Consider the following 230,686-nt stretch of genomic DNA (forward strand, 5'->3'; position numbering starts at 1 on the left):
AGGGCCCCAAAATTGCGGATCCAATCCCCATAAAACCACTGGCAGCTAAATCCTTCCAATTGTAAAGATGATCGTCCCCATGGGTTTTACTGTATGTAAGTTCAACTAAAATAAAAGCAATAAAAACGGGAACGCCGTATACCAGCGGGTTGGTAAAATCCATACAGTAGAAACTTAAGCTTTGTGGGTTAGGTGTGTGTCCAAACAGCCAAAATAGGTAGAAAAAGCATCAAAACAAAGAAGTTTGCTCAGAACCATCTGGATTTGCATCAGCGTCACCGCTGCCATTTCCACCTACCGATTCCTCATCCACCACTTCTATTTCCTCGGGAGCGGTTTCCTTGGGTTCCTCATACGGCAAGGGTTCCAATACGTTGATGTTTTTCACTTTTTCGGCGGTCAGCTGATTCCCAATGGCCTTGATGCCCTTAACAGAAATGAAACTTTCAATGTCCACTTGTTGATTGGGCTTGGCATCCTTGCCCCTAGGTTTGATAAATTCAATTTCTATTAGGGGTCGCCAATCCGTTGAGACCAATTCCAAAAAGGATTTGGAATGCTCGGATATGACCACTTCTTCTTTATTGGAGTTCTCTATCAAGAATCGTTTAATGTAATAACGCTCTTTTTCTCCTTCGTAATGCACCACGGAAATCGGTTTCTTCGGATTCCATTTTTCCAACACGATCATGTCGTCGTTAAATCGGGTTAGCAAATCTGGAGGAATGGTTTTAACCTTTCCTTTTTGATCAATGATCAGCAACAGGTCGTCTCCCTTAAAATCCCCAAGAAGTTCTCCGCGTCCGTCTACATTGAGTCGGCTTACCACGTCATCGAACCAAATCTTTCTTGGTTTTAAGGTCGAAACTCCTTTTTCCTTGAGTTCGATACGCTTCACCGCATATTTAGTGACCAAATTGCCCTTGGAGGCCCTTCCCTTGATCATCAAATCCGCAAAATCCAGATCCCATTTTAATTTCTTAATGCTCCCTGACTGCCGCAACAAAACGGTTATGATTTCTGCCTCTCCATTTGGGTTCGCGGAAAAATAAAGTACATCGGCAGAAGGTTTCCCCCCGGCCAACTGATAAATCTTGTCCCGTGTAACCCCCGTTACATTGAACCTTTTTATATAGCTGGGACCACCCCTACCATCTTTATAGATCATGTTATAGGTGGTTCGGTTGTCTTTCTTTTTAAAGACCCCTACATGAATGATGTTCTTGCCCACAAAAGTTTTGGAATCCACCTTGGTCACCATCATCTCCCCTTTTCTGGTGAACACGATGATGTCGTCTATATCACTGCAATCCGTGACATACTCGTCCCTTCGCAAAGAAGTTCCGATAAATCCTTCTTCCCTGTTTACATACAGCTTGGTATTCCGGATTACCACCTTCGTGGCCTCGATGTCGTCGAAAATTTTTATTTCCGATTTACGTTCCCTTCCCTTGCCATATTTTTTCTTCAGTTCCTTGAAGTAGTCAATAGCGTAGTCCACCAAATGCGCCAAATGGTGTTTGGTCTGGGCAATGCGATCGTCCAAGCTATCAATGAGTTGTTGGGCTTTTTCCAGGTCGAACTTCGATATCCGTTTAATGCGGATTTCGGTCAATCGCACAATATCGTCTTCGGTAACCGCACGTTTCAGGTTTTTGGTGTGGGGTTTCAGCCCCTTGTCGATAGCGGCTATTACACCCTCCCAGGTTTCTTCCTCTTCAATATCCCGATAGATGCGGTTTTCTATAAATATGCGCTCCAAAGAAGCAAAGTGCCACTGCTCCTCGAGTTCGCTCAATTGAATCTCAAGTTCTCCTTTAAGCAACTCCACGGTATAATCCGTGGACCGTTCCAGCATTTCCTTTACCCCAATAAAGAGGGGTTTGTTATCCTCAATAATACATCCCAAAGGAGAGATGGAAGACTCACAAGCCGTAAATGCATACAGGGCGTCAATGGTTTTATCTGGGGAAATACCGCTGGGCAGATGCACTAAAATCTCGACTTCTGCAGCGGTGTTGTCCTCTATTTTTTTGATTTTGATCTTCCCTTTGTCGTTGGCTTTAAGAATGGAATCAATTAAAGAGGACGTGTTGGTGCCATACGGTATTTCGTTGATCACCAAAGTGTTTTTGTCCAAGGTCGAAATCTTGGCCCGAACCCGTACTTTACCGCCCCGCATTCCCTCATTGTAATTGGTCACATCTATGATGCCAGCTGTGGGAAAATCCGGGAATATCTTAAAACGCTGACCCCGAAGGTGTTTGATGGAAGCATCGATTAACTCGTTAAAGTTATGGGGCAGGATTTTCGTGGAAAGTCCCACAGCAATACCCTCCGCACCTTGCGCCAATAAAAGTGGAAATTTTACCGGAAGGTTTACTGGTTCCTTTTTTCGCCCGTCGTAGGAGAGTTGCCATTCAGTAATCTTCGGGCTATACACTACATCCAACGCGAATTTGGAGAGTCGGGCCTCAATATACCTGGAGGCTGCAGCACTATCCCCGGTAAGAATATTACCCCAGTTCCCTTGAGTGTCGATGAGCAGGTCCTTTTGCCCAATTTGAACCATGGCATCGGCGATACTGGCATCTCCGTGGGGGTGATATTGCATGGTGTGCCCCACAACGTTGGCCACTTTGTTGTACCGGCCATCGTCCAATTCCTTAAGGGCGTGCATAATGCGTCGTTGCACAGGCTTAAACCCATCCTCAATAGCGGGTACGGCCCTTTCCAAAATTACGTAGGAGGCATAATCCAAAAACCAGTCCTTGTACATACCCGTTACGCGGGTAAGACTATCTTGGGAATTTTCTTGGTTCTCTAAACCTTCATCATTCAGTTCTTCGTTCTCTTCCATTTAGAAGGAGGTCATTTATCTGGTTTATAGTTGGTTTTCTTCGACTAAGTCAAGTTCTACTTTAAGATTTTTTATGATGAATTCCTGACGGTCAGGGGTATTTTTGCCCATATAAAACTTTAGCAAGGTGTCGATGCTCATCGCCTTATCCAGCATCACGGGCTCCAAACGAATGTCATCCCCGATAAAATGTTTGAACTCATCTGGGGAAATCTCCCCCAATCCCTTAAAGCGCGTAATTTCTGGTTTCCCTGTTAGTTTGTGAATGGCATTCCTTTTTTCTTCCTCACTATAGCAGTAGATGGTTTCCTTCTTGTTTCGAACCCTGAACAAAGGGGTTTGAAGGATGTACAAATGTCCTTCTTTGATCAATTCTGGGAAAAATTGAAGAAAGAACGTGATCAACAGTAAACGAATATGCATCCCGTCCACATCGGCATCCGTGGCAATTACAATATTGTTGTATCTGAGGTCCTCCATGGATTCCTCAATATTCAAGGCCGCCTGTAGTAGATTGAATTCCTCATTTTCGTACACAATCTTCTTGGACATGCCGTAGGAATTCAAAGGCTTTCCACGAAGACTAAAAACCGCCTGGGTATTCACATCCCTGGATTTGGTAATGGAACCCGAAGCGGAATCCCCCTCCGTGATAAAGAGGGTGGTTTCCAACCTGCGGTCCTTTTTCATATCCTGAAGGTGTACGCGGCAATCCCGAAGTTTTTTATTGTGCAGGCTCGCTTTTTTGGCACGTTCCCTTGCCAATTTCCTAATTCCCGAAAGTTCCTTGCGTTCTTTTTCGGCCTGTACAATCTTCCGTTGGAGCGCCTCTGCCGTTGTTGGGTTTTTATGTAGATAATTGTCTAGGTACTTTCCTATAAAATCGTTGACATAGGTACGTACCGTAGGTAGATTTCCACCCATATCAGTAGAGCCCAATTTCGTTTTGGTCTGGCTTTCAAAAACTGGCTCCATAACTTTAATGGAAACGGCGGAGATAATGGACTTTCGTATATCCGAGGCATCATAGTTCTTACCGTAATAATCCCTAACGGTCTTTACTATGGCTTCCCGAAAAGCGGATTGGTGCGTACCGCCCTGAGTGGTGTGCTGTCCGTTTACGAAGGAGTGGTACTCCTCGCTATACTGCGTTTTACTATGGGTTATGGCCACCTCAATATCGTTTCCTTTTAGGTGGATGATGGGATATAAAAAGTCTTCTTGATTGTTGTTGTCTTCCAGAAGGTCTTTTAATCCGTTTTCGGAATGGAATTTTTCCCCATTGAAAACAATGGTAAGCCCAGGGTTGAGGTATACGTAATTCTTGAGCATGCGTTCCACATACTCGTTGCGATATTTGTAGTTTTTAAAAATGGTCTCGTCCGGGACAAAACTAACCTTCGTTCCCCTTCGCTTTGAAGAATCAATCAATTCTTCGGTCACCAAGTTCCCAGCCTTAAATTCGGCAGCTTTGGCTTTGCCATCCCTAATCGATTCAACTTTGAAAAAATTGGACAGCGCATTTACTGCTTTGGTCCCGACACCATTCAATCCAACGGATTTTTTAAAGGCACGGGTGTCGTACTTACCTCCGGTGTTCATTTTGGAAACTACGTCCACCACTTTGCCTAGTGGAATTCCCCGACCATAGTCACGTACATGTACCGTGTTTTCCTTAATATTGATGTCAATGGTTTTCCCGGCCCCCATGACAAATTCATCAATACAGTTATCTATTACTTCTTTGAGGAGGATATAGATACCATCATCTGCGGAAGAGCCATCGCCAAGTTTACCAATATACATTCCGGGACGCATTCGGATATGCTCCTTCCAGTCGAGTGAGCGAATATTATCCTCTGTATATTGGGTCTGTGCCATGTGTTAGGGGTTAATCCTTGCTAATATAAAATTTAGGCACAAAAATACTAGCGCAGTGGCTAGAAAGTAATCAACAGTGGGTGTTGATAGGGGTATTTATTGGTTTTTGGCATGAAATCCGTGAATTGGCCATAAAGGCTGAACAGGGGTGGCACTAATTTTCCCTAACACTAATGGGTGTGCTGTTATTGACACGAATTTCACGAATTAGCCCTGGGTCAACTTTATAATCAATTTTTGATGGACACCGGCCTTTGGCCGGTGCTTCCTGTCCTCCTTATAACTTTTTCCTGGGTTCAAATTTCCAAAATGTATCCGATGTATCCCCACTTCCAAGGCCCATATATCCGACTCCATTGACAGATAGTCCAATTGCGCCTGAACTTTCAGTAACCCCCTCTGGATTAATCAAATCCGTCCAACTATTATCTATAGGGTTGTAAACTATAAAATCTTGATATTTGATGGACGTCTGTTGATTTTGATCGTAGGTGGCGCCATAGCCCAAATAGACTTTATCATCTATAGCAAATCCAAAGGCACCTGATCTTTTTCCTGAAAAGGAGGCTTTTTCTATCCAAGAGTCGTTTGAGGGTGTGTACTCCCAGAATTCATTCGAACCATTGCCATCTCCAGCTTTTTCAGTCCGCCCCAAATGCACATATGCTTTGTCATCAACTACGAAACCAAGTCCTCTTGTAAAGGCCGGACCAGGAAAACCCATCTTCACCGTCCAACTGTCGTCTATTGGGTCGTACATCCACACTTCATCCACCTCTTGGGTAAACTCCCCATTGAAATAGCCGCCACCAACCACATATCCCTTACCATTAATGCTGAATCCTGTGGCTCTTTTCTTTCCACTGCCTGGAAAAGGGGTATCCATCAATGTCCAAGTACCACCTTGACCGACATTGGGGTTATATTCCCATACCTCAGAAGAATCTTCGTCATTTTTACTGCCACCAATTACATATGCCTTGTTATTTATAATAAAAACGGTAGAACCTGTCAGTTTGTCCTCAGTGTTTAGAAAATCTGCCCTTTGATCCCAACTATCCAAATTAGGGTCATATGACCAAATTTCATGTTCAGTTAAATGATCAGAAGTGCTTCCTAATCCTGAATAAATTATTCCGTTAATAGTAAAACTAATCCCAAGAGTTCTACCTTCCTCATTGGGGTAGCTTGTCACCTGAGTCCATTTGGCTGGCTCATACACTTCAAACTCATCTGTACTGGTCACTGTTGTGGTTCCAGTTGATACAGTTATTGTCCCAGAAGTGGCATTATCTGGTACCGTTACCGTCAATAGAGTTGAAGTAGCATCTGTCACTGCCCCCCCGGCTGTTCCAAATGTTACGGTGTTCTCACTTGGGGTGGTACTAAAGTTGGTTCCGGTCAATTCAAGGGTACTGCCACGTTCACCTTCCACAGGACTAAATGAGGTAAATGTCATTGTTTCTGGGGCTGGGTCGTCATCCGGATTGCCAACATCATCAATACTATCGTTTTCTTTTTTGCTACATGCCATAATCAAGCACATGGCTAAAATGGGCAGGCCAAAGACCAGCCATTTTTTCACATCATAAGATTTTAGGACTTTCATAGACTTTAGTTTTTAATTAGAAAGTCCTAAAGTCCAGTTTTCGAGGAAGTTTGTGTTACCTCAATTCACGAATGGCTGGTTTGGATTGATGGATGAGCCATTTGGATTGATGATTGCGGAAATTGGACTATATAAAACTGACACGAAGGTCACGAATTAACGCTACTGGCCTTAAGAACCAAAAAACACCGGCCCAACAATGGTACCGGTGCTTTACAAAAAATGAAAAACAATCCTTATTATCTATTGAATAACCTGGGGTTCCTGTACCAAAATTTCCAGAAATACTGTACGATTATTCCCAGAACCATTGATATCATTGACTTTGATATATCCTTTTGCACCCGCTTGGTTTATAAAACTGTAAACCGATCCGACTCCAATTATTTGGGCGCTATTACCATCATTACCTATGTTGTTTTCCACATCGGTGGACGTTATACCATCCAAACTTGTTATTTGGACCGAATTAAATTTGGTGGTTGAAGAATTAGCTTCCAATAAGTCCCCAAAACCAAGTCCTTCCCTTGCATCGGGTGAAATTAATTTTACCCAATTAGTACCTGGACCATCTCCATCAAAATTGGTGACCCCAATGGTAATATCTATGCCCATTTGTTCTGCTATTGTTAATTCGTCAGGTACATCCTTGGCCTTGTAAGCCTCTGGTTCACCTGAATTCAAACAATCATTAAATTCATTTCCTTGGGTGCCATAGCCCAGGTTTTGTGTTTTCGGGTTGAGCAAACGGTACAAACCTCCGCTACCGCCTTGTCCCTGCGCAACCACATCGATGGTATGGGAAGCAGTAGCAAATGCTTCATCGTCCTCATCTTTGACCATAACGATATACTCCACAATGTCGTCTACCAATTCTGTAACAACAAATTCATAGGTTGCACTAAATTCGGTGTCCCCCACTTCAGGGGCATCATAGTCGTCTTCAATTGCTATAGGTGTAGCTCCATTCACAGATTTGTACAATCCAAACTCAGAAATACCTTCTTCCGCAGTAACGCTCACGTCGATGCTTACACTTTCTCCAATTTCAAACTTAGTGGTTGTATAATCATAGGAGGGTACAATTCCCACAACGGCAGTGGGATCTATGGTTACCGTAAAAGTTTCTGTGCTGGTTGCGGTACTGGAACCAACCTTTACGCTAACCTTGCCAGAAGTTGCCCCCTCAGGAACATCGAACTTAAGCTCATTGGCTTTGGCACTATTAAGGGTAACGGCGGTGCCGCCAAGAGTAACTGTGTTTTCGGATGCGACTGCACTAAACTCAGAACCTACAACTGTAATTTCAGTACCTACTTCCCCTTTCAAGGGCGAAATGCTAGTAATGGAAACTGAGACTTCTGGTGGTGTGTCGTCGTCATCTTTTTTACTACATGCCACAATAAAGAGCATGGCTAATAAAGGAAGTGCAAAGACATTCCATTTTTTTACTTCAAAAATGCTGGATTTTCTCATAGAACTTTTGTTTTTGGTTTAAGATTCAAAAGTCCTGTTTTGAAGGAAGTTTTATACCTATCAATTCACGAATGGGTGGTTTGGGTTGACGGATGTGGGGTTTGGGTTGACGGAAGATACCAATGTTCAATTAGCAATTAACAATGAACAATTTTGAATTGGGGGTTTTTAATGTTGGATGGAACTCAAACAAAACGTTAAAAATTCAACATTTAAAACACAAAATTAACCGCAACATGAAGTTCTATGAATATTGTCAAGTATTATGCTTTCTATACAAACCAATGGATTCAACATCCAATTATTTCCTGGATTTACACGAATTCCACAAATTAACTCAAAGATATTGTGATTGCGGTGGATTCTTATTCCACAAATTTTTACGAATTTGGAATTACTAGGGATTCAGGTCTTGTGTCTTGTATCTTAATTCTAGGGTCTAACTTCAAGGGTCTAAACGTTGAACCTAAAAAGCATCACATCGCCATCTTTAACGATGTACTCCTTGCCTTCCACTCGCATTTTTCCGGCTTCCTTTACCTTCGTCTCACTACCGTATTGCACATAATCGCTATAAGAGATTACCTCGGCACGGATAAATCCCTTTTCGAAATCGGTGTGGATTACCCCAGCAGCTTGGGGAGCGGTGGCCCCAACTGGAATGGTCCAGGCACGAACCTCTTTTTTACCTGCGGTGAAATAGGTTTCCAAGTCAAGCAACCTGTAAGCACCTCTAATAAGTTTGGCCGACCCGGGTTCTGAGAGTCCCAAGTCTTCCAAGAACATTTGGCGTTCTTCGTAGGTTTCCAGTTCGGTGATGTCCGCCTCGGTCCCAACGGCCAAGAAAATTACCTCGGCATCCTCATCGGCAACGGCCTTCTTTACTTTCTCTACGTATTCGTTACCATCCACTGCAGCGCCTTCATCCACATTGCACACATACATTACGGGCTTGTCCGTGATCAACTGCAGGGGTTTTACGTATTCCCAGTGGTCATCATCAGAAATAGAAATGGCCCGAACCGAAGTCCCTGCCTCCAATGCCTCTTTCAATTGGTTTAAAACATCAGCTTCCTTTTGGGCATCCTTGTTACCCGTTTTGGCGGCACGTTTTACCTTGTCCAGTTTTTTCTCAACGCTCTCCAAATCGCGCAACTGAAGCTCCATATCAATGGTCTCCTTATCCCGAATGGGATCTACGGAACCGTCTACATGCACAATGTTATCATTATCAAAACAACGGAGCACATGTAAAATGGCATCGGTCTCCCGAATGTTGCCCAAAAACTGGTTGCCCAGCCCCTCTCCTTTGCTGGCTCCTTTTACCAAACCTGCAATGTCCACAATCTCAACCGTTGCTGGAATCACTTTTTCTGGGTCCACCAATTCTTCCAATTTTTCCAAACGGGGGTCGGGTACGTTTACCACACCAATATTGGGTTCAATGGTACAGAATGGAAAATTGGCACTCTGTGCCTTGGCATTGGACAAACAATTGAAAAGGGTCGATTTTCCTACGTTGGGCAATCCTACAATTCCGGCCTTCATTGTGTTAGTTGCTAGATTTTAGACGTTAGATTTAAGAAACAAGTTCAGGTTTCAGACTTCAGATAATTGACAATTGATTATTGATTATTGATTACTGTAAACTGATAACTGACACCTGATTTTGATTACTGATTACTGTTAACTGATTACCGTTAACTGATTTAAAGCGTGCAAATATACACCGAAGTTTTAGATGGCGATACTTAAAATCCTTTCGCGAGAAGATAAATTCCGATGATAAAAACGGAGAGAATGGCCAAAATTACAATTACGGAAAGAATGCACCCCAATTGTTTCCAAAAACCGTTGTATTCTTTTTCCTTTTCCATGCACTATATACCAATGTGGCTGCAAATGTATGAAGAATTGAAGCTTGGATGAACCAAATCTTTGGGTACATTTGAAAGATGAGCCAAATAACCCTTCAAGGAATTTTATTTGATGAAAAGTCATCTTATCTAAAAGGTCCGGCTTTGGCCCCACCATTGATTCGCAAGGCATACCGCAATCCCTCGGCCAATTATTGGGCGGAAAATGGACAAAACATCGAACCGGATATGTTGGATGACCTCGGAGATTTCGAAATCGACGATTACTTCAAGATTCGAGACATAACCCAGGCAAACATTCAAAAAGGTAGGCCGTTGCTGACCCTTGGGGGTGATCACTCCATCACCTTTCCGCTGCTCCAGGCTATTCATTCGGTGTATGGCCCTTTGGATATTCTTCATATTGATGCCCATAGCGATCTGTACTCCAATTTTGAAGGAGACCCGCATTCACATGCCTGCCCTTTCTATAACATTATGGACCAGCAACTGGCCGCAAATCTGTATCAAGTAGGAATCAGAACCTTAAATAATGAGCAACAAAAAAATGCCCAAAAGTTTGGAGTTCAAATCAACGAAATGAAGGATTTCAGGGCTTTTGATATGCCGAGGTTTAGAAACCCGCTTTACCTTTCCGTGGATATGGATGCCCTTGATCCGGCGTTTGCCCCAGGAGTATCACATCATGAGCCAGGAGGCTTGAGCACACGGCAATTGATTCAAATTATTCAGGAGATAAACGTACCATTGGTCGGCGCAGACATCGTGGAATACAATCCCACTAGGGATATCAACGATATGACCGCCATGGTCTGTGCAAAAATTTTTAGGGAAATAATCGCGAAAATGCTGCCTACCCGTCCGGGTGCATAAAACTCTGCTTCCCTAGAAGCACTTCTTCACTTTCCACCCTGTCCTCATCGGGTACGCAACAGTCTACCGGACATACTGCCGCACATTGGGGTTCTTCATGGAAGCCCATACATTCGGTGCACTTATCCGGGGCTATATAGTAGATTTCGTCGCTTATAGGTTCCTGCACTTCGTCGGCATTCACAGCCTTGCCATCAGGTAGCACAACATCACCGGTCAAAGAAGTACCATCACTATAGCGCCACTCGTCCGCCCCTTCGTAAATGGCCGTGTTTGGGCACTCGGGCTCACAGGCTCCACAGTTAATGCATTCGTCGGTTATGATAATCGCCATAATTTTCTTTTTCAGGTATGCCGAGTTTGTTTCAGCATGCTTACATTTGGGCAAAAATAAACCCTACCAAATTAGTGTACAAATATAATGACGGCCCATAACCCAATAGTGCAAGCTTTTGTTAAACTTGGAGGTTTTATCCAAGATTTTTGTGAAAACGGCAATCCTGAATTCCAGGAATGTCTGCACAGGGCCGAACAACAAAACGCCTGGTTTACCCAAGAAAATCTTCAATATTGTCTAAATTATTGGGCTAGTCTTCTGACCGAGGATAAACTTAACGCCTGGTTGGACAGGTATACCCTAAAGGGTGACGGGCAGGCCAAGACGGTTGGCGTGATTATGGCTGGCAATATTCCCCTCGTAGGGTTCCATGACTTTATTTGCGTGCTGTTATCCGGTCACAAAATCCAAGCTAAACTATCTTCCAATGATATAGTGCTCCTGCCCTATTTATCAAAACAATTAATCACTTTTGAACCACAACTTGCAGATTCCATCAATTTCGTTGAAGGCAAGTTGGACCATTTTGATGCGGTAATAGCCACAGGGAGCAACAATACCAGCCGATATTTTGAATATTACTTCGGAAAAAAACCAAATATCATTCGAAAAAACCGAAACGCAGTTACCGTTCTCACTGGCGAGGAATCGCAGGAGGCATTGAGCGCTCTAGGCGATGATATTTTCCGATACTTTGGATTGGGTTGCCGAAATGTTTCCAAGATCTATGTTCCCCAAGATTACGATTTCGATACCTTTTTCAAGGCCATTTATAATTATAGGGACATCATCAATCAGCATAAATATGCCAACAACTACGACTACAACAAAGCGGTTTATCTAATGAGCGAATTCAAGATTTTGGATAACGGCTTTCTGGTCCTAAAGGAAGATGAAGGGTTCTCCTCTCCCATCGCTTCGCTTTTTTATGAAAAATTCGATTCCATAGATACCCTAAAACAGCAATTAATTGCTCGTAAGGAGGATATACAGTGCATTGTTGCCAGCGGCTTTGCCAAGGCTGAAATTGCACCTGGACATTCGCAAAAACCTAATCTGGATGACTATGCGGACGGGGTGGACACCCTTGATTTTTTACTCAAGCTTTAGGTGAATCAAACCATTTTAAGATCCAAGTTTTTTTAAGACCTTTGGGGCTTAATTAAAATAAGCTGGTCAACTTTTTTTGATTCGGCACTTTTCGAAAACCTCAAACAACGAACAATGAAAAAGCACAATTTTAGCGCAGGACCCTGTATTTTACCCCAAGAAGTCATGCAAAAAGCCTCCGAGGCGGTAGTGGAGTTGGATGGTATTGGACTTTCCCTGATAGAAATATCCCATCGCAGCAAGGAATTTGTGGCAATCATGGAAAAGGCCCGATCATTGGCCCTAGAATTGTTGGGGTTGGAGAACAAAGGGTATCAGGCCCTCTTTCTTCAAGGCGGGGCCAGTACCCAATTTTTAATGGCTGCCTACAATCTTTTAGAAAATAAAGCTGGTTATGTGAATACCGGGACCTGGAGCTTAAAAGCCATCAAGGAGGCGCGATTGTTTGGGGATATTGTAGAAGTGGCATCGTCCCAAGATCAAAACTTCAACTACATACCAAAGGGTTATAAGATTCCTAGCGATCTTGACTATTTGCACCTTACCTCGAACAACACCATTTTTGGGACCCAAATAAAGGAATTTCCAAAAACCAGTGTACCGCTTGTTTGTGATATGAGCTCGGACATATTTTCCCGTCAATTGGATTTTTCCAAATTTGATTTGATCTATGCCGGAGCACAAAAAAATATGGGACCCGCCGGGACCACCTTGGTTGTGGTAAAAGAGGATATTTTGGGCAAAGTATCACGTCAAATTCCATCGATGCTGGATTATAAGGTGCATGCAGGCAAGGATAGCATGTTCAATACACCTCCTGTTTTTGCGGTATATGTTTCCATGTTGACGATGCAATGGTTAAAGGATTTGGGGGGAATTGCTGCCATTGAGGAAATCAATGAGCGTAAAGCCAATCTTATCTATTCCGAAATTGAATTGAATCCCGTTTTCTCCGGTTTTGCGGCAAAAGAAGACCGTTCTTTTATGAACGCCACCTTTAACATCACCGATGAGACCTTAAAGGAACTGTTCGATGAAAAATGTAAAGAAGCAGGCATCAGTGGCATAAACGGACACCGTTCCGTAGGCGGATATCGCGCATCCATGTACAACGCCATGTCCCTTGAAAGCGTTGGGGTCCTTGTGGATATTATGAGTGAATTGGAAAAAAAGGGATAACAAGCTAACAGTAATAAGCTGTAAGCAAAAAGCTGTTCGCTTTTAACTCTAAAGAGATATGAAAACCGTATTAGCAAACGATGGCCTCTCCCAAGCAGGGATAGCACTTTTGGAAAAAGAAGGCTTTAAGGTCCTAACAACAAAGGTCGCACAAGAACAACTATCAAACTTTATCAACGACAACCAAGTTCGTGCGTTGTTGGTCCGCAGTGCTACCCAGGTGGATAAAACCGTAATTGATGCCTGTCCCGACCTGGAACTAATTGGTCGTGGAGGTGTGGGAATGGACAATATAGATGTGGACCATGCCAAAGGCAAGGGGATCCATGTGATAAACACCCCTGCATCCTCCTCTTCATCTGTGGCAGAGCTGGTTTTTGCCCATTTATTCAGCGGAGCCAGGTACCTTCATGATGCCAACCGCAACATGCCCCTTGAAGGAGATAGCAAGTTCAAACAATTAAAAAAGAGTTATGCCAATGGCATGGAACTTCGTGGAAAAACGCTGGGAGTAATTGGCTTTGGACGCATTGGACAAGCCACTGCACGAATCGGACTCGCTTTAGGCATGAGGGTTATCTACACGGACCACAATGTGGAAGACTGCATTTTGGGCGTGCCTTTTTTTGATGGACAATCGCTTAGTTTTTCACTCAAAGCCAGTGCTATGGAAGAAGTGTTGCAAGAATCCGATTTCATAACCATCCATGTACCCGCTCAAAATGGCTATGTACTTAGTGCAAAGGAATTTGATATGATGAAGACCGGGGCGGCTGTCATCAATGCAGCACGTGGTGGAGTCCTGGACGAGGTAGCTCTTGTGGATGCCTTGGAAAAGGAAAAACTTTCGTTTGCTGGTTTGGACGTATATGAATCCGAACCAAACCCGGAGATTAGGATCTTGATGCATCCTAAAATTTCCTTGACCCCGCATACGGGTGCTTCCACGCAAGAGGCCCAAGAACGGATTGGGGTGGAATTGGCCAAACAAGTGGCAAGCCTTATCCAATAACAACTTTTTTGAAGAAACCCACACCATCAAACTTTCATTTTTGTACATTGTAAGTCTAAACTAAACACTATAAAAATGTCAGGATTATTAGATTTACTGAATAGCCCAATGGGCAAACAACTGATTAGCGGAGTGGCAGGACAGACTGGTCAACCCGAAAACAAGACCGCGGATGTACTGAGTATGGCCATGCCCCTTCTTATGGGTGCAATGAAACGCAACGTTTCCAATCAATCTGGCGCAGAAGGATTGATGAACGCCCTTTCTTCCAAACATGATGGCAGTATCTTGGACGACCTTGGAGGTCTTTTTGGCGGTGGCGTGGATCAAGGGGTGATGGATGATGGTGCCGGTATTTTGGGGCATATTTTTGGCTCTAAACAACCCCAAGTAGAAACTGCACTAAGCAATAGATCAGGGGTGGACGCAGGTTCCATTGCCCAAATCTTAAAAATTGCTGCTCCTATTTTGCTTGGATTCTTGGGACGACAGAGTAGACAACAAAAAGTGAGCAGTCCTGATGCCCTTGGTGGCCTTCTAGGTGGCCTGATGGGAGGAGGAAGTTCCGCCTCCAGACAGCAATCCCTCGTAGAAACATTTTTGGACTCCGATGGCGACGGAAGCGTGATCGACGATCTCGCTGGAATGGTATTGAGTGGGGGTGGCCAAAAGAAAGGCGGCTTGGGTGGTCTATTAGGCGGTCTCTTCGGAAAATAAAATACTGTTTAACGTTATTTAACAAGGCCATTTGAAATTTCAAATGGCTTTTTCGTACCTTAATAGTATGAAAAAGAACATTTTACAAGGAATAGCATTGGCGGTTTTATTTGGAGGGTTTCTGATTTCCTGCACCGCTCAAAAAGAAGCGTTGGCCATTTCTGACGAGGAAAAGGCATTGTTTAAAACCGAAGAAGGTGGCGAACAGGTGGAAATTTCCGATGAGGAAACCGAATATGAAATTATCATCATTGACCCTGGTTTTTTCAACTGGCTCAATAGCATAGCCAGACCAGAGGGCTATTATTCCCAGCATTTTCTGGAAAACAGGAATGAACTCATGGTCATAACATGGAATCAGAGGGTTTTGCAACCACAGCGGTTCGATTCCAATCTATACATGCTTCAAATTGATTACGATCCTAACATCGATTACGGTTACGAGGTCAACTATAAATTGTACAATTATTTCATCTACTTTCAGCGAAAGTACAACCAACGCTTAGGTCCCTTTATTCCAAGAATATAATGTACTATTTTTGCCGTCGAAATTGATTCGATGGAAAAAATAAAAAAGCGTTGGGACATCACCCAAAATTGGCAATATCTGTTTCCAGTTTTAGGAGTGGTCCTATTGCTTCTTACTGCATATACGATTACCAGAAGTTTACTACACTCGTTTGAACTGAACAATTCGATTTGGGAATGGTTCTTTACTTTGGGCGTTGCAGCACTATTATACTATGGAATGCTCAAGTTCTTTTTATGGTGCTTTCAAAAACTCTCCAAAAAATGGATTGTGGCCCATCGATGGGAAATGATTGCCATTTTTATCGTCTTCGCCATCACGGGGAGTGTGTCTGGGAAATTGGCCGGACCCTTGACCGAGATCATTGGCTTAAATCAAGAAACCGTAGCCGGCTGGATCTATTGGATAGCCAGAATTCTACTGATATTTCCCATTTATCAAGTGCTTTTGGTACTCTTCGGTTGGTTGTTCGGACAGTTTCGGTTCTTTTGGGACTTTGAAAAGAAGATGCTTAAACGCATGGGATTGGGGTTTTTAATCCCATAGTTTAAGGTTTTGTTAACATATTGATGTATTGGCAATGATCTACCTTTGCCAATCATGATTTCTTTTCTTCCAAAGCGTTTGGCAGTTTTAGCCTCTCTGGTATTGACGATTGGGATGTTGACCCCTTCGGTCATAAAACTGGCGCATACGTTTCATGGTCATGCTGAGGAGGAACATTGTGTTTCCTATGGAACCAATCACTTTCATGATATTGAGGTGGATTGTGATTTTCAGGATTTCAATACAGTCTCCAAGGTGTTTTTTGCCACCTTCGGCTTTGATTCAATCACCACAAGTCCTCTTGAATACCACAACACACTTTATTCCTTTCTTTTTATCCCTTTTAAAGGAGAACAGGTTTCTCTCAGGGGACCTCCCGTTGTTTCTTAGCGAATAGACGAACACATTTTTCAATCTTTTATTTCAAAAAATGAAACAACATTATTTGTCAGTGCTGTTGGCATTGGCCCCTATACTATTTTATGCACAAAACACAGTCAAGGGTGATATCTCATGCTCTGAGTGTGGCGAAATATTGGCAGGCGTATCGGTGTACTTGCCAGAAATCGAAAAAGGAACAATCACTGATATTGATGGAACCTATGAGATTACAAACCTTCCCCTCGGAAACTTTAAATTGGTTATTTCGGCCTTGGGTTATGAAACCAAGTCTGTGTCCATTAGAATATTGGAGGGGGAGAATATCCATAATTTTGAATTGGCCACCTCTGCCATTGAAATTGATGAGGTAATCTTGTCCACTCCGTTCCATAAACTACAACGTGAAAATGTGATGAAAGTGGAGCAAAAATCGGTGACTGAGTTAAAAAGCAATGGTGCCATAACCTTGGCCCAAGGTATTTCACAAATTCCTGGCGTATCGACCGTGTCTACCGGTGCAGGAATTGGAAAACCGGTTGTTCGAGGATTGAGTTTTAACCGGGTGCTGGTTTATACCCAAGGTATCCGGTTGGAGAACCAACAATTTGGTGCGGAGCATGGCCTAGGTGTCAGTGATGCTGGTATCTCTAGTGTGGAGGTCATTAAGGGACCTGCATCCCTACTTTATGGTTCCGATGCCCTGGGAGGTGTTCTATATCTCAATCCAGAGAATTTTGAGCTGTCAAATCAAACCTCTGGCGATGTCAATCTTAACTATATTTCCAGTACTGAAGGATATAATGCCAATGCAGGTTTTAAAACTTCAGGCGAAAAATTGCGATTCTTGGTTCGTGGTGCCGTTACCTCGCATGCTGATTATGTGACTGGGGCCGGGGACAAGGTCACCAATTCAAGATTTAAGGAAACCGATATTAAGGCTGGCTTAGGTTACCAGGCCACCCAATTCAAGTCCGAACTGCGATATAACTTCAACGATTCCAATCTAGGGATTCCGGAGGAGATTGGCGAACAGAACCGGGACCGGGATCCCCTATTGCCCAACCAAGAAATAGCCACCCATATTTTAAGTTCGAAGACCAACATTTTCTTTAAGAAATCCAGTTTGCAGGCCACCTTTGGTTACACATTTAATGATCGCAAGGAATTTGAAGAACATCACCATGGAGAGGAAGAAGAGGAAGAAGAGGAGGAAGAAGAAGAAGAAGAAGGCCCTGCTCTCTTTATGGAGCTGGGAACTTTTAATTACAATCTCCAATTCAATCCCAATTGGGGCAACGTGACCACCATTTTTGGGGTCCAGGGAATGCACCAAAAAAATAAAAATTTTGGTGAAGAGGTCTTAATTCCTGATGCCATAACCAATGATTTTGGTGTGCTGGCCACTTCGCATATCCATTTTCCAAAAAGTGACATTCAACTAGGTCTTCGGTACGATCTGCGATCCATTAACGGGGAACAAAATGGAATTGCAGGAGAGGAAGGATTCATCGATGACATCAGTAGAAATTTCAACAATTTCAATTTTGCTGCAGGATATCGTATAGACTTGTCCAATACCATTTTGGCCCGAATTAATATGGCCACAGGGTTTAGGGCACCCAATCTATCCGAATTAACCTCCAACGGCTCCCATGAAGGGACCAATAGATTTGAAGTGGGAAATTCGGATTTGGTGAGTGAGCAGAACTTTCAATTGGATTTGGCCTTGGAATATGCCAACAAACATGTGGAGATTTATACCAACGGGTTTTACAATAAGGTGGACAACTTCATATTTTTGGAGCCAAACGGGGAATTTGTAGAGGAAGACCCGGTGTTTTTGTTTCAGCAGCAAGATGCAAAACTGTATGGAGGGGAGTTCGGGGTTCACCTGCATCCACACCCATTGGATTGGTTGCATTATGAAAGTAGTTTTGACTTCGTGATTGGTGAGTTACAAGATGGCAACGATCTTCCACTAATTCCTGCGAACCGCTGGACCAATACCCTGCGTGTGGAATGGGATTCGTCTCAAACTGTGAAAGGTAGAAGCTATGCATTTATTACGCTCCAATCGATTTTTGACCAGAATAAGGTGTCAACTTTTGAAACTGCGACTCCAGGTTATGGCCTGTTGAATGCTGGATTAGGAGGAGAAACCGTGGTCTTCGGGCAAGAAATTAATTTCCGAATAAGCGGCAACAATCTGTTGGACAAAAATTACGTTTCCCATCTCTCTAGGTTAAAACCAGATGGCATCTCCAATATGGGAAGAAATGTGGTGCTTGGCATCAGTGTACCCTTATAATTTATACATAGGGCAATGGATAAATCGTACGGTTTATTTATTGCCCTTTTTTTCTGTTAAGAAGGTAGGTGTACACCCACATCAGGGTAAAGGAAGGAATAATGTCAAGACCTGGGATAAGCTCTTCCACAAAGGTGACCAAACCAGCCGCTTGACCAATTTTCCCCTTGTACATGCGGGTCATGAGCCAACCAGCCACAGGGGCCCAAATAACGTCGGAAAACTCCCCTATTCCAGGAATGGCAAAGGAAAGCATTCCGATTCCATCCAGTAGGATTCCTAATAAAAGTAGCTGGTATTTCTGATCCTTTACGTCGGTCATTGTGGAAAAATAGGAATTACAAACGAATTGCCGAAATGATCTAGGACAAATCCGAACTGATGAGTTTTAAGAACTCGTTGCGGGTCTCAATTTTTTCAAATTGGCCACGAAACCCCGAAGTGGTCGTAACGGAATTTTGTTTTTGTACGCCTCGCATCATCATACACATATGGGCTGCCTCGATCACCACCGCAACTCCTTTGGGTTTCAAGGTGTTGTTCATGCATTCCAAGATGTCATGGGTCAATCGTTCCTGAACTTGCAATCTACGCGCAAATACATCTACAATCCTAGGTATTTTGCTCAATCCTACTATATGTCCGTCAGGGATATAGGCGATGTGCGCTTTACCAAAAAAGGGCAGCATGTGATGTTCGCATAGCGAATACACCTCAATGTCCTTGATGATGACCATATCGTCATAGTCTTCCTTGAACATGGCACTGCGAAGAATCTCAGCGGCATCCTGTCTGTATCCTTGGGTAAGGAACAACATGGCCTTCGCTGCCCGTTCCGGGGTTTTTTTAAGTCCATCCCGCTGAAGGTCCTCCCCTATTTCGTCGATAATTTTTGAAAAGCGCTCCTTTACCTCGTTCGTTACGCTAATATTGTATTCCTCCAGATTTTGATATGGTGCCATAGGCTTATGATACGGTATTTAGTTTGTTCGAAAAATACTTATTGAGTTTTTTGATTTTTGGGTCAATAATAACCTGGCAGTAAGGTTGACTCGAATGTTCATTGTAAAAATTCTGATGCTCCTGTTCTGCCAAATAAAAAGGTTGGGCTTCCGAAACAGCAGTTACTACCGGCGCTCCGAATATTTTTTCCTTTTCCAAAAGCTTAATAAACTCCTCTGCCAATTCCTTTTGCTCGTCCGTAGTATAAAAAATTTCACTGCGGTATTGGGTGCCCACATCATTGCCTTGTCTATTGAGTGTTGTGGGGTCATGTGTGGCAAAAAAGACCTCCAATAGCTCCGTATACGATATCAATGTAGGGTCAAATGCAATTCGAATTCCTTCAGCATGACCTGTCCGTCCAGTACAAATTTCCCTGTAGGCCGGGTTCTTAATTGTTCCTCCTGTATATCCGGATTCCACTTTAGAAACCCCATTAAGGCGTTGAAACACCGCCTCTGTACACCAAAAGCATCCTCCTGCAAAAATTGCGGTTTCCAATTGTATTTTGTTTTGATTTTCCATGTAATGTCCCAAATTAATCAATCCAACCCATTTGATGGTCGAACTTCAGTTCATTTTTAAAGGAATTGTCGCAACAATACACAAAAACTTTATTTAAATCCCAGTTTTTTGCCTCCTCATCTGTATTCCTTACTTTCACTCCTCGAAGTGACCAATTCATGATAAAAGCCCTCAACATTAAAAAATCCTTTGGAAGCCTGGAAGTGCTCAAAGGAGTGGATTTGAACATTGAAAAAAGTGAGGTGGTGTCCATTGTCGGGGCCTCGGGTGCTGGAAAGACCACTTTGCTGCAGATTTTGGGAACCTTGGACGAACCCTCCAACAAAACGGATAGTTCGCTGTTTATTAATGGTATTGATGTTACCCAACTGAGGGACAAGGATTTGGCCCGGTTCCGAAACGAACATATTGGCTTTATTTTCCAGTTTCATCAGCTTTTACCAGAATTTACCGCTTTGGAAAATGTTTGTATCCCAGCCTATATTAAAAAAACATCCCGGGCAGATGCTGAGCAAAGAGCCAAGGAACTCCTGGATTTTCTAGGGCTATCCAATCGTTATGATCATAAGCCCAATGCCCTTTCGGGCGGAGAACAACAACGGGTTGCGGTGGCACGGTCCCTGATCAACAATCCTTCAGTTATTTTGGCGGATGAACCTAGTGGAAATCTCGATTCTGAAAGTGCCGACAACCTGCATCAATTGTTTTTTAAGCTTCGGGATGAGTTCGGGCAAACCTTTGTTTTGGTCACCCACAATACGGAATTGGCCAACATGGCGGACAGAAAGCTTACCATGGTCGACGGCCTTATTGTTTCCCGTTAACATGACCCAGACAGCGCTAAAGGAGTTTTTGGACGCCAAGGTGGAGCAATACAACCATCCCAAATTTCTTGAAGATGATCCCCTTCAAATTCCCCATCGATTTACCCTAAAAGAAGATATTGAAATTAGCGGGTTCTTGACTGCCACCATAGCATGGGGCAACAGAAAAAGTATTATCAACAATGCTTCCCGTCTTATGGAACTTTTGGATCAGGCTCCTCACGATTTTGTTTTAAACCATTCCGAAACTGACCTCGATAAACTTCAGCCGTTTGTACACCGCACCTTTAATGGTTTGGACTTATGTTACTTTGTAAAAGGCTTGAAGCATCTCTACAAAAACCATGGAGGTCTGGAGTCCATTTTCAATACGTATCAGCAACCCGATTCCCTACAACCCGCTATCTCAAAATTTAAGGGTATCTTTTTTGAGTTGCCCCATGAGCGGCGTACCACTAAACATGTTTCAGACCCGGAAAAAGGTTCCGCTGCCAAACGCATCAACATGTTTTTACGATGGATGGTGCGAGACAGTAAAACGGGAGTCGATTTTGGTATTTGGAAACAGATCCAGCCTAGGCAACTTTCCTGTCCGCTGGATGTACATTCGGGAAATGTGGCCCGTAAACTAAACCTTTTAAAAAGGAAACAAAATGATGCCAAAGCGTTGGCAGAACTCGATGCAAATCTAAGAGCATTGGACCCCCACGACCCGGTAAAATATGACTTTGCCCTTTTTGGACTTGGAGTTTTTGAAAAATTTAAATGATATTTTGTTAGGGGATTGTATGTTATTTTTGGGGACAACGTCTAACAAGGAAATCAAACCAAACAATGAACATCAACGACACTTCAGGCATTACCGCCTACGTTCCCAATGAAAACCGTTACGACACCATGAAATACCGAAGATGCGGTAAGAGTGGACTTCTGCTACCGATGATTTCCTTGGGCCTTTGGCACAACTTTGGCCATACGGACGACTTCAACAATGCGCGTCAACTATTACGAACCGCTTTTGATCATGGCATAACCCATTTTGATCTGGCCAATAACTATGGCCCACCCTATGGTGCAGCGGAGGATAACTTTGGGAGAATCTTTCAGAAGGACTTCAAGGATTATAGGGATGAATTGATTATTTCCACCAAAGCAGGTTGGGATATGTGGCCTGGTCCTTACGGAAACTACGGTTCCCGGAAGTATCTCATCGCTAGTTTGGACCAAAGTCTACAGCGTATGGGATTGGACTATGTAGATATCTTTTACCATCACCGCCCAGATCCAGAGACACCTTTGGAGGAGACTATGGGAGCCTTGCACCACATTGTGCAGCAAGGAAAAGCACTTTATGTGGGGATTTCCCAATACAATGCTGAAGATACGGCTCGGGCATACGAAATACTCAAAGAACTTGGAACTCCCCTGCTCATCCATCAACCGCGATACAATATGTTTGATCGCTGGATTGAAGATGGACTGTTGGACGTTTTGGGTGAAAAAGGAATAGGGTCCATTGCATTTTCTCCCTTGGAACAGGGTATCTTGACCAACAAATACCTGAAAGGACTCCCGGCAGATTCAAGGGCAGTAAAAGATGCCCGCTATCTGAAGTCAGATCAGATTACCTCGGAGGTTTTGGATAAGGTTGCAAAGCTTAATGCCATTGCCGAAGGAAGAGATCAAAGTTTGGCCCAAATGGCATTGGCCTGGGTATTACGTGATGAGAAAATCACCACGGTATTGGTCGGGGTAAGCAGAACAAGTCAATTGTTGGACAACATCGAAGCGCTTGATCGTGTTGACTTTAGCTCGGATGAGCTCAATCAAATCGAGGAAATTTTGGCTTGATCTTATTCAGAACCCGTATTCCGGGGGAAATTCAAGTTGGACCTTACGGCCACCTAGGGCAATGGATTCGTAAATGGCCTCTACAATCACCATATCCCGTCTTCCCATTTCCCCGGATGCAACATTGGGTGTGTTGAAAAGAATGTGTTTAGCAAAATCGTCCATTTGTAGTTTTTGCTGGCTTTCCTGCGGAAAATTTAGGGTTCCTCTTGAGGTTCTTCCTGCCAAGGGAATGTAGGTGCTGGCAGGATCTAGCTCAAACCATCCATTTTCACAAGAAGCAAAAAGCCGATTTGCCGAAATATTATGGGAGGTCATGATGTTGCCGATAGCGCCACTGTCAAATTCGAATTGAGCGGTAATGGTTTCATCAGTATCCTTAAAATACTCAGGTCGAGTACTAAACTCTTGGGCCGAAACGGAAATGGGATTTTCCCCAGTTCCATAAATTACACTTTGGATGGCATAGACTCCCATGTTCATCAATGCACCGCCACCGGACAGGGCTTTGTTTAAACGCCATTGTTGGGGATGGGACCCGGAATGGTACCCGGCGTCGGCAGAAATGTAGCGGATTTTCCCAAAGGTTTTTTCCCTTGCGTATTTTTTGATTTCTTGGGTATACGGTTCAGAATGGAGCCGATATCCCATACCCAATTTAACTCCTGCCTCCTTGCAAGCATTGATAATGGCATCGCATTCTTCAACCGAAATGGCCATCGGTTTCTCACAGATAACATGTTTGCCTGCCTTGGCCGCCCGGATGCAAAAATCGGCATGCATGCTGTTGGGCAATACCACATAAACAACGTCGATGGACTTATTGTTAACGATTTCATCAAAATTCTGATAATTGTAGATATTTTTCTTGGGGATGTTGTATTTAGAGGCCCAAACTTTTTCTTTTTCCGGAGTTCCAGTGACAATGCCTGCCAAATAGCAGTGTTTTGTATCCACAAGCGCTGGAGCCAGTTGATAGGTACTATAGCTTCCCAATCCTACCAGGGCGATTCCCAGTTTATCTTTTTCGTTTCTGTTGGTTTTTGAAATTGCCCATGGAGTCGCACCCAATAGTGCTGCAGCTCCCACCCCTTTGGCCACCTTGGCATTGAAGTTTCTTCTCGAAATTTCTTTCATGATATGATTTTGATCCTCCTTAAAGTTAGAAAGAAAGATTTTAACAAGATAGGGTTACTTTAAACGGATTATCCCTAACAATAATCCATCCAAAATCCATATTTTTAGAACGGTACTAATTCACTTAAATAATGAAATACAACTTGCTAGTATTGTGCACCTTCTTGTGCATATCCTTGACCTTTGCCCAAAACAGAAAAATTCCGGTTGACACTACGATTACAACCCAGCACAGCGTAACCATCGATGGGACCAACATGAGCTACACGGCCACCACAGGAACGCAACCTGTTTGGGATGAAATGGGGGAACCCATAGCCTCGTTGCACTATACCTATTACACTAGAAATAATGTGCGTGATCGTGCTTCACGTCCTCTATTGATTTCTTTTAATGGCGGCCCAGGTTCGGGCTCTGTATGGATGCATTTGGCCTACACGGGTCCGAGAGTCCTTAAAATCGACGATGAAGGGTATCCTGTTCAACCTTATGGGGTAAAAGAAAATCCCTTTTCCGTTTTGGATGTGACCGACATTGTATATGTGAATCCAGCCAATACCGGATACTCCAGGACCATTCCAGAGACCGGGGAAAAAGTGGATCGGGATAAATTTTTCGGCATCAATGCCGATGTTACCTACCTGGCGGAATGGTTGAACACTTTTGTAACCCGGAACAATCGCTGGCGTTCCCCTAAATATATTATTGGGGAAAGCTACGGGGGCACACGTGTCATGGGACTTTCCCTAGCGCTACAAAATCAGCAATGGATGTACCTCAATGGGGTAATCATGGTATCCCCGGCCGATTACAAGGTTATCCGGGTCGGTGGTCCGGTTTCCAGTGCCCTGAACCTGCCCTACTATACCGCTGCGGCGTGGCATCATAAGGCTTTGCCGTCCGAACTCCAAGGTAAAGACTTGCTGGAGGTTTTACCGGAATCTGAAGACTACACTATAAACACCTTGATTCCCGCTATAGCCAAAGGTGGATTTATTTCGGATGCCGAACGCAGTGCAGTGGCCAAAAAAATGGCCTATTTTTCCGGCTTAAACGAAAAAGATATCCTTGATCACAACCTTGATGTTCCCACACAATTTTTCTGGAAAAATCTGCTAAAGGACAATGGCGGATACAATGTGGGGCGCTTGGATAGCCGCTATCTAGGCATAGACCGGCAATTGTTTGGTGCTTCACCCGATTACTCGGCGGAGTTGACTTCTTGGCTACATAGCTTCACCCCAGCCATAAACTATTACCTTCAAGAAGAGTTAAAATTCAAAACCGATATCAAATACAATATGTTTGGTCCAGTTCGTCCATGGAACAATGAGGATGATAATACCAGGGACAACCTTCGTCAGGCCATGGCCCAGAATCCATATCTGAATGTACTTGTACAATCAGGTTATTACGATGGGGCCACCACCTATTTCAATGCCAAATACACCATGTGGCAAATTGACCCCAGTGGTCGGATGAAGGATAGATTTGAATTTAAAGGATACCGTTCAGGACACATGATGTACCTACGACGGGAAGACCTAAAAAAGGCCAATGACGATTTAAGAAACTTTATAGTAAGAACCACGGCCAAAGGAAAAAGTGCCAAATATTAAGAATTATGAAAAACATTGCTTTACTCTCCCTCCTATTGGGACTCATCACACAAAGCTTGATTGGACAAACCATCCCCTCCAAAGAATGGCAAATCAAAACCGCCTTAATGGCCGTTCCTGCAGATTACAAAGAAGGTGCCAAGGTATATGGCTATGATGCTTCGGGCAAATTTGTGACCTTGAGGGAAGGGACCAACGATTATATTGCCTTGGCACATGACTCCAAAAAGGAAAAATTCTCTACAGCGGCCTATCACAAGGAATTAGATCCATTTATGGCTCGCGGAAGGGCGTTAAGGGCTCAAGGGAAAGATGGTAAGGAGATTTTTGATATCCGGGAAGAGGAGGTAAAATCGGGAAAGTTAAAAATGCCGGACAAAACCACCCTCTGCATATTTTCAGGTAAGGTAAATCCAGAGACCTTGGAAATTGAAAATCCCTATGTACGCTATGTATTTTACATCCCCTTTGCCACCGGGGAATCTACGGGACTGCCTACTACCCCAACTCCCCCGGGACATGCCTGGATTATGAATCCTGGAACCCATAGGGCCCATATTATGATTACACCTCCGAAAAGCTAAGCGGCCAATGAAAAAAATTGTCTTTGACAATGCCCATCGGAAAAAGCATTTTACTTTTTTCAACCACATGAACCATCCACATTTTAATATTACCGCAAATGTGGAGGTAACCCAATTTTATGCAGACGTAAAAGCCCAAAACCTTCCATTGACCTACAGTTTGGTGTTTTTACTCTCCAAAGCCGCCAATGATATCAAGGAATTTAGGTGGCGGATTCGGGACGGAGAAGTTGTTGAACACAATTTGGTCCATCCGTCCTTTACGGTTCAGACGAATGAGGCCGATGTATTCAGTTTTTGTACGGTTCCCTTTATAAACCATGCTCAAGATTTTCTTGCGGAAGCCAAACGCATCAATGAAGCTATGAAAACTAACCCTTCGATTGAGGATGAACCGGGAAGGGACGATTATTTGTTCATGTCCGCCATCCCATGGGTGAGCTTTACAAGTATCCAACACGCCATGCATTACCACCCCCATGATTCGGTACCACGCATTAGCTGGGGCAAATTCTTCGACCAAAATGGCCATAGGATGATGCCCTTATCCGTACAGGCCCATCATGCGCTTGTGGATGGAAAGCATATGGGAAGGTATTTTGAAAATATCCAACAAATACTTAATAATTCTGATATATTATCACCATAATTCACTTATTACTGATAATACTGTAACATTTTTGAGTTTTTATATACCTATAATGAAAATATATCATTATGGGAGGAGAAGGAAGCATGATGCATGCCATCAAAAGTTTACAGCAGAATAGAAGTCTTTTAAAAAGAAGAAAAACAAGGACCAAGGAAGATGTCTTTGGGAAAGAAAGTGTTACCAAACTCAACCTGAAAAAATCTACTACGGCCGATGTTGAGCGCGTTCGACACTTAATGATGGCGCAAAAAAGAAAAAGTAAAATGATCGGGTGGATTGCCTTCGTTGGCACAATTGGTCTGTTTTTACTTTTTTATCTCATTCTTCGCGAATAGGATAGGGCTTTATTTGTTATTTTTAGCAAACGACCAATTCCATGTTCAAGCAAAGAATCCTAATCATCACCTTGTTGAGCTTCCTTTCCTTCTTTAAAAATACCCAGGCCCAAGATTGGGCCAATCTATCCAAGTATCAAGAAGCCAACGAGCAACTAAAATATGTCCCTGCTGACGAAAATCGAGTGGTATTTATGGGAAATTCCATCACCGAAGGTTGGTCTGCGGCCCTACCCTCCTTTTTCGAAAATCCGTCCTACATCAATCGCGGGATAAGTGGGCAGACGACTCCCCAAATGCTTATACGGTTTAGACCCGACGTCATCGATTTAAAACCCAAGATTGTTTTGATTTTGGCAGGAACCAATGATATTGCAGGAAATACTGGTCCCATGACTCTGGAACAAATTAAGGGCAACATTGTGTCCATGGCCGAGTTGGCCAAAGCCAATGGGATTATTCCCATAATCTGTTCTGTGCTTCCCGCTTTCGATTATCCTTGGAGACCAGGCAAAGATCCAAATATTAAAATTCCAAAACTGAATGGCATGCTCGAAGAATACTGCAAAGCTACTGGAGTGATGTATTTGGACTACTTTGCTGCCATGGCCGATGATCGCAATGGGCTTTCCAAAGCATTGGCCAATGACGGGGTGCACCCTACCAAGAAAGGATACGAAATCATGGTTCGGTTGGCCAATGAGGCCGTAAATAAAGCACTAAAAGAATAAGATGAAAAGGCTGTTCTTAATTTGCACTCTTCTTGTCTCTACGCTAGGGGTTACGCAAATCAAATTGGAAATAAAACCTGCTTTCGATGGGTTGCAGGAATTTGACAAGATCAGGGATTTGGCCCTGGACCAAACGGCTACCGAAGCTTATTTTACCATTCAATCAGCCAATGAAGAAGTGTCGGTAATTGCCAAGGCCACCAAAAAAGGTGAGACTTGGAACGCACCGAACATAGCTTCCTTTTCTGGGAGGTTCAAGGATTTGGAACCCTTTCTCTCCCCTGATGGACTACGATTGTATTTTGTCTCCAACAGGCCTTTGGACAATACCTCCACAACCCCAAAGGATTTTGATATCTGGTACGTGGAGCGCCCAACCCCGGATTCGCCATGGTCATCTCCCATCAACATAGGTAGTCCCATTAACACGGAACATAATGAGTTTTATCCCGCCATTGCCCAAAATGGAAACTTGTATTATACCTGCGACTGCCCTGGAGCATTGGGCAGGGATGATATTTTTGTCAGCAAGTTTCAAAATGGGGATTATACCACTCCTGTTTCGCTTGGGGAAAACATCAACTCCGAAGGCTTTGAATACAATGCGTTTATCGCTCCCGATGACAGCTATCTGATTTTTGGCGGATACAATCGGGAGGATGGACAGGGAAGCGGTGATCTATATATCAGTTTTAAGCAGGACAATGGCAATTGGACCAAGGCCAAACCGCTACCGACTCCCATAAACTCCCGATACATGGATTACTGTCCGTTCGTTGATAAAGCCAACAACACCCTTTACTTTACCAGCCGAAGAAGCGAAGCCGCCAATAATGGGTTTGAGACCGTGGAAGCACTCTCTAAATTTCTTGAGAAGTATGAGAATGGCAACAGCAGATTATATAAGGTGATTTTTGATGTAACCTCATTAAAATAGTCATTCCGAGGCATCTTTTTACAGATTTACCAAAAACACAGCATTTTCTGCCACCTAGACCGTTTGCCCCTCCATCCATACAATTCCTTACGCCAAAAATTCCAATTTGCTAATTTTGAACGGTTTATAAAATGCCGTTACACTTCAACCCCATCATTTTGTATCTTTAAATGCACAACAAGGTTTTAATGGAAATCGCCAACTACAAAGAGTCAACCACTACGGTTGCGGTTTTGCCGTTCCAAATTTTGGGTGAAACGGCAAGCATGAGTCCCGTGATTATGGGATTTACGGAAGACCTTATTGTAAACTTTTCCAAATTCATTGGGCTTTCGGTGATTTCCCAATACTCTACTTCTGGCATCACCAGTAATTCAGATGCCTCCATTTCACAGCTGGGAACGGACTATATCATTACTGGAAGTTTTAGGCCCCTGGATGAAAATCGATATAGAATTGCCATTAAACTCATAAGAACCAGGGACAACAAACTGGTTTTCGCAGGAAATCATGATGAAACCCTTGGTGCCATTCTCAATACCCAAAATACGGTTACGGAACAAATCGTGAGCATCCTGCAAAGGCGTATCAATCATGATCTACTTTCTTATTCCTACAGAAAGGAATCTGTAGACCTTGCTGCTTATGAAAATTGGCTGTTGGGTATGAACCTGCTAAAAAGGGGGACCGTAGAAAGCGATCTCAAGGCCAGAAAGCACTTTGAAATGGCCTTGGAAATTGACCCACAATTTGCCCGGGCGTATACAGGAATATCCCTTTCCTATTTCAATGAGTGGAGTTGTCAGCTTTGGGAACGCTGGGAAATAAGCCAAAAAGGAGCGCATGAGTATGCCTTGAAAGCCATAGAATTGGATGAGAACGATTACATTTCCTTGGCAGTTCTTGGGAGAACTTTCTTGTATTTGGGTGACTTTGACAAATCGGAGCATTTTCTGAGGAAATCGCTACGGATGAACCCCAATGATGCGGACAACCTGATTCTTATTGCCTTCTGCATGGTGTATTTGGGATATGCCAAAGAAGCCGAAGAGCTTTTTTTGAAGGCTCAAGTCCTAAATCCTTTGCACCCCGATATATATTTTCCCCATGCCTCCTTTATTTATTTTGAATTGGGGGATTTCGAAAAATCGGTCGAATTTGCAGAAAAGGTGAAGGATTCATCTGTATGGACCGACTTTACAGCTTATGTGGCTGCAGCCTATTATCATTTATCCCGTTTTGACAAGATGCAATCCTATTGGGACAAATATATTGCGCTGCACAAGAAGAATATCAATAAAGGAAAAGAAAACACCAAGGAACAAGCTTTACAATGGCAAATCATGGTAAATCCATATAAGTCCAATTCCAATCTAGAACCATTTTGGGATTATATGGGTCGGGAACACCAGGAACAAATCAAATCAAATAAACCTGTCTTCAACAACAAGGCAAGTTTTATACAAAATGGGGAGCTTTGGGAACTTGAATATTCCAACGAATCCGTGGTGATGAAGGATGCCAAGGGCCTACACGATATTGTTCGATTATTGGAACGGCCCGAAGAACAAATCCATTGTACTGACCTCATGGGTTCTGTGCTTGAAGCCGAGGGTACCGCCCTGGCTGATGGAAGGGCCGTGCAGGATTATAAGGCCAAAATCCAATCGCTTCAGGAGGAGCTTTTGGATGCAGAAGAAATGGGACTAACGTCCAAAGTGGTCCAGTTACGTGAGGAGTATGAGACCTTGATAGATCATTTATCCCAAGTAACAGGTCTATCCAACAAAATCAGAAAATCAGGGTCTTCCCTCGAAAAAGCTAGATCTGCGGTAACCTGGCGAATCAGGAGCGCTATCAAAAAAATGGAAAAGGCACATCCCAAATTGGCCAAGCATCTTTCCAATTCCATCAAAACTGGGACTTACTGTAGCTATGCTCCGGAGGCTCCACACTATTGGAACTTATAAACTTACAGGGTTTCCTCACATTGTAAGGCAAAAACTTTTGCTTTTATAATTGAACAAAACAATTAATTAAAAAACTACAAAATGGAAACTATTTTACAGAATTTACCAAATCCTTGGGAGGTATTGGTAGATCCTATTTCACTAATTGTATTGGGAATGTATGGAGCATTGATGCTTTGGGAAGCACTTTTTCCTGCTCGACCCCTTCCAAAAATGAAAAACTGGAAGTTGCGGGGATTGACCTCCTTTGCGGTATTCTTTTATTTGTCTACCTATTTTCCCTTAATCTGGGACACCTATTTGGTGGATTACCAAATTTTTGACCTTACTGCATTGGGTACCTATTGGGGAGCCTTCGTCGGGGTGATGATCTATGAGTTTGGATTGTATGTATGGCACAGAAGCATGCACAAAAACAATAAACTTTGGAAGGTTTTCCATCAAATGCACCATAGCGCCGAGCGTATGGATAGCTACGGGGCGTTTTATTTCAGTCCCATGGATATGATCGGATTTACCTTTTTAGGTAGTTTGTGTTTGGTGGTCGTTGCCGGTTTTACGGCGGAAGCCTCTACCCTATTTATCCTGGTTACTACCTTTTTGGGCATTTTTCAGCACAGCAATATTAGAACGCCTGCTTGGTTGGGATATATTATTCAACGACCAGAAGCACACACAGTGCACCATGCCAAGGGAATACATGCTTATAATTATTCGGACATTCCTTTATTCGATATCATTTTCGGAACCTTTAAAAACCCATCAGGTTATGAGCATGAAACGGGCTTCTACCATGGCGCTTCGGAAAAGGTCTGGGATATGATCACCTTTAAGGATGTGAACAAATCTGAAAACCTGGGTTAACATGGAAGCTTTTAATAATACGCCATTCATCGGTCCTATGTTGACCGATGGTGGCTTGGAAACCGAGTTGGTCTATAAGCATGGGCTCCAGCTGCCTCATTTTGCAGCCTTTGCCATTTTGCAAGACCCCAAGGGTACGGACATCGTCTTGAACTATTACAGGAAATTCCTTGATCTGGCGAAACAATATAGTACTGGATTTGTGTTGGAGGCGCCTACTTGGCGAGCCAACCCGGACTGGGCATTTAAGCTTGGATATTCTGAAAAGGAGTTGGAAGAAATCAACCTAAATTGCATTGGATTGATGAACAGCCTTAAAGATGAATATGCGGATAGTATTGACCAGATTTGGGTAAGTGGTAACATTGGCCCTAGAGCGGATGGTTATGTGGTGGATGAAAGTTTAATGAGTGCCAAGGAGGCTGAAAACTACCATCTTGGACAAATCAAGAGCTTTAAGAAGGCCGATGTGGACCAAGTTACAGCGATGACCATCAATTATTTGGATGAAGCGCTTGGCATAGTACAAGCAGCCAAAAAATGTGGGGTTCCCGTGGTAATCTCCTTTACCACAGAAACTGATGGAAAACTTCCCAGTGGTGAAAAATTGCAGGATGTAATCGAATATATCGATCTTCAAACGGGATTCTATCCAAAATACTATATGGTCAATTGTGCCCATCCCACGCATTTTGTTGAGCAGTTGGGGTCCCCCGCTAAATGGAGTGAACGTATTATGGGAATCAGGGCCAACGCCTCCTGTAAAAGCCACGAGGAATTAGACAATTCCGAAGAGCTTGACTCTGGGGACCGGGAAGAGCTGTCCAATTGGTATGTCCAGCTTCGGGAAATACTACCCAACCTAGCCGTATATGGTGGCTGTTGTGGAACCGACCATACCCATATTGAGGCCATTTGTGGCAAGCTTTTAAAACACGAAGCTTACGGATAAGCGCTCCTGCACTATTTGATGTTGACGGCCCTGGCAAGTCTCTTAGGACACTGGAGCTATCTTTAGGTATATGGGTCGACCTATTTTCTTGCCGTTGGAATTTGCTTTCTTTGTACGATGCAATATCCAACGGTAAGTCTTTTTATTCCCTTTAAAAATACCCAAGAATATCTCCCGGAATGTTTGGACTCCATTTTAAACCAAACTTATTCCCATTGGGAGGTGCTGGCCGTGAATGATCATTCTACGGACCAAAGTTTGGCCATTCTCCGGTCTTATGCGGCAAAAGATTCCAGGATAAAAGTATTCACCAATAATGGAAACGGGATAATCCCGGCTTTGCGCACAGCCTATGCCGAAAGTTCAGGGAACTTACTTTCCCGAATGGATTCTGATGATATCATGAAACCCAACAGACTTCAGGTTATGGTAGATTCCCTATTGGAATTTGGGCCGGGTCATTTGTCGGTAGGTCAAGTAAAATACTTTTCTCCACGAGGAATCAGCAATGGTTATGAGCGCTACGAAGCTTGGCTCAACCAACTGACTTCCAAGGGTCACAACTATGATGAAATCTATAAAGAATGTGTTGTCCCCTCCCCTTGTTGGATGGTGCATAGGGAAGATTTTGAACACAGCGGCGGTTTCACATCGGATAGATATCCGGAAGATTACGATCTCACCTTTCGCTTTTATGAAAATCATATCAAGATAATTCCGTGCCAGGAAATATTGCATCTGTGGCGGGATTACGATACAAGAACCTCGCGCACCCATGAGCATTACGCCCAGAATTACTTTTTGGACATCAAGCTTCATTACTTTTTGAAACTTGAGTACAACCCAACCCGACCTCTAGTTATCTGGGGAGCAGGGTTCAAGGGCAAATCCATTGCAAAGAACCTTGTAAGACAGGGAATCGGGTTTGTTTGGCTATGTGATAACCCTCAAAAAATTGGCAAAAAAATCTACGGGCAGCAACTAGTTCATTTTAATATCCTTAAAACATTGGAAAACCCTCAAAGTATAATCACGGTTGCCAATGAAGTTGCACAATCCGAAATCCGGGAATTCTTTTCGACTATTGGACAACACCCTATGAAGGATTATTTCTTCTTCTGCTAAGCTTTACAATTAGCAATGTTCAATAAACAATTAACAATGGGTAACGGTAAATTCATAATTGGACATTGATAATTGATAATTGTTTATTGACAACTGATCTGAACATCTAACAAACCCTTAACACGATCCTTAACATGGTATCACCTATATTTGCTTAATCAAAGTTGGGAATGCAGTTTAAACATCCGGAAATCCTTTGGGCCCTTTTACTACTACTGATTCCTATTTTTATCCATCTTTTCCAGTTACGTAGGTTTAAAAGAACACCCTTCACCAATGTTGCCATGCTTCAAAAGGTGGTTGCTGAATCCAGAAAAAGCAACACCCTAAAAAAGTGGTTGCTCCTCCTTACAAGATTGTTGTTGATTGCAGCTTTGGTCATAGCTTTTGCCCAGCCCTTTTTTGCATCCAATACCGCTTTAACAGACAAGGAAACTGTTATTTATTTGGACAATTCCTTTAGCATGCAGGCAAAAAACAATGGGTTGTCGCTTTTGGAACAATCGGTTCAGGACCTAATCAAACATGCAGGCGACGATGAAGTGTTTAGTTTATTCACCAACGGGCATACGTATAAAAATGTGAGTCTTAAAGAGATTCAAAATGAACTTTTGTCGCTCAATCATACCCACGACCAGCTTAGCATGGATGCTGTGTATCTGAAGGCCAACAGTCTTTTTTCAAGTTCAACAAATACATTAAAAAGAATAGTCTTAATATCAGATTTTCAACAAAATATGTTTTCGGATAATGTTGAATTGGACACTAGACTAGAAACCTATTTTGTACCCCAACGCACCACCCTTGCCCAAAACACTTCCATTGATTCCATATTTGTTGAGGAACATCCCACTGAACAGTCCAAACTTAGCGTGTTGTTGTCTGGTGGGGATGCAGAAGAACCCCTTCCCATATCGCTGTTCAACCAAAATCTATTGATAGCAAAAACCTCTGCAAATTTTACGGCTAATGGAACGGCCCGTGTGGAATTTACCATTCCCTCAAACACCGAAATCCAAGGTTTGCTTAGTATACAGGACCATAGTCTTGCTTACGATAACCAGTTTTACTTCAACATCGATAAAAAGGAGAAAATCAAGGTTTTGTCCATTAGTGAGTCTGATAGTGATTATTTGAGGCGACTATTTCGGCAAGAAGAATTCGAGTTTCAAAACTACGAACTAGGTCAACTGGATTATAGTGCCCTGGATGGACAAAATGTTGTTATCCTTAATGGTATAGCGGCCATTCCCAATGGGCTGCAACAAACACTTCGCACCTTTAAACAAGATGGGGGAACCATTATTGTTGTTCCCTCCATGGAAAGTGATTTGATTTCATACAACCAGTTTCTTTCCAGCTTCTTTGCTACCCGTATGGTGCGGCCATATAATACCGAGAAACAGATTACAGGCATTTCTTTTGACCATCCGTTATACCAGAACGTCTTTGAAAAAAGGGTGCAAAATTTCCAATTCCCATCAACAAACAATGCATACCAAGTGACCACTCGCGCACCACGTATTCTAAGCCTAGAAGGAGGAGAACCTTTTTTGAGCGGTCTAGATGGTTTTTACTTTTTTACGGCAGCCTTGGATTTGGAAAATTCCAATTTCAAGAACTCTCCTTTGATCGTTCCCACTTTTTACAACATGGCCGCATTTAGCCTCAAATCACCGGAAACCCAACATACGCTGGGGAATCATACCGAAATTGACCTTGCGACGAATCTCGGGAACGACAATATTTTAAAGGTCTCCAAGGAAAACTATGAATTTATTCCTAGGCAGCAGTCCTTTCCGAATCGGGTGAGATTGGAATTCGACGAAAATCCAGAAGAGGACGGCATCTATGGCATTGATAAATCGGGAGAGGTATTAAGACATATTAGTTTTAATTATCCCCGATCCGAAAGTTACCTCAATTACCTGCCGTTAACATCGATGAACAATGTTGACATCCAAGATTCCATCTCGGGACTTTTTGAACATTTAGAAGCTGAAAATTCCATAACCGCTTATTGGAAATGGTTTGTTATTTTAGCACTGTTTTTAGCACTTGTGGAAGTGCTTATTCAAAAATTTGTTACATGAACATTCTGCTGAAGTCCGCAAAAATTGTATGCCCACAGAACAAGGCACACCATCTTAAAAAGCGGGATATTCTCATAAAAAAAGGGACTATAGAGAAAATTGCGGCTTCCATAACCCTTCCATCAAATACCAAAGAAATTGCACTCGAAAACCTACACGTTTCCCTTGGATGGTTTGATACTAGTGTAGGCTTTGGGGAACCAGGTTTTGAAGAACGGGAGACTATCACCAACGGATTGCGGGTTGCGGCCGCAGGAGGCTTCACCGACATCCTATTGAATCCTAACACCAAACCCGTACCGGACACCAGTTCCGATATTGTTTTCCTAAAGGAAAAAGGCAGGGGTGCTGCTACCAATCTGTATCCTTTAGGCAGTTTAACTGCACATTCAGAAGGCGTGGATTTGGCCGAGCTCTTCGATATGAAAAATGCAGGTGCCGTGGCCTTTTATGATTTTAAAAAACAGGTTTCGAATCCCAATCTTTTGAAAATAGCATTGCTCTATGCCCAAAATTTTGATGGCTTGATCATGTCGTTTCCACAAGATGGCCAAATTAAGGGGAAGGGAATTGTTCATGAGGGTGAGATTTCCACAACCTTAGGTTTAAAAGGTATTCCAGCCTTGGCGGAAGAACTCCAGATTTCGCGTGACCTATTTATCTTGGAATACACTGGCGGCAAGCTCCATATACCCACCGTATCCACCGCAAATGCAGTAAAACTAATATCCACAGCAAAAAAGAAAGGGCTGGACGTAAGTTGTAGCGTAGCCGTACACAATTTGTTCTTTACCGACGATTCCTTAACGGATTTCGACAGCAATTTTAAGGTTTCCCCACCCCTACGCGGAAAATCGGACTGCAAAGCCTTAATTAAAGGTTTAAAGGATGGGGTCATCGATTTTGTGACCTCTGATCATTTGCCTTTGGACATCGAAGAAAAAAGAGTGGAGTTTGACAATGCCGCAAAAGGTACCATTGGATTGGAAACAGCCTTCGGAACATTAAATCAGTTGCTGGATTTGGAGGAGGTAATTGGGCTACTGACCAAAGGACGAGAACGATTTGGACTGGAGACCCCAAAACTCAGTAAGGGAGAAAACGCTAGCCTAACCCTTTTCAATCCAAATGGGGATTCAGAATGTACCGTTGAGCATACACTTTCCACTTCCAAAAACAGTATGTTCCTTGGCTCCAAGTTAAGGGGCAAGGTCTATGGAATAATCAACAACAACCAAATTAGCCTATAGCCTTGAGTGATAACAAACCAGGAAGGTCAACCGCCATTATCAGCTATTTTACCATAATCGGTGGATTGATTGCCATTACGAGAAACATGGAGCCCAAACACGATTTTGCGAGGTTTCATGCACGCCAGGCCTTCGGAATCCATTTGATCTACCATTCGGTGGCGACTTACCTCAATCTTTCGGAAATTGAAAATCTAGTGGCTTGGGGAACTCTTTGGGGGGTATATCTTGTTTCAATCCTTATTGGGCTGACCGGGGCGATTGCCAATAAAGAGCGTTTTCTACCCTTGCTGGGGTCACATTTTCAAAAATGGTTTACCTTTATTCCATAAAACAAATTCATGTCCCCCACTTCCCTTTCCTTAGAATATCTTCTTAGGCCTTCGAGCATATCTTCTGGAAAAGTTCCAGCCATTTTTATGTTTCATGGCTATGGTAGTAATGAAGAGGATTTATTTTCATTTGCGTCCGAATTGCCCGAAGAGCCTGTGGTAATTTCGGTGCAGGCGCCTTACAGGCTGGAACCTTTTGGCCATGCCTGGTATGCCATAAATTTTGATGCGGAATACGGGAAATGGAGTGACGATGAGCAAGCGAAAGCGAGTAGGGACAAAATTGTAAATTTTATTGATGAAGCTTGTGAGGCCCACAACATTGATAGGGATAATATCACTTTGTTGGGCTTTAGCCAAGGAACCATTCTGAGTTATTCCGTGGCCCTGTCCTTTCCAGAAAAAATAAAAAATGTAGTGGCCTTGAGCGGGTATGTCAATGAGAATATCTTATTGGACAACTACGACGAGAAGGACCATAGCCAACTCAATATCTATGCTTCCCATGGACAGGTAGATCAGGTGATTCCCCTCGAATGGGCACAAAAAACCCCAGACTTGTTAACCAAATTGGGCATTAACCATAAATACGAAGAGTTTCCAATAGGACATGGGGTGAGTCAACAAAATTTTTACTCATTTAGAAATTGGCTCTCCGAACACCTCTAGTTGCTTCGGGCATACAGAAGATGGTCCAACAGGGTAAAATCAACAGAAAGGTCATCCTTTAGCTCGTATTTGATGACCAAATCCCCCCAATATTTTCCATCGGAGAAATCGGCGAGCAACCATTTATGGTTGAGCACTTTTATTTTGTTGATTTTAAAGTCACTTTCCATCCCATCATATGGAACCAAAGGATTGTTTCCTTTTTGCTCGTTGGTTTCCAAAAGTTTATCCTCAATATAACGTACCGGATTCTCCAAATTTAAATGATCATAATAAGCCAAGGCATCATCGTTGTTTTCCAGGGAAAAATATTGGATATCCAAAATTTTGAGTTGGGATTGTTGTACCGAATCCTTCAGTGTCGTCACTTGCTTTTCTAGCCCCTCAATGTCGGAGTTCAGGGCTTTCTGTAGGTTGCTGGCGCTCACAAACTGATACAATGCAATCAAGGCGGCAAAAACAAATAGGTAAAGAAAAATTTTACTTTTCATGGTTTTTAAATCTTCAATTTTAAATTATCATAGGCCAAATGCACATCTTTGGGAAGTTTTTCCTCTACTTCTTCATGGAATCCCAAAAGGTGGCTGATATGGGTGAAATATGTTTTTTTGGCACCTACCCGCTCCGCAAATTCAAGCGCTTCTTCCAAATTAAAATGGGAATGATGGGCTTGTTCCCGCAAGGCATTGACCACCAAAATCTTAACGCCCTTCATTTTCAATATTTCAGCTTCCTCCACCCGTTTCACATCCGTCAAGTACACAAAATCCCCAAAGCGATAACCGAAGACTTCCAGGCGATTGTGGTAGGCCTTAATGGGCATTACTTCCAAACCCTGCAACGCTATCGGCTGATCGGCCTTCACTTCGGTAACACTTACCGCGGGGGCTCCGGGATACCGGTCCTCATCCGCAAAAATATAATCAAATCGCCTTTTTAGGGATTCTACCACCCGTTTATGGGCGTAAATCGGGATATCACCCTGCCTAAAAAAATAGGGTCTGATATCGTCAATGCCAGCGGTATGGTCCGCATGTTCGTGGGTAAATAAAATACCGTCCAATTTGTTGACAGAATGGGTCAGCATCTGCTGTCTAAAATCCGGGCCGCAGTCGATAACATAGTTGAAATTGTTCCAAGAAACCAATACGGATACGCGTAGTCTTTTATCCTTTGGGTCGGTGCTCAAACATACTGGATGATTGCTTCCAATTACCGGAATTCCTTGAGAGGTTCCAGTGCCTAAAAAAGTAATGGTCAACATCTCATCCATGGAATCCAAAATTATAACTTATTTATTTAATAGATTTAATGAAGAGTGTAACTTTGTTTTCATAAATATCTACGGTTATGTCCACTGTTAAGACTACAGCAAATGCCTTTGAAAATATTCCATCCATAAAGGCAAAGACTTTGAGAATAAATCTAAACCCCAACATTTATGGAACGTTCGCAGAGATAGGTGCCGGACAAGAGACTGCCCGTCAGTTTTTTAGGGCAGGGGGTGCATCAGGGACAATAGCCAAGGCGATGAGTGCTTACGATAAGTCGTTCAGTGATGCCATCTATGGGATAGAGCACGACGGAAGATATGTGACCCAGTCCCGGCTTAAAAAAATGTTGGCCCACGAAATGCGGCTTGTAGAGGAACGGATCAGTCGGGAGAACAATCCGGATTACCTGTTCTTTTCTTTTGCAAATACCGTGGCCACCATCGACTTTTCCAAGCGGTACAAAGGACATGGCTGGGTAGGTATCCGTTTTCAACTGGACCCTAAACAAAAGGAGTTCGATGAAATAGTGCTTCATATTCGATTTAAGCAAAACGAAGCGAGACTGCAGCAAGAAACCTTGGGTATTTTAGGAGTAAACCTGATTTATGGGGCATTCTTTAAATATCACAAGCCCAAAAAATTATTGAAATACCTCTATGATCATATAGATCGCGACACCATTGAAATTGACATGGTCAATTTTACAGGCCCGCACTTTAAGGATGTGGACAACCGCTTGATGAGTTTGCAGCTTATCCGAAACGATATGACGGATGCGGTAATGTTCGGCCCTGATGGCAACAACCTATTGCCGGCAGCGGTACTGTATAAAAAGAGCATTTTGGCTCTAAGGGGAAGTTTCCGGCCAGTGACCAAGGTAAATATGGACATGTTTCAGAAGTCCTATGATATTTTTATTCGGGAGCAGACCGTGGAATATGAAAATACCATTGTGGTTTTTGAGATTACCCTGTCGAACCTGAAAGCCTCTGGGGAAATTGACGAACAAGACTTTATGGACCGGGCGGAATTGCTCTGTTCTTTGGGACACACGGTACTGATCTCCAATTTCAAGGAGTACTATAAGCTCGTGGAGTACTTTAATAATTATACCAAGGCCAAAATTGGAATTACCATGGGTGTTAACAACTTGGTCGATGTTTTTGATGAAAAATACTACCGTCATTTGAGCGGCGGTATCCTTGAAGCCTTTGGTAAATTGTTCTTTAAAGATTTGAAGGTTTATCTATATCCTATGAAAGATGCTGAAACGGGACAGGTGATGACCAGCAACAACGTGAAGGTGCACCCACGGATGAAGGAACTTTACAAGTTCTTTAAGTACAATGGAAAAGTAATGGACATTATTGATTACGACCCAGATATCATGCACATTTTCTCAAGGGAGGTATTGCGACGCATTACCAACGGTGAGGAAGGCTGGGAAGAAATGCTGCCCGAAGGAATTGCTGAAGTGATAAAGGAAAAGCAGCTTTTTACCAAAAAGACCCTTCCGGAGAAAGAAGAAGCTTAATCCAGCAAACGTTTCCGAACTAATCCACGATTTGGGCGGCGTGGTTTTTGGCCTTTACCTTGTCAATGACCTTCTCCACTACCCCATTTTCATCAATAACGAAGGTAATTCGATGGATTCCGTCATATTCCCTTCCCATAAACTTTTTGGGACCCCAAACACCAAAGGTGTTTATGACCGCATGATCCGTATCGGCAAGCAAAGGATAGGGGAAATTGAATTTATTCCTAAAATTGGTCTGTTTTTTTTCGGTATCGGCACTTACACCCAAAATTTCATATCCCGCATCTTGAAGGTCGGCATAGTGGTCCCTTAAATTACAGGCTTCCACGGTACAAGTTGGTGTATTTGCCCTTGGATAGAAAAAGACTACCAATTTCTTGCCATGGTAATCGCTAAGTTTAATTGTGTTTCCATCTTGGTCTTTTGCTGAAAATTCTGGTACTTTATCCCCTACTTTTAAGGTATTCATGTGCAAATGCCTTTAAATCAATTGTTTAATTTATTTTAAACAAAGTTAAACAAAAATGACGAAACAAGAAAAGGTAGATTTTACCTTAAAGACATTGGATAAGCTTTATCCGACCATTCCCATCCCATTGGATCACAGAGACCCATATACGTTGTTGATTGCAGTGTTGCTATCTGCCCAAAGTACGGATGTGCGGGTCAACCAGATTACGCCAATCTTGTTTGCAAAAGCTGACAATCCTTATGCCATGGTAAAACTGACTGTGGATGAAATCCGGGATATTATCCGACCCGTGGGACTTTCTCCAATGAAATCCAAAGGCATCCATGGCTTATCCCAGATACTTATTGATAAGTACAACGGTGAGGTTCCCCAAGAAATTGAACTGCTGGAAGAACTGCCTGCCGTGGGTCATAAAACAGCCAGTGTTGTGGTATCCCAAGCCTTTGGCATTCCAGCTTTTCCTGTGGATACGCACATCCATAGGCTCATGTATCGTTGGGGGTTTAGCAATGGGAAAAACGTTGTTCAAACGGAAAAAGATGCCAAAAGACTGTTCCCAATAGAGGTTTGGAATAAACTGCATCTACAGATTATCTGGTACGGAAGGGAATATTCCCCTGCACGAGGCTGGGATTTGGAAAAGGACGTGATTACCAGTACCATTGGTAGAAAAACTGTCCTGACGGAATACCATAAAAGCAAAAAAGGCCGCTAATTGCGGCCCTTTTTGTGAAGTTTTTTAAGTAATTAATTCAAAGCAACTTCAAATTTGTGTTTTCTTCCGTCAACCACGTGGATTGACTTGGAATAGTTCAATAGGAAATCGATTTTTTCCCTTCTTGTCTTTACCGTTTTAACGGTTTCTTGTTCTTCAGAGTAAATGTTTTCCATATTCTAGCATAAATGTTACAATTAGATAACGGCGCTAGAATTGAAATATTGTCGTGTTCGATGGAATGCAGATTAATTCGTTAAAACGATATTATTGCGGTCCACTATTTTTCTGAGGTTGATCAATGCGTAACGCATTCTTCCCAAGGCGGTGTTGATACTGACGCCTGTATTTTCGGAAATCTCCTTGAAACTCATATCCTTATAGATACGCATCATTAAAACTTCCTTCTGATCTTCGGGCAATTCCTCGATCAATAGGGAAAGGTCGCTATCAATTTGATCTTTGATGATCTGTTTCTCCGCATTGAGCTTCTCATCCTTGATGACTGAAAAGATGTTGAAGTCGTCGCTCCCCTCAAACTTGGGCATTCTTTTGTTCTTCCTAAAATGATCTATGATCAGGTTGTGCGCAATTCGCATTACCCAGGGCAGAAATTTACCTTCCTCACTATAGGAACCCCTTTTAAGTGTTTTGATTACCTTAATGAAGGTATCCTGAAAAATATCTTCAGCAACATCCCGATCTAAAACTTTGGAATAAATAAAGCTGGAAATTCTTTGGTTATGCCTGTTGATTAGGGTCTCAAGGGATTTTTCGTCCCCGGCAATGTAATTCTTCACTAATATCGAGTCATCAATCTGTAGTTCCATACAAATTACTTTTTTGGTTATAATCGCCAACCATCCATTACCTACGAAGGGTTGCGAGTTATTAGCTTAATTTTAAAAAAGTAATTATTTCTGTATAGGCCTATCAGCGTTTTAATTACAAACCAAATATAGAAAAACAGTGTGCCCGTAAAAAAACAATGTTGTGATTTGGGCTTTTTCCGATGTTAACTCATGCAATATACGTATTAAGTGCCGTGTACCGTATCTTTGGGTCTCAAATTTTAACATATGACATCGGTCGACCACATAGATCCCAAGAAAAACATCATCATAAAAGGTGCCAAACTTCACAACCTCAAGAACATCGATGTCGTTATTCCCAGGAACAAGCTGGTTGTCATTACCGGCTTGTCCGGCTCCGGAAAGTCTAGTTTGGCTTTCGATACCCTTTATGCAGAGGGACAAAGACGTTATGTGGAGAGCCTTTCTTCCTATGCCCGGCAGTTTCTTGGAAAACTGGACAAGCCCAAAGTGGATTATATAAAAGGTATTGCACCGGCCATAGCCATTGAGCAAAAAGTAAACTCGACCAACCCACGGTCTACAGTGGGCACCACTACCGAAATCTATGATTACCTTAAACTACTATTTGCCCGGATTGGCAAGACCATCTCTCCTATTTCAGGCAAGGAAGTCAAAAAAAATACGGTCACGGATGTTATCGACCATATTAAATCCTTAAAGGAAGGTAGCAAACTTCTTCTGTTGGCCCCTATACATATTAAAGAAGATAGGGACCCAATTAAATCGTTGGAACTATTCTCCAAACAGGGATATGCGAGAATTAAACACAAGGGTGACGTAATCCGGATAGACCAAGCCCCCAAGGATATCGGTAGGAAGTTTGATTTGGTGGTGGACCGAATCATTATCAAGGACGATGAGGATTTTTACAATCGCTTGGGCAACGCTGTCGACAATGCCTATTTTGAGGGCAAGGGTCAATGTGGTATAGAGAATCTGGAAAATGGGGAAATCAAGACCTTCAGTAACCAGTTTGAGCTTGATGGGATGAAATTCCTGGAGCCTAACGTGCATCTGTTTAGCTTCAACAATCCCTATGGGGCCTGCCCCAAATGCGAGGGATATGGGGATGTGATCGGGATTGATGGGGATTTGGTTGTACCAAATACTTCGCTTTCCGTATACGAAAATGCTGTTTTTCCATGGCGTGGCGAGAGTATGTCGTGGTACCGGGACCAATTGGTCAACTCGGCCTATAAATTTGATTTTCCTATTCATAAACCCTGGTTTGAACTTACCGAAGCACAGCAACAATTGGTGTGGGACGGTAATGAACACTTTACAGGTCTGAATGGATTTTTCCAATTGTTGGAGGAAAAAAGCTATAAAATCCAAAATCGGGTGATGCTTTCCCGCTATAGAGGAAAGACCAAATGTACGGTATGCAAAGGAAAGCGATTACGCAAGGAAGCCAATTATGTGAAAGTTGGAGGTTATTCCATTTCGGACCTGATCGAACTACCCATAAAAAAATTGATTCCCTTTTTTGAGGAACTACAATTGTCTGGCAACGACCATAAAATAGCCAAACGGCTCTTAAAGGAAATCACTACCCGACTGGATTTCTTGAGCAAAGTAGGGCTGAGCTATCTCACCTTGAACCGGAAATCCAACACCTTATCGGGCGGGGAAAGCCAACGCATCAACTTGGCGACATCCCTAGGTAGTAGCTTGGTGGGTTCCATGTACATTTTGGATGAACCCAGCATTGGGCTGCACCCCAAAGACACCGAGAATCTGATTGAAGTATTGCAATCCCTTCGGGATTTGGGCAATACGGTAATTGTGGTGGAGCACGACGAAGATATCATGAAAGCTGCGGATGAAGTTATCGATATTGGGCCCGAAGCGGGAACCTTGGGGGGCGAAGTGGTGGCTACCGGAAATTTGGATAAAATTCTTCAGGCCAATTCCCTCACTGCAGATTATTTAAATGGAACCAAAGAAATCACAGTGCCCGCTGAACGTAGGAATTCCAAAAACTACATCCAAATTGTTGGGGCAAGAGAAAACAACCTAAAAAATATTGATGTTACTTTTCCGCTGAATATGCTTACTGTTGTCACTGGGGTTTCCGGGAGCGGTAAAAGTACCTTGGTAAAGAAAATCTTATATCCTTCTATATTGAAGGAAGTAGGGGGTTATGGCGAAAAAGCGGGTCAGTTTACCAAAATTGAAGGGAAATATGCCCATATCAAACATGTGGAATTTGTAGATCAAAACCCGATAGGACGTTCCTCCCGTTCCAATCCGGTCACTTATATCAAGGCCTATGATGATATCCGAAGTTTATTCGCTTCGCAAAAGCTGAGCAAACTTAGGGGTTACCAAGCCAAACATTTTTCTTTTAATGTGGATGGTGGACGCTGTGAAAAATGCAAGGGAGAAGGGGAAATCACGGTGGAAATGCAGTTTATGGCCGATGTACATTTGGAATGTGATGTATGTGGCGGCAAACGTTTTAAGAAGGAAATTCTTGAGGTAAAGTATGAAGGCAAGAGCATTGACGACATCCTGAATCTGACCATAGATGAGGCGATTGATCATTTTAAGGCATTCAACAAAGATAAAATTGTAAACAAGCTACAACCTTTGCAGGATGTGGGCTTGGGCTATGTGACCTTGGGGCAGTCCTCCTCTACCCTATCTGGTGGGGAAGCCCAACGTATTAAACTGGCCTCCTTTCTAGTGAAGGGGAACACCAAGGAAAAGGCATTGTTCATCTTCGATGAACCCACGACCGGACTTCATTTCCACGATATTAAGAAACTACTGAAATCCTTTGATGAGTTGATTGCCAAAGGGCATTCCGTTCTGGTGATTGAGCACAATATTGAGATGATCAAATGTGCGGACTATATTATAGACCTGGGACCCGAAGGTGGGGAAAATGGCGGCAACTTGGTCGCTGAAGGCACTCCAGAAGAATTGGTACAAAACAAAGAATCCATTACCGCTAAATACCTTGGAGAAAAAGTTTGATACAAGTACAAGATTCAAACAATAGTTCAAGTTCAAGTTCAAACTCAAGTTCAAGTTCAAGTTCAAAATCAACACCCTTAACCCTTTACCCAAATATCCAAGATTCAAAAGTTTTTGGTTCTAGATGTTGAATGTTAAATTTTGAATTCATCCATCATTCAGCATCAAAAATTCCCAATCAAAATTGCTCATTGTTAATTGTTTATTGTTCATTGTTTATTGTTCACTGACCTCTGACACCAAACACCCAACCTCCGGCTCGCGACCAAATCCATTCCTAAAATAACCCCATCCGTCAATTCAAAAGGGGCATTCATCAATTCAGGCACATATTAAGAAACCGGCCACCCTACTTTTAAGTTGCGGATCATTGTATCCCAGATCTTTTAGAAACACTTAAAATATGCTTATGAGAAAAATTACTTTTTTGATTATTGTTCTTACAGGTACCTATGTATTTTCAAAGGAAAATTACACTACCCTTGCAAACGAAGTGAAAGTTGTTGAATTTTTAGATGAAATACTTGATATGGTGAATTACAACGATTATGACTTTCAGGAACCAACCAAACTGATATATAAAAACTTAATTGCCACAGAAATGGTTTTTGTAACCAATACTAAAAATCTTGTGGCCATTGAGTTTCCAAAATTGAATCATGTAAAAGGGGATTTCTATATCGGTAACAATTCTGATTTGAATCAATTGAACTCCCCTTTGCTAGAATTTGTAGATGAAGAATTGTCCTTTCATCAAAATCCGAAGCTTGAAAAAATTAACTTTCATCAATTAAAAAGAACAGGACATCACCTGTATTTTCATCAAAACAATGATTTGACTTCAGTAAATGCTCCAATGCTGGAAGAAATTGTTGGACCACTATATTTTCATCAAAATTTGAACTTAAAAGTAATTCATCTCCCAGAGTTACTTATTATCAATGACTATCTATATGTCAATGGAAATAGAAGTTTGGAAACCTTGAACATTTGTAATCTCAAAAGAATTATTCAGACTAGTGATCAAGAACCTTACATTTATTTAGCGGACAACACAGATACAATTGATCAAAGTCCATTCTGCTTTTATTTAGATTCACCAGAAAATCTTCAGAATCAAGATGATGAATTACCTCATAACAATGAAGATGAATCAGAAGAAGTAAAAGATAACGATGGTGATAATCTGGGCGAAGAGGAAGATTCCGAAGATGATCCAACTATTGAAGATGAGCCAACCCGAGTTTCCCTCTATCCCAACCCTACAAAAGGAGTCTTTCGCATTGATTCTGAAATTGAGTTCTATAAAATAGAAATCTATGAGGCTACCGGAAATTTGGTTGCCACTTTTAGATCTCCCCAAGAAGAATATGATATCAGCCTCCTACCTTCAGGTCTGTATTACGTATTGGCCTATCATCCAGATGGCGTACACGCTACTGTCAAAAAATTAATGCTTCAATAGTAATTAATCATCAAAGTTTTAAAAGCCCCGATGCTCAAAGGGATCAACCAATAATTTTATTTCGCTAATTTCCAGCAAGTTAGAATAGGTCAATATTTTTTGGCACGCTGTTTGGTTCATGCTATACAGAATGTAAATAGTTGCATTCAGAATTTAAAACCCTATAGTATGAAAAAGTTAGTACTCATTATAGCAGCAGTGCTTTTGGGTGTTCCAAACATCCAAGCAGCCAAAGAGGATACGGCCTTTATCACAAACGCGTATCGTTACGGGAACTCATTCATCTTTGTAGAAAATGGGGTGACTTTTTCAGTTTACCCCGATGGCGAGTTCGATTTTTATATCGATAACCAAGTAAATGTGGGTATCGGTGCTCGATTTGGAAATGTGGGTGTGACCTTCAATTCCGGTTATAACTACAATCCTTTTGTTCAATATGACGATTACGGTGCTGTAATCCAAGTAGAAAACATCCCAATTTACTATGACTATTATGGTCGTGTATCGCAAATTGGAGGTGTTGACGTATGGTACAGAAACGGACGAGTTCGTCGTGTTGGTGGATTAAATGTCTTTTATAACGGTGGTGTTTTTAGCCATTACACAGGTTTTATCAATGTCTACAACAGACATTATGTCTATAGACCTTTCCACAGGTACTTTATCCGTCCTTCGGTAAGTTTCTGTAATGTTTACACCAGACCTTATAGAAGGTATTATAGACCAATTCGATACACCTATTATAGACCGTATAGGGATAATTTTAGAAGAAGTTATGCCCATAGAGGAAAGGTTTATAGATATGACGGTTACAGCGATAGAAATTATAGAAGAGGAAAAATCTATAGAAACGACAATAGGGTTACCCGACGTAACCATGTGAGAAGAAATGGAGCAGACTACGGTAGAAGTAACCAGTATGCAGGAAGAAGTGGCTATAGAAATAACGATTATAAAAAGGGAAATAATGTGCGCCGTTCCAGTCAAAGTGTGAAAAGAGGTACTGGTGTCAGCCGAACCGTTAGGGAAGGCAACTACAGAAATGGTAACAGCGTAAAGAGAAACAATAATGCCCGTAGTGTGACCCAAAGACAGGTGACCCGAAAGCCCAACAGTCGTACGGTAACCAAAAGGGAAGTGACCACTACGCCAAGAAGTAGAACAGTAACCCGTAGCAGCAGTACAACCTACAGGAAACCCCAGACCAGGAATAATAACAGGTCGGTAACCAGTAGGAACAATGTTCAAAAGAGAACGGTTACACGTAGCACTAATAATAGCTATAGAAAACCTCAGGCTAGAAAAAGTACTAGCAGGTCGGTGACAAGCAGAAGCAGTGCTCCCAAAAGAACAGTTTCCAGAAGCACAAAAACAACCGTTAAAAGGAGCTCAGGAAACACAAATAGTAGAAGAAGCAGCAACTCTGGTTCTAGAACAAGAAGAGCCAGAACGCAATAAGATAGTTTTTAGGTTGGTTAGTTGTTTACCCCGTGGTTGGATTTATCCGCTACGGGGTTCTTTTTATTACCGTTCTACCCTTTTCTTCAACCATTTGGACAAAACCCCTGAAACATCTTCAGAGATTTCAAAGCGGTAAAGAATCCCCAGATACATGGCAACAACCAGTATGGACTTTAAGCCAATATTCAACAAAGGATGGAAGGGAAACTGAAGCATGGCAAACAAAGCTGCTATCAACAACAGCGTTGCAAATACTTTGAAGGTCGCATTTGTAACCGGTAGCATTCCAAATTTGAGTTTCACAAAAATGAGTTTGGATAAATTATAAAGCAGTATGGAAATAAAACTCGCTACCGCAGCTCCTTCAATCCCATATATTGGAATCAACCATAAATTAAGAAGGATAGTGAGCACGGCAACACAGATGCCAAGTGCCAATACCCATTTATAGTATTTTGAATACCACAAGATGGCATTGATATTACCCAACATGGAATCAAATACCTTGGCCAGTCCAATAAGGAAAATTATGTAAAACCCATCTCGATATGCTTCCGGAATCAGTATATGAAGGTCATCCAGGTTGAGTATGATGAGTACAAACAACAGTCCAGAGGCAATAAAGGACGTGAGCGAGGTCTTCTTATAAAGGTTTTCCAACTCAAATGAATTACCCGCATTCAAATAGTTTGCGGTCATCGGATAGGTAATCTGGTGCATGGCCCGGGTAGGTACTATAATGCTGGTCGCAATGTAGATGGCCACTCCATAATAAGCCACGTTGTCCAGTGACTTAAACTGATTGATCATCACCTTGTCAATCTCTAAAAGAATTAGCGCAACGGAACCTCCGAGTACCATCAATAACCCATAACCCACAATTTGCTTGGAATCTTTCGGAAAAGTAAAGTTGAGAACAGGTCGATGCACGGCATAGGCATATAGCTTCATCAAGATTGTTCTTAGGAGATAAACGCCTACCAAAGCCTGGAAAAAAAACTCCAGTGAGATTACTTCGTAATACAAGAGCAACAACAGCACACTCACACACACCCTGGCAAATACTTCCTTTAAAAAATTCCCAAAGACCGACTTTAGATGTACCTTGGCCCAAGCATAAAACACCTCAAAGTATGCCAAGGACAACCCTACCAAAAACAAATACCACAAATAGTCTTTTACCAATGCATTTTGTACGGAAAGGAATTCTCCAATTGGCTCGTAAAACAGCCAAAGAAGAATGGTCAGCGGCACTATGACCAATAAGGGAATCAGCAGAATCAACGTCAAAAAGCCATGCTTCTCCTCTTCTTGCTGGGCGCTGTAATATTTGACAAGGGAATTGTGTGCCCCCGAAGACATCATGGGCATAAGAATGGCGCCCGTTGCCAAGATAAAAGTGACCAATCCGTAATAAGTGGGTTCCAGAATGTTGGTGTAGAGGAACAAGGTATTTATGGCACCGAATCCAAACCCTATAAAGGTTACAATGGTGTTTTGTGCCGTCTGTTTTAAAACAATTCCCATCAAATGAAATTTACCAGCTCCTTGGTCAGTTCCTTACGGTGATATTTTTCCAGTCCCTCAGCGTTGGAGGTCAATGCCCCTTGCTGATATTTTCCGAACCAATCCAAAAGTACATCTTTTAGTTCAGCGGCATTTTTATGAACGACGAAAGCCCCCGATTTCATTTCCAAAACGATATTTCCTGCTTCCCAATCCCTTGGACCCAAAGCTAAAATGGGTCGACCTGCATTCAAATATTCAAATAGTTTTCCAGGGATAATACCTTTGGTTTCTTCGGCATCAATCTCCAACATCAATAATACTTGGGATTTTTGCTGTACATCAACCACTTGATCGTGGGGTAGATAACCTAGTTTGGTGGTAAAAGTTTCTAGCCCAAACTGGCTCAAGGATTCCCAAACCTCTTCACCCACTACTCCAGCCAATTGGATTCTTAATTGTTTTGCAAATTTGGGGTTTTCGGCAACCAATTCCTGCAGTACCTGCCAAAGTACCACCGGATTTCTACCTGTTAGTAGCGAACCCAAATGCGAAATGGTGAACTTGTTATCCAATTCCTTTGGGCTTAACGATTCATCAAATCCGTTTGTGATCACCTTGATGGGGCGGTCGGTTAGAGCCTCAAACTCCAAACGGGTGGCTTTACTGGTCACCACAATTTTATCTGCCGTGTTCAACACCTGTTTTTCCAGGGCCATATGTTTTTGTTGGGAGCGCTTGGACAATCGAAGCTTTTTGTGATATCCAATAGTCGTCCAGGGGTCCCTGAAATCGGCAATCCATTGTAGGTCGATTTCTTTCTTTAAACCCTGCCCAATCAAATGCAGACTGTGAGGGGGTCCTGTGGTAATAACCGTTTCTATGCCTTCTTTTTGAACAAAACTGGACAAAAATTCTATGGAAGGTTTCACCCATAAAACCCTCGCATCGGGAATAAACCAATTGCCCCGCACCCATAACAAGGTTTTCTCCACCAAGGATGGCTTTTTCTCTTTAATGATCCCCGAACTTATAGTTTTGGTCTTCTTTTTGGACAATAGGGATGCCCAAGCGTAAGGTTCTTTGATGGGATACCTTAAAATTTGTACACCTTTGGGAACCTCTCCGACCAGATTTTCATCCCTAAGGGGATAATGCGGATTTTCTGGGATGTAGACTACAGGCTCTACCCCAAAATCACCAAAATATTTTACAAACTTCAGCCATCGCTGTACTCCTGGCCCACCTGCAGGTGGCCAATAATACGCTATGACCAAAACCTTTCGCATCAGTCTTTCTTGGATTTTTTGGGTCGAAGTGAGAATCCAATCCCTCCAATAATGATCAAGCCCAAAAGAATATTGCTGAATAGGGCAATCTGGCTTCCGGTCTGCACCACTTCAGGCTCAAACTTGAATTCGATGGTATGCTCTCCGGCCGGCACCTTCATTCCTCTTAGGGCGTAGTTGACCTTGTAATGAGGTTCTGGTTTTCCGTCAATAAAGGAATTCCATCCTTTGGGATAATGCATTTCCGAGAAAACGGCAAAGCCGTCATGAATATTGGAACTTTCGTATTTGACGTAATCTGGACGATGGTCCACAAGCGAAATAGACGCCAAGGAATCCCGTTCAAAAGTCAGCTTGGTCACTGTTGGATTTTGGGCAGTATTGACGACACCCTCCGTCTTGGAATCAATACCTGCAAGCGCCTGAATCTCCCTATTGGCAGAATCCACGGTGTTCAGTCTTTCAACAAACCAGGCATTTCCATTGGCGTTATCATTGATGGCCGGAAAACTGTTGCCTTCTTCATCTTGTTGGATGATATATTTAACATTCAGCATGTTGAGCACCTCTAGATTGTTTTTATACAGATGGTGTTCGAATAAGTCTTGAAGCTGCCTGGGTTTGGCGGCATGGTATCCTCCAATAGACTTGTGAAAATACGAGGTCCGCGCACCGTTCAACCCCTCCTGCGGGTCAAATACCCTATAAATAGAATCATCCTGCTGGATCATCTGATCAATCTGGCTTGCCTGAAACGGTGTGTTCACCTGACGTTGTCTTACAAAATCTTCTTCATTCACATACCTCAGGTCCACCCCTACCAAATCAAACAAAATCAATGCCCCCAAAATCAAGGACATCGCATTTTTACCAAGTTTATCTTTGATAAAGAACCACAATACGGTAGCTGCAAGCAATACATAAACCAGGGAACGAATGGTGTCGTTGATGTAGACCGCTTTGCGATCGCTTCGCAGAATATCCAATAAAGGATCACCAAAAAACTGACGATAGGTATCATCATTAGCGCCCTCAAAAGAAAGAAACCCAGTGAGCACAAAAATAGAAACCGCTAATCCCACAGTTATCAGCGTACTAAGTTTAAGGGCCCTGAGTTTTTGTTTTGCCGTGTGATTGGATTTAAAAAGTGCCATTACTCCCAATATGCCCAAAACCGGAACACAGAGCTCCAATACCACTTGGATGCTGGACACCGCCCTAAACTTGTTATATAAAGGGAAATAGTCGATCATGAAATTGGTCAAGGCAGGGAAATTCTTGCCCCAGGATAACAAAAGGGACAAAATGGCTCCGGCAAGTAACCAGTATTTCTTTTTCTTGGAAGCCAAGAACAGCCCCAATACAAAAAGAAACAGTACCACCGCGCCAACATAGGCCGGGGCTGCAGGTCCTGAGGCAGGATGTGGCCCCCAGTACAAATAAAGCCCGGAAACCTCCAGTGCCCTACTTGGAGAAAGTCCCTGTCCGGTCAAATATTCATACACCTTTGAATTGGCACCGAGGTCCTCCTTTCCAGAACCCCCGAACATTCTTGGAACAAATAGGTCCAGCGATTCGGTAATGCCATAACTGTAATAGGTAATATAATCCCTGTCCAGCCCGGTGGTCACCTCTTTAGCACTCCCGTCCGGGTTAATGGTCAGTTCGGATTTTCCCCTGGTACTCCAATCGGCATATTCCTTGGTGGCCAACAAACTTGTCGTGTTTGTAGCGATGGACAGCAGCACTGCGCCCACCAATATTCCAACGGATACAAAGAAATGTTTCAGTTTTTTGTCCTTGATCGCATAGATCAATTGAACCAAGCCCAAAATCAAGACCAAAAGCATAAAATAGTAGGTCATTTGATAGTGGTTGGCATTTATCTCCAAGGCCATGGCCAAGGCCGTTAAAATAAAACCGAGCAAATATTTTTTACGAAACACGAGTACTATTCCCCCTAAAACCATGGGAATATATCCTAAGGCATGGGCTTTCGCATTATGTCCCACCCCAAGAATAATTATCAAATAGGTAGAAAAGCCGAAGGCCAGCGCTCCCAAAATAGCCAATCTGTATTCCACTTTTAAACAAAGCATCAAAATGTAAAATCCGAGAAGATAGAGGAAAAGATAATCGGCCGGTCGTGGTAAAAACCGTATCAGCCTATCCAATTTTTTGATATAATCGTGTGGATAATTTGCACCCAACTGATAGGTGGGCATGCCGCCAAAAGCGCTATTGGTCCAATAGGATTCCACTCCGGTCACCTCCTTGTAATCGTTTCGCTCCTTGGCCATTCCACTATACTGTGCAATGTCTGACTGGAAAATGGCCTTTCCTTGCAATACTGGATAGAAATAAACCAAAGAGGCCAGTATAAAGAAACCTATGACACAAAGATGGGTACTTAGTGCTTTGACAGAAAGATTCATGGAATGATTTTGAAAAGACAAATATTAGTCAATTTCTTCAAAATCTATGTATTCTCCAACTTTTTTTGAGGGATTGGATTTTGGGTTGGGTTTCTTTAAAATGGATGTTTCCCCTTCCTTTTCCTTTGGGTCACTAAAATCTTGATAGGTACCAAATTGTTGCCCAAAACGCTCCTCGGTTTTCCGAATTGCATAGTTGAACAATCTGGGGGCGAGCCATCTTAGCAGTAATTTGATAGCATAGTATACTAATACAACCAGTAAAATCGTTTGTAATAAAACCATATAACAATCGCTATTGGATCAAAATTACATTGTAAGTATCGTAAACGCACTTAAAGTTTCATAAAATAGTATTAAAATCGGTTATATGGATTCCCTCTCTTTTAAAAAGACCCTTTTTCTTTTTTGTTTGATTCCTGTTTTTGCATCAGCCCAATACACGGATGTGATTAACTCCAATAGGCCCGGGCGCGCAGTAAGTGCTTTTGCTGTGGGAAGAAATGTGGTACAATTGGAAATGGGACTTTTATACGAGCAACAGGACGATGCCTCGTTAAATTCCGATTCCAATATTTTTGGAAGTGATATTGCCCTTAGATACGGATTACTTTTTGAAACTTTGGAATTGGTTTACGAAGGATCCTTTATCTCGCAGAACATCACTTTCGTGGATTTGGGAACATCGGAGAGGCGTACCGATTTTTCTCGAAATCGATTAGGGCTGAAGTTTTTGGTTTTCGATCCCTTCAAGGATCCTGAAAAAAACAAGCCCAACCTATACAGTTGGAGGGCCAACAACGTCTTCCAGTTAAAAAATCTGATTCCTGCCGTTTCTGTCTATGCTGGAGCCACTTTTACTTTGGGCGAAAATCCATTTTATCCTGGTGACGGAACGGTCACACCCAGAGTTGGGGTTGCCACACAGAGTAGGCTTTCCCCAAGGTTTGTCTTGATTTCGAACGTGGCTTACGATCGGATAGGGACGGACTTCCCCCAATGGAGCTATGCCATGTCCGTTACACATTCGTTCCGGGACCCCAAATGGAGTGTTTTCCTGGAAGGGCAAGGATTTAGTGGGGACCGCTATTCCGATATCCTACTAAGGACTGGGGTGGCCTATTTGATCAGTCCGAACTTTCAGGCCGATTTTCACCTAGGTTCAGGGTTCAAAAACGACCCTTCCAGAATCTTTACGGTTCTTGGCTTTTCCTACCGTCTGGATTTCCATAAAGACAAATTGGTTCCCATAAGCAGCCAAAAAAGCGGACAGAATGGGAAAATCAAAAAAAGTACGGCAAAGAAAAGTCGGAAAAAGAAAAAACGAAAGAAAGACAAACTTGACTTCTAAGTTTTAAGGATATCATTTTTCTTCTGCAAGATTATTCCTATTATTGACCTATGAAACTACTATGTTATGGTCAAGGTAAAACAAGTACAATCCAGGGCTGATCTAAAGAAGTTTGTAAAATTCCCATTTACACTTTATAAAGACTCCCCATATTGGGTCCCTCCTATCATCAAAGATGAAATGGAGACCTTTAATTCGGATAAAAATCCGGTTTTCCACAATGCACAAGCTTCTTATTTTCTCGCGTATAAGGATGGTGAGTTGGTTGGGAGGGTGGCCGCCATTGTCAACTGGCTGGAAGTAAAGGAGCAAAAACTCTGGAAAATGCGCTTTGGATGGTTCGATTTTGTGGATGATCTAGAGGTGTCATCGGCTTTGCTAGAAAAAGTAGCGGAAATAGGGCATCAGCATAAGCTGGATTATATGGAAGGCCCCGTGGGTTTTTCCAATTTGGATAAGGTTGGGGTTCTCATCGACGGTTTTGACCATATTGGGACCATGATCACCTGGTACAACCATCCCTATTATCAGAAACATTACGAAAAACACGGGTTTGTCAAAGAAAAGGAGTATCTAGAGAACAAGTTCCTATTTGCAAACGCCGACCCGAAAATATTTGAAAAGGCGAATCTGCTCATAAAAAAAAGGTACGGGCTGCAAGAGCTCAACTTTACAAGCAGTAAGGAAATAATGCCCTGGGTAGATAAAATGTTCGACCTATTCAACAACAGCTATTCCAGTCTGGCTTCCTTCGTAAAAATTACCGATGTGCAGAAGGAATACTTTAAAAAGAAGTATATCAGTTTCATAAATCCTGAATACATCAAGTTTATTGTGGATTCCGATGACCAGTTGATTGCTTTTGCCATTGTGATGCCTTCTTTTTCACAAGCACTGCAAAAGGCAAACGGGAAACTGCTACCAACAGGCGTTTTTCATTTATTGAAGGCTAAAAAGCATAGCAAGGATGTGATTTTCTATTTAATTGGTATCCGTCCTGATTTCCAGAACAAGGGAGTAACGGCCATTATATTTAATGAATATTACAAAACCTTTAAAAAGCGCGGGGTGGTCAACTGTATCCGAACACCCGAGCTCGAAGAAAATGTTGCCATTCGTCAAATGTGGAAGCATTTCGACCCGGTGACACACAAACGTAGGAGAACCTATAGGAAGTCTCTCAAATAAGAGGACACCACATCATCCCTTATGTCAGTCAGGTTTCTTTTATTTACGATCCTCCTTTTGGCACCTACCATGGGCCTTTTCGGACAATTGCGACAGGAACCTGCTGTGTTGCCAACGGAATCCGGTGATATCCAGGGAAGTTTGCTGATTCCGCAAGGCATTGAAAATCCCGAAGTTGTTTTAATCATTGCGGGCTCTGGCCCTACGGATAGAAATGGGAATTTCCCCAACGGAGTGAACAATTCCCTCAAACTATTGGCGGAAGGTCTCTATCAAAATAAGATAGCCACCCTGCGTTATGACAAAAGGGGAATCGGTGAAAGTACCACGGCAGGAATGGCCGAATCCGAATTGCGATTTGAGCACTATGTAAACGATGCGGTTGCTTGGGCCAAATGGCTCCAAAAAGATGGCAGATTCGGTAAGTTGACCATTTTGGGCCATAGCGAAGGTTCCTTAATTGGCATGATAGCTTCCAAAGAAGTCAATGCCAATCGATTTGTTTCCGTAGCCGGCCCCGGCATTCCAGCCGGAGAATTAATTCGCACACAGCTTAAAGAGCAACCTCCTGCAATTCTTGAAATGGCAAATCCTATTTTGGATTCACTGGAAAACGGCAAATCCGTGCAAGAAGTTCCTCAGATGCTGTCCATGTTGTTCCGATCCAGCGTGCAACCCTATATGATTTCTTGGTTCCGATATAACCCTCAAAATGAAATTGCAAAACTGAACTGCCCAGTGCTTATTGTACAAGGAACAACGGATATGCAGGTGAGCGAAACCGATGCCGAAAAACTCCACGAGGCATTTCCCAATGCCCAAAAGGTCTTGATTCAAGAAATGAACCATGTCCTAAAACCCGCGAGTTCCAACAAAATGCAAAACCTCATGACCTACAGCAATCCGGATTTGCCCCTTGCAGATGGACTGTTGGAAGTACTAACGGATTTTATCCAAGATTGAAGCTGTTTGCGCTGAATAGTGCAATATTCATATCTTTACGATACACCTAACAATCCTATACACGATGAGATTAAGCTCCGATCAGAAGAAAGAAGCCCATGACATGATGGAACTTTGGGAAGACAATTTATTGGAACGTTATCCTGAAAATGGTAAAAAGTCCAAAGAAGAGTTTCGAAACTACGACAATCCTGCAAGGGATACCGTCCGGGAATTCTACAGACAGAATCACAAACACCAGACTTACGATTTTGTGCTTCAAAAAGAAAAGGAGTTTCTGAAATTGGATAGAAAAGCTATGGGCCTATGGGATGCCGTGGAGTTTTTGAACACCTTGGTTGATGATTCCGATCCGGATATCGATTTAGACCAAACCCAACACTTGCTCCAAACTTCTGAGGCCATAAGGGCCGATGGACATCCAGATTGGTTTGTATTGACCGGTTTTCTTCACGACCTGGGCAAGGTGCTCTGCCTGTTTGGAGAGCCACAATGGGCGGTAGTAGGTGATACCTATCCTGTTGGTTGCCAATTTTCGGACAAAATTGTCTATCCAGAATTCTTTGAGGCCAATTCAGATAGCACCGACGAAAGATTTAACACCAAACTTGGGGTGTATACCGAGAATTGTGGGCTTCGGAATGTACACATGTCCTGGGGACACGACGAGTACCTGTACCACGTGATGAAAGACCATCTACCCGAAGAAGGATTGTACATTATTCGTTATCACAGTTTTTACGCCCAGCATAGGGAACGTGCCTATGATCATTTAATGGACAAACACGACCATAAAATGTTTGAATGGGTAAATAAGTTCAATCCATACGATTTATACACCAAGGCTCCCAAAAGACCGAATGTAATAGAGTTGAAACCCTACTACGAAGATCTAGCAGCTAAATATTTACCAGATACTATCCGGTTTTAGTAGATGGTACAGTTTATAAGTTTCTTTGTCTTTACCGCATTCGTTGCGTTGTATTCCAGTTGGAAATTAAGGAATGATCGATTATCCACCCAAGATGGTTATTTTCTTGGTGGACGTAGCTTAACAGGTATTGTTATTGCGGGTTCACTGCTGCTTACCAATATTTCTACCGAGCATTTGGTGGGCATGAATGGGGATGCCTATAAACATGGGGCAATCATTGTGGCTTGGGAAGTCACCTCGGCCCTAGCGCTAATAGCAGCGGCCCTCTATTTTGCTCCCCGATATCTAAAAATGGGACTGACCACCATCCCAGAATTCCTGGAAAAACGTTTTGATGGCCTTACAAGGACCATAATTGCTTTTTTACTCATAGTTTCCTTTGTTTCCACCTTGCTACCCATTGTGCTCTACTCAGGAGCGGTAAGTATTGAGCAGATATTTGATATTTCAACCTTGTTGGGCATCGAACAAAATACCGGACTTTGGCTTACTGTGGTCGTAGTAGGGAGCGTTGGCGCAATCTATGCCATTTTTGGTGGTCTTAAAATGGTGGTATATACAGATACCATCAATGGATTTGGGCTATTGTTGGCCGGAATATCCATACCCGTGTTGGCATTATGGCAAATTGGGGATGGGCATATCCTTGATGGGCTCCAAACGGTTTACGACAAGGTACCGGAAAAATTTAATGTGATCAGTGATGAAAACTCCGTTGGACCCGGCGCAAGGGATGCCATTATGCCATTTGGGGTTTTATTCACCGGCTTGATCATCAACCAACTTTATTTTTGGACCATGCACCAGTCCATCATCCAAAGGGCGTTGGGTGCCGTAAGCTTAAAAGAGGCCCAAAAAGGACTGCTATATACTGGCTTACTAAAGATTTTGATTCCGATCATTATCGTATTACCGGGAATCATTGCATACTATTATTTTAACGAGGACTTTTTTGATAAAAAAGAATTGGTCTATCCCAGTCTGGTAAAGAAAGTGTTGCCTTTTTGGATGACCGGTTTTTTCGTAGCCGTTTTGATGGGTGCCATCCTAAGTACCTTCAACAGTGCCCTAAATAGCGCGGCCACAATTTTTAGTTTGGGCATCTACAAAAGGTATATAAACAAAAAAGCTGGTGAAAAGCTTTTGGTCAGGATTGGTAAATCTACCTCTGCGCTATTGGCATTTTTTGCCATCGGTATTGCGCCATTTGTGGCCCATGCACCGCGTGGGCTTTATCAGTTGCTACAGCAATTAAATGGTATTTTCTTTATTCCAATGGCCACGGTAATACTAGCAGGATTTTTCTTGCCAAGGGTTTCTGCCATTGGCGCCAAAGCCGGGCTGTTTTTTGGCTTGGCCTTTTACATCATCACCAACTTTGTTCTCCAAGTAGACCTACATTATGTACACCTTTGGGGAATCGAATTTGTACTCAACATTGCAGTAATGCTGCTCGTTTCTTCCATGTACCCAAGAACCAACGATTTCCGTATTACCGATGTCGGTGCCGTGGATTTGAAGCAATGGAAATATGCCAAAACCTTCAGTATAATTTTGGTATTGCTAACCCTAGGGGTCTATATTGCCCTTGGAAATGTTGGATAGTGTCCTAATCCAAAAAGGATCAAGCCCTCTTACTCTCCCATTGCGGCTGCAACAGCTGCAGATAACCTCTTGTAGGTACCATTCTGTAGACGCTCCCTGATTCCTGAAAAAGCATCCAAGGTTTCCTTAATGTCTTCTAAGGTATGGGTTGCCGTTGGAATCAATCGCAACAGAATCAACCCTTTGGGTATCACAGGATATACAACGATGGAACAGAAGATTCCATAGTTCTCCCTAAGGTCTTTTACCAAGGCCATGGCTTCGGGGATACTTCCATTAAGATAAACCGGGGTTACACAGCTTGAAGTGGTTCCGATATCAAATCCGCGTTCTTTAAGTCCGTTTTGAAGTGCATTTACGTTCTCCCATAGTTTGGCCTTCAGTTCCGGTCTGGTTCGAAGCATGTCCAAACGTTTTAAGGCGCCTTTCACATATACCATGGGAAGTGATTTGGCAAACATCTGTGAACGCAAATTGTATTTTAGATATTCTATAATTTCCTTATCGGCGGCGACAAAGGCTCCAATACCGGCCATAGATTTGGCAAAGGTGGCCAAATATACATCAATCTCATCCTGAACTCCTTGCTCCTCTCCTGCTCCAGCACCTGTTTTTCCAAGTGTTCCAAAGCCGTGGGCGTCGTCCACCAACAGTCGGAACTTAAATTTTTTCTTAAGCGCAACTATTTCCTTCAAGATTCCTTGCTCACCCCGCATTCCAAAAACCCCTTCGGAAATTACCAAAATACCTCCTCCGGTTTCGGATGCTAATTTGGTGGCACGCTCCAAGTTTTTCTCCAGACTTCCTGCATCATTGTGCTTAAAGGTGAAGCGTTTGCCCATATGCAAGCGCACACCATCTATAATACAGGCGTGACAATCCACATCGTAAACGATGATATCATCCTTGGCGACCAAAGCGTCTATAACGGACATAAACCCTTGGTAACCAAAATTTAAAAGATAAGATGCTTCTTTATTCACAAAGGCGGCCAATTCCTGCTCCAACTGCTCATGGTAATCGGTATGCCCACTCATCATACGTGCACCCATGGGATACGCAGATCCGTGTTCATAAGCCGCGTCACCGTCCACCTTTCTAATCTCAGGTAGGTTCGCTAACCCCAAATAATCATTGATACTCCAAGTAATCACATCTTTTCCTTGGAACTTCATCCTGTTGGAGATGGGTCCTTCCAATTTAGGGAATACAAAATACCCTTCCGCCTGCGATGCCCATTTTCCCAACGGCCCTTTATTCTCAATGATCCTGTCAAATAAATCTCTCATCTACCTTAAAATTATTTCAACTGCAAAAATATATATTTTTGGCAAGCCTTCACAATGAATTGGGCACATAAAAAAACGGCAATGTAAACCATTGCCGTTCAGTTCTTTATAAATAAGTTGGTCTTACTTGATGTACTCCACTTTTTCAGGTGTCTCTGCGTTCTGAATGTCGAAAAAACCTTGGTTCTCCATCCATTCGTTGCTGTACACCTTACTCATATATCGTGAGCCATGGTCAGGGAAAATAACCACCACGTTGCTATTTTCGGAAAATTCCCCTTCGGTGTTCAATTGATACAAGGCCTGCATGGCAGCACCACTGGTGTATCCCACGAACATTCCTTCTGAATGAGCAATTTTTCTCGCCATATGGGCGCTTTCTCCATCGGTAACCTTAATATATCGGTCTATACAGTTGAAATCCGTAGCAGCAGGGATAAGATTTTTTCCCAAACCTTCAATTCGATAAGGATATACCTCATTATGGTCGAACTCGCCGGTTTCATGGAATTTTTTCAGAACTGAACCGTATGCATCCACACCTAGGACTCTAATGTCCGGGTTTTGCTCCTTTAAATATCTTGAAATCCCGGAAATGGTTCCTCCTGTTCCGCTGCAGGCCACTAAATGCGTAATGGCCCCATTGGTTTGGTTCCAGATTTCAGGTCCTGTAGTATTATAATGGGCTTCTATATTCAGTTCATTAAAGTACTGATTGATGTAGATGGAATTCTTGGTCTCGCTGTGCAAGCGTTTGGCCACCTCGTAATAAGACCTTGGATCGTCAGCACTAACGTGTGCAGGGCATACATATACTTTCGCCCCCATAGACCTAAGCATGTCTATCTTATCCGGCGAAGATTTGGAACTCACGGCCAAAACACATTTGTAGCCTTTAACGATGCTCACCATGGCCAAACTGAATCCGGTATTGCCCGATGTAGTTTCAATAATCGTGCTTCCTGGTTTCAGAATTCCCTTTCGTTCCGCTTCGTTAATGATATAAGCCGCAATCCTATCCTTAGAAGAATGGCCAGGATTAAACGCCTCTACCTTGGCATAGAAGTTTCCGGTAAGGGGTTCTGCAATTTTGTTTAGCTTAACAAGGGGGGTATTTCCAATTAAATCAAGAATACTGCTACTAGCACTTATCTGTTTTTTCATAACTGGGATTAGGTAAGGGGCAAACGTTGGCAAGCCAACAATTTATCCGCGACAAAAATAGTATTTTTTATTTTAAGCTGTGTTATATGGCACTAAATCTATGTTCGGGTTAATCCCGGGGCATACTTTTATTGTATTTCTCCTTTGTCTCCGTAATTGGAGGTAAACTGTGATTTATTTTCTTCGATTTAGAAAGCACCGGGCGTATCACAAAACTATACCCATATGCTTTGGATGGCAGTCTGAATTCCTCATGAGGTCTGGCGTTCAGGGTCCAACTGTCGTCTCCCCCAACTCCCATTTGCCTATAATCTAAATTTAGGGTGATAATGTCCCTTTCTGGCAACTCAACAATATGTCCCCGTGGATCGGAAAGATCCTCCATAGTATAGGGCCAAGCACTTAAACTTAGGGGTTCATTTCCCAAAATTTCTATCCCCCTACCGGAATTATCGGCAAAGGAAGCCCAATTTACTCCTGTATAATTGTTGCTCTCCTGTGGTCTTACATAGTGGAAAAAGTCTTTTTTTACTGATTTTTGATACAATCCATAAGAAGTAGAGGTGTTTCTGTCCACATAATTTTCATGGGGGCCACGGCCAAGCCATTGCATGTTGTCAAAATCCTCGTCCAAAAGAACCTGCACCCCAAATCTGGGTAGATTGGGGAGTTCCCCGGTGGGAATAAACTGGCTATCTACCGCGATTTCCCCGTTTCCGAACACTGTATGCGTCATAATAACTCTTGAAGAACCTTCTGTACCTTCCATCTCTGGAAGCTCAAATACAGATTCCACCACAATACTCTTTTCATCCTCATGGACAATTCCAAAGCTGGTAAGCTTACTGTTTTTAACAGCTCCCTTCCAATACCCTTGGCGTTTTGGCATCCGTGATCCTACATCATTATCCGTGGGAGGCCTCCAAAAATTGGGCGTCAACGGGCCTTTCAACATTTCCTTGCCCCTAAGGCTAACAGATGTCAGGTTCCCGGTACCCTTGTCGAACTTAACCACAGCGGTCTTGGTGGTCACTTTAATCCCTTCACTGGTCTCCTCGGTTACCAAATCCTGGATATTTTTTATTTTTTCCTCTTGTGCAACCTCATAAAAAGGTAGCTCAAACTGTTCCCAAGAAGTCTCGTGCCCCGCTTTTGCCCAATTAAAATCGTTATTCGTGCGCAAGCTGAGGGTAATGTAGTACCCAACCCCTGGTTTTACCTTAGGTTGTTTAAAATTGATTTGAACAACCCCCTTTTCTTGCGGTTTGATATCAGGGACTTGAAATGTACCTTCTTGAACGGTTTCACCGTCAGCCTCCAATTTCCAATAGCCATTGTACTGGGACAGCGAGGAGAAATGGTGTCCGTTGGTAAGCTGAAATACCCCGTTTTCGAGGTCTTCACCAATAATCTCAACGGGTTGCTGCACTTTTTTGGCCTCCCATGTCGCTGGTTTTGGGGTTTGGTCCGGGCTAATTACGCCATTGTTGTTGAAATTTCCACTATGGATGGGTTCCCCATAATCCCCACCGTAGGCCCACATTTCCTTACCATTTTCCATTTTTTTGACAATCGCCCCATCGGTCCAATCCCATATGAAAGCCCCGATAAACCTCTTATTCGCCTTAATGGCGTCCCAGAACTCCGTAAAATTACCCAGTGAATTTCCCATGGCATGGGCATATTCACAATAGATTACTGCACGGTTATCGTTGGGCGTATTGGCCAAATCTATCATATACTCCACCGGATTGTACATGCGGCTTCTTACATCCACATAGGGTGGATCCGTAAGTCCGCTGTCCCAACTTCGATATTGGGCTCCCTCATAATGAATAAACCGTGTTGGGTCGTAATCTTTTATCCATCCCGACATTGCCGAATGGTTGGGTCCCATTCCACTCTCATTTCCTAAAGACCAAAAAACAATGGAGGGGTGGTTTTTGTCCCGTTCCACCATGCGAATAGCACGATCTACATGTGCATGGGCCCAGTCAGGATTGTTGGTCAAGATTCCGGTGATACCATGGGTTTCCAAATTGGTTTCATCAATGACGTACAATCCGTATTCGTCACATAGTTCGTACCAAAACGGATTGTTGGGATAATGGGAGGTCCGAACTGCGTTAAAATTGAATTGTTTCATCAGCAAGGCATCTTTTCTCATGATTTCCTCGGAAACCACCTTCCCGGTATGTTGGCTGTGATCATGCCTATTTACTCCATACAACAAAACGGGTTGTCCGTTCACAAAAAATTCCCCATCCCTTATTTCGATGGCCCTGAATCCTACTTTGGTACTCCGGGTTTCCACAATTTCCCCTTGGGCATCCCTTAAATATAAGACCAAGGTGTACAAATTGGGATGTTCCGCTGACCATTTCAACGGATTCTCCACCGAAGCATTCAAAAAAGCAAAATCTTTGGTGGCCCGTTGTGGATACCATTCCCTTAAAAGTTCGGTAACCGGTCTACCAACCGCTTGGTCAAATACCGGGCTTGAATTTGCATCAAACAATTGCATGGACAATTCCCAACCGGATACATCGGCACCTTTTTCCACCTCAAGTTTGGGTCGAACACTTAATGTTCCATTTTTATAGGTCTCATCTAAAGATGCCCGAACGAAAAAATCGTAGATGTGTGACTTTGGCAATGCCTCGAGATAAACATCTCGATGGATACCACTGAGGCGCCAATGATCTTGGTCCTCCAAATAAGATCCATCGCTCCATCTAAATACCTGGGCCGCCAAAACATTTTCACCTTCTTGCAAATATTCCGTGATGTCAAATTCGGCCGGTAGCCTACTCCCCTGACTATATCCAACCTTTTGTCCATTGATCCACAGATAAAATGCAGATGTAACCCCACCAAAATGAATGATCACCTTACTATCCCCCCAATTGGCAGGTATTGAAAAATTGGTTCTATAAAAGCCAACAGGGCTATCATCCTTTGGAACATTTGGAGGATCAACAGGTACAAAGGGATAGGTGACATTGGTATAAATAGCTTGTCCGTAGCCATGCAACTCCCAATTGGCTGGAACTGGAATACCATCCCAACCAGACACATCAAATTCAGGTTGATGGAATCCATTAAAGGTGGCACCCGCATCCACTGTTGGTGTAAAATTAAATTTCCATGTTCCGTTAAGGCTTTGATATCTTGGGGTGGCCTTTCGGTCTCCCTTCAAAGCCATGGCCTCATCGGTAAAAGAAATTGAGGTGGCACGTGCTGGTAACTTGTTGATGCTCGTCACCAAAGGATTTTCCCAATCGTTTGGGGATTGCGTGAAGGCGGTCCATGTTACCATAAGGCACATCACCGCAATGAGGTTATTTTTCATTTTTGGTTGGTTTTGAGATACTGCGTGAATCGCTGCTTCTAAAATAAGAAATGATACGTGGAATAATCCCCACAATCATCTTTGTTTTTTAGCCGGATTGTGATATCTGTAAAACGTTTTCCTGAATTGGCTAGAGCTTTCCTTCCAAATCCAGGATAAAAGTATACTCCTTGGCGGTTTCCTTCAAGGATTCAAATCGGCCGGAGGCCCCGCCATGACCGGCATCCATATTGGTGTCCAAAAAGAGCAGATTATCCCCTGTCTTCAATTCCCGCAACTTCGCCACCCATTTGGCAGGCTCCCAATATTGAACCTGGGAATCATGCAGTCCTGTGGAAACATATAGATTGGGATAAGATACGGGCTCCACATTATCATAGGGGGAATAGGATTTCATATAATCGTAGAACTCCTTTTCATTGGGGTTGCCCCATTCGTCATACTCGCTTGTGGTTAGTGGAATGGAATCGTCCAACATAGTCGTTACAACATCCACAAAAGGAACCGCAGCGATTACCCCATTGTACAATTCGGGTTCCAGATTAATGATCGCTCCCATGAGCAATCCTCCGGCAGAACCTCCGCTTGCATACAAGTGTTCAGGGCTGGTATAATTTTGATCTACCAAGAATTTGGAACAATCCACAAAATCGGTAAAAGTGTTCTTCTTATGCAGCAATTTTCCATCCTCGTACCATTTGCGTCCTAAGTATTCACCTCCCCGGACATGGGCAATGGCATAAATAAATCCGCGGTCCAGCAAACTTAATCGGATGGATGAAAAATAAGGGTCTATTGTGCTACCGTAGGAGCCATAAGCATATTGTAGCAGGGGACTTTTGCCGTCGAACTTTACATCTTTGTGGTACACCATGGAAATAGGCACCTTTACCCCGTCCCTGGCCGTGGCCCAAACTCGTTTTGTCCTGTAATTGTTTTTGTCAAATTTGCCGCCAAGAACTTCCAATTCCTTCAAAATAGTTTTGGACTTGGTATCCATGTCAAAATCAATAATGGCATAGGGCGCGCCCATTTCGTTGTAATAATAACGGAAGGTGTTGGTATTAAAATCCACATTAACGGATGCTCCGGCAACATAAGTTTCACTTTCAAATGGCAGATAGTAGGAATCCGCTCCATCCCATCGGACAACCTCAAGTCGATTCAACCCATTTTCCCTCTCAGCCAACACATAGTGATCCTTGAAGATTTCAATATCCTCCAATAATACTTCCTCTCTATGCGGTATAAATTCTTTCCAGTGTTCTGATGTGGTTTGGACATCATTGGCCTGCATTAACTTAAAGTTGGTAGCCTTGTCCTTGTTGGTTAAAACGAAAAAGTTACCATTGTAGTGGGAAATGGAATACTCCACTCCCTTTTCCCGGGGTGAAAAAATGGAAAATTCGCCCTCGGGTTTGTCGGCATCCAAAATCTGATATTCGGAAGTAAGGGTACTAACCGAACCAATCACCAAATACTTCTTGGATTTGGTCTTGTAAACAAAGGTGTTGTAGGTAGAGTCTTTTTCATGAAAGACCAAGACGTCCTCTGAGGCAGGTGTACCCAACTTGTGCCTATAAATCTTATCGGCCCGAAGGGTCACAGGGTCTTTTTTGGCATAGAACAAGGTCTCCCCGTCGTTGGCCCAAACAGAACTACCGGTGGTGTTTTCTATGGTATCCTCGAACACTTTTCCCGTACCCAAATCCTTTATTTGAATGGTGTATTGCCGTCTGGAAACCGTGTCTGTCGCAAAGGAAGCCAAGTTATTGTCCGGGCTAACGGATACGCCGCGTAGATTGAAAAATTCATGCTCCTTGGCCATTTCGTTGCAATCGAACAACAACTCGTCCTGGGCTTCCAAGCTTTCCTTTTTCCTAAGGTAAATGGGATACTCGCCTCCCTTTTCGTAACGGGTTATGTACCAATATCCATTGTATTTATAGGGAACGGAGTTATCGTCTTCCTTGATGCGGGATTTCATTTCTTGAAAAAGCTCCTTCTGGAAATCTTTGGTATGCTTGGTCATTTCAGCATAATAGTGGTTCTCCGCATTGAGATAGTCCAATACTTCCTGATCCTCCCTATCGTTCATCCAATAGTAATCATCTATCCTGATATCCCCATGTTTTTCAAGTTGTTTGGGACTCTTTTTTGCCAAAGGGGGAGTAGTACTCATGTGCTGACTGTTTTCATTTTTACAAGCGGCTGCAAAAATAAGACTTATCAAAAAACAAAATGGAATGTGGGCGGTTGGTTTCATAATGTCAAGTTGCCCCAAATTATTAATTTTGGATGGATAAAACACGATACTACACCATGTTTGGAGATATTATGGGAATGATGGGCAAACTAAAGGAAGCCCAAGAAAAAGTAAAACAGACCAAAGAACGCCTTAACACCGTCTTGATTGATGAACAATCCGCTGATGGGTTAGTCAAAGTTACTATTACGGCAAATAGGGAAATTAAATCCATTGAAATTGACGATAGCCTGCTTCAGGATAAAGAACAGTTGGAAGATTATCTGGTTCTGACTTTGAACAAGGCCATTGAAAAGGCCACCCAGATAAACGAAACCGAGTTGGCAGCAGTTGCCAAGGAAGGCATGCCCAATATACCGGGTATGGACTCCTTCTTCAAATAGAGGTTCTCTAAAATATTTTTGGTAGGATACTTAAAAAATGTCCGTGCATTTCTTGGGTATAGTCCAAATGGGTAACTATGCGCAGTTTGCCCTGGCCCATGCCAATAATAGAAATGCCGTTTTCCGTCAATTTTCCAAGAAAAGAATCTGAATCCACCAAAGATTCATTCAATTCAAAGATGATGATATTGGTCTCAATGGGTTCTACTTTTTTTACGAAGTCCAGGTTTTGTAGTACCTCTCCGATTTCCTTTGCTTTTTGGTGATCTTCTTGTAGACGCTCCAGATGATGGTCCATGGCATAACTGGCTGCGGCGGCCAAAAATCCGGATTGCCGCATGCCACCACCCAGTATTTTACGAATACGCAAGGCCTTGTCCATCATTTTCTTGCTTCCCACCAACACGGAGCCAACAGGGCAGCCCATCCCTTTGCTAAAGCAAACACTTATGGTATCGAATAGATTGCCATAGTCCTTTGGGTTTTCCCCTTTGGCAACCAGGGCATTCCATAGCCGAGCACCATCCAAATGATATTTAAGGCCATTTTGGTCACAGACCTCCCTAATGTTCTTGAGTTCTTCAAAATCCCAGCAAGCACCACCCCCTTTGTTCGTTGTATTTTCAATACAAACCAGACTGGTCAACGGACTATGATAAAAGTCTGGAGGGTTGATGGATTCCGCAACCTGCTCTGCTGTCATCATGCCCCGATGTCCATCTACCAATTTGCAGGAAACACCGCTATTGAAGCTTGCCCCTCCCCCTTCGTAGTTAAAAACATGGGCATACTTATCACAAATGAGCTGCTCCCCAGGTTGGGTATGAAGTTTAATGGCCGTTTGGTTGGCCATGGAACCGCTGGGAAAAAAAAGGGAAGCCTCCATTCCAAAAAAATTGGCAACTTTTTCCTCCAAGGCATTAACGCTGGGGTCGTTCTTAAAAACATCATCTCCCACTTTGGCACTCATCATGGCATCGAGCATGCCTGGCGTGGGGCGCGTAACCGTATCGCTGATAAGGTTTATTTCCATTTGATTGTAATTTGTGTTGATGGTCTCAGGTATAGTGAACTATCAGAACCTTTACCATTTGTCAGACCTTTACTGATTCAATGCCAATTGATAATTGTTAATTGATTATTGCCAATTGTTTATAGATCATTGTCCATGAAAGCAATCCATTCCTATCGGTGATCCATCGGGGATTTTAGGTACCGGAATCCATTTAAACTTGTCCGGAGCCTTTAAAAAGGAATCGATTCGTCTAACCAGTTCTTCGGATGTGGCATTCTTGCCTGAGTTCAACAACGATGTCCTAAGGGATTTTAAGGTTGCATTGGCCAAGGCATTCACCTGTGGATGCACCTCCTTATGGGCGGCCAAATTCATGATATGGTACAACACCCTAAAGTTAATGGTCTGTTGCACTTCATTTAAATAGTCATCCCTATGTAATTCATCAAAAGTACCTTCTAAGGTAGTTTCCAACACATCAGTCAATCCCAATTGGTCTTTGTCCAGACTTTTCTGTTGGATCAGTCGTGACGCGCGTTCCGGGTGCAACAACAATCCCAAGGTCATGTCCGCAGCAGTTTCCGCTGCAGCAAGTGCGTCAAAACTCACCCCGCTTCTTCCCTTAAAGGATTCCCTAGACTTTCCATATCCTATGGCCCGGGGAGGAAATAGCTCCAACTTATCTTTAGGAAGTGCAATTTCTGAAGCATTCAGGGTCTTTAAAATAGTTTTCAAAGCATTTTCCTGGCTCGCCGCACTTACGGTACGTACCGTATGCTGTCCATCTCCCTTGGTGGCATAGTTGTAGTCCAACCCCCCAATCAGTTTGGAGACGGCTTCTGTTTGATATCGGTGGAAGAAATACAAGGGGGCAAAAACATCTTCCAAAACGGAATTGGGTTCCCCGGAGCGAATATTGTCCATAGAGAAGTTGTCAATTGCGGTCTTGCGAATTTCTAGGACATTATCCAGTTCTTGCGAAGCATTTCTACCATTATCCCATAGGTGTGCCAGTGCATGGGAACCTCCTCTTGGGCGGGCATCCTGATCGGAAATATACCGTAAGCCATCATCCTGGGATTTTTTCAAGATAGCCTTAAGCGCTTCATTTTCATCAGTTCCATTTGGAAAATCAGCATAGGAATAGGCCACGGTAACCTTGTCCCAGTCTCCAATACCTGTATCATAGGCATTGGAAAAGCTAATGGTTCCATTATCCAATTCAAATTGTGGGTGCGGATAATCCATTACTGAGGCACGGTTGTTGGTACTTGCGGCGAAATTATGTGCAAAGCCCAGAGTGTGCCCAATTTCGTGTGCGGACAGTTGACGAATCCTTGCCAAAGCCATTTCCAACATGGGCTCATAATTGTCGTCCCGTTCGGCAAAAGGCTGGTTCATCAAGGCCTGCGCAATCAAGAAATCCTGGCGAATACGCAAACTCCCCAAACTCACGTGTCCCTTGATAATTTCACCTGTCCTAGGATCCGTAACGCTCATGCCATAACTCCAACCCCTGGTGGAACGGTGCACCCATTGGATCACATTGTACCTCACGTCCATAGGGTCGGCATCATCAGGAAGAATTTTAAGTTGAAAGGCATCTTTGTAGCCAATGGCCTCAAAGGCCTGGTTCCACCATCGACCACCATCCAACAAAGCAGAGCGCACAGGTTCTGGGGTTCCATTATCCAGATAGTAAATAATGGGCTCAACGGCCTCGCTTATGTCCGCATTGGGGTTTTTCTTATTCAGCCTATGGCGGGTCACAAATCGCTTTAGAATAGGTTCTTGCACCGGTGTGGCATAGTCGTAATACGAAAACGGATAAGAACCACTTCTCGGGTCGAAAACCCTTTTTTTATAGTTGTCATCCGGTAGTTCAATCAGTGAATGGTGCTGTGCCACGGTGACCAAGGAGGGGTTTGGGGCCACTGAACGAATCCAATCACCTTCAGGATTTCCTTTAAAGGTCAATGTAATGTCAAACTCCACATTTTTTGGGAAGGCCTTGGTGCGTTCAAACGCTAGGGCACTTTTACTGGGGTCCAAACTGTAGGAACCCTGTTTGGTGGCTTTTAATCGCTGGGCCACTCCATGGGCATCACGCATTAAAAAATCTGTCATATCGATGAGGTAGCTGCCCTTGGACTCCTCAATGATTTTAAATCCGTGCAACACGGATTTTGCAAAAGCCTGTTCCACCGATTTTCTTTCGAGTTCGTTAGTGGTCAAAGCCCTAAAGTTCATATTGGGTTGGATCAGCAATAATTTGTTTCCCGCTTTTCTAAAGAACACTACTTGTTCATTTCCCAATTGCCCCCTATCCAAGCCAATATCGTTGCTCCCGATACCGCTGCTGAGCGAATACACATAAAGGAATTCCTTTTCAAGCTCATCTACCTCGAGAAAAATCTTATCAGAGGCATCATCGTAATAGAAATTGAAATACCCATTGAACTTCTGGTAATCCTTGGTTTTCTCAAAGCTCTGGGCCATTGTCAAGTTGGCTGCGAACAGCATCGCAAAGAGGGCAAATACGTAATTTTTCATATCTCAATTAGTTGTAGCTAAATTTATATAAATTTCGTTGCCCGACTGCATTGAAACACTATTTTTGCGTGAAATAAATTCTATGGTTACCACAGATCAACATAAAGGTCTTATTGAGCGCCTTGGTGCGTTAAGGAGGTATCTTTGACATTGATGCCAAACTTATTGAAATAGAAAACGAAGAGGAGAAAACTGCTGCTCCTGGTTTTTGGGACAATCCGCAAGAGGCCCAAGTGCAAATGCAAGCCTTAAAATCCAAAAAGAAATGGGTTGAAGACTATGATTCCGCCGAATCCTTGATAGGGGATTTAGAGGTATTGTTGGAGTTCCATCAGGCCGGGGAGGTTACCGATGAAGAGGTGAACAAGCAATACGACCAAGCCCTGCTTAGCATCGAAAACCTGGAGTTTAAGAACATGCTGTCGGAAGAAGGTGATGAGCTAACCGCGGTTCTTCAAATCACTGCTGGCGCAGGAGGAACGGAAAGCTGCGATTGGGCAGCGATGCTCATGCGTATGTATTTGATGTGGAGCGAAAAAAATGGCTACAAGGTCAAGGAACTCAATTACCAGGAAGGTGATGTGGCCGGGATAAAAACGGTAACCCTCCAGATTGAGGGAGAATTTGCCTTTGGGTGGTTAAAAGGTGAAAACGGGGTGCATCGATTGGTCCGTATCTCCCCTTTTGACAGCAATGCCAAACGCCATACCTCCTTTGCCTCGGTCTATGTTTATCCCTTGGTGGACGACACCATCGAAATTGAAGTAAATCCAGCGGACATTGAAATCACCACAGCACGTTCAAGTGGTGCAGGGGGGCAAAATGTGAACAAAGTGGAAACCAAAGTGCAATTGGTCCACAAACCCACAGGAATTCAAATTTCCTGCTCGGATTCGCGCTCCCAGCACGACAACCGGGCCACGGCAATGAAAATGCTGAAATCGCAGTTGTACGAAATTGAGCTTCGGAAAAAACAAGAGGCACGGGCCGAAATTGAATCTTCCAAGATGAAAATCGAATGGGGGTCCCAAATTCGCAACTATGTGATGCATCCCTATAAATTGGTGAAGGATGTACGAACTGGAGAAGAAACCGGAAATGTGGACGCTGTGATGGATGGGGAACTCAATCCATTTCTCAAGGCCTTTTTAATGATGATGGGGCAGAAAGAGGGATAATGTTGGAGGCAAGATGTTGGATGCGCGGTGTTGGAAGAACAACTCCCCATTGATCATTGATAATTGTACATTGTTAATTGTTAATTGTTAAACCATGATAAAAATATACCACAACCCAAGGTGTAGAAAATCACGCGAGGGACTTGAGTATTTGGAAAATTCTGGAGAGCCTTTTGAAGTGGTACGGTATTTGGACAATGTACCTACGATGGATGAATTGGCAACTTTAATCGAATACCTTGGCATCCCGCCGGAAGCACTGGTCCGAAAAAACGAGGCTATTTGGAAAGAGCAATTCAAGGGTAAAAATCTATCCGATTCCGAAATTATTGAAGCCATGGTACAACATCCTAAATTGATTGAGCGACCTATTATTGTTAAAGATAAGAAGGCGGTCATTGGAAGACCCGCGGATAAAATCAGTATCTTGTTGGACTAGATAAACATCTGGGACACAATACAAAAAGAATTTGTTTTGACTATGAAGAAAACACGGACCATTTATTTATTGGCAGGTTTGCTTTGCCTCTTTTGCGTGAACGACCTGGTAGCCCAGTACGGTTACGGTAGCCCTTATGGATACGGATATGGGAACAGATATGGCAACAGATACGGAAGACAACGTAGCACCATTCCACAAGCTTCGCAACCTCCCAAAAAGGCAGATCCCCTCACAGCTGATGAGATAGTAGATCTTGAAATGCCAAAAATTACCGAAGAACTCGGGTTGGACCCCTTCGAGCAGGCTGTAGTAAGGACGATTTTGGCAAAATCCATACAGCAGCGTATCGAAATACAGATATTAGAGCTGGAACCCGAAAAAATGAAGGAGGAGGTTGAAAAAATCCGGGAACGGCAGGATGCAGAGTTAAAAGCGGGTTTACCTGAAGAAAAATATTTGGCGTATCTGGAGCTCCAGAAAAATAAGTTTAAGGTCAAAAAGAAGAAGGAGAAGAAGGAGAAGAAGGAAAAGAAGAAGAAAAAGAAGGATAAAGCATAAAAAAAAGCCCTTGCAAGGGCTTTTTTTTATCTATTCGTTTCGCTTGGCGCGTTTGGCCTCACGTCTTTCTTGATACATTTCCTTAAGGTTTCCAAACAACCAATAAGGCACCACAAAAGTCAATAGGAAAATCATCAACCAAAATCCAATGGTCAAGATGGTCAAAAATGCTAGAAATCCTAAATACTGGTCAAATTCAAACATGGTTATTGCTTTTGTTTGGCAAAGATACCTTCATTTGATGAAAAAAAGCAAATCTCAGTTCAAAAAATATTTTATTGGGCACATGTCATATAAAATAAATAACTGAACCCCTAAATTTGCGTATTCTAAAAAAGTAACGATGAGTTTCAGAATTGAAAAGGACACGATGGGCGAAGTAAAGGTGCCATCGGACAAATATTGGGGAGCGCAGACCGAACGCTCCCGTAATAACTTTAAAATTGGCGCTCCCGCTTCCATGCCCTTGGAAGTAGTTTATGGGTTTGCCTATTTGAAGAAAGCCGCCGCTTTTGCCAATCATGAATTGGGGGTGCTTCCCGAGGACAAACGGGATTTAATCGGGCAGGTGTGCGATGAAATCCTTGAGGGTAAGCATGATGATCAGTTTCCCTTGGTAATCTGGCAAACAGGTTCTGGAACCCAAAGCAATATGAACGTAAACGAGGTGGTTGCAAATCGCGCCCATGAGATTGCGGGCAAGAAAATTGGAGAAGGTGAGAAAACCATCCAACCCAATGATGATGTAAATAAAAGTCAATCTTCCAATGATACCTTCCCTACCGGAATGCACATTGCCGCCTACAAAAAAATTGTGGAGGTGACCATCCCCGGGGTTGCGCAATTGAGAAACACCCTCGATAAAAAGTCGAAAGCATTTCAAGATGTGGTGAAAATAGGGCGTACCCACCTTATGGACGCCACTCCCCTCACCTTGGGTCAGGAATTTTCAGGATATGTTTCCCAACTGGACCATGGACTTAAGGCACTAAAAAACACTTTGGACCACTTGAGCGAACTTGCTTTGGGAGGTACTGCTGTGGGAACAGGATTAAATACCCCAAAGGGTTACGACGTTGTGGTCGCCAAGTATATTGCCGAATTTACCGGTCAGCCTTTTAAAACTGCACCAAACAAATTTGAGGCATTGGCAGCCCACGATGCGATTGTAGAGAGTCATGGAGCACTGAAACAGCTAGCAGTTTCACTAAACAAGATTGCCAACGATATTAGAATGATGGCCTCTGGTCCCCGTTCGGGCATTGGTGAAATTATTATTCCTGCCAACGAACCTGGTAGTTCCATTATGCCTGGCAAGGTTAACCCAACCCAATGTGAGGCGTTGACCATGGTCTGTGCCCAGGTAATTGGAAACGATGTTGCCGTATCGGTGGGTGGTACCCAAGGGCATTACGAGCTAAATGTATTTAAACCGATGATGGCCGCCAACATTCTACAATCGGCCCAGCTGATCGGGGATGCCTGCGTAAGTTTTGATGTGAATTGTGCGGTTGGTATTGAACCAAATCACGAAGTGATCAAAACCCTACTCAACAATTCGTTGATGTTGGTCACCGCCTTAAATACTAAAATTGGATATTACAAGGCGGCGGAGATAGCCAATACGGCCCACAAGAATGGTACAACTTTGCGAGAGGAAGCCATCAATCTTGGATATGTGACCCCGGAGGAATATGATGAATGGGTTAAGCCGGAAGATATGGTAGGCAGTTTAAAATAAACTAGTACCCAAAAGAAGAATTAAAAAAGCCCGATGCAAATGCAATCGGGCTTTTTTGTGAAATGTGGATAGTGTATACTATTTTAAAGTGAACTTGGAAGTTCCCAATAGTTTCAATTTGTTGTCGTAAACATTTACCATGTAATTTCCTTTTTGGAAATCGGAAGCAGGCTTGTTGATGTAATCACAAACATCCAAAGAACTGTTCTCATAGTAAAAGTTGGTACCCTTGCTGTAGGTGATGGAAGCTCCATCCTCATTGGACTGTGTGAAACTGTCACCCAAAACATTTCCTTGGGGATCCAATACTTCGATAAAGAATTCGCGGTCACCAGCCTCAGAGATTACGTTATCGGCAACAGTAAAGCAAACTTTAAATTTGTCAGTAGCCTTGGCTCTTGAAGTAGATACCAATTTACCGCTGTTTCTTTCCCTAACGGCATCAACAGTAAATTTTGAAAGGCTAAGTGCAGAACCTCTTTCAACGGCATCAGCCAATTGGGTGTTCTGAACTACCAATGAATCATTGAAGACCGTTTGTTTCTCCAACTCAACAAATGTGCTGTCCCTTTGCATGGCCAACAAGGTGTTGGAAGTGGTCAAGGAATCCACTTGCTTCAAAAGCTTTTCTCTTTCAGCTTTTAAAACGCTTACTTGTCTTCTATATCTGGATAGCGTGGCGATGTCAGCTTTCATGGCTTGTACAGAATCGATGTACTTTGCAATGTTGTCTCTAGCTGCAACCAACTCTTCGTTAGTGGCATTGCTTTCCAAAATGGCTTTGTCGTACTCAGATTTTAGGTTGTTCAAATCCTCGACAACCAATTCCTTCTCTTGTGTAAGGGCATTGGTGGTTTTTTTCTTATCCTGGTAAAGGCTTACCGTGTAGATGATGGTCCCCAAAAGAATCACCCCTAGCAATCCTGCGATTACCTTTAATCCGTTGTTACTTTTTGTTTCAGTCATAACTTTTAAATTAATTGATTCTTGCTATTACGTATTTAATCAATTGTGTTCTGAGTTATATACGCTATAGTTTTTGATTTGGATCATAAAGAATCAAATAATGTTAAAAAAACATTAGATTATTGGTTGGATGTACTAATTTTAAAGGGCTTGTGAAATTTAGGAACCATGAAAAAAATTGTAACACCTATTATAGTTTTCCTTTTTTTGCTGATATACAGCGTGGATTTAACCGGGCAAAACGTCATTATCTCGCAAAAACCGAAGGGTCAGAACATTAAAATCACCCCAATTGAGCATGCCACCGCAGTGCTTGAATGGAATGGTATTACCATATACATAGATCCCGTTGGGGGCAAACAAGCTTTCGAAGGCCATAAAAATCCAGATTTAATCCTGATTACGGATATCCACGGTGACCATTTCAATCTGGAAACCCTACAAGGGTTGGATACCCAAAAAGCCAAGATTATGGTACCCCAAGCCGTAGCGGACAAAATGCCCCAGGAGTTCACACCCCAAATAGATGTATTGCACAATGGGGATTCCAAAGAAAGGTATGGGATAAAGGTGGAAGCCATTCCCATGTACAATCTGCGGGAAGAAGCCTTAAAGTTCCATTCCAAAGGAAGGGGCAATGGCTATGTTCTTAACATGGGTGGAAAACGTCTTTACTTTTCAGGGGATACAGAAGATATTCCGGAAATGAGAGCCCTTAAAAATATCGATAAGGCTTTTGTTTGTATGAACCTCCCCTACACCATGACCGTTTATAGTGCTGCGGATGCCGTACTCGAATTCCAACCCAAGGAAATCTATCCCTATCATTACCGTGGTAGGCCCAATGTAAGCGATGTTACAATTTTCAAGACCATAGTAAACAAAGCCAATTCGGACATTAAGGTTATACAACTGGATTGGTACCCTAATGATGAATTCTAATCCCGTGTAATATTGCAGTACATTTTTCGTTAAGGTAAAAGTACCAACCCAAATCAGTACTTAACCATGACCAACAAAAACATTTCTTTGTTTGCTATTGCATGCATTCTTGTGGCAAATTTTTCCTATTCCAACCAGTGTGATAATTTCTATGCCAAGGTCACCTATAGCCTAAGCCATACCAAAAAAGCATTGGGCGCCACCAATTTTGAGCATCAAATGTATTATGCCGAAAGAGCGCTTACCGCTTTGGAAAAATCCGAAAGTTTTATGGCCGATTGTGGGTGTGAAAAATCCACGGACAAGAGATTGGATGCCATGGAAGCACTGAATAAGGCCATAGAACCTGTTGATTGGGATGCGGGGCGTTATTTTTCCAAGAAATCCATGGGGCTCATCAACGAACTCATAACGATTTTGGACGAATGTACACTGGGCATAACCCCAGAGATTGTTGTAGAAGACAGCGCCGATACCACTTTGGAACACGAAGCTTATGCCGAACCTGATGAAAGCGAAGCTTCGATGGAGCAGGAAATGATTAAGGTTTTTAACAAACATGCCACCGATAAGCTCCAGGCCACCGAAAAAGCAGTTTCCCAATTGGTACAGTTTTCCAAAACCATACAACAAAGCACTTCGGAAAATACGGAAGACCCCAATACGTTGGGACATCATCAAAAAACGTATCTGGAAAATGCCAGAAAACTACTTCTTGATGCGTTGGAAGAATTGGAATCAGAAAATTAAATCAGTTAGTTGGCTTTAACGAATCAACTTTTTGTATTTGATACGCTTTGGCATGATATCCGCACCCAAACGTTTCTTTTTGTTCTCTTCATAATCTGAGAAGGAACCTTCGAAGAAATACACCTGGGAGTCTCCTTCAAATGCAAGGATATGGGTACAGATCCTATCAAGGAACCATCGGTCGTGGGATATGATTACCGCGCAACCCGCAAAGTTTTCAAGTCCTTCCTCCAAAGCCCGGAGGGTATTCACATCCAAATCGTTGGTAGGCTCATCCAGTAACAGCACATTGCCCTCTTCCTTAAGCGTCATCGCCAGATGAAGGCGGTTGCGCTCCCCACCTGATAACATATTTACCTTCTTGTTCTGCTCACTTCCTGAAAAGTTGAACCGACTCAAATAGGCTCGGGAATTTACTTGCTTCCCTCCCATCATGACCAACTCTTGGCCATCGCTAAAATTTTCCCAGATGGTCTTATTGGGGTCGATATCGGAATGACTTTGATCCACGTAGGCCAGTTTAGCTGTATCTCCTACTTCAAATTCACCTTTATCGGCCATTTCCTCCCCCATGATCATTCTAAAAATGGTGGTCTTACCCGCACCATTCGGGCCAATAATACCCACGATTCCAGCTTGCGGAAGATTGAAGTTCAGGTCTTCATATAGCAATTTATCACCATAGGCCTTACTTACACCCTTGGCCTCAATAACGTTGGTTCCCAATCGTGGCCCGTTGGGAATATAGATTTCCAGTTTTTCTTCAAGCTGTTTTTGATCTTGACTTAAAAGTTTGTCATAGTTCTTTAAACGGGCCTTTTGTTTGGTCTGCCTACCCTTCGCCCCTTGACGCACCCATTCCAACTCGCGCTCCAAGGTCTTTTGTCGTTTTGAAGCTTGTTTGCTCTCTTGTGCCAAGCGCTTGGCTTTTTGATCTAACCAACCCGAATAGTTTCCCTTCCAGGGAATCCCCTCTCCTCTGTCCAATTCCAAAATCCATCCAGCCACATTATCCAAAAAGTAGCGATCGTGGGTCACGGCTATTACCGTTCCCTTGTATTGTGCCAAGTGATGTTCCAACCAATGTACGGACTCAGCGTCCAAGTGGTTGGTAGGTTCATCCAATAGTAGTACATCGGGCTCTTGCAGCAATAATCTGCACAAGGCCACCCGTCTTCTCTCCCCCCCGGAAAGTACCCCGATTTTTTTGTCAGGTTCCGGTGTTCGAAGGGCATCCATGGCAATCTCCAACTTGGTATCCAGCTCCCAAGCGTTGGAAGCATCAATTTTATCTTGTAGGGCCGCTTGCTTGTCCATGAGTTTTTGCATTTTATCTGCATCTTCATAGACTTCAGGAAGGCCAAACATATCATTGATCTTGTTGTACTCGTCCAAAATGGCCACTGTTTCGGCAACACCCTCCTTCACTACTTCCAAAACCGTCTTCTCCTCGTCCAATTGTGGTTCTTGTTCCAAATAGCCAACCGTATATCCAGGGGAAAAAACCACATCGCCTTGGTAGTTTTTATCAACCCCAGCAATGATTTTCAACAAAGTGGACTTTCCGGAACCATTGAGTCCCAAGATTCCAATCTTGGCCCCGTAGAAAAAGCTTAGGTATATATTTTTAAGTACCGGCGTATTGGCCGATTTAAAGGTCTTGGTAACCCCGGACATTGAAAAAATGACCTTCTTATCGTCTGACATAAGGTAGTTGTTTAGTTATGTAAAATGGAAATTAAACCCGGCCTTTTAACGCGTTAAAGACCCAAGCAATGGCAAAGAATCCAATGCCAACAGAGGCAAAGCCATACCCTGCCACTTCATCATATTTAAAAGCCCCAAGTGCGATCATTCCCAGCCCTACAAGAATCATAATCCAAGTAGCCCAGGCCAGCACCGTATTTTTGTTCATTCCCATATCATTCGTTCAGTAGAAAATCAAATATCGTAAAAAATGAAGGAATCCAAAATGACCAGATCAGGATTATCGCTCAAATGGGAAGGTAATACCCGCTTTTTGTCGAATTTCATCCATGAGCGAGACCAAATCCATGCTGTTTTGGTGGGACCATAACGGACTCTCCAACAGCTGATTGTGCAAACAGTCATGCACATGTTCTATCTCATAAACAAATCCGTTGCCCCGAATAGGAAGATTTACTACCTCAGTAGTTCCATCCACTTCGCTGGTATAACCCGATGCCTCATGCCACCTTGGATGCAGATATAAGCTTCCCTTACTTCCCGAAATTTCAGCCTCCATCTTGGAATTACTGCTTATTCCACTATACAAGACCGCGTGTGCTTTGGTATACTTGAAAATCATAGAAGTCTGTATTTCGGTCCCGTTGGGATGAAAACTCGAAAAGGCTTCAATTACATCGGGCATCCCCAAAAGTACATAGGCCAAAAAAATGGGATAAATACCAATATCCAACAAAGAACCGGATGCCAAGTTAAGGTTGAGCACCCGAGAATCCTCTTCACGATCCAAACCATAAAACGCGAAATCGGCATGTAGATAGCCCAATTCCCCAATTTGCCCTTCATCCACCAATTGTATTGCCTTCAAAATGGAAGGATTGAAACGGGACCAAAGCCCCTCCATAAAAAACACCTGGTTTTGCTTGGCCACTTCAATCATTTCGATCACCTCTCCTCGGTTGATTCCCACCGGTTTTTCGCAGAGCACACCCAATCCATGTTCCATGGCCTTAATGGACAGCTCCTTATGAAAATTATGGGGTGTAGCTATGTATACAATATCTACAGTTTTGGAAGCGAAAAGCGCCTCGTAGCTATCAAAGACATGTTTTGCACCAAACTCCTTGGCAAAGGTCTCAGCCTTATCCTTGCTTCTGGATGCCACAGCGGTTACTTCGGCATCATCAACAAGCAATAAATCGGAGGTAAATTTTCTGGCAATATTCCCGGGGCCAATAATGCCCCATCTGATCTTTGGTTTCATAGAGATCAAAAGTAATGATTATAACTCCTTATCTTTAGCAGGAAGATGAAATAGCACCAAAACTATGGATATAGACTTCAATAAAAACGAAGACCACAATAAGCTCAAACTTTCCGAACTCCGCACCAAATTGGCCCAAGTTAAACTTGGAGGTGGCAAAAAACGAATTGAAAAACACCACGCCAAAGGCAAAATGACCGCCCGTGAACGCATAGATCTTTTGTTGGATGATGGTAGGGAATCCATTGAGATTGGTGCATTTGCCGGAGAGGGCATGTACGAAGAACATGGCGGATGCCCAAGTGCTGGGGTGGTGGTTAAAATAGGATATATCCAAGATAAACAATGTGTGGTTGTTGCCAACGACGCTACCGTTAAGGCCGGAGCATGGTTTCCAATAACCGGAAAAAAGAATCTAAGGGCCCAAGAAATTGCGATTGAGAACAAGTTGCCCATTATTTATCTGGTGGACAGTGCTGGGGTGTATTTGCCCATGCAGGACGAAATATTTCCGGACAAGGAACACTTTGGACGCATTTTCCGAAACAATGCCATAATGAGCAGTATGGGTATCACCCAAATCGCCGCGGTAATGGGAAGTTGTGTGGCAGGTGGCGCCTATTTACCCATCATGAGTGATGAAGCACTCATAGTGGACAAAACGGGAAGCATTTTTTTGGCTGGGAGCTATTTGGTGAAAGCAGCCATTGGGGAAAGTATTGACAATGAGACCCTCGGGGGTGCTACCACCCATTCCGAAATTAGTGGTGTTACGGATTACAAGGCAAAGGACGATAAGGACGCCCTGAACAAAATCCGGAATATCGTGGGTAAAATTGGAAGCTTCGAAAAAGCGGGTTACAACCGAATTGAGGCCAAAACTCCCCAAGAAAATCCAGAGGACATTTTTGGAATCCTACCCCGCTCTAGAAGCGACCAATATAATATGCTTGAAATTATCAAACGCTTGGTAGACAATTCCGAGTTTGAACAATATAAGGAAGGATATGGGAAAACCCTTTTGACCGGGTACGCTCGAATTGATGGCTGGGCGGTGGGTATTGTTGCCAATCAAAGAAAGGTGGTAAAAACCAAAAAGGGGGAGATGCAATTCGGTGGAGTAATTTATTCAGATTCCGCAGACAAGGCCACGCGCTTTATTGCCAATTGCAATCAAAAAAAAATACCTCTGGTATTCCTACAAGACGTTACCGGATTTATGGTTGGAAGTAAAAGTGAACATGGAGGAATCATTAAGGATGGCGCCAAGATGGTCAATGCGGTGAGTAATTCCGTGGTTCCCAAATTTACAGTGGTCATTGGCAACAGTTATGGTGCTGGCAACTATGCCATGTGCGGTAAAGCCTATGACCCCAGGTTGATTGTGGCTTGGCCCAGCGCCGAATTGGCGGTAATGAGTGGAAATTCTGCGGCTAAAGTGCTGTTACAGATTGAAAAGGCCTCTTTAGAGAAAAGCGGGGAAACCCTGGGTGCGCAAAAGGAAAAAGCACTTTTCGACAAAATCAAAAAACGCTACGACAACCAAATCTCTCCCTATTATGCAGCTGCACGATTGTGGACCGATGCCGTTATAAATCCCCTGGAAACCAGAAAATGGATCTCCATGGGTATTGAGGCAGCAGACCATAGTCCTTCCGATAAAAAATTCAATATGGGCGTATTGCAAGTATGATCAATCCACGGAAAACTTGGCCAGTTGCTGTTCCTCCCCGTGTTCCTGAAGCCGCACTAAGAATTCCTCGCTGCTTTGATTGCTCTTTCCAAAATTATATTGAACAGTACAAGTAAGAAAAGTGGGGATTTTATTCCCTGATGTCCTATTTCCGAGGTAGGTAACATTCAGTATCCAATCCCCTACGGTTTCCGGACCTACGATTTCAAACTGTTCACTACTGAATCCATGTTGAATCTCGTCCCGAATTCTTTTTCTGTCACTGCCAATGGTATGTTCCCAGTTGAAAAACCGTTTTTGGGGATTCACAAACTGAACCACAAACTCAGTATCGGGATTGCTCCACTCCAAGACCAATCGGGCATTATACGTAAGGTTGTTCCGATAGCCAGCGGGTACCTTTGCAAGGTCCAACTGTGCGCGTTGTTGATTTGCCAAGTTTCGTAAATCAGCGCCGACCAATTTTTCCAAGCTCAAGAAATTTAATTCGGGATTCGCGGAACCATCCAAAATTCCAGCATAAAGATGTGATGCCAATTGAAAGTTCCCAGCTCTACTGTTAGCAGTAGCAACATCGAGATACGACTGAATTTTATTTGGGAAATCTTCCGCCAATTTGTTTGCTCCCAATAAGGCCAATTTGTGATTTCCCGATTCCACTGCTTTTAAATACAACCCCCTCAACTCTTCATAGCTAGCTGTCTCTTTTTCCAAACTATTGGACAAAATACGGTTGCCCAAATCTGGGTTGGATGCATAAAAGAAGGAGGCTACGTCCACCAAATACTCAGGGTAATCCTCGTAGCGTTTCCTTTGGGTGAGATAGATATCGTAGGCTTCTTGCACATTTTTTCCTTTTTTTAGCTCTTTAAGATATGGAGTCACCAAGGCTTTGTTGTTCACCTTTAGCTTTCCATCATAAACGTTGTTGGTCAAACGGGCAAGATCCTTTTTCTCTCCCCTGGGACCATCAACCGTTGCTGTTTTCGTGGTTATCAAAAGTACGCCATTGGCTCCCATGCTGCCATAACGATTGGTTGCCGCCAATCCCTTTAAAACTGTGATTTCCGCGATGTTCCGGGGGTCTATAAAGCTGGTTCCTGCAACTTTTCCTGTTGCTGAATTGGAGCGCTCCGTGGGAACCCCATCAATCACGATTAAACTGTAGTTGTTGCCCAATATGGAATTGCTGGGACGCATTTTGGTCTGGCTTAAATCTTCATTCTGACCCAGACTAACCCCAGAGAACTTCCCTTGTATTGCCCTATTGCCGGTGGTGGCAGCATCTGGAATATTTTCCGAATCGATGGACTGGACCGCATATCCGACTTTATCCTTATTTTCCTTTCCGTATGCCGTGATGATTTCTTCCGGGGCCTCGTTGACCTCCTCGGTGACTACTACCTCTTTGAGTTGTATTCCACCATCATCAAAAGCAAATTGCAGGTTTTTTTCCTCACCCAGCACCAATTCCTTGATACTGGTCCCAATAGTTATTACAAGGGTGCTGCCTTTGGCCGCATTGATCTTAAACCCACCTTGATCATCAGTTTTCACCTTATTGGTGGGATCCTCCTTCACGAAAACATCTATTGCGGGCATACCCCTTTCACCGTAATATACCGTTCCAGAGTACTCTCCGGGATCATCTCCTGCTATCCCAACCGTTTCTTTTTCCGCCAGGTTGATCAAGTTGCCATTGTTTATAATGGTCAATAGGTTAAGGCTGGCCCTATCAAAATCCGTTTTACTGTTGACAATGAATACTTCTCCCCCAAAATTTGGGGTGGCCGCACCGGCATTCTGGATCCCATCTGTAAACATAAGCACCACTCCCTCTTCTACATAACTATCCAACGATTCATAGGATGTAGCCCCGTCATAGTTAAAATCCTTTAGTTTCTTCTTTATTTCTGCCCAATCTGAGTTGCGTACACTAAACTGATTTTGGGAAATTAGGGTGTTGCTGAAGGACAAAACTTTTACTTCTGCATTTTGAATGGTCTTGAAATAGGTATCCAAAAAGTAGAATTCCTTATCCAAATCCCTGTGTTGCATTGAATGGGAAACATCCCAACAAATGGTCACTTTCTTCTGTTCCTGTGCTGTTATTCCCAAACTGGAACAAAAACACAGTACTGCCACAAAAATGTGTCTAAGGTTCATATGATGGATTCGATTATTAGTTAAGGGCAAACAATTGCTGGTTTACATTCCGAGCCCTGAGCTTAAAAACTTTGATTTCCTTTGTTTGGTTCGCGGTATTGAAATTGTGGTACACGGTGGTTTTTAAATAAGCAGGTGTCAATTGTTTGTTTCCCAAATATTTGATGTTGACTTTCCAAGTGCCATTTAAGGGTTTGTAAATCAGATATTCCTCACTGGAAAACCCAATTTGTTTTTCCTCTGTAATGCGGGAAGGATCAGCATCGAGGGAATGCGCCCAAGTAAAGTACTGCCCGTTGGGATCCACAAACTGAATTTCAAATTCCGCTTCCCCATCGTTCCACTCGAATACCAATCTGGTTCCATCAAAATCATCGGATTTTTCCAAACTCCGGGTAGCGCCTTTGGGCAATTTTTCACCATTCAGCACCAACAAATTTTTAAAGTCCTTGTCCATTACGGATTCAAATTCGTCCGATTCGCCCAAAATGGATTCACCAATGAGGTAATTGTATCGGGCATATAGGGCGGCTGATTTTTCAATTTCCCCAATATTCTTGTAGCTATAAGCCAGATTCTTGTACGATTGTACGTAATCAGGTCTCAACTGAAACACTTTTATATATACGCGGTGGGCCTCTTGATTCAACCCTTGGGCTTCCAATTTGTAGGCCAATGCCTTAAGGACGGCTGGATTGGAAGCAAAGCGTTTTTCCAAGGTCTTTACAATCCGGATGGCATGTTTCATATCACCTTTTAGCTCAGAGAAGTGGGTAAAGCAATCCAGATAAAAATAGGGGGAGCTAGCATAGCGTTTCTCCATCTCGGCGTATACTGTCCGTGCCTCCTTTTGATCTTTAGCCTTAGCAATTTTCTCCAAATAAATGGGCGTTTCCAAGCTTGATTCCAACACTACATCCTTTTCTACAAAATAATTGTCCCTTAACAACGCCTGATCAAGTGGTGGCTTTTCTTCAGGTTCCTTTGGACTGAAATTCCCTGTTTTTGTATTTATAATGACCACGCCCCCAGCTCCAAGTGAGCCATATTTTCCAAGTCCGGCTAGCGATTCCAAAACTGCTATCCGTTCAATATCGGATGTGTGGATAAAGGTGGGCGCCACTGTAGTGAGTACGCCGTCAATTTCAAAAATTGCGGGCACGGGTTTTGGATGCCTAAGTGCCCTGGGCAAATATAAAATTGGGGCCGTTAGGTCGCTAGGTCTCCCTTGTTTTGTTAGCTGGGTCAAAGACCCTTGGGCCGCAATTCGGAAGGCACTGGGTCTGAATACATAGGAAGCAGGAATCCATGATTCCAGGGCATCGACAAAATCCTGTCCCGCCGGACTAAGATCGTCCCCGTCCACAACCTTTAGGGAATGCCCCAAACTCTCCTTATCCAAGATGCCAAAAGAGGTCTTTATAAGATTTTTGTTGGTGTTGTATTCTTTAAAAAGTTCGTTTTGGGACTTTTTCCTCCGTTTCGTAACCACTACCTCATCCAATTCCTCTACCCAACTTTTAAGGGTCACATTGAGATTTCGTGTGATGTCTTCGACCACTATCTCCACTGTTTTTTTTCCTTGATGGCTAAAAACCAACATCTCTCCTTCATATACCTCAATTTGATATTTTCCTTCCCCGTCTGTTAAGGTGTTGGTATCTGTTCCCTTTATTTTAATATTGACATTGGCCAGGGGAGCTTTGCCATCACTGACCGAACCGCGAACCTGCTTGGTTTGACCCCATGAGCATGGAGCAAATGCCATCAAGAGGACTAGTACGTAAATTTTTGAGTTGAACATTGGACTTGAATTTTATGATTGATGCTATACAAATTACCAAATTTTCAGCTGCCAAGAAACTCCAATTGATAAATGCCCCTGTTGATGTTATGAATTGTTCATATGATCTGAGCAATAAACCTGTTATTTTCCCTGATGTTCCTTTGTCCTAGGAATTAAAAGCAATTCGGTTTGCCTTCCATTAACGTATCGAAATCCATCGTCCCCAAAGAACCCCGCTTCCTCCAGCATAATGCGTATATCCCTTTTCCATTCCGGGATATGCACCGTGGTGTTCAGCTCAATGGCATACACCGTATTTGGATTCAATGGATAGTTGTCTCCGTCGTCCTTCATCACTCCGCCTTGCGCATCCCACATTCCAATGGTGGTCCCGGCGGAATGCCCATAGGAACCCAAAGGATGGGTATATATTGCGGGGCGAAGCCCTGTTGCTTTTGCATCTCCGAGGGCCTTGGCCAAAATTTCATTCCCAGTGCGTCCCGCGACCATGTTTTGAGTAAGGAAATCCTGCACCCGATTGCCATCATAAAGGGCATTGATCAAGAAGGAAGGTGCAGTGGTTTCGTTCGGTTTTAAAACATAGGCCAATTCCTGGCAATCGGTGTTTAACCGCAAATAGGTTATTCCAAAATCACAGTGCAAGAGGTCTCCAGGCTGAATAACAAGGTCGTCCGGTCGCCCGGAAAACGAATAGAGATGGCTAACCAACTCTTCGCTTGTGCGCTGTACATCCACGGTTGGGTGAAACCAAGTTTCCAGACCCAATTCCGTCACTTTTTGGCGCATCCACCACTCCACTTCGGTGGTCGTTGTAATTCCGGGGGTAATCACTTTTTCGGAAAACGCTTCAGCAATGATGTCATGGGTTATATCAACCAATTGATTGTAGATCACCATCTCCCTTGGAGAGCGGGTCTCGATCCACCGAACTGCCAATTGCTCCGCAGACTGCACCCGGGCATGGTACTTTTTGGGTAGAATGGCCATAAATCCGTCATAATCCGTTTTGTCCAACCCATCGGCAATATTATGGTCCTTGGAAAAATTAAGTCCAATGGTTTTTGGGTTTCGCTCCTCGATAAGTTGCTGAAGCCGTTTCCATTGATCAGGTTCCTTTTCTTTGTCCCAGGCAGATGTTATGCTTTTGCCCACATTGTATCGGGCCACGGCCAATCGTTCTGTGGTATCCTTTTCCTTATCCCTATAAAAGAGTAAAATGGTACGTCTTCGTGCATTTAGCCAGGTAGCAGGCAGCATGGTTTTTAGAACCGGGTCCTCATTGTATTCCCGTGAAATAAGAATCCACATATCAATGCCGGTATCATCCATAAGTTGGGGCAGCAAACTGGTAAACCGTTCTTCAAGGATTTCATCTACTACTCTTGCCCGTTCTTGTTCTGGTAGGATTTGTTGGGAATTCAGGATCAAGGGTAAAAGAAAAAGAGGAAAAAGGTTAACGATGAAGGTGAGTTTTCGCATGTTGGAAATATTTCCCTTAAAATACACCATTTCAAAAACATAAAAAAAGTGCCCGAAGGCACTTTTCTACATACTGTCGGAATAGGATTTCACCAAACGGATAAACTCCGCCCTATACCCTTCCGAATCATTTTCCAGTCCTTTGTTTGCCAACTGGACCACATCCTCCAAGGAACTTTGATTTGTAAATTGGGATTTTCTTAAATGCAGCCCAAATAATGCCACCGCTGCCGAAAAATTGAAATCAGCAGTCATTTCCGTAGGTGTGTTTTCCAATATTTGATTGATTTCCGTACTCACATCCCCATCTGGTTTTTTGTATCTAAATTTCACGGTTAGGAGCTCATTGGATACCGTGTCCACCACTTCTTTGGTATACTTTAAATCGTGCACAGGCTTTAGAAAAGTACTCTCCGAACCTGTTGGAACAATCTCATACAAAGCCGTTACCGTGTGTCCGCTCCCCAACTCTCCGGCATCTTTGGTATCGTCAATAAAATCCTCATCGGCCAATAGCCTGTTTTCGTATCCAATCAATCGGTATCCCTTTACAACGGTAGGATTAAATTCAACTTGGATTTTTACATCCTTGGCAATGGTGTATAGTGTTCCACCGAACTCCTTGCCAAAAACCTTTTGGGCCTCTTGCATGGTATCTATATAAGCATGGTTGCCATTGCCTTTGTCGGCCAGTTTTTCCATTTTAGAATCCTTGTAATTTCCCATACCAAAGCCCAATACGGATAGGAACACCCCCGTTTTTCTTTTTTCTTCTATAAGTTTTACCATGTCTTTATCACTGGATGGCCCTACATTGAAATCACCATCGGTAGCCAAGATGACCCGGTTATTGCCATTCTTGATAAAGTTTTTTTGTGCCAATTTATAGGCCAACTTGATTCCGGCTCCTCCAGCTGTAGATCCACCCGCTTCCAGATTTTCAATGGCATTTCTGATTTTCTCTTTTTGATTGCCGCGTGTTGGGGGTAAAACCTCTCCAGCCGCTCCGGCATAAACCACGATGGAAACCTTGTCTTTCTCCCGCAGTTGGTTTACCAACAACTTGAAAGCAGACTTTAAGAGCGGAAGTTTATTTTGGCTTGACATGGAACCGGAGACATCAATTAAAAAAGTAAGGTTCGAAGGGGGCAGTTCGTCATTTGTATAGGATTTGCCCTGAAGCCCTATCCGTACCAATTGGGTTCCAGAATTCCACGGGGTTTGCGTTACTTCGGTGGTAATAGAAAAAGGATGCTCCTTGGGTTGGGGGTAATCGTAGGTAAAATAGTTGACCATTTCCTCAATCTTGACGGCATCTACCGGAATCTGCTGCCCATTATTGATCATGCGTCTAACATTGCTATAGGATGCTTTGTCCACATCAATGGAAAATGTGGAAAGTGGATTCAAGGCTACATGCTCAAACTGATTCTCATGGATTTGGGCATATTTCTCGTCATTTTCCACCTGGTAGTTCCCTTTTTTTGTGGTGATGACCACACAACCATTTTTAGCCGAAGAACCAAAGAGTTTTCTTGCCTTGGCTCCTTTGTACACATTCACTTTATCAATGTCTTTTGAATTGATTTGGGAAACTACAGGGATGTTCTCCTTTCGGATAGGTACACCATCCACAATATAGAGTGGGTCCTTGGCACTTCGCAGAGAACTCATCCCCCTGATAACAATACGTGGCTGATTCTGGATTTTACCAGATGATTTGGTAATGTTTACACCGGCTGCGCTTCCGCTTAGGGCTTGGGAAATGGAATTGTGATAATCCTTTCTTTTTTGCCTTGCAATTTGGGCCGGGGAAGGTGCAATGCTTTGCACAGCGAATGATAAGGACTTCTGCACTCTTCTAGCGCCATAAGCTGTAACGACAACCTCATCCAACGCTTGAAAATCTTCTTCGAGCATAACATTGATGGTTGTGGATGATCCTACAGTCATGCTTTTGGTGACAAAGCCCAAATAGGAAAATACTAGTGTTTGGCCTTGATTTGCCTCAATGGAGTAATTACCGTCAAAATCGGTTTGGACAGTAATTTTGGTTCCCTTTACCATAACATTTGCTCCTGGTAAGGGCAGATTTTCAGAATCGGTTACAACACCAGTGATGGTTTTGGCACTTATTCCAAAACTGCACAGCAATGCTATGACCAGAATAGTAGTTTGATTTTTCATAATTGACACAGTTTTTAGGATTTGTTCCAAACCTAGTGTCAATTACTATAGCGGGAAATCGGGAATGAGTCAACTTACCTAAAACAAAAGGGAATACCCTTCTTGAATTAGTTTGCTTGGGCAAATAATTTATTTGGGTGACCGTGCTTTTAAAAACGAAAGATGGGCTGAAATCCCTCATCCGTCAATTCAAAACCCGCTTTCGTCAATTGGCACCTCATAGATACACGATAGATTCCTTCCTTAGTTTCCAAAATTTGATGATCATGAATTTATCCAGAAAAATTTATCCCTTTCTAGTTATATTGATTCTTATTGCAATCCAAGCTTGTAAAAAAGATAGCACTGAAAATCCGATTCCTGTAAATGAACCCGCACCAGAAATTACTTCCTTTACTCCTGATTCCGGAACCGAAGGAACTGAAGTTACCATCGTCGGTAAAAACTTTGGTTCTACCATTGCAAAAAATGAGGTGCGCTTCGGCAATAGCATCGCGGAAATTACATCAGCCAGTACAGTTCAACTTGTCGTGAATGTCCCTGAAAATGCCACCACCGCCGCCATTAAAGTTACCGTCGCAGGGCAAAGTGGCAGTAGTGCAACAAATTTTACCGTAAAAGGCTCACCCGCAATCACATCTTTCACTCCCAATTATGGAGGAGTGGGCAAGGAAATTGTCATTGATGGGGAAAACTTTGGTGCTACATTAGCTGACAACGAGGTTTTCTTTGGGAATACTATTGCTCCAATTGCAAATGCCAATGAGGAACAACTTATCGTCAACATTCCCGAAGGTGCCACATCTGGGCCTATTAAGGTAATTACAGGAGGACTTACTGCGACTTCCCAATCCGATTTTACAGTTGTCCCACCGCCCTTGTTGTCCAATCTTTCCCAATGGGCAGGAAAACCTGGGGACGAAATCACCATTACCGGGGAACATTTTGGGACTATCATGGAAGATATTACCGTTATCTTCCATAACGGTATTGATGCAGAAGTGATCCTAGTCGATGACATGGAATTAACAGTAACTGTGCCCGATGAGGCAGCAACGGGAATCATTTCCGTAATGGTGGACGGACAAAGTGTTTCAACAACCGAAGATTTTATGGTATTCCCTTCAGGTTTTGAAGAACAATTGGCCAAGGTGTTGGCAAACGATGGTGCGGCTTTTGATTCTTTCGGTGTAGACATTGCTATGTTTGGAGACAAAGCCATTGTAGGAGCGCCCAAGGATGATGACAATGGAAGCTCTAGTGGCTCTGCGTACATTTTTGAAAGAAATGGCGAAAACTGGGATTTAATGCAAAAATTGATTGCTGATGATGGTGCCGTTAGTGATAACTTCGGATCATCAGTTGATATCCATGGTGACTATGCCATTGTTGGAGCAACAGGAGGTGATGACAATGGAAGCAACAGCGGTTCCGCATATATATTTGAGAATAACAATAATGGGGTTTGGGTGCAAATTCAAAAGCTAATTGCTAACGATGGCGAAGCCAATGATACTTTTGGACGTTCGGTAGCAATTCATGATCAATTTGCCATTGTCGGAGCAACAGGAGATGATGATAATGGTTCGTCCAGCGGATCTTCGTACATCTATGCAAACAATTTAGGCTCTTGGAGTTTTCAAAGCAAAATAACCGCACCGGATGGTGATATAGGAGATTTATTCGGTAATTCGGTATCAATTTATGGAAACCAAACGATTGTTGGAGCTTCGGGAGATGATAAAAATGGGGACAGTAGTGGTTCTGCTTATATTTTTGTCTACGATGCCGGGACATGGAATCTACATAGAAAACTTATCCCCACTGACGGTACAATCAATCAATCATTTGGTTTTTCTGTGACAATCAATGTCAGCTTTGCAGCTGTGGGTGCTTACAAGGATAACTTTGGTCAGGGAGCGGTCTATCTTTACAAAAAGAGTGATGATTGGGCTCAAGAAGAAAAGTTAATTGCAAGTGATGGTGAGGCCAATGATAATTTTGGACGATCAATAGCGATTGATGGTAACTCCATAGTGGTTGGAGCCTATGGAAATGATTTACAACAAGGATCTACCTATGTATTTCAAAATAATGGAGATTCGTGGATACAAAAAAAATTAACAGCCGTGGATGGCGCAGAAGATGATCGGTTTGGATATTCAGTGGCCATATACGGAAATTATATTGGCATAGGATCAAATAAAGATGATGACAACGGTCAGGATAGCGGTTCTGTTTACTTTTATTAGATAGAGAAACTGGAGCAAAAACAAGTTGACAATTAAAAGCGTTGCGCCCAAGTGTAGCGCTTTTTTATTTACTTCTTGTACTGGTTTTCAACGTTTCCAAACGGTCTACCTTTCCGCTAGCAGTTTCCTTAAAAGATGACAAAAAGAAGATGTCTTTAGGTACTTCATACTTGTCCAAATCCTTTAGCGATTTTATTTGTTGAAGCAATTCGGAGCTGTCCGTTTCTTCCCCTTCGATTACCAAAACAAGCTTTTGACCCAGTGTTTCATCGGGGATTCCGACTACAAAAAAGCGGGCGGCTACTAAAGGAGCTATTTTCTGTTCTATTTGCTCAGGGATAAGCTTTACTCCCCCAGAATTAATAACAGAATCAAATCTACCCAACCACTGGAATTCCGTTTCACTGTGGAGTACCACGATGTCATTTGTGACTACTGGCTTATCGGAGATTTTGGGGGCGTCAACAACCAGGCAGCCCCGGTTGTCTTTGGAAAAAGTGATGTTGGGGAGGGCGGTGAAATTGGATTGTTGGACGGCTCGATTATTAGATTGTTCGACTATTGGATTATTGGAATTCTCAATTTTGAGTTTTGAATTTTGCATTGACTTTACGGCAACATGGGTTATGGTTTCCGTCATACCATAGGTCTCATAGCATTGGGTGGAAACGGCTTGTAATTTTTCCCGCAAACCAGAAGAAACTGGAGCACCTCCAATAATCAATGTCTTTACCTGAGGTAATTGATTCAGGGATTTTTCCACTTGCAGTGGCACCATTGCAGTAAAGTCATAGATCTTTTGTGTTCCGGACAATGGCAATGACGAGGCTTCCACATAATCCAGGGCTAATCCCAAGACCATAGCCCTTACCAACATCATTTTACCTGCAATTCCGGTACACGGCAAACACAGTAAGGCCTTGTCTCCGGGTTGAAGATTAAAATACTCCCCCGATGCAAGAGCAGAGTTGATCATGTGCTCCTTTTTCAGGAGAATTGCTTTTGGAGCTCCGGTCGATCCAGATGTCCGAACCATGACAGTTGCAGTCTGCATCCCCCACTCCACCAAAAAATCCCCAAGGGATTGCTCAAAGGGGTCACCTTCCTTGACAAGGCTATAGCCTACCTCCAGCAATTCATCAAAACCATAATGAATGCCATTGAGGTTAAAGTTTGGATGAATATTATGCCATTGGGGATGCTGCATCGTTCGAAGCTACAAATTCTTCCTTACTAAGCACGCGACCAAACAGTTTGTCCTTCCAATTGGTCCATTTGTACTTTTTTCCGAAAAGCAACAACAACAGTGGGAAAACCACAAAAATCGGAATCAAAACGTCCCAACCCATGGCTGGCTCCGAAACATCCTTGTAAATGGAATGGGTCTGGAAAGCGGTCCAATCAGCAGTGACCAACAAGGCAGTGATCAGATTATTGGCGGCATGGAAGCCCAAGGCGAGCTCCAGGCCTTCATCCATCAAGGTCAAGATTCCCAAAAAGAATCCCGTGCCTATATAGTAGATCATAATACCCATTCCCAGTTTTTCCACTTCGGGATTGGCAATGTGCATCACCCCAAACAAAACCGACGTTACCACCAAAGGTATCCACCGTCTTCCCGTGGCAATCCCCAGGCCTTGCATCATGTGGCCGCGGAATAGGTATTCCTCAAAACTAGTCTGAAGGGGTATCAGTAGAATTGCTATTACCGCCAAGGAAAGAAATTTTCCCAGATCAAAATTGAGGACATAATCGTCTGGTGATAAATAAATATCCAAACCAGTTATCAAAATAGTAACGCCACCCCATAGACCAAAGGCAAAAAAGATGCGTTTCCAATCTATTTTTTTTCGGGAAGTGGTTAGGGAGGTAATGGATTGTTGGTGAATCAATACCGTCCATAGCAGTACAGTTATCAATCCAACGGCCAAAGGCCCCAATGCGGCAATAAGTACCAGATTGGACCCCCATTGTTCTATAAGCTGTTGCATTGCATCTTCCACACTTATGGGAGAGTTTACGGTAATGATATAATTGAAAGCCATCAAACTTATAAATCCAAGCGGCAAAAACAGATATTTCCAAAGTCCGATATTGCCTTTATATCCCTGAGCTATATACATAAATCATCTATTAAATTCGTATTCCAATTTTTGGTCGACCTGTAAAACAATTTTCCTTCGGAAACCTCCAATGGGCCCTCAAAATTGTTCGTAAACAAGCTGCCTGTTCCCAGCCCCTGAGGCATTTTAAGGTCGAGGGTGCCGGTCCATTGCGCAATGGCATTAAGGCCTATATTGCTTTCCAACGCACTGGTTACCCACCATCCAATCCCATATTTTTCAGCTATCTGAATCCACTCGGTGGAACCGCTATAGCCTCCAACCAAACTGGGTTTTAAGATAATGAATTGTGGTTGTATGGTTTGTAGCAATTGTTCTTTTTCCGTTACAGAAAAAATGCCGATCAGTTCTTCATCCAAGGCGATGGGCAAGGGGGTGTTTTTACAAAGCGAGGCCAACACCTGCCATTGTTTGGGTTTTATGGGTTGTTCTATGGAATGCAATTCATACTGCGCCAAGGTGTTTAATTTTTCCAGAGCCCTATCCGCGGTAAAGGCCCCGTTGGCATCCACCCGAAGCTCTATTTCTTTGGAAGAAAATCTACTTCTTATGGCATCTAAAATCGACAATTCTTGTGCAAAGTCAATCGCACCAATCTTCATTTTGATGCAATTGAAACCAGCCTCCAGTTTTTCCTCCAGTTGGGATAGCATAAAGTTTTCATCGCCCATCCATATTAAACCGTTTATGGGAATGGGGATTTCCTTTGCCAAAAAATCCGATGGGAAAAGCGCAAATGGGTTTTGGGAATTTAGGGACAAAAATGCCTGTTCCAATCCAAATTGGATGGAGGGAAAATCCCAAAGCTGATCTAGAAGTTCAGTTTCGCCCAAATGGATGTGCTCACAAACCCAAGCCAGTTTGTCCTCGTACTCCGGAACATCATCGGCGCTCAGGCCCCTTAATATTCCACACTCTCCAATTCCTTTCTTGGAGCCCTCCTCCAAACAGAGGAACCAAGTCTCCTTTTGGGTCATCACCCCTCGCGAGGTGCCACTTGGTCTTTTAAAGTTCAAAATGTACTTGGTATAGGTCGCTTTCATCGAATGGTTCCAAATTTAACCATATTTAGGATGATGCTTTAGCTAAAGTTGAACCAAAACCTTACTCCTTCGGTGGCTTTGTCAATGTTTAATTTGGATTGCAGTTGGTTTACCAGACGATTCATCAAACGAATCCCCATGGACGAATGGGCCCGCTCGTCGGCGTCTTCGGGTAAGCCCACGCCATTGTCGGTGTATTCAAAATACCCTTGCTCCCCATTTTTGCGAAGATGAATATAGATTTTTCCGTTCTCGTCGTTTTCCGGGAAGGCATATTTAAAGGAATTGGAAACCAATTCATTTAAGATCAAACCAAAAGGAATGGCACGGTCAATATCCAGTTCCGTGCCCTCGGCATCGATGGTAATGCTGATGTTGTGCCCTCCTTTTTTGTACACGGATTGCACGCTATTGATCAGACTTTCGATGTACCCCTGCATTTCGATAACGGACAGGTCATCGTTCTGATATAATTTTTGATGGATCAATGCCATGGCCTTTACTCTACTCTTTCCTTCTTCCAAAGCTTCGATGGCCGACTTGCTTCGGGTATTTTTTGTTTGTAGGCTCAATAAGCTGGAAACCATCTGTAGGTTGTTCTTTACCCTGTGATGGATTTCCTTAAGCAACGAATCCTTTTCGACCAACGCATTTTCGATGATGTGTTTTTGTTCTGCGATCAACCTTTGGTTCTTGATACTCTTTAAATAGGCATAAACAAGTCCAGCAAAGCCAAGTAAGGTGAAAATCAAGGAAATAAAAACCAGGTTTATCCGCTCATCTTTCGCCTTCATTTCGTTTCGGGTTTGTTCGTTGATTCTTTTTTGCTCGTCTATAAGCCGTTGCGAGTTTTCAAGATCTTCGTTGGCCACGATGGTCACCAACTGTTGCTTTATTATGGACGATTGTTTTTGGGAGAGGGAGTCCTTAATGCGTTCATTGCGCTTATAATAAATGGCGGCACTCCTAAAGTTCTCCACCTTGTCGTAAAAGGCAGCCAATAAACTGTTTCGTTTAATGTTCTGTAAAATGCTGATGTTCTCGAAATCGATATCCAAGCTTCGCTTGGCTGCGGCAAACCTTTCCAACTGTAAATTGGCTTCTGCAAGATTCAGGGTGTTTTCGATGACCTCGCTTTTGTGGTTGTTTCTTGATGAAGTGTTTAAGACCTCAATGCTGTTTTCCAAAAGGGGGATTGCTTCCTCGTACTCACTGAGCAAAACATGGCATTTTCCGATGTTCCCTTCAATTTCGGCTTTCAGAAGATCGCTTTCGAACAATTGTTCCTCAGTTTTCTCTTTAGAGATATCATTTAAGAAAACGTCCAAGTAGGCCTTGGCTTTCTTTAACTCGCTCAAGGCAGTGGGCGCAGAATTATCCAAGCGCAGATAGTTGCCCACCTTGCTATGGTATTTGGCCAGTTTGTACGATTCGTTGTCGGCAATCGTAGGCCTTACCTCCATGATATATTGGTTCCGGGCCTTGCGATGCAACCCTAGATTGCTATAAATATCATAAAAGGCAACATTATTGGTATAGCCGAGCTCTCTTTTTTGTTTACGGACTTCGATTTGCTTATCGTACAATTGCAGATTGGCATAATTGTCGTCCAACACCTCCAGCACCGCTTTTCTGGAGCCTGCATCCAAAGAATCCTTGATGCCATATAGTTCCATGGCCAAGGCTACACTTTTATCATATTCCCCCAAATCGTTGTACAACTGGGCCTGCATTACTTGATAAAGTTGACTACCAACCGAATCGTTGATCTTTTGGGCATTGGAGAGGTAGACTTTGACGGTATCCAGCCAATCGTAGGCCGAATTGACGTTGTATCGATTTACTGCATTAAAGAAAACATCAAATCTATTCTGGGGACCATTGGCATTTTCGAATTCTGTTAAAACGCTTACTTCCTCACCTTCAACGGATTGGGCGGATACATTTAACAGCAGTACAAAGAATAAGGCCGAAAATAATAGTTTGAGGTTATGCATCATTAATCTTACGGGTAGTGCTTAGGAAGATTTAAATTTGTACTTTCTGTGTTTTAATGGTTATTCCTTCTCTTAATTAAACAGTGTCCTTTTATTTTAAACGCAGGATTTGAAACAAAATTAAATCCATTCCGAAAGACTTGTTCGGTATTGTTGTGAAAGTGCCCATTTCTGTTGTGAAACGACTCTATGTGTATGCAAATATGCATTTTACCGATGTTTTGTGCATTTCATGGAATCTGCAGGATATTTAAAGGCGGGGCAAACAAAAAAGGTCCTGTCAGTTACGACAAGACCCTTTTACGAGAACACTATATGAAAATGAAAAAATTACTTTTCTGAATTAATAACACTGCTAAAGTAGCTGCATACCCCCACAAGCGAAAACTATTGTTGTGAACCCGTCAAAACTTGTGGTTATTCTTACAAATAAGGGGGTGATACAAAAAAAGTGCCCTAAGGCACTTTTAATTTTTAAATGTATTGTAAGTCTATCAACTGTTCATGGAAGAGATAATAAACTCCTTGAAATCCTTTGAGATTGGGATCAGGTTATTGTTTATCATAATGTCCTTGGAGTTGATGGCATCAATATGGTCCACATTCACGATGTAGGATTTATGTGCCCTATAGAATTTGTTCTTCGGAAGTTTTTCCAGATAATCCTTTAGGGGAGATCGCACCAAAAACTTCTTATCCACGGTGTTGACCTCAAGGTATACATTGTCCGCTTTGATAAATTGGATATCTGTAAACTGAATCCTGTAATACAGATGTTGTTTCTTTACAAAAATCGAATCCTTCAACACGGAGTTTGAGGTAAAAGTGTCACCCTCATTTCCTGCTATCTCCTTACTTTTTTCTTTTCGGGCATAATCGAAATTGGAAAGTGCAATTTCAATAGAAGTGTATAAATCTTGTTGCTCAAATGGCTTTACCAAGTAGCCATCAGGTTTAACCGTCTTCGCATTTTCAACGGTAGCCCTGTCTGAGTTGGAGGTTACAAAAATGAAAGGAATGTTATATACATCTCTTATGTGTTTTCCAAGATCAATCCCTGTTTTATCGGAAGCTAAAATAATATCAATAAGTACCAAGTCCACATGGTTGTTCTTAAGTACTTCCACAGCCTGTTCGTAAACTATTACATTGTCCACAATTTCATACCCAATTTCCTCGAGCATGGATTGCATGTCGTCTGCAATAATTACGTTGTCCTCTACAATCAGTATTTTAATGGGGTGTTCCAAATTGTCAATGTTTAGTGGGTTGCTGACCAAAATTACAAAAAAAACTTAACAGCAATGTAGAAGAGGAGGGACAGCAAAAAGGTACTTAGGGCCAATTTTTTGAGTTCGCCATCCAATAAAATGGGTTCCTCGGTTCGCATTACCTTAAGCAAATGGAGAAAGATGGGAACAAAGGCCAAAAGGTAAAACCAATAGATCATATTACCAATCTCCAAAAACGAAAAAGTCAAAAACCCAACAAATGCAAGGCTAATCAAGAGGGCATGATAGCGTTTGCCGTTTTTAAAACCCATTTTTACGATCAAGGTATTTTTGCCATGTTTTTTATCGGAAACTATATCCCTCAAATTGTTAAGGTTCAATACCCCAACACACAACAGTCCTATGGAAACCGCAGGCAAAATCGTGGTCCATTCCACAGATTTGGTATATAGGAACATGCTACCCAATACCCCTAGCAATCCAAAAAACAAAAACACAAAAACATCACCCAGCCCTTTGTAACCATAGGGATTGGATCCCATGGTATATCTAATGGCGGCCCAAATGCTTAAAACTCCAAGAATGGAAAAAAGCAAGATGTACTTTAGATTTTCCTTGCCAAAAGCCAAATAGACCAAAACCAAGGCCAAGATCATGCTAATCACAATGGAAACAACGATACCATGTTTTAGGGCTTTCCGGGAAAGTATTCCGCTTTGTAGGGCCCGCGCTGGACCTATGCGATCTTCATTGTCGGTTCCCTTAACACCATCGCCGTAGTCGTTGGCAAAATTGGATGTGACCTGAAACCCTATGGTGGTCAACAGGGCCAAAACAAATAGGGTAGTATTAAAATACCCTTGGTGGACAGCCAATGCCGTTCCCACGATTATTCCTGATAAAGAAAGAGGAAGTGTACGTAACCTAGCAGCTTGCACCCAAGCCTTAAAACTACCCAAGATTAATAGGGGTCTTCTATTTTAACCCTTTTGCCATCTTGGTACGAGGCTACAAAGGCATCCTTGAATCCCATATTTACTAATTGCTTTCTAAAGGATTGGGCTTCGCCCAAGGTTTCAAAATTTCCTAAAGAATAGGCATAGAAGGGATTGGTCTTTACGAACAAGGTGTTCGTCAATGCTTCAGAGGCCAAAGTCACGTTGTTATCCACAAAGGACTTAACCTGCACTGAATAGATGGTCTCTTTTTCCAAAAAGGCTTTGGCAAGGTAGAATTCGCGAACCAAGCTTAGCTCTTCATTCTGAAGTTTAAGGTTATCAATTCGCGCCTTGATTACGTCCAAACTGTCAATGGAAACCAAGAGGCTGTTTTGGCTCTCAAAGGAATTTTTGCTGCTCAGCCCTGCGGTAAACGAAGTAATCGCAAGGGTGCCCACAACAAAAAGTGCTGTGAACCCTAGAAGAATGTTGCGCTGCAACTTGATTTTGCGCAAATCCTTGTTCTTATATTTTATCTGGTCCAGCAGTCTTTCATTGATAATTTGGGCTTTATCTATGTCCTTGTGCAGGTCCAGTAAATCGCTTTCTTCAATAAATGGCATATTAGGTCAGTTCTTGTTTTCCTGCCAACATCCTAAGAGGATAGCTGTCAAGCAGTTAATACACACTTCTACAAATGTATAATTTTTGGCGAAAGAAAAAAATGCAATGTTGTCAAATCAATTAACAATTTCCCAACTTATTTATCAACCAAAGTTTACACAAGCTGGATCCCATTCTCCTTGATAACTATCTTTCTTTCACGGTATAGGGTTCCAATGGCTTTTTTGAAAGATTTTTTGCTTAAATGCAGCTGTTTTTGGATCTCTTCCGGACTGGATTTATCGTGCAGGGGCAAAAAGCCACCGTTTGCGTTCAATTTTTCCAAAATCATGTTGGCCGTAGGCTCTAACATCTTTGCTCCCAAGGGTTGAAGGGCAACGTCTATTTTGTTGTCCGGTCTTGCGCTCTTTATGTACCCAGTAAGCCTATCCCCTATGGCGAGAGGCTTAAAAACATCACTCTCAAAAACTAGACCTTTATATTGGTTCTCTATGATCACTTCCCAACCCAAAGGGGTTTTTCTATTCACAAGTAAATCCACCTCGGAATTAGGTGTAAGGTCGAACCCTTCATTGGAAAGAAAACGGTTGATCCTACTTGAGCCCGTCAATCTGAAGGTCTCCTCATCCAAATAGCAATGGACAACATAACGCTTCCCCTCTTCCATCCGAACCGTTTGCTCCCTGAATGGAACCAACAGATGTTTTTCCAAACCCCAATCCATAAATGCACCGTAGGCACCCACCTGCACCACTTTTAAATAGGCATAGGAATTCCGAATTATCAAAGGATCTAGGGTGGTGGCAATGGGACGTTCGGAACTATCCAGGTAGCAAAACACCTTGAGCTCCATATCGATCTCAAAATCTTCGGGGACATATTTGTTGGGTAACAATACTTCCGTTCCCTCGTTATCGCCCAAAAAGAGACCAATCCTTGTGCTACGTAAAACCCTAAGCGTGTTATAATTCCCCAATGCTATCATGCGGCAAAGGTAGACCGAAATTATGGGTATAAAAAAGAAGATTTGAGGCGGGAGAACCCCACCCAGGTTCTACTGTCTTCGAGAATTAGCGGTAAACCGATTCCTTGCCAAATTGCTTGCAAAGCATATAATAGATCACCGCCCGATGTTTGTTCTTGTCGGATCTCCCGTATGTATCGATAATTCCGTTGATGGCTTCCATCAAATTCGGGCTATCCGAAAGTCCCAATTTGTTGATCAGGTAGTTGTTTTTTACAGTATTTAGCTCCTTTTCATCTGATCCCGAGACCTTGGAGGAATCCAGATTGTATATGGAAGGACCCAAGCCAACAGTGACCTTGGTTAACAAATCCATATTGGGGTCTTCTCCAAATTTTTCTTTGATATCGGCCGCGTATTTTACAATCAAATCATCTCTTTTACTCATGGTCCAGGTATTGGTTTTAATGGTTACTAACAGATCGTTCTAAGATATAAAATCGAAATAGTCGAGCAAAATTTTGTTGTTCGCAGCCGTGGGTGTTTGTATCTCGAGAATTTTGGGTTTTTCGGAAGGATCATAAAACTTGGACATAGCCATTTTTACCTCCTGTTCATTTGCTGCAGCTAAATGATCAAAGTGGAACATGCGGGCCAAATGTTCGGCACTGTGCGCATGCTGCGTTTCAAAAAAGGTTGAAAACTCATCAGTTTCTTCGAATCCAGGTAAAATCCTGAAAATACCACCTCCCGAATTATTGATCAAGATGATTCTAAAGTCAGGACGGATATAATTGTTCCAAAGTCCATTGCTATCGTAGAAAAAACTCAAATCCCCGGTTATTAAAAGCGTTGGTTTTTGGTTATGAATAGAGGCCCCCAATGCGGTGGAAGTACTTCCATCGATGCCACTTGTGCCTCGGTTGCAATACACATGTAAGGAAGCATCCATCGGAAACAGTTGGGTATAGCGAACTGTTGAACTGTTGGCCAAATGTACTTGATAACCCTTGGGAATGCTTGGTTGGATCAAGTCAAATGCTACAAAATCGGAAAATCCTATCTGTTCCAAATAGGTTTGCCTTTTTTGTTCATAGTTCGTCTTGGCGTTTAGCCACTTGTCGCGATAACTACTTTCTGCTTTATTAAAATCACCCATTACCGAACCAAAAAAAGTATTGGGATGGGTCTTTATATGTTCCGACAAGCAGAAAAAAGTGTCATAAGCCTTGTTGGAGTCTATGTGCCAATGGTGTTTGGGTTGATGTCCCCGTAAAAAGGCCTTGATTTTTTTGGAAACAATCAACCCCCCAAGGGTAATGAGCAGGTCGGGTTGCAAATTGTCAAAGAGTTCATCTCTATCCACAGATTTCTCTATAGGAGCTATGATGCTATCAATGCTGGGGAAAAAATTGGGATGATGTACATTGGAAGTGGTCTCCGTAAATACCAGAACACTGGTGTCCCTGGCCAAGGTTTCCAATATTTCCTTTTCCAGAGCATTGGGTGGGTTAACCCCAATTAAAACCATCTTCCGTTGACTTGAATTCCAAATGGAAATCAAATCTGCCCAATCATTATTCCCAGATTTTGCAACCGGTGTTTCGGAAACAGGTATCTCGACTTTCAACCTATCTGTTAAACCATATAAGGGCTCTTCAAAAGGGATATTGATGTGTACGGGGGTCGATTTTTCAAAGGCGATTTTTAGGGCTGTTTCAATTGCTCGTTGGTTATGGGATTGAATCGATGCCTGACTCCGCTCAACACCCGTTACTTCCAAACCACGGGATACATCTTCCTTCAAATTGGCCGAATAGCCGATATGCTTTTCAAAAATATTTTCTTGTCTGATAGTTTGCCCATCCCCGATATCAATTTTGTGTTTTGGTCTATCCGCCGAAACAACAACCAAGGGGATATCGCTATAAAAGGCCTCTGTTACAGCGGGATAAAAATTCAACATGGCACTCCCCGAGGTACAGACCACTGCAACCGGTTCGCCCAATTGCTGAGCCATTCCAAGGGCAAAAAACGCCGCACAGCGCTCATCAACAATACTAAAGCAAGAAAAAAATGGGTTCTTGGTAAAGCTTAGGGTCAAGGGGGCATTTCGGGAGCCCGGTGAAATCACAATATTTTTGATTCCCTTCGATTTAAAGTAAAGAACCAATGTCTGTGCCGAAGGAATGTTGGAGTGCATCATGGATTACAAAAATACGCTCCAAAACGTTCTCAGCCCAAAATTAATGCTTGGCAAATTGTAGGATGTTGAGCAGGGTCTTACTTTTGTTCTGGGTCTCAGTCCATTCCTTTTCGGGATCAGATGCCCTAGTAATTCCCCCGCCCACAAATAGGGAAGCTTTGCCCTGGTGGATCTCCATGCATCGTAAGTTTACAAACAGGGAAGCACTTCTATTTGCCGCTAGGTTCAATTCCCCTAAAAAGCCCGTATAGTATTTGCGTTGATACCCTTCTTGTGCCAAAATAAAGTTTTTGGCCTCATGCGTAGGAATACCGCAAACTGCTGGGGTTGGGTGCAAAGCCCTGAGCACATCTGCAATGGATGTATTGGACAGCAACCTGCCCCTAATCTCGGATTTCAAATGCCATAGGTTTCCAGCCCTTACGGATTCCACAGGGTCCATCTGAAGCGGGTGGGCTATATCGCCAAGTTGGTCCAAAATATAGTTGGATACCATTTTTTGCTCCTCAATCTCCTTGTTCCCCCAATCGGGCAGCTGATTTTCAACATAAGCCAAGGTGGCCGCCAACGACATGGTTCTAAATTCCCCTCCCCTAATATGTACTAAGGTTTCCGGAGTGGCCCCGCACCAACTACCTATTTCGGGATGGTGGAATAGGTAACAAAAGGCATTGGCATAATTCTCCAGCAGCTTTTGGAAAATTTCAAGCGGTGACTCTTCGTATTCCAATTCCACTTTTCTAGACAACACTACCTTGCGCAAGCTACCTTTCTCTATTTGGGACACCCCCTTTTGAACAAGTTCAAGATGTTCTTTCTTGCCCTGATCCATTACCTCAACATCCTCGGACAATTGGGAGGTAGTTGAATTCCAAGATGTGGTCAATACTTGATCAGCTTGAATTATTACCGCATCATCTTTCCAATCAAAGGGTGCAAAAACAAAACCCTGTTCGTCAAAATTTTGGGCTATGTGCAACTCATTATCGTCCTGAAGAATTGCGATGATTGTCCGCTCTCCAGGTTTTCGATAAATGGCAAACGGACGGTCATTCTTCCAGACACCTCCCATTTGTTCGAGTAGCTCTTGAAAATCCTTATTTTCTGGGTAGGGCAATGGTGGTCAATTTACAGTTGGAAATCAGGTCACCTTCCTCGTTGGTAATTTTTATCTCCCACAACTGGGTGGTACGTCCTTTATGGATAATGGAGGCCTTGGCATAAACGTAACCCTCCCGAATGGATTTGACATGATTGGCCGAGATTTCAATTCCACGGACAAAGAATTCCTGTCCATCCAAAAAAACATAGGAGGCCGCACTGCCCACACTTTCGGCAAGTGCCACCGATGCACCCCCATGGAGCACGCCATCCGGTTGGTGCACTTTTGGGGAAACCGGCATACGGGCCACCAAAAAGTTCTCGCCTACATCTACATAGTCAATTTCCAATGTTTCCATTAAGGTATTCTTACAAATGCCGTTGCAGACCTCAAGAATCTTTGCCTTATGCTCGTTCATGCTTTCAAATTTTCGTAAAATTACGCAAAGGTATTGCTTTAAAAGAAGTTTATGTAATCCATGGAAAAGAAGGTCACCTATACCACGCAAAATACGTATGAAACCCTGAATACCTTAACCGAAACAACCAAGAATGTATGGTTGGTGTTTCATGGAATGGGGTATTTGAGCCGGTACTTTATCCGGTATTTCTCCCAGCTAAATCCGGAGGTGAATTATATTGTGGTACCGCAAGCGCCCTCTAAGTACTATTTAAAGGATGAATTCAAATATGTGGGTGCCAGCTGGCTGACCAAGGAAAGCACTGCTATGGAAACGGAAAATGTCTTGGAATATATTGATGCCGTTTACGAAGCCGAACAATTTCCCTCCCATGCCAACTTGATACTTTTTGGGTTTTCCCAAGGAGTATCCGTTGCTGCGCGATGGATGGTCCGGAGAAAAGTACCCTGTCATTCGGTTGTTCTTTATGCCGGGGGTATTCCTAATGAGTTGGTAAGGGCAGATTTTGATTTTGTGGATTGGGAAACCACCAAGGTCAAAATTGTGTATGGCTCAACGGATAAATACTTGATTCCCGAGCGAAGGAAAGTGGAGATAGAGAAAATCGACACCCTCTTTTTGGGAAAGGCGGAGATCATCAATTTTGAAGGAGGACACGAAGTGAAACCGGAACTATTACCGACCTTAATTTAAAAACATGGAAACTATTGAAAAACATTTGGCACATGTTACCCTAGTGGTCAAGGATTATGATGAAGCCATCAGTTTCTATGCCCAAAAATTGAATTTTGAACTTAAACAAGATGTTGATTTGGGAGATGGAAAAAGATGGGTGGTGGTCTCGCCTAGGGATGGTCAATGTAGCCTTGTTCTGGGCAAGGCCGTCGGGGCCGCACAGGAAGCTGTCATTGGCAACCAAACTGGTGGAAGGGTGTTCCTGTTTTTACACACTTCGGATTTTTGGACGGATTATAACTCCATGAAGGAAAAAGGAGTTGTTTTTAAAGAGCAACCTAGGGAGGAGCCCTATGGCATCGTGGTCGTGTTCGAAGATCTTTACGGAAATCTTTGGGATTTGTTACAGATCAATTGATCAATTGGGACCTTCGTCCCCTACCTTTTCGGCTGGATAATAGGTAATACGTCTGGTGGAATACGCATTGTCCGGTGTGATGATCTGTTTGATCCAATTTTTTTCCGGATTGCTATCAAATTGAAAAATATATTCTTTTACCGATTCCGAGTTGACCGTACGTGTTGTGACTTTTTCCAGCACTCCTTCAGGATCATAGGAGTAAATCAATTTTTTCTCAGATTCAAACTTCTTAGCGGAAACATTATAAAGGAAAAATTCCTTGGAACTCAACTTGCCATCCGATTTAAAAATCTCTTCTGTGGCTTTATTCGGATCACCGTCAATAAACTCCTTGGTCAACACTATTTTTTGCATACTGCCGCCAGCTTGCTTTTCGGAAGTCCGAACGGACTTTTCCAGAATACCGTTACTCAAATAGCTGGTGGTCAGTTCGTTTTGGTAGGGAACGTACTCGACGATACACTCATCCACACCTTCCGAATTGGAGGTGATGATCTTGACTAATCGGTTTTCTTCGTCAAATTCGTATTCTTGCTGCTCCAGGAATTCCTTGTCGTAAGAAACAATTTTTTCAAACAGTTTGCCTGGCTGTAAACTATCCCGCGTGTAAAAGTTGACCATGGAGGTGGCAGCGTCAAGCACATTGTCTTTGTAACTCTCCAATCTTTTTTCCATCAGATGTCCTTCGGCATACTTGTAATACGTGATATCCTGGTCTGTATCATTGTATTGCGTAACGGTCCTTACCAAAAAACCATCTTCATTGAATTCAAAGAGTTCCTTCCCGTAATCGGTGATCACCAAACAGGTCTTTACCTTTCCGTTTAGGTCAAAATCCTTCACCTTGAACATTTGGAGATCCTGGGCGGAAATTCCAAAGTTCAGAGTAATTAGGATTAAGACAAGGAGGTATTTCTTGATCATATGGTAAAATTACTTCGAAATGATACAATTATAAAACAAAAAGGGTGCCAGTTGTCTAAAACTTTCGTTCTGGAGCAAATGGAGCAATGTCCATGGAGAGTTTATCCCCCGAAATCAATTCGGTGATCAACTTCCCGGTAGCAGGCCCTAGGCTCCACCCCATCATAGCATGGCCTGTGGACAAATGGAGATTGCTGTATCTTTTGGAGGTTCCAATATAGGGGAGGCCATCGGGAGTAACGGGTCTAAGACCACACTGGGCATTTTGTTTATCTACTTCGGGGATTTGTAGTCCTTTGTAGTATTGACTTGCCCCCCTTGCAATAGCTTCTACACGTTCTTTTCTGATTTTGCTGTTGATTCCGGAAAATTCCATGGTTCCGGCAAAACGGGTAAAACCATCCATAGGCGTTACCGCCATTTTAGCTTCCATCAAAATAGCGGGCATGGAAATTTGGGTGGGGGTTTCCATATTGATTCTATACCCCTTTCCTGCCTGCAAGGGTAATTTTACGCCCAATTTTTTTGAAAGCTTGGAAGTCCATGACCCGGCTGCAAAGACTATGTCATCAGCTTGATAATTGGTCAGATTGGTTCTGACCCCTATAACCGTGTCTGGGCCTAATTTTACATCTTGAACCTCCTCATTCTTCCTAATATCTACACCCTTTTTTTGGAGATGGGTCAACATACGCTCCATAATTTGGTGTGGGGTGGTATGCCAATCCGATTCATAGTGAAAAGCCCCTTTTGCATTCAACTCTACATGGGGTTCCAGAATTCGTAATCCATCCAAATCCAAATGATGGACTGTTAAACCAAGTTCTTTGGCGCGTTCGGCAACTTCAAGCTCGTGATCCCTTTCTTTTTTGGTCTGGTACATCATCAACAATCCCTTGCGTTCCAACTGAAAATCGCCCAAATCCCCAGAATTCCATATCTCTTCGTACAACTCACGGCTCAAAAGATTGATGTCCATGATAACGGGCATCGCCTTGGCAACCTTTTCCGTAGTCGACGATTTTTTGAAATACCAGGCCCATTTAATGAAATCCATGTCCAGCCGCGGTTTCATATAAAAGGGACTGGAGGAATTGAACATATACTTGATTCCTTTGGAAATCATTCCAGGGGAAGCCAAGGGTACAATGTGACTCGGGGTAATATATCCTGCATTTACATAAGATGCTCCGCCATCCATATTGGATTTATCCAAAACGGTAACCTGATGGCCTTCTTTTTGTAAATAATAAGCGGTGGAGAGACCGATGATTCCCCCACCAACTACGATAACACTTTTGTTTTTTCCCATGTTAGATTACTTGGAACCCGTGGGCATAAGGATCATCCTCCGTATCAATGGTGATGGTGTTTCTACCGTAAACTTTTGCCCAACCTTGAATACTGGGTATAATGGCCATTTTATTCTTCAAGCTAGTTTCCTTTTCCACTTTCCCTACAAATGTAGAACCAATATAGCTTTCATGGACATATTCCTCCCCCAATTCCAAATCGCCTTTGGCGTATAATTGTGCCATACGGGCCGAAGTTCCCGTGCCACAAGGAGATCGGTCGATGGCCTTATCCCCATAGAAAACTGCATTTCGGCCAGAAGAATGGAGATTTAAAGGTTCTCCCGTCCACAACACGTGGGAAACCTGATTGATCGCAGGGTTTTCGGGATGTACAAATTCGCCGGGATATTTTTCATTAATGGTTTGTCTAACCTCTTGTGAAAATTGAATCAGTTGGCTTGCCGTAAAGTCCTGTACCCCAGAAAAATTTTGTTGGGGATCCACAATAGCGTAAAAGTTTCCGCCAAAAGCCACATCGAATTTTAAGCTGCCTAAAAAGGAACTGTCTACCGTAAGATTCTGTCCTGCCAAATAGCTTTTTACATTGGTAATCCGAACCCATTCCACCTTTTTGTTGGGCTGGGAATAGGCTATTTCCACTAGGCCAGCTGGCGTTTCCAGTCTTACCTTTCCTTTTTCTTTAGGCTGAATCAATCCTTCCTCCAAAGCAATGGTCATGGTTCCAATAGTACCATGGCCACACATGGGCAAACAACCGCTGGTTTCTATAAAGAGCACCGCTACATCATTATTAGGGTCGTGCGGTGGATAAAGAATGCTTCCACTCATCATGTCATGACCCCGGGGTTCAAACATTAGGCCGGTTCTTATCCAGTCATATTCCTTTAAAAAGTGCTGCCGCTTTTCTTCCATGGTCTTTCCTACAAGGTCAGGTCCCCCTTCTACAACAAGTCGTACGGGATTTCCACAGGTATGCGCATCAATGCATTTAAACGTATGTACACTCATTAAAAGTTGGGGATTTCTGGTCTAGTCCTTACACCTTCCTCGATAATTCCCAGTACCCGTTGCCGCTCGGCTCCGCTCAATGGCAATCTGGGCAATCGGACCTGTTCGCTTCCAATCCCTGTCGCCACTTCGGCAAGTTTAATGTTCTGAACCAATTGAGGGCTAATATCCAATTCCAAAAGTGGCATGAACCATCTGTAAATTTCGGCTGCCTCTTCTATTCGGCCCGACTTGACCAATTCGTAGATGGCCACAGTTTCGCGCGGAAAAGCACAAACCAAACCGGCCACCCATCCGTCGGCACCCATAACCAAAGTCTCCATGGCCAAGGTATCCACCCCGCCAAGTATACTCAAACGGTCCCCAAAACGGTTTCTGATTCGGATAATATTGGTAATATCCCGTGTCGATTCTTTTACCGCTTGAATGTTGTCAAGCTTCAATAACTCATCGAACATTTCCAAAGTTACCTCAATTTTATAGTCCACTGGGTTATTGTAGATCATTATAGGCAAGGTTGTGCTGTCAGCAACTGCTTTGAAATACGCTACAGTTTCTTCGTCTGTTGATTTGTATCGCATCGGTGGCAGCATCATAAGTCCAGCTGCTCCCTGTTCTTTGGCCAAGGCGGCTGTTTCAATTGCCTTTTTAGTGGACTGTTCCGCGATGTTCATAATTACCGGAACTTTGCCGTCCACCAAATCAACAGTATGCCTCACCAAGATTTTTTTCTCCTCATCTTCCAAGGTACTGGCCTCACCCAAAGTACCTCCCAAAATAATTCCATGTACCCCTGCATCCAGTTGCGCCCTAATATTTACAGAAAACATATTCAGGTCTAGTTGATCATCATTCGTGAACTTGGTGGTTACAGCGGGCATTACCCCTTTCCAATTTACTTGTGCCATATTCTAATTATTTTTTACAAAAGTAGAAGGTGTTTCTAAGGTACTATTCCTGAAAATTAGCTAATATTTACGTTATATTATCTTTGTTTTTATAATTTAAAGTTTATTAAGGTAATTTTTGAGTAAATGAAAATTTATTCCTTTACGATTCCTAAAAAACCTGGAGAGAACATTGTCGTCCAAAATGATGAAGGACCCGCTTTTTTTGACAAGCTTCATCAACACCGGGAAATTCAACTCAGCCTTATTCTAAAGGGAACGGGAAAAGTCATCGTCGGTGATAGTGTACATGTTTTTCATCCCGGGGACTTTTTTGTCATTGGAAGTCATATTCCGCATTTGTTCAAAAGTGAAGTCACTGATGGCATTGTGCAGATGAAATCGGTTTTTTTTGCAATGGACTCATTTGGCGCATCGTTTTTCCAACTTCAGGAAATGGAGGAACTCAAATATTTTTTTAATTATGCAGAAACCGGATTCAAGCTAAATACAACCTCATTGGAGATCCCAATGGTAATTGAACGGATATTCTCCCAAACGCATTTTGCGCGGTTTATGATGCTGATGCAATTGCTTAGAATGCTTAGCGGGGCACAGAAATTACCGCTTTCCAATTTTTTGGAGCCCAAGGAGCTTTCACATGACCATGGGGAAAGGTTACGAGTGGTATTCGATTATGTTATGGAAAATTTTGAGCAGAAAATCACCTTGGAAAAGGTTTCCAAACTAGCCCACATGACCCCTAATGCCTTTTGTAGGTTTTTTAAACAGCGTACGAACAAAACTTTTTTCAAGTTTTTGAGTGAAATCCGCATTGAGCACGTCTGCCAGCTTCTTGCACAAAATCAAGATCTTTCGGTGGTGGAAGCTGCGCATCAGGCCGGTTTTAATTCCATCTCCAATTTCAACAAAACATTTAAGGATATAAAAGGAACCAACCCTACAAAATATCTAAAGGAACTCAGCTAAATTTAAAATCCCGTACATGGGATGGGATTCTTTGTTATTTTTGGCGAATTATTGGACAAACCATTTGAAATGAGATTCATACTTCTATTGCTTATCGGATTGCAATTTTCCTGCAATACCTCACAGAAAACCGTTGAGAAAACAACAACTGCCACCAAAAACCCTGATCCCGTTACTTATGCGGAATCCATTACCGAAGAAGATTTAAAAGAACATCTTTATGTATACGCTTCTGACGAGTTTGAAGGTAGGGAAACCGGGAAACCAGGGCAAAAGAAAGCTGTTGCCTATCTTACCTCCTACTATGAATCTTTAGGTATCCCAGCAGCTAAACGTGATGGTGACTACCAACAAAAGGTACCACTTGAAATTGCACAAGTACCCGAGGGAAATGTTGATTTTAATGGTTCCTCCTTTGCTCTTGGGGATAACGTATTGACCTTTGCCGAAGCTACTGGAACCTATGAGGACTTGGTTTACGTGGGATATGGTATAGAGGAAGGTTCCTACTCCGACTATTCCAACGTCGATGTAAGCGGAAAGCTAGTGCTTATCAAGGCAGGCGAGCCCGTCAATGCTGACGGCAACTATGTGCTTTCAGGAGATAAAAAGAAATCTATATGGAGCAATATGAGCGAGGGCGTGGGTAAAAAATCCACCCTTGCCATTGAAAAGGGAGCAAAGGGAGTTCTTTATTATGACATGACAAACTTTAAGCGTTTCAAGGGCTATTTTGATTTTATGAAAAGTAATAAGAGTGGTAAAATGAGCTTAAAGGACGAATCCGATTCCCAAATATTGATCATGCTTGATGAAAAGTCCGTAGCGGCGCTTAAAACGGATATTGAAAGTGATCATACCCCCAAAGCAATCCCTGCTTCCATACAGTTGAATGTTACCAGCAAAAATGGGGAAGTGGATTCTGAGAATGTGGCGGCGATTATAAAGGGAACCGAAAAACCTGATGAATATGTCGTTGTATCCTCGCATTTGGACCATATAGGGGTAACTGCCGACGGACAAATAAATAATGGAGCAGACGATGACGGCTCAGGAACTGTCGCCCTATTGGAAATGGCTGAGGCCTTTAAAAAAGCTGCTGATGCTGGAGAAGGCCCAAAACGCTCCATTGTTTTCCTCCATGTGACGGGAGAAGAAAAAGGCCTTTTGGGATCAAAATATTACACAGATGTGGACCCGATTCTACCCTTGGAACAAACGGTGGCCAATTTGAATATTGACATGATCGGAAGAATCGACCCCAAAAGGGACGGAAGTAGAAATTATCTTTATCTGATCGGTTCTGATAAGTTGAGTACCGAACTCCACAATTTGTCCGAGGAAATCAACGACAAATACACACAAATAGAATTCGATTATACCTACAACGATGAGAACGACCCCAATCGTTTTTACTACCGAAGTGACCATTACAATTTTGCCAAAAACAATATTCCAATCATATTTTATTTCAATGGTACCCATGCCGATTATCACCGACCTGGGGACACCCCGGACAAAATAAACTATGATCTTTTGAAAAATAGGACGAGGTTGGTTTTTTACACCGCATGGGAGGTGGCCAATCGGGAAAACCGCATAGTGGTTGACAAAGCTGTAAAGTAAGTCGGCCCTTTATTCCACAAAGAAGCCCTTCATAACGAAGGGCTTTTCTTTTGTAAAAGAATCTATAATTGTCCAGATTTATTTGGTAAACTGGAAGAAATCATAGTCCTGAATAATATCAGCTGCCATAAGCTCTATGGTTTTATGGTCGGGGTGATTCTGATATGTCTTTATGTTGTCATCGGATGAGAAATGGAGGGTAATCAATATGTCATGGTCTTCTGAGGAATTGGTGATTAGATCCAAAGAAACATTGTTAAGGCCTTCGATTTTTGAAGGAAGCCCTTTAAAGATCTCCAGGAATTTTTCCTTTTTAGGACCTTCAACATCATCCGCCCAACGATAGAGCAATACATGATGAAATTCCGTGGTTTCCTGGCAAGAAAGGCAAAATGCGCTAAAACATAGAAGAAACAGAGTGAACTTTTTCATTGGAGTATTTTCTTTGAAGCCCTAAGATTGGTTTTATTTTGCTATTTAGGGGTAGCATAAGAAATGTCGGACATGTCGGTCAATAGTTCGTAATCGACCATAACCACACGCCATTGCCCACCCGGTTCAAACGCTTCCTTCCATAATTTAACAGGACCATAATCCAAAATTTCGCCCAGGAAATGTGTTTCCTTGTGGTTGCTGGAGCGACCATACGCAACTGGGTTCCCAATTTCATCAGTGGCAATCCAAACAGCAAACTTTCCATCCACCGAAAAATTAATTCTATCTTCAAGTATCTCATAGGTTAGGCTAGGGTCATCAGAGGCCAAAAGGTGGAAAATTCTTGAAGGAATCCCTGGCCAGAATGATCTAAATCTATTCACCAACCCTTCGTCCCATATAGTTAACTCATCCCCTTTAAGGGTCCAACCATTGTCTTTATTCAATGCACGTACTTCGTTTAAGTTCGCGTTTCTACTTGCCATCTTGATCCTCGGGTTTTCAAAATCTATCCAAAAACGCCTTACCAAAGGCAATTTAAGATTGGCATAATGGGCAATTTCCAACATATAAAAACCCTTTGCATTGCGCCATGATTCTTCATTTCCCACGGCTTTCATAAGCTGGTCTAAACGTTCTGGCCTCTCTTTTTCAACATTTTGGGCTGCCATTGGTGCCGAAGAAACTAGTACCAAGCACACTATAATCTTTAACTTTTGGATGGTCATATTTAATTTTGTTTTGAGTTTATTCAGCAAGATCAAATGATATATCCGGTACTTTGGGATAACCGATTACCTCCAGATATTCAAATTGCCAGTGTCCGTCGAGTGAGGTACGCCATTTTGGTAAGCTAAACTTGCCAAAGGACGCTAGCGGTCCATAAATGGAAACATCATTGCCAAACTCGCTCTTCATTTGCCATTTAATTGGCCTACCTTCATGATTGAATTCTATTATACACAGGAGTTCCATATTTCCTTCAAAAATCTCTAACCCTCCATCATCTCTTAATTTAAAACTTAAACCATGGTTCTTTAATGCAATTCTCTTGCAGATGGAATACAAGGTTCTTTTCCAGTTTTCGATTTCCTGTTTCAACCGCAACGAATCAAATTGATATATGGACCCATCTTCCAATTGGCCCCATCCCCCGTTAGGAGTAAAAGCCCTTACCCTGTTCAATGAATCATTTTTAAGTTTGATTTTAGTTTTGGGTTTGGTAAGGTCAAGCCATATTTCCATGTCAATCGAATCAGTTTCCTTGGTCCACATCTTTTCTTTTAGATATAGAAAGTTGGTTTGGTTCCAGAGTTGTTTCCCTCCCATAAGTTCAAGAAAGCGATCAACAACTTTCTCGGCTTCCCTTTCTTGTGAATGACAAATGAATGGGCACCACCATAAAAAAATGTAAAAAATGATTCTGGGACATTTCATATAACACGGTAGATATTCTTGCCGCTAAATATTGCGAATGCAACGTCAACTTAACTACGGATTTATGAATCAGGAACCTGAATTTAGAATTTAATAATACTTTTAAGTATTGTTTTTACTTATGGATTACACCCATTTTATGGTAATGGCCAGTACGTTTCTAATAGGGAACGCGGTACTTTTTTCCATTTTTTTGTTTTTGGAAAAAAGGAACCGGAGGTATAAACCGATTCGTCATCTTCTTGCCTTCCTACTGTTGGCGTTTTCCCTGAGAATTATGAAGTCTGTGATATATATTCTATTTCCAGAATATGCAAGTGGTCTAACATCCATTGGGATTGTTGGAATGTTATCCATTGGACCTCTTTATTGGTTTTATATACGGTCCATATTAAGTAAGGTGAGCTGGGATTACAGGCATTTTATTCCGTCTTTGCTGGTGTTCTTGGCAATACCTTGGCTCAAAGGTGAAACTTTGCACTGGATATATATAGGCAGCCTTTTTCATATGTTGGTCTACTACTTTATGGGCGGAAGGTTGATTTACCATGCGAAGTTTTTGGTGACAAAACGGGAAAATGGAAAGCCGTTTTGGGTTCTAAAGCTGATGGTGGCCATGACGCTTTTGTGGATTGGGTTTGTTCTACAGGCAGTTGTTACCAACAAACTATATTATATCGGAATCACCTTTAGCGAAGTGGTGGTGTTTTTTGCGATTGCTTTGATAGGAATGAAAAATTATAGCAAAATCACACGGCCCGTCAATTATCAAGAAAATGGCAACCCCCAGCTAAAAAGCCTAGCTAAAAATGCCATTGAGACCTTGAAAAAAGATAAGCTATTTACAAAAAGTGATCTCACCCTCGCTTTGCTTGCCAAAGAACTGGGGGCTACAAACCATCATCTTTCCAAAGCATTGAACAATATTGAAAACAAGAGTTTTCCTGAACTGCTAAGCGGTTTTAGAATCGAACATTCATCCCAGCTGCTCAAAGATATCGCGTATAAAAACTTGAGCATAGAAGCCATAGCTTTTGAAAGTGGGTTCAACAGCTTATCGGTATTCTATGACAATTTTAAAAAGTACAATCATATAACACCTGCCGAATACAGGAGAAAGTATCAGGTGGTTTAAACCAATTAGGTTACATTATTTCCTTTAATGCGGCAACCAGCATATTTACATGATTCGCATCAGAACTCTCGCCCATCAATCCGATGCGCCATATTTTTCCAGCGAAGGGTCCAAGTCCACCTCCGATCTCAATGTTATATTCTTCCAACAAGCGTTTTCTTAACGCTGCATCATTAACCCCATTCGGAATCTTTACCGCATTTAACATGGGTAGTCGATATTGTTTGTCCACCAAAAACTCAAAACCAAGGGCCTCCAGATTATCCCGCAACAACTCATGGTTTTTTTGATGGCGTGCAAAGCGATTTTCGAGACCTTCTTCCAAAACTATGCGCAGCGCCTCCCGCATCGCAAACATGGCAGAAACTGGAGCGGTATGATGATATGCACGCTTGGCTCCGGCCCAATAGTTCTTTACCATAGTTAAATCCAGAAACCAGCTTTGTACTTTGGTTTTTCTGGAATCCAGTACATCTATAGCAGCCTGACTAAAGGTAACGGGGGAAAGTCCCGGCGGGGCACTTAAACACTTTTGACTTCCCGAATACAGGGCGTCTATTCCCCAATCGTCTACCTTTAAATCTGTTCCGCAGTACGAGGTAACGGCATCAACCACCAACAACGCGCCTGCATCCTTGGTCATTTTACTTATTTCTTCCAGAGGTTGTAGCACACCTGTTGAAGTTTCGGCATGTACAATGGCAACCAATTTTGGATTGCGACCTGTCAAGGCTTTTTTCACATCTTCAGGGTCAATGGGCGTTCCCCAAGGAGCTTCAACCTTGATCACCTTTGCCCCGCAACGTTCTGCGATATCCGCCATCCGGGTACCAAAAACACCATGAATACAAATAACCGCCTCATCCCCGGGTTCCAATAAATTCACCAAACAAGTTTCCATTCCGGCACTTCCCGGGGCCGAAACCACAAAAGTCAACTGATTTTTGGTTTGCAAAGTTTGTTGCACCATACCCTTAATGTCGTCCATCACCTCCAAAAATTCAGGATCTAAGTGGCCAATTAAAGGTGTTGACATTGCTCTTAACACTCTTGGATGTGCATCGCTGGGTCCAGGTCCCATTAGAATCCTGGTACTGGTTTTCATTTCTCTAAAAATGTCCATGGGTTTTATTTCAATCGGTTATCAAATTACTTTTTTGTTGTTCGTATTACTTCCACAAAATGTTTGGGCTTGGCCTTGGTAAAATGGGCTATTTGATGGCGGCAGCTAAATCCACAGGCCACCAGTTCATGCTGATTGTCCAGTTCTTCAATAGCGGGAAAGAGGATCTCCTCCCCAATTTTTTTGGACAGATCATAATGCTCTTTTTCATACCCAAAAGAGCCTGCCATTCCACAACATCCAGAAGGAATTTCTTGTACTACGTCCTTGTGGTTTTTCAATAATGATTTCATGGTGTTTGTTCCATACAGTGCTTTTTGGTGGCAATGACCATGTATGGTCACTCCTTCTGAAATGGGTTCGAAGTCAACCTCTAATCGTCCATTTTCATACTCATCCGCCAAAAAGACATCAATCATCATGACCCCATTTTTCAGTTGCTCGGCCACTTCTTGGTTTGCGATTAAATCGGGTAGATCATCGTTTAGGGCGGAGGCACAGCTTGGCTCACAGACCACAATTTTTAAACCTTGGTCCAAATAGCGTTGAAGCCCTTCAATGGTCTTTGCTCCCTCTTTTTTAGCATCCCTCAAGAAACCGTGGGAGATTTTTGGCCGTTGGCAACAGCCCACATTCGCCAGAATGACCTCGTAGCCACAGGAATTCAAAAGCGTCAGGGCACTGATTCCAACCTTGGGTTCATGATAGTTTAAATAGGTGTCGGCAAACAGCACAACTTTTTTGGTCCCTGTATTGGTTTTAGCCGCGTGTTTCTTGAACCACTTATAAAAAGGTTCCCTGGCAAATTCGGGCAACGTTCTACGCTTATCAAATTTGGCTGTGCGCTGCAAAATCGTTTTGAACAAACCATTTTTTTGAATTCCATTCACAATTCCAGCTTTCCATCCCGAGAAGGAACTTGATGCCTTGGCTGAATCGCGAATAAGCTTGTCCCGTAACGAAATACCATGTTTGTCATAATACATTTGCAGGGTATCGCTTTTTAATTTGGCCATGTCCACGTTGCTGGGGCATTCCGATTTACACGCCTTACAGGAAAGACATAGGTCCATAACCTTATGCAACCGCTTGCTGGACAACCCTTCCGTCCCCAACTGATTGGACATCGCCATTCGCAGTGCATTTGCGCGCCCTCGAGTTGAATGCTCCTCATCACGGGTAGCTTTAAAACTTGGGCACATGGTTCCGCCCAATACTTTTCTACACTCACCCACCCCAGAGCACATGTGTACTGCGGAGGCAAAATCAATTTCTTCCTTATACTGATATTCAGTCTGCACTTCATCATCCCGATAGGAGGTTCCATAGCGCAGATTTTTTTCTATAGTCTGGGACTCCACAATCTTCCCGGGATTCATCAAATTCTTGGGGTCAAAAAGTTTTTTCACCTCAAGAAAGGCCCCATAAAGGGTATCACCAAAAAAGCGTTTGTTATAGTGGCTTCGAACAAGTCCATCCCCATGTTCCCCGCTCCAGGAACCGCCATATTCCATAACCAACTCGAAGGTATCTTCGGTGATGTTTTTTAATCTTTCAATGTCCTCTGCAAGTCGTAAGTCCAAAATAGGCCTCACATGAATTACGCCCACACTGGCATGGGCATACATGGCCGCTTTTGTTCCATGTTTCTCGCAAACCTTCAAGACCCGGTCTATATATTCAGGTAAATGTTCCGAGGGAATTCCAGCATCTTCAATAAAAGCCAGAGGTTTTTTATTTCCCTTTAAACCTAACATTAACCCCAATCCCTTTTTCCGAATGACCCATACATCATTATAGGCCGTACCTTCTGGAAATAAGGGATATGCGTACCCGAAACCTTTGGTTTTAAGTTCCGCTATCATATTCTTTGGCCGTTCCAGAACATCCTCAACGGAATCTCCATAGAATTCAACAATCAATATGGCTTCAGGGTTGCCTTCAATAAAATGACAATGGTGTTTGGTGGTTAGATTGGACCTACTCAAATCCACAACCGTCTTGTCCAATATCTCAACTGCGGATGGATTATAGCCGAGCATGGTCTCCACGGCAGAAATCGCTTCCAAAACAGCCGAAAAATGAACCACACAGACTGATTTATGTTTTGGTAAGTCAACCAAATTCAACTTTAATTCCAAAGTGGTCGCCAACGTACCTTCACTTCCGCAAACCAGCTTGCTCAGGTTCCATTGGTCCGTATACACAAATTCATCCAGATTATATCCGCCAACCCTTCGCATTACTTTGGGAAACCGTTCCTTAATTTCTTCGGAATGGGTTTGAATCAATTGTTCGAAGGATCTATAAATCTCCCCTTCCCTATTATCTTGATCTGCTTTTTTGCGATAGACTTCGGGGGTACAGTTTTCCAATCTCAATTCGGTACCGTCGGCCAAAAGAACGTCCGCTTCCAGCACGTGATCAACGGTTTTCCCAAAAAGAATGCTTTTTGTTCCTGAAGAGTTGTTCCCTACCATTCCACCTACATTGGCGCGACTGCTTGTGGCAGGATCAGGCGCAAAGTGCAATCCATAAGGTTCCAAAATAGCATTTAAATCGTCCCGGGCCATCCCAGGTTGAACGCGAACAGCTTTGTTGGCGGCATCAATGGCTATAATTGAATTCATGTATTTTGAGAAATCCAAAACAATGGAATTCCCAACCGTTTGTCCTGCCAAACTGGTACCCGCTCCCCTTGGCAAAATCGTAATGCCATTTTCATAGGCCATGGCAACCACCTGTTTAACATCCTGAACATCTTTGGGCAATACCACGGCAATAGGTCTAATTTGGTAAATACTGGCATCTGTGGCGTACATACCCAACGAATAATCATCAATAAGTACATCCCCTTTTATTGAATGCTCGAGCCTGTCAAAAAGATCCTTTATTTCCATGGCGCTAGAAGAAAATAAATATTAACCCCAAAATGCCGACTACGAACAGGTAATAGATAGTGGGCAACATGGTCTTCCGGAGTACCATTCCCTCCTTACCTAGAAATCCAACCGTGGCCGAGGCGGCAACCACATTGTGAATTGCTATCATATTACCTGCCGCCGCTCCAACAGCCTGCAAGGCGACAATTATAAAGGTGGGCATGGCCAGTTCCGTCGCCACTCCAAACTGGAAAAGCGTAAACATAAGGTTGCTCACCGTGTTGCTACCGGCAATGAAAGCCCCCAAAGCCCCAATGGAAGGAGCGAACATGGGATACACATCCCCAACAGTCACTGCCACCCATTGGGCCATCGCAATGGGCATACCCGGCAGGTCGGAAGGATTTCCACCAGAGTTGATATAGATACGAACCATGGGTATGGTAAAAACCAACACGAAACCTGCACTCAAAAGCATTTTGGTGCTGTTGGTAAAGGCCGTTCTTACATCGGCAAGTTTCATTTTGTGAAGCCCTATGGTAATAATTCCGGCGATTAACAAAATGGTACCAGGCAAATAAAGTGGACTGCTAGAGGCAGAGACAGAGGTTCCCAAAATCTCCGACCACATAATTTTAATGTCCGTCAACCAACCTTTAATCGGGGTTTGTGGAAGTCTGGAAAGTACTAAGAGGCCTGCCATTATCAAATAGGGTAACCATGCTTTGGCCAAGTGCATTTTTTTGTACTCGCCTTGATCATTCAACTTTACGTTCAATGTTCCAAACCAAGTAGCGGGCCAGTTTTTTTCTTCATCAAAGTCCCAGGCTTGTTTGGGCGTCAAAAATCCCCGTTTTGCAGCTATCACTACAATAGGAATTGCAAGCAATGCCCCCAGAAGAGTGGGGAATTCTGGGCCTAAAAATAGCCCTGTAAGCACATAGGGCAAGGTGAACGCCAGCCCTCCAAAAACTGTAAATGGGAGTATCCTTAGACCTTCCCTCCAGGATTTGTTCTTGCCAAAAAACCGGGTCATCATGCACACCATAAGGGTAGGCATCAAGATGCCGGTTATACCATGCAAGAGTGCCACATTCGAGGTTACCAATTGGATATATTCCGATAATTCCAGTCCAGATTGGACCAGTCCCGCTGAGAATTCAGGGCTTTGGATGCCTCCTCTAACCCCAACCAGTATGGGAGTTCCCAAGGCTCCAAAGGAAACTGCCGTGCTCTGCACCATCATGCCCAACATTACGGCACAAAAGGCTGGAAACCTCATCCCCACAAGGAGCGGAGCAACGATAGCTGCAGGTGTTCCAAACCCCGCAGCTCCCTCTATAAAAGAGCCAAATAGCCAAGCGATGATCACCACCTGCACCCGTCTGTCTTTGGAAATATTGGCAAACCCCTCACGGATTACGACCAGGGCCCTGGAATATTTAAGCAGGTTCAAAAGCAGGATGGCGCCAAAAATTATGTAGAGTATATCAAATGTGATGAACAGCCCTTGAATGGTGGATGCAGCTATGTCCAAAATGGGAATTTTCCAAACAACAATGGCCATTATGGCTGTGGCCAAAAATGATATAGGCATGGCTTTTTTTGCGGGAATCCTAAAACCCAAGAGAAGAATGGCGGCCAGTAGTATAGGTAAAAAGGACAAAAGTGCAAGAACGGATCCGGACATTAATATGGGTTTAGTTGATGCGTGATTTGGCCAGTATCTTTCAACGCCCTATCAATATACCTTTTTTTTGGCCTACCCGAAGGGCTTCCAAAAAACTATTTCCTCTTCTTTTGTGAATTTTTGGTGCGGTCAGTCAATTTATCGGGTTGAAGACCAGATTACTACGAAACAAACTTGTGTCTTGCGTCCTATTTTCTCTATTCTTTTGGGCACAAAAAAGCCCATCTTTTCAGAGGGCTTGTTATTTGGGTGGAAGACCGGGTTCCCTTCGTCAAGCTCAGGACAGGCCTCTCACCCGCCCTTCCCAATGGACACAAAAAAAGCCCATCCTTTCGGAGGGCTTGTTATTTGGGTGGAAGACCGGGTTCGAACCGGCGACCTCTGGAACCACAATCCAGCGCTCTAACCAACTGAGCTACAACCACCATTTAAAGCGGAGGCAAAAATACTTTTTTTATTAATTCCATCAAAAGAAATTAAGCTTTACCGAACCATAAAATCAAAAAAATATAATGAAAGTGCAGCTTCAGAAAATTTAGGATTATGCCCGTACTCCAGAATTGGGGATTATGTTGGTGATATATATTATTTTTTATCAAGCCTGGATCTTCTGGCACAAAGTGTTTCAATTGCAAAAACATCGATGAAATGCAGGTTTTATGGGACAAAACACACATTTTTTGACAGTTCACAACATTTAATTCCTTAGGCCACAGGGCAAGGGTATTTTTAACCTAATATGTTATCACCCCATGTCCCGACAAAAAAACCTCAAAAAACTGCACCAACTGCTGGGTAAATTCGGAGTATTAAGTTTCGCTTTGGTCATTACTTATACCTCCCCTGCCCAAGTCAGTAAAAGGGATAGTCTGTCCTTTCGGTTAAAGCGCTTGGAAACCACCAGTCGTTTCAATCCAAAAGATACTTTGCATATCAATTTGTTGATCAGCCTTGCCGACTCCTACCGATTTTTTAACAACGACAGTCTGTATTCCATTAACAATCGTGCATTGAAATACTGTAAGGCGGTTGGATTTCTTCATGGAGAGGTAAGAGCGCTTGAAAACTTGGGGTGTTATTATTCAGATCAGGGAAACAGAAAAGAGTCCATGCCCATCTTTAAGCAAGCCCTAGAGCTTTCCAAAAAGCTTGGTGACAAAGATTGCGAGCTCAGTATCATTAACTCCTTGTCCAACGACTATTATTATGAGGGCAATGTGGCAGAAGCGCTTAATCTCTATTTGAAGGGCATTGATGTGGCAAAGCAAGTGGGAAGCAATAAAATGCTGTCCATCCTTAACGAAAACATCGCCAGCTTGTACGCGGATCAAAAGGATTTTATCAATGCCGAAATTTATTATGATACTGTTCAATCCTTAAACCGCAAAGTGGGTAATGAAATATTCCATGCAGAAACCCAAAGTAATATGGCCTCCATGTACAAGGATGCCAAGAACTTTGACCATGCAATGTTCAACATCAACAAGAGTATTGCCAGTTTTGAAAAGCACAAAGTCTACGAATGGCTTGCCTATGCCTACCAGGTAAAGGGAAGTATTTATCTGGAACAACAAAAGTACCAATGGGCCCTATATTGGTACGATCAAAGTAATCTATTGCATTTGGAGCTTGATGATGATCGCGAAAAAATCCAATTGTTGAACGGGATGGCCAAGGTATATTTAGGGCTGGGACAGGATAGTATTTCCATGGAATATGCCAAGGAAGGGTTGTCGATATCCAAAAAAATAAAATCACTGCAAGGACAAAGGGATTGTTCAGAAACCTTGTACAAATTGCACAAGAAAAAGGACGATACCCAAACTGCCTTGGTCCATTTGGAAACTTTCAAAAAGTTGTCCGATTCCCTATTCCAGGACAAAACCCAGCAAAGCCTTTCCATGCTGAAAACCAAATTGCAGTACGAGCAGGAAAAAGAGCAACTGATCAAGTCCAACAAAATGGCCTTGGCACGACAACGGAGCTATATCTACTTTGCGGTGATGATTCTCATCGTACTTACTGTAATTACCTTTATGGTAAGGCGCAGCGCGCATATCCAGAAAAAACTGAACGTGGAGCTCCAGCAAAAATCTGAAGTGGTGAGTCAGCGAGAATCCGAGCTGCATGAAATCAACAAAACCAAAACAAAACTATTCTCAATCATTGGACATGATCTTAGAGGCCCAATAGGTGCCATGCAAGGGATGTTAAAACTGTTTACGGACGGGGAAATTGGCAAGAATGAGTTTATGTCGTTTATCCCCAAATTCAAATCTGATGTCGAAAACATCTCCTTTACCCTTAACAACCTGCTTTCTTGGGGCCAAACACAACTGAATGGTGTAGCTACCAAGCCTAAGCGAATTTCGTTGGAAAAATTGGTAAACAGTAACATTCAATTGCTTTCGGAGGTGGCATCGAGAAAGTCCATCAAAATAATCAATCAGCTGCCTGAAAATCCTTTGGGATGGGCCGACCAAAACCATATCGACATCGTTGTCCGAAACTTGCTTAGCAACGCTATCAAGTTCACCCCCGAAGATGGGCTTATCACCATAGAGGCGGAGGAAAAGCGGAACGTTTGGCAAATTATGATCCGGGATACCGGTATCGGTATGAACAAGGAAATACAGAAAAAGATTTTCACGGATACCTCAAACATCACCACCTACGGTACCAATAATGAAAGAGGTACCGGATTAGGGCTATCTCTATGTAAGGAAATGATCCTGAAGAACAAGGGGGAAATTTGGGTGGAAAGTGTTTTACGAAAAGGAACCACATTCTTCTTTACCGTTCCAAAGGCAGAAGATAAATATCAGCAAGCCAGCTAGATCAGCGCGTCGAGATTGTCCACAGCAACAAAGCGTTCCACGTTAAAGCCCTCAGCATGCTCCACGCCTACCAATCTACCCATATCACGGGCCCTGTAGGTTACACTGTCTATAAAGTTTTTACTGCTGATTGGAGTTTCCGGTTCATCACTGTTGGGATCAAAGAATTGGGAACTATAGGCTAGAATTGCCTCCTTCTTTTTCTCAATAAATCCGGATACATCCACCACAAAATCGGGTTCTAGGTTTTTCCATTGAATAAAGTGATATACGACGCGAGGTCTCCATGGCTCTTGCCACTGGTCATCCCCATCCATTTTGGTGTCAATTTTTACCAATCCGCTCAAAAAACAGGAATCGCTGACCAACTGGCTTCCCTTGGCGTGATCAATATGCCTGTCTTCAACGGCGTTGCACAATACCACATCGGGTCGGAATTTCCTGATAATTTTGATAACCTCCATCTGGTGGTCCTTATCATTTACAAAAAAACCATCAGCAAACTGCATGTTTTCACGAACGGCCACGCCTAAAATCTTAGCAGCATTGGCCGATTCGGCATCCCGAATCTCGGCGGTACCCCGTGTACCCAATTCGCCTCTAGTAAGATCAACAATTCCTACTTTTTTACCTCTGGAAACTTCTTTGGCAATGGTTCCCCCGGCTCCCAACTCTGCATCATCAGGGTGGGCACCAAAAACTAAAATATCTAATTTCATGAATGATTGCTATGCATGCACTTGCATGGATTTCACCGAATTTATGGCTTGCTCAATATCCTCTGTTAGGTCTTCAATATTCTCGATACCTAACGAAAACCGAACCAAGAAATCTGTGATTCCCTGTTTTTTCCGATCTTCCGCACTCATAAGTGCGTGGGAGGTGGTCACGGGCGCAGAAACTGTACTTTCCAACCCTGCAAGACTCATAGATGGTTTGATAAGTTTTAATTGTTTAAAAAATTGGGAGACGTCAACCTCTCTACTTAGCTCAAAGGAAAGCATTCCTCCAAATCCCTTCATCTGTGATTTGGCCAACCCATGGTCCGGATGATTCTCCAAACCTGGATAGTGCACTGCCACAATATCTGGATGATCCAAAAGGAAGTGAGCCATTTTTTGGGCGTTGTTGTTCTGTTCCTTCACCCGTATCCCCATCGTCTTCAAACTACGCTCCAAGAGCCAAACAGTATAGTCACTGAGGTTGCCCCCAAAACAAATGGCGGTTTGGTAGACCTGCTCCATATTTTCCTTGGATGAGGCAACTACTCCGGCACAGATATCGGAATGCCCTCCCATATATTTGGTCGCACTATGGCATACCACATCGATTCCAAAATCAATGGGGTTTTGATTAATGGGGCTGGCGAAAGTATTATCTATCATGGTCATTAAACCCTTTGACTTGGCCAACTGGGCCACACCAGACAAATCCGTTATGGTCAGGAGGGGATTGGATGGAGTCTCAACATAAATGAGCTTGGTGTTCTGCTGCAATTCCCGTTCAAAATCGGCCACCTGCCAACCCGTGGTAAAGGAATATGAAATTCCAAATTTTTCCAATTGGGTAACCACCAGATTATAGGTGCCGCCATATAGGGTCTGTTGAAAAACCACATGGTCCCCGGCCTGCAAAAAGGTCAACAGTGCAGTACTAATAGCAGCCATTCCACTTCCAAAAATCATGGCCTGATCTGCATGTTCCAAAGCAGCCAACTTTTTGCCTAGGGCTTCTTGGTTTGGCGTATTGAAATATCTGGGATAGCGTTTTGCATCTACATCCTCAAAGGCGTAGGACGTACTGGTATATAAAGGTGAGGTGGCGCCTTTGAACAAAACGTCCTTAACGCCACCTTCGTGGGTACATATAGTATTTATTCCTTTTTTATCCGTATCCATACTAGCAAAAGTTTATGCTAAAGATACGAAACCGGCTATACTTGAACGCGTTTCCAATTTCCTTTTTTGAACCAGATAACGGCCATTACCGCCAGCAAAACTTCGGCTGCTGTTATGGCCACAAATACGCCCGCTGCCCCCCAGTCCAACACCAAGGCCGAAACATAGGCAATAGGAAGTTGGAACATCCAAAAAGAAAAGAAATTGATTTTAGTCGGGGTCTTTGTATCCCCTGCACCATTAAAGGCCTGAGAGACTACCATGCCGTAGGCATAGAAAACATATCCTATGGCTATGATCTGCAAACACAACCCTCCGCTTTCCACCACACTTGGGGTATCATTGAACAAGGAGATGATACTTTTGGCAAAGAGCAGGTAAACCAAGGACACCAAGCCCATAAAATAGGCATTGTATTTTCCGGTCTTCCAAACGGAGATCTCCGCCCTTTCCGGTTTTTGTGCTCCAAGATTTTGCCCAACCAAAGTAGCCGCGGCATTGCTCATTCCCCAAGCAGGCATCAAGGTAAACATGATGACCCTAATGGCTATGGTATAACCAGCTAATACTTCACTGCCAAATTCGGACATGATCCGCATGAGGAAAACCCAACTGGAAGTCCCAATTAAAAATTGGGCGACACCTCCCAAGGATACCTTTATCAAATTCACCATTACTTGGACATTAAGTACCAAGTCTTTGGCCATAAGCTTGATCTTGCCCCAACCGAAAAAGAGAATTCCCAATTGAAACAATACAGCGGAACCCCTACCGATATTCGTGGCAATGGCCGCGCCCATAACCCCATATTCGGGTATTGGCCCCATTCCGAAAATGAATATTGGGTCCAAAATTATATTTAGGCCGTTCGATAGCACCAGGGTCCACATGGCAATAGAGGCATCACCGGCGCCCCTGAAAATGGCATTGATCAAAAAGAGCAGCATAATGGTAATGTTTCCACCGATAAGTAATCTGGTGTATCCACTTCCTTCTGCAATAAGGTCAGGCTCGCCTCCCATCAATTGTAGGATTTCCTCAGCCCATAAAATGCCCACAATACCCAGGGCAATGGAAACCAAAACACCCAAACCAATGGCTTGAACCGCCGCTATTCGTGCGCCTTTGACATCCTTTTCGCCAATTCTACGGGCCACAACAGCTGTAGCTGCCATACTTAGCCCAATGGCTAGGGCATAAATCAGGGTAATAACGGATTCTGTTAATCCTATTGTAGCCACCGCGTTAACACTGACTTGGGAAACATAGGCAATATCCACGATCGCAAATATGGATTCCATCAGCATTTCCAAGATCATGGGAATGGAAAGCATGAAAATTGCCTTTCGGATACTTCCAGAGGTGAATTCGGTTTCTTTACCGGATACAGCAATCCAGAAATAATTGAAAAATTTTTTAAGGGATAATTTATTTGAAGATGTCATTGTAAAAGAATTATGTGTAAAACAAATGGGTAAACGTCACTGAACCGAAGAAGAATTTCGGTTACTTTTTTGGCCTAAAGGCCATTGTGACATCTATAGCGGACATAATTCTTATAACTTCATGATGCTACAAAGATGCAATTTTTTTTGAAAGCACAAAGCTGAACCCTAATTATTTGGCATAATGGATCCGATATCGCCATAGGCTAATCCCGCCCAAAATGAAGACACCGATCACGGAATACCAAATAAAACTAGGTGTGATTACCTGATCCCCACTGGCATAGCTATGCAAGCCCACCAAATAAAAGTTCACCCCAAAATAGGTCATGAGGATGCTGGCATAGGCAACAATGCTCGCAAAGTTATAGAGCCATAAACTCCGAAGTCCTGGTACCAGCCTCATATGAAGCACAAAGGCGTAAACCATGATGGATATCAGGGCCCAGGTCTCCTTGGGGTCCCATCCCCAATAGCGTCCCCAGCTTTCATTTGCCCATTGTCCCCCTAGGAAAGTACCAATAACCAACATGGCCAAACCGGCAGTCAACGCAAGTTCGTTTACAGCTGCAAGTTCCTGCAAACTCAGTTTTATCCTTTTTTTGTTTTTCTTGGTCGTGGTCATGATCAATATTAGGGATATTACCCCCAAGATCATCCCTACACCTAACGGGCCATAACTACCCACGATAACCGCGGTATGGATCATAAGCCAATAACTGTCCAATACCGGGACTAAGTTTGCAATGGATGGGTCCACCCAATTCCAGTTTGCAATCATCAAAAACAGACAGGCGATAAAAGCCGTGGCCGCAATTGTCAACTCACTTTTTCTTCCCAATGCCAAGCCTATACCCATGGCTGCCCAGGCGAGGAACAAAATACTTTCATAGGCATCGCTCCAAGGGGCATGCCCAGAAATATACCATCGCAGTATCAACCCGGCGGTATGCCACACAAATAACAAAATGATGGTTCCTTTTAGGAAATAGGCTGCTGCCTTCCAAATTTCACGTTCTTTAAAAATTCGGAAAATCAGCACAAAAAACAGCAGAACTCCCACCAAACCGTAGTATCTAAACAAGCGGTTAAAGATATCGAGCTTATTATATATGATCTCCGCCTTTATCTTGGTTTCGCTAGGTAACACTTCAATACCATGGTTACGCTGGTTTTGTTTAAATGCTTCCAACAACTTTTCCGGTTGGGAGTAATCACCGGTTTTAATGGAAGATTGAAGGGTGCCCAAATAATAGGGCATGGAATTTTTTATAAAGTTTGCATAAAGCGAATCGGATACGTGGAACTGCCCGGAACGAAACTCCACCGCAGAAATCCATTTGTTGTTCTCATCATTTAGCAATGGAAATACTTTAAGTATGCTTCCATCCAGCGCTTTTCCAAGAAGGCCAAGTCGCTCATGCACTTTAATGAAATCCTTTTGGAATTTATTCGGGTTGTTGGTAATGGTCGCGTCCATCAAATACGATTCCAACTTATAGCCGCCAGTGGGGGTAAATAGGTCTGTGGCCTTAATATAATCTTGGGTTTTGGGTACATCTATTATTTCCCGGATACTGTCATTTTGACTATCCGCGACCTCAATAAACTCTACGTTATACCAAACTCCGGGATTCATCATCATGGACATAAACACCTGGTTGGCAGTCAGTCCTTCGTACGTATTCTTTTTACTTAATTTCCTTAAGAGTTCTGAGGCAAAGGTGTGCACCGGTTTCATCCTGCCCCCCTCATCTTGTATGACCAGTGCGCCAAACTTTTCGGCATGTTCTTCAGAAACTACAGTTGCCTGAATCAGGGAATCCACCTGTTTTTGGGTTGGTAAGGTATGTGTCTCCTCCCCTGTTGCTTGGGCAAAACCTAGGGTGCAACACAATAATAAAATGGTTGTGAGAGCGGCCTTTTTTTCTTTGATTTTATCCAACTGCCGTTCCAAATCCCTGAACCGGGTCTTGCCAAAAAACATGATTCCCAAAAGACCAATGTACAGCAGGAAATATCCAATATAGGTAATCCACGTACCCCAAAAGTCATGGTTGACGGACAGCACCGTACCTTTCTCATCAGGATGAAAACTGGATTGGAAAAAGCGATATCCCTTATGGTCCAATACATGGTTCATATACACATCGTAATCAAAGGAACGCTGGTCATTTACCGTAATCTTGCTCATAAATGACTTATAGCCTGAAATGGTACCGGGATATTTTTCTGCAATAAAGTCGTTAAGTCGGATGGAAAATGGAAGTTCGTAGACCTTGGAACCATAGCCAAGGGTAAAATCCAATCCCCCAACCGAAATCTTATCCGAAAAATTGGACGTGCCCTTACCCCCCAACAGGGTTTGTTCCACTGTTTCTCCATTGGCCGAAATGGAGACAGTTAAAGCATCCAGCGATGTTTCGTCAACCTCTTCTTCAGGCATTTCAACAATACCATAGCTCCCCTTTACCACAGGTTCGGGAATCACAAATTGCATTCCTGCGATGGTATACAGGGACCGCAGTTGTAACTCTTGCAAGCTATCCTTGACCACATCGCCCCTGAACTGGTCCGCCATCCGCATAAAGCCACCTTCAAAAGGGGAATCTATTTGATACACATCTCCTTGGGAGAAAATATTAATGGCCCCATCGGTAGGCTTGTCCAAAGCAAAAAGTACATTATGAATACTGGCAATCTTGCCACTTTCCAGGTAATGTTCGTGTCGCTGGCCATCACCGGCCTCAACAATTTTAAGATATTCATTCCCGCTTTCGCCAGGAATCAATCCTTCCTTGGCACCGTCAATAAAATTGACATAGGAAATAGTAAACGGCTGTCCATTAAAATCTGATTTCCAGGGCAGTCTGGAGCGCATCCCTTCCTCGGTAACCAAAAGATCGTCCTCCAAAATTCTACGTTTGGTCTCTCCATTGATTTCACCATCGACATAAGCGGTCAAATAGGTCTTGTCCGAATAGAACCGATTTTCACTAGCTCCTTCCCTAATGGGCATCATCCCCTCATAACTGATATAACGAGTCACGAATGCGCCAAGAATGATCAAAACCCAAGAAAGGTGCAAGACCAATACGGGCCATTTTTTCCAACTAAGCAATTGATAGCGAAAAATATTGCCAATGAAATTGATCATAAAGAACACCATAATGGCTTCAAACCATGTAGCGTTGTATATATAAATTCTGGCGGTTTCTGTACTATACCAACTTTCCACAAAGGTTCCAAAGGCCATTGCTGTCCCAAAAAGTAGGAAAAGAACAGCCATAAGTTTTGTGGAAAAGAGGGTCTTTTTAAGGAGGTCAATCATCTGACTGGACGTGATTTTAGCTTGCAAAATTAAGCTATTTTCGAAAGAAAACGAGCCTAGGATTGCTCGGTTTACCTAGACCTGATAAACTTTAACAATCAGTTTGGGCTATTCTGGACGAAGTACTTGGTCCATTACAAGATCTGACAAGCGATCACATCGACCAAAACCGAAACCAAAAACATCTTCTTTACCGCCTGTAAGTTCATAGAGCCGCTCCTTGAGCATTAACTTGGCCCTATGCAACCTAACCTTTACATTGGAAGGTGTTACCGACAAACAAGACGAGACCTCCTTAATGCTCATTCCCTCAATTTCCCTGAGCATATAAACCGTCCTATATTTGATGTCCAAGGAATCGATGGCATCTTCCAATAGTTGCTTGGCCTCTTGGCGAATAACTCTTTTTTCTGGATTCATTTGACCGGTATCTGGTATTTCGACCAATCTTTTGGTTATAGCTGATGAGGGATTTGAATCAAGGGACCTGATCTTATCTTTTTCCCTTATTCGGGCCAGTACCTCGTTTATGCCAATGCGTATCAACCATGTGGAAAACTGGGAGCCATGCTTAAACTGATAGAGTTTTTCAAATGCCTTGAGATAAGTGTTCTGCATAATATCTTGAACCTCAACATCCATTTGCAGATAACTTCTTATTACCCGAAATAGTTTTTGATTGTTTCTGCGAATCAGAATTTCATAAAGTTCCCGTTCCCCGGCAAGGACCCGTTCCACTATATCTGCGTCAGAAATTTTAAACGTCCTATGATCATTGATGCGAATGGCTTTCATGTCCCCTTTTTGATTTAGATGTCTTACCAACCAAATAGTTACAAAATTTTGTAACCTTTTTTTAATGGATTTATCTAAAGGTAAACCACAATCCCAATTATCATGAATCCAGCCCTTGCACAACTCAGTACCATTTTAAAGTTTACGTATGGGATAGTCCCTATAGTTGCTGGACTTGACAAGCACATCAACCTATTAACGGATTGGGGAAAGTACATTCCATCTGGCCTATTGGATGCTCTGCCGATGGAACCAGAGACCTTAATGACGGTTGTTGGCCCCATAGAGATTATTGCGGGTATCCTAGTTCTATTGCGACCAAAAATCGGAGCCTTGGTGGTTGCAATATGGCTAACCCTCATCGCTCTTGTCCTGATTTTAGGTGGAGTTTATTTTGATGTTGCTGTTCGGGATTTGGTAATGGCGATTGGGGCCTATGGTTTATTCAGCATAAACATAAAGGATTTGGAATGACCAGAATTAACAGCATTGCGAGTTAGGTTAAGTGCTTCCCATGGACTGATTTAAAAATTGCTTAGGTAAACTCAAAAAAAGAATTGCTATGAAAATGACTAGAAAAACATTCATTAAAAAAACAACGGGAGCCCTTTTGGTGAGCATCCCGGCCTATTCGCTATTGGCTTGTTCCAATGACGATAGTGCAAATGGAGACCCCAACCTAGATCCCAATCAAAGGGATTGCGCTGCCAACGGTGCCAGTGCGGTTACCATTAGCAGCAATCATGGCCACACCCTAACGGTTTCCAAGGAAGATGTTGAAGCCGGCGTGGAAAAACAATATTCCATTCAAGGGGGGTCTGGGCATAATCACACCATTAGGCTCACGGAAGATCATTTTGCATCCCTGCGCCAAAACAACCAGATTACGGTAGAATCATCCCAAAACAGTTTGCATAGGCACGATGTCACCGTAGCCTGCGCATAAGGTAAAAATCAAAAGCCATCTTTAATTCGTTGGCTTTTTTGCTTCTGAAATGGCACAATGGTTATTTTTGTGCCATGCTTTCCGTAGTTATTTTGGGAACCGGGAATTTGGCACAGCATCTTGCTGAGGCATTTTCCGGGGTCGACCCAGTCAGCTTGGTTCAGGTGTTTGGCAGAGATCCTGTTCAACTCCAATGGTTCGAAAATCATGCGCCAACGTGTTCAAAGCCGGATGACATTGTAGAGGCCGATGCATACATCGTTGCGGTTAGCGATACATCAATTTTGGAGGTTTCCCAATTACTATCTGATAAAAACGGGGTTGTGGCACATACATCAGGGGCAGCCACGATGGATGTTTTACCTATGGCAAATCGTGGTGTTTTTTATCCCGTCCAAACCTTTACCAAAGGCAAGTCTGTCGATTTTCACCCCATTCCCATTTGTATTGAAGCAAATCTGGATTCGGGAAGGATAATCTTAAATTCCTTGGCGAAATCCATTTCCTCCAAGGTCCACCCAATGGATTCAAAACAACGAAGACAATTGCACCTTGCGGCAGTTTTTGCCAATAACTTCACCAATCATCTTTATGGAATTAGCGAAGAAATTTGCAATAGAAACCAAATTCCGTTCGACCTCTTGATGCCCTTAATTGAAGAGACGGCGGCCAAGATAAAATCTTTGTCCCCTACTGAGGCGCAAACAGGACCATCAAAAAGAGGGGACCAAAAAAGCATGGACCAACATTTAAGTCTGATAACCAACAATCGCGAAAAGGAAATCTATACCTTTCTAAGCGATGCAATAAAATCCAAATATGAAAAAAAACTATAAAGAATTGCTCCACCAGATTTCCACATTTGTTTTTGATGTGGATGGAGTGCTCACCGACGGTTCCGTTTTGGTCACTACTGAGGGCGAAATGCTGCGAAAAATGAATGTAAAGGACGGCTATGCCCTTAAGACGGCACTCAACAAAGGATATAAAATCTGCATTATATCCGGTGGCACCAACCAAGGGGTAAAGGAGCGACTCAAAGGGTTGGGAGTAACAGATATTTATTTGGGCGCCCATCATAAACAGGATCCTTTGGAGGAATATTTGGATATATATAATATAGACCCTCAGACCGTACTCTACATGGGGGATGACCTGCCCGATATCCCCCCCATGAAAATGGTGGCACTTGCCACCTCGCCCCAAAATGCGGTGGCGGAAGTTAAGGCCATTTCCGATTACGTTTCCCACAAGGATGGAGGTGACGGATGTGTTCGGGATATTATTGAGCAGGTACTCAAGGTCCGCGGGGATTGGAATGATAATTTCAGTGCCAAAAATGACTAAAAATCCATTGAACGAAAAGCTCAAGGGATACACATTGATTTTGGGCTCGGGGTCTCCAAGGAGGCGGAAATTTCTAGAAGAATTGGGGTTGGATTTTAAGGTAAGACCCAAATCCGTTGAGGAGATTTACCCGGAGGCTTTGCAGGGCAGTGAAATTTCAGATTTTTTGGCCATCCTAAAAGCCAACCCTTTTCGAGACGAACTGGCCCCAAACGAGATTGTTATTACCTCCGATACTGTAGTATGGCACAATGGTAGTTCTTTGGCCAAGGCGTCCAATCCAGAAGAAGCACGACAAATGCTCCGTACCATGTCTGGGAATTGGCACGAGGTCATAACCTCGATTTGTTTTACAGGTAAAGAGTTCCAAAAAACAGTGCATGCGACCACACAGGTAAAGTTCAAGGATTTTATGGACGAGGAACTCAACTACTACATTGAACAGTGCAAACCCTTTGATAAGGCCGGTGCCTACGGCATTCAGGAATGGATCGGGATGATAGGGATTTCCGAAATTAAAGGTTCCTACACCAACGTCGTGGGATTGCCAACACATTTGTTTTATAAAACGTTAATGGAACTGGTTTCTTAGCCATTGATTCGTAACTTTAGAAAAACTTTATGGCCATGGGAAAAGTCTTCAACTCCATATCATCAGTCCTTGCATTTGCTGTTATTGTTTCTTCCTTGAATTCTTGCGTTGATTCGACCAAGGCATCAAACAAAGTGGCTTCCACAGCCATGGAATCCTTGGAAAAAGAGGTGAAAAAGCCTAAAAAAAAGCTGTCTGAAGCATTCAAGTCCTATTGGTATTCGGGAAATGCTGAAATCACCTCCTATACTCTTGAACAAGCCCGTTATGGGGAACTTAGGGATGGGCATGCAGTTATGATCTATGTTACCGAACCATTTTTACCGGAAAAACAGGTTAAAGCGGATCGTAATAACCCGGGCAATGTTTCTGTACTGAAGTTAAACGCGACCAAAAAGTATTTTACGGGTATTTATCCCTATTCTGTGATGAGCAGTACATTTTATCCTATCCATGACAATCAGCATGCGCTCAAGACCAGTCTTTCCATGCAGGAATGGTGCGGCCACGTCTACTCCCAAATCAACAACAGAGATCAATTTGAATTTACCTCCCACTCCTATTTTGAATCTGAAGCAGATCAGCATATAAATTTGGATAAAACCGTTTTGGAAAACGAAATATGGAACAAAATCAGGATCAGTCCAAAAGATTTGCCCACTGGCAACTTCAGTATAATCCCATCGCTAGAATATGTGAGGTTGAGGCATACGGAGCTAAAAGCCTATGATGCCAATGCCGAAATCAAGGAAGAAGACGGCCTAATGACCTATTCCATCACCTATCCGGAATTGGAAAGAACTTTGGCCATAACCATTACCTCAGATTTTCCACACAGTATTGAAGGTTGGACCGAAACCTTCACAAGCGGCTTTGGTTCGGGCGCCAAACAAATGACCACAAAAGCCACCAAGATAAAATCCATCAAAACAGCTTATTGGGGGCAAAACAGCAATAAGGATTTTGTTTTAAGAGACAGTTTAGGCTTGTAAACAAGGGTCTTCTATAAGGTTTATACCCTGTTAAAGATGTTCTAAATTCCATCTCAACTGGTGCTAATCTTTCTATATTTGGGCAACCACTAAATAATCAGGTATGCAAAAAATTTGGATTGGCTTTCTAAGCACGATCTGCTGTATATCGGTTTCTTTCTCCCAAGCACCCGATAAACCTTCTTCAACAGAAATACACCACAAACTTCAAAAACTCAATTTTTTGGGAACGGCACTTTATGTCGCCGCACACCCAGATGATGAAAACACCCGGCTGATTTCCTATTTGTCCAACTACGACAAGGCCCGTACGGCCTATCTCTCGATCACTCGTGGTGATGGAGGTCAAAATCTTATCGGCTCTGAGCTTAGGGAGTTATTGGGGGTGCTTAGGACCCAGGAGCTGTTAGCAGCCCGGGGCATTGATGGTGGGGAGCAATGGTTTACGAGGGCCAATGATTTTGGTTATTCCAAACACCCAAAGGAGACCCTTAAAATATGGGATAAAGAACAGGTTTTGGGCGATGTCGTCTGGGCCATCCGAAATATTAGACCAGATGTGATTATCAATCGCTTTGATCATAGAACGCCGGGAAGCACACATGGACATCATACCTCTTCCGCTATGCTGAGCGTTGAGGCTTTTGATTTGGCCAACGATGCCAATTCCTATCCGGAGCATTTGCAATCCACCTCCGTTTGGCAACCCCGGCGTGTATTCTTCAATACCACTTGGTGGTTTTATGGAAGCCAGGAGAATTTCGCAAAAGCGGATAAATCCAATATGCTGAAACTGGATGTTGGGGTTTATTATCCAGAACTGGGACTCTCCAACAACGAGATTGCCTCCATGGCGAGTAGCTCCCACCTATGTCAAGGATTTGGTAGGGTCACCACCAGGGGAACCCAAGACGAGTACGTGGAGTTGCTCAAAGGAGACTTACCTACTTCCAATAATTTATTTGAAGGAATAAACACAACATGGTCTCGTATTCCTGGAGGAAAAGCCATCGGGGATATTTTGTACAAGGTGGAGGAAAACTTCAATTTCAGTAATCCTTCCGAGCATGTACCTGATTTGGTCAAAGCATATCAACTCTTGCAGGAAGTTGATGACGAACACTGGAAAAACCTAAAGTCCAAAGCTCTCGAAGAGCTTATTTTGGATTGCAGCGGACTTTATTTAGAAGTTAGTGCGGAATCCGGTTCCACAACAAAAGGAGATCAAGCCAAGCTCAATATCGAAGTGGTAAACCGGAGCGCGGGAAAAGTTGTGTTGAAAGAAATCATTCTCCAGGGTTCAACCGGAAAGTTGGAACCAAATCTAGTTTTGGAAAACAATAAAAAGGAAAATCTTAGTCTGGAGTTTTCGGTGGCGGAGAACATTGCTAACTCTAGTCCCTATTGGCTTAAGGAGAAGGGAACTTTGGGCATGTACACGGTTACCGATCAATCCATGATAGGGAAAGCGGAAAACCCAAGTGCCTTCCATGCACAGTTTACCCTTGATTTTAATGGTACACAAATCGATTTTACCAAACCCGTAATCCACCGATATTCCAAACCGGATAAAGGGGAATTGTATGAACCTTTTGCTGTTTTGCCGCGGATTACCACCAAAATAGCTGAGAAAGTCTTGATATTTTCAGATGCCGAACCTCGAGAAGTATTGGTCAAGGTAAAGGCGGGAAAGGACAGTGTTTCAGGGTCGGTGGGGTTAGATTACCCGGAAGGCTGGGTAGTGACCCCAAAAAGCAATCCTTTTTCCATTGAACAAAAAGGCCAAGAGCAAGATGTGACATTCACCGTTATTCCACCGGCTGATGACAGTGAGGGTAAAATCACGGCAGTTGCACAAATTGATGGGCAAGTGTTTAACCAAGAATTGGTGGAGATAGCCTATGACCATGTCCCTAAACAATCCATTTTACTTCCTGCCGAGGCCAAGGTGGTGCGCATGAATATCCAGAAATCTGGCGAGCATATCGGCTACATTATGGGTGCAGGCGACAAGGTTCCCGAAAGTCTGAAACAGATTGGCTATCAAGTACACACTATAGACCCAAATGAAATCCAAAGCGGTACTTTGGACAAATACGACGCCATTGTCGTCGGTATTAGGGCCTACAATGTGGTAGAAGCTCTAAAATTTAAACAACCTATCTTGTTTGAATACGTCCAAAATGGCGGCAACATGATCGTCCAATACAATACCGCTGGTAGATGGAGCCGACAGTTTGATAATATTGCTCCCTACGACCTCACACTATCTAGGGACCGCGTAACGGATGAAACTGCCAAAGTAAGTATCATCTCCGGTGACCATTCCCTAGTCAACTTTCCCAATACGATCAAGGAAAGCGATTTTGATGGTTGGGTCCAGGAAAGGGGTCTTTACTTCCCGAACGAGTGGAGTACCGAGTTCACCCCTATCCTATCAATGACGGATGAAGGTGAAGAAGCCAAGGAGGGCAGTCTACTGGTGGCACCTTATGGCGAAGGACATTACATCTATACCGGATTGAGTTTCTTCCGGGAACTTCCTGCGGGAGTTTCGGGAGCATATAAACTTTTTGCCAATATGCTATCCATTGGGAAGAGCGAAGTCAAAAAAGATAGCAATGTCAAAGGATAATCTCGAAAATAAATGGATTTGGAAGCGGGAGTACGCCATCGTATTACTGCTCAACTTCATTTACATATTGATTTTCTACTTCATTATGACGCTTAATACCTAGACCTAAATGGGGATTTTAGATTGGATTGTTCTGGGCAGTACGCTGCTTTTTATTGTAGTCTACGGTGTATGGAAAACCCGTGGAAGCAAAAATGTGGAAGATTATGTTCTTGGCGGAAATGATGCCAAATGGTGGACCATAGGATTGTCCGTTATGGCAACCCAAGCCAGCGCCATTACCTTTTTATCCACTCCTGGACAAGCGTTCCACGATGGGATGGGCTTTGTACAATTCTATTTTGGATTGCCTTTGGCCATGATTGTCATTTGTTTGGTATTTATTCCCATATATCGAAAGCTGAAAGTCTATACGGCTTATGAAATGTTGGAAGGGCGATTTGACCTAAAAACTAGGTCCTTGACCGCCATCTTGTTCCTGGTTCAACGGGGATTGGCGGCCGGAATTACCATTTTTGCTCCGTCCATTATTTTGTCCGCTGTATTGGGATGGGACTTAAGAACCTTAAACATCATTATTGGTATCCTGGTGATCATTTATACCGTAACCGGGGGAACCAAAGCGGTAAGTGTCACCCAAAAACAGCAAATGTTCATCATTATGGTGGGTATGTTCTTTGCCTTCTTTTTCATTTTGGGTTCCCTCCCCAACGGGGTGTCCTTCGGGGAAGCTTTGAAAATTGCCGGAGCCAATAACAAACTACAAATCCTGGATTTTAGTTTCGATACCAATAACAGGTATACGTTCTGGAGTGGTATTACCGGAGGGTTCTTTTTGGCATTGGCCTATTTTGGTACGGACCAAAGTCAGGTGCAGCGTTACCTATCGGGAGAATCCGTTCGCGAAAGTCAGCTTGGTTTAATTTTCAACGGAATTTTCAAGATTCCAATGCAGTTTTTTATCCTTTTGGTCGGAACTATGGTTTTTGTCTTTTACCAATACAATGCCTCTCCGCTCAACTTCAACCCAGCTGCATCCGAAGCAGTGAAAATATCAGAGTATGCAGCGGATTACGAAATTTTGGAACAAGGGCATTTGGCTTTGGAGCAGGAAAAGAAAAAAGCCCAAGAGGATTTCTCCTCTGCTTTGGCCTTAAAGGAATATAACGCCATACAACAGGCAGAGCTGAATATCATGAAAATCAACCAAAGGGAGAAGGCCAATCGCGATGCGGCCAGAACCTTGATTTCCAAGGCAGATAGTTCGGTTGAAACCAACGACAAGGATTATGTTTTTATCCATTTTATCCTAGATAATCTTCCTGCAGGACTGATCGGGTTATTGTTGGCCGTTATCCTATCTGCAGCCATGTCGTCCACTGCTTCTGAGTTAAATGCTTTGGGCACTATCACGGCCTTGGACCTGTACAAACGAAACAATACCAAGGAAAAGGACGCTAAACACTACGTTTTGGCGACCAAGGGATTTACCCTCTTGTGGGGAATTATTGCCATTTTAATAGCCTGTGTCGCCAACCTTTTTGATAATTTAATCCAATTGGTGAATATCATAGGCTCCATTTTTTATGGGAACGTGCTTGGTATTTTCCTATTGGCTTTCTTTATAAAATTCGTGAAAGGAAATTCCGTTTTTATTGCCGCCATCTTAACCCAGGTCATTGTGATTATCGGTTGGTATATGGATTGGATGTCCTACCTCTGGTTGAACGCCTTTGGGTGTGGGTTAGTCATCTTACTGGCAATAATCATTGAGAGTTTTGACGGTTTCTTGAACAAACCTCCCGTTGAGGCATAAAAAAACCCACGCAAGCGTGGGTTTAAAATTATTGTAAGCAATTTTTAAAGTGCCCCCCATTCCTTTAGGGAATCCTTATTCATTTTTACGTAATCTCCATTACCAGCTGCTTCAGCTTTGGACAACGATTGTTTTGCCGATTCAATTGCTGCTTTTTTATCTCCTGCCTTGGCGTAGATCAAAGATTGTTGGCGCAACTGCCAAAATCTTGGATTGTCGGTCATGGACATGGCTTTTTCCATCCACTCTTTGGCTTTGTTAATGTCCTTGCCCTCATTCAAATAATAGACAGCAGCCGTATAATATTCCCCAAAACCTGGACCCGCCAAAGTTTTTTCAATGGACTTCATCACAGTAGCATCAGCTGGAACACCAAATGGAACGGCCACATAGGTATTTTCCCAGATAAAGCCAAGATTGGCGCTATTCGTTTTTAAGTCATCGATACTGATGGTGAAAGTTTCAACTGCCATGGGCATTTTATATACGGGAACCGTAGCTTTGGCAACAACCTTGCTGTCGTCCCAATCGCTGGGAACACCACCCCCTTGGGTATCGGTATAAAAGAAAACTTCCCAGTTTTCGGAAGTTGGCTTGGTAAATATGGAGTAAGTACCTGCTTTAACCTCCTGATCAGCAATAGTGACATCGGTGCTAAAGCTGATTTTGGTGTAGTAATTGGCACCGGTTCTCCAAAGTTTGTTGAAGGGAACCAAATTCCCGTAAATTGTTCTTCCACGCATGGATGGTCTTGAATAATCCACCGTTACATCTGTCAATCCCACTTTTTGCTCAAGTTTGGAAGCCGGGCTTGGGGCAGGCGTGTTTATTTGAGCTTCCAAGGAGACCGTTAGAAGTGCTGCAAATGCAAATAAGGCTAATTTTTTCATTTCAATATGTGTTTTAGATTCGTTAGTAAAACAAAGCTAAATATTAAGGAAGGTTGGACTTGTTAAGAAATCCATAAAAGAAATCGGACTACTTAATGATAAACGGTTTGGCAATTCTCCCATTCCTCAGATGGAAGGAAATGAAATAAATGGAAGGCTGTAAAAAGGAGGTGTCAATGGATCCCGATAGGCTGGAATCACTATCGTGGACCAAGATTTTCTTTCCGCTGATGTCGAAAATGGCATAACCAAACAAGTCCGCCGCTTCGTTCAAATTGTAGTTCAAGGATAGGGTACCCATGGGCTGGTACAAAGTAAGCTCAGGGAACATCGCATCCGGGTTGGGTACATCCGGCTCGGGATTCGGATCAGGTTCTGGGTCAGGGTCAGTCTCCTCCATAATGCTCATGGCATACAAACTAGAGGGAACCAAAATGGTAGGAATTGTTCGCCGAAACTCCTCAGCACTTAAAAAAAATCCATTTCCAAAATGAGTAATAGCCTCAATCTGGTTCAAGCCCAAATCCAACGTCGTCTTGGTCACTGAACCTGAAAAAATAGAAGATTCCGGAGGCAATTCCACTTGTACCAAAAATGGCATCAACAAGGGGGAATACCCCACCAAAGAAAGCTGTTCGGAATTTGCATCATAGGTAGCTCCGGTGATCAATCCATCAACCTGATAACTATCCAAACGTGTGGCAGTATGGGTCCCGGGAGTACTTGGAATGCTATAGGCAACGGTGCCTAAGTCTTGCCATTGTTTGGTAAATACGATGAGTTTTCCTTCCAAACTAATCATGGCCTCTGCGTCCCAATTGGTTTCTGGATTCGGAGTGAAATTTGCCTGATCGGAATATGTGAATTGGATTTCCTCGGCAAAAACTGTGTTAGCTGCGGTATAAGCCGATTTTGCAATCCTATAAATTTTCAAATCGGTCCGATCTCCGTTATTGTTTCCAAAATCACCTATATAAATATAGTTGGCATCCTGGGTTAAATCTTCCCAGTCTATGTTAGTTGCGTTACTCAGGGCAACCGTTCTTTTGATTGAACCAACATCTGGATCAAGCTCATAAAGAGCAGCATCGTTGCCTGAATCATTGTGGGTAACCAGACTCCCATTAAAATATATCAAACCAGAGGTTTCATTGATGGTTCCGGGCAAGTCCGCAATTTTATCAATGGTGATTTGACTGTATGCACCAGTAATCCAAAGCAGAAAACCCGCTCGACAAAAAGATTTCAGTACAGCCATGGAAATCAATTTCATATTCCAAGTTAGCATTTTAACTTAATATTCTGTGAATCAGGCTTGTTGATAATTTTGTTTAACTATAATCAATATTTATTAAACATTTTTAGTATATTTGATGACATGCACCTATATAAACTACATACAAAGCAGTATTTGCCCATTTCAATCATGGAGGCTTGGGAATTCCTATCCAATCCCAAAAACCTTCCAAACATTACCCCAAAACACATGGAGTTTAGTATTATCTCTGGTGGAGATAGGCTCATGTATCCCGGACAGATCATCGCCTATACGGTAAAACCTTTCCCGGGTTATGCAGTGAGATGGGTAACTGAGATTACCCACATGGAGGACGGGTACTATTTTGTGGACGAACAACGCCATGGGCCCTACGCATTTTGGCACCATAAGCATTTTCTGAAGGAGCATGGAAATGGGGTCATAATGGAAGATATCGTGGATTATGCCCTTCCCTACGGCATCCTCGGTAGATTGGCCCACACTCTTTTTGTAAAAAGGCAACTGAACAAAATTTTTGAACATCGAAGAGTTCAGTTGGAAACCATATTCGGTACTCCCCAAACCGAGGACCATTACTTGGTCTTAAAAACTGTTTAGCACTTTTTCCCCAGAAGTTTCATAGCTAAACAAACCTATTAGTAATACTTGATAATGAGCGAGTCCATTTCCATATTTTGGTTTAGGCGTGACCTTCGTTTGGAGGACAACACGGGATTGTACCATGCCCTTGAAAGTGGTCTGCCCGTGCTGCCCATTTTCATTTTTGACACCGAAATCCTGGATAACCTCCCCAAAGCTGATGCTCGGGTCACCTTTATTCATGACCAATTGCACCGCCTAAATCTTTCACTGAAATCCAAGTTTGGAAGCGGTATTGCCGTATATCACGGGCAACCAAAGACTGTTTTTGAAGGGTTGCTCAAAACGTATGCTGTCAATCAGGTTTTTGCTAATCACGATTACGAACCCTACGCAAGAAAGCGAGATCAAGAAATCAGCTTTGTACTAAAACGACATGGCACGGATTTTAAGACCTTCAAAGATCAGGTCATCTTTGAAAAGGATGAAATACGCAATGGAGGTGGGCTACCCTATAAGGTCTATACCCCGTATAAAAAACAATGGATAAAGCAATTCAAGCCCTCTGTGCATTTGAAAGGAAATGGGACCGAAAACCATTCCAACTTTTACAAATCAGAACAATTACCATTTCTTAGCCTGGAAGCTATCGGTTTCGAACGTTCCAAAATTCGGGTAAAGGATTATGATCTTAATGCGGAATTAATCAACAACTACGAGGAAACCCGTAACATCCCTGCCTTGGATAAAGGAACCTCCCGGCTTGGCCCCCATCTAAGGTTTGGCACCATATCTATTCGAGAGGCAGTTCAAAAAGCAATAAAATCGCAGAACAAGACTTTCTTGAGTGAGCTTATTTGGCGCGAGTTTTTTATGCAGATTCTTTGGCATTTTCCGCATACGGTCACTAAAGCCTTTAAACCCAAATACGACAATATATTATGGAGAAACGACCAAGCGGAATTCAATCTTTGGAAAACGGGAAGAACCGGATACGTGCTTGTGGATGCCGGCATGCGCCAACTTAACGTTACTGGATATATGCACAATAGGGTTCGGATGGTGGTGGCCAGTTTTCTATGTAAACACCTCTTGATTGACTGGCGCTGGGGAGAAGCTTATTTTGCCCTTAAATTATTGGACTACGAATTGGCCAGCAATGTGGGGAATTGGCAATGGGCTGCTGGCTCCGGGGTGGATGCTGCTCCTTACTTCCGCATATTCAATCCGACCCACCAGCTTGCCAAATTTGATGCACAAGGCAAGTATATCAACAAATGGGTGCCTGAATTTCAAGAACTTAGCTATCCCCCAGAAATGGTTAATCACCAAATGGCCAGGGAGCGTTGTCTAAAAGTATATAAAGCAGTGGTTGGTTAATGCTTTTTCAGTATTTTTAGTATTCGTTTTTATCCAAATGGATAAACCTTCTTTTTTGCTTGGGGTTACAAGCCAAAATTTAGTATTGGACTAATTCAAATATCACTATAATGAAACAACTCTCTACCCTTGTGTTACTTGGTTTGCTTTCCGTGAGCTTAAGTGCGCAAAAAATGAATTCCACCAAAAAATCCATTGTGGCATCCGTGGAAAATCATAAAGAAAATCTAATCCAAATAAGCGATTCTATTTGGGCCTTGGCCGAAACTGCCTTCAATGAATCGCAATCTGCAGAAGTACTTGCTGACTATGCCGAAAAAAATGGGCTGAAAGTAACCCGTGGTGTTGCAGACATTCCAACTGCCTTTACGGCAACCTATGGTTCTGGGAAACCTGTAATCAGTGTGTTAGGCGAGTTTGATGCACTTCCGGGGCTTTCCCAAAAAACGGTTCCTACCAAAGACCCCAGAATCGACGGTGCTCCTGGTCACGGATGCGGTCATAACATGTTTGGAGCTGCAAGTTTGGGCGCCGCCATCGCTATTAAGGAACAAATTGAATCAGGTAAACTCAAAGGCACCGTTAAGTTTTTGGGTACCCCAGCCGAAGAAAAATATTTTGCCAAAGTTTGGATGGTCGAGGCCGGGCTTTGGGACGACGTGGATGTCAATGTAAGCTGGCACCCCGGTGCAAACATCGAAGCCAATGTACAAAGTGGTCTTTCCTTAATTGATTTCATTGTGGAATTCTATGGGCAAGCCGCGCATGCTTCCGCTGATCCCTGGAACGGACGTAGTGCATCGGATGCTTTGGAACTGTACACCACGGGAATGAATTACTATCGCGAGCACATCAAACCTACCTCCCGAATCCACTACCATATTCAGGATGGAGGACAAGTTGTAAATGTAGTCCCGGATTATTCCAGGATTTGGGTGCGAGTTCGTGATCCCAAAAGAAAGGTAATGCTCCCTACCTATGAGCGGGTGAAAAAAATGGCAGAAGGTGCAGCCATCATGGCCAATGTAGATTACAAAATCTCCTTGGTATCAGGAATTTACGAGGTATTGGTGAACCGGGCAGGTGGCGAAATCATGCAGAAAAACCTGGAATTGCTAGGCCCAATCACCTATACGGAAGAAGAAATTGCCTTCGGAAAAGGCATCCAGAAAGCTACCGGAAAGCCGGAAGTAGGAATGGATAGCAAGATTGAGGCGTTAAAAGAAACTGAAAAGAATCCGGGTGGAGGCTCCACCGATGTGGGTGATGTAAGTTGGAACGTGCCCAACATCAACCTTAGTGTAACCGTGGCACCTAAAGACACCCCTTGGCATTCCTGGGCAGTTGTAGCCTGTGGTGGAATGAGCATCGGACATAAAGGGATGGTCTATGCATCCAAGGCTATGGCTATGACCATGGCAGATTTGTTTGAAAATCCAAAATTGGTGACCAAGGTCAAAGAAGAATTTAAAACCCGTAAAGGGGATGAAAAATACGAGGCCATGATTGACGGACCTCCCCCTATCGGAAGCAACTAAATCCTAATGAAAACAATCACATTTTTAAGCCTGCTTTTTGCAGGCTTATTTCACTTGCAGGCACAGGAACCGCTTTCCATCTTCCAACCCCTAATGGGCAAGACATGGAGTGCCGAGGGAAGTTGGGGCAACGGACAAAAATTCAAGCAGGACATTATCTTTTGGTTCGATCTCAATCAAAAGTTGGTTATTGTTGAATCCAACGGGTATACCAATATGGAACAGACGACCTATGGCCCTAGAAACCATGGCATACGTCAATATGATGAGGCATCAAAGACGATTAAGTTCTGGGAGTTTGATGTGTTCGGTGGTGTCACCGAAGGTACGGTCATCGCCAAAGGCAAGGACATAATTTATACTTATGCCTATGGTGAAACGGTAGTAACCGATTATTGGGAATTCGTGGATGATAATACCTATAATTTTATTGTGGGGAGCTATGAAAACGGGGAATGGAAACAGAAATACCTGAGTACCCAATTCACTACTCCAAAAACTTCAGAACCAAAGCACGATTAACTAAAAATAAGCTATGCCCGATCCTATTCTACAAACCTTTCCGTTGGGTTTTCCTTGGCAGACCCAAGACCCCTTTTTGTTCTGTGTGTACCATTTGGACCATTATCCCAAAGGGAATGGTGAACTAGGTCCTGACCCCAAACACTTGGAAGGCAGAAACATTGGTAACGATTTTACTGTCAAAGATGGATGGCGAATGTACCACGGGCAGACCATTCCCGGTTTTCCCTACCATCCTCACCGTGGATTTGAGACCATCACCATAGTCAACAAAGGCTTCTGCGATCATTCCGATTCCTTGGGCGCGGCTGGGCGCTTTGGTCAAGGTGACGTGCAGTGGATGACAGCTGGGCGGGGCGTTCAACATTCCGAAATGTTCCCTTTGCTCAATACCGATAAGGACAATCCATTGGAGCTGTTCCAAATTTGGTTGAACCTGCCCAAGGCCGATAAGTTTGTGGAACCCCATTTTAAGATGCTCTGGCATGAAGATATCCCCATAATTGATGAGGGAAATGCCCAGATAAAAGTGATTGCAGGGAATTACAGAGGCACCCAGGCCAATGATCCAGCCCCTAATTCATGGGCGGCCAAAAACGAGCACAAAGTTGCCATCTGGAATATTCATGTGGATGCGGAGACGGAATACACTTTACCAAAAATTAGCTCCTTAGCTACTCGGACACTCTATTTTTATGAAGGTTCGGAAGTTTATATTGGCGACCGAAAAATAGCTCCCAATTTTGGGATTGCTTTGGATCCATTCCAAGAGGTTACGATTAAAATAGGTTCGGAAAAAGCCCATTTTTTAATGTTGCAGGGCCAACCCATAGACGAGCCCGTTGCCAAATATGGCCCCTTTGTTATGAACACCGAAGAGGAAATCCAACAAGCCATGGAAGAATATCGTTTGACCCAGTTTGGTGGCTGGCCTTGGCCCTACCCCGATAATGTGCATGATCAGGATAAAGGTCGGTTTGCACAATATCCGGATGGGAGTTTGGTAGAAAAGGGGTAACCCAATAGAATTCATTTTAATACAAATAATTCCAAAATGAACCTCGCCCAAAAACTCGGCTATCCTGCCAACACCAAACTTTTAATGATTCATGCGGATGATGCTGGACTCTCCCATTCGGAGAATATCGCTACCATGCAATCGCTTCAACAGGGTATCGTCAATTCCTATAGCATAATGGTACCCTGCCCTTGGTTTTACGAAATGGCACAGTGGTCTAAGCAAAATCCCCAATATGATCATGGCGTACACCTGACGATAACCTGCGAGTGGGAAAATTATAAGTTTGGCCCTGTTTTACCAGTATCGGAAGTACCCTCTTTGGTCGATTCCAATGGACATTTCTATAAAAAAAGGGAACAAGTTCGGGAACATGCCACGGTAGAAGATGTCCGCAAGGAACTCACTGCCCAGATAGAAACATTCCTCTCATACGGCCTCTCCTCTTCCCATTTGGATTCGCATATGTATAGTGTGGGGAGCCGCCCTGATTTGTTTGAAGTCTATAAGGAATTGGGTAGACGTTACAAGCTTCCTGTGCAGCGTAGTCGAGAATTATCTGATATGGTGGGCCTAGATGAAAGTAGTCCGATAAAACCCGGGGCTATTCCGGTGGACAAAGTCCACATTGGGGATATTTCGTATTTTGAAAAGGGTCAGTTATGGGACTATTACGCGGGTGTTTTTGATGACTTGGTAGAAGGTTTCAACGTAATCTTGATTCATCCAGCTTTTGACGAACAGGAAATGCAGGGGGTTACGGTGAACCATCCTAACTTTGGTTCGGAATGGCGGCAGATAGATTTTGATTTCTTTACCAGCGATTTTGCCAAGGCTCAAGTAAAGAGGGATGACATTCAATTAATCAATTGGTCGGATATTAAGCGTATATTTTAAATTGCCAAACATTTCACAAATCCCGTCAGTTCGAGTTTTTCCAAAGGAAAAGTATCGAGAACGACGGGAATGGCAGATAAAATTCTTGTTTTCGATACTATTTTTTCAGTTTATAACTGAAAAAATCACTCAAACTGACGAATTTCACCTATAGTTACTTGAACTGACGACAAATAAAAACAACAGACATGAACCTGGAACAAAACAAACAAAACGCCATAGCCTTTTACAAAACCGCCTACATGGGCGACCCAAAAGGGGCAGTTGAAAAATATATTGGAAAGGAATACATTCAGCACAACCCAGATGTGGCCGATGGCACCCAAGGGTTTATCAACTATTTTGAACGGATGCAAGCTGAATATCCGGATAAATCCATCGAATTTGTGCGCTGCATTGCCGAAGGTAATTTGGTAGCCTTGCACACCCACCAAACCTGGCCAGGTAATGTCCAATACGTGACCATGGATTTCTTTCGGTTTGATGAAAATGGGAAAATCTGTGAGCATTGGGATGCCATCCAGCAAATTCCAAAAGAATCTGCCAACCCCAACACCATGTATTAATGAGCTGGATCAAAGTTATTGGCTACGAGGAGGCCAACAAAGAACTCAAACGAATTTATGACCGCGTAAAAGGCCCCAACAACAATGTGGACAATGTGTTGCTTATCCATAGTTTGCGGCCACACACTTTGGTGGGTCACATGGCACTCTATAAAAATGTGCTCCATAATTCCAACAACACCTTGCCCAAATGGTATTTGGAAGCTTTAGGTACGTATGTGAGCCATCTTAACCAATGTGATTATTGTTTTGAGCATCATTTTGAGGGTTTTAAAAGATTGTTGGGCGATGATTCCAGAGCAGACACTTTCAAAGAAGCCGTTCTAGGGAATACACTGTCGGACTTCTTTTCCACCAAATTTTTTGCCGGAAGCCAATACGCCAAAAAGCTTACCCTGGACCACACAAATATCATCAAGGAAGATATTGAAGGCTTACGAGAAGTGGGCTTCACCGAAGGTGAAATCCTCGAAGTCAATCAGGTGGTCAGTTATTTTAATTATGTAAACCGAAGCGTGGTCGGTCTAGGTGTGGATACCCAAGGAGATATTTTAGGCCTTTCGCCCAACGACAGTGATGACCCCAACAATTGGAGCCATAACTAGTCCCATAAATCTTCTATTTCCTTTCGGATAAACTGGTTGATTTCCCATTGGTCTCCCAATAGCTCTTGCGTTTGTGGATGTTGCAAGGCATACGGCAATGGGCCGTATTCAGGAGCTATGGTGATATAAGGTCTTCCAGCCGCTTGAGCATTGTTTAGCATGGCTTTCCACCAGTTTTTGAATTGGGATAATTCTTCTTTATAGGTATTAACCCTTGGGTCAATAACCTGTGGACTTTGGGAAGATCCCACCCGAGCATGGATATGGTAGGTATGCTTTATGGCCAAATCCACAGCTGCGTGCTGATTCTCCAAGAGGGTTTCTGCCACACAGCACCAATGGGACAGGTCTGAAGTCAGTTTTAATAAAGGAATTTCATGCAAATATTGCTTACAAACGTGCGCCGCAAAGGGAAATCGTGACCTGTGGGTTTCGTGAGCAACGGGAACACCTGTTTCTTCCTCTATCTCTTTTGCAATATTGATCAGCTGTAAATTCTGCTCAAAAGAAAAGAAATCCCTTCCAGTATGTGAATTGACCAGCAAAGGTTTTGCCTCTGCTAAATTGTATAAATGAAGTTTGTACTCCGCCTTGTGCTTTTCAAGATTTACTTCCTGAGTCTGCCAATGCTGCCCTACAAAGTCCAGCTCAAAATCGTTTAACATAGCCACAATTTCCTTTTTTTCCTGACCAAAAGGCAAATCTATTTCCACCCCATGATAGCCATGTTCTTTGACTTTGGTCAAGAACACTTTCCAATCCAAGTGGGCACTCCCCCATCTTGGGTAAATCCATTTTATTTCCATAGGCTATTTGTTCCGTACTTTTCGCTCTCCGGTATGATCAACGCCCTGCTGCCGCTCTAACTGGATCATTGCTTTAGGCCTGAAATTAAGAATTAAAGCCCGTCTTTGCGAATCTGTAGTATTGCCTCTGCTAAAATGGAGGGTAAATCCATCATGGAAAGTACAACCTCCAGGCTTTAAAGGAATACATTCTGCATCTTCCCCATCCGTTTCGCAGTGCAAGGCGCCACCTTCCGTATAGTGTTTATGGGGTAAAATGGAATCCCCATCTTTGGGAATGAACCACATACAACCGTTTTCCTCATAGACCTCATCCAAAGCAATCCAGCAGCTGGCCGATCGTTTGTCCGGCATCTTGATCCAATATGCTGCATCTTGGTGCCAAGGGGTTGGGGTATCGGTATGTGGAGCCTTGTTGATCAACATATCAAAATCGAGCTCCATGTCCTCCCCCAGCATATCTCTTACATGATCCAAAGCCAGTTGATATGAAATGGTGGCTGACAATTTAGGTTCAATCATACTGGGCCGCATGATCTGGGTTATTTTTTCCACGGCACCGCTTTCTCCGCCACCCAAATCACTTCGTAATCCCATAGTGCGCTCTTTGTCCTGAAGTAATTCATTGTATAAAACTCTAAGATTTTCTACTTCTGAATTGGGAATCAAACGGTCCAATTTTGCATATCCATTTTTTAGGAACAAATCTTTCATCGTTTATGGTTTAAACTTGATGTTTCAAATTAAATGGGAATTCTGAAAAAAGTCTTCTAAATTCGTACGACCATACTTTTTTATACAAATTCATGCAAAATCAAACAAAAAAACGCAGAGTATTCCACCTACCAAGCTTGGGTTATCCAAGGTTTGTGGATTTTGGACATTACCATTATCGAAAAGTTGAACCCATACTGGAATCCCATCAGCACCGAGATGTCTTGGAAATTTGTTTTTGTATAAGGGGGCAACAATATTATGAATTGGGAGAAAGTCTATTGAAGCTCAAAGGGAACGACATTCTTATTATACCTCCCAATCAGGCTCATAGTTCCGGGGTTTATCCAGAAGATATTGGGGAATTATACTGGCTACAAATCCATATGGATCATAGCAAAGGTTCGCTTTTTCATCTACCTAAAGAACAATCGGATTATCTCATTGCAGCCCTGGGTAAAAATGCAGGGCATATTTTCAAAGGTGCTTTGGGCCAAAAGAACCTCTTGCAAAAACTGGTAAGTCAGCTAGAAGTGGAACAATCCACCTTAGTTCAGCTTACCACCAACCAAATACTCGTTCAATTACTTTTGGAAACCTTAGCATTGTCGAAAGCTACTCCAACAATAGTTCCTTCGGAAAGGTGCAAGGTCATTGATGATTTTATTGCTACAAATCTGCATCGGATTATTTATGTGGATGAGCTCGCCGAATTGGTCAATTTTTCTACTGCTTATTTTAAAAGCTGGTTTAAGCAACACTTCGGTGCTCCACCCAAAGCCTACATCAACCGTTTGAAAATTGAACGGGCTAAATTAGAATTGCTAAAAACCAATTCCATAACTGATGTAGCTTACAATTTGGGGTTCAGTACGTCACAATATTTTGCCACAACCTTTAAAAAGTATACCGGAATATCGCCCAAAGGATTCAGGGCGCAAATTGAAAAGGCTTAGACCCGCACAATCTTGGCTCCGATGGCACGTAGCCGTTCGTCGATATTCTCGTAGCCCCGATCTATCTGTTCAATATTGTTGATGGTAGATGTACCCTTGGCAGATAAGGCTGCAATCAAAAGTGAAACTCCCGCCCGAATATCCGGGGAAACCATATTGGTTGCTTTCAGTGTGGATTTAAAATCGTGTCCAATTACCGTAGCACGGTGGGGATCACAAAGAATGATCTTGGCACCCATATCCAACAACCTATCCACGAAGAACAGGCGGCTTTCAAACATTTTTTGATGGATGACTACCTCGCCTTTGGCCTGAATGGCCACAACGAGCAAAATACTCAATAGGTCCGGGGTTAAACCGGGCCAAGGCGCATCAGCAATAGTCAAAATAGAACCATCGATATAGCTCTGTACCTCGTATCCGTTTTCATGCTTGGGAATATAGATGTCATCTCCCCGTCGCTCCAATTGTATTCCCAATTTTTGGAAAGCGTTCGGAATCTGGCCCAAATCGTCCCAGCTCACATTTTTTATGGTGAGTTCACTACGGGTCATGGCGGCCAGACCAATCCAGCTACCAATTTCAATCATATCAGGTAACATGGTATGCTCAGTGCCACCCAATTCTTCTACGCCCTCTATGGTCAATAAATTGGAACCAATCCCAGAGATTTTAGCTCCCATCCTGTTAAGCATTTTACACAACTGCTGCAGGTAAGGTTCGCAAGCTGCATTGTAAATAGTGGTGGTACCTTCAGCAAGTACGGCTGCCATTACAATATTGGCGGTACCAGTAACGGAAGCTTCATCCAAAAGCATATAGGCTCCTTTGAGTTTATCCGCTTCCACTCCATAGAAATATTCTTCTTTATTATACCTGAACTTGGCACCCAGTTTAATAAAACCTTCAAAATGGGTATCCAGTCTTCGTCTTCCTATCTTATCACCTCCAGGTTTGGGAATGTAACCTTTACCAAATCTGGCCAATAGTGGGCCTACCAACATAATGGAACCTCGTAAGCCACGACCATCTTGCTTGAATTGGTCGGTCTGCAGGTAATCCAGATTGATATCATCTGCTTTAAACGTATAGCTACCTTTTCCTTTTTTTTGGATTTTGACACCGAGGTCTTCCAATAAGGCAATAAGCTTGTTGACATCTACAATGTCAGGAATATTATTGATGGTGATTCTTTCTGGTGAAAGCAAAACCGCACAAAGAATCTGGAGTGCTTCGTTCTTTGCTCCTTGGGGGGTTATTTCACCATGTAGTTGGTGTCCACCCTCTATTCGAAATGTTCCCATGGATACCTATGGAATTTAATATCTTTTTTTACCCCTATTACTTCGTTGTCCCTTCTTGTGGTTGGTGCTGCCACCATTTCTATTGGACTTAGCCAAACGGTTTTTAAGGAACTGACCGCTATCAGTAAGGTTTTCTCCTTTTGGGGCCAAGTCTATCTGTCCATCACTTAATTCCTTTAAGTGTGCAAAAATTGCGGAGTCTTCAACCGTGTCCTTGTTCCAATTGAGATAACACTTTTTCATGTGATTGGCAATGGCATACTCCAAACCGGAACGCATATCTCCTTGTTCCCATTTAATGGCCACATCGATCATACGTTTGATGTTGTTGCCATAAAAACGATACTTGGGATGATTCTGCGGATACTCCAAAGGTTCTGGCCGTTGTTGCAAGGTCTCCTGGGAGGTAATCGGAAACGGGGAATCCACGTCCAGTTTAAAATCGGACATGATAAAGAGTTGATCCCACAATTTATGCTGAAAATCCGGTACATCACGCAGGTGGGGTTGCAAATTTCCCATAACACTGATAATGGATTTGGCTACTTTGTTTCGTTCCTCACGATCTTCAATGGAAACGGCATGATCCACCATTTTTTGGAAATGACGCCCATACTCGGGAATGTGGAGCTTTGGACGCTCCGTATTATATTCTAAGTTGTCTACTGAGTTCAAATTAATAGGTTTAATGAAATTAACTAACGGGAAGTCTATCCTATAACGTCCGCAAAATACTAAAAATTATGGCAATCCGGTTTAAAGCGATATTACCCCCTCTACTTGGGAAACTTCCTTGTACTTGGCAATCACAGCATCCGGACTATCCAACTGGACCGTAATGGAGATACTGGTGTACGTTCCTTTTTTGGATTTCTTGGATTCGATAACCGCTCCGGTGTTATCAAATATGGTATTGATCTGTTCTATTTTTTCTTCATCCGTGGGGACAATAAACTTATAGAGGTACTTGGATGGCCAACTGCTGTTCTCCAACAATTGCTCCTTTAGACGTGCATAAAACTCCTCGGATTTCTCCTTCTCCATACTGCAAGTTTTTACAAAGATATGGCTTACTATGCAATTTTTTTTCCTTGTCCCTATTTCATTACTTTGTGTTGACAAAATTATCTAATTGAAGAACCATAAAGTTGTTATTACCGGAGCTCCTGGAACGGGTAAAACATCCATCATCCAAGGGCTGGAAGACAAGGGCCATCATTGTTTCCATGAAATTATCAGGGATATGACGTCCAACGCAAAACTGGAAGGGGAACCCGATTCCTTTGTGTCAAATCCCTTGGTTTTTGTGGATGACGCCCTGCAGTTCAACAAAGATTTACTTTATGGGAGAACCAAGCATTTTATCAACTCTTTGGATTTGGAAGTCCCCATAAGCTTTTTTGATCGCGGGATACCCGATGTTTTGGCTTATATGGACTTTTTTGATCAGTCCTATGACAAGGAGTTTATAGATGCTTGCGAAAATCACCTCTACGATGCCATTTTTATAGTTCCTCCGTGGAAAGAAATTTATGTTTCGGACAACGAACGGCTGGAATCCTATGAAGAGGCTGAAAAAATCCATGATGCTTTAATGGACACCTACACAAGATTTGGTTATAAACCGGTATTGGTACCTAAGGATTCCGTTGATTCCCGTGTGGATTTTATCTTGGATAACATGAAATCCACTTAGTGCAAAAAGATACCAAATCCGTTCTAAGGGAATACTGGGGCCACCAAGATTTTAGAGGTTCCCAAAGCCGAATCATTGATGCTGTGCTGTCCAAAAAGGACGTACTTGCCTTGATGCCTACCGGTGGAGGTAAATCCATTTGTTATCAGGTCCCGGCCCTGGTCACGGATGGTATTTGTATTGTAATCTCCCCCTTGGTAGCGCTTATCCAAGACCAAGTGCATCAGCTCAAACAAAAAGGTATCAAGGCTATTGCGCTTACCGGAGGAATCCCTTTTGGTGAACTCAATGATCTCTTGGACAACTGCATCTATGGTAATTACAAATTCCTATATCTGTCCCCAGAGCGCTTGCAGCAATCCATAGTTCAAGAGCGGATACGGGAAATGAACGTCAACCTTGTTGCCATTGATGAGGCACATTGTATATCGCAATGGGGCAACGATTTTAGACCAGCCTATTTGGATTGTTCCCTATTGAGTGAATTGGCTCCGGTAGCACCGACCATTGCTTTGACCGCTACGGCAACCCCGAAGGTGGTACAGGATATTTTGGAGAATCTACAATTGGTGAAACCTAAGGTGTTCAAGGACTCTTTCTCCCGCTCCAATATCAGCTTTAGGGTTAAGCATACCGATGACAAGAACTACCAACTCAAAAAGATTCTGACCCAATTGATAGGGAGTTCCATTGTGTATGTCCGTTCGCGGAAAATGACAGTTTCCTTATCCGATTTCCTGAATAAGAATGGGGTTAAAACCACCTTTTTCCATGGAGGTATATCCAAAGTTGATAAAGAGGAAAAGCTACAACGATGGCTCAACGGAAAAGTGAGCTGCATTGTGGCTACCAATGCCTTTGGAATGGGTGTGGATAAACCAGATGTGCGCTGGGTAATCCATTATCAAATTCCAGACAGCTTGGAAAGCTACTTTCAGGAAGCAGGAAGGGCCGGAAGGGATGGGCAACCCTCATCTGCATTGATTATTACATCCAATGAGGATGCTGATAGTGCAAAAAAACAATTCCTTTCCTCCCTACCGGATGTAGGTTTTGTGAAGAAACTTTATGTACAGCTCAACAATTTCTTTCAGATTTCCTACGGGGAATCGGTATTGGACGCCTTGAGCTTCAAATTCAATACCTTTTGCAAGCGATATGGGTTTCCAGCTAATATGGCATTCCATGCGCTGCGTATTTTGGATCAAAATTCCGTGCTTTCGCTATCCGAGAATTTTTCAGAAAAGACCACTTTGAAATTTGTGGCTTCCAGAAATGGGATTTTTCAGTACTTACATGACAATAACAACGTTGCACACATCATCCAAGCCATACTTCGTACCTACGGTGGGATCACGGAATATGACACCAAGATTAATCTACACTTGCTTTCCAAAAAAGTGGGGGAAAATGAAAAAACCATTAAAAAGGTACTGAAGCAATTGCAAGCTGACGGGGTAGCGGAGTACCAAAGTGCTACCAGTGATTTGGAAATTCAGTTTTTAGTGCCAAGGGAAGATGACAGGACAATCAACCCCTTCGCAAAAAAAATAAAGGATTTCAACGCGGTTAAACAGAAAAACATGGCCGCCATGTTGGATTATGTGCAAAATACATCCACTTGCAGAAGTGTTTTTGTCTTAAATTATTTTGGGGAAAAGACCCCAGAAAAATGCGGTACTTGCGATATTTGCACCCTAAAAGACTCCGTTCCAACCGACGGCTTGAAGAAAAGCCTTATCCAGCTCCTGCAAACGTCCCCACAAACGTCTAGAAAACTGGAACTCGCTCTGGGAATTGAAGAAAAACTGATGTTGCAGGCCTTACAGGAGCTTTTGGAAGACGAACGGATTCGATTGAATGAAAGAAATGAGTACGAAATTGAAAAATAACCCTTTGCGAATTGTGTTTATGGGCACCCCGGACTTTGCCGTGGGTAGCCTAAAAGCTTTATTGAATGCCGGATTTAACGTAGTTGGGGCCATTACCGCCCCAGACAGGCCAGCGGGACGGGGACGAAAAATCCAGGAATCCGCTGTGAAACAATTTGCAAAAGCACACCATATTAAGGTACTGCAACCTACCAATCTTAAAGATGAGGAGTTTTTACAAGAACTGAAGGAGCTACAGGCCAACTTGCAAGTTGTGGTGGCTTTTCGAATGTTGCCTGAAGTTGTTTGGCGCATGCCCGAATATGGAACCTTTAACCTTCATGCCTCGCTCCTTCCCCAATACCGGGGCGCAGCTCCCATCAACTGGGCCATTATAAATGGGGAAACGGAAACTGGAGTGACCACCTTCTTTATCGATGATAAAATTGATACGGGCAGTATCATCCTTCAAAAAACAGCACCCATCCATCCTGAAGATGATGCAGGCACCCTGCACGACCGATTAATGGAATTAGGAGCCAGTCTGGTCGTGGATACCTGCAAGCAAATTGAAGAGGGTACGGTGACAAGTATTCCCCAAAAGGACACCATGGACATTAAGTCCGCGCATAAAATTCATCGAAACACCTGTCAAATCAACTGGGACCATTCCATACAGGATATCCACAACCATATAAGAGGGCTTAGTCCATATCCGGCAGCATGGACTTATTTGATGAACCATGGTAAGGAAGCCCCGATCAAAATCTTTAAGACCCGGATAGAGGAGTTGAATCATGATTATCCAATGGGTAAATTAATCTTGGAAAAACGGAATTTAAAAGTGGCAGTTCCAGGAGGTTATCTTCATATTTTGGAAGTGCAACTTCCGGGAAAACGGCGGATGAAAATCGAGGAAGTGCTCAACGGCCTAATTCTTGATGAAAATGCCCATCTTCGCTAAACCCTTATTAACACTAGGCTCACAAAAGTCGCATTTTTAATTCGACTTTATCAACAAACGTTTCAAGTTATCAACAAAAAGCCCTATTTCCCTTGGTTTTACTTGCGTTTGAGGCAAATCCATATAAATTTGTTCAGCATTAAAGTTATTTTAACAACAATTAATTTAATTCCATTATGAACAAAACAGAATTAATCGATGCTATGGCAGCCGATGCTGGCATCACTAAGGCAGCAGCCAAAAAAGCATTGGAATCTTTCTTGGGTAACGTAGAGGGATCTCTTAAAAAAGGAAACAGAGTTTCTTTAGTAGGTTTCGGTTCTTGGTCCGTATCCAAGAGAAATGCAAGAGAAGGTAGAAATCCTCAAACAGGACAGACTATCCAGATTGCAGCAAAGAACGTTGTAAAGTTCAAAGCAGGAGCAGAATTGAGCGGCTCCGTTAACTAATCAGATAGGTTATACAATATACAGAAGCATCTCCCCACGGAGATGCTTTTTTATTTTAACCCAGTCCCAAAGGTTTTTGTAATTAACGGATATTATATTACATTTAATTAAGAGAACCTATTAAAATGGTAAGCCTAAAGCCCATAAAAGGAAGGTTACTGGTCGCGGAACCAGCACTTACCGGAGATGTTTCCTTCAACCGGTCCGTGGTTCTTTTGGCCGAGCACAACCATGAGGGTTCGGTCGGGTTTATCCTTAATAAACCCTTGGATTACAATATCTGCGATCTAATTTCTGAAATTACAATTCCCTTCAAAGTGTTCAACGGTGGTCCCGTGGAACAGGATAACCTCTATTTTATCCATAAGGTTCCCCATCTGATTGACGACAGTATTGAGATTTCCGATGGTATTTTCTGGGGTGGGAATTTCGAAAAGACCGTTGAACTCATCAATAAAGGCACCATCACCGAGCAGGATATTCGCTTTTTCCTAGGATATTCCGGTTGGGGTTCCGATCAATTGGATAGTGAGCTCTCCTCTAAATCATGGGTAGTGGTACAGAATGAATACGAAAGTGATATCCTTGAAAAATCCTCCAATGCCTTTTGGAAAGAAAAAATGGTGGAATTGGGTGGGGATTATCTGCTTTGGTCCAATTCTCCCGAAAACCCGTCCTTAAATTAGCCTAACCCAATCGGGCTTTAGCATTCAATTTTCCTAATAAGTTTTGGGCAACCGTGTTTCCATACTTCTTTTTTCTGTATTTACTGATGGAAACAATGCCTTGAACACTGTTGGTAATGAAAAGTTCATCAGCCTTTTGAAGTTCAAAGGGCGACACTGATGCTTCCTCCAATTGATAATCTTCGAGAGCTCCGATAATTTCCATGAGTTTTTTACGAACGATGCCGTCCAAACATCCATCAGCTAAGGGAGGGGTTTTGATACTGTTGCCCTTAACCACAAATAGATTGGAGTTAATGGCTTCAACCACTTGCTTTTCTCCGTTGATCAAAAGGCAATTGTGATACCCATTTTCTTGAGCAAAAACACTCGCCACTATATTTAGGGCCTTGTTATTGGTCTTTAAATTGGATAGCATATCCTTGTTCACATAAAAATCCTTGAACAACTCTACCTCGTACGGACCAGTGTTTAACAAATAAAATGGGGAACCCAATGGTGAGGCCTCAATCAAATAGGACACTTGGTTGGTAGCTGGACCATACAAACCGCCATCTTTTCTAAAAACAGTTAAACGGATTCGTGCAGGATCGTCCTCCAAACCATTTTTTTGAACAGTACGGAGTATCTCCGCTTCCAAAAATTCTAAAGTAAACTCCATGGGAATTTCCATACGTAGAATCCGCATGGAAGCCATTAAACGAAAATAGTGGTCCTCCCAAAAAAAGATGGTTCCGTTTACACAACGTACCGTTTCAAAAAGGGCGTCCCCAAACTTAAGTCCGCGATTGTCAGCAGTAAGGATTTGGGAGTCCTTGGAAAGCAAAGCGCCATTAAAATTGACCATAAAAAAGTCCCGAATTTTATCGGGACCAAATATACGTTATCCTTAAGAATCCTTTACTTGGAACCTAGTACCTGTTTTAAATCAGATACTTGGTTTTCCCAAAGCATCCTAGCCTCATCCACTTCGTCCTCCTCGGCAAAATCGGTGATGAATAAAGAGACGTCCTTAGTTATTTCATCCACAATAATGCGCATTTCAAAAAAGCTGTCATCATCATTTTCTTCCCAAGCAAACTTCACAAACTCATCGCTCTTACGCTTTAACATAGTGGCTTTTTCCTCCGCTCCATCCCAGATAAAGGAGAACAATTCGCTTCGTGAATTTACATTGTCAGCGTACCATTCAGATAGGCCTGAAGGGGTGGATATATATTGGTAAAGCAACTGGGGGGAAGCTTGTATGACAAACTCTATTTCAAATTTAACCTTATCGCTCATTCTAGTGTTCTATTTTTCTTTTTCAAAAACGTGGTATAGTTCGGGAAGATATAAAAATAAATATCAAATAATAAATTAAAATGAATTTTGATTCGGCAAAAATTAAACTTTATATTTGCACCCGCTAAACCGCAAAATGGCGAGGTAGCTCAGGTGGTTAGAGCGCAGGATTCATAACCCTGAGGTCGGGAGTTCAAGTCTCCCTCTCGCTACTCATCAACCCCGTTTTTCACGAAATGGGGTTTTTTTGTATACCATTTTTCATACTTTTCCTACCCCAAGGTCTACGTAGGTAATTGAAGATGGTTTTGCCAAGGTGAAACAACTATTCGTAAAAAAACAATTCGTCCACAAACAGCTGGCCTTCTTCTCCTTTTTTGGGATGCCAATGGGGGAGATTTTTTATTCTGCTGGCCGTTATTTTATAGTACCGAAATGTACTTTTGGGGAATTTGATTGAGACATTGGAAACACCAAAGTCAGGAGCATCCTTTTTAAAGTCCACCCTAGTTTTCTGCAAAAGCTGTAGTTCATCTTTGATGTTCCCTCCCCAAACTTCAATGGACTCAGGAGGAGCGATTCGCTGCCACCCGATCAGGCAATGGCTCAGCATCAATTCACCAATCTGCGGCGGTGATTCCCCAAAATCGGCAAGAGCGACCAAAGGGGTATTGGTAAATCCAATCCATGCCAACGAAATCATACTTCCCTGGCTCCCAATATAGTCATCCATCAAGGTGATTCCACCCTGGCCCTTATTTTTGGGATTGGGTTTGGACAGTAGCTCGAGGGCAAGGGGTTTGATTCCTTTTTCAAAGAAACTAAAGGTGGCTTCATCACTCGGTTCCCAACCTGCTTTCATCGCTTTGGCCTTAAGCACAAAATTAGTATCAAATTCCAATGGGTTGGCATATAATTGTGACGTACTATCTGGAGCCGAACCATCCAAGGTAAAGCGAATATCCACATCCTTCAATTTGTGCGTCAAAGTGATGGGTTCACCCCTGGAAAGCACAGCACTTTTGTTGCTTAAAATTGGGGCTCCCAACTGAAATTCCTCCTCCGATTGTCCCTCAAATCCGTCCACAAACCGAATGCCCGGATATTTATCCTGCAGGGTCTTAAGCTCAGAACCGGAAATTTTGGTTCCCCATAAATAAACGGTAGTCAAAGTAGGAAAGCCCTCCAAAACTTTCTCTAACCCAATGTCCACCATGGTTCCTGAAATTGAAAGGGATTTTAATTGCGTATTAGCTGATAATTGGGTCAAACCTGCAGTGGTCACTTGGGTAAAATTCAGATTGAGTTCCTCCAAGTTTTCCATCTTGGCCACAGGGTCAAGATTTGCATCTGTTATCGGTAAATGGGACAGGTTTAAGGAAACCACCTGTGTTTTAATCTTTAACAATTCCGTTAGGGATTCGGGTCGAAACGCACTTTGTCCAAAAATTGCAACTTCTATGGCCGGGGATTGGGGAGATTGCTGTACTACAGTCCTATAAGGGCTGTTGAGTTTGTTTATCAGCGTCGCATCGGCATGGGCAAAACCGTATATAGGTTTTTCTTCTTCTATTTTGAACCACTTGTCATAAACCAACGACTTCAAAGGAATGGAATCTGCAAGGTTGGCCAATGTAGCCAAGGTATCGGCATCGGCATCAATCCAGTGACGGATGAGTTGGATTTCTTTCTCAGTGAGCTGGGGTTTTCCTTCCGGCGGCATGTGATCCTCGTTTTCGATGGGCAACAACGCGCGCTCTACAATGGCACTTCCCTCGCTATTACCAGCTTCCCAAATAGGCCCATTCTCCCCACCTTTCAACATTTCCGTTAGCGATGACATGATCAATCCTCCTTTGTGCTTATCCGGATTATGGCAGGAGACACATTTTTTGTCAAGAACTGGCTGCACATAAGCTTTAAAAATCGGAGTGTTTTCGTCAATAATAGGGGCACTTTCCGCCAACAGAGGTTCTGTTAGAAAATTGGAACCGTGGGTAACGCCCGCTCCAAAATGCCCAACCAGGACCATAAGAATTCCGGTACTGTACAGCACTGGGTAGTACAACAGCTTTTTAGCTTCAACAGATGTGAGCAGATATACCAAGAATGCCAATACCACCCCAAGCCATTTATGCCAATTCATTAAGTCCGATTCATAGCCTTCTTTATATAGCAAAAAGCCCATAACGGCTGTAAGCGTGGTAGTCAAAGTTGTAATGCTCAGCAGTAGACCATTTATTTTTTGATAGGATTTGGCATCAATCTGACTTTTTAGAAACGAAATAAAAATCAACAGAAAAACCAGTACAACGGGAAAATGCAATAGTAGAGGGTGCATTCTTCCAACAGGCTGCAACCAGAAAGGAATTTGTATGTGTTGCTCAAAAACCAACAACACAACGAGCAGGCAAAGCAGTGCAAAAACTATATTGGAAACTATGCGTTCAAATCCTTTCATACTACGCCAAGATGTCTTTTACCACGTGTCCGTGAACATCCGTTAATCTGAACCTACGTCCCAAATATTTATACGTGAGTTTTTCGTGATCAAGCCCCATAAGGTGCATAATGGTGGCCTGAAGGTCATGCACATGCACTGGGTCCTTGATGATGTTGTACCCAAATTCGTCCGTTTCCCCATAGGACAGGCCTCCTTTTACGCCACCTCCAGCCATCCAAATGCTATAGCATTTTGGATGGTGGTCCCGTCCGTAATTATCTTCGGTCAGCTTACCTTGACAGTAGTTGGTTCGTCCAAACTCTCCGCCCCAGATAACCAAAGTTTCATCCAAAAGCCCACGTTGTTTTAGGTCTTTGATCAAGGCTGCCGAAGCTTGGTCCACATCCTTGGCCTGACCCGACATTTCTTCAACCAAATTGCCATGCTGGTCCCATCCTTGGTGGTACAATTGTACAAAACGCACTCCTGATTCTGATAATTTTCTGGCCAACAAGCAATTGGATGCGTAGGTTCCAGGGATCATGCAATCCGTACCATACATTTTGATCACATGATCAGGTTCTTTGGACAAATCCGTGATCTCCGGTACCGCAGTTTGCATGCGATAAGCCATCTCATATTGCTGGATTTTGGCGTGGATTTGGGGGTCACCAAACTCTTCAAAGCCCATGTGGTTTAGGGATGCCAAATGATCCAACATTTTTTTTCTGCTCTTCATGTCCATCCCATCCGGATTGTTCAGATACAGTACTGGGTCCTCGCTGGCGCTGAACTGAACTCCCTGGTGCACACTGTCCAGGAAACCATTGGACCACAATTTGGAATAAACGCCTTGGCCATTTCCCTTTCCGCGGGAAAGAAGAACACAAAATGCGGGCAGGTTTTTATTTTCACTTCCTAGCCCATAACTCATCCAAGCGCCCATGCTTGGGCGATTGCCCTGTTGTGAACCTGTTTGTAGGAAAGTCAGCGCAGGGTCATGGTTAATCGCTTCGGTGTTAACCGTTTTTATCACACAGATATCATCGGTGATCTCTGCAATTTTTGGAAACAGGTCACTTACCCAGGTCCCTGAACTTCCATATTGCTTGAACCCAAATTTGGAGCCTACCAACGGAAAACGCTCTTGATTGGCGGTCATTCCGGTGAGCCTTTGCCCCTGCCGGATGGACTCGGGCAAATCCTGACCATACATTTTATTGAGCAACGGTTTATAATCAAAGGTCTCCAATTGCGAGGGAGCCCCATTTTGAAACAGCATGATAATGCGCTTTGCTTTGGAAGCAAAATGTCTGATTCCCAAGGGTAGTTCCTCGGCGTCTGAAGCACTGCCTTTAAATAGGTCGGGGACCAAAAGAGAGCCCAGGGCGGCACTACCAACACCAAGCGCCATTTTTCCAAGGAAATGTCTTCGGTTCACATTAAGTCGATGCTCAAAAAATTCTTTTTCCATGGTTTAGTTTTAACTTCTGGTGGTGGCTTCTTCCAAATTGTACATTGTATGGATAACTTGCATAAGGGCCGCAATGGTTATATCGTCCCTGTTTTCCAGTGACTTGTATTCCCCAACGTTCAGGAACGCTCCTGCATCATCCAGATTGGATTTAAAATACGCCACTTGATCGTTATAATATCCAAGCAAAACATCCAATTCTTCAGGTTTGGCTTCACGACATACAATACGTTTAAACGCATTTTTTATGCGTTCTTGGTCCTCCAATTCCGAACTACCCAGATTTTCCGCCAATACCCTGGACGCCTCCAAAACGGTGGGGTCATTTAGCATTACCAAGGCCTGAAGTGGCGTACCTGTATTTAATCTTCTAACCTCGCATTGGTCTCTATTGGAGGCATCAAAGGTTAGCATCGAAGGCGGTGGGACCGTACGTTTGATAAAGGTGTAAATCCCCCTTCGATACAAATTTTCCCCATGGTCCTGCACATAGGCCTTCAGCACACCCCTACCGGAGGTAGCGGCCAACCAAATGCCATCGGGTTGGTAAGGTTTTACACTGGGTCCCCCAATCTCATCATTTAATAGACCGCTGCTTGCTAAAACATGGTCCCGAATCATCTCGGCTCCCAAACGCGTTCGATGCATTCTGGACAGCAAACTGTTTTCAGGGTCTTTTTCCTGCTTTCTTTTTGTGTTTCGTGCGGATTGGGTGTAGGTAGACGACATCACAATTTGTTTTACCAATCTTTTGATGTCCCAACCGTTTTCCCGGAAATCCACTGCAAGCCAGTCCAACAATTCGGGATGGGTGGGCAATTCCCCTTGCATGCCAAAATCCCCAGCGGTTTTTACAATTCCGCGACCAAAAATCTCTTGCCAGATTCGATTTACGAATACCCTGGATGTTAGCGGGTGTTTTTCACTCAAAAGCCACTTTGATAAACCCAATCTGTTGGGGCGAAAGTTCAAGGTGTCAAATGCCATGATCGCTTTTGGGGTATTAAAAGTGACCACCTCGGTCTTTGCATCATAATTCCCACGGTCCAGAATATGGGTATCCCTAATCCCCACCGAATCTTCCATAACCATCACAGCGACCGGATAGGAATCCTTTTTATTGACAAAGGTGAGTACCTCCTCCACCATTTCATCTGTGATCTCCATTCTAGGTGGGTCGGCATAATTTCCGTCAATAGTTCCCACCAATCCCTTTTCAGGAACTTTATCAAAAAAGGCAAAAGTGCTATAATAGTCGTTTTGCGAGATAGGATCATATTTATGATCGTGACATTTGGCGCACTCATAGGTCAATCCCAAAAAGGCCTTACCAAAGGTATTTGTACGGTCGGTCACGTATTCGATTCGGTATTCCTCATCAATGACCCCTCCTTCTTGGGTAATTTTATGGTTTCTATTAAATCCTGTCGCCAATAGGGCTTCCACATTTTTTTCAGCTAAGAGGTCACCTGCCAATTGCCAGGTTAGAAATTGATCAAAGGGATAATTCTCGTTAAACGCATGGATTACCCAATCCCGCCAGGGCCACATGGTTCTTGGCCCATCATCTTGATACCCGTGTGAATCGGCATAGCGGGCAATATCCAACCAATGTATTGCCATTTTTTCGCCATAGTGTTTGTTGTCCAACAATTGGTCCACCATCTTTTCATAGGCGTTGGGAGAGGTATCCTGTTCAAAAGCCTCCTGCATGGCAAGGGTTGGCGGAAGGCCGGTCAAATCAAAAGATACCCTTTTCAGTAGATGGGATTTAGCGGCAGTTTCATTGGGTTTCAGTCGCTTTTCGTCCAATTTGGCCAAGATAAAATGGTCAATTTCGTTAGTGGGCCATTCGTCATCGGAAACCTTGGGCAAGTTAGGTCTTTCGGGAGCCACGAATGCCCAATGGGGTTTGTAAGCTGCTCCTTGTTCTATCCATTTTTTGATCAGATCAATGTTGTATGCACTGAGTTTTAGGTTTGATTCCGGTGGGGGCATCATTACAGTGGAATCTTGGGAGGTAATGCGCAGATATGCTTCGGATTGTTCTGGATTCCCAGATACTATGGCGAACTTATCATTGTAATCCTTTAAGGCGGCATAAGCCCCCTCCTGGGTATCGAGACGGAGGTCTGCCTCCCTTTTATTGGCATCGGGGCCGTGACACGCAAAGCACTTATCGGACAGTATGGGGCGCACATGGAAATTATAATCCACAACGTCTGGGACTTTCTTGTTATCTCCATCGGAGGTGTGGTTCAAACAAGAACTGCAGATCAATGCAATCAGTAGTATGCGAAGTGGAGTGATGTTCATAAAAGTGCTCAATGAAATATGGTAATAAGGTAGCCAACCTATCGCAATTTTGCCAAAAAACACCCCTTTTTATCAAAGAATCGGTTTATAATGACCAAAATTTCAAGAAAATGAATGAATAACGTTGTTTTTAACGTTGCACATGGGCAAATTGAGGATTCTACCCACCCGTTTATTCGAAATTTCTGGCACCTATTGTCTTCAAAAAGGTTCCAGAAAGTCCTGTGGTGCTCAACCCTTCAATATTTATCTGAATTTTGTTGGCTATGTCGGAGTTGAAAAACCGAAGCGTGGCCTTGCCGTTATCGTCTGTTCTCAACATGGGATCCCAAAACAATGTCGAGCGGAAATCGCTTACATCCTCCAAACCAGGCTCCGAGTCGTATAATGGGCTATAAAACTCCTTTCCAGTGGAATGGACCGTAAGTTCCAAATTCGAGGACTTGGGTTTTTTGTTAAGGTTAGATCCAATTTTGGTGTAGATTAGAAACACGCCTGCCGCACCCTGAACTCCATAAATTACGTTTGAAGCCATTTGCGGGTCCAAATACTCTATTCTTTCAATGGATTGCACATTGATATGGGCAATGGCCCTGGGTACCCCACTCACCAGTTCAGGTATGTTACCTCCTACAATTGAATCCTTAAATCCGAACCTTGGCATAGGAAATCCATCCACTACCCAAAGTGGGCCTCCTCTGGGGTCGGAAATGCGATTGGGTAAATTCATACCCCTCATCCTGCCGATCAAATGCATAACATCCACCGAATTTGGGTAATCGTCCGCATAAACAACCCTATCAGGCTCAATCCCATATTTTGAAGGTCTTGTCCATTCCTTCTTTTCGGTCTTTTCCGTGGATACGCTTACCTCGTCCAAATTGATAATTCCCTCGATTGAGGAAATCGAATTTCCTTGACTTCGAATTGCTGATAATCTCTGATAGTTTTCTTCACCATCGGAATGTTCTGAAGGAATAAAATCAAATTTTGGTTCGGGTAATTGAATATTCTGTTTTTGTAATTTAACCTTTGAACATTGGATTTTACCCTTGGAGTTGTAGGCATTAAAAACCAACTCGGCTTTCCCTGAACTATTAAAATTCTTCACCAAAAATCTGCCAAAGTCATCTGTGACAAAACTGTGTTCGGACAAGTTTGTCTCGGATTTTGCAATAATCTTAAAGGGGGTATTTCTTAGGAGTTGATCGTTTCTGCCATAGGCAATACCTGCAATATTGGTTCCCTGAGCAAAAGAAAAAGCCCTGTTTTTGCTTTGGCCATTCAAAATTTCAGGCCACTGATATTTTCTCCAACCGTGCGTGAGCATGACCAAATCCAATTGGTACTGGGTCGTTCGGCTTTGGTCCCTAAATAGTTCGGCAGGTCGATGGATTTGTCCCCGCAAATCTGACTGCAACAACAAGTATGAACGTATATTGGACGAACCAGTATCTTTTGCAAATTGGTCAGCATCGGAAATGGAAACCGAAAGCGCCGAAGAGACGGGCATGCCATTGGAATCCTTAACAACAATATCAACCTCAATTTCTCCCCTTGCATGGAAAACAGTGCTTTTGGTTGTTGCGCTTATGCGCAAATTTTCCCTGTTGTTAATAAAAGAAAGTCTTTCACAATGTGGGTTCCCTTGATCGTCAAACAAGCTTAAAGACAATATGCCACTTGGAATCTTGGAAGTGGAAATTTCCAGTGTCTGATTATCGTTTGGCCCCAAATCCAATCGCTCTTGAAAATATCGCTTTCCCCTAGAGAGTCCCAACAAGTAGAAAGATCTGTTAGCATATTGTGGGCTAGCCTGCACCTGGATCACAATTTTACCATATTCCTTGCTTCCAACTGATAGTGCGTAACCCTCCGATAAAACAGCAGGCAAGGGGTAAACGGTACCATCTTTAAGAACGGCCCTGTAGTTCGTATTTGCTTTGGGGAGCAAATAGAATATTCCGGAACCCCGAGAAACCGTATTCAACTCGGCAACCACATTACCATGTGAATCCTCAACATATCCGGAAATTACTTTTCCCATACCATCTTTGCCAACGGCCCTAAAAGCAATTTTAGTGGTTAGGCCATCAATAAGATTTCCTCCTTCGGGAAAAAATTGTAGGTCCAAGGGAGCATCAATAATGAAAGGGTTCTCGGATGGATCCACCCGACCAAGTACCTTGACCTGTTTTTTATAAAAAAAGTTCTGATCAAAATTTCGCATCCAATTCGTGTAGGACCTAATTTGATAGGTTCCAGGCTCAAGGTCCTTTGGAAAATGGATAGATCCCTGCGCCCTCCCCTTGCTCAACTGGACGGTTTGGGACGCAACTATATCCTTGGATTGACTTATCAGGTCTACATGTAGGACTTTGCTTGCCTCGGAATATAGATGGTCAGCTCCCAATACCAAATAGGCGCTAAACCAAATCTCCTCGTTTGGGGATACAACTTCTTTATCTAAGTGCAAATAGGCCTTTTCAATTGGATTTTGGGAGTGATACACATCCAACGATTCATTGAAATTTGACCAAACGAGCTCTTTATCCAATCCGAAATTGTTCTGACCATATCCCAACTGGGCGGTCAAAACAAATAGAGCGGAAACTACGATCAATATTAAAGATCTCATATGAAAAGCCATGTAGATGAACTACTTCCCTACTAAAGATAACGGATTTTTTTAAAGATTCCTTGTCTTGAAAGCACCATACGGACATGGGGTTTTGTATTGCTCCGGATGACCAATATCACATATTCAGACCAAGTCGTTTATTGAAAACTTGAACGGAAAAATGTGCCTGCTTCAATATGGGTTCCATTAGGATACTCCTGTCTGGACTCCAGAATGGCCTGAATATATTGGGAATAGTCGTCGGCCAAGGCTGAATTTCTGGTAAGCTTCACACTAAATCCAGTTATATCACTACTTTGGATAGGGCCATCTGTAATGATATTATCAAACAGCTGGGCTTTGGAAAAAGACAATGAGGATTGACCTACACTATGAATCCTGTGATTGAAGGTATCATCGTAAATGTTGGATATAGGCCTTGAAAAATAGACCGTATTAAAATCATGATCGGACATGGATTCCAACGCTACAGCAATGGTATCCTCATTAATTAGGCTCGCTTCAAAGGCAGGTAAACTGAACACTTGATCATTTGGTAGCCCAAATCTACTAATCTGATAATGAAGGGGCCTATCGCTGCAGCATAGCATGAAAATATTTAGTTCATAAGTGTCAAAAATATCTGACGGATAGTACAATTCATTCACGAAACTCCTTCTCACGACGTCCAGAGATTTGACTTTTCTAACACCATTGTCCGTAGCAAATCCATTTAGGGCTACACTGGAACCGGTAAACACCGGAATTTCAACAGTCATTTTATTCTCTGCCAAAGACAAGGTTTGAAAATCCACTTCAATTTCGCTGTTCCTTTCAACCCCAGACTGATAGTAGTATCTGGGTTCGGTATCGTCCGGGCTTTGGAACAATCCGTAAAAATTACCAGGGTAGTCGGGCAGGGTTACCTCCATTTGATAACTACCGCCATCTGCCGAAGTTCCTGAAACGTCCGCCACGAACGAGTTTTGAGTTTCCAGAGGGAAACCAGTATTCGTTAGATTCAAATTAAACGTATCACCATTCCCATTTGCGGCCGGAGCATTCAAGACATAGCTCCCGGAGTCAACATCTGTAAAGGTTGTTAGTTCCGTCTCTACATTGAATTGGGTATCACGTTTTGTAACCAGGGTTATATCGTGGACAGCCGAAGTGTTGACTTCCAACTCTATGAGGTTGATGGAATTGTTGACCAAGGATTTTTCAACCAATACTTCTCCTAGTTCGTTGCTTAAATACAAGGTACCCTGATACGACTCATTAAAATAGTCCCCGTTGATCTGCAACGAAAAAGTAAAAATTTCGGTTTCCTCTTCCTCTTCTTCCTCCTCATTACCAGATTGTCCATCGTCATCGGAGCCATCGACGACCTCATCGTCCGTGGTACCCTTGGTATCCGAATCTGTTGAGCTGGTACTGCACGATAGGCAGATTAAAAGGCAATACAAGAAGATGGAAATCCTTTTCATTAGAACTTATATTTTCCTACAAGAAAAATATTTAATGTTCCATGGCAAAATAATTCGGTTGAAATGATAAAAATTCCACCAAAATCAAGATAATCGGCACATTAATTAGTCCCTGTTCAAATTTACCTGCTACCTCTGATCAGCAACAAAAGATCCTTTACCTGCGTCCAGTACATTTTTAGCAGTACTGCACAACATACAAATACCGCGATGGCCAGATAAAAGAGTAATCCCCCGTCCCCTTGTACTTCAACTCCCAAGCTAGTCAAATGGAAAAAGATGGCTCCAGAAATAATGCCAAGACCCATAAGCGCCCCAAGACCAACGGTTCTAGGCCATAAGAGCAAAATACTGGCCACCAATTCGGCCACTCCGCTACCATAGCGTCCCCAAGGTTCCATACCCACCTGTTCAAAAATATAGACGCTTTCCGGGGCTCCACTGAACTTGAAGAATAAGGTCTGAAGCAAAATTATGGCCGCGCCAATTCTGAGAATCCAGGAGATACTTTTTTTCATGATTTCATAGTTTGCATTACTTGGTCTGCCTCCCCCCTAACTGCCTTACACATTTGTGCTTTCTTTTTTGATCGCTGTAGTGACATTTCAGCAGGTGATGAATATGGAGATTTAATGCTACCTTTGAATCATGGGGTCAAGATCCAATAGTTATAAAGACAAAAAGGGTAGCAGTTGTAAACTTTGCAACCCCCACAAAAATGGTTGGGATCATCGGTTTAAGCCCAAGGACCGGGCTAGGATGCAAGCGGTAAATATGAACGACTTGACCAGACTTTAATCCAATCAGCCAAACTACTCGAAACGGAACACCGTTAATACCCCAGCATGATCCGAGGGAAACATTATAGGATGATAGTCCAACACTTTGGATTCTATGGCTTTTAAGGCCTTGCCTTGGTAGTAGATATAATCAATTCTATCCCGCAGACCGTATTTATCTGAAGAAGTTGCTGCCCTCGGGGTCCAAGTAAATCCAGGATCAAGCAATGGATCAATATGCAATTCGCGGTAGCTATCTATGAACCCGGCATTGACCATTTCCAAACTTACAGGCCATTTGACCACCTTATTGTAATGGATACCCTTTGTTTCCTCGGTCCAATCCAAATGGGAGCCCAAATTAAAATCCCCCGCCATAATTACCGCTGTTTCTCCTGAATCCTTCAGATATGGCGCTATTTCCTTTAAAATGGCCTTTACTTCGCCATGGCGCGTCTTTGCCTCGTCTTTGATCAAAGCCCTGGAAGTTTTATTGCCTTCAACAACTTCCTTCCCATAGTCTGGAAGGTAATGTAGCCAAGTGTCAAAGAATATAAGGTCTTTGTCACCGATTTGAAGTTTTGCCCCACCAAAATTAAAAGGTTTGAAAGCCGTAATGGTTTCGGTAATTGGATACCTGCTCATTATGGACAGGTTGGAGCTTATCAAATAAAAATAATAGCCAAGGGCATCGGCAATCAGTTCTCCGGAGCCATAGGTCTCAACCAATCCTATTACATCCGCATTGGTCGATTTAATTGTTTCTATAACCCGCTGCACTCCGACAACCTCACCATATCTGTGTCCACCGTGCCAAATATTCCAGGATAAAATTTTTAGATGTTGTGGTTGGAAATTCTTATCTGAATCCTGATCCACAGGAAAAAATTGGGTGAACTCCCCTTCCATTTCATCGGAAGTTATGGACCTATCCCAAATCTTCACCTCGTCCACATAACCGTTAAAGGCATTCCATTGCCCATAGGAACCATATTCCCATTTTTCATCGGACCCCCCAACTATGGTCGCAAGTTCCGTTTCAAAATCTCCAAGGTTAGGTGTATTGTAGATGGCCGTGTTTTTTCCGTCAAAGAACATCCATACCTCCTGTCTTTGGCGGTCTACGGTAAACGCTAATTGATGCCACTTCCCATCGTTTATGGCCTGCCTCCCTGGGGTGGGTCTGTATTCGTATTGGTTTTTCCCATCGTTGAGCAACAAGGCCCATGCCCCATTTTCACGGGAATAAATTTGCCAACCTTTGGTTGTACGGTCATTTGCCTTTTTGTTTCCCATAATGGGGGAACCCATAATCGCCCCAGGTATCGTGCGTACCCAAACTTGCACGGAGAATGATGTCTGATCAGAAAATTCAATCTGATTTTCTGGAGGCGGGACAACGGGTCTTCTCAAGGTCGCATTGGAAGAGAGGTCCAACGCTCTTCCGGATAAACCTTCAGCGTATTGGGATTGTAGGACATCAATCATGTAAACAGCCTCTTCGTTTGCAACGATGTTTTCCTCAAACCCGTAGGTATCAAAATCCAATTGAAAAACAGGCTCTTGGGCGCTTACCATGTTGACAAGGTGCAGAAAAGCCAAGACAGCTAATGTTCTTAGTATATTCATTTTAATAGGAATGTCATATCCAATCCCAGTCTTTTCTTTTCAGAACAAGGATGTGAACCAATACAACCGTCGACTTTAAACATTTTTACAATGCCTCCTTCATGATTACTTCAACCACTTCAGGGTTCAAAAGGGTGGAAATATCCCCAAGGTTGCTGGTATCTTTGGAAGCAATCTTTCGAAGGATTCGTCGCATGATTTTTCCACTTCGGGTCTTAGGTAGGCCTGGAACAAATTGAATTTTATCCAACTTGGCGATTGGGCCAATATGCTCGGTAATCATCTGGTTGATTTCCTTTTTCAGGTTATCACGGTCACGGGATTCCCCTGTTTCCTTCAAAATAACATATCCGTAAAGTGCATTTCCTTTGATGTCGTGTGGGAACCCAACGATGGCGGATTCTGCCACGGCTGGATGCTCATTGATAGCATCTTCTATGGGAGCAGTACCCAAATTATGTCCAGAAACAATGATCACATCGTCCACCCTTCCTGTAATCCGGTAATAGCCAACTTCATCTCGAAGAGCACCATCCCCAGTAAAATATTTGCCCTCAAAGGCCGAGAAATACGTATCCTTATACCGTTGGTGATCACCCCAAACCGTTCGCGCAATGGACGGCCACGGGAACTTGATACACAGACGTCCATCCACCTGATTGCCCTTGATTTCTTCCCCATGTTCATCCATAAGTGCTGGCTGTACCCCAGGCATGGGCAAAGTAGCGTAGGTGGGCTTCGTCGGTGTGGAAAAAGGTATCGGAGAAATAAGAATGCCTCCTGTTTCGGTCTGCCACCAGGTATCCACAATGGGGCATTTTTTCTCTCCCACATGGTCGTTATACCAGTGCCAGGCTTCTTCGTTGATTGGTTCTCCCACAGTACCTAAAACTTTTAGGCTAGACAGGTCATATTTAGTGACAAAATCCAAATTTTCTTTAGCCAAGGCCCTTATCGCCGTGGGCGCTGTATAGAACTGAGTCACTTTATGTTTTTGTACGATGTCCCAAAAACGTCCGAAATCGGGGTAAGAAGGTACTCCTTCGAACATTACACTGGTGGCTCCGTTGGCCAATGGGCCATAAACAATATAGGAATGTCCGGTAATCCATCCCACATCGGCTGTACACCAATAGACATCCTCTTCCCGATACTGAAACACGTTTTTAAATGTAAAGGCCGTGTAGACCATATAGCCTGCAGTTGTGTGCATCATTCCCTTGGGACGGCCGGTAGAACCTGATGTGTATAGAATAAATAAGGGGTCCTCTGCTTCCATTACCTCCGCTGGAAAGTCTGAGTATGCTTTATCCAACAAAGGTTGCAACCATTGATCCCTCCCATCTTCCATGTGTATTTTTGCCCCGGTACGTTGCGCCACCAAAACGGACTTTACTCCTGGACATTGGGTCAAGGCCTCATCCACGATTCCTTTTAGGTCGATGGTCTTTCCTCCACGATAAGAACCGTCGGAGGTCAATACCATTTTCGCATCGCAATCATTGATCCGGGTTGCCAAGGCGGTTGAAGAAAAACCAGCAAACACTACCGAATGGATAGCTCCGACACGGGCACAGGCCAAAACGGAAATCGCCAATTCCGGAATCATCGGTAGATAAATAATCACCCGATCTCCTTTTTTAACCCCGTTGTCCTTTAAAACATTGGCAAACTTACATACCCGCTCGTGGAGTTGGCGGTAAGTGATATGCTCTGCTTCTTCTTTTGGATCGTTGGGTTCAAAGAGAATGGCGGTTTTATTTCCGCGAATATGCAGGTGCCTGTCGATACAGTTTTCCGTGATGTTGAGTTGTGCCCCATCAAACCATTTGACTTCAGGTTTGGAAAAATCCCATTCCAGGACCGAGTTCCATTTCTTTCTCCAAACAAAATGTTCTTCTGCTACTTCTTCCCAAAATTCTTCTGGATTTCGGACGGATTTACGGTAGACTTGGAAATACTCTTCCAAATGTTTGATGTGGTAATTACTCATGCGTATGGTTTAGTTAATTCAGAACCTTAAAAATAGTAAAAAACCTACCTTTTTAATAGAGATTTGATATTTATCGACGTAGGGAATTTGGGTTGCCTTAAGCTACAGGAATGCGTCGACGAACGACCTGCACATAATGTGGAAATTCCAAGGTTACACTTGGTGTTTGCCACTAGTGATCAAGAGCTTCCCCTGCCCCACTCGGAATCCGAATATCCTCTACTATTTGTTGTACCTCTTCTGGTGGTGCAGCTGTGAAGCGAGAAATTAAAAGGGCCACGGCAAAATTTACCAACATGCCCATGGTTCCAAATCCTTCGGGAGAAATTCCAAACCACCAATCGTCCGGACCACTGGTTTCTGGATTTCCAATCCATCCCAGTTTAAATCGGGCAATGTAATAGGTGGTTATTCCAAGACCGGCTATCATACCGGCAATGGCCCCTTCGCGATTCATCCGTTTGCTGAAAATCCCCATTACGATGGCCGGGAAGAAGGACGAAGCTGCCAAACCAAAGGCCAACGCCACCACCGATGCCACAAAACCGGGCGGGTTGATCCCAAAATACCCTGCTACGATTACGGCCAAAACGGCGGATAAGCGGGCTATGAGCAACTCTTTTTTATCCGAAATATCCGGAGCGAATTGTTTCTTGATCAGATCGTGGGAGATGGAGGTGGAAATCACCAACAACAGTCCAGCTGCTGTGGATAGCGCTGCGGCCAAACCACCTGCCGCGACCAATGCGATAATCCAGTTGGGAAGTCCCGCAATTTCTGGATTGGCCAAGACCGTAATGTCCCTGTCTACATAAAGTTCATTGCGAGTATTACTGGGATTTGATATCAAACGTTCCCCCGAAGCACCTCTTTCCTCAGTAAAAAGGGGTTTTTTACCATCTATCGAAGATCCTGGCAGGTATTGGATTTTACCATCCTCATTTTTATCTGTCCAAGCTATCAACCCAGTTTCTTCCCACTTGGTAAACCAAGATGGAATTTCGGAGTATGGTGTATCCTCTACTGTTTCCATAAGGTTGGTCCGGGCAAAAACAGCAATGGCCGGAGCCGTCGTATACAGGATGGCTATAAATAGCAAAGCATATCCTGCAGACTTTCTCGCATCGCGAACCTTAGGAACGGTAAAAAACCGAATTATGACATGGGGTAAACCAGCAGTACCCAACATTAGTGCCGCGGTAATAAAGAAAACATCGGTTATAGATTTTGAACCGTCTGTATAGGCCGTAAAGCCCAGATCTGTCATTAAACCGTCCAATTTATCCAAAAGAAAGACCCCATCCTCTCCCGCAGAACCAAATCCGAGTTGCGGTATGGGGTTTCCGGTGGCCATGATCGAAATAAAAATAGCCGGAACCATAAAGGCAAATATGAGTACACAATATTGGGCCACCTGTGTATAGGTAATCCCTTTCATGCCCCCTAAAAAGGCATAGAACAAGACTACCGTCATTCCAATGTAGACGCCGGTGTTTACCTCAACATCCAAAAATCGGGAAAAGACGACCCCTACTCCGCGCATTTGGCCTGCTACATAGGTGAAGGAAACGAATAAGGCGGCAATTACCGCCACGGTACGGGCAACATTACTATAATAGCGGTCACCGATAAAATCAGGAACCGTGAACTTACCAAACTTTCGAAGATAGGGTGCCAATAACAGGGCCAAAAGCACATAGCCTCCGGTCCAACCCATTAAATAGACCGATCCGTCATAACCAGAGAAGGCAATTATTCCTGCCATTCCCAGAAATGAGGCCGCGGACATCCAATCGGCTGCGGTGGCCAATCCGTTTGCCAAGGGTGAGACACCTCCCCCGGCTACATAAAACTCCTTGGTCGAGGCAGCCCTTGACCAAATCGCAATTCCTATATACAATGCAAATGTAATCCCAACAATAATGAAGGTCCAAGTCTGAATTCCCATAATCTTATTCGTTTACGTTGTATTTTTTATCCAATTTGTTCATCAAACGAACGTATACGAAAATCAGAATGACAAATACGTAGATGGATCCCTGTTGGGCAAACCAAAACCCCAATTTAAATCCGCCTAAACGGATGGTGTTCAATTCGTCCACCAATAGAATTCCAAATCCATAGGAGACCAAGAACCAAATAAATAAAAGGATTGCTAGGTACCGGAGGTTTTCCTTCCAGTATTTTTTGCGAAGTGATGTTTCCATTTAAGGGTTGGTTTATTCTTGAAATATATGAATTCTCAAAAAACTACCCCTTGAAATTGGCTGATGTTCACAAAAAGGGACCTATTCTTGATATCTATGGAAGCTGCGCCAAGAAATCGGAAACATTGCTCCCAATACGTTCTTGGATATGGGATACGTCCGCTTTTTGAAACGTCTCTCCCGTGATGCTCTCGTAGAGTTCAATATAGCGCTCGGATACCGATTCAATATAGGCATCGTCCATTTCAGGAACGGATTGCCCTTCCAAACCCTGAAAACCATTGGATATCAACCACTGACGCACAAATTCCTTGGACAATTGTTTTTGGGATTCCCCTTTGGCCTGTCGTTCTTCATAGCCTTCCGCATAAAAATAGCGGGAAGAGTCCGGGGTGTGGATTTCATCGATAAGCACAATTTCACCATCCATGGTTTTGCCAAATTCGTATTTGGTGTCCACCAGTATCAATCCTCGTTCGGCGGCCAACTCCGTACCTCGCTGGAAAAGGGCTCGGGTATATTTTTCAAGTACCTCATAATCTTCCTTTGAAACAATGCCCCGTTCCAAGATTGCTTCTTTGGAAATATCTTCGTCGTGATCTCCTTTTTCCGCCTTGGTAGCTGGTGTAATGATGGGCTCTGGAAATTTGTCGTTTTCCTTCATCCCTTCGGGCATTGGAACACCGCAGAGTAGGCGTTTTCCTGCTTTGTACTCCCGAGCTGCATGACCTGACATGTATCCCCTTATCACCATTTCCACTTTAAACGGGTCGCAGGCTTTGCCCACAGCTACATTGGGGTCTGGGGTGGCCATAAGCCAATTGGGAACTATATCTTCTGTGGCTGCCATCATTTTGGTGGCAATTTGGTTCAAAATTTGACCTTTATAGGGAATTCCCTTGGGCATTACCACATCAAAAGCGGATAGGCGGTCCGTGGCAATCATGACCAAAATATCATCTTCCAAGGTGTAAACCTCCCTAACTTTTCCTTTATATACATGTTTTTGCTTTGGAAACTTGAAGTTGGTTTCCATAATGGTATTGGACATGCGCGCTTAGTTTTGGTGCTCAATATTCTTGTATGCGTCTATCACCTTTTTCACCAGTTTATGGCGAATCACATCTTTATCGTCCAGATAGATGATGCTGATGCCCTCCACATTTTTCAAGATCAAAAGCGCCTCTTTTAACCCAGAGATAACCCTTCTGGGAAGATCAATTTGGCCAGGGTCTCCAGTGAGCAAAAACTTGGCATTTTTGCCCATACGGGTAAGGAACATTTTCATTTGCGCATGGGTGGTGTTTTGCGCCTCATCCAAAATCACAAAGGCATTGTCCAATGTACGTCCCCGCATAAAGGCCATTGGAGCTATTTGAATGGTGCCGTCCTCAATGTACTTCTCCAACTTTTCCGCAGGAATCATATCACGAAGTGCATCGTACAAGGGCTGCATGTAAGGGTCCAACTTTTCCTTTAAATCCCCTGGAAGAAACCCAAGGTTCTCCCCTGCTTCCACAGCTGGTCTGGTCAAAATAATTCGTCGAACCTGTTTTTCCTTTAGGGCCTTGACCGCCAAAGCCACTCCCGTATAGGTCTTTCCAGTTCCCGCAGGACCGATGGCAAAGACCATGTCCTCTTTTTTGCAAGCGTCCACCAACTTTCGCTGGTTTACCGTCTGTGCCTTGATCAATCTTCCGCTAACCCCGTGCACCAAAACTTCACCACTGCTCTTGGACGAAGAAAGGTCTTCCTGACCATTGCTGGTCAAGACGCGTTCGATCATGTTTTCGTCCAGCTTGTTGTATTTGGCAAAATGGGTGGTTAGCATATCAAAGCGCCTATCGAACTCCTCCAAGAGCTCTTCGTCTCCGTATACCTTTATTTTGCTTCCGCGGGCAACAATTTTAAGTTTTGGGAAATATTTCTTCAGTAGTTCAATATTCTCATTCTGCTGCCCAAAAAAATCTTGTGGGCTAATCTCCGTCAGTTCAATTATCAGTTCGTTCAAAAAATGTGAGCTGTTTAAGGTTATTTTTGAAGAATTTTTTCTTTCTTATCATGTACTCAATTAAACTTCTTCATTTAGCTAAAAAATTTTCTTTTCGCTTTAATCCAAAAAATTTAATTGAGTTCACTTAATTTTATCCCACAAACTTAACCAAAAATCAATTTGAGCACTGAAAAACATATCAACAGTATTGCATGGCAATCATAACCTTAACTACAGATTTTGGACATAAAGACCACTTTGTAGGTGCTATAAAAGGGACCATCCTGAACAATCTTCCAGATGTGGATATTGTTGATATTTCGCATGCCATTAGCCCGTTTAACATTCAGGAATGCGCCTATGTGCTAAAAAATGCCTATCGCTCATTTCCTCCTGGAACCGTGCATATTGTGGGTGTGGATTCTGAACTTTCACCCGAAAACCAGCACATTGTGGTTCAGGTTGAGGATCAATACATCATCAGTGCCAATAATGGGGTCATCTCCTTGATCACTTCAGAATCAAATCCGGAGAAGGTCATGGAAATCGATATTCCCAATATTAATCCAAGCTCGTTTCCTGTGTTAAATGTCTTTGTGGAAGTGGCCTGTCATATCGCTCGAGGAGGAAAATTGGAAGTTATTGGAAAGCCATTTTCGGACTTGAAGGAGTTACGGGAATTTGAACCCCGTATTACCAACGAAGGCAAAAGCATTGTGGGCAACGTAATCTATATTGACAACTATGGCAATGTGATTACCAACATTCAACGAAGCCTTTTTGAGGCTTATAGAAACGGCAGGGATTTTGAGGTGATTGCAAGGACCAACAAAATCAAAGCCATCCACAACAGTTATAATGGCATCATCAACTTTCAGTTGGACCGGGGGCAACGCAAAGGCCCGGGAGATGCCTTGGCCCTGTTCAATTCCGCGGGCTATGTGGAGCTGGCGATATACAAAAGTGACCTTAAAACGGTGGGAGGGGCTTCTTCCCTATTGGGCCTTGGCTATAGGGACACGGTAACCATAAATTTTCTATAAATGTTGGTCCGTATTGTAAAGCTCACTTTCAAACCCGAAAATATTCCTAGTTTTGAACGGATTTTTCAAGCTTCGAGACCAAAAATATTGGAATTTGAAGGCTGTAACTTGGTGGAGGGTTATCAAGATTTAAAAAATCCATGTGTGTTTTTCACCTACAGCCATTGGGAACGGGAATCCAACCTTGAAAATTATCGGAATTCCGCGTTTTTCAAAGAAGTCTGGGCAAAGACCAAATTGTTGTTTGATGATAAGCCAGAGGCATGGAGCGTTCAAAAATTGACAATGGAAAATGGAAAGTGAAAAATTAAACTGGATTTTGCAAAACTACCTGTCGATACCTGAATTATTGATCATTGACAATTGTTTATTGATAATTGAATAGCATGTTTGCCATTTTTAAAAGAGAAGTCCTGTCATTTTTCACCTCCCCCATTGGGTATTTGATCATTGGCCTATTTTTATTATTGAACGGGCTTTTTCTTTGGGTTTTTAAAGGAGAATACAATGTTTTCGACTACGGGTTTGCCGATTTGGGAAACTTTTTTCTGCTCGCACCTTGGATCTTTATTTTTTTGGTTCCCGCGATAACCATGAAGAGCTTTTCGGAGGAACGCAAATCGGGTACCTTGGAACTCCTGCTCATTAAACCCCTTTCCGTTTGGAAATTGCTTTTAGGCAAATTTTTTGGGGCGATGTTCTTATGTGTCATGGCAATTCTCCCCACCCTCGTCTATGTGGTCGCCATCTCGAAATTGGGTATGGTGGAAGGAAATTATGACATTGGTGTTGTTTTGGGTTCTTATTTTGGGCTGTTGTTCTTGATCGCGACCTACACGGCCATCGGAATATTTACCTCCAATCTGTCCGAAAACCAAATTTTTGCCTTTATCCTGGGCACCGTACTGTGCTTTGTACTGTACAATGGATTTGATTCCTTGGCAACTTTGTTTTCATCAGGAGAAACACAACAAAATGTGATCAATTTGGGAGCAAAAGCCCATTTCGACAGCATTGCGCGTGGGGTTCTTGACACCAGGGATTTTATCTATTTTATCTCAATTTCTGCTTTGTTCCTCTTCCTAACCCATCGTCGTCTAAAACAAGTGCCCAAATGAAAGGAAAGTTTCTCATTTCCACCCTTGTGGTGTTGGTGGCCGTTTTGGCAATAAACTTTGTTGCTGGTTTTGTCTACACGCGTTTTGATTTAACTGAGGATAAGCGCTTCACGCTCTCCGAGCCCACCCTTGATCTTGTCCAACAATTTGAAAGTCCCGTAATCGTCGATGTTTTATTGGATGGGGAGATTCCCCCCGAGTTTTCTAAGTTAAAGACCGAGACCATACAGCTTTTGGAATCCTTTCGGTCCCGGAACAAGCATATCCGGTTCAATTTGGTAGATCCCCTAGAGGATGAAACCCAAACAAAACAGACCATTGCCGATCTACAGCGCATTGGATTGACCGCGGCCAATGTGACTGTGGAAGAAAATGGCAAGATGTCCCAAGAATTGGTTTTTCCTTGGGCTATGGTCAATTATCAGAACCAGACCGTTAAGGTTCCTCTTTTGAAGAACAAATTGGGCTCCTCTATGGAGGATCGTATCAACAATTCGGTGCAGCAATTGGAATATGCCTTTGCGGATGCTTTCACCAAACTTTCCATATCAGTTAAGAAACGTGTGGCCGTGATCAAGGGCAATGGAGAGTTGGAGGACCTATACCTTGCAGATTATTTAACCACGATTAGAGACTATTACAATATTGGCGCCATAACTTTGGATTCTGTGGCCACAAATCCGCAGAAGGTGTTGGACCAACTCAATGGCTTTGACCTGGCCATCATTGCCAAACCAACCGAAGCGTTCACTGATGAGGAGAAATATGTAATGGACCAGTTTGTGGTAAACGGAGGTAAATCCATTTGGCTTATGGATCAGGTTGCCATGGAGTTGGACAGTATTTTTGAAGGTGGCGGAAGTGCCGTGGCCATTCCGAGGGAACTCAATCTCAAGGATTTTTTCTTTAAATACGGAATACGCATCAATCCGGTTTTGGTCAATGATCTATACTTCACCCAAATTGTGTTGGCCTCGGGCGATGGAAACGATTCGCAATATAATCCTGTACCGTGGTATTACAATCCCATGGTATTTTCAAAAAACGACCATCCTGTAAATACAAATATTGAGGCGGTTCGGTATCAGTTTGCAAGTACCATCGATGTCCTGGAAAACGATTACGAGCATACGGTTTTGCTTTACAGTTCACCCTTATCCAAAACCGAAGGGGCTCCCAAACAAATAGGTCTCAACATTTTGAATCTCCCGCCAAATCAGGAATCCTATACCGAGGGTAACCATCCCCTAGCGGTCCTTGTTGAGGGAAGCTTTACCTCTGTTTTTAAAAATAGGATCAAGCCTTTGGAGCTCAATGCTTCCGTTGAAGAGGGGCCAGAAAACAAAATGATCGTGATTTCCGATGGAGATCTCATCAAAAATCAGCTTAGGAATGGAGTTCCGTTGGAATTGGGGTATGACAAGTGGACCAATAGTACCTACGGAAACAAGGAGTTTTTGGTGAATTGCATCAATTTTCTTTTGGACGACACGGGACTTATAAACATTCGGAACAAAAGGGTGGCGATTCCGCTGTTGGATGTAGAAAAAATCGCAGCGCAAAAAAGGAAATGGCAAATCATAAATATTGGTATCCCAATACTTTTGACCTTGTTGGCAGGGGTTATCATTGGGCGATTTCGAAAGCGCAAATTTGCCGCTTAGCTGTTGATAAGTTTGTTTCTTTGCTAAATCCTTTTAAGATATATTTGTTTTTATCCATTTTGAAAGCCTGTTCGGCCAAGAAAACCCAGCAGGAAACCATGTTTTAAAGAATTTCTTCAATGAAGTTTATCGTATCCAGTACATATTTATTAAAGCAATTACAAGTTTTGGGCGGTGTGATCAACAACAGCAATACGCTACCCATTTTGGACAACTTTTTATTTGACCTAAAACAAAACAAGCTCACTGTTTCGGCTTCGGACTTGGAAACGACCATGAGCTCCGTTCTCGAAGTGGATTCTGATGCTGAGGGAGCCATAGCCGTTCCTGCGAGGCTATTGTTGGATACCTTAAAGACTTTTCCAGAACAACCCTTGACCTTTGTGGTCGAGGACAACAACACCGTGGAGATCAGTTCCAACCATGGTAAATACGCCCTGGCCTATGCTGATGGTGCCGAATTTCCCAAGGCCGTGGAAGTGTCCAATCCAAGTACCACAACCTTGCTTGGGGATATCTTGGCTTCTGCCATAAACAAAACCATTTTTGCGGCGGGTAACGATGACCTTAGGCCTGTTATGAGTGGGGTCTTCTTTCAGTTTTCAACGGAAAACCTAACCTTTGTGGCCACTGATGCCCATAAACTGGTCAAGTACCAACGTAACGATGTCAGCGCTTCCCAGGTGGCGGAATTCATTATGCCCAAAAAGCCCCTTAATCTTTTGAAGGGAATTTTGGCGGGTTCCGAAACTGAAGTGACCATTGAGTACAATGATAGCAATGCCAAGTTTATTTTTGATAACTCTGAGTTGATCTGCAGACTTATTGATGGAAAATACCCCAACTATGAAGCAGTGATTCCCAAGGAGAATCCAAATAAGCTATCTATTTCAAGAAATCAATTTTTGGGTTCGGTGCGTAGGGTTTCCATTTTCTCCAACAAGACCACCCATCAAATTCGATTGAAAATTGCCGGAGCCGAATTAAATATTTCTGCCGAAGATGTAGACTACAGCAACAAGGCCGAAGAACGGCTGTCCTGTTCCTACCAAGGTGATGACATGCAAATCGGGTTTAATTCCAGATTTTTATTGGAAATGCTCAATAACCTCAACTCCGAGGATGTATCGTTGGAAATGAGCTTGCCCAACCGTGCGGGGATTTTAACTCCTGTTGACGGACTTGACGAAGGGGAGCACGTGACCATGTTGGTTATGCCAGTCATGTTGAATAATTAAAGATTATTCCTACGTAATATAGTTTTTCTTTTATTTTTTCTTGATAATCGAGGTGCTTTGTCGAGTAATTCCGGTACTTGGCGCACAAATGTTAAATTATCCTAAAGGCTTAAGTATTTTGGGGTTTCATAATCTATTATCAATCTTAAGATTAGAAAATATGAAGAAACTAGCACTCTATTTATTAGCCGTTTCTACATTGACTTTTACCTCTTGCGAAGTTGAGCCAGTTGGTGAAGAAGGTCTTGAAAGTGTAGAAGGAAAATGGCGCAAAAACAAGAAGAAGAAAAAGAAGCGTAAACGCAACAGGGAAAATGAAGAATGCACGGTAAGTGTTCTTCCAGAATTACCTGCCATGGTAAACGCATGTACCACCGCTAAAGGAGTAAATGCGAACAACATTTATTTTGATTTGACCATTAATGATACCTCTTTGGCTGGCGACTATGGAGCTTGGTGTGTAGACGTTGATTTATCACTTACTGGAAACGAATGCTTTGATGCAGATGTGTATTCCAGTTATGCTGAATTACCAGCTGGCGCGTTTGAAAACCCAGATAATTTTGATTTGATCAATTGGATCATCAACCAAAATTATATAGGTATGGATAGTTCAAGTGGGGAGACCTACACTTTTGGAGATGTACAATGGGCCATTTGGGAACTTATTGACAATCAAAACTGTGTTGCTTGCGCTTTCTTAGGAGACGACTGGAGCGTAACCAAAGGTCAGGAAATTGTAGATGCAGCCCTTGCCAGTGGCGAAGGCTTTGAGCCAGGAGAAGGTCAACTTTTAGCAGTTGTTCTTATTCCTACCAACAACAGACAACCTGTGTTTATTTCCATTCCATTGGAATGTGAATCAGAGCCCAAAGGTGGTTGCGAAACTGCATTTGCCAGAGGTAACGATGGTAACACTTGTTTCCGGGATGAAGGATTTAGCCGCTGGGGTTGGACAATTGGTCCACTATCCGAAGGAGCAGATGAGTCCTATGACATTTACGCTGGAGCTGGTCAATGTGATATTTCAAAAGGAGAACTAGTTGGTACTGTCGATGTCTCTTATGAAGATGGTGAGGTAACTGTAGTCTATAACATCGATGATGCTTACGACGTACAGGAAACCCATACTTATGCCGGTAACGAAATGTTCCCAATAAACAGAAGAGGAAATTATACGGTTGCTCCTGGGAAGTATGAAATTGAAGAAGATCTAAGTGGTGACATTTATGTAATAGCGCATGCAGTTGTTTGTAGTGGTGAAGGTGATGATGATGACGACGAATGGGATGAAGATTAGGAACTAGTCACAAATCAGTTTCTAGAATTGATCATATTACTATTGAAGGGCGATTAAATCGCCCTTCTTTTTTATATAAATGGGATGGTAAGAAAACTTGATGGTGGCTCACCATTGGCCGCTTTTATAGCATTTACTATGGGTAAAACAAATCCAAGAATTGCAACTCCTAATAGACCAAGAAGACCCAAACCTATCAACAATATGGCGGGGATACTTACAATGATGTAAAGCAACAGGCTCAATTGTAGATTAATTATTGCCTTACCATGCTCGTCCATGCCTTCAACGGTCTTTCTAGAGGAAATCCAAATTATAAGAGGGACGATAAAACCTCCAAACCCTGTTACGTAATGTAGCAACTGGGTAAGATGCGCAACAGCCAGCAATGTGTTGTCCGTTCTAACTACTTTTTGATTAATTACTTCCATTTTTTGATTGATTTTGATGATGTACTATATCAGTATCATTATCATCAAAAATGTTACAATATTCAAAATGAATGGATAGGGTATGGACTATTTCAACGGATTAAAGTTATTAAGAGGTTGCCGGTTCTTTGTGGAAGTGGTTAACAATCTTTTTTCGTTTTCCAGAAGACAGCAGTGGAATTTCTTCAACATAAGAAAACCGAATCTTGGCATCCTCGCCCAAATAGGTTCTAAAGTAATTTACAATTTCCTCTTCTGGAACATCCTTCGGGTTTCCATTTAATTTAAAGAGATACTCTGTTTTCTTTGTCTGGATAAATTGAAACTGCCTAATCTTTGAAAAGTCCAGCACCATATAGAAAATAAAGGGGGATACTATTTCTCCAGAAGTATTGTAAATAGAGTCCATTCGCCTTCCATAAATCTTGGACAAATAAGGTAAACCATCCTTGGATTCCTCATAAATGGCCATATCCCCGGTATCGTACCGAATCATGGGCATGGAATAATTAAACAGATCCGTTACCACTATTCTGCCCAAACCACCGCTTTCTACATGTTTATCGGAATGGAGTTCCAAAATTTCAAAATGGTAGCTCGCCCAATTTAAAAGGTATTTACCATTGCTGCCTTGGGTTTGTTGAGCTAAAATGCCATTTTCCTGATTGGAATACCGTTCAAAAACTGGAGCTTTGAAATAATCGGACATCCGCTTTCGCTCATGTTTTTTTAGGGCCTCTGCCATAGAAATCACACAATCCACATTCTTAACACTCAGCGGTTGTTCCTGCCCATCCAGATAATCGCACAATTCTTCAAAAAAAGAGGGGTATCCCAAAATGGTCTTAGGAGATTTATGTTTTTGGATTCTGGACACTAGGCTTTTTAGTTCCTTTCTCGATGTGTCCATCACATTGTGCGCAAAAATGTTCTGAACAAAAGTCTCCCATTTGCTTTTGGCATTGGTATGGTCCCAAAGTTTGATATAGAAAAGCTTATTGCCAATGGCACCACCCGCTTGTTGCGTAAAATAAATTACATCCGCTGTGTTTCGGGTGCGTTTGCTATTATTTTGATAGATGCTAAATGGAATTCCCGTAGAACCGCTACTGGATGCCTTGTACAATTTCGAAACCTCAAATTGGTCAGATTTAAAATCATCGTAATGATTCAAAATTGTATTCTTATCAATGATCGGAAAATCTTCGAGATTTGCAAGATTGCCCAATTCACCATAAAAGGACGTTGTTTTGGTCGCATGGGCAAGCAATTTGTCCAAATTTAACTTTCTACGGTGCTGTATGGACACATCTTGGGGATAGCTATGGATTTCCTTGATTTCCTTGTAGTGACGCTTGGTGGTTCCTCCTTGGAGCGTATCCAATAACCAAAATATTTTGCGACGTGCGATTTGAGATAAATGGGGCATCTTTACCAGTTTTTACACAATCCGTAATAAAAGTAGCTATCTTTTTAACGAGGCAATCCGCAAATTGTTTTTTTTATATTGTTTTTATCGCTCAATTTGGCACGATAAGAGAAATCCCCTACACCTTTTCCATAGAATGAATTCGTATTTTTACCCCTATGCACAATTCAGATAACATAGTGGCGATGGCCACTCCTCCGGGTACTGGTGCAATAGCTGTTATTCGAGTTTCCGGGGCCGAGGCAATCAACTTGGTTTCCAATCTTTTCGAATCTGTGAAAGCCAAAAGCCTTAGGGAACAGCAAAGTCATACCATACATCTTGGCCATATCGTTGATCAGAAGAAAGTGCTGGATAAGGTTTTAGTTTCCGTGTTCAAAGCACCGCATTCCTATACCGGGGAAAACGTGGTTGAAATTTCCTGTCATGGGTCGCCTTATATCCAGCAGCAAATATTGCAACTATTGTTAAGGTCCGGTTGTAGGATGGCCACCGCGGGTGAATTTACCTTACGTGCATTTTTAAACGGTAAAATGGATTTGAGCCAGGCGGAAGCCGTAGCAGACCTTATTGCCAGTGATAGTGAGGCCTCCCATGAAATAGCCATACAACAAATGCGGGGAGGATTCAGTAACGAAATCCAAAAGTTACGGGAGGAACTCCTGAATTTTGCATCCCTTATCGAATTGGAGCTGGATTTTTCCCAAGAGGATGTGGAATTTGCCGACCGCTCACAGTTTAATGCACTCCTCAATCGCATTTCCGAAGTCTTAAAAAAACTGATAGATTCCTTTGCGGTGGGCAATGTCATTAAGAATGGAATTCCAATTGCCATTGTGGGCAAACCGAACGTGGGCAAATCAACATTGCTCAATGCTTTGTTGAATGAGGAAAGAGCCATTGTGAGCAATATTCCTGGAACGACCCGGGATACGGTTGAGGACCAAATAAACTTGGGTGGAATCAATTTTCGGTTTATTGATACGGCTGGAATTCGGGAAACACAGGATGTTGTTGAGAAAATTGGGATTGAAAAAACTTTTGATAAGATAGAAAACGCCAAACTGATCCTATTCCTTTTTCATGGCATGGATGTTGACCTGGTTGAGTTAGAGGAAATGCGCAACAAATATCCGAATAAGGAAGTATTGCCTATTTGCAACAAGGTTGATCTTTTGACCAAAACCCAGCAACAACAGCTGAGCAAATCCATTCCAGACCTATTGTTCCTTTCTGCCAAGGACAAAACAGGAATTCCTGAACTGGAACAAAAACTATCTTCCTTAGTAAGTTCGGGTACACTAACTGGGGACTCGACCATAGTTGCCAACAGTCGACATTACGACGCCTTATTAAAGTCTTTGGAAGAAATCCAGAAGGTAAAGGAAGGGATGGAAATGGGAATTTCGAGCGATCTGTTGTCAATAGATATTCGCCAAGCCTTGTATCATCTTGGTGAAATTACGGGCAGTGTCACAACCGATGATTTGCTAGGAAATATTTTTTCCAATTTTTGCATCGGGAAATAGCATTAGATCAAGTCTAGATATGCCTTATCTTTGGATTCCAAATTTTATGCATGTTCAGCATTTTTAGAAGGAAAGTTTTTTTGGTGGATTATCTGCATGGGTTAATCGACATCCACAATCATATTTTGCCAGGGATAGATGATGGTGCCAAAAACACAGATGAATCCTTAGCCATGATCAAGGCGTTTGCTGAATTTGGGGTTAAAAATTTCGTGTTCACCCCGCACATTATGAACCATTACTACCCCAATACCCCTAAAACCATAATGGCATCTTATGAAATTTTGCAGGAGGCAATTGACAAATCGGGGATACAAGATGTAAGAACAGCCTATGCCGCGGAACACATGGTCGACGATGAGTTTGAAGCCCTCCTTAAAGCCAACAACATTGTTTCGCTCAAAAGCCAGCATCTGTTGATCGAGATGTCGTATCTGCAGCCTTCATTCGGTTTTGACCATGCGGTAAGAAAAATCTTGGAACGACCCTATTTTCCTGTTTTAGCCCATCCTGAGCGATATAATTATTACCATAAAGAGCCTGAGGTATACAAAGAATTAAAAAGCCAGGGGGTGCAATTTCAACTAAACTTACTTTCCCTTTCTGGATACTATGGCTCTGAAATTCAGAAAATGGCGGTAAAACTGTTGAATGAAGGACTGATTGACTACTGTGCCTCGGATGCCCATAATATGAAACATATTGAGGCTATCAAGGAAATTAGGATATCTCGAAAAGTGCTCAGTAAAATTTTACCTGTGGTGGAAAATACTATTCAAACCTTTTTCTGATCAGGAAAAGCTCCACCATTTCTTAACTGTTTTGCCGTAACCATAACCATATTTGCCACCGTATCCCAAATTGGAATCCTTAACCCCATTCACCACAAAAGAAAGGTTTTTCAACTTTTTCTCTTTTTGTAGTTTCATCGGGTATCCCAAGACACGCTCGTCGGTTACACCTGCCTTTGTTACATAAACAGTCTGGTTGGCGTGCTCGTTGATCAGTAAGGTATCAGTAACGGGCAGCATAGGTGCGGAATCAATGATCACATAATCATATTTAAGGGCACAGTCTTCCACAAGCTCTTTAAACCTGTCACTCATTAATAATTCTGCTGGATTTGGCGGAATCTTTCCTGAAAATATGATATCCACATGGGCATCATTTACTTGCACAGGGGTAACAATGTCATGGATCTCGACACGATCATTGTGTAAATACTCGGTAAGGCCGGTCAAGTCTTTCCTCCTTTTATTTACACCGTTTATGTTCACGCTAAGGTCGGAATAAAAATCATAGAGTTTTGGATTCCGAATATCCGCTCCAATAAGCAATACATTCTTTTTGGTACTGGCAAACACCATGGCCAAGTTCGAGGACAAAAAGGTCTTTCCTTCACCAGGAACACTTGATGTTACCAAAATAACCCCACCTCGGTTGGGTTTTACATTCTTTTTCAGCACATAATCCAAGTTGGTTCTAAGAATCCTTAGAGATTCGCCAAGTACGGAACGGTCCACGCTGGAAATAAGCTTGCTGTCCTTTTTGCCCAATTTGGGAAGTTCAGCCAGAACAGGGGCTTTGCTTTCAATTGTTTTTTCCAATCCGATTTTATTATGCACTTTATTGTCCAACATATCCCGCACATAAATAATCGAGAATGGAATCAATAATCCCAAAATAAAGGAAGCTAAATAAATGGCCTTCTTTTTAGGAGAGACCGGAAAGTTGGAACCATAAGCGGAATCTATTACCTTGGATTTGGGAGAGGCTGATGCAAATGTAATTTGGGATTCCTCTCTTTTTTGTAATAAATAAAGGTATAGGGATTCTGTGGTTTGCTGTCTCCGTGTTATATCCCTTAAGGCTCTTTCATTGCTGGGAGCCGCATAGATCCGTGAGTTAATTTGGGACAATTGTTTACTTAAACTGTTCACCTGAAGGTTTAAGTTGTTGGTAACATTGTTTAAGCTGGATTGCATTCCCTTTCTTAAATCGTCCAATTGCTGATCCAATTTAACGATAACCGGGTTTTTTTCATTGGAACTTTCCAACAACCTATTTCTTTGGGCCACCAATTCATTGTACCGCATTGCCGTACTTGAAATTCCTTGATCTGCAAGCCCTACTTCCGGGATGATATCGAACCCGTCCTGCCCATCGATCAATTCCCTCATTGAACTGGCTATGCTCAGTTGGATATTAGCATTCTGGAGTTCTTGCTCACTAGCAGCACTCATGTTGAAATTCACGTTTGCCTGTGATCCCAAATCGGCAATACCCCTACTTGTTTTAAAGGTCTCGGCCGATTCATCCACCGATGATAAATTGGAATATATTTCAGAAATACGATCATTGATAAATCTGGTAGTTCTATCGGCAATGGCTTTTTTGTCAGCCACCGCATTGGAATTGTTCACCCCTATCAATTCGTTGATGATGTCTATGGCCCTCTGCTCAATGGGGTCGGTAAGACTAATATTGATAATGTTGGACAACTTTTTATCGTTGGCATTGATCAAGGTTTTCTTTCGATACCTATCGGCCACAAATTCAACTGGATTGATAACCACTTGCATCTGTTGGCCTTGGTAGGCTGACAGGTTCGCTTTTGGAGTTAAAATAATATCTCCGATGGGTGTTGGTACCTTATCCCCAAAATCATGCTTTTTTTCCGCTGCGTCCTCTTTCTCCTTAAAGCCAAAGGAAGTTCCTGAAAGCACTTTTACGTAAAAATTGTATTTGGCGTTTCCTACAATGGAGTCGTTCGATAGAAAATTGACAGAGAATGGGATATTTTCTTTTCTGTAAATCTCGGTGTTCTTAATACTGCCCATAACAAAATATTGAATATTTAAATCCAACATTTTTGCAATATGGATAAAGTTGTCCCGAGCTGCCAAAAGTTCAGTCTCGTCCTCAATTTTGGCCTTTCCGGAAGAGAATATATCCAAATCGTCCAAAACACTTAACTCTGATGCTTGGTTGGATTCTTCCAAAATTTGGATTTTGGCTGTAGCACTGTACTCAGGTACTGTGTATCTTAAATACAAGACGGCGAGGGAAATACTTATTATCACAGAAATCAAGAACCATTTCCAATTTCTGAGACATATATCCAACAGCGCTTTCAGGTCCAATTCAGAGGTGCTCGACGACATTTGAAATATTATTTTTGGGGAATATTAAATTCTAAGGTTAATTCCTTGTCAACAAAACTACCGTTGAGGTAATCAATATGGAAAGTATGGATACCGCAAGTGTTGCCCTTTGATCAAAATTGGACGCGGTTTTTCCTGATTCGTTGGGCTCAACGTATACCACATCGTTCTGGGTAAGGTAATACACCGGTGATTTTAATGCATCCTTATTGTTAAGGTTGATTCTGTTATAGACCTTGGTTCCATCAAAATCCCTGATTACCATAATATTATCTCTCCGACCTTTAATATTGATGTCACCCGCTAGACCTAAGGCTTCCATGATGTTGATTTTTTCACCATTCACCTCATAGGTGCCCGGTCTGTTTACAGATCCCAACACGGTTACCGTAAAGTTTCGAATTCTAATGTTTATAATAGGATTTTTAAGATAATCCGCAAGTTTCTCCCTCAACAGGTTTTGTGTTTCCGAGGGAGACAGCCCAACTACCCTAACTTTGCCAATCACCGGAAAGTCTATTTCACCATTTTTGTCTACCAGATAGTTCACTTGTTCGGGTCTGATCCCGCCTTCACCTGCTCCCCTAAACAAATTGAAAGGGGCACTGGCTTCTGGATCCAAGGTGGAAACATGGATACTGATCAAGTCATCAACTTTAAATTTCGTGGTAAATGCATTGTCATCCACAAGGGTTTCAAATTGGCTGGCATCCTCAAAATATACCACACCCTTCTGGGGTCCGCAGGAAAAAAGCATTAGTGTCATAACGGACAGACACACTAATTTAAAATTTAATCTCATAAAATGTAAGTGTTTAGCTATTGAGTTGTGCAATTTCCGACTTGGAAATTTTCTTTTGTTCTGGTTGTTGCTTGTCATCATCCAATTTACAAAAATCGGAATTGTTGGAGATATACTCCGGAACAATACTTTTCATGAGTTGTACAACATTATCCTTAAAGAAAAGATTGGAAATGCACAATTCGTCTATCATGGTTCGGGTCTTGGTGTAGTCTATGTCCCTTACCTTACTGATCATAATTTTATCATGATAGGTAGGAAGCGTGTTCTCCCCATTGGCTAATAGCTCTTCATACAGTTTTTCGCCTGGACGTAGCCCAGTTATTTTAATGTCGATATCATCTGGATAATGAAGACCAGATAACCTGATCATATTTTTCGCCAAATCTAGGATCTTGACCGATTCACCCATATCAAATATGAAAATCTCCCCTCCTTTACCCATGGCACCAGCTTCCAACACCAATTGGGAAGCCTCTGGAATGGTCATAAAATACCGGGTAATGTCCTTATGTGTTACGGTCAATGGCCCGCCCTTTTCTATTTGCTTTCTAAATAAAGGTATTACAGACCCATTTGATCCAAGTACATTGCCAAAACGGGTAGTTACAAATTTGGTCTTCCCCTCTTGTTGCCTACTGCTAATATACATTTCGGCAATACGTTTGGTGGCACCCATTACATTCGTGGGGTTAACCGCTTTATCCGTGGAAACGAACACCATCTTTTCGACTTCATTTTCGATGGCAAGATCCACTAAGGTTTTTGTTCCGGCAACGTTGATTTTTACAGCTTCATACGGATTGCACTCCATAAGCGGAACATGCTTGTAAGCAGCTGCATGGAAAATCCTGTCAGGCTTGTATTCCTCAAATAGGACACGCATTTTGTTCTTGTCCCTAATATCACTTACGATAGGGATAAAATTAAAAAAGCCGGCCTGTTTCAACTCCTGTTGCAAGTCATACAGGGCAGATTCCGCTTGGTCAATAATAACCAAGGTGGTGTAATTGTATTTACATATCTGACGAACCAGTTCGCTACCTATTGATCCCGCCCCTCCGGTAACCATGATCACCTTATCCTCAAAATCGCGCATCACTTTGCTATTCTTGATTTTGATTGGTGGCCTATCCAATAAATCTTCTATTTGAACCCGTTTAATCTGTGAAACCTTAAGTTCGCCATTGATCCAATCCTCTACAGGGGGAACAATTTTCACATTAACTGGAAGATCCACAATTTCGTTGACCAAGGTCCTCAATTGCTTAGGTCCAATATTTTGGATTGAAAAGATTATTTCAGAGATGTTGTTGAATCTTACAAAATCTTGGGTGAGTACAGATTTGTCGTAAACTTTTACCCCATTGATCTGCTTCCCAACTTTTTGAAGGTTATTGTCTACAAATCCCACTACCTTGACCTTCATCTTGGAGTGATTGGTAAGGGTATTGTATGTAATAATTCCAGATTCACCAGCTCCATAAACCATTAAATGCTTTGTAGGCACTTCATTGCTCTTAATCAGGCTCTCATAACATATTTTAAAAACGTACCTGGATGCTGTAAGCGTAAGGAAAGTGAGCAAACTGTTAATTATTATAATGGAATTGGGCACTGTAAAGCCCTCTATCACATTAAAATATTTATTCAGGAGTATCGTGATTATAGTACCAATACTGGCCAAACAAATGGCATTAAAAATGGCATACACATCCTTGATCCCTGTATGCCTGACCACTCCCTTGTAACTACCAGAAATCAAGAAAGCACCCAAAAAGAGGGTAATTACAATAGGTAGCTGCGTCCAAAGTCTTTGGACATCGAAATTAAAGCTGAGATTAAACCTAATAAAATAGGCTAGGACAAATGAAACGGCAACGATGCACAAATCAATGAACAATACCGTCCATTTGGATGCATAGTGCTTATCATTATCAAAAATGTATTTCTTTATCATTTAAGTAGGTTATTTATGATATTGGTTATTCTGGTCAAATCTTCGAGTTCCAAATTGGAACCACTTGGTAGGCACAACCCTCGGTTGAACAAATCTTCACTTACTCCATTTGTATAACTAACAGCATCTTCGAATACAGGTTGTAGGTGCATAGGTTTCCATAGGGGCCTTGATTCGATGTTCTCATCGCCTAGGGCCAATCTAATTTTTTCCCTCATTTCAAAGGAAGGGGTCAAAATAGTGGTCAACCATCTATTGGAATAAAAGCCTGATGGCTCTTCCAAAAGTTCAATTCCCTGGGTATTATTCAAGTTTTCCTTATAAAAAAAATAGTTGCGTCTTCTGGCTGCGACACGCTCGGGAAGCACTTCCATCTGTCCTCTTCCGATTCCCGCCAATACATTACTCATCCTATAATTGTAACCAATATGGGAGTGTTGGTAATGAGGCGCATTGTCCCTTGCCTGGGTTGCCAAAAAAACAGCCTTGTCTTTGGTATCCGCATCCTTGCAAAGAAGGGCCCCACCGCCAGAGGTTGTGATAATCTTATTGCCATTGAACGATAATATGGCCAAATCACCAAAACTGCCGCAATTGACTCCTTGATATCTGCTTCCCAAGGCTTCCGCACTATCCTCAATTACAGGAATATCATAAATTTTGGAAATGTCCATAACCTCGTTGATCATATAGGGCATTCCATATAAATGTACTGCGATAATGGCTTTGGGTTTTTTGCCAAGTTTAATGCGCTCCTTTATCGCTTTTTCCAAAAGTTCGGGTGAAATATTCCACGTATCCGTCTCACTATCGATAAAAATTGGCTTGGCCCCCAAATAGGTAATGGGGTTTGCCGAGGCGGCGAATGTAAAGCTTTGGCACAGCACCTCATCATCTGCTCCAACCCCTAGCAACTCTAATGCTAGGTGAAGTGCACCGGTTCCAGAACTTAAGCAGGCCACATGCACGTCGTTGCCTACGAAGGTTTCAATATCCCGCTCAAAACCACTTACATTTGGTCCCAAAGGGGCAATCCAATTGGTTTCAAAAGCTTCCTGCACGTAGTTTTGTTCCGTACCTCCCATGTGGGGTGATGAGAGCCAAATTTTCTTTTGCACGCTGGTTTCCATGTATTGTTGTTGGAAATTTATACTAAAGTACTTTTTATGCTATGATCCAACGAAAATCAATTTGACTATTCGTCCTATGCGCCAAATACTCGATAAATTGAATCTTCTTGGAAATCGATGCGTTATTCCTACCTATTACCCATGTAACTCATCGAGTGTATTTTAGATAGTTAAAACTACTAAGAAATAGCCCTCACGTTTTTAAAAGTTGTGAACAGCCACGGGCAGGATTTGTGGTTAAAAAACTTGTCCAAGCTCACAACGGAACTGGATTTTTTGCTATACTTGACCCCATCAAAGCGTTGTGGATAACCGCCAATATTTTGGGTTGGATTTACGGTAATTCCCTGAGAATACACAAAAATAAGCGAATGAAAATATTGGTAACTGGTGCGGCTGGTTTTATAGGATTCCACACATGTAAAAACCTTCTAGTAAATGGCCATGATGTTGTTGGGTTGGACAACATCAACGACTACTATGATGTGAACCTAAAATATGGCAGGCTCGCGGAGTTGGGTATTGCATCAGACAGCGCTTCGATAGAAAACCAGATTGCACAAAGTTCCAAATTTCCAAAATTCAAATTTGTTAGAATGTCCCTGGAAGACAGGGAGCGGTTGCCCAAACTTTTTGAGATGGAAGGGTTCAACGTTGTTTGTAATCTCGCTGCCCAAGCGGGAGTGAGATATAGTTTGGAAAATCCAGAAAGTTATGTAGATAGCAATGTAGTCGGTTTTCTAAATGTCCTTGAAGCATGTAGAAACCATAAGGTAGAGCACTTGGTTTATGCAAGCAGTTCTAGCGTTTATGGGATGAACAAGGAAGCGCCATTTAAAGTATCCCATGTAGTCGACAAACCTATAAGTCTTTATGCCGCGTCAAAAAAAAGTAACGAGCTCATGGCATATACCTATAGCCATCTATTCGGTATTCGAACCACCGGGCTTCGTTTCTTTACCGTTTATGGACCTTGGGGCCGTCCAGACATGGCCATGTTCCTATTTACTAAGGCTATGTTGAACCAAAAACCTATCAATGTGTTCAACAATGGTGAACTGGAGAGAGACTTTACCTATATAGACGATATTGTGGAAGGTGTGGTCAGAATTGTGCAGGATGACCATACTGCGGCATATACTTCGGAAGAATTATACCATTTATACAATATAGGAAACAGCAAGGCAGTTAAACTGCTGGATTTTATTGAAGAAATTGAGAAAAATCTTGGCCTTACCGCTTCAAAAATAATGTTGCCAATGCAACCCGGGGATGTTTCCAAAACCTGGGCCGATGTAACCGATCTAGAGCGGGATTACCGCTATCGGCCAAACACTACAATTGGAAATGGGGTCAAACAATTTATAGATTGGTACAGAGCATACTATAACCTCTAAGTAAAAAAAGGCAGATTCACCTAGTTCAATCTTCTTTTAATAATACCACACTTACAGTTCATCCATTTTATAAAAAGTTCGTCTAGATCCCAACAAAGATTCAATACTTTATCGCATCTTTGCCAAGAATTTTATATAACTGAAAAAGTTAGCAGCGATAAAGCTTAGGATTTATGAAAATTACAATAGTTGGTACTGGATATGTTGGTTTGGTAACCGGAACTTGTTTTGCTGAAATGGGCAATTCCGTAACATGCGTGGATATTGACGAGCAAAAGATTGAAAACCTAAAAAATGGGATAATCCCCATATACGAACCTGGTTTGGAAGCCATGGTAAAAAGAAATGTGGTTAACAATACCTTGAATTTTCATACCCAACTAAAGGAATGCCTAGACCATTGCGATATGGCATTTATCGCCGTAGGAACCCCAATGGGTGAAGACGGTTCTGCCGACTTACAATATGTACTTCAAGTTGCAAAAGAAATAGGCCAATATATGACCTCTCCGCTCATTGTAGTGGATAAATCCACTGTTCCTGTTGGAACGGCAGATAAAGTACAGGCCACCATTAAAGGAGAACTGGAAAAAAGAGGAGAAAACATTGAATTTCATGTAGTTTCAAACCCGGAATTTTTGAAGGAAGGGGATGCGATAAGTGATTTTATGAAACCGGATCGTGTCGTGGTCGGGACAGAACATAAGGAAACTGCAGAAGCCATGCGAAGACTTTATGCCCCATTCTTTAGAAGCAGCATGGACCGAATGTTGGTTATGGATGTGCGCTCAGCCGAGATGACCAAATATGTTGCCAACGCCATGTTAGCGACCAAAATCTCATTCATGAACGAAGTATCCAATATCTGTGAACGTGTTGGTGCGGATGTTAACAAAGTGAGAATCGGTATTGGCTCGGATAGCAGAATTGGGTATAGTTTTATTTATCCCGGCAGTGGTTATGGCGGGTCATGTTTTCCAAAAGATGTAAAAGCTCTTAAAAAAACGGCCGAACAGAATGGCTATAACGCCCAGTTACTCAACGCTGTTGAAGATGTCAACGACCGACAAAAATTCGTGATTGCAGACAAGGTGATTGCCCATTATGGAGAAGATTTATCCGGCAAGACCTTTGCGATTTGGGGACTCTCCTTCAAGCCTGGTACGGACGATATGCGCGAAGCCCCGTCTATCTATATCATCAAAAAATTGACGGCCTTAGGGGCCAAAATTCAGGCTTATGATCCAAAGGCGGTTCATGAGGCACAAACCTATTATCTAAAGGATATTGACGGCATTACTTATGCGAACAGCAAATATGAGGCCCTTCAAGGTGCAGATGCCCTATTACTGTTGACTGAGTGGAAAGAGTTCCGATCGCCCGATTTTATGGAGGTGCAAAATGCGCTTAAGGAGCCCTTAATTTTTGATGGCCGTAACCAATTCGATGATGAGCGGCTTAAACAATTAGGGTTTACCTATTATCAGATTGGGAAAAACGGCGCTGCATAGCAATACCCTAGTTAACATTCTGTAGCTCTGTCTTATATAAAAATAACAGCTCGTTTGGTGGTTTGGATGCGGCATATCCATCTATTCGTACAGATGGGCGTGTTTTGTTCCCAACTATGAAAACAATTTCACTATTTTGGGATTCGAAATAAAACCGAAGGTATGATCAGAAAGATAAATAAGCTCATCGTTCAATCCCCTTTACACAAAACTGCATTAAAGCTACATGCAAATAAAATCTATAGAAGTTGGTCCAAGGAAAACTCCAGAATTTTAGGACATAAAACCATATACAGTATTTCGCCCTACAAAACCGGGACTACTTTTTTGGCCAGCTGTTTTGATTACGAAATATCCCGTCACGAACCCATTCACCATGCCTCCGTAAAAAAAATAGGACAGGATTTTGATGGTTACTTTGTCAGGCGACTGAATTCCCTTAACCTCAAACTTGAAGCCTCTGGATTTTGGTCGGCTTATATTGATCAACTGGCAGCACATCCCATAGGCAAAGAGCTTACATACATTTGTGTTTTGCGTAAACCTTGTTCTTGGGCAACTTCGGTGGTCAACCACTGGTACCAGGTGAAAAAATATGGACAACATTATTTTTGGACCAACGAATTGTACTGGAAAAAAATCGTTGGGGTGGATTTGGCCAACTTTTTTGAATATTCTGAGGAAGAAAAATTAGAGGTAGTTTCCAAATTGATCAAATTCTACATGTCATTTACAGAAAAGACCGCCAAGCTTGAAAATGTACATTATGTATGGATCAAGGATCTTCAAAATTTTGTTCCTACCCTGGAACAACTTATGGAAGAGGAAGCAAAACTTGAAAAATCAGAAAAAAATACAGGGTTGTTGCGCCAGTACACCTATGAGAACAACGAAATTGATGAGTCTTATATGGATTTGGTGAACTCGCTGGTGAAAAACCAAGTGAAATCCTAAAATCTGCTAACTTTCCCGAATCGGTCTAACCTCTAGCATTTTGTCCTTGCCCACTACAAAATAGGTGTCCAATTCCCCATTTTCGTATACGGTAATGTCTTGTATATGTTCCCTACTCTTATATAAAAATCCAAAAACAAATTTTCTTAAAAAGGCATACTTTTTCTCATCTAAATTGATGGGAGTTACCGTGTTCGCTTGGAAAGCTTCCACCGTATTGTCCACTAATTCGTATTGTTCCATATCCGGATTTTCTTTACTGACATTGGGGTTTAGCTTAAACTTGAAATTGTGGTAAATGGAATGAATTTGTTTTTCCCTCAAGAACTGCTTTAACCTAAAAAATGAAGCAATCCCAAATGCCATGGAGGCAGAAATTACAGATCTAGGGTTATAGAGCAAATGGTATTCAAAGGAATATTTTAAATCGCTAATACGTTCTTTTTCCCCATAATCCCCTTTGGAGGAATCGAATATTTCCATTCCGTTCTCAATGCTCCATTCCACCATTTTAAGCGTCAAATAATTACCAAGCGCAAATTTGTGGTAATCCGTATCAAAAACTGGAATAGCCCCCGAAACAATACCATTGAAACAGATGCTCAAATAAATTCCAATAGGTTTTTCATTTTCATAAGTGACCAAGAGGACGGCTTCCTTATTTAAAATCATGGGATAGATCAATTCCCTAAAATAGTCCCATTTATGTAAGATGTGATATTCGGTCTTTTTTTCCCTAAACCTTTTTACCAACAGATCATGGAAGGTATCGATCATTGCGTCATAAGTCTCTTTAGCAATATCCCCAAAGTACACTTCAGTTTTGATGTTAAAGCTGCCCTTAAGGCCTTTGACGCGTCTTCTGAGGACATTTCTTCTTGAAGAATTGTATTTGGCTAGAATAAAGTCGTCCAAGGTGGAATAATCCTTTAGGTAGGTCAAATATCCATTGTACTGCCTAACCTTGATAACCTTCAATTTCTTTACTCCTTTAACTTCTGGTACGTTGAAGTAAGTTGGTATATCCCTAACCAAAAACACATGATTTGAACCCCTAACCTTATCCTCGTCAATCGTATAATAAAATCCTTTGGTGAGGTTTCTACCAATGTTTACATACAAGGGATATTTTTTTGACTTGTAAAAATTAACGCCTTGAATAAAATCAAATCGTTTTGCAGTGGTAGAAGAATCCTGGAAATGCTTGAGCCAAATTTCGGCAAATTGGTCAGTATTAAAAGGACTGTTGATCATGGCTAGGTTTCAAATTTCATTGAATATAACGATAAACAACGTAATATGGGAAATCTATATATTAAGCAACTATGGACTTTGAAATGGGTTTTGAGCCCTATACATGCTGGATTACCGTATTATATGCATGACCGGGCGTAAGGTTATTGATCATATAATCGTACCCGTTCTGCCCTAATTTCTCACGTAATTTCGCGTCGCTGTACAATTTCAACAAGTTTTCCTTAAATGCTTCCGTATCCCCGGCTTCCGACCATAACCCACAGTTAATCTCCTCCTGGAATCGTCCAAAATCGGTATTGACATCCACCGAGGCCAACACTGGTTTTTTAAATTGATAGTAGGACAACACTTTGGAAGGATAGTTCGGAATGGTGAAATCCTCATGCAGCGAAATAAGGCCAATATCAGCCACTCTTAACAGCGCATTGTAATCACTCTTGGGAAGGTGTTCTTTAAGTATAACATTGTTAAGCTTGGAATCAGCTATCATCTTGGCGATTTTCTTTTGTTGTGACCCTCTACCAACAAGATAGAACACCAAGTCTTCAATCTCTCGGCAACGCTTTGCCAATTCAATTACATTTTCTAGCTTTTGGGGTAGTCCCATATTGCCTCCAAAAATCGCTACTACTTTATTTTCTAGACCAAAATGCTCCTTGCCTACTCCATTATCCACTTCTTTAATATCCCTAACATCCGCCCAATTGGGCAACAAGTGAAGTTTTCCATGATCAAGGTATGGATTGTGCTCCTTAACATATTCAACGTTTGCCGGAGACATGCAACCAATACTATCGGCAGTTTGGTACAGTTTCACCTCCTTTTTCCTAAAATAGGAATGAATAAAACTGTTGGCCTTCATCATTTTGAGGTCAATGGCATTTTGGGGGAAGATATCCCGTAAAATCAGGTATAGCTTGCCCCGTGTTTTCTTTTTCAGCCAGAAAGCAACATCGATTAGGGTGATAGGTGGGGTTGGCATAAATATTAAGTCAAAATCCAACGCTACCTTGTGTTTTTTAAGCGCTCTTTTATACAAATACGGAAGCATTAGATTGGATATCCCCTTTATGACCTTGTTATTGCCATATAACTCCAACGAAGGAACTCTAAGAACCTTCAATCCGCCTTCCAAACAAATTTTAGAACGTCTGATTGTGTTGTCTCCCGCAATTACAAAAACATCGTGACCATTATAATGGTATTCCAACATCAAATTGGAATAGAGAAACCTACGTTCCTCTACATTGGGAAATCCCAAAGCAACAAAAATGACCTTTTTTACTTCTGCCATACCACCCGGTTTACGTAGTCAACATAAGAGATAATTATTCTAACCACCTTCTCACTTACGTTGGGCATGCTGTAATCGGATACTTCCCTAAAATTGCGTTCCGGGCTTCTCTTTTGGACCTCAACGGCCTTTAGCCCTTGCAAAATTCGCTCCGGATTAAGTCCTACCATCATCACGGAAGCTTCTTCCATTGCTTCCGGACGTTCGTGGGCTTCCCTGATGTTCAAGGCCCTAAAATTTAAGATCGAAGATTCCTCAGAAATGGTTCCACTATCCGATAGCACCGCAAAAGAATTGACCTGTAAGGCATTATAATCGGAAAAACCGAGAGGTTTCAAAAATTGAATGTTCCTGTGTGTTTTCACATTTTTGGAATCCAACATATTCCTTGTCCTGGGATGTGTGGACACGATTACCGGATAATTATAGGTCTCAGCAATTTGATTCAAGGACTCAATTAGGCCTTCAAAGTTCTTTGGGTTATTGATATTTTCCTCCCTATGCGACGAAACCACAAAGTACTTTTCCTTTTCAAGCCCCAAATCCTTTAAAACGGGCGAAGCTTCAATTTTTTCACGGAATTGGTGCAGTACCTCATACATGGGGCTACCTGTTTTTATAACCCTGTCCGGGGAAAGGCCTTCCCTAAGCAGATATTCTCTTGCAATATCACTATAAGTAAGGTTGATGTCCGCTACATGGTCCACAATTTTCCTGTTGGTCTCTTCAGGGACCCTTTGATCAAAGCACCGGTTTCCTGCTTCCATGTGGAACACGGGAATCTTTCTTTTTTTGGCGGGAATGGCACACAGACATGAATTTGTATCTCCGAGGACCAAAAAAGCGTCTGGATCAATCTGTTCCAAGAGCGGATCAATGGAAATCAATATGTTACCGACCGTTTCTGTAGCATTTTTTCCAGCTGCATTAAGAAAATGGTCCGGTTTCCGAATACCGAAATCCTCAAAAAATATCTCGTTGAGCTCATAGTCATAATTCTGACCTGTATGAACCAAGGTGTGGTCTATGGCTTCGTTGGCATCTAATGCGTTCAACACGCAGGCCAGTCGAATAATTTCAGGCCGGGTTCCGACTACGGTCAATACTTTTAGCTTCTTCAATGGTCTTAATTTAGGTTTGTCATTCTACGTTTTCAAAATAGGTGTCGGCATCCTCTGGATTGTAAGGTTCATTGATCCAAAACAAGGTAATCAATTCCTCATCGCCGATATTGGTAATATTATGAGTATACCAGATGGGCATATCGACATAGGCCGGTTGCGATCCGTCCAACTCATAATTTATCACCTTATCCGTTCCGATTTTCCGCAATTGGATTCTTGCCTTCCCACTAATTACCGCAAATCTTTCTGCCTTTCTGGTGTGGAAGTGATTCCCACGTGTAATCCCAGGCACTGTTGTGGAAAAAGAGAATTGCCCGGAGGTCTCCGTTCTTGCAATTTCCACAAAACTACCCCTAGGGTCGGTATGTTTGGTATACTTTACCGGATAATGGGATTCTGGGATATAACATCTAAAGGTGTTGAACAAAGATTTCTCAAAATGATCCTCCAAGCTTGGAAAAATGCCATTGAGCATATAATCCGATTTAAACTTGTTCAGGAGTCCCAATATTCTGGACACTTTTACAAAGTGGTTGGGAGCAATGTCCACTTCAAAACTATTTGTGCCCAATGTAGTGGTTTGCTGTTCTCCAAAAATGGTATCAACGAACACTTTTACCAAATCGTTGATATAAATAAGCCCAACCTCACCATCATTGATAATGGTAGGTTCTTCATTATGGGCCACCTTATGACAAAACGTTGCCACCACAGAATTGTAGTTCGGTTTTCCAAACGGACCAAACACATTGGGGATGGTCAGCGATGTGAATTTTCCATCTGTGCTTGCTGCCCATGCCATCATCTTTTCCTTGCCTTCTTTCTTGGATTTTCCATAAAGGTTGTCCCTATTTTCTTGGGACGAGGAAGAAAAGATAATATGCGGAGTGGACTTGGAATCCTTACAGGCCGTAATTAATTCCTCAACCAATTTTAGGTTGGTGTTATAGATTACGTTTTGGTCTTCATGCCGGTTCATCGCAGCTAGATGTACCACCGTATCACAGTTGGACACAAATTTACGCATGGCCTCCGAATCTTCAAAATATGAACGTTCGAAAGGAATCAGCTCAACATCTTCCCTTAAGCTAAGGGTAGTATACAAATGGCTGCCCACAAAGCCTGCCTGTCCTGTTATTCCAATTTTCTGTTTTTCCATTTTGCTTACCATTCTGCAGACCATTTTTCCGAGGGAAATCGGAAATCGTCCGCTGCCGATTCCTGCAATCCGAAATTTGAAAAAACCTGAAGCCTGGAATCTTCCGAAGAAGCCTTAATTCCCGTGGCATATCCCCCTGGCACCTCTAAAATGGCCGGAGTTTTCGAGTTTAATTCAATTTTTTTGGAAACCAATTGGTCCGAAGGGTTTATAAAGTTGTCTATTTTAACCAAGTTGATCACAAAGGTGCCGGACAAACAATAGAACCATTTTTTCTCGTGTTGATGGCCCTGCCATGCCCTAATTACATCTTGGCTTTTGGGGGAAATTTCGTAAAATCGAACTATTTGGGCCATATCAAAGGAGTTAACAAAACGCAAAGTTCCACGTTCGTCTTCAAAAACATCCCCTGTGATTAGGCCATAATCCGTCATTATAAATTTTCTTTGATGAAATCGAGTCCCAATAGTGTCTTTTCAAGCTCTTCGTCATTCAAGTGTTTGGTATTATGCGAATGATAATCTTCAATGGCACTAATATCGGTTTCACCAACTGAAAAGTATCTGCTGTAGTTCAGATCCCTGTTATCGGCTGGAATGCGATAAAAATCACCCATGTCAACAGCTTTTTGCATTTCCTCACGGGTACACAAGGTTTCATACAACTTTTCGCCGTGGCGGGTTCCAATTACCTTGATTTCATTATTGGATTTAAAAAGGTTCCTTACCGCCTTTGCTAAGTCTCCAATGGTACTTGCGGGGGCTTTATTTACAAACAGGTCTCCTTGGTTTCCATGCTCAAAGGCGAATAACACCAAGTCCACTGCATCTTCCAAAGACATAAGAAAACGGGTCATATTCGGGTCGGTGACCGTTATAGGATTTCCTTCCTTTATCTGGTTTACAAACAGAGGAATTACTGACCCCCGAGAAGCCATCACATTACCATATCGCGTTAGGCAAACTGTTGTGGAACCTTCTGGGATATTTCTCGAAGCTGCCACAGCAACTTTTTCCATCAAGGCCTTGCTAATTCCCATGGCGTTAATGGGATACGCGGCTTTGTCCGTGCTCAGACAGATAATTTTCCCAACATTGTTCGCCACAGCGGCATCGATGGTGTTTTGAGTACCAAAGACGTTGGTTTTGGCAGCTTCAATGGGAAAAAATTCGCAAGAAGGAACCTGTTTTAGCGCGGCAGCATGGAAAACATAATCCACACCGTTCATAGCATGGTGGATACTGTTGTAATCCCTAACGTCCCCAATGTAAAACTTGATCTTAGGGTTTTTCAAACGGGTACGCATATCATCCTGTTTCTTCTCGTCCCGGCTAAATATGCGAATCTCGCCAATATCAGTTTGAAGGAATCGATCCAGAACCGCATTTCCAAACGATCCCGTTCCCCCAGTAATTAGTAGTGTTTTGCCTTTAAACATATTTTTATTTTTTATTAGGCAACAAAGTATCCTTTGTCCAATCTTTTTATATTTTCATGATATCCCCTCAATTTTTGAACGTCTAATTCATTCAAAAAATTGGAGATGGAATCGTAATCTGTATCAATAGTCCATCCCATATTTTGTTTCAATACCCTTTCCCCAACGTAAGTTTTGGTAGCACACACTATGGGAATATTAAAAAAACCAGATTCATAAAACTTGTTAGGCATGGCAACCTGTTCGTTTTCCGATGCATTGTTGTACACAACAAAATTCAGGTTGTTTTCACCATAAATTCGCTCCAAGTCATCAGGATTTTTGAATGGTCCGTGATAACTTATATTTGGGTTGGATGCCGTGGCCTGATTTATTGTCTCTATCAACTTTCCATGGGTGGCTCCATAAAAATTAAGCACCAAATTGGGATTGTTGTTGACCGAGGAAATCAGATGTTCGATGATCTTGGCATATCTAAACGCTCCTATATAGGCAATCCGAACCTTATCGTCCCGCATTTCCGAAATTGGCTGAACCTTCCCGTAGGTCTCCAATTTGTTTTCGGCAATGACTACCTGTTCTTCATTGACGGATTTGCTATAATAACCGTCATAAAAGCTCCGGGTGGTAAAAACAACCTTTCTGGATTTTCCGGCAAGCCAGTTGTCCATGAACCGCATTATTCCCTTTTTACCCTTTCTATCGTAAAGCCAGACGATGTCACTGATTTCATAGTCGATCTTTGCATTTACCAAAAAAGAGGCGAAAATTCTTAAATCCAATCCAAATACATAAACGCTTTTCTTACCAAAACCGTATTTGGCATAAAGTGTTTTCAATAATCGCAGGAAAGTGAAAATCCGTTCTAGATATCTGCCATTTTTTAATTGTCCAGCAACGGTAAGGGTAACGTTCTTGTTTTTGGCCAGTACTTCATGGTTTTCCACAGAATGTACATTTCGGGTAAAACCATAAACATGGACACTCTCGTATTCCTTTGCTTTTTGGTTTATCCTTTTAACGATCCGTGGCTGCTCCAATGATTGGGCCAAAACAATTAGGTTGCTTTTCATTGTAATGGGTTTTGCACCTATTTTGCCTCCAGAACCCCGCAGAAATCGATTATTCTCTTATCGGTATTCCTTGGTAAATCCTTGAATTCGTTGTGAGCTACCAGATATACTATGATATCTGCATTATCGAAAGCTTCCTTATAATTCGTGAGCTTAAATACGTTATGGGTATCGATGTTGGGCTCTACTATAAAGTACTCCTCATTGTTTACGTTCTGCAATACCTTTTGAACAATATATTTGGCCGGGGACTCCCTTAAATCATCGATATTGGGCTTAAAGGCCAATCCCATCAGGGCTACCCTAGGTTTATACCCATGCTCTAGTTCAAATTTCAGTTTTTCAGTTTGAACCTTTTCTGCACACCAGAAGGATTTGTAATTGTTTATCTCCCTAGCTGTACCAATGATTTTGGATTCCATAGGGTAATCCGATACAATAAAGTAGGGATCAACGGCAATACAGTGTCCTCCTACCCCACAACCAGGTTGAAGAATATTGACCCTAGGGTGTTTATTGGCCAAGGCTATAAGTTCCCAGACATTGATATCGGCCTTGTCACAAATCAAAGAAAGTTCGTTGGCAAAGGCAATCTGTACGTCACGGGATGAATTTTCAACCAATTTGCACATTTCTGCGGTACGAGCATTGGTATGGTGCAACTGCCCTTTTACATATTCACTATAGAATGCCACTGCTCGCTCGGTGGATTCCGTATCGATTCCTCCAATCACCCTATCGTTATGTACCAACTCATACATCACGTTGCCGGGAAGGACCCGTTCTGGACAGTAGGCCATGTAAATCTTACCTTCCAATTCCGGTCTTGAACCAAAAATAAGATCTTTCATTTTTTCCGTTGTTCCAATGGGCGAAGTAGACTCTATGATATATAGGTCTCCTTCTTTTAGTAAAGGCAAAATGGCCTTGGTGGCCGCTTCTACGTAGGAAATGTCCGGTTCGTTCTTTTCTTTGAAAGGTGTTGGTACCACAATAAGGTAGGCATCCCCCTCGGAAGGTTCAAGACTGGCTTTTAGAAACCCTTCCTTGACCGCTTTGGACACTGCTTCCTCTAAATCGGGCTCCACAATGTGAACCTTGCCTTGATTTATGGTATCCACAACCTTGGGGTTAACATCAACACCGTTTACCTCGGTTTTCTTTCCAGCAATAAGGGCTGCCGTGGGTAGGCCAATGTAGCCTAGACCCATCATAGTTACTTTTTTTGGCGTCACTATAATTGATTTTTCATGAATTCTACAATGCGTTCACAGGCCTTTCCATCCCCGTAAGGGTTGTGCAACCTACTCATACTCTTATATTTTTCGTCATCTGTCAACAAGGCTGTGGCCTCATTTATGATCTTGTCCGTATCGGTTCCGACCAAGATTACGGTACCAGCGTCAACTGCCTCCGGCCTTTCGGTAGTGTCCCGCATAACCAAAACTGGCTTGCCCAAACTCGGCGCCTCTTCTTGTACCCCTCCACTGTCGGTAATTACCAAATGACTTTCGTTCATTAACCAAACAAACTCTGGGTATGCCAGTGGATCGATCAATTTTATGTTTTCCATATCCCCCAATAGCTCGTAAACCGGTTTTTGCACCTTGGGATTTAAGTGTACGGGATATACAATTTCAACATCGTTGAACTTTTCCGCAATGGTTTTTAGCGCCTTGCAGATATTTATAAATCCTTGGCCATGGTTTTCACGTCTGTGGCCGGTCACAAGAATTAATCTTTTGCCCTCGGAAAGAATTGATTTTAAATTTTTCAGTTCTGGGGTATCCAAAGATTGGACCCGCTCCACACTCTCGTGCAATGCATCAATTACGGTATTCCCTGTAACCGTGATAGAATCTTGAACAACTCCCTCATTTGTTAGATTTTGGAATGAGGTCTGGGTAGGCGCAAAATGAAAATCGGCCACATGTCCAGTAACCCTTCGGTTAATTTCCTCCGGAAAGGGTGCCCATTTATTAAAGGTCCTTAAACCTGCCTCTACATGACAGACCCTTGCTCCTGAATAAAACCCCGCGATGCTTGACCCCATAGTGGTGGTGGTATCACCGTGAACATAGACAAAGTCCGGCTTGTAGGACTCCAAAACCTCTTGCAAACTGGTAATGATCGCGGCAGTAAGTCCATAGAGGTTCTGCCCCGGTTTCATCAAGTTAAGGTCGTAATCCGGTGTGATTTCGAAAAAATCCAAAACCTGATCCAACATTTCCCTATGCTGAGCAGTAACACAAACTTTGGTCTCAAAGTCCTTTGATTTTTGAAAAGTCTTGACCAAGGGTGCCATTTTAATGGCTTCTGGCCTTGTTCCGAAGATGATAAGATTTTTTTTAACCATTTATAAGCTCTTTCTTCTTTTGTACAATAAGTGATAATATAATTTGGGGAACAATACTTTTACATAACCAACCATCACAAAAAATGGGTATCTCAGGGGAAAATGCTTCCGCATGTGATAGGTTTGTGAAACAAAATCGAACCCGATTGGGTTGTATAACATTTTAAACCGCTCCTTTAAGGATAGTTTGAAAAACTTTTGATAGGGATCATTGTGGTCGTTGGTACACTCCCCAACAATACCTGGCATAACTAGGGAAGGAAGGTTCTTTTTGTTTGCTTTTAAGGTGTAATCATAGTCTGCCATTCCGTGCACATATCCTTCAGAGAGAATCCCCACATCATCCACAACATTTTTAGATACCCACATAATATTGGCATTTCCCAAATGACATGGTACGGGATGGTCCTTCGGTTGTATTCTCGATATTTTGGCTAGAAATCGATTCTTAAATAGAGATCCCCCGTAGGTCACTTTTTTGGTATCAGCATCAACAGTTGTACCTACATAAATTCCACCTTTGCCAAAATTCGACAAACAGAATTCGTGGGTCTTTGCCACAGCATCGAACAAATTTGGACTTACGTTGGTGTCGTCATTCAACAATAAATAAGCATCGTAATCCCCTTTGACCGCTTCACCCCAGGAATTTCTCATTCCTCCAGCCCAGTATAGGGACCCCGTTCCCTCCAAAATTTTGGCATCTGGGAAATTGGCAGCCACAGCTTCAGACGTTCCATCCGATGACCCATCGTCTGTAAGGTAAATGGACATCTCCCAATTATCCTCGGCCTTTTTATAGGCAGCCTCCAAGGCTGTAAGGGCTGCAACGGTTTTTTCCTTTCTGTTGAAACATGTAAGAAGTACAGCAAGTTTTTGCATAAAAGAGGTTAATGGTCCGTGGTTGAAATTTTCATGCTAATAACGCCGCAAAAATACAGTAAAGTATAGAAGGGGAAACATATTTTTGGACAACTCTATCCAATTACGGGATAATCGGTAGTATATTTTTTCACAGCCCCGATAAAAAAGCAAAAAACGGCAAAAAAATCAAACGTTCCCTCCATAATCGGCTCAACTGTGAACAATAGGGCAAAACAAATGGTGTAACACAGAATTTGGTTGTTAAGGGCATATGCCTTTTTATTTTTTTTGATTGCCTTTCTAGCAGCAAGGAATGCATTTGTTGTAAATCCTATGAGTAAGAAAAAGGACAAAAAACCACCAATCCTGAGCACATCAAACCATAAATTATGGGCATGTCCAAATTCATGTTCACTCCAACCCAAGGGCTTTACAAATAGATATTCCATGGATTTGACCCAACGTTCTGTTCTTCCCCCTCCAGATGCAAGGTCTCCAGAACCATTGTCTTCCATTCTACCAGCAAATGCGGACAACCAATCTTGGTCCAAATCAAAGCTGACCGTGCTTCCAATGTAAAATACAAGGCCAAAAAACATTGCAAACATAAACAGGTTTCTTCTCAAGGATTGCCGCGGCATAATATAGAACAAGGACATCAAAAGGGTAATCAAAAATATTCCCAACTGGGTTCTACTTCCAATCCGGAGAACACACACCACTGATATAACAAATAGCAATAGCAATAAAACCCGGACCACAAGGTTGACTTTTTTAATTTTTGGGACTAGCACTGCTGGGATACACATGATCAAGGCGAAGTAAGCCCCCATTTTGGTCGCCGGTGTAATCTGCCCGGTCCAATAGTTGGGTAAGTTCCTGTCTACCTCCGTAAAACCCAACTGATTTAATACGGTTACCACGGAGAGTATCCCTGTAATTGAAAAAACAATACTGGTCAGTAGCAACATCCAAATAAGCGTCGAATAATTTTTGGAAGTTTTTTCAACAAAATACTTACCCATAAGGTAGAAGGTGGATGGGACAAGCATATATATCACAATGAACTGCTTTCCTGCTAGTGGTTCGAACGAAAAAAAGGCGGCATAGGTTATGGAGAACAAGAAAAGCAGCAATAATCCAGTATCTAAATTCCTGACCAAAAATTCCCTGTGAATCACCATGAGAGCGGCCAATACGTATCCAATCATAATGTTTAATCCAAAAGGATTAAGCAAATACAGAAAGAACAGGGCCACAAAGGGTAATCCTATATTACGTATCTCTTTTACCACCGAGATTACTTTTTAAACAATTTATGGAACAAACGGGCGAATTTAGCTGTTAGCATGATCCAAAATAATCTTTTTACCACTTTAAACGGTATCTGTTTGAAATTATACGTCACTTTCCTTTCAAACGCTAAACTATGCGGATTCTTTTCACCTACCTCAGTATCATACAGAAAGATTTCATTTCCTTCCAATTCCCGTAAAATGTTGTCGTCGTGTGGTTTCAAGGATTTAGAAAAGGACTTAACAATTTTATAATCGAGCAGTTTTGTTGTAAGCAGGTACTTTTGGTTTTTATAGGGCTTATAACCATGAAGGTCGGTACAGAGTTGCTGGGATTCAATTCCCAGAACGCTATGGAGCACCAAGCTTTCATAAAAGGCGTCATAAACTGCAGTGGCCTCATTTAAACTGGAAAAGTTGTATTCCATGCCCTTTCGATAGTCCAGTGGTACTTGATAAATGGTACTATCGTTGCCCACATGCGTTCCTGCATCACTAAAATTGGTGGTCAAGGAAATTTTTGGGTATAGAAAATACTTGTCCTTTTCTATTAGATATGCAATGTTGTATTTGAGCCAGGATTTTGGCGACCAACTCCTTACATAAGCAGGTACATTGGAATCTGCATCAATATCCGGTTCTTTATTGTACCAATCCATAAAACCGGCCCACTGATCTTTGGACCAAGCTTGTCCCCAAGATGAAGCAAACTGAAAATACCAATTGTCAAACCCATCTTCCACCGGCATAAAATTGTCCCGGGAATGTACGTTTAGTTGATGGTTATAAAGCGAAACCCCGCCAATGGAAGAATCGGAAGATGAAAAATTCAAGGCCTGTTCCGTATAGGTATAATAGTTTGGGGAAACAAACAGATCATCTTCCAAAACGATCACGGCCCCATATTCCATACTTAGGCCACCACATTTTAATATGTGTTTGCGAAGTCCAAGATTGGTTTCTTGATACTGTACTTTTTTAGTGCCAAAATTCCATTCAAATGTAATAGCTAGTTCCAATACATCCTGATTGTTCTCTCCTTTATCAATGCTGATGATCAAGTCTATGTTTTTGTTGGGATAATGTGCCTCTGAAATGGATTTAAGCAATCTATTCAGGGATCTTGGCCTGTTGTAGGCCACAACGACTATAGGAATTTCCCTTTTATTTTCCATTGGCACCAACCTGATCTTTTAAGTCCTTAATAATCCTGAAATGGGCTGCATTTTGTTGAATCCAATCCCTTGGTTTGTCCCACCACTTTAAATCCATTAAAAAATCAATTTCCTCATCGGTAAACCTTTTTTTGATTGGCTTGGCGGGTACTCCACCAACAATAGTATAGGGTGCCACATCCTTTGTGACCAAAGCATTTGCCGCTACAATTGCCCCATCGCCTATTCTTACTCCATCCATTAAGGAGACATTGGCCCCAAGCCAAACATCATTCCCGATAGTGATGCTGTATCCATCCGTATGTGGTGTTGCAAATTCCTCAAAGTACTGTTTGTCCGAATAGGTAAATCCGACCGGGGTCTTCAAAGCAAAAAACGTCGGATGGGTGGATACAAAGGTGTTGGAGGGATGCTTTCCAAAAATGCAGTTCACCCTGGGACCTATGGAACAATACCTTCCAATGCTTGTCTTGGCCAGCTTGGCCCCTTCGGCAATATAGGAGGCATACCCAATTTTTGAAGATACAATGGCACTATTTTTACCAAAACCATTTTTGCCTTCACACTTCACGGAAAAACCAATAAAGGCATTTTTCTGATAGGTGATTCCTTTGGTTCGCTTCAAATAAAGTCTTCTAAAAAAAATAGCCGCCCTCGATAATATCGAGCTTGAAAGCACCCACTTTTTTAGCGTATTGGTCATGATTCAATTGTTTGGTAATTCGAACCCAAAATTTTTATGGACCAGCAGTTTATACTGTGACCATGTTCCTATTCAGTACTGCTTTGCCCCAAATGTATGGTGATAAATCTGACCAGCATTTTTGAGCAGCTGTAAAATTGTGGTTTTCCTTATTTACAATAGCAGTGATCTTATTTCGTAATTGTTCTGGATCTGACACCAATTCCGATTGGAGGAAAGAACTTGAATTGACCAAGTCCATGAACCATTCGGAAAGTTCGTTTTGCATCCAATCCACAATAGGAGAACTAAAGCCTATTTTGGATTTACGCCATGTTACCTCTTTTGGCAAAAACGGATCTAATGCATCACGTACAATTCTCTTGGTATATCCATTTCCAATTTTACTGGAATACGGCAGGGAATTTACAAAGCTTACAATTCTATGATCCATAAAGGGCATCCTAATCTCAACGCTGTTGATCATCGCGTAGCGATCATAGTTACGGAGCAAAGTGGGCAAGATATTTTCATGGAACATGGCATATAAATATTGGGCATGATTGTCCAACTTACCAAAGCTGCCGTGAGCATTGTCCACAGATGGCATTTTTTTGCCCAACACTTTTTTACCCATCTTTTTGATCATAAAATCCAAATAGAGCTTATAGTTGTTAACCCTATTGTACTGAACTTTGTCCTCGTTGATCGAACCTTGATAGATATCCAGGATATCCTTGGTATTCTTAAGGTTGAACTTCGCATCCCAAAGACTTTCCAAAGTTCCCTGTTGGTAACCACTCAACAACTCGTCCGCTCCATGACCGTCCAAGGTTACTGTAGTTCCATTCTCCTTAACTGCTCCGTAGAGCATGATCATTGGTAATGGGGAAGTTATATAGAGATCTTCAAAAAGATAGAAATACTCTTCTATTTTGTCCCAATGTTTTAGGGGTTCAATATCTATAAAGGTTGCTCCGATGCCCAAATGGTCAGTCACCATTTTAGCGTAATGCGATTCATCCAAAGGGGTACCTGGAAAGGACGCCACAAAGGCATGCTGCCAATCGTCCGAATAGCTATTGTTGTTTTTTGCCAAATTGGCCATGGCCCCGATGGTCGCACTGCTGTCCAAGCCACCGCTCAAAGCCGTTCCTATGGTAACATCCGACCGCATTCGCAGTTTGCAGGAATCCATGAACAATTCCCTAAAACGTTCTACTTGTTCTTCGTAGGTTTTTGGAACTTCGACCAAGTTATCTAGGGTGTTCCAGTACCTATTTAACTTTAGGTTACCATTTTTATAGTGTCCACTATGCCCCGCGGGAAATCTCTTTATTCCTTTAATAAGGCATTTTTCAGTGGCCTCATAAAAGAAGATGTTCTTTTTCATCCAATGGAAGTCTTCCGAAACTTCCAATCGCTCCATAAATGGAAAAATAGCCTTCATCTCGGAAGCAAAAACAAACTTCCCTCCTACTTCGGCATAAAATAGTGGCTTTTTACCATAACGGTCACGCGACATAAATAGGCTATTCTCTTCTGCATCCCAAATTGCCAAAGCCCACATTCCATTGAATTTAAGAACGCTGTCCTCTCCCCATTGTATGTATGCCTTGAGCAGTACTTCGGTATCTGAGGAAGACCTGAAACTATGGCCTAGTGCCTCCAACTCCTTCTGTATTTCCAAAAAGTTGTAAATCTCCCCATTAAAGATGATGGCATAACGTCTACTTTCATGGAACATAGGCTGATGTCCATTCTCCGAAAGATCTAAAATTGACAATCTTCGATGTCCCAGTGAAACTTTGTCAGCAATATTTTCTATGCCATAACTATCTGGGCCTCTATGGGTAAGCGTATCCAAAGCATGCTTAAAATGATTATGCTCTGTGGAAGGTACCGTTCCTAATATACCGCACATATTTTTACGTTTGTTTAGTGAGGGTCAATTAATTTTTTAACATGATGAAGGACAATGTTACAACTTCTTTTACGGTCAAAAATTGTCCTAAAAACCTATTCTATAGTAACTTTCTATCTTTAAAAATCTGAACAAAAAAGAGCGCCCTGACCATCATAAAGAACGAATTTCTTGTTTTTGAAAATAATACCGGGGCCAATACCGAAGCAATAAACTGCGAAATAAAAGTTGCATAGGCCGCCCCAATGATTCCGTATTTGGGAATTAAGAACAAATTCAACAATACGTTGGCCAACATTCCAAATCCTAAACACAATATGTTGTACTTCTGAAAATTCTCGCTAATAAACCATTTTTGGTTGGCCACTCCCAAAAACACAAATACACTTCCCAAAATATGAATGTTCAATACGGCTGCCGATTGATCAAAGGCCGAACCGTACAAAACATTGATCATCCAATCGCTGAATAACAAAACGGGTAAAACTATTGATACACCCAAGACGACCATTAGGTTATACAGGCGTTGCAATCGGTCCATATACAACTTCCCATCCCTCAATTTAGCATTGATTATTGCAGGAAACAAGGAGCTACAGATTATGGTTGGAATAAAATACCAAGCCTCACTCAATCTTACAGCAGCAGCATACTGGCCCACATCGCTGCTTGCCAAAAATTCCTTGATCATTACCTGATCAATTTTCATGTAAATGGAAATAATGATTCCACTTAGCACCAATGGCCAAGCATCCTTCAAAAGGCTGATAGCCACTTTTCTGGAAAAACGCCATTGGAAGGGCGAGTTGCCCATCTTTTTGTAAAACCAGTTAAGACCCAATGCCAAGAAGAACATATCAAAGGCCAGAACGTAAACAAAATAGATAAGGGAGTATTCTCCCAAAATAAGATAAACCTTTAAAAGGGATGAAATCAATATTCCGGTAAGGCCGGTAATGGCATAAAATTTACTCTTTACATTGCTGTGCAGATAGGAGGTGATGACATTAAAACTGCTCAAAAATGTAATGAGTCCCAATATGAGAATAATCTTATTGGTGAGCGGTTCATTATCGTTAAAATGAACACTTATGAGAAGGATAATCATTATTACTGTTGAACCCAAGGTCTGAAGACCAAAGGAAGAACCGAGAAGAACGTTTCTCTGGTTTTGGTCTTTCACCAATTCCCTTATAATGATATCGTTCAACCCCAAGGATGAAAATGCGGTAAAGATTCCCACAAAACTTCGGGCATAACTCAAAACTCCAAACTGGTCTGGCCCCAAATACCGGGTCACCCAAACGCCAATGCTCAAGGCAAGTAATAGCCTTGCAACCTTTTCGGCCATGAGCCAAGACGTATTCTTCAGGTATTTGGTGAAACCGGAATTACGCTTTAAATAATGTGAGATCTTAGCAATCAATGGTATGGTAAAAAGGTAAATCGGTGCTTTTCTGCACGGTTAGCAATTCACGGTCTGGCCAAGATAATATTGGTACATGGCTGCAACACCCTCTTCAATATCGATATTGTGTTTCCAACCCAAATTGTGAAGTTTATCCACGTCGGTCCGCTTCACCATTGTTCCATCGGGTTTTTCCGTGTTAAACTTAAAAGTGCCTCCAAAGTCCAATTTTTCTTTGATCAATGTGGCCAGGTCAGCAATGGAAATATCCACTCCCGTTCCAATATTTATATGTGTGTTCCTTATTTCTTTTTGGTCTTTCTGATAGGTATCCTGAAAGTTCCGGTGCTCCATTATAAAAACACAGGCATCGGCCATGTCTTCAGACCATAAGAATTCCCTCATTGGTTTCCCAGTTCCCCAAATCTCCACGGAAACCTCGCCAGATGCGCTCTTTGCTACCCCATATTTGGAAAGTATGGCAAGCTTTTCTTCTTGGAAACTGGAACCTGAAACCCCTTCTATGGGCAGTTGGTCCAAATCTCTATCGATTATATCCCAGTTGTTGTTTTCCAATCCCTTCCCCAGGTGTATTTTTCTTATGAGTGCCGGCAAAACGTGGGACTTCTCCAAATCAAAATTATCGTTGGGGCCATACAAGTTTGTGGGCATTACGGAAATAAAATTCGTGCCGTATTGAAGATTATAGCTTTCGCACAATTTGATTCCTGCAATCTTGGCAATAGCATACGGCTCGTTGGTATATTCCAAAACATCGGTCAATAAATAATCCTCCTTCATGGGTTGGGGACAATTCTTTGGATAGATGCATGTACTTCCCAAAAACAGCAGTTTTTTAACCCCGTGCAAATAGCTTTGATGAATCACATTATTTTGGATCATCAGATTAGCGTATATAAAATCGCCCCGATAGGTATTGTTTGCCACAATCCCACCGACTTTGGCCGCCGCCAAGAACACATACTCAGGTTTTTCCTCGGCAAAAAACTGGGAAACAGCCAAGGTGTCCGTTAAATCCAGTTGGGCATGGGTTCTTGTTATTAGGTTGGTATATCCTCTGGATTTTAAGTTTTTGACCAGGGCGCTTCCAACCAAACCTCTATGACCTGCTACATAAATTTTAGCATCCGCTTTCATTCTTATTACTCGAAATAATTAAGAATTCGATAACCTCCATCTTTAAGGTATTGTTCCTTTTGCATCAACTTAACGTCACTCTGCATCATATCTTTGATCAAACCTTGTAAGTCATATTCAGGAATCCATCCCAATTTGGTTTTTGCTTTGGTAGGGTCTCCTATAAGCAAATCCACTTCTGTGGGTCTAAAGTACTTGGGATCTACGGCCAACACTTCTTTTCCTATTTCTATTTGGAATTCTGGGTTGTTGCACGCCTTCACATAAGCTTTTTCATCGACTCCCGAGCCCTTGAATTCCAATTCAATTCCAACTTCCCCAAAACTCATCCTAACAAAATCCCTTACCGTGGTGGTCTTGCCCGTTGCAATAACCCAATCTTCGGGTTCATCAGCTTGTAGGATCATCCACATCATACGAACATAATCTTTGGCGTGTCCCCAATCTCTTTGGGCATCCAAATTTCCAAGGAAGAATTTATCTTGTAGTCCCAAAGCTATCCTTGATGTGGCCCTTGTTATTTTACGCGTTACGAAAGTTTCCCCACGGATGGGTGATTCGTGGTTGAACAATATTCCATTGCAAGCATACATATTATAAGCTTCCCTATAGTTCACCGTAATCCAATAGGCATACATTTTGGCAACCGCGTATGGGCTTCTAGGGTAAAATGGTGTGGTTTCACTTTGAGGAACTTCCTGAACCTTACCGTAAAGCTCAGAGGTAGAAGCCTGATATATTCTTGTTTTTTCGGACAATCCCAAAAGACGAACTGCGTCCAAAATCCTAAGGGTACCCAAGCCATCGGCGTTACCTGTGTATTCCGGTGTCTGAAAACTTACATGCACATGACTCATCGCTGCCAAGTTGTAAATTTCGTCGGGCTGTACTTCCTGGATAATACGAATCAGGTTGGTACTATCGGTCATATCCCCATAGTGCAGGATAAAGTTTCGATTTTCAACATGTGGGTCCTGGTATAAGTGATCAATTCGGTCGGTATTGAAAAGGGATGAACGGCGCTTTAGTCCGTGTACCTCATAACCCTTTTTCAATAAAAATTCACTTAAGTAGGCTCCATCTTGCCCGGTTACCCCGGTAATCAATGCTTTTTTTGTCACAGTTTTTGGATTTTAGCCACAAAGATGTGCATTAAACAGGAGATTACAAGCAATATTGTATGAAATGCATTTTTTTTGGACAGAATAAACTTTCACGGGGATGAAATGCATTTTTGGCCAAGTTGGAGATCAAATTTTCAAGATTTCAAAATTGGGTTTATCGTACCGTTTAAAGAAACTGTCCTCGATTTCATCGAATTGGGGGAAGCACCCAGTTCTTTTTTTTTTAGGTTTGCCCCGAAATTGCCATACTAGACCTTAAACAAGACATGATATTCAATTCTTTTGATTTTGCTGTTTACCTTCCAATTGTCTTCTTTTTATATTGGTACGTTACCAATGGCAATCTAAAGGCCCAAAACTTGCTTATTGTACTGGCAAGTTATGTGTTCTATGGTTGGTGGGACTACAGGTTTTTGAGCTTGATTGCTTTTAGCTCCGTTGTAGATTATACCATTGGAAATACACTACACCGGACCGAGAAAAAATCCACTCGCAAAATGCTCCTGATTGCCAGCCTGTTGGTTAATTTAGGCCTACTTGGCTTTTTCAAGTACTACAATTTCTTTGTAGCCAATTTTGAGTCGGCATTTAGTTTTTTCGGATATAAATTTGAAGGATATACCCTTAAAATCATCCTTCCTGTAGGTATCAGTTTTTACACCTTCCAGACACTCAGCTATACCATAGATGTCTACCGTAAGAAATTGGAGCCCACCAAAGATTTTATTGCCTTTTTGGCCTTTGTGAGCTTTTTCCCCCAGCTGGTTGCCGGACCTATTGAAAGGGCCACGAATCTATTACCACAATTCTTCAAGAAACGAAATTTTGATTATACCGGAGCCGTAATCGGGACACGTCAAATTTTATGGGGGCTATTCAAAAAAGTAGTCATTGCCGATCAATGCGCAATTTATGTGAACAGCATTTTTGACAATTCGGCCTATCATGGCGGAATCGTGTTGTTACTGGGAGCCATTTTATTTGCTTTCCAAATCTATGGTGACTTTTCGGGTTATTCCGATATTGCTATTGGTGTGGCGCGTTTATTCGGATTCAAGCTAATGCAAAACTTTGCCTTTCCTTATTTTTCTAGGGATATCGCAGAATTTTGGCGTCGTTGGCATATTTCCCTTTCCACCTGGTTCCGCGATTATTTGTATATACCCCTAGGCGGAAGTAGAGTGAGCCAATCCAAAAAAATTAGAAATACATTTATCATATTTTTGGTCAGCGGATTTTGGCATGGTGCCAACTGGACCTTTATTATATGGGGTGCGTTAAACGCTCTTTATTTTTTACCCTTGCTATTATCCCAAAATAATCGAAAAAATCTGGATACCGTCGCGGAAAACTCGATTTTCCCATCTTTCCGTGAGCTGGGACAAATGTTGCTAACCTTTGGGATTACCGTTGTAGCATGGATATTTTTTAGGGCCGAAAATTTAGAACACTCGTTTTCATATTTAAAAAACATGCTATTTGGGACGAATGTTTTGGACATCGAAATCCCATATACCCTTTATATATTCCTGGCCTTCTTCCTCCTTATTGAATGGATTGGTAGAAAAGACCAATTTGCCATTGAACACTTGGATATTAAGATTGGAAGACCAATTAGATGGGCCTTCTATATCATCCTATGCTTTTGCATTATTGGATTTGTGGACAACCAACAAGATTTTATATATTTTCAATTTTAGCCAAGATAGATGAAAAGATACCTTAGAGATTTACTCATTATATCCGTACTTACCTTGGTTGGTTGTTTTTTGCTTTCACAAAAACACTATTCCGATGATTTTCTTATCCATAAAACTATCGATACTCACTATAAAAAGGTAGCATGGAATATTACACTTTTAAACGAACGAAGTGAAGTACTCAACGGCAGTACGGTCTTTTTGGGTTCTTCCATTGTACAGGGCGGGGTAAACGATTCAATTTTAAATGCCCAGGGCATTAAGGCCGTAAACATGGGGGTTCCACATAATGGCAACGAACTTGGCCTGTATTTTCAAAAAAGGGTACTTGAAAAGGCGAATCCAAAAAAAATTATTTACCTAAAAGGTAAAATTCCCTACAAGGGACTGCACAAACTCACCCCATTGCTTTACACATCCTCAGAACTATTTGAGATTGGACAGACCTTTAATCTTGATTATATCAACTTTGTTTTCAAAAAGGTCAAGCTTTCTTTGGAGTACTTTTTTTATCAATTAGGCGACCAAGAAGATTATGGAGAACTGACAGAATTTCTCGATCAACTAAACGGACAAGTAAATACGGAGAATGTTATTTCCAATGTAACCTACAATGATGTGCTAAATCAAAAAGGAGCTTCGGTCAATGACGAAAATTTCAATCTATATCTGAATGGATATTTGTACCAAAGGGAACAACAGGATTCCAAAAATGTGCAAAGGTTAAAGATTTGGAAACGCAAGGCCGTAGAAATGTATTTTGGAAATAACTTCCTGTTCAACCAGTCCAATCAAGAAAAATTTCTTGCCGAGGCCATTGAAGCATGTAGGTCAAACAAAATCGGTGTTGAGAAGCTGTACATCCCTATTTTAATTGATGTAGGTCAGAACAAGGGGTACATTCGAAATAATTTTAGGCCTAGTAGTACAGATGAAAAGGTGGAGTTAATTCAGTTGGAAAACCTTGATTTTCTTAGGCAAATTGAATATTGGGAAGACCGTGACCACTTGAATCATTTAGGTGCACAAGAGTTCACAAAAAAGATTGTTCCGCTACTCTAACCGAAATTAATTCACACGAATACCGATTTAAGGAGCAATGGTTACTTCGCCTTGATCAGGTACCGCATTGAAGATGATATACTTTTTTCCTGATTCCTCAACAATATAGGACTCGGCCGCGTTTGACCCTTGCAATACCGATGCCGTATTCCAGTTGGTTGGAATTTCCTTTTTTAAGGTTACCGGAAAATTATATATGGAGTCGTCCAAGTTGTCGGTACAGGAAACAACAATTTCACTTGCATTTTCGCGCACCAAATAAACCGTCATATTATCTCTTTCCTTAATGTATTTTACAACATTTAAGAAGCTGTCCACCCAATATCTTTCCCTATTATTATCCAGAAATTGCAGGTGTTGTTCCAAAGTATTGGGTGTGATGTTAAAACCTCCCGTACCACCTATCATGTGAAACAAATAAACCGCCCATCCATTTGCTTCTTGGGCCGATTGTGCTATTGAATTTAGCCGGGAGGTAGTGGAATTGGCCGTTCCTTCCCCGCACAGAAAAGAGGCAATTTCCATGAAGTTGTCCGGCGTTGCCTTTTCAACCCTACCTTGGCATCCTCTGGCCGCTATATAATATTCTTCAGTTAGATTATGGTTCTCGGTATCGCAAAAGGGATATGCCAATGTTAGGCATTCCGAATACTCCATGTTTTGCGAAATGATTGCTTGTGAATTTTTAAGCTCACTCTCTACTCTTGCCCTATCCAGTCCTTCAAACGATGGGTGGCTCATGGTATGACTGGCAATTTCATGTCCATTTCGATAGGCATCTTTGTAGGGCTGCCAGTTGTCAATTTTATTGGGCAACATGTACAAGGTGGTGTTCATATTGAACGCATCGAACAAGGGCACTGCTATTTCAATTTGTTGGTCGTAGCTATCATCCCAGGTATGCGAAATTGCGGCATCTGCAAAGTTCTTCCAGGTGGCTACTGTAATGCTCTCATCAACTACGGGCGGTTCTCCAGAATCCGGTTCATCGTCGTCATCCGGGTCGGGGTCTGGGTCTGGGTCGGGGTCGGGATCCGGATCATCAGTGTCTTGATCGTCTTCAGAATCGTCCCCATTGTCATCTGTTTCATCTTGATCTCCAGAATCTTCATCCGCATCTCCCTCATCTTCATCCTGCTGCTCGTTGATAACATTCTCAAGAAAAAAATCCTTGTCATCCGAACAGGAAATAAGATTGACCCCAGTTAAATAAAAACTAATGATCAATAAGAGTTTGAGATACCTCATGGAGATTTTTGAAATTAAAATGCCTTTATAAAATGAAACATAGGATTTACCATGATGTAATAAATCCTATGTTCCAAAATTTGTGTTCGAAAACCAATATTGAATTGAATCAGTTTGGTTTTTATTTCATGGTAATTGGATTACCGTTACTATCTGTACTATTTACAATTTGCGCTGATTGTGAGCCATTTACAACCAAAGATTGTGCACCATTGGCACCTGTAAGCGAACTGTTCTTAATAGTATTGGAGCTGTTAAAACTTCCCTGCAGGTATCCAAATGGCCTTGCGGAGCTTCCATTGCTATAAGTAACATTTACATTGTCCAAGGTCACACCAACAACATCTACCCCATTACTGGCCAATACTCCATTGATCCCATTCGGGGAACTCATGTTCACATTAATATCATTATTGGTGAAGTTGATGTATCCATGTGCGCCATTTCTTGCAGAGAATCGAAGCGCTCCAACATCAACACCCAAAGTTGAGGTGAAATTGAACTCGTTGTTGTCAATCTCAATAGGTTGATTGTTGACCGGAGCATATTTAGTCATGGTATTCACATAAGTGTTGTTCAATATGTTATTGCGAATCTTCACATTCTGAAGGGCTCCGCTATAAATACTGGTATTTGAACCCAATCGGATACCACCATAATTACCCGCATTCTCCATGGTAATTGTATTGTTCTCAATGATCACATTCTTGGCATCCGTAACAGAAAGTAGGTAATAGTGGGCATTATGACCTGGAACGGTTCTGATTACGTTATCGTGAATCCAGATATTTTCAATAAGATTACCAGAACTGGTACTAAAGAAGTCAACCATAGATCCCATTTGCTGGGCAGAGTTGAACATTGATTGGGGAATTTCCTCGAAATAACTGTTCTTTATCTCAACATTGGAGACACATACCTTGATAGCCCTTCGTGTACAATTTCTATAGTCTTCATTGTCAAAGGTAAATCTACCATTGTGGCTCACGTTGGCTCCACCGATGGCATAGAAACCTTCTGCATCATCACCAATTATATTTCGAACCACGTTGTTTTGGTAAAGAATATGGAAGTTGGTGGAGGAGTTCATTCCACTAAAAGAATACCACCAAGCTTTGGCAATACCATGGGTGTCATTGTAATTTCCATCGCCTTGTGCGACAATATCTTCGATAACGTTGTCCCTGAATTCCCCAGCGGAAAATCCTGAACTTGTTGCATTAATGGAAAATCTAAAGGCTACAGCTCTAATCGCATTAGGGGAATATAGGTTGTGCACCCACAAATTCCTGAATGAAAAATGATTTTGACCGTGTAAATAGAACAGCCTACCATAGGCATCGGTTCCATCAAATTCCCCATTATAAATGGTTGGGGAAATATTGGTCATATCGAAAACTGCATCCACAGATGGAAGACTGGTCCTAAAATTAGCTGCACTGGTGATCTTAACCTCGGCTCCGTTCAGGTTCCAGTTAATGATACCACCACGGTTGTAATTGGAAGGACGGTTTTTGATGTAAGAGCCATCCTTGGTTCCAACGGCCAATGCACAGTTATTGATCATAGCGTCAATGGCTGCGTTATCATCAACGTTATCGCCAGACACCGCACCAAAGGTTTCAGGGCTTACCCTAGAGTTTTCGTAAAGTGTGCTAAATCTAACTGAGGGGGCAAAGGCCTGTTTGTAGGTATTTTGAATATAGGCACCGTTCAGGTTGATATTGGAACCTGTAATTACTCCACCAGCCGGTTCAATGGTCTGGTTAGGGGCAAAAGTACAGTTGTTACAATCGAATGAATCCGTGATTACCGCTTTAAAACTGGCATTAGCTGGATTTGCTACGTCATCCGCAGATTTAGGATAGTAGGTTCCTTCAATTTTATTAGGGTTTCCGGGATCGTCCGGCGTATCGGGAAACTCAGGGATATCTGGTTCTTCTTCACCCTCATCAGGGTCTTCTTCATTCCCTTCGTCGGGGTCCTCTTCGTTCCCTTCGTCAGGGTTCTCTTCATCAGGATCTTCGCTGTTCTCATCGGGGTCATCCGTTTCAACAACTTCTTCTTCTTGTTCAACTACATATTCATAAAAAAGATCGCTATCTTTGGCACAGGATTGAAAAATCAAACAAAAAAAGACAATAAATAGCATAGTAAGTAGGTAGTGGGGATAAGTAAATTTCATAGTGCTGCGAATATTTGAGGTTAAAATTAGTACATCTTCAAAGTAAATTCGTCCAAAAACGAAATTATTCGATGAAATACATCCCTATTACGCAGCTAACTCTATTTTGGATTTCGACGAGTTGTTTTATCGATGAAATGCAGTAAATTTTAACATCGCTTAACACTTTATGGCAAATCCATCCCCAATTTCCCAGTTTTTTGATTTGCCCTCCTGCTTTTTGAGGAATCTCGCTTTGCAAATATCCGTAAGCCGGTGCAATAAAATCCCGAAATAAACTTTCTATAACAAAAATAGCATAATCCGTAAGATTTATATGTATCGATTTTTCTTTAAGAGGCTTCTGGATCTTGTTCTATCCATTGTTGGTTTCATTGTTCTATTTCCCATATTTGTACTTATCTGGTTCATCTTGTTGTTTGTAAACAATGGCAAACCCTTTTTCCTGCAACCGCGTCCTGGCAAAAATGAAAAGGTTTTTTCCATTCTAAAATTCAAGAGCATGACCGATAAAAAGGATGCAGCGGGTAAGTTATTGCCTGATGAGCAAAGGGTTACCAAATTTGGGACATTCCTTCGAAAATCCAGCTTGGACGAAATTCCCCAATTATTGAGTATCATAAAGGGGGATATGAGCTTGATCGGTCCCAGGCCATTGAGGGTAAGATACCTGCCCTACTATACCAAGGAGGAGCAAATAAGACATACGGTACGTCCCGGCGTGACGGGATTGGCCCAAATTTCCGGCAGGAATAATTTGGATTGGGACAGCAGACTCCAAAAAGATATTGAGTACGTTAAAAATCTATCCTTTGGAATGGATGTGAAAATTCTTTTTAAGACTTTTATGAAAGTACTTTCAAGCAAGGACGTAGCACTGGATTCCGAATCTGGCATGGAGGACTTTGATGTTCTCAGACAAAATCAGCAAAAAGTCGTTGGCGAATAATTTCGGATTACTGCTTTTTAAGGCGACACCACAAAGTCGATACTATCCTCTTTTTTTTCCGGTTTGGAGGTTTGAGTTTTTGAAGCTTCCGCAACCTTGTTGATAACCAGTTTTCTTTTTCCAGAGGCCAACAACGGAATATCCTTAACATACTTGATCTTAAGTTCGGCATCCTCCCCGAAATACTCCAAATATTGGTTTCGTAGCGCATCCTCAACGCGAATGGGCAACTTTTCCAGAACTTTAAGTTTGATTACGTATTTGCCCACATCCTCTTGGACAAATTGGAATTGTTGAATTCCCTTGTATTGCAAAATATGATGAATGATATGGGATGAAATATACTCCCCTTTGGTATTGGTGAACATATCCATTTTTCGACCATCCACTTTTGTAAAGACTAAGGATCCACTTTCGGGGTCTTCCTCCATCATTCCAACGTCTCCAGTGTCATATCTAACAAGAGGCATGGAATAATTGAACAAATCGGTAATTACAATTCTACCTACCTCCCCTGGCTTAACAGGCCTATCGTGATTTAGGTCCAGGATTTCCACGTGATAGCTTGCCGTATTTATTTCAAAATAACCGCTACGGCTGTTTAGCGGCTGCTGGGACAAAATACCGTTCTCGCTGTTGGAATATCTTGAAACCACTTCCACATTGAAATATTTTCTCATCTTTTCCTTTACCGTCGGACTAAGTCCCTCTGCGACAGCAATTGCGGAAGTCGTTGTGCAATCCAAGGGTCTTTTGTAATGCTCGTCCAAGTATTTGCAAATGGAATCCAAGGCGGAGGTATAGGCCAACAAATTTAAATGGGATTTGCTCTGTTCAAAATCCTCCAATAGTATGGCGATGTTCTTTTCGCTAAGATCGTCAACGGATTGGGCATGCATGTTTTGTACAAAGGATTTGACCTTGCCCAGCTTGTATTGTTTGTCCCAGAGTCTTAGATAATAAAGCTTGGCCCCAATCTTAAACCCTGCCCGTTCCGCGAAGAAAATGGTATCGGCGGTATTTCTGTCCCTTTTGTTCTTGTCGTGCAATATTTTAAACGGTTTGCCCGTAGAACCACTGGTAAGCACTTGATGGTTATGCTTATTGATATAGGGTTGGCTCCTGAGCAATTCAAACTTCTCCCGAACAACTTGTTTATTTACGACCGGAAAACGTTCAAGTTGGGCTTCTTTTTCGGAGATGTCAAAGTAAAAAGGCACCGTGTTTACGGCATGCCCAAGAAGCTGGTCCAGATGTTGTTGCCTAATTTGTTTGGATTTTTCCGTCCTCGGGTTGTTCTGAACGTACTTAACCTCTCTATAATGTCTTCCAACATTTCCCCCCTTGCACCAATCCAGCACCCAAAATGTTGTTCTCCGAAACCACTCCAATAGTTTAATCATATCCATTACTTTCTGCGGGGAATATTATTTTGTCCACATGTTGTGTATTTGTCAATCCTTTACCAGATTAACATAAATCATTTTGTTTTTTAAACTATCAATCGTGTAGGTGTAATATCCCGCATTACCTTCAGGAATCTTAACATACCTTCCATAGTTCGTGCCCTCGCTTACACAGTATATTAAAGGGTCGTGCTTCAGGGAATCAAACTTTAGCGCCAAGTATTTGGTAGTATCCTGGGGACTCAAATCCTGGAACTCCATCGAAAACAAGGATACGTTCGTAAACTCATGGCTTGTATCATTGATAATCCGTATGAACAGGTCGTTTTGCTTCATTTGCCCCTTGAGTGGATTGCAATTCCAAGACACTCCCAAAAGAGTTGCTATAAAACTACTAACCACCAACCCTGTTATCGCCTTCATTTATAAAACAAAAAAGTGCTTGCCAAATACGGGTCTAAAATTACCACTAAAGTGTATGGGCCTATTTTTAAATCTGTTAAAGACCGAAAAAATCTATGAAATACATACCATTGTTAAAGTTGGTTGCTTTAAATGGATTTGAGCATTTAAAAGCATAGTTTTAAGCTCAAATTGCGCAGTCTTTTCCAATGAGAATCATACTTTCCATTCTTCTGTTGATGTTTATCTGTAACCAAGTCCATTCTCAGATTCAAGTTAAGGGAAAAGTACTGGAATACAGGAGTGACAAAGAAAATATTCCCCTGCCTGATGCGAACGTATACTATTTGGAGAGCACTGTAGGAACTACTACTGATGCTTCCGGGAACTTTTCCATACCCTTTCGGGCAGACTTAAAGAAATTGGTGATCAGTTCCATTGGCTTTAGATCCGACACACTATTGGTGAACAGACCCAATTTGGGAAACATTCTTTTGTACCCGATCGTGGAGCTCGAGGAGATAATTTTGGAAAAAAGGGTGGCTCCCTTGCAAAAATCCCTTTTTAGTGTGCAAAATGTGGTAACTGTGGATAGCAGGGAAATGCTTAAGGCCGCATGCTGCAATCTTTCGGAGAGTTTTGAGACCAATCCTTCCGTAGATGTAAACATTTCCGATGCCGTTTTAGGGGCCAAACAAATCCAAATGCTGGGCCTTAATAGTCCATATCTCATGTTCACCCAAGAAAACATGCCTTCCATTCGTGGGGCTTCCCAAATCTTTGGCCTTTCCTTTATTCCAGGTTCATGGATAGAAGGAATTCAAATAACCAAGGGAGCCGGAAGCGTACTCAATGGATTTGAAAGTATTTCTGGCCACATTAACAGCGAACTCGTAAAACCTCTTACCGATAAGCGGTTTTTTCTGAACATGTATGCCAACAATTATGAGCGCTATGAATTCAACAGCCGAATAAACCATAACCTCACCGACGAACTGGGAGTTGGACTCTACCTTCATGCCAATCTAAGAAATGGCACCATTGACAATAATGGGGATTCCTTTTTGGATACGCCCTTGTCCAAACAAATCAATTTTATGAATAGATGGCAGTACATGGACCCGGAAAGTGGCTGGGTCGGTTATGCAAATATTCAGTATTTATCCGATGAGAAAGAACTGGGACAAACAGGTTTTAATAAGGACACGGATAGGTTGACCACCAATGCTTGGGGGAGTGAGATCAACACCTCCCGTATCGATATTTCCTCAAAATTGGGCTATGTGTTTCCCGAATTACCCTATCAAAGTTTTGGATTTCAGACGGCCTATAGCAATCATTCCCAAGATTCTTATTATGGATTGAACCAGTATGATATTGACCATAGTTCCTTTTACTCCAACTTTATTTTCAACAGCATTATAGGAAGCACACAACACAAATTCAAGACCGGAATCAGCCTAACCCATGATAATTATGATGAATTGGTAAACACCGACGAATACCAACGGAATGATACATCGGTGGGAACCTTTTTTGAATACACCTTCGATAATCTGGAAGGTTTGAGTTTTGTGGCTGGCCTTCGGGCAGATTCCCATA

Annotated in this window: 198 protein-coding genes and 2 tRNA genes (2 of these 200 only partly in view); 89 read left to right on the forward strand and 111 right to left on the reverse strand. The window is 42.5% G+C overall.

Features of this window, described 5'->3' with window-relative positions; all coding sequences use genetic code 11:
• The 6 genes from M3P07_RS06115 to ychF form a co-directional block, all read right to left on the reverse strand.
• A protein-coding gene (locus tag M3P07_RS06115; RefSeq protein ID WP_249969011.1) for a sterol desaturase family protein crosses the window boundary here: on the reverse strand, window positions 1-163 show its 5' portion. The gene continues 794 nt to the left of window position 1, outside the view; only the first 163 of its 957 coding nucleotides appear in the window; it begins with the start codon at window positions 161-163; the stop codon falls past the left edge of the window.
• A 66-nt stretch (window positions 164-229) separates the two neighbouring features.
• On the reverse strand, window positions 230-2,860 hold the full coding sequence (locus tag M3P07_RS06120; protein WP_249969012.1) for a DNA gyrase/topoisomerase IV subunit A: 2,631 nt from the start codon (window positions 2,858-2,860) through the stop codon (window positions 230-232).
• A gap of 24 nt (window positions 2,861-2,884) precedes the next feature.
• A complete protein-coding gene (locus M3P07_RS06125) occupies window positions 2,885-4,741 on the reverse strand; it encodes a DNA topoisomerase IV subunit B (RefSeq protein ID WP_249969013.1) in 1,857 nt (618 codons plus the stop codon).
• A 277-nt stretch (window positions 4,742-5,018) separates the two neighbouring features.
• Entirely contained in the window at window positions 5,019-6,350 is a 1,332-nt protein-coding gene (locus M3P07_RS06130; protein WP_249969014.1) for an IPT/TIG domain-containing protein, read from the reverse strand.
• Window positions 6,351-6,593: 243 nt separating this feature from the next.
• Entirely contained in the window at window positions 6,594-7,826 is a 1,233-nt protein-coding gene (locus M3P07_RS06135) for an IPT/TIG domain-containing protein (RefSeq protein WP_249969015.1), read from the reverse strand.
• Between the two features lie 453 nt (window positions 7,827-8,279).
• Entirely contained in the window at window positions 8,280-9,374 is a 1,095-nt protein-coding gene (gene ychF / locus M3P07_RS06140) for a redox-regulated ATPase YchF (RefSeq protein WP_249969016.1), read from the reverse strand.
• A 407-nt stretch (window positions 9,375-9,781) separates the two neighbouring features.
• Here ychF and speB point away from each other — a divergent pair, with 407 nt between their 5' ends.
• Window positions 9,782-10,576, forward strand: coding sequence for an agmatinase (gene speB, locus M3P07_RS06145; protein ID WP_249969017.1), 795 nt, complete (start codon window positions 9,782-9,784; stop codon window positions 10,574-10,576).
• On the opposite strand, the gene M3P07_RS06150 is transcribed toward speB, so the two are convergent.
• Window positions 10,557-10,910: a 4Fe-4S dicluster domain-containing protein gene (locus M3P07_RS06150; protein ID WP_249969018.1), complete on the reverse strand. Its 354-nt coding sequence runs from the start codon at window positions 10,908-10,910 to the stop codon at window positions 10,557-10,559. The genes speB and M3P07_RS06150 overlap by 20 nt on opposite strands.
• A gap of 87 nt (window positions 10,911-10,997) precedes the next feature.
• Between M3P07_RS06150 and M3P07_RS06155 the strand changes: the two genes are divergently transcribed.
• The 8 genes from M3P07_RS06155 (at window position 10,998) to M3P07_RS06190 (ending at window position 18,695) form a co-directional block, all read left to right on the forward strand.
• Entirely contained in the window at window positions 10,998-12,023 is a 1,026-nt protein-coding gene (locus M3P07_RS06155) for an acyl-CoA reductase (protein ID WP_249969019.1), read from the forward strand.
• Window positions 12,024-12,137: 114 nt separating this feature from the next.
• Entirely contained in the window at window positions 12,138-13,202 is a 1,065-nt protein-coding gene (serC, locus tag M3P07_RS06160) for a 3-phosphoserine/phosphohydroxythreonine transaminase (protein WP_249969020.1), read from the forward strand.
• Window positions 13,203-13,260: 58 nt separating this feature from the next.
• Entirely contained in the window at window positions 13,261-14,214 is a 954-nt protein-coding gene (locus M3P07_RS06165) for a D-2-hydroxyacid dehydrogenase (protein WP_249969021.1), read from the forward strand.
• Between the two features lie 75 nt (window positions 14,215-14,289).
• Window positions 14,290-14,931 (forward strand): DUF937 domain-containing protein, encoded by a 642-nt coding sequence (locus M3P07_RS06170; RefSeq protein ID WP_249969022.1) that lies wholly within the window; start codon window positions 14,290-14,292, stop codon window positions 14,929-14,931.
• Between the two features lie 67 nt (window positions 14,932-14,998).
• Complete coding sequence (locus M3P07_RS06175; RefSeq protein WP_249969023.1) at window positions 14,999-15,460, forward strand: DUF6146 family protein; 462 nt, start codon at window positions 14,999-15,001, stop codon at window positions 15,458-15,460.
• A 30-nt stretch (window positions 15,461-15,490) separates the two neighbouring features.
• A complete protein-coding gene (locus tag M3P07_RS06180) occupies window positions 15,491-16,006 on the forward strand; it encodes a DUF6787 family protein (protein ID WP_249969024.1) in 516 nt (171 codons plus the stop codon).
• Window positions 16,007-16,060: 54 nt separating this feature from the next.
• Window positions 16,061-16,396: a hypothetical protein gene (locus M3P07_RS06185; RefSeq protein WP_249969025.1), complete on the forward strand. Its 336-nt coding sequence runs from the start codon at window positions 16,061-16,063 to the stop codon at window positions 16,394-16,396.
• Window positions 16,397-16,436: 40 nt separating this feature from the next.
• The gene (locus tag M3P07_RS06190; RefSeq protein ID WP_249969026.1) at window positions 16,437-18,695 is read left to right on the forward strand and encodes a TonB-dependent receptor; all 2,259 of its coding nucleotides are present in this window, start codon (window positions 16,437-16,439) and stop codon (window positions 18,693-18,695) included.
• Between the two features lie 37 nt (window positions 18,696-18,732).
• Here M3P07_RS06190 and M3P07_RS06195 read toward each other — a convergent pair whose 3' ends face one another.
• Genes M3P07_RS06195 through msrA form a run of 3 tightly spaced genes read right to left on the reverse strand, consistent with a single transcriptional unit; the run spans window position 18,733 to window position 20,222 of the window.
• On the reverse strand, window positions 18,733-19,017 hold the full coding sequence (locus tag M3P07_RS06195; protein ID WP_249969027.1) for a hypothetical protein: 285 nt from the start codon (window positions 19,015-19,017) through the stop codon (window positions 18,733-18,735).
• A gap of 40 nt (window positions 19,018-19,057) precedes the next feature.
• Window positions 19,058-19,657: a GTP cyclohydrolase I FolE gene (folE, locus tag M3P07_RS06200; protein WP_249969028.1), complete on the reverse strand. Its 600-nt coding sequence runs from the start codon at window positions 19,655-19,657 to the stop codon at window positions 19,058-19,060.
• 4 nt (window positions 19,658-19,661) lie between these two features.
• A complete protein-coding gene (msrA, locus tag M3P07_RS06205) occupies window positions 19,662-20,222 on the reverse strand; it encodes a peptide-methionine (S)-S-oxide reductase MsrA (protein ID WP_249969029.1) in 561 nt (186 codons plus the stop codon).
• Between the two features lie 158 nt (window positions 20,223-20,380).
• Between msrA and M3P07_RS06210 the strand changes: the two genes are divergently transcribed.
• The 3 genes from M3P07_RS06210 to mgrA all read left to right on the forward strand — a co-directional run bounded on the left by M3P07_RS06210 (window position 20,381) and on the right by mgrA (window position 22,897).
• The gene (locus tag M3P07_RS06210; RefSeq protein ID WP_249969030.1) at window positions 20,381-21,046 is read left to right on the forward strand and encodes an ABC transporter ATP-binding protein; all 666 of its coding nucleotides are present in this window, start codon (window positions 20,381-20,383) and stop codon (window positions 21,044-21,046) included.
• A gap of 1 nt (window position 21,047) precedes the next feature.
• Window positions 21,048-21,815, forward strand: coding sequence for a TIGR02757 family protein (locus M3P07_RS06215; RefSeq protein WP_249969031.1), 768 nt, complete (start codon window positions 21,048-21,050; stop codon window positions 21,813-21,815).
• Window positions 21,816-21,880: 65 nt separating this feature from the next.
• A complete protein-coding gene (gene mgrA, locus M3P07_RS06220; protein ID WP_249969032.1) occupies window positions 21,881-22,897 on the forward strand; it encodes an L-glyceraldehyde 3-phosphate reductase in 1,017 nt (338 codons plus the stop codon).
• A 6-nt stretch (window positions 22,898-22,903) separates the two neighbouring features.
• Here mgrA and M3P07_RS06225 read toward each other — a convergent pair whose 3' ends face one another.
• A complete protein-coding gene (locus M3P07_RS06225) occupies window positions 22,904-24,034 on the reverse strand; it encodes a Gfo/Idh/MocA family protein (protein WP_249969033.1) in 1,131 nt (376 codons plus the stop codon).
• A 131-nt stretch (window positions 24,035-24,165) separates the two neighbouring features.
• Here M3P07_RS06225 and M3P07_RS06230 point away from each other — a divergent pair, with 131 nt between their 5' ends.
• From M3P07_RS06230 to M3P07_RS06295, 14 genes are all read left to right on the forward strand, one after another.
• On the forward strand, window positions 24,166-25,653 hold the full coding sequence (locus tag M3P07_RS06230; RefSeq protein WP_249969034.1) for a S10 family peptidase: 1,488 nt from the start codon (window positions 24,166-24,168) through the stop codon (window positions 25,651-25,653).
• Between the two features lie 5 nt (window positions 25,654-25,658).
• Window positions 25,659-26,237 carry a hypothetical protein gene (locus M3P07_RS06235; RefSeq protein WP_249969035.1) on the forward strand — a complete coding sequence of 193 codons (579 nt, stop codon included), beginning with the start codon at window positions 25,659-25,661 and terminating at the stop codon, window positions 26,235-26,237.
• 7 nt (window positions 26,238-26,244) lie between these two features.
• Complete coding sequence (locus M3P07_RS06240; protein ID WP_249969036.1) at window positions 26,245-26,886, forward strand: chloramphenicol acetyltransferase; 642 nt, start codon at window positions 26,245-26,247, stop codon at window positions 26,884-26,886.
• 68 nt (window positions 26,887-26,954) lie between these two features.
• The gene (locus M3P07_RS06245; RefSeq protein WP_249969037.1) at window positions 26,955-27,224 is read left to right on the forward strand and encodes a hypothetical protein; all 270 of its coding nucleotides are present in this window, start codon (window positions 26,955-26,957) and stop codon (window positions 27,222-27,224) included.
• A gap of 41 nt (window positions 27,225-27,265) precedes the next feature.
• Window positions 27,266-27,955 (forward strand): SGNH/GDSL hydrolase family protein, encoded by a 690-nt coding sequence (locus M3P07_RS06250; RefSeq protein ID WP_249969038.1) that lies wholly within the window; start codon window positions 27,266-27,268, stop codon window positions 27,953-27,955.
• 1 nt (window position 27,956) lies between these two features.
• Window positions 27,957-28,892, forward strand: a complete 936-nt coding sequence (locus tag M3P07_RS06255) for a TolB-like translocation protein (protein WP_249969039.1) — start codon at window positions 27,957-27,959, stop codon at window positions 28,890-28,892.
• A 188-nt stretch (window positions 28,893-29,080) separates the two neighbouring features.
• Window positions 29,081-30,862, forward strand: coding sequence for a tetratricopeptide repeat protein (locus M3P07_RS06260; protein ID WP_249969040.1), 1,782 nt, complete (start codon window positions 29,081-29,083; stop codon window positions 30,860-30,862).
• Between the two features lie 81 nt (window positions 30,863-30,943).
• Complete coding sequence (locus tag M3P07_RS06265; protein ID WP_249969041.1) at window positions 30,944-31,726, forward strand: sterol desaturase family protein; 783 nt, start codon at window positions 30,944-30,946, stop codon at window positions 31,724-31,726.
• A gap of 1 nt (window position 31,727) precedes the next feature.
• Complete coding sequence (locus tag M3P07_RS06270) at window positions 31,728-32,678, forward strand: homocysteine S-methyltransferase family protein (RefSeq protein WP_249969042.1); 951 nt, start codon at window positions 31,728-31,730, stop codon at window positions 32,676-32,678.
• Between the two features lie 117 nt (window positions 32,679-32,795).
• A complete protein-coding gene (locus M3P07_RS06275; protein WP_249969043.1) occupies window positions 32,796-33,803 on the forward strand; it encodes a glycosyltransferase family 2 protein in 1,008 nt (335 codons plus the stop codon).
• A gap of 170 nt (window positions 33,804-33,973) precedes the next feature.
• Entirely contained in the window at window positions 33,974-35,896 is a 1,923-nt protein-coding gene (locus M3P07_RS06280) for a BatA domain-containing protein (RefSeq protein WP_249969044.1), read from the forward strand.
• On the forward strand, window positions 35,893-37,146 hold the full coding sequence (locus M3P07_RS06285) for a dihydroorotase (protein ID WP_249969045.1): 1,254 nt from the start codon (window positions 35,893-35,895) through the stop codon (window positions 37,144-37,146). The genes M3P07_RS06280 and M3P07_RS06285 overlap by 4 nt, the downstream gene beginning before the upstream one ends.
• Window positions 37,147-37,148: 2 nt before the next feature.
• Window positions 37,149-37,478: a hypothetical protein gene (locus M3P07_RS06290; protein WP_249969046.1), complete on the forward strand. Its 330-nt coding sequence runs from the start codon at window positions 37,149-37,151 to the stop codon at window positions 37,476-37,478.
• A gap of 9 nt (window positions 37,479-37,487) precedes the next feature.
• The gene (locus M3P07_RS06295; RefSeq protein ID WP_249969047.1) at window positions 37,488-38,147 is read left to right on the forward strand and encodes an alpha/beta hydrolase; all 660 of its coding nucleotides are present in this window, start codon (window positions 37,488-37,490) and stop codon (window positions 38,145-38,147) included.
• Here the strand turns inward: M3P07_RS06295 and M3P07_RS06300 are convergent.
• Both M3P07_RS06300 and M3P07_RS06305 read right to left on the reverse strand, forming a co-directional pair.
• Window positions 38,144-38,638 carry a hydrolase gene (locus M3P07_RS06300; RefSeq protein ID WP_249969048.1) on the reverse strand — a complete coding sequence of 165 codons (495 nt, stop codon included), beginning with the start codon at window positions 38,636-38,638 and terminating at the stop codon, window positions 38,144-38,146. The two genes, M3P07_RS06295 and M3P07_RS06300, sit on opposite strands and share 4 nt — an antisense overlap.
• Before the next feature lie 5 nt (window positions 38,639-38,643).
• Entirely contained in the window at window positions 38,644-39,420 is a 777-nt protein-coding gene (locus M3P07_RS06305) for an MBL fold metallo-hydrolase (RefSeq protein WP_249969049.1), read from the reverse strand.
• A gap of 77 nt (window positions 39,421-39,497) precedes the next feature.
• Here M3P07_RS06305 and M3P07_RS06310 point away from each other — a divergent pair, with 77 nt between their 5' ends.
• Window positions 39,498-40,955 carry a nucleotidyl transferase family protein gene (locus tag M3P07_RS06310; RefSeq protein ID WP_249969050.1) on the forward strand — a complete coding sequence of 486 codons (1,458 nt, stop codon included), beginning with the start codon at window positions 39,498-39,500 and terminating at the stop codon, window positions 40,953-40,955.
• Window positions 40,956-40,974: 19 nt separating this feature from the next.
• On the opposite strand, the gene bcp is transcribed toward M3P07_RS06310, so the two are convergent.
• Window positions 40,975-41,427, reverse strand: a complete 453-nt coding sequence (gene bcp / locus M3P07_RS06315; protein WP_249969051.1) for a thioredoxin-dependent thiol peroxidase — start codon at window positions 41,425-41,427, stop codon at window positions 40,975-40,977.
• Window positions 41,428-41,482: 55 nt separating this feature from the next.
• Here bcp and M3P07_RS06320 point away from each other — a divergent pair, with 55 nt between their 5' ends.
• Window positions 41,483-42,145 (forward strand): endonuclease III domain-containing protein, encoded by a 663-nt coding sequence (locus M3P07_RS06320; RefSeq protein ID WP_249969052.1) that lies wholly within the window; start codon window positions 41,483-41,485, stop codon window positions 42,143-42,145.
• 32 nt (window positions 42,146-42,177) lie between these two features.
• Here M3P07_RS06320 and M3P07_RS06325 read toward each other — a convergent pair whose 3' ends face one another.
• Together M3P07_RS06325 and M3P07_RS06330 are read right to left on the reverse strand one after the other, a co-directional pair.
• Window positions 42,178-42,321, reverse strand: coding sequence for a hypothetical protein (locus M3P07_RS06325; RefSeq protein WP_249969053.1), 144 nt, complete (start codon window positions 42,319-42,321; stop codon window positions 42,178-42,180).
• Between the two features lie 72 nt (window positions 42,322-42,393).
• On the reverse strand, window positions 42,394-42,975 hold the full coding sequence (locus M3P07_RS06330) for an RNA polymerase sigma factor (RefSeq protein WP_249969054.1): 582 nt from the start codon (window positions 42,973-42,975) through the stop codon (window positions 42,394-42,396).
• 249 nt (window positions 42,976-43,224) lie between these two features.
• Between M3P07_RS06330 and uvrA the strand changes: the two genes are divergently transcribed.
• The 3 genes from uvrA to M3P07_RS06345 all read left to right on the forward strand — a co-directional run bounded on the left by uvrA (window position 43,225) and on the right by M3P07_RS06345 (window position 48,925).
• Window positions 43,225-46,002, forward strand: coding sequence for an excinuclease ABC subunit UvrA (uvrA, locus tag M3P07_RS06335; RefSeq protein WP_249969055.1), 2,778 nt, complete (start codon window positions 43,225-43,227; stop codon window positions 46,000-46,002).
• A gap of 409 nt (window positions 46,003-46,411) precedes the next feature.
• Window positions 46,412-47,467: a T9SS type A sorting domain-containing protein gene (locus M3P07_RS06340; protein WP_249969056.1), complete on the forward strand. Its 1,056-nt coding sequence runs from the start codon at window positions 46,412-46,414 to the stop codon at window positions 47,465-47,467.
• A gap of 168 nt (window positions 47,468-47,635) precedes the next feature.
• Window positions 47,636-48,925 carry a hypothetical protein gene (locus M3P07_RS06345; protein ID WP_249969057.1) on the forward strand — a complete coding sequence of 430 codons (1,290 nt, stop codon included), beginning with the start codon at window positions 47,636-47,638 and terminating at the stop codon, window positions 48,923-48,925.
• Window positions 48,926-48,991: 66 nt separating this feature from the next.
• On the opposite strand, the gene M3P07_RS06350 is transcribed toward M3P07_RS06345, so the two are convergent.
• From M3P07_RS06350 to M3P07_RS06365, 4 genes are read right to left on the reverse strand one after another with little or no spacing between them, the layout of a single operon-like run.
• Window positions 48,992-50,455 carry a lipopolysaccharide biosynthesis protein gene (locus M3P07_RS06350; protein WP_249969058.1) on the reverse strand — a complete coding sequence of 488 codons (1,464 nt, stop codon included), beginning with the start codon at window positions 50,453-50,455 and terminating at the stop codon, window positions 48,992-48,994.
• On the reverse strand, window positions 50,455-51,723 hold the full coding sequence (locus M3P07_RS06355; RefSeq protein ID WP_249969059.1) for a glycosyltransferase family 4 protein: 1,269 nt from the start codon (window positions 51,721-51,723) through the stop codon (window positions 50,455-50,457). Before M3P07_RS06355 ends, M3P07_RS06350 begins: the two co-directional genes overlap by 1 nt.
• Window positions 51,723-54,158, reverse strand: a complete 2,436-nt coding sequence (locus tag M3P07_RS06360; RefSeq protein ID WP_249969060.1) for a YfhO family protein — start codon at window positions 54,156-54,158, stop codon at window positions 51,723-51,725. Before M3P07_RS06360 ends, M3P07_RS06355 begins: the two co-directional genes overlap by 1 nt.
• Before the next feature lie 24 nt (window positions 54,159-54,182).
• Window positions 54,183-54,443: a DUF4834 family protein gene (locus M3P07_RS06365; protein WP_249969061.1), complete on the reverse strand. Its 261-nt coding sequence runs from the start codon at window positions 54,441-54,443 to the stop codon at window positions 54,183-54,185.
• Between the two features lie 85 nt (window positions 54,444-54,528).
• Between M3P07_RS06365 and M3P07_RS06370 the strand changes: the two genes are divergently transcribed.
• The 5 genes from M3P07_RS06370 (at window position 54,529) to M3P07_RS06390 (ending at window position 60,199) form a co-directional block, all read left to right on the forward strand.
• The gene (locus M3P07_RS06370; RefSeq protein WP_249969062.1) at window positions 54,529-55,509 is read left to right on the forward strand and encodes a transporter; all 981 of its coding nucleotides are present in this window, start codon (window positions 54,529-54,531) and stop codon (window positions 55,507-55,509) included.
• Between the two features lie 66 nt (window positions 55,510-55,575).
• Window positions 55,576-56,697, forward strand: a complete 1,122-nt coding sequence (locus tag M3P07_RS06375) for a GTP cyclohydrolase (RefSeq protein WP_249969063.1) — start codon at window positions 55,576-55,578, stop codon at window positions 56,695-56,697.
• A 21-nt stretch (window positions 56,698-56,718) separates the two neighbouring features.
• On the forward strand, window positions 56,719-57,660 hold the full coding sequence (locus M3P07_RS06380) for an alpha/beta hydrolase (RefSeq protein WP_249969064.1): 942 nt from the start codon (window positions 56,719-56,721) through the stop codon (window positions 57,658-57,660).
• 64 nt (window positions 57,661-57,724) lie between these two features.
• A complete protein-coding gene (locus tag M3P07_RS06385) occupies window positions 57,725-58,591 on the forward strand; it encodes an inositol oxygenase (protein ID WP_249969065.1) in 867 nt (288 codons plus the stop codon).
• 3 nt (window positions 58,592-58,594) lie between these two features.
• Complete coding sequence (locus M3P07_RS06390; protein WP_249969066.1) at window positions 58,595-60,199, forward strand: solute:sodium symporter family transporter; 1,605 nt, start codon at window positions 58,595-58,597, stop codon at window positions 60,197-60,199.
• 29 nt (window positions 60,200-60,228) lie between these two features.
• Here the strand turns inward: M3P07_RS06390 and M3P07_RS06395 are convergent, their stop codons facing one another.
• From M3P07_RS06395 to M3P07_RS06410, 4 genes are all read right to left on the reverse strand, one after another.
• Window positions 60,229-61,488 carry a cysteate-C-fatty acyltransferase gene (locus tag M3P07_RS06395; protein ID WP_249969067.1) on the reverse strand — a complete coding sequence of 420 codons (1,260 nt, stop codon included), beginning with the start codon at window positions 61,486-61,488 and terminating at the stop codon, window positions 60,229-60,231.
• Window positions 61,489-61,611: 123 nt separating this feature from the next.
• A complete protein-coding gene (locus M3P07_RS06400; RefSeq protein ID WP_249969068.1) occupies window positions 61,612-62,652 on the reverse strand; it encodes a cysteate synthase in 1,041 nt (346 codons plus the stop codon).
• A gap of 109 nt (window positions 62,653-62,761) precedes the next feature.
• Complete coding sequence (gene lacZ, locus M3P07_RS06405) at window positions 62,762-66,004, reverse strand: beta-galactosidase, LacZ type (protein ID WP_249969069.1); 3,243 nt, start codon at window positions 66,002-66,004, stop codon at window positions 62,762-62,764.
• Window positions 66,005-66,134: 130 nt separating this feature from the next.
• Window positions 66,135-68,186 (reverse strand): S9 family peptidase, encoded by a 2,052-nt coding sequence (locus tag M3P07_RS06410; RefSeq protein WP_249969070.1) that lies wholly within the window; start codon window positions 68,184-68,186, stop codon window positions 66,135-66,137.
• 140 nt (window positions 68,187-68,326) lie between these two features.
• Here M3P07_RS06410 and M3P07_RS06415 point away from each other — a divergent pair, with 140 nt between their 5' ends.
• On the forward strand, window positions 68,327-68,653 hold the full coding sequence (locus tag M3P07_RS06415) for a YbaB/EbfC family nucleoid-associated protein (RefSeq protein ID WP_249969449.1): 327 nt from the start codon (window positions 68,327-68,329) through the stop codon (window positions 68,651-68,653).
• Window positions 68,654-68,660: 7 nt separating this feature from the next.
• Here M3P07_RS06415 and M3P07_RS06420 read toward each other — a convergent pair whose 3' ends face one another.
• A complete protein-coding gene (locus tag M3P07_RS06420; RefSeq protein ID WP_249969071.1) occupies window positions 68,661-69,686 on the reverse strand; it encodes a threonine aldolase family protein in 1,026 nt (341 codons plus the stop codon).
• A gap of 126 nt (window positions 69,687-69,812) precedes the next feature.
• Window positions 69,813-72,221, reverse strand: a complete 2,409-nt coding sequence (locus tag M3P07_RS06425; protein ID WP_249969072.1) for a zinc-dependent metalloprotease — start codon at window positions 72,219-72,221, stop codon at window positions 69,813-69,815.
• 82 nt (window positions 72,222-72,303) lie between these two features.
• On the opposite strand from M3P07_RS06425, the gene prfB reads away from it, so the two are divergent.
• From prfB to M3P07_RS06440, 3 genes are all read left to right on the forward strand, one after another.
• A protein-coding gene (prfB, locus tag M3P07_RS06430) for a peptide chain release factor 2 (RefSeq protein WP_249969073.1) occupies window positions 72,304-73,399 on the forward strand; the annotation gives its coding sequence in 2 pieces (ribosomal slippage) (window positions 72,304-72,366 and window positions 72,368-73,399; 1,095 coding nt in all).
• A gap of 94 nt (window positions 73,400-73,493) precedes the next feature.
• Window positions 73,494-73,838, forward strand: coding sequence for an arsenate reductase (glutaredoxin) (gene arsC / locus M3P07_RS06435; RefSeq protein ID WP_249969074.1), 345 nt, complete (start codon window positions 73,494-73,496; stop codon window positions 73,836-73,838).
• 42 nt (window positions 73,839-73,880) lie between these two features.
• Window positions 73,881-74,399, forward strand: coding sequence for a hypothetical protein (locus M3P07_RS06440; protein WP_249969075.1), 519 nt, complete (start codon window positions 73,881-73,883; stop codon window positions 74,397-74,399).
• Between the two features lie 30 nt (window positions 74,400-74,429).
• Here the strand turns inward: M3P07_RS06440 and M3P07_RS06445 are convergent, their stop codons facing one another.
• On the reverse strand, window positions 74,430-74,603 hold the full coding sequence (locus M3P07_RS06445) for a hypothetical protein (protein ID WP_202619518.1): 174 nt from the start codon (window positions 74,601-74,603) through the stop codon (window positions 74,430-74,432).
• 139 nt (window positions 74,604-74,742) lie between these two features.
• On the opposite strand from M3P07_RS06445, the gene fumC reads away from it, so the two are divergent.
• Window positions 74,743-76,140: a class II fumarate hydratase gene (gene fumC / locus M3P07_RS06450; protein WP_249969076.1), complete on the forward strand. Its 1,398-nt coding sequence runs from the start codon at window positions 74,743-74,745 to the stop codon at window positions 76,138-76,140.
• Window positions 76,141-76,218: 78 nt separating this feature from the next.
• Here fumC and M3P07_RS06455 read toward each other — a convergent pair whose 3' ends face one another.
• Complete coding sequence (locus M3P07_RS06455) at window positions 76,219-77,106, reverse strand: hypothetical protein (RefSeq protein ID WP_249969077.1); 888 nt, start codon at window positions 77,104-77,106, stop codon at window positions 76,219-76,221.
• A 168-nt stretch (window positions 77,107-77,274) separates the two neighbouring features.
• Here M3P07_RS06455 and M3P07_RS06460 point away from each other — a divergent pair, with 168 nt between their 5' ends.
• Window positions 77,275-78,048 (forward strand): MBL fold metallo-hydrolase, encoded by a 774-nt coding sequence (locus M3P07_RS06460; RefSeq protein WP_249969078.1) that lies wholly within the window; start codon window positions 77,275-77,277, stop codon window positions 78,046-78,048.
• A gap of 66 nt (window positions 78,049-78,114) precedes the next feature.
• Complete coding sequence (locus M3P07_RS06465; RefSeq protein WP_249969079.1) at window positions 78,115-78,798, forward strand: hypothetical protein; 684 nt, start codon at window positions 78,115-78,117, stop codon at window positions 78,796-78,798.
• A 15-nt stretch (window positions 78,799-78,813) separates the two neighbouring features.
• Here the strand turns inward: M3P07_RS06465 and ettA are convergent, their stop codons facing one another.
• The 3 genes from ettA to M3P07_RS06480 all read right to left on the reverse strand — a co-directional run bounded on the left by ettA (window position 78,814) and on the right by M3P07_RS06480 (window position 81,769).
• Window positions 78,814-80,505, reverse strand: coding sequence for an energy-dependent translational throttle protein EttA (ettA, locus tag M3P07_RS06470; protein ID WP_249969080.1), 1,692 nt, complete (start codon window positions 80,503-80,505; stop codon window positions 78,814-78,816).
• A gap of 31 nt (window positions 80,506-80,536) precedes the next feature.
• On the reverse strand, window positions 80,537-80,713 hold the full coding sequence (locus M3P07_RS06475; protein WP_202619517.1) for a CAL67264 family membrane protein: 177 nt from the start codon (window positions 80,711-80,713) through the stop codon (window positions 80,537-80,539).
• A gap of 72 nt (window positions 80,714-80,785) precedes the next feature.
• Window positions 80,786-81,769 carry a Gfo/Idh/MocA family protein gene (locus M3P07_RS06480; RefSeq protein WP_249969081.1) on the reverse strand — a complete coding sequence of 328 codons (984 nt, stop codon included), beginning with the start codon at window positions 81,767-81,769 and terminating at the stop codon, window positions 80,786-80,788.
• Between the two features lie 64 nt (window positions 81,770-81,833).
• On the opposite strand from M3P07_RS06480, the gene M3P07_RS06485 reads away from it, so the two are divergent.
• Window positions 81,834-83,462, forward strand: a complete 1,629-nt coding sequence (locus M3P07_RS06485) for an acyl-CoA carboxylase subunit beta (RefSeq protein WP_249969082.1) — start codon at window positions 81,834-81,836, stop codon at window positions 83,460-83,462.
• Here M3P07_RS06485 and M3P07_RS06490 read toward each other — a convergent pair whose 3' ends face one another.
• The 4 genes from M3P07_RS06490 to M3P07_RS06505 form a co-directional block, all read right to left on the reverse strand.
• On the reverse strand, window positions 83,463-85,628 hold the full coding sequence (locus tag M3P07_RS06490; protein ID WP_249969083.1) for a TonB-dependent receptor plug domain-containing protein: 2,166 nt from the start codon (window positions 85,626-85,628) through the stop codon (window positions 83,463-83,465).
• A 16-nt stretch (window positions 85,629-85,644) separates the two neighbouring features.
• Entirely contained in the window at window positions 85,645-87,432 is a 1,788-nt protein-coding gene (locus M3P07_RS06495) for a carboxypeptidase-like regulatory domain-containing protein (RefSeq protein WP_249969084.1), read from the reverse strand.
• A gap of 123 nt (window positions 87,433-87,555) precedes the next feature.
• Window positions 87,556-88,914, reverse strand: coding sequence for a M24 family metallopeptidase (locus M3P07_RS06500; protein WP_249969085.1), 1,359 nt, complete (start codon window positions 88,912-88,914; stop codon window positions 87,556-87,558).
• Between the two features lie 66 nt (window positions 88,915-88,980).
• Window positions 88,981-91,101: a VWA domain-containing protein gene (locus tag M3P07_RS06505; RefSeq protein ID WP_249969086.1), complete on the reverse strand. Its 2,121-nt coding sequence runs from the start codon at window positions 91,099-91,101 to the stop codon at window positions 88,981-88,983.
• A 266-nt stretch (window positions 91,102-91,367) separates the two neighbouring features.
• On the opposite strand from M3P07_RS06505, the gene M3P07_RS06510 reads away from it, so the two are divergent.
• Window positions 91,368-93,353 carry an IPT/TIG domain-containing protein gene (locus M3P07_RS06510; protein WP_249969087.1) on the forward strand — a complete coding sequence of 662 codons (1,986 nt, stop codon included), beginning with the start codon at window positions 91,368-91,370 and terminating at the stop codon, window positions 93,351-93,353.
• Window positions 93,354-93,417: 64 nt separating this feature from the next.
• On the opposite strand, the gene M3P07_RS06515 is transcribed toward M3P07_RS06510, so the two are convergent.
• From M3P07_RS06515 to M3P07_RS06570, 12 genes are all read right to left on the reverse strand, one after another.
• Window positions 93,418-94,560, reverse strand: a complete 1,143-nt coding sequence (locus M3P07_RS06515) for an AMP-binding protein (RefSeq protein WP_249969088.1) — start codon at window positions 94,558-94,560, stop codon at window positions 93,418-93,420.
• On the reverse strand, window positions 94,538-95,476 hold the full coding sequence (locus M3P07_RS06520; protein ID WP_249969089.1) for a CPBP family intramembrane glutamic endopeptidase: 939 nt from the start codon (window positions 95,474-95,476) through the stop codon (window positions 94,538-94,540). The genes M3P07_RS06515 and M3P07_RS06520 overlap by 23 nt, the downstream gene beginning before the upstream one ends.
• On the reverse strand, window positions 95,467-96,519 hold the full coding sequence (locus tag M3P07_RS06525; RefSeq protein WP_249969090.1) for an o-succinylbenzoate synthase: 1,053 nt from the start codon (window positions 96,517-96,519) through the stop codon (window positions 95,467-95,469). The genes M3P07_RS06520 and M3P07_RS06525 overlap by 10 nt, the downstream gene beginning before the upstream one ends.
• 38 nt (window positions 96,520-96,557) lie before the next feature.
• Window positions 96,558-98,519, reverse strand: a complete 1,962-nt coding sequence (locus tag M3P07_RS06530) for a sensor histidine kinase (RefSeq protein WP_249969091.1) — start codon at window positions 98,517-98,519, stop codon at window positions 96,558-96,560.
• A gap of 491 nt (window positions 98,520-99,010) precedes the next feature.
• Complete coding sequence (locus tag M3P07_RS06535) at window positions 99,011-99,766, reverse strand: LytR/AlgR family response regulator transcription factor (protein ID WP_249969092.1); 756 nt, start codon at window positions 99,764-99,766, stop codon at window positions 99,011-99,013.
• Window positions 99,767-99,798: 32 nt separating this feature from the next.
• Entirely contained in the window at window positions 99,799-100,707 is a 909-nt protein-coding gene (locus M3P07_RS06540) for a 1,4-dihydroxy-2-naphthoate polyprenyltransferase (protein WP_249969093.1), read from the reverse strand.
• Window positions 100,708-100,709: 2 nt separating this feature from the next.
• Window positions 100,710-101,309, reverse strand: coding sequence for an SPOR domain-containing protein (locus tag M3P07_RS06545; RefSeq protein WP_249969094.1), 600 nt, complete (start codon window positions 101,307-101,309; stop codon window positions 100,710-100,712).
• 155 nt (window positions 101,310-101,464) lie between these two features.
• Window positions 101,465-102,295, reverse strand: a complete 831-nt coding sequence (locus M3P07_RS06550) for a CvfB family protein (RefSeq protein WP_249969095.1) — start codon at window positions 102,293-102,295, stop codon at window positions 101,465-101,467.
• Between the two features lie 85 nt (window positions 102,296-102,380).
• The gene (locus M3P07_RS06555) at window positions 102,381-102,722 is read right to left on the reverse strand and encodes a DUF2853 family protein (protein ID WP_249969096.1); all 342 of its coding nucleotides are present in this window, start codon (window positions 102,720-102,722) and stop codon (window positions 102,381-102,383) included.
• A gap of 39 nt (window positions 102,723-102,761) precedes the next feature.
• Complete coding sequence (menD, locus tag M3P07_RS06560; protein WP_249969097.1) at window positions 102,762-104,480, reverse strand: 2-succinyl-5-enolpyruvyl-6-hydroxy-3-cyclohexene-1-carboxylic-acid synthase; 1,719 nt, start codon at window positions 104,478-104,480, stop codon at window positions 102,762-102,764.
• Window positions 104,481-104,520: 40 nt separating this feature from the next.
• Window positions 104,521-105,597, reverse strand: a complete 1,077-nt coding sequence (locus M3P07_RS06565) for a chorismate-binding protein (RefSeq protein WP_249969098.1) — start codon at window positions 105,595-105,597, stop codon at window positions 104,521-104,523.
• Window positions 105,578-106,000 carry a PaaI family thioesterase gene (locus tag M3P07_RS06570; protein ID WP_249969099.1) on the reverse strand — a complete coding sequence of 141 codons (423 nt, stop codon included), beginning with the start codon at window positions 105,998-106,000 and terminating at the stop codon, window positions 105,578-105,580. Before M3P07_RS06570 ends, M3P07_RS06565 begins: the two co-directional genes overlap by 20 nt.
• Before the next feature lie 60 nt (window positions 106,001-106,060).
• Between M3P07_RS06570 and M3P07_RS06575 the strand changes: the two genes are divergently transcribed.
• Both M3P07_RS06575 and M3P07_RS06580 read left to right on the forward strand, forming a co-directional pair.
• Window positions 106,061-106,696: an alpha/beta hydrolase gene (locus M3P07_RS06575; RefSeq protein ID WP_249969100.1), complete on the forward strand. Its 636-nt coding sequence runs from the start codon at window positions 106,061-106,063 to the stop codon at window positions 106,694-106,696.
• Window positions 106,697-106,700: 4 nt separating this feature from the next.
• A complete protein-coding gene (locus tag M3P07_RS06580; RefSeq protein ID WP_249969101.1) occupies window positions 106,701-107,096 on the forward strand; it encodes a VOC family protein in 396 nt (131 codons plus the stop codon).
• On the opposite strand, the gene M3P07_RS06585 is transcribed toward M3P07_RS06580, so the two are convergent.
• Genes M3P07_RS06585 through M3P07_RS06600 form a run of 4 tightly spaced genes read right to left on the reverse strand, consistent with a single transcriptional unit; the run spans window position 107,097 to window position 111,255 of the window.
• Window positions 107,097-108,023, reverse strand: a complete 927-nt coding sequence (locus M3P07_RS06585; RefSeq protein WP_249969102.1) for a hypothetical protein — start codon at window positions 108,021-108,023, stop codon at window positions 107,097-107,099. It abuts the gene before it with no gap.
• 55 nt (window positions 108,024-108,078) lie between these two features.
• A complete protein-coding gene (locus M3P07_RS06590) occupies window positions 108,079-109,335 on the reverse strand; it encodes an NAD(P)/FAD-dependent oxidoreductase (RefSeq protein ID WP_249969103.1) in 1,257 nt (418 codons plus the stop codon).
• 1 nt (window position 109,336) lies between these two features.
• Window positions 109,337-110,347 carry a 4-hydroxyproline epimerase gene (locus M3P07_RS06595; RefSeq protein ID WP_249969104.1) on the reverse strand — a complete coding sequence of 337 codons (1,011 nt, stop codon included), beginning with the start codon at window positions 110,345-110,347 and terminating at the stop codon, window positions 109,337-109,339.
• A complete protein-coding gene (locus tag M3P07_RS06600; protein WP_249969105.1) occupies window positions 110,347-111,255 on the reverse strand; it encodes a dihydrodipicolinate synthase family protein in 909 nt (302 codons plus the stop codon). The genes M3P07_RS06595 and M3P07_RS06600 overlap by 1 nt, the downstream gene beginning before the upstream one ends.
• A gap of 126 nt (window positions 111,256-111,381) precedes the next feature.
• Between M3P07_RS06600 and M3P07_RS06605 the strand changes: the two genes are divergently transcribed.
• Together M3P07_RS06605 and M3P07_RS06610 are read left to right on the forward strand one after the other, a co-directional pair.
• Window positions 111,382-112,224 (forward strand): AraC family transcriptional regulator, encoded by an 843-nt coding sequence (locus M3P07_RS06605; RefSeq protein WP_249969106.1) that lies wholly within the window; start codon window positions 111,382-111,384, stop codon window positions 112,222-112,224.
• A gap of 69 nt (window positions 112,225-112,293) precedes the next feature.
• On the forward strand, window positions 112,294-113,850 hold the full coding sequence (locus M3P07_RS06610; RefSeq protein ID WP_249969107.1) for a M28 family peptidase: 1,557 nt from the start codon (window positions 112,294-112,296) through the stop codon (window positions 113,848-113,850).
• Window positions 113,851-113,928: 78 nt separating this feature from the next.
• On the opposite strand, the gene M3P07_RS06615 is transcribed toward M3P07_RS06610, so the two are convergent.
• The 3 genes from M3P07_RS06615 to M3P07_RS06625 are packed head-to-tail and all read right to left on the reverse strand — an operon-like array spanning window position 113,929 to window position 115,614.
• On the reverse strand, window positions 113,929-114,282 hold the full coding sequence (locus tag M3P07_RS06615) for a Dabb family protein (RefSeq protein ID WP_249969108.1): 354 nt from the start codon (window positions 114,280-114,282) through the stop codon (window positions 113,929-113,931).
• Between the two features lie 41 nt (window positions 114,283-114,323).
• Window positions 114,324-115,013 (reverse strand): hypothetical protein, encoded by a 690-nt coding sequence (locus tag M3P07_RS06620; RefSeq protein WP_249969109.1) that lies wholly within the window; start codon window positions 115,011-115,013, stop codon window positions 114,324-114,326.
• A gap of 19 nt (window positions 115,014-115,032) precedes the next feature.
• Window positions 115,033-115,614, reverse strand: coding sequence for a hypothetical protein (locus tag M3P07_RS06625; RefSeq protein WP_249969110.1), 582 nt, complete (start codon window positions 115,612-115,614; stop codon window positions 115,033-115,035).
• A gap of 385 nt (window positions 115,615-115,999) precedes the next feature.
• On the opposite strand from M3P07_RS06625, the gene M3P07_RS06630 reads away from it, so the two are divergent.
• On the forward strand, window positions 116,000-116,857 hold the full coding sequence (locus M3P07_RS06630; RefSeq protein ID WP_249969111.1) for a helix-turn-helix domain-containing protein: 858 nt from the start codon (window positions 116,000-116,002) through the stop codon (window positions 116,855-116,857).
• Between the two features lie 10 nt (window positions 116,858-116,867).
• Here the strand turns inward: M3P07_RS06630 and M3P07_RS06635 are convergent, their stop codons facing one another.
• The 4 genes from M3P07_RS06635 to M3P07_RS06650 form a co-directional block, all read right to left on the reverse strand.
• Entirely contained in the window at window positions 116,868-117,980 is a 1,113-nt protein-coding gene (locus M3P07_RS06635) for a pyridoxal-phosphate-dependent aminotransferase family protein (protein WP_249969112.1), read from the reverse strand.
• 26 nt (window positions 117,981-118,006) lie between these two features.
• The gene (locus M3P07_RS06640) at window positions 118,007-120,880 is read right to left on the reverse strand and encodes an FAD-binding and (Fe-S)-binding domain-containing protein (protein ID WP_249969113.1); all 2,874 of its coding nucleotides are present in this window, start codon (window positions 120,878-120,880) and stop codon (window positions 118,007-118,009) included.
• A gap of 4 nt (window positions 120,881-120,884) precedes the next feature.
• Entirely contained in the window at window positions 120,885-122,552 is a 1,668-nt protein-coding gene (locus M3P07_RS06645) for an L-lactate permease (RefSeq protein ID WP_249969114.1), read from the reverse strand.
• A 350-nt stretch (window positions 122,553-122,902) separates the two neighbouring features.
• A tRNA-His gene (locus M3P07_RS06650) sits at window positions 122,903-122,978 on the reverse strand.
• A gap of 326 nt (window positions 122,979-123,304) precedes the next feature.
• Between M3P07_RS06650 and M3P07_RS06655 the strand changes: the two genes are divergently transcribed.
• Entirely contained in the window at window positions 123,305-125,389 is a 2,085-nt protein-coding gene (locus M3P07_RS06655; RefSeq protein WP_249969115.1) for a tetratricopeptide repeat-containing sensor histidine kinase, read from the forward strand.
• Here the strand turns inward: M3P07_RS06655 and bshB1 are convergent.
• The 5 genes from bshB1 to M3P07_RS06680 all read right to left on the reverse strand — a co-directional run bounded on the left by bshB1 (window position 125,386) and on the right by M3P07_RS06680 (window position 132,858).
• Window positions 125,386-126,108, reverse strand: a complete 723-nt coding sequence (gene bshB1, locus M3P07_RS06660) for a bacillithiol biosynthesis deacetylase BshB1 (protein ID WP_249969116.1) — start codon at window positions 126,106-126,108, stop codon at window positions 125,386-125,388. The genes M3P07_RS06655 and bshB1 overlap by 4 nt on opposite strands.
• A gap of 9 nt (window positions 126,109-126,117) precedes the next feature.
• Window positions 126,118-127,287, reverse strand: coding sequence for a trans-sulfuration enzyme family protein (locus tag M3P07_RS06665; protein ID WP_249969117.1), 1,170 nt, complete (start codon window positions 127,285-127,287; stop codon window positions 126,118-126,120).
• 35 nt (window positions 127,288-127,322) lie between these two features.
• Entirely contained in the window at window positions 127,323-128,732 is a 1,410-nt protein-coding gene (locus tag M3P07_RS06670; RefSeq protein ID WP_249969118.1) for an MATE family efflux transporter, read from the reverse strand.
• Window positions 128,733-128,904: 172 nt separating this feature from the next.
• The gene (locus tag M3P07_RS06675; RefSeq protein ID WP_249969119.1) at window positions 128,905-132,063 is read right to left on the reverse strand and encodes a cytochrome c biogenesis protein CcsA; all 3,159 of its coding nucleotides are present in this window, start codon (window positions 132,061-132,063) and stop codon (window positions 128,905-128,907) included.
• Window positions 132,064-132,171: 108 nt separating this feature from the next.
• Window positions 132,172-132,858 carry an RNA polymerase sigma factor gene (locus M3P07_RS06680; protein WP_249969120.1) on the reverse strand — a complete coding sequence of 229 codons (687 nt, stop codon included), beginning with the start codon at window positions 132,856-132,858 and terminating at the stop codon, window positions 132,172-132,174.
• A 102-nt stretch (window positions 132,859-132,960) separates the two neighbouring features.
• On the opposite strand from M3P07_RS06680, the gene M3P07_RS06685 reads away from it, so the two are divergent.
• From M3P07_RS06685 to M3P07_RS06720, 8 genes are all read left to right on the forward strand, one after another.
• The gene (locus tag M3P07_RS06685) at window positions 132,961-133,332 is read left to right on the forward strand and encodes a hypothetical protein (protein WP_249969121.1); all 372 of its coding nucleotides are present in this window, start codon (window positions 132,961-132,963) and stop codon (window positions 133,330-133,332) included.
• Window positions 133,333-133,420: 88 nt separating this feature from the next.
• Complete coding sequence (locus tag M3P07_RS06690; RefSeq protein ID WP_249969122.1) at window positions 133,421-133,804, forward strand: hypothetical protein; 384 nt, start codon at window positions 133,421-133,423, stop codon at window positions 133,802-133,804.
• A 74-nt stretch (window positions 133,805-133,878) separates the two neighbouring features.
• Window positions 133,879-134,640, forward strand: coding sequence for a Rossmann-like and DUF2520 domain-containing protein (locus M3P07_RS06695; RefSeq protein WP_249969123.1), 762 nt, complete (start codon window positions 133,879-133,881; stop codon window positions 134,638-134,640).
• Window positions 134,624-135,151 carry a KdsC family phosphatase gene (locus M3P07_RS06700; RefSeq protein ID WP_249969124.1) on the forward strand — a complete coding sequence of 176 codons (528 nt, stop codon included), beginning with the start codon at window positions 134,624-134,626 and terminating at the stop codon, window positions 135,149-135,151. Before M3P07_RS06695 ends, M3P07_RS06700 begins: the two co-directional genes overlap by 17 nt.
• Complete coding sequence (locus tag M3P07_RS06705) at window positions 135,144-135,743, forward strand: Maf-like protein (RefSeq protein ID WP_249969125.1); 600 nt, start codon at window positions 135,144-135,146, stop codon at window positions 135,741-135,743. The genes M3P07_RS06700 and M3P07_RS06705 overlap by 8 nt, the downstream gene beginning before the upstream one ends.
• Before the next feature lie 35 nt (window positions 135,744-135,778).
• Window positions 135,779-136,735, forward strand: coding sequence for a septum formation inhibitor Maf (locus M3P07_RS06710; protein ID WP_249969126.1), 957 nt, complete (start codon window positions 135,779-135,781; stop codon window positions 136,733-136,735).
• Window positions 136,736-136,838: 103 nt separating this feature from the next.
• Window positions 136,839-139,370, forward strand: a complete 2,532-nt coding sequence (locus M3P07_RS06715; protein ID WP_249969127.1) for a PIG-L family deacetylase — start codon at window positions 136,839-136,841, stop codon at window positions 139,368-139,370.
• Window positions 139,371-139,479: 109 nt separating this feature from the next.
• Complete coding sequence (locus M3P07_RS06720; RefSeq protein WP_249969128.1) at window positions 139,480-141,186, forward strand: sodium:solute symporter family protein; 1,707 nt, start codon at window positions 139,480-139,482, stop codon at window positions 141,184-141,186.
• Window positions 141,187-141,230: 44 nt separating this feature from the next.
• On the opposite strand, the gene M3P07_RS06725 is transcribed toward M3P07_RS06720, so the two are convergent.
• Window positions 141,231-142,076: a DUF2911 domain-containing protein gene (locus M3P07_RS06725; RefSeq protein ID WP_249969129.1), complete on the reverse strand. Its 846-nt coding sequence runs from the start codon at window positions 142,074-142,076 to the stop codon at window positions 141,231-141,233.
• 88 nt (window positions 142,077-142,164) lie between these two features.
• A complete protein-coding gene (locus M3P07_RS06730; RefSeq protein WP_249969130.1) occupies window positions 142,165-143,334 on the reverse strand; it encodes a T9SS type A sorting domain-containing protein in 1,170 nt (389 codons plus the stop codon).
• A gap of 120 nt (window positions 143,335-143,454) precedes the next feature.
• On the opposite strand from M3P07_RS06730, the gene M3P07_RS06735 reads away from it, so the two are divergent.
• The 8 genes from M3P07_RS06735 to M3P07_RS06770 all read left to right on the forward strand — a co-directional run bounded on the left by M3P07_RS06735 (window position 143,455) and on the right by M3P07_RS06770 (window position 150,460).
• On the forward strand, window positions 143,455-143,952 hold the full coding sequence (locus M3P07_RS06735; protein ID WP_249969131.1) for an SRPBCC family protein: 498 nt from the start codon (window positions 143,455-143,457) through the stop codon (window positions 143,950-143,952).
• Between the two features lie 54 nt (window positions 143,953-144,006).
• Window positions 144,007-145,314: a cryptochrome/photolyase family protein gene (locus M3P07_RS06740; protein ID WP_249969132.1), complete on the forward strand. Its 1,308-nt coding sequence runs from the start codon at window positions 144,007-144,009 to the stop codon at window positions 145,312-145,314.
• Window positions 145,315-145,424: 110 nt separating this feature from the next.
• The gene (locus tag M3P07_RS06745; protein ID WP_249969133.1) at window positions 145,425-146,852 is read left to right on the forward strand and encodes an amidohydrolase; all 1,428 of its coding nucleotides are present in this window, start codon (window positions 145,425-145,427) and stop codon (window positions 146,850-146,852) included.
• A gap of 6 nt (window positions 146,853-146,858) precedes the next feature.
• On the forward strand, window positions 146,859-147,374 hold the full coding sequence (locus M3P07_RS06750) for a hypothetical protein (RefSeq protein WP_249969134.1): 516 nt from the start codon (window positions 146,859-146,861) through the stop codon (window positions 147,372-147,374).
• Between the two features lie 13 nt (window positions 147,375-147,387).
• Window positions 147,388-148,392, forward strand: coding sequence for a pirin family protein (locus M3P07_RS06755; RefSeq protein ID WP_249969135.1), 1,005 nt, complete (start codon window positions 147,388-147,390; stop codon window positions 148,390-148,392).
• A gap of 36 nt (window positions 148,393-148,428) precedes the next feature.
• Window positions 148,429-149,289 carry a polysaccharide deacetylase family protein gene (locus M3P07_RS06760; RefSeq protein WP_249969136.1) on the forward strand — a complete coding sequence of 287 codons (861 nt, stop codon included), beginning with the start codon at window positions 148,429-148,431 and terminating at the stop codon, window positions 149,287-149,289.
• Between the two features lie 188 nt (window positions 149,290-149,477).
• Window positions 149,478-149,855, forward strand: a complete 378-nt coding sequence (locus M3P07_RS06765) for a nuclear transport factor 2 family protein (RefSeq protein ID WP_249969137.1) — start codon at window positions 149,478-149,480, stop codon at window positions 149,853-149,855.
• A complete protein-coding gene (locus M3P07_RS06770) occupies window positions 149,855-150,460 on the forward strand; it encodes a carboxymuconolactone decarboxylase family protein (RefSeq protein ID WP_249969138.1) in 606 nt (201 codons plus the stop codon). The genes M3P07_RS06765 and M3P07_RS06770 overlap by 1 nt, the downstream gene beginning before the upstream one ends.
• Here M3P07_RS06770 and M3P07_RS06775 read toward each other — a convergent pair.
• Window positions 150,457-151,266 carry a sugar phosphate isomerase/epimerase family protein gene (locus M3P07_RS06775; RefSeq protein ID WP_249969139.1) on the reverse strand — a complete coding sequence of 270 codons (810 nt, stop codon included), beginning with the start codon at window positions 151,264-151,266 and terminating at the stop codon, window positions 150,457-150,459. The genes M3P07_RS06770 and M3P07_RS06775 overlap by 4 nt on opposite strands.
• A 3-nt stretch (window positions 151,267-151,269) precedes the next feature.
• Window positions 151,270-151,980: a phytanoyl-CoA dioxygenase family protein gene (locus tag M3P07_RS06780; RefSeq protein ID WP_249969140.1), complete on the reverse strand. Its 711-nt coding sequence runs from the start codon at window positions 151,978-151,980 to the stop codon at window positions 151,270-151,272.
• A gap of 92 nt (window positions 151,981-152,072) precedes the next feature.
• Between M3P07_RS06780 and M3P07_RS06785 the strand changes: the two genes are divergently transcribed.
• Window positions 152,073-152,936: an AraC family transcriptional regulator gene (locus M3P07_RS06785; RefSeq protein ID WP_249969141.1), complete on the forward strand. Its 864-nt coding sequence runs from the start codon at window positions 152,073-152,075 to the stop codon at window positions 152,934-152,936.
• Here the strand turns inward: M3P07_RS06785 and murA are convergent.
• From murA to M3P07_RS06800, 3 genes are all read right to left on the reverse strand, one after another.
• Complete coding sequence (murA, locus tag M3P07_RS06790) at window positions 152,933-154,240, reverse strand: UDP-N-acetylglucosamine 1-carboxyvinyltransferase (protein ID WP_249969142.1); 1,308 nt, start codon at window positions 154,238-154,240, stop codon at window positions 152,933-152,935. The two genes, M3P07_RS06785 and murA, sit on opposite strands and share 4 nt — an antisense overlap.
• A gap of 15 nt (window positions 154,241-154,255) precedes the next feature.
• Window positions 154,256-154,915 (reverse strand): DUF4290 domain-containing protein, encoded by a 660-nt coding sequence (locus tag M3P07_RS06795; RefSeq protein ID WP_249969143.1) that lies wholly within the window; start codon window positions 154,913-154,915, stop codon window positions 154,256-154,258.
• A gap of 81 nt (window positions 154,916-154,996) precedes the next feature.
• The gene (locus M3P07_RS06800; protein ID WP_249969144.1) at window positions 154,997-155,284 is read right to left on the reverse strand and encodes a DUF493 family protein; all 288 of its coding nucleotides are present in this window, start codon (window positions 155,282-155,284) and stop codon (window positions 154,997-154,999) included.
• Window positions 155,285-155,372: 88 nt separating this feature from the next.
• Between M3P07_RS06800 and M3P07_RS06805 the strand changes: the two genes are divergently transcribed.
• From M3P07_RS06805 to M3P07_RS06825, 5 genes are all read left to right on the forward strand, one after another.
• Window positions 155,373-155,936, forward strand: a complete 564-nt coding sequence (locus tag M3P07_RS06805) for an AAA family ATPase (RefSeq protein WP_249969145.1) — start codon at window positions 155,373-155,375, stop codon at window positions 155,934-155,936.
• Window positions 155,936-157,828 (forward strand): RecQ family ATP-dependent DNA helicase, encoded by a 1,893-nt coding sequence (locus M3P07_RS06810; protein WP_249969146.1) that lies wholly within the window; start codon window positions 155,936-155,938, stop codon window positions 157,826-157,828. The genes M3P07_RS06805 and M3P07_RS06810 overlap by 1 nt, the downstream gene beginning before the upstream one ends.
• Entirely contained in the window at window positions 157,806-158,771 is a 966-nt protein-coding gene (gene fmt, locus M3P07_RS06815) for a methionyl-tRNA formyltransferase (protein WP_249969147.1), read from the forward strand. Before M3P07_RS06810 ends, fmt begins: the two co-directional genes overlap by 23 nt.
• 176 nt (window positions 158,772-158,947) lie before the next feature.
• Window positions 158,948-159,220: an HU family DNA-binding protein gene (locus tag M3P07_RS06820; RefSeq protein ID WP_138832494.1), complete on the forward strand. Its 273-nt coding sequence runs from the start codon at window positions 158,948-158,950 to the stop codon at window positions 159,218-159,220.
• 125 nt (window positions 159,221-159,345) lie between these two features.
• The gene (locus M3P07_RS06825; protein ID WP_249969148.1) at window positions 159,346-159,906 is read left to right on the forward strand and encodes a YqgE/AlgH family protein; all 561 of its coding nucleotides are present in this window, start codon (window positions 159,346-159,348) and stop codon (window positions 159,904-159,906) included.
• Window position 159,907: 1 nt separating this feature from the next.
• Here M3P07_RS06825 and M3P07_RS06830 read toward each other — a convergent pair whose 3' ends face one another.
• On the reverse strand, window positions 159,908-160,753 hold the full coding sequence (locus tag M3P07_RS06830; protein WP_249969149.1) for an aminotransferase class IV: 846 nt from the start codon (window positions 160,751-160,753) through the stop codon (window positions 159,908-159,910).
• A 53-nt stretch (window positions 160,754-160,806) separates the two neighbouring features.
• Entirely contained in the window at window positions 160,807-161,190 is a 384-nt protein-coding gene (locus M3P07_RS06835; RefSeq protein ID WP_249969150.1) for an START-like domain-containing protein, read from the reverse strand.
• A 138-nt stretch (window positions 161,191-161,328) separates the two neighbouring features.
• On the opposite strand from M3P07_RS06835, the gene M3P07_RS06840 reads away from it, so the two are divergent.
• Window positions 161,329-161,402, forward strand: a tRNA-Met gene (locus M3P07_RS06840).
• A 113-nt stretch (window positions 161,403-161,515) separates the two neighbouring features.
• Here M3P07_RS06840 and M3P07_RS06845 read toward each other — a convergent pair.
• The 12 genes from M3P07_RS06845 to M3P07_RS06900 all read right to left on the reverse strand — a co-directional run bounded on the left by M3P07_RS06845 (window position 161,516) and on the right by M3P07_RS06900 (window position 180,149).
• Window positions 161,516-163,651, reverse strand: a complete 2,136-nt coding sequence (locus M3P07_RS06845) for a c-type cytochrome domain-containing protein (protein WP_249969151.1) — start codon at window positions 163,649-163,651, stop codon at window positions 161,516-161,518.
• Window position 163,652: 1 nt separating this feature from the next.
• Window positions 163,653-165,107: a DUF1501 domain-containing protein gene (locus M3P07_RS06850; protein ID WP_249969152.1), complete on the reverse strand. Its 1,455-nt coding sequence runs from the start codon at window positions 165,105-165,107 to the stop codon at window positions 163,653-163,655.
• 9 nt (window positions 165,108-165,116) lie between these two features.
• Window positions 165,117-167,423 (reverse strand): PSD1 and planctomycete cytochrome C domain-containing protein, encoded by a 2,307-nt coding sequence (locus M3P07_RS06855; RefSeq protein ID WP_249969153.1) that lies wholly within the window; start codon window positions 167,421-167,423, stop codon window positions 165,117-165,119.
• Between the two features lie 172 nt (window positions 167,424-167,595).
• The gene (locus M3P07_RS06860; protein ID WP_249969154.1) at window positions 167,596-170,061 is read right to left on the reverse strand and encodes a hypothetical protein; all 2,466 of its coding nucleotides are present in this window, start codon (window positions 170,059-170,061) and stop codon (window positions 167,596-167,598) included.
• 140 nt (window positions 170,062-170,201) lie between these two features.
• Complete coding sequence (locus M3P07_RS06865; RefSeq protein WP_249969155.1) at window positions 170,202-171,530, reverse strand: hypothetical protein; 1,329 nt, start codon at window positions 171,528-171,530, stop codon at window positions 170,202-170,204.
• Window positions 171,531-171,652: 122 nt separating this feature from the next.
• Window positions 171,653-172,048 (reverse strand): DoxX family membrane protein, encoded by a 396-nt coding sequence (locus tag M3P07_RS06870; protein ID WP_249969156.1) that lies wholly within the window; start codon window positions 172,046-172,048, stop codon window positions 171,653-171,655.
• A 294-nt stretch (window positions 172,049-172,342) separates the two neighbouring features.
• The gene (locus M3P07_RS06875) at window positions 172,343-173,938 is read right to left on the reverse strand and encodes an endonuclease/exonuclease/phosphatase family protein (RefSeq protein ID WP_249969157.1); all 1,596 of its coding nucleotides are present in this window, start codon (window positions 173,936-173,938) and stop codon (window positions 172,343-172,345) included.
• Window positions 173,939-174,023: 85 nt separating this feature from the next.
• Complete coding sequence (acs, locus tag M3P07_RS06880) at window positions 174,024-175,931, reverse strand: acetate--CoA ligase (protein ID WP_249969158.1); 1,908 nt, start codon at window positions 175,929-175,931, stop codon at window positions 174,024-174,026.
• A 172-nt stretch (window positions 175,932-176,103) separates the two neighbouring features.
• Window positions 176,104-177,879 carry a sodium:solute symporter family protein gene (locus tag M3P07_RS06885; protein ID WP_249969159.1) on the reverse strand — a complete coding sequence of 592 codons (1,776 nt, stop codon included), beginning with the start codon at window positions 177,877-177,879 and terminating at the stop codon, window positions 176,104-176,106.
• Window positions 177,880-177,883: 4 nt separating this feature from the next.
• On the reverse strand, window positions 177,884-178,138 hold the full coding sequence (locus tag M3P07_RS06890) for a DUF4212 domain-containing protein (RefSeq protein ID WP_249969160.1): 255 nt from the start codon (window positions 178,136-178,138) through the stop codon (window positions 177,884-177,886).
• A 94-nt stretch (window positions 178,139-178,232) separates the two neighbouring features.
• Window positions 178,233-179,189, reverse strand: a complete 957-nt coding sequence (locus tag M3P07_RS06895; RefSeq protein WP_249969161.1) for a phosphoribosylaminoimidazolesuccinocarboxamide synthase — start codon at window positions 179,187-179,189, stop codon at window positions 178,233-178,235.
• 6 nt (window positions 179,190-179,195) lie between these two features.
• A complete protein-coding gene (locus M3P07_RS06900; RefSeq protein ID WP_249969162.1) occupies window positions 179,196-180,149 on the reverse strand; it encodes a PhoH family protein in 954 nt (317 codons plus the stop codon).
• Window positions 180,150-180,343: 194 nt separating this feature from the next.
• Here M3P07_RS06900 and M3P07_RS06905 point away from each other — a divergent pair, with 194 nt between their 5' ends.
• The 6 genes from M3P07_RS06905 to M3P07_RS06930 all read left to right on the forward strand — a co-directional run bounded on the left by M3P07_RS06905 (window position 180,344) and on the right by M3P07_RS06930 (window position 186,494).
• On the forward strand, window positions 180,344-181,174 hold the full coding sequence (locus tag M3P07_RS06905) for an SAM hydrolase/SAM-dependent halogenase family protein (RefSeq protein ID WP_249969163.1): 831 nt from the start codon (window positions 180,344-180,346) through the stop codon (window positions 181,172-181,174).
• The gene (locus M3P07_RS06910) at window positions 181,175-181,477 is read left to right on the forward strand and encodes a putative quinol monooxygenase (protein WP_249969164.1); all 303 of its coding nucleotides are present in this window, start codon (window positions 181,175-181,177) and stop codon (window positions 181,475-181,477) included.
• A gap of 83 nt (window positions 181,478-181,560) precedes the next feature.
• Complete coding sequence (gldF, locus tag M3P07_RS06915; protein ID WP_249969165.1) at window positions 181,561-182,292, forward strand: gliding motility-associated ABC transporter permease subunit GldF; 732 nt, start codon at window positions 181,561-181,563, stop codon at window positions 182,290-182,292.
• Window positions 182,289-183,956, forward strand: coding sequence for a gliding motility-associated ABC transporter substrate-binding protein GldG (gene gldG, locus M3P07_RS06920; protein ID WP_249969166.1), 1,668 nt, complete (start codon window positions 182,289-182,291; stop codon window positions 183,954-183,956). The genes gldF and gldG overlap by 4 nt, the downstream gene beginning before the upstream one ends.
• Window positions 183,957-184,075: 119 nt before the next feature.
• A complete protein-coding gene (gene dnaN / locus M3P07_RS06925) occupies window positions 184,076-185,194 on the forward strand; it encodes a DNA polymerase III subunit beta (RefSeq protein ID WP_249969167.1) in 1,119 nt (372 codons plus the stop codon).
• Window positions 185,195-185,354: 160 nt separating this feature from the next.
• Window positions 185,355-186,494 carry a thioester domain-containing protein gene (locus tag M3P07_RS06930; protein ID WP_249969168.1) on the forward strand — a complete coding sequence of 380 codons (1,140 nt, stop codon included), beginning with the start codon at window positions 185,355-185,357 and terminating at the stop codon, window positions 186,492-186,494.
• Between the two features lie 71 nt (window positions 186,495-186,565).
• On the opposite strand, the gene M3P07_RS06935 is transcribed toward M3P07_RS06930, so the two are convergent.
• Entirely contained in the window at window positions 186,566-186,925 is a 360-nt protein-coding gene (locus M3P07_RS06935) for a DUF4870 domain-containing protein (protein WP_249969169.1), read from the reverse strand.
• 109 nt (window positions 186,926-187,034) lie between these two features.
• On the reverse strand, window positions 187,035-188,354 hold the full coding sequence (locus M3P07_RS06940) for a phenylacetate--CoA ligase family protein (protein ID WP_249969170.1): 1,320 nt from the start codon (window positions 188,352-188,354) through the stop codon (window positions 187,035-187,037).
• 158 nt (window positions 188,355-188,512) lie between these two features.
• Between M3P07_RS06940 and mnmE the strand changes: the two genes are divergently transcribed.
• The gene (gene mnmE, locus M3P07_RS06945) at window positions 188,513-189,883 is read left to right on the forward strand and encodes a tRNA uridine-5-carboxymethylaminomethyl(34) synthesis GTPase MnmE (RefSeq protein ID WP_249969171.1); all 1,371 of its coding nucleotides are present in this window, start codon (window positions 188,513-188,515) and stop codon (window positions 189,881-189,883) included.
• 50 nt (window positions 189,884-189,933) lie between these two features.
• Window positions 189,934-190,674, forward strand: coding sequence for a tyrosine-protein phosphatase (locus M3P07_RS06950; protein ID WP_249969172.1), 741 nt, complete (start codon window positions 189,934-189,936; stop codon window positions 190,672-190,674).
• Here the strand turns inward: M3P07_RS06950 and M3P07_RS06955 are convergent, their stop codons facing one another.
• The 4 genes from M3P07_RS06955 to M3P07_RS06970 are packed head-to-tail and all read right to left on the reverse strand — an operon-like array spanning window position 190,675 to window position 196,939.
• Window positions 190,675-193,047, reverse strand: a complete 2,373-nt coding sequence (locus tag M3P07_RS06955) for a GumC family protein (protein ID WP_249969173.1) — start codon at window positions 193,045-193,047, stop codon at window positions 190,675-190,677.
• A 37-nt stretch (window positions 193,048-193,084) separates the two neighbouring features.
• Window positions 193,085-193,849 carry a polysaccharide biosynthesis/export family protein gene (locus M3P07_RS06960; protein ID WP_249969174.1) on the reverse strand — a complete coding sequence of 255 codons (765 nt, stop codon included), beginning with the start codon at window positions 193,847-193,849 and terminating at the stop codon, window positions 193,085-193,087.
• A gap of 13 nt (window positions 193,850-193,862) precedes the next feature.
• The gene (locus M3P07_RS06965) at window positions 193,863-195,809 is read right to left on the reverse strand and encodes a polysaccharide biosynthesis protein (protein WP_249969175.1); all 1,947 of its coding nucleotides are present in this window, start codon (window positions 195,807-195,809) and stop codon (window positions 193,863-193,865) included.
• Window positions 195,806-196,939: a DegT/DnrJ/EryC1/StrS family aminotransferase gene (locus M3P07_RS06970; RefSeq protein ID WP_284042093.1), complete on the reverse strand. Its 1,134-nt coding sequence runs from the start codon at window positions 196,937-196,939 to the stop codon at window positions 195,806-195,808. Before M3P07_RS06970 ends, M3P07_RS06965 begins: the two co-directional genes overlap by 4 nt.
• 371 nt (window positions 196,940-197,310) lie before the next feature.
• Here M3P07_RS06970 and M3P07_RS06975 point away from each other — a divergent pair, with 371 nt between their 5' ends.
• The 3 genes from M3P07_RS06975 to M3P07_RS06985 all read left to right on the forward strand — a co-directional run bounded on the left by M3P07_RS06975 (window position 197,311) and on the right by M3P07_RS06985 (window position 200,801).
• Window positions 197,311-198,336: an NAD-dependent epimerase gene (locus M3P07_RS06975; RefSeq protein ID WP_249969176.1), complete on the forward strand. Its 1,026-nt coding sequence runs from the start codon at window positions 197,311-197,313 to the stop codon at window positions 198,334-198,336.
• A gap of 173 nt (window positions 198,337-198,509) precedes the next feature.
• A complete protein-coding gene (locus tag M3P07_RS06980; protein WP_249969177.1) occupies window positions 198,510-199,847 on the forward strand; it encodes a UDP-glucose dehydrogenase family protein in 1,338 nt (445 codons plus the stop codon).
• 162 nt (window positions 199,848-200,009) lie between these two features.
• Window positions 200,010-200,801, forward strand: a complete 792-nt coding sequence (locus M3P07_RS06985) for a hypothetical protein (protein WP_249969178.1) — start codon at window positions 200,010-200,012, stop codon at window positions 200,799-200,801.
• A gap of 6 nt (window positions 200,802-200,807) precedes the next feature.
• Here the strand turns inward: M3P07_RS06985 and M3P07_RS06990 are convergent, their stop codons facing one another.
• The 17 genes from M3P07_RS06990 to gmd form a co-directional block, all read right to left on the reverse strand.
• The gene (locus M3P07_RS06990; protein WP_249969179.1) at window positions 200,808-201,923 is read right to left on the reverse strand and encodes a GNAT family N-acetyltransferase; all 1,116 of its coding nucleotides are present in this window, start codon (window positions 201,921-201,923) and stop codon (window positions 200,808-200,810) included.
• A 229-nt stretch (window positions 201,924-202,152) separates the two neighbouring features.
• Window positions 202,153-203,352 (reverse strand): glycosyltransferase family 4 protein, encoded by a 1,200-nt coding sequence (locus tag M3P07_RS06995; protein WP_249969180.1) that lies wholly within the window; start codon window positions 203,350-203,352, stop codon window positions 202,153-202,155.
• Window positions 203,340-204,473, reverse strand: coding sequence for a non-hydrolyzing UDP-N-acetylglucosamine 2-epimerase (gene wecB, locus M3P07_RS07000; protein ID WP_249969181.1), 1,134 nt, complete (start codon window positions 204,471-204,473; stop codon window positions 203,340-203,342). The genes M3P07_RS06995 and wecB (M3P07_RS07000) overlap by 13 nt, the downstream gene beginning before the upstream one ends.
• Window positions 204,474-204,492: 19 nt before the next feature.
• The gene (locus M3P07_RS07005) at window positions 204,493-205,635 is read right to left on the reverse strand and encodes a polysaccharide biosynthesis C-terminal domain-containing protein (protein ID WP_249969182.1); all 1,143 of its coding nucleotides are present in this window, start codon (window positions 205,633-205,635) and stop codon (window positions 204,493-204,495) included.
• A 5-nt stretch (window positions 205,636-205,640) separates the two neighbouring features.
• Window positions 205,641-206,069 carry a cupin domain-containing protein gene (locus tag M3P07_RS07010; RefSeq protein ID WP_249969183.1) on the reverse strand — a complete coding sequence of 143 codons (429 nt, stop codon included), beginning with the start codon at window positions 206,067-206,069 and terminating at the stop codon, window positions 205,641-205,643.
• Window positions 206,069-207,073, reverse strand: a complete 1,005-nt coding sequence (locus M3P07_RS07015; protein ID WP_249969184.1) for a polysaccharide biosynthesis protein — start codon at window positions 207,071-207,073, stop codon at window positions 206,069-206,071. The genes M3P07_RS07010 and M3P07_RS07015 overlap by 1 nt, the downstream gene beginning before the upstream one ends.
• 14 nt (window positions 207,074-207,087) lie before the next feature.
• Window positions 207,088-208,146 (reverse strand): glycosyltransferase family protein, encoded by a 1,059-nt coding sequence (locus M3P07_RS07020; RefSeq protein ID WP_249969185.1) that lies wholly within the window; start codon window positions 208,144-208,146, stop codon window positions 207,088-207,090.
• Window positions 208,147-208,163: 17 nt separating this feature from the next.
• Window positions 208,164-209,360 (reverse strand): UDP-N-acetyl-D-mannosamine dehydrogenase, encoded by a 1,197-nt coding sequence (wecC, locus tag M3P07_RS07025; RefSeq protein WP_249969186.1) that lies wholly within the window; start codon window positions 209,358-209,360, stop codon window positions 208,164-208,166.
• A 20-nt stretch (window positions 209,361-209,380) separates the two neighbouring features.
• Entirely contained in the window at window positions 209,381-210,502 is a 1,122-nt protein-coding gene (gene wecB / locus M3P07_RS07030) for a non-hydrolyzing UDP-N-acetylglucosamine 2-epimerase (RefSeq protein ID WP_249969187.1), read from the reverse strand.
• Window positions 210,503-211,384: a glycosyltransferase family 2 protein gene (locus M3P07_RS07035; protein WP_249969188.1), complete on the reverse strand. Its 882-nt coding sequence runs from the start codon at window positions 211,382-211,384 to the stop codon at window positions 210,503-210,505.
• A 95-nt stretch (window positions 211,385-211,479) separates the two neighbouring features.
• Window positions 211,480-212,661, reverse strand: coding sequence for an O-antigen ligase family protein (locus tag M3P07_RS07040; RefSeq protein WP_249969189.1), 1,182 nt, complete (start codon window positions 212,659-212,661; stop codon window positions 211,480-211,482).
• A gap of 5 nt (window positions 212,662-212,666) precedes the next feature.
• Window positions 212,667-213,836, reverse strand: a complete 1,170-nt coding sequence (locus tag M3P07_RS07045; RefSeq protein WP_249969190.1) for a glycosyltransferase family protein — start codon at window positions 213,834-213,836, stop codon at window positions 212,667-212,669.
• Window positions 213,826-214,539 (reverse strand): CatB-related O-acetyltransferase, encoded by a 714-nt coding sequence (locus M3P07_RS07050; protein ID WP_249969191.1) that lies wholly within the window; start codon window positions 214,537-214,539, stop codon window positions 213,826-213,828. The genes M3P07_RS07045 and M3P07_RS07050 overlap by 11 nt, the downstream gene beginning before the upstream one ends.
• A gap of 49 nt (window positions 214,540-214,588) precedes the next feature.
• On the reverse strand, window positions 214,589-216,442 hold the full coding sequence (gene asnB, locus M3P07_RS07055; RefSeq protein ID WP_249969192.1) for an asparagine synthase (glutamine-hydrolyzing): 1,854 nt from the start codon (window positions 216,440-216,442) through the stop codon (window positions 214,589-214,591).
• A 100-nt stretch (window positions 216,443-216,542) separates the two neighbouring features.
• Entirely contained in the window at window positions 216,543-217,868 is a 1,326-nt protein-coding gene (locus M3P07_RS07060; RefSeq protein WP_284042094.1) for a flippase, read from the reverse strand.
• A 39-nt stretch (window positions 217,869-217,907) separates the two neighbouring features.
• Window positions 217,908-219,008, reverse strand: a complete 1,101-nt coding sequence (locus M3P07_RS07065; RefSeq protein WP_249969194.1) for a GDP-L-fucose synthase family protein — start codon at window positions 219,006-219,008, stop codon at window positions 217,908-217,910.
• A 5-nt stretch (window positions 219,009-219,013) separates the two neighbouring features.
• Window positions 219,014-220,129, reverse strand: coding sequence for a GDP-mannose 4,6-dehydratase (gene gmd, locus M3P07_RS07070; RefSeq protein ID WP_249969195.1), 1,116 nt, complete (start codon window positions 220,127-220,129; stop codon window positions 219,014-219,016).
• A 269-nt stretch (window positions 220,130-220,398) separates the two neighbouring features.
• Here gmd and M3P07_RS07075 point away from each other — a divergent pair, with 269 nt between their 5' ends.
• Window positions 220,399-221,832 carry an MBOAT family O-acyltransferase gene (locus tag M3P07_RS07075; RefSeq protein ID WP_249969196.1) on the forward strand — a complete coding sequence of 478 codons (1,434 nt, stop codon included), beginning with the start codon at window positions 220,399-220,401 and terminating at the stop codon, window positions 221,830-221,832.
• Between the two features lie 9 nt (window positions 221,833-221,841).
• On the forward strand, window positions 221,842-222,894 hold the full coding sequence (locus M3P07_RS07080; protein ID WP_249969197.1) for a hypothetical protein: 1,053 nt from the start codon (window positions 221,842-221,844) through the stop codon (window positions 222,892-222,894).
• A 27-nt stretch (window positions 222,895-222,921) separates the two neighbouring features.
• On the opposite strand, the gene M3P07_RS07085 is transcribed toward M3P07_RS07080, so the two are convergent.
• Window positions 222,922-224,142 (reverse strand): polysaccharide deacetylase family protein, encoded by a 1,221-nt coding sequence (locus M3P07_RS07085; protein ID WP_249969198.1) that lies wholly within the window; start codon window positions 224,140-224,142, stop codon window positions 222,922-222,924.
• 121 nt (window positions 224,143-224,263) lie between these two features.
• Window positions 224,264-226,327, reverse strand: a complete 2,064-nt coding sequence (locus M3P07_RS07090) for a hypothetical protein (protein WP_249969199.1) — start codon at window positions 226,325-226,327, stop codon at window positions 224,264-224,266.
• Window positions 226,328-226,643: 316 nt separating this feature from the next.
• On the opposite strand from M3P07_RS07090, the gene M3P07_RS07095 reads away from it, so the two are divergent.
• On the forward strand, window positions 226,644-227,276 hold the full coding sequence (locus M3P07_RS07095; protein ID WP_249969200.1) for a sugar transferase: 633 nt from the start codon (window positions 226,644-226,646) through the stop codon (window positions 227,274-227,276).
• Between the two features lie 17 nt (window positions 227,277-227,293).
• Here the strand turns inward: M3P07_RS07095 and M3P07_RS07100 are convergent, their stop codons facing one another.
• Both M3P07_RS07100 and M3P07_RS07105 read right to left on the reverse strand, forming a co-directional pair.
• On the reverse strand, window positions 227,294-228,679 hold the full coding sequence (locus M3P07_RS07100; protein WP_249969201.1) for a phenylacetate--CoA ligase family protein: 1,386 nt from the start codon (window positions 228,677-228,679) through the stop codon (window positions 227,294-227,296).
• Between the two features lie 51 nt (window positions 228,680-228,730).
• Window positions 228,731-229,018, reverse strand: coding sequence for a hypothetical protein (locus tag M3P07_RS07105; protein ID WP_249969202.1), 288 nt, complete (start codon window positions 229,016-229,018; stop codon window positions 228,731-228,733).
• Window positions 229,019-229,293: 275 nt separating this feature from the next.
• On the opposite strand from M3P07_RS07105, the gene M3P07_RS07110 reads away from it, so the two are divergent.
• Window positions 229,294-230,686: the 5' portion of a TonB-dependent receptor gene (locus tag M3P07_RS07110; RefSeq protein WP_249969203.1), read on the forward strand. It continues 848 nt past the right edge of the window; only the first 1,393 of its 2,241 coding nucleotides appear in the window; the start codon lies at window positions 229,294-229,296; its stop codon lies beyond the right edge, outside the window.

Source organism: Flagellimonas myxillae (genome assembly GCF_023502235.1).
GTDB lineage: Bacteria > Bacteroidota > Bacteroidia > Flavobacteriales > Flavobacteriaceae > Flagellimonas > Flagellimonas myxillae.

Excerpts from the sequence above, each read along its gene's own strand:
- M3P07_RS06120 (WP_249969012.1), bottom strand. The coding sequence starts at position 2,860 with ATGGAAGAGAACGAAGAACTGAATGATGAAGGTTTAGAGAACCAAGAA.
- M3P07_RS06125 (WP_249969013.1), bottom strand. The coding sequence starts at position 4,741 with ATGGCACAGACCCAATATACAGAGGATAATATTCGCTCACTCGACTGG.
- M3P07_RS06130 (WP_249969014.1), bottom strand. The coding sequence starts at position 6,350 with ATGAAAGTCCTAAAATCTTATGATGTGAAAAAATGGCTGGTCTTTGGC.
- M3P07_RS06135 (WP_249969015.1), bottom strand. The coding sequence starts at position 7,826 with ATGAGAAAATCCAGCATTTTTGAAGTAAAAAAATGGAATGTCTTTGCA.
- ychF (WP_249969016.1), bottom strand. The coding sequence starts at position 9,374 with ATGAAGGCCGGAATTGTAGGATTGCCCAACGTAGGAAAATCGACCCTT.
- speB (WP_249969017.1), top strand. The coding sequence starts at position 9,782 with ATGAGCCAAATAACCCTTCAAGGAATTTTATTTGATGAAAAGTCATCT.
- M3P07_RS06150 (WP_249969018.1), bottom strand. The coding sequence starts at position 10,910 with ATGGCGATTATCATAACCGACGAATGCATTAACTGTGGAGCCTGTGAG.
- M3P07_RS06155 (WP_249969019.1), top strand. The coding sequence starts at position 10,998 with ATGACGGCCCATAACCCAATAGTGCAAGCTTTTGTTAAACTTGGAGGT.
- serC (WP_249969020.1), top strand. The coding sequence starts at position 12,138 with ATGAAAAAGCACAATTTTAGCGCAGGACCCTGTATTTTACCCCAAGAA.
- M3P07_RS06165 (WP_249969021.1), top strand. The coding sequence starts at position 13,261 with ATGAAAACCGTATTAGCAAACGATGGCCTCTCCCAAGCAGGGATAGCA.
- M3P07_RS06170 (WP_249969022.1), top strand. The coding sequence starts at position 14,290 with ATGTCAGGATTATTAGATTTACTGAATAGCCCAATGGGCAAACAACTG.
- M3P07_RS06175 (WP_249969023.1), top strand. The coding sequence starts at position 14,999 with ATGAAAAAGAACATTTTACAAGGAATAGCATTGGCGGTTTTATTTGGA.
- M3P07_RS06180 (WP_249969024.1), top strand. The coding sequence starts at position 15,491 with ATGGAAAAAATAAAAAAGCGTTGGGACATCACCCAAAATTGGCAATAT.
- M3P07_RS06185 (WP_249969025.1), top strand. The coding sequence starts at position 16,061 with ATGATTTCTTTTCTTCCAAAGCGTTTGGCAGTTTTAGCCTCTCTGGTA.
- M3P07_RS06190 (WP_249969026.1), top strand. The coding sequence starts at position 16,437 with ATGAAACAACATTATTTGTCAGTGCTGTTGGCATTGGCCCCTATACTA.
- M3P07_RS06195 (WP_249969027.1), bottom strand. The coding sequence starts at position 19,017 with ATGACCGACGTAAAGGATCAGAAATACCAGCTACTTTTATTAGGAATC.
- folE (WP_249969028.1), bottom strand. The coding sequence starts at position 19,657 with ATGGCACCATATCAAAATCTGGAGGAATACAATATTAGCGTAACGAAC.
- msrA (WP_249969029.1), bottom strand. The coding sequence starts at position 20,222 with ATGGAAAATCAAAACAAAATACAATTGGAAACCGCAATTTTTGCAGGA.
- M3P07_RS06210 (WP_249969030.1), top strand. The coding sequence starts at position 20,381 with ATGATAAAAGCCCTCAACATTAAAAAATCCTTTGGAAGCCTGGAAGTG.
- M3P07_RS06215 (WP_249969031.1), top strand. The coding sequence starts at position 21,048 with ATGACCCAGACAGCGCTAAAGGAGTTTTTGGACGCCAAGGTGGAGCAA.
- mgrA (WP_249969032.1), top strand. The coding sequence starts at position 21,881 with ATGAACATCAACGACACTTCAGGCATTACCGCCTACGTTCCCAATGAA.
- M3P07_RS06225 (WP_249969033.1), bottom strand. The coding sequence starts at position 24,034 with ATGAAAGAAATTTCGAGAAGAAACTTCAATGCCAAGGTGGCCAAAGGG.
- M3P07_RS06230 (WP_249969034.1), top strand. The coding sequence starts at position 24,166 with ATGAAATACAACTTGCTAGTATTGTGCACCTTCTTGTGCATATCCTTG.
- M3P07_RS06235 (WP_249969035.1), top strand. The coding sequence starts at position 25,659 with ATGAAAAACATTGCTTTACTCTCCCTCCTATTGGGACTCATCACACAA.
- M3P07_RS06240 (WP_249969036.1), top strand. The coding sequence starts at position 26,245 with ATGAAAAAAATTGTCTTTGACAATGCCCATCGGAAAAAGCATTTTACT.
- M3P07_RS06245 (WP_249969037.1), top strand. The coding sequence starts at position 26,955 with ATGGGAGGAGAAGGAAGCATGATGCATGCCATCAAAAGTTTACAGCAG.
- M3P07_RS06250 (WP_249969038.1), top strand. The coding sequence starts at position 27,266 with ATGTTCAAGCAAAGAATCCTAATCATCACCTTGTTGAGCTTCCTTTCC.
- M3P07_RS06255 (WP_249969039.1), top strand. The coding sequence starts at position 27,957 with ATGAAAAGGCTGTTCTTAATTTGCACTCTTCTTGTCTCTACGCTAGGG.
- M3P07_RS06260 (WP_249969040.1), top strand. The coding sequence starts at position 29,081 with ATGGAAATCGCCAACTACAAAGAGTCAACCACTACGGTTGCGGTTTTG.
- M3P07_RS06265 (WP_249969041.1), top strand. The coding sequence starts at position 30,944 with ATGGAAACTATTTTACAGAATTTACCAAATCCTTGGGAGGTATTGGTA.
- M3P07_RS06270 (WP_249969042.1), top strand. The coding sequence starts at position 31,728 with ATGGAAGCTTTTAATAATACGCCATTCATCGGTCCTATGTTGACCGAT.
- M3P07_RS06275 (WP_249969043.1), top strand. The coding sequence starts at position 32,796 with ATGCAATATCCAACGGTAAGTCTTTTTATTCCCTTTAAAAATACCCAA.
- M3P07_RS06280 (WP_249969044.1), top strand. The coding sequence starts at position 33,974 with ATGCAGTTTAAACATCCGGAAATCCTTTGGGCCCTTTTACTACTACTG.
- M3P07_RS06285 (WP_249969045.1), top strand. The coding sequence starts at position 35,893 with ATGAACATTCTGCTGAAGTCCGCAAAAATTGTATGCCCACAGAACAAG.
- M3P07_RS06295 (WP_249969047.1), top strand. The coding sequence starts at position 37,488 with ATGTCCCCCACTTCCCTTTCCTTAGAATATCTTCTTAGGCCTTCGAGC.
- M3P07_RS06300 (WP_249969048.1), bottom strand. The coding sequence starts at position 38,638 with ATGAAAAGTAAAATTTTTCTTTACCTATTTGTTTTTGCCGCCTTGATT.
- M3P07_RS06305 (WP_249969049.1), bottom strand. The coding sequence starts at position 39,420 with ATGGATGAGATGTTGACCATTACTTTTTTAGGCACTGGAACCTCTCAA.
- M3P07_RS06310 (WP_249969050.1), top strand. The coding sequence starts at position 39,498 with ATGTCCACTGTTAAGACTACAGCAAATGCCTTTGAAAATATTCCATCC.
- bcp (WP_249969051.1), bottom strand. The coding sequence starts at position 41,427 with ATGAATACCTTAAAAGTAGGGGATAAAGTACCAGAATTTTCAGCAAAA.
- M3P07_RS06320 (WP_249969052.1), top strand. The coding sequence starts at position 41,483 with ATGACGAAACAAGAAAAGGTAGATTTTACCTTAAAGACATTGGATAAG.
- M3P07_RS06325 (WP_249969053.1), bottom strand. The coding sequence starts at position 42,321 with ATGGAAAACATTTACTCTGAAGAACAAGAAACCGTTAAAACGGTAAAG.
- M3P07_RS06330 (WP_249969054.1), bottom strand. The coding sequence starts at position 42,975 with ATGGAACTACAGATTGATGACTCGATATTAGTGAAGAATTACATTGCC.
- uvrA (WP_249969055.1), top strand. The coding sequence starts at position 43,225 with ATGACATCGGTCGACCACATAGATCCCAAGAAAAACATCATCATAAAA.
- M3P07_RS06340 (WP_249969056.1), top strand. The coding sequence starts at position 46,412 with ATGAGAAAAATTACTTTTTTGATTATTGTTCTTACAGGTACCTATGTA.
- M3P07_RS06345 (WP_249969057.1), top strand. The coding sequence starts at position 47,636 with ATGAAAAAGTTAGTACTCATTATAGCAGCAGTGCTTTTGGGTGTTCCA.
- M3P07_RS06350 (WP_249969058.1), bottom strand. The coding sequence starts at position 50,455 with ATGGGAATTGTTTTAAAACAGACGGCACAAAACACCATTGTAACCTTT.
- M3P07_RS06355 (WP_249969059.1), bottom strand. The coding sequence starts at position 51,723 with ATGCGAAAGGTTTTGGTCATAGCGTATTATTGGCCACCTGCAGGTGGG.
- M3P07_RS06360 (WP_249969060.1), bottom strand. The coding sequence starts at position 54,158 with ATGAATCTTTCTGTCAAAGCACTAAGTACCCATCTTTGTGTCATAGGT.
- M3P07_RS06365 (WP_249969061.1), bottom strand. The coding sequence starts at position 54,443 with ATGGTTTTATTACAAACGATTTTACTGGTTGTATTAGTATACTATGCT.
- M3P07_RS06370 (WP_249969062.1), top strand. The coding sequence starts at position 54,529 with ATGGATTCCCTCTCTTTTAAAAAGACCCTTTTTCTTTTTTGTTTGATT.
- M3P07_RS06375 (WP_249969063.1), top strand. The coding sequence starts at position 55,576 with ATGGTCAAGGTAAAACAAGTACAATCCAGGGCTGATCTAAAGAAGTTT.
- M3P07_RS06380 (WP_249969064.1), top strand. The coding sequence starts at position 56,719 with ATGTCAGTCAGGTTTCTTTTATTTACGATCCTCCTTTTGGCACCTACC.
- M3P07_RS06385 (WP_249969065.1), top strand. The coding sequence starts at position 57,725 with ATGAGATTAAGCTCCGATCAGAAGAAAGAAGCCCATGACATGATGGAA.
- M3P07_RS06390 (WP_249969066.1), top strand. The coding sequence starts at position 58,595 with ATGGTACAGTTTATAAGTTTCTTTGTCTTTACCGCATTCGTTGCGTTG.
- M3P07_RS06395 (WP_249969067.1), bottom strand. The coding sequence starts at position 61,488 with ATGAGAGATTTATTTGACAGGATCATTGAGAATAAAGGGCCGTTGGGA.
- M3P07_RS06400 (WP_249969068.1), bottom strand. The coding sequence starts at position 62,652 with ATGAAAAAACAGATAAGTGCTAGTAGCAGTATTCTTGATTTAATTGGA.
- lacZ (WP_249969069.1), bottom strand. The coding sequence starts at position 66,004 with ATGAAAAATAACCTCATTGCGGTGATGTGCCTTATGGTAACATGGACC.
- M3P07_RS06410 (WP_249969070.1), bottom strand. The coding sequence starts at position 68,186 with ATGAGTACTACTCCCCCTTTGGCAAAAAAGAGTCCCAAACAACTTGAA.
- M3P07_RS06415 (WP_249969449.1), top strand. The coding sequence starts at position 68,327 with ATGTTTGGAGATATTATGGGAATGATGGGCAAACTAAAGGAAGCCCAA.
- M3P07_RS06420 (WP_249969071.1), bottom strand. The coding sequence starts at position 69,686 with ATGGAAATAAACCTTATCAGCGATACGGTTACGCGCCCCACGCCAGGC.
- M3P07_RS06425 (WP_249969072.1), bottom strand. The coding sequence starts at position 72,221 with ATGAAAAATTACGTATTTGCCCTCTTTGCGATGCTGTTCGCAGCCAAC.
- arsC (WP_249969074.1), top strand. The coding sequence starts at position 73,494 with ATGATAAAAATATACCACAACCCAAGGTGTAGAAAATCACGCGAGGGA.
- M3P07_RS06440 (WP_249969075.1), top strand. The coding sequence starts at position 73,881 with ATGAAGAAAACACGGACCATTTATTTATTGGCAGGTTTGCTTTGCCTC.
- M3P07_RS06445 (WP_202619518.1), bottom strand. The coding sequence starts at position 74,603 with ATGTTTGAATTTGACCAGTATTTAGGATTTCTAGCATTTTTGACCATC.
- fumC (WP_249969076.1), top strand. The coding sequence starts at position 74,743 with ATGAGTTTCAGAATTGAAAAGGACACGATGGGCGAAGTAAAGGTGCCA.
- M3P07_RS06455 (WP_249969077.1), bottom strand. The coding sequence starts at position 77,106 with ATGACTGAAACAAAAAGTAACAACGGATTAAAGGTAATCGCAGGATTG.
- M3P07_RS06460 (WP_249969078.1), top strand. The coding sequence starts at position 77,275 with ATGAAAAAAATTGTAACACCTATTATAGTTTTCCTTTTTTTGCTGATA.
- M3P07_RS06465 (WP_249969079.1), top strand. The coding sequence starts at position 78,115 with ATGACCAACAAAAACATTTCTTTGTTTGCTATTGCATGCATTCTTGTG.
- ettA (WP_249969080.1), bottom strand. The coding sequence starts at position 80,505 with ATGTCAGACGATAAGAAGGTCATTTTTTCAATGTCCGGGGTTACCAAG.
- M3P07_RS06475 (WP_202619517.1), bottom strand. The coding sequence starts at position 80,713 with ATGAACAAAAATACGGTGCTGGCCTGGGCTACTTGGATTATGATTCTT.
- M3P07_RS06480 (WP_249969081.1), bottom strand. The coding sequence starts at position 81,769 with ATGAAACCAAAGATCAGATGGGGCATTATTGGCCCCGGGAATATTGCC.
- M3P07_RS06485 (WP_249969082.1), top strand. The coding sequence starts at position 81,834 with ATGGATATAGACTTCAATAAAAACGAAGACCACAATAAGCTCAAACTT.
- M3P07_RS06490 (WP_249969083.1), bottom strand. The coding sequence starts at position 85,628 with ATGAACCTTAGACACATTTTTGTGGCAGTACTGTGTTTTTGTTCCAGT.
- M3P07_RS06495 (WP_249969084.1), bottom strand. The coding sequence starts at position 87,432 with ATGTTCAACTCAAAAATTTACGTACTAGTCCTCTTGATGGCATTTGCT.
- M3P07_RS06500 (WP_249969085.1), bottom strand. The coding sequence starts at position 88,914 with ATGCGAAAACTCACCTTCATCGTTAACCTTTTTCCTCTTTTTCTTTTA.
- M3P07_RS06505 (WP_249969086.1), bottom strand. The coding sequence starts at position 91,101 with ATGAAAAATCAAACTACTATTCTGGTCATAGCATTGCTGTGCAGTTTT.
- M3P07_RS06510 (WP_249969087.1), top strand. The coding sequence starts at position 91,368 with ATGAATTTATCCAGAAAAATTTATCCCTTTCTAGTTATATTGATTCTT.
- M3P07_RS06515 (WP_249969088.1), bottom strand. The coding sequence starts at position 94,560 with ATGCAGCATCCCCAATGGCATAATATTCATCCAAACTTTAACCTCAAT.
- M3P07_RS06520 (WP_249969089.1), bottom strand. The coding sequence starts at position 95,476 with ATGTATATAGCTCAGGGATATAAAGGCAATATCGGACTTTGGAAATAT.
- M3P07_RS06525 (WP_249969090.1), bottom strand. The coding sequence starts at position 96,519 with ATGAAAGCGACCTATACCAAGTACATTTTGAACTTTAAAAGACCAAGT.
- M3P07_RS06530 (WP_249969091.1), bottom strand. The coding sequence starts at position 98,519 with ATGATGCATAACCTCAAACTATTATTTTCGGCCTTATTCTTTGTACTG.
- M3P07_RS06545 (WP_249969094.1), bottom strand. The coding sequence starts at position 101,309 with ATGCCATTTATTGAAGAAAGCGATTTACTGGACCTGCACAAGGACATA.
- M3P07_RS06550 (WP_249969095.1), bottom strand. The coding sequence starts at position 102,295 with ATGATAGCATTGGGGAATTATAACACGCTTAGGGTTTTACGTAGCACA.
- M3P07_RS06555 (WP_249969096.1), bottom strand. The coding sequence starts at position 102,722 with ATGAGTAAAAGAGATGATTTGATTGTAAAATACGCGGCCGATATCAAA.
- menD (WP_249969097.1), bottom strand. The coding sequence starts at position 104,480 with ATGATGCACTCCAACATTCCTTCGGCACAGACATTGGTTCTTTACTTT.
- M3P07_RS06570 (WP_249969099.1), bottom strand. The coding sequence starts at position 106,000 with ATGAACGAGCATAAGGCAAAGATTCTTGAGGTCTGCAACGGCATTTGT.
- M3P07_RS06575 (WP_249969100.1), top strand. The coding sequence starts at position 106,061 with ATGGAAAAGAAGGTCACCTATACCACGCAAAATACGTATGAAACCCTG.
- M3P07_RS06580 (WP_249969101.1), top strand. The coding sequence starts at position 106,701 with ATGGAAACTATTGAAAAACATTTGGCACATGTTACCCTAGTGGTCAAG.
- M3P07_RS06585 (WP_249969102.1), bottom strand. The coding sequence starts at position 108,023 with ATGATCAAGAAATACCTCCTTGTCTTAATCCTAATTACTCTGAACTTT.
- M3P07_RS06590 (WP_249969103.1), bottom strand. The coding sequence starts at position 109,335 with ATGGGAAAAAACAAAAGTGTTATCGTAGTTGGTGGGGGAATCATCGGT.
- M3P07_RS06595 (WP_249969104.1), bottom strand. The coding sequence starts at position 110,347 with ATGAGTGTACATACGTTTAAATGCATTGATGCGCATACCTGTGGAAAT.
- M3P07_RS06600 (WP_249969105.1), bottom strand. The coding sequence starts at position 111,255 with ATGGCACAAGTAAATTGGAAAGGGGTAATGCCCGCTGTAACCACCAAG.
- M3P07_RS06605 (WP_249969106.1), top strand. The coding sequence starts at position 111,382 with ATGAAAATTTATTCCTTTACGATTCCTAAAAAACCTGGAGAGAACATT.
- M3P07_RS06610 (WP_249969107.1), top strand. The coding sequence starts at position 112,294 with ATGAGATTCATACTTCTATTGCTTATCGGATTGCAATTTTCCTGCAAT.
- M3P07_RS06615 (WP_249969108.1), bottom strand. The coding sequence starts at position 114,282 with ATGAAAAAGTTCACTCTGTTTCTTCTATGTTTTAGCGCATTTTGCCTT.
- M3P07_RS06620 (WP_249969109.1), bottom strand. The coding sequence starts at position 115,013 with ATGACCATCCAAAAGTTAAAGATTATAGTGTGCTTGGTACTAGTTTCT.
- M3P07_RS06625 (WP_249969110.1), bottom strand. The coding sequence starts at position 115,614 with ATGGGAGGGAAACAACTCTGGAACCAAACCAACTTTCTATATCTAAAA.
- M3P07_RS06630 (WP_249969111.1), top strand. The coding sequence starts at position 116,000 with ATGAAGTCTGTGATATATATTCTATTTCCAGAATATGCAAGTGGTCTA.
- M3P07_RS06635 (WP_249969112.1), bottom strand. The coding sequence starts at position 117,980 with ATGGACATTTTTAGAGAAATGAAAACCAGTACCAGGATTCTAATGGGA.
- M3P07_RS06640 (WP_249969113.1), bottom strand. The coding sequence starts at position 120,880 with ATGGAAATAAAGGATCTTTTTGACAGGCTCGAGCATTCAATAAAAGGG.
- M3P07_RS06645 (WP_249969114.1), bottom strand. The coding sequence starts at position 122,552 with ATGTCCGGATCCGTTCTTGCACTTTTGTCCTTTTTACCTATACTACTG.
- M3P07_RS06655 (WP_249969115.1), top strand. The coding sequence starts at position 123,305 with ATGTCCCGACAAAAAAACCTCAAAAAACTGCACCAACTGCTGGGTAAA.
- bshB1 (WP_249969116.1), bottom strand. The coding sequence starts at position 126,108 with ATGAAATTAGATATTTTAGTTTTTGGTGCCCACCCTGATGATGCAGAG.
- M3P07_RS06665 (WP_249969117.1), bottom strand. The coding sequence starts at position 127,287 with ATGGATACGGATAAAAAAGGAATAAATACTATATGTACCCACGAAGGT.
- M3P07_RS06670 (WP_249969118.1), bottom strand. The coding sequence starts at position 128,732 with ATGACATCTTCAAATAAATTATCCCTTAAAAAATTTTTCAATTATTTC.
- M3P07_RS06675 (WP_249969119.1), bottom strand. The coding sequence starts at position 132,063 with ATGATTGACCTCCTTAAAAAGACCCTCTTTTCCACAAAACTTATGGCT.
- M3P07_RS06680 (WP_249969120.1), bottom strand. The coding sequence starts at position 132,858 with ATGAAAGCCATTCGCATCAATGATCATAGGACGTTTAAAATTTCTGAC.
- M3P07_RS06685 (WP_249969121.1), top strand. The coding sequence starts at position 132,961 with ATGAATCCAGCCCTTGCACAACTCAGTACCATTTTAAAGTTTACGTAT.
- M3P07_RS06690 (WP_249969122.1), top strand. The coding sequence starts at position 133,421 with ATGAAAATGACTAGAAAAACATTCATTAAAAAAACAACGGGAGCCCTT.
- M3P07_RS06695 (WP_249969123.1), top strand. The coding sequence starts at position 133,879 with ATGCTTTCCGTAGTTATTTTGGGAACCGGGAATTTGGCACAGCATCTT.
- M3P07_RS06700 (WP_249969124.1), top strand. The coding sequence starts at position 134,624 with ATGAAAAAAAACTATAAAGAATTGCTCCACCAGATTTCCACATTTGTT.
- M3P07_RS06705 (WP_249969125.1), top strand. The coding sequence starts at position 135,144 with ATGACTAAAAATCCATTGAACGAAAAGCTCAAGGGATACACATTGATT.
- M3P07_RS06710 (WP_249969126.1), top strand. The coding sequence starts at position 135,779 with ATGGGAAAAGTCTTCAACTCCATATCATCAGTCCTTGCATTTGCTGTT.
- M3P07_RS06715 (WP_249969127.1), top strand. The coding sequence starts at position 136,839 with ATGCAAAAAATTTGGATTGGCTTTCTAAGCACGATCTGCTGTATATCG.
- M3P07_RS06720 (WP_249969128.1), top strand. The coding sequence starts at position 139,480 with ATGGGGATTTTAGATTGGATTGTTCTGGGCAGTACGCTGCTTTTTATT.
- M3P07_RS06725 (WP_249969129.1), bottom strand. The coding sequence starts at position 142,076 with ATGAAAAAATTAGCCTTATTTGCATTTGCAGCACTTCTAACGGTCTCC.
- M3P07_RS06730 (WP_249969130.1), bottom strand. The coding sequence starts at position 143,334 with ATGGCTGTACTGAAATCTTTTTGTCGAGCGGGTTTTCTGCTTTGGATT.
- M3P07_RS06735 (WP_249969131.1), top strand. The coding sequence starts at position 143,455 with ATGCACCTATATAAACTACATACAAAGCAGTATTTGCCCATTTCAATC.
- M3P07_RS06740 (WP_249969132.1), top strand. The coding sequence starts at position 144,007 with ATGAGCGAGTCCATTTCCATATTTTGGTTTAGGCGTGACCTTCGTTTG.
- M3P07_RS06745 (WP_249969133.1), top strand. The coding sequence starts at position 145,425 with ATGAAACAACTCTCTACCCTTGTGTTACTTGGTTTGCTTTCCGTGAGC.
- M3P07_RS06750 (WP_249969134.1), top strand. The coding sequence starts at position 146,859 with ATGAAAACAATCACATTTTTAAGCCTGCTTTTTGCAGGCTTATTTCAC.
- M3P07_RS06755 (WP_249969135.1), top strand. The coding sequence starts at position 147,388 with ATGCCCGATCCTATTCTACAAACCTTTCCGTTGGGTTTTCCTTGGCAG.
- M3P07_RS06760 (WP_249969136.1), top strand. The coding sequence starts at position 148,429 with ATGAACCTCGCCCAAAAACTCGGCTATCCTGCCAACACCAAACTTTTA.
- M3P07_RS06765 (WP_249969137.1), top strand. The coding sequence starts at position 149,478 with ATGAACCTGGAACAAAACAAACAAAACGCCATAGCCTTTTACAAAACC.
- M3P07_RS06770 (WP_249969138.1), top strand. The coding sequence starts at position 149,855 with ATGAGCTGGATCAAAGTTATTGGCTACGAGGAGGCCAACAAAGAACTC.
- M3P07_RS06775 (WP_249969139.1), bottom strand. The coding sequence starts at position 151,266 with ATGGAAATAAAATGGATTTACCCAAGATGGGGGAGTGCCCACTTGGAT.
- M3P07_RS06780 (WP_249969140.1), bottom strand. The coding sequence starts at position 151,980 with ATGAAAGATTTGTTCCTAAAAAATGGATATGCAAAATTGGACCGTTTG.
- M3P07_RS06785 (WP_249969141.1), top strand. The coding sequence starts at position 152,073 with ATGCAAAATCAAACAAAAAAACGCAGAGTATTCCACCTACCAAGCTTG.
- murA (WP_249969142.1), bottom strand. The coding sequence starts at position 154,240 with ATGGGAACATTTCGAATAGAGGGTGGACACCAACTACATGGTGAAATA.
- M3P07_RS06800 (WP_249969144.1), bottom strand. The coding sequence starts at position 155,284 with ATGGAGAAGGAGAAATCCGAGGAGTTTTATGCACGTCTAAAGGAGCAA.
- fmt (WP_249969147.1), top strand. The coding sequence starts at position 157,806 with ATGAGTACGAAATTGAAAAATAACCCTTTGCGAATTGTGTTTATGGGC.
- M3P07_RS06820 (WP_138832494.1), top strand. The coding sequence starts at position 158,948 with ATGAACAAAACAGAATTAATCGATGCTATGGCAGCCGATGCTGGCATC.
- M3P07_RS06825 (WP_249969148.1), top strand. The coding sequence starts at position 159,346 with ATGGTAAGCCTAAAGCCCATAAAAGGAAGGTTACTGGTCGCGGAACCA.
- M3P07_RS06830 (WP_249969149.1), bottom strand. The coding sequence starts at position 160,753 with ATGGTCAATTTTAATGGCGCTTTGCTTTCCAAGGACTCCCAAATCCTT.
- M3P07_RS06835 (WP_249969150.1), bottom strand. The coding sequence starts at position 161,190 with ATGAGCGATAAGGTTAAATTTGAAATAGAGTTTGTCATACAAGCTTCC.
- M3P07_RS06845 (WP_249969151.1), bottom strand. The coding sequence starts at position 163,651 with ATGAAAGGATTTGAACGCATAGTTTCCAATATAGTTTTTGCACTGCTT.
- M3P07_RS06850 (WP_249969152.1), bottom strand. The coding sequence starts at position 165,107 with ATGGAAAAAGAATTTTTTGAGCATCGACTTAATGTGAACCGAAGACAT.
- M3P07_RS06855 (WP_249969153.1), bottom strand. The coding sequence starts at position 167,423 with ATGAACATCACTCCACTTCGCATACTACTGATTGCATTGATCTGCAGT.
- M3P07_RS06860 (WP_249969154.1), bottom strand. The coding sequence starts at position 170,061 with ATGAGATCTTTAATATTGATCGTAGTTTCCGCTCTATTTGTTTTGACC.
- M3P07_RS06865 (WP_249969155.1), bottom strand. The coding sequence starts at position 171,530 with ATGAAAAGGATTTCCATCTTCTTGTATTGCCTTTTAATCTGCCTATCG.
- M3P07_RS06870 (WP_249969156.1), bottom strand. The coding sequence starts at position 172,048 with ATGAAAAAAAGTATCTCCTGGATTCTCAGAATTGGCGCGGCCATAATT.
- M3P07_RS06875 (WP_249969157.1), bottom strand. The coding sequence starts at position 173,938 with ATGAATATACTAAGAACATTAGCTGTCTTGGCTTTTCTGCACCTTGTC.
- acs (WP_249969158.1), bottom strand. The coding sequence starts at position 175,931 with ATGAGTAATTACCACATCAAACATTTGGAAGAGTATTTCCAAGTCTAC.
- M3P07_RS06885 (WP_249969159.1), bottom strand. The coding sequence starts at position 177,879 with ATGGGAATTCAGACTTGGACCTTCATTATTGTTGGGATTACATTTGCA.
- M3P07_RS06890 (WP_249969160.1), bottom strand. The coding sequence starts at position 178,138 with ATGGAAACATCACTTCGCAAAAAATACTGGAAGGAAAACCTCCGGTAC.
- M3P07_RS06895 (WP_249969161.1), bottom strand. The coding sequence starts at position 179,189 with ATGTCCAATACCATTATGGAAACCAACTTCAAGTTTCCAAAGCAAAAA.
- M3P07_RS06905 (WP_249969163.1), top strand. The coding sequence starts at position 180,344 with ATGGCAATCATAACCTTAACTACAGATTTTGGACATAAAGACCACTTT.
- M3P07_RS06910 (WP_249969164.1), top strand. The coding sequence starts at position 181,175 with ATGTTGGTCCGTATTGTAAAGCTCACTTTCAAACCCGAAAATATTCCT.
- gldF (WP_249969165.1), top strand. The coding sequence starts at position 181,561 with ATGTTTGCCATTTTTAAAAGAGAAGTCCTGTCATTTTTCACCTCCCCC.
- gldG (WP_249969166.1), top strand. The coding sequence starts at position 182,289 with ATGAAAGGAAAGTTTCTCATTTCCACCCTTGTGGTGTTGGTGGCCGTT.
- dnaN (WP_249969167.1), top strand. The coding sequence starts at position 184,076 with ATGAAGTTTATCGTATCCAGTACATATTTATTAAAGCAATTACAAGTT.
- M3P07_RS06930 (WP_249969168.1), top strand. The coding sequence starts at position 185,355 with ATGAAGAAACTAGCACTCTATTTATTAGCCGTTTCTACATTGACTTTT.
- M3P07_RS06935 (WP_249969169.1), bottom strand. The coding sequence starts at position 186,925 with ATGGAAGTAATTAATCAAAAAGTAGTTAGAACGGACAACACATTGCTG.
- M3P07_RS06940 (WP_249969170.1), bottom strand. The coding sequence starts at position 188,354 with ATGCCCCATTTATCTCAAATCGCACGTCGCAAAATATTTTGGTTATTG.
- mnmE (WP_249969171.1), top strand. The coding sequence starts at position 188,513 with ATGCACAATTCAGATAACATAGTGGCGATGGCCACTCCTCCGGGTACT.
- M3P07_RS06950 (WP_249969172.1), top strand. The coding sequence starts at position 189,934 with ATGTTCAGCATTTTTAGAAGGAAAGTTTTTTTGGTGGATTATCTGCAT.
- M3P07_RS06955 (WP_249969173.1), bottom strand. The coding sequence starts at position 193,047 with ATGTCGTCGAGCACCTCTGAATTGGACCTGAAAGCGCTGTTGGATATA.
- M3P07_RS06960 (WP_249969174.1), bottom strand. The coding sequence starts at position 193,849 with ATGAGATTAAATTTTAAATTAGTGTGTCTGTCCGTTATGACACTAATG.
- M3P07_RS06965 (WP_249969175.1), bottom strand. The coding sequence starts at position 195,809 with ATGATAAAGAAATACATTTTTGATAATGATAAGCACTATGCATCCAAA.
- M3P07_RS06970 (WP_284042093.1), bottom strand. The coding sequence starts at position 196,939 with ATGGAAACCAGCGTGCAAAAGAAAATTTGGCTCTCATCACCCCACATG.
- M3P07_RS06975 (WP_249969176.1), top strand. The coding sequence starts at position 197,311 with ATGAAAATATTGGTAACTGGTGCGGCTGGTTTTATAGGATTCCACACA.
- M3P07_RS06980 (WP_249969177.1), top strand. The coding sequence starts at position 198,510 with ATGAAAATTACAATAGTTGGTACTGGATATGTTGGTTTGGTAACCGGA.
- M3P07_RS06985 (WP_249969178.1), top strand. The coding sequence starts at position 200,010 with ATGATCAGAAAGATAAATAAGCTCATCGTTCAATCCCCTTTACACAAA.
- M3P07_RS06995 (WP_249969180.1), bottom strand. The coding sequence starts at position 203,352 with ATGGCAGAAGTAAAAAAGGTCATTTTTGTTGCTTTGGGATTTCCCAAT.
- M3P07_RS07005 (WP_249969182.1), bottom strand. The coding sequence starts at position 205,635 with ATGGAAAAACAGAAAATTGGAATAACAGGACAGGCAGGCTTTGTGGGC.
- M3P07_RS07010 (WP_249969183.1), bottom strand. The coding sequence starts at position 206,069 with ATGACGGATTATGGCCTAATCACAGGGGATGTTTTTGAAGACGAACGT.
- M3P07_RS07015 (WP_249969184.1), bottom strand. The coding sequence starts at position 207,073 with ATGTTTAAAGGCAAAACACTACTAATTACTGGGGGAACGGGATCGTTT.
- M3P07_RS07020 (WP_249969185.1), bottom strand. The coding sequence starts at position 208,146 with ATGAAAAGCAACCTAATTGTTTTGGCCCAATCATTGGAGCAGCCACGG.
- wecC (WP_249969186.1), bottom strand. The coding sequence starts at position 209,360 with ATGATGGGTCTAGGCTACATTGGCCTACCCACGGCAGCCCTTATTGCT.
- wecB (WP_249969187.1), bottom strand. The coding sequence starts at position 210,502 with ATGGTTAAAAAAAATCTTATCATCTTCGGAACAAGGCCAGAAGCCATT.
- M3P07_RS07035 (WP_249969188.1), bottom strand. The coding sequence starts at position 211,384 with ATGCAAAAACTTGCTGTACTTCTTACATGTTTCAACAGAAAGGAAAAA.
- M3P07_RS07045 (WP_249969190.1), bottom strand. The coding sequence starts at position 213,836 with ATGGAAAATAAAAGGGAAATTCCTATAGTCGTTGTGGCCTACAACAGG.
- M3P07_RS07050 (WP_249969191.1), bottom strand. The coding sequence starts at position 214,539 with ATGACCAATACGCTAAAAAAGTGGGTGCTTTCAAGCTCGATATTATCG.
- asnB (WP_249969192.1), bottom strand. The coding sequence starts at position 216,442 with ATGTGCGGTATATTAGGAACGGTACCTTCCACAGAGCATAATCATTTT.
- M3P07_RS07065 (WP_249969194.1), bottom strand. The coding sequence starts at position 219,008 with ATGAAAGCGGATGCTAAAATTTATGTAGCAGGTCATAGAGGTTTGGTT.
- M3P07_RS07075 (WP_249969196.1), top strand. The coding sequence starts at position 220,399 with ATGATATTCAATTCTTTTGATTTTGCTGTTTACCTTCCAATTGTCTTC.
- M3P07_RS07080 (WP_249969197.1), top strand. The coding sequence starts at position 221,842 with ATGAAAAGATACCTTAGAGATTTACTCATTATATCCGTACTTACCTTG.
- M3P07_RS07085 (WP_249969198.1), bottom strand. The coding sequence starts at position 224,142 with ATGAGGTATCTCAAACTCTTATTGATCATTAGTTTTTATTTAACTGGG.
- M3P07_RS07090 (WP_249969199.1), bottom strand. The coding sequence starts at position 226,327 with ATGAAATTTACTTATCCCCACTACCTACTTACTATGCTATTTATTGTC.
- M3P07_RS07095 (WP_249969200.1), top strand. The coding sequence starts at position 226,644 with ATGTATCGATTTTTCTTTAAGAGGCTTCTGGATCTTGTTCTATCCATT.
- M3P07_RS07100 (WP_249969201.1), bottom strand. The coding sequence starts at position 228,679 with ATGATTAAACTATTGGAGTGGTTTCGGAGAACAACATTTTGGGTGCTG.
- M3P07_RS07105 (WP_249969202.1), bottom strand. The coding sequence starts at position 229,018 with ATGAAGCAAAACGACCTGTTCATACGGATTATCAATGATACAAGCCAT.